This window comes from Labrenzia sp. R5_0, assembly GCF_017743835.1.
GTDB lineage: Bacteria > Pseudomonadota > Alphaproteobacteria > Rhizobiales > Stappiaceae > Roseibium > Roseibium algicola.
On sequence record NZ_JAGHRK010000003.1, the window covers coordinates 1 to 230,686 of the forward strand.

196 protein-coding genes (1 of these 196 cut by a window edge) are annotated in these 230,686 nt (G+C 59.8%); 99 read left to right on the plus strand and 97 right to left on the minus strand.

All coding sequences use genetic code 11. The features are described 5' to 3' along the window. On the minus strand, positions 1-187 hold a 187-nt coding region (locus J7447_RS15435; protein WP_209170161.1), incomplete at its 3' end, for a hypothetical protein. Between the two features lie 31 nt (positions 188-218). Then, positions 219-1,559, minus strand: coding sequence for an aspartate aminotransferase family protein (locus J7447_RS15440; protein WP_209170162.1), 1,341 nt, complete (start codon positions 1,557-1,559; stop codon positions 219-221). 116 nt (positions 1,560-1,675) lie between these two features. Between J7447_RS15440 and J7447_RS15445 the strand changes: the two genes are divergently transcribed. Continuing rightward, a complete protein-coding gene (locus tag J7447_RS15445) occupies positions 1,676-2,251 on the plus strand; it encodes a cupin domain-containing protein (protein WP_022999333.1) in 576 nt (191 codons plus the stop codon). A 7-nt stretch (positions 2,252-2,258) separates the two neighbouring features. Here the strand turns inward: J7447_RS15445 and J7447_RS15450 are convergent, their stop codons facing one another. Beyond that, positions 2,259-3,128 (minus strand): MurR/RpiR family transcriptional regulator, encoded by an 870-nt coding sequence (locus J7447_RS15450; RefSeq protein ID WP_209170163.1) that lies wholly within the window; start codon positions 3,126-3,128, stop codon positions 2,259-2,261. A 115-nt stretch (positions 3,129-3,243) separates the two neighbouring features. On the opposite strand from J7447_RS15450, the gene J7447_RS15455 reads away from it, so the two are divergent. The 5 genes from J7447_RS15455 (at position 3,244) to J7447_RS15475 (ending at position 8,357) form a co-directional block, all read left to right on the plus strand. After that, positions 3,244-4,290 carry a spermidine/putrescine ABC transporter substrate-binding protein gene (locus tag J7447_RS15455; protein ID WP_077291277.1) on the plus strand — a complete coding sequence of 349 codons (1,047 nt, stop codon included), beginning with the start codon at positions 3,244-3,246 and terminating at the stop codon, positions 4,288-4,290. A gap of 80 nt (positions 4,291-4,370) precedes the next feature. Further along, the gene (locus J7447_RS15460) at positions 4,371-5,489 is read left to right on the plus strand and encodes an ABC transporter ATP-binding protein (RefSeq protein ID WP_209170164.1); all 1,119 of its coding nucleotides are present in this window, start codon (positions 4,371-4,373) and stop codon (positions 5,487-5,489) included. Continuing rightward, positions 5,486-6,421 (plus strand): ABC transporter permease, encoded by a 936-nt coding sequence (locus J7447_RS15465; RefSeq protein ID WP_209170165.1) that lies wholly within the window; start codon positions 5,486-5,488, stop codon positions 6,419-6,421. Before J7447_RS15460 ends, J7447_RS15465 begins: the two co-directional genes overlap by 4 nt. Beyond that, positions 6,418-7,248 carry an ABC transporter permease gene (locus J7447_RS15470; protein ID WP_077291274.1) on the plus strand — a complete coding sequence of 277 codons (831 nt, stop codon included), beginning with the start codon at positions 6,418-6,420 and terminating at the stop codon, positions 7,246-7,248. Before J7447_RS15465 ends, J7447_RS15470 begins: the two co-directional genes overlap by 4 nt. A 44-nt stretch (positions 7,249-7,292) precedes the next feature. After that, the gene (locus tag J7447_RS15475; RefSeq protein WP_286189196.1) at positions 7,293-8,357 is read left to right on the plus strand and encodes a P1 family peptidase; all 1,065 of its coding nucleotides are present in this window, start codon (positions 7,293-7,295) and stop codon (positions 8,355-8,357) included. A 52-nt stretch (positions 8,358-8,409) separates the two neighbouring features. Here the strand turns inward: J7447_RS15475 and J7447_RS15480 are convergent, their stop codons facing one another. From J7447_RS15480 to J7447_RS15510, 7 genes are read right to left on the minus strand one after another with little or no spacing between them, the layout of a single operon-like run. Beyond that, a complete protein-coding gene (locus tag J7447_RS15480; RefSeq protein ID WP_209170167.1) occupies positions 8,410-10,197 on the minus strand; it encodes a gamma-glutamyltransferase family protein in 1,788 nt (595 codons plus the stop codon). A 29-nt stretch (positions 10,198-10,226) separates the two neighbouring features. Next, positions 10,227-11,096, minus strand: a complete 870-nt coding sequence (locus J7447_RS15485) for an ABC transporter permease (protein ID WP_075284669.1) — start codon at positions 11,094-11,096, stop codon at positions 10,227-10,229. Between the two features lie 5 nt (positions 11,097-11,101). Next, on the minus strand, positions 11,102-12,049 hold the full coding sequence (locus J7447_RS15490; RefSeq protein WP_075284666.1) for an ABC transporter permease: 948 nt from the start codon (positions 12,047-12,049) through the stop codon (positions 11,102-11,104). Between the two features lie 59 nt (positions 12,050-12,108). Then, entirely contained in the window at positions 12,109-13,614 is a 1,506-nt protein-coding gene (locus J7447_RS15495; RefSeq protein WP_022999323.1) for an ABC transporter substrate-binding protein, read from the minus strand. A 28-nt stretch (positions 13,615-13,642) separates the two neighbouring features. Next, positions 13,643-14,743: a dipeptide ABC transporter ATP-binding protein gene (locus tag J7447_RS15500; RefSeq protein ID WP_209170168.1), complete on the minus strand. Its 1,101-nt coding sequence runs from the start codon at positions 14,741-14,743 to the stop codon at positions 13,643-13,645. Beyond that, positions 14,740-15,735 (minus strand): ABC transporter ATP-binding protein, encoded by a 996-nt coding sequence (locus J7447_RS15505; protein WP_205838502.1) that lies wholly within the window; start codon positions 15,733-15,735, stop codon positions 14,740-14,742. The genes J7447_RS15500 and J7447_RS15505 overlap by 4 nt, the downstream gene beginning before the upstream one ends. Beyond that, positions 15,725-16,441 carry an FCD domain-containing protein gene (locus J7447_RS15510; RefSeq protein ID WP_022999320.1) on the minus strand — a complete coding sequence of 239 codons (717 nt, stop codon included), beginning with the start codon at positions 16,439-16,441 and terminating at the stop codon, positions 15,725-15,727. Before J7447_RS15510 ends, J7447_RS15505 begins: the two co-directional genes overlap by 11 nt. Before the next feature lie 682 nt (positions 16,442-17,123). Here J7447_RS15510 and J7447_RS15515 point away from each other — a divergent pair. The 7 genes from J7447_RS15515 (at position 17,124) to J7447_RS15545 (ending at position 25,240) form a co-directional block, all read left to right on the plus strand. After that, entirely contained in the window at positions 17,124-18,338 is a 1,215-nt protein-coding gene (locus J7447_RS15515; protein WP_209170169.1) for a transporter substrate-binding domain-containing protein, read from the plus strand. After that, entirely contained in the window at positions 18,335-18,937 is a 603-nt protein-coding gene (locus J7447_RS15520) for an ANTAR domain-containing protein (RefSeq protein WP_022999317.1), read from the plus strand. Before J7447_RS15515 ends, J7447_RS15520 begins: the two co-directional genes overlap by 4 nt. A gap of 4 nt (positions 18,938-18,941) precedes the next feature. Beyond that, a complete protein-coding gene (locus tag J7447_RS15525; protein ID WP_145903762.1) occupies positions 18,942-19,829 on the plus strand; it encodes an ABC transporter permease in 888 nt (295 codons plus the stop codon). Between the two features lie 2 nt (positions 19,830-19,831). Further along, entirely contained in the window at positions 19,832-20,752 is a 921-nt protein-coding gene (locus tag J7447_RS15530; protein WP_055656842.1) for an ABC transporter permease, read from the plus strand. A 71-nt stretch (positions 20,753-20,823) separates the two neighbouring features. After that, positions 20,824-22,452, plus strand: coding sequence for an ABC transporter substrate-binding protein (locus J7447_RS15535; protein ID WP_209170170.1), 1,629 nt, complete (start codon positions 20,824-20,826; stop codon positions 22,450-22,452). Beyond that, entirely contained in the window at positions 22,442-23,392 is a 951-nt protein-coding gene (locus tag J7447_RS15540; protein WP_209170171.1) for an acetamidase/formamidase family protein, read from the plus strand. The genes J7447_RS15535 and J7447_RS15540 overlap by 11 nt, the downstream gene beginning before the upstream one ends. Positions 23,393-23,458: 66 nt before the next feature. Next, positions 23,459-25,240, plus strand: coding sequence for an ABC transporter ATP-binding protein (locus tag J7447_RS15545; protein ID WP_209170172.1), 1,782 nt, complete (start codon positions 23,459-23,461; stop codon positions 25,238-25,240). A 72-nt stretch (positions 25,241-25,312) separates the two neighbouring features. Here the strand turns inward: J7447_RS15545 and J7447_RS15550 are convergent, their stop codons facing one another. Continuing rightward, on the minus strand, positions 25,313-27,532 hold the full coding sequence (locus tag J7447_RS15550; protein WP_209170173.1) for an adenylate/guanylate cyclase domain-containing protein: 2,220 nt from the start codon (positions 27,530-27,532) through the stop codon (positions 25,313-25,315). Positions 27,533-27,733: 201 nt separating this feature from the next. Between J7447_RS15550 and J7447_RS15555 the strand changes: the two genes are divergently transcribed. After that, a complete protein-coding gene (locus tag J7447_RS15555; RefSeq protein ID WP_082809878.1) occupies positions 27,734-28,810 on the plus strand; it encodes a FecR domain-containing protein in 1,077 nt (358 codons plus the stop codon). A gap of 7 nt (positions 28,811-28,817) precedes the next feature. Here the strand turns inward: J7447_RS15555 and maiA are convergent, their stop codons facing one another. From maiA to xdhA, 6 genes are all read right to left on the minus strand, one after another. Continuing rightward, positions 28,818-29,462, minus strand: coding sequence for a maleylacetoacetate isomerase (gene maiA, locus J7447_RS15560; protein ID WP_055656853.1), 645 nt, complete (start codon positions 29,460-29,462; stop codon positions 28,818-28,820). A gap of 209 nt (positions 29,463-29,671) precedes the next feature. Further along, on the minus strand, positions 29,672-31,051 hold the full coding sequence (gene guaD / locus J7447_RS15565; protein ID WP_209170174.1) for a guanine deaminase: 1,380 nt from the start codon (positions 31,049-31,051) through the stop codon (positions 29,672-29,674). Positions 31,052-31,117: 66 nt separating this feature from the next. After that, a complete protein-coding gene (locus J7447_RS15570) occupies positions 31,118-32,701 on the minus strand; it encodes a xanthine/uracil/vitamin C permease (protein ID WP_031268760.1) in 1,584 nt (527 codons plus the stop codon). Positions 32,702-32,769: 68 nt separating this feature from the next. Beyond that, positions 32,770-33,624, minus strand: coding sequence for a xanthine dehydrogenase accessory protein XdhC (gene xdhC, locus J7447_RS15575; RefSeq protein WP_031268759.1), 855 nt, complete (start codon positions 33,622-33,624; stop codon positions 32,770-32,772). A 3-nt stretch (positions 33,625-33,627) separates the two neighbouring features. Beyond that, positions 33,628-35,970 (minus strand): xanthine dehydrogenase molybdopterin binding subunit, encoded by a 2,343-nt coding sequence (gene xdhB / locus J7447_RS15580; protein WP_209170175.1) that lies wholly within the window; start codon positions 35,968-35,970, stop codon positions 33,628-33,630. 17 nt (positions 35,971-35,987) lie between these two features. After that, positions 35,988-37,451 (minus strand): xanthine dehydrogenase small subunit, encoded by a 1,464-nt coding sequence (gene xdhA / locus J7447_RS15585; RefSeq protein WP_209170176.1) that lies wholly within the window; start codon positions 37,449-37,451, stop codon positions 35,988-35,990. Between the two features lie 202 nt (positions 37,452-37,653). Here xdhA and J7447_RS15590 point away from each other — a divergent pair, with 202 nt between their 5' ends. Next, complete coding sequence (locus tag J7447_RS15590; RefSeq protein WP_022999303.1) at positions 37,654-38,553, plus strand: LysR family transcriptional regulator; 900 nt, start codon at positions 37,654-37,656, stop codon at positions 38,551-38,553. A gap of 13 nt (positions 38,554-38,566) precedes the next feature. Here J7447_RS15590 and J7447_RS15595 read toward each other — a convergent pair whose 3' ends face one another. The 7 genes from J7447_RS15595 to pobA all read right to left on the minus strand — a co-directional run bounded on the left by J7447_RS15595 (position 38,567) and on the right by pobA (position 44,690). Beyond that, on the minus strand, positions 38,567-39,880 hold the full coding sequence (locus J7447_RS15595) for a lyase family protein (RefSeq protein ID WP_209170177.1): 1,314 nt from the start codon (positions 39,878-39,880) through the stop codon (positions 38,567-38,569). Between the two features lie 54 nt (positions 39,881-39,934). Next, on the minus strand, positions 39,935-40,771 hold the full coding sequence (locus J7447_RS15600) for a 3-keto-5-aminohexanoate cleavage protein (protein ID WP_209170178.1): 837 nt from the start codon (positions 40,769-40,771) through the stop codon (positions 39,935-39,937). 196 nt (positions 40,772-40,967) lie between these two features. Next, the gene (gene pcaG / locus J7447_RS15605) at positions 40,968-41,588 is read right to left on the minus strand and encodes a protocatechuate 3,4-dioxygenase subunit alpha (protein ID WP_075284651.1); all 621 of its coding nucleotides are present in this window, start codon (positions 41,586-41,588) and stop codon (positions 40,968-40,970) included. Positions 41,589-41,590: 2 nt separating this feature from the next. Continuing rightward, positions 41,591-42,319, minus strand: coding sequence for a protocatechuate 3,4-dioxygenase subunit beta (pcaH, locus tag J7447_RS15610; RefSeq protein WP_055656871.1), 729 nt, complete (start codon positions 42,317-42,319; stop codon positions 41,591-41,593). A gap of 13 nt (positions 42,320-42,332) precedes the next feature. Beyond that, positions 42,333-42,737, minus strand: coding sequence for a 4-carboxymuconolactone decarboxylase (pcaC, locus tag J7447_RS15615; protein WP_022999298.1), 405 nt, complete (start codon positions 42,735-42,737; stop codon positions 42,333-42,335). Further along, positions 42,730-43,521, minus strand: a complete 792-nt coding sequence (gene pcaD / locus J7447_RS15620; protein WP_209170179.1) for a 3-oxoadipate enol-lactonase — start codon at positions 43,519-43,521, stop codon at positions 42,730-42,732. Before pcaD ends, pcaC begins: the two co-directional genes overlap by 8 nt. Beyond that, positions 43,521-44,690, minus strand: a complete 1,170-nt coding sequence (gene pobA / locus J7447_RS15625) for a 4-hydroxybenzoate 3-monooxygenase (protein WP_022999296.1) — start codon at positions 44,688-44,690, stop codon at positions 43,521-43,523. The genes pcaD and pobA overlap by 1 nt, the downstream gene beginning before the upstream one ends. 92 nt (positions 44,691-44,782) lie before the next feature. On the opposite strand from pobA, the gene pcaQ reads away from it, so the two are divergent. Together pcaQ and J7447_RS15635 are read left to right on the plus strand one after the other, a co-directional pair. Continuing rightward, a complete protein-coding gene (gene pcaQ / locus J7447_RS15630; RefSeq protein WP_055656875.1) occupies positions 44,783-45,703 on the plus strand; it encodes a pca operon transcription factor PcaQ in 921 nt (306 codons plus the stop codon). Between the two features lie 91 nt (positions 45,704-45,794). Continuing rightward, a complete protein-coding gene (locus tag J7447_RS15635; RefSeq protein ID WP_152504961.1) occupies positions 45,795-46,088 on the plus strand; it encodes a hypothetical protein in 294 nt (97 codons plus the stop codon). Between the two features lie 168 nt (positions 46,089-46,256). On the opposite strand, the gene J7447_RS15640 is transcribed toward J7447_RS15635, so the two are convergent. From J7447_RS15640 to J7447_RS15660, 5 genes are read right to left on the minus strand one after another with little or no spacing between them, the layout of a single operon-like run. Then, positions 46,257-47,210, minus strand: coding sequence for an ROK family protein (locus J7447_RS15640; protein WP_209170180.1), 954 nt, complete (start codon positions 47,208-47,210; stop codon positions 46,257-46,259). Then, complete coding sequence (locus tag J7447_RS15645) at positions 47,207-48,349, minus strand: ATP-binding cassette domain-containing protein (RefSeq protein WP_286189200.1); 1,143 nt, start codon at positions 48,347-48,349, stop codon at positions 47,207-47,209. Before J7447_RS15645 ends, J7447_RS15640 begins: the two co-directional genes overlap by 4 nt. Before the next feature lie 23 nt (positions 48,350-48,372). Then, complete coding sequence (locus tag J7447_RS15650) at positions 48,373-49,212, minus strand: carbohydrate ABC transporter permease (RefSeq protein ID WP_055656877.1); 840 nt, start codon at positions 49,210-49,212, stop codon at positions 48,373-48,375. Beyond that, positions 49,209-50,102 (minus strand): sugar ABC transporter permease, encoded by an 894-nt coding sequence (locus tag J7447_RS15655; RefSeq protein ID WP_022999290.1) that lies wholly within the window; start codon positions 50,100-50,102, stop codon positions 49,209-49,211. Before J7447_RS15655 ends, J7447_RS15650 begins: the two co-directional genes overlap by 4 nt. Before the next feature lie 25 nt (positions 50,103-50,127). Continuing rightward, a complete protein-coding gene (locus tag J7447_RS15660) occupies positions 50,128-51,354 on the minus strand; it encodes an extracellular solute-binding protein (protein ID WP_286189354.1) in 1,227 nt (408 codons plus the stop codon). 114 nt (positions 51,355-51,468) lie between these two features. Here J7447_RS15660 and J7447_RS15665 point away from each other — a divergent pair, with 114 nt between their 5' ends. After that, positions 51,469-52,683, plus strand: coding sequence for an ROK family transcriptional regulator (locus tag J7447_RS15665; protein WP_077291250.1), 1,215 nt, complete (start codon positions 51,469-51,471; stop codon positions 52,681-52,683). Positions 52,684-53,060: 377 nt separating this feature from the next. Here the strand turns inward: J7447_RS15665 and J7447_RS15670 are convergent, their stop codons facing one another. The 9 genes from J7447_RS15670 to J7447_RS15710 form a co-directional block, all read right to left on the minus strand. Next, positions 53,061-54,119 (minus strand): sugar phosphate isomerase/epimerase, encoded by a 1,059-nt coding sequence (locus tag J7447_RS15670; RefSeq protein WP_209170182.1) that lies wholly within the window; start codon positions 54,117-54,119, stop codon positions 53,061-53,063. Positions 54,120-54,142: 23 nt separating this feature from the next. Next, a complete protein-coding gene (locus tag J7447_RS15675) occupies positions 54,143-55,741 on the minus strand; it encodes a glycoside hydrolase family 43 protein (protein ID WP_209170183.1) in 1,599 nt (532 codons plus the stop codon). Next, positions 55,738-56,784, minus strand: coding sequence for an L-glyceraldehyde 3-phosphate reductase (mgrA, locus tag J7447_RS15680; RefSeq protein WP_022999286.1), 1,047 nt, complete (start codon positions 56,782-56,784; stop codon positions 55,738-55,740). Before mgrA ends, J7447_RS15675 begins: the two co-directional genes overlap by 4 nt. A gap of 11 nt (positions 56,785-56,795) precedes the next feature. Next, positions 56,796-57,917, minus strand: coding sequence for a Gfo/Idh/MocA family oxidoreductase (locus J7447_RS15685; protein WP_209170184.1), 1,122 nt, complete (start codon positions 57,915-57,917; stop codon positions 56,796-56,798). A gap of 9 nt (positions 57,918-57,926) precedes the next feature. After that, positions 57,927-58,673, minus strand: coding sequence for a sugar phosphate isomerase/epimerase (locus J7447_RS15690; RefSeq protein ID WP_209170185.1), 747 nt, complete (start codon positions 58,671-58,673; stop codon positions 57,927-57,929). Between the two features lie 31 nt (positions 58,674-58,704). Then, on the minus strand, positions 58,705-59,796 hold the full coding sequence (locus J7447_RS15695; protein WP_209170186.1) for an ABC transporter ATP-binding protein: 1,092 nt from the start codon (positions 59,794-59,796) through the stop codon (positions 58,705-58,707). An 11-nt stretch (positions 59,797-59,807) separates the two neighbouring features. Then, positions 59,808-60,692 (minus strand): carbohydrate ABC transporter permease, encoded by an 885-nt coding sequence (locus tag J7447_RS15700; protein ID WP_031268755.1) that lies wholly within the window; start codon positions 60,690-60,692, stop codon positions 59,808-59,810. Positions 60,693-60,802: 110 nt separating this feature from the next. After that, complete coding sequence (locus J7447_RS15705) at positions 60,803-61,693, minus strand: sugar ABC transporter permease (protein WP_055656892.1); 891 nt, start codon at positions 61,691-61,693, stop codon at positions 60,803-60,805. Between the two features lie 144 nt (positions 61,694-61,837). Further along, positions 61,838-63,073 carry an ABC transporter substrate-binding protein gene (locus J7447_RS15710; RefSeq protein WP_022999280.1) on the minus strand — a complete coding sequence of 412 codons (1,236 nt, stop codon included), beginning with the start codon at positions 63,071-63,073 and terminating at the stop codon, positions 61,838-61,840. A 228-nt stretch (positions 63,074-63,301) separates the two neighbouring features. On the opposite strand from J7447_RS15710, the gene J7447_RS15715 reads away from it, so the two are divergent. From J7447_RS15715 to J7447_RS15725, 3 genes are all read left to right on the plus strand, one after another. Then, positions 63,302-64,336, plus strand: coding sequence for a LacI family DNA-binding transcriptional regulator (locus tag J7447_RS15715; RefSeq protein ID WP_055659226.1), 1,035 nt, complete (start codon positions 63,302-63,304; stop codon positions 64,334-64,336). A gap of 471 nt (positions 64,337-64,807) precedes the next feature. Next, entirely contained in the window at positions 64,808-65,584 is a 777-nt protein-coding gene (locus J7447_RS15720; RefSeq protein ID WP_286145776.1) for a substrate-binding domain-containing protein, read from the plus strand. 14 nt (positions 65,585-65,598) lie between these two features. Next, the gene (locus J7447_RS15725; RefSeq protein WP_286189357.1) at positions 65,599-68,490 is read left to right on the plus strand and encodes an EAL domain-containing protein; all 2,892 of its coding nucleotides are present in this window, start codon (positions 65,599-65,601) and stop codon (positions 68,488-68,490) included. 50 nt (positions 68,491-68,540) lie between these two features. On the opposite strand, the gene J7447_RS15730 is transcribed toward J7447_RS15725, so the two are convergent. Together J7447_RS15730 and J7447_RS15735 are read right to left on the minus strand one after the other, a co-directional pair. Next, positions 68,541-69,557, minus strand: coding sequence for a 2Fe-2S iron-sulfur cluster-binding protein (locus J7447_RS15730; protein WP_022999276.1), 1,017 nt, complete (start codon positions 69,555-69,557; stop codon positions 68,541-68,543). A 62-nt stretch (positions 69,558-69,619) separates the two neighbouring features. Continuing rightward, the gene (locus tag J7447_RS15735; RefSeq protein ID WP_235814904.1) at positions 69,620-71,407 is read right to left on the minus strand and encodes an ethylbenzene dehydrogenase-related protein; all 1,788 of its coding nucleotides are present in this window, start codon (positions 71,405-71,407) and stop codon (positions 69,620-69,622) included. A 675-nt stretch (positions 71,408-72,082) separates the two neighbouring features. On the opposite strand from J7447_RS15735, the gene J7447_RS15740 reads away from it, so the two are divergent. From J7447_RS15740 to J7447_RS15770, 7 genes are read left to right on the plus strand one after another with little or no spacing between them, the layout of a single operon-like run. After that, positions 72,083-73,450 carry a V-type ATP synthase subunit B gene (locus tag J7447_RS15740; protein ID WP_209170188.1) on the plus strand — a complete coding sequence of 456 codons (1,368 nt, stop codon included), beginning with the start codon at positions 72,083-72,085 and terminating at the stop codon, positions 73,448-73,450. Beyond that, positions 73,450-74,073 carry a V-type ATP synthase subunit D gene (locus J7447_RS15745; RefSeq protein WP_209170189.1) on the plus strand — a complete coding sequence of 208 codons (624 nt, stop codon included), beginning with the start codon at positions 73,450-73,452 and terminating at the stop codon, positions 74,071-74,073. The genes J7447_RS15740 and J7447_RS15745 overlap by 1 nt, the downstream gene beginning before the upstream one ends. After that, a complete protein-coding gene (locus tag J7447_RS15750; RefSeq protein ID WP_209170190.1) occupies positions 74,070-75,863 on the plus strand; it encodes a hypothetical protein in 1,794 nt (597 codons plus the stop codon). Before J7447_RS15745 ends, J7447_RS15750 begins: the two co-directional genes overlap by 4 nt. Then, on the plus strand, positions 75,860-76,309 hold the full coding sequence (locus J7447_RS15755; protein ID WP_006939055.1) for an ATP synthase subunit C: 450 nt from the start codon (positions 75,860-75,862) through the stop codon (positions 76,307-76,309). Before J7447_RS15750 ends, J7447_RS15755 begins: the two co-directional genes overlap by 4 nt. Positions 76,310-76,333: 24 nt before the next feature. Continuing rightward, positions 76,334-77,035 carry a hypothetical protein gene (locus tag J7447_RS15760; RefSeq protein WP_062491117.1) on the plus strand — a complete coding sequence of 234 codons (702 nt, stop codon included), beginning with the start codon at positions 76,334-76,336 and terminating at the stop codon, positions 77,033-77,035. Position 77,036: 1 nt separating this feature from the next. Then, positions 77,037-77,783 (plus strand): hypothetical protein, encoded by a 747-nt coding sequence (locus tag J7447_RS15765; RefSeq protein ID WP_209170191.1) that lies wholly within the window; start codon positions 77,037-77,039, stop codon positions 77,781-77,783. After that, entirely contained in the window at positions 77,780-79,615 is a 1,836-nt protein-coding gene (locus J7447_RS15770; RefSeq protein WP_209170192.1) for a V-type ATP synthase subunit A, read from the plus strand. Before J7447_RS15765 ends, J7447_RS15770 begins: the two co-directional genes overlap by 4 nt. A gap of 84 nt (positions 79,616-79,699) precedes the next feature. Here J7447_RS15770 and J7447_RS15775 read toward each other — a convergent pair whose 3' ends face one another. After that, complete coding sequence (locus J7447_RS15775) at positions 79,700-80,401, minus strand: nitroreductase family protein (RefSeq protein WP_022999268.1); 702 nt, start codon at positions 80,399-80,401, stop codon at positions 79,700-79,702. A gap of 413 nt (positions 80,402-80,814) precedes the next feature. Here J7447_RS15775 and J7447_RS15780 point away from each other — a divergent pair, with 413 nt between their 5' ends. Then, a complete protein-coding gene (locus J7447_RS15780) occupies positions 80,815-81,810 on the plus strand; it encodes an ABC transporter substrate-binding protein (protein ID WP_023014426.1) in 996 nt (331 codons plus the stop codon). Between the two features lie 127 nt (positions 81,811-81,937). Further along, positions 81,938-84,229: an EAL domain-containing protein gene (locus J7447_RS15785; RefSeq protein WP_209170193.1), complete on the plus strand. Its 2,292-nt coding sequence runs from the start codon at positions 81,938-81,940 to the stop codon at positions 84,227-84,229. A gap of 111 nt (positions 84,230-84,340) precedes the next feature. Here J7447_RS15785 and preA read toward each other — a convergent pair whose 3' ends face one another. From preA to J7447_RS15800, 3 genes are all read right to left on the minus strand, one after another. After that, positions 84,341-85,654, minus strand: a complete 1,314-nt coding sequence (preA, locus tag J7447_RS15790) for an NAD-dependent dihydropyrimidine dehydrogenase subunit PreA (RefSeq protein ID WP_022999265.1) — start codon at positions 85,652-85,654, stop codon at positions 84,341-84,343. A gap of 90 nt (positions 85,655-85,744) precedes the next feature. Beyond that, the gene (locus J7447_RS15795; RefSeq protein ID WP_031268749.1) at positions 85,745-87,091 is read right to left on the minus strand and encodes an NAD(P)-dependent oxidoreductase; all 1,347 of its coding nucleotides are present in this window, start codon (positions 87,089-87,091) and stop codon (positions 85,745-85,747) included. A 369-nt stretch (positions 87,092-87,460) separates the two neighbouring features. Continuing rightward, positions 87,461-87,715, minus strand: a complete 255-nt coding sequence (locus J7447_RS15800) for a hypothetical protein (protein ID WP_022999263.1) — start codon at positions 87,713-87,715, stop codon at positions 87,461-87,463. 501 nt (positions 87,716-88,216) lie between these two features. On the opposite strand from J7447_RS15800, the gene J7447_RS15805 reads away from it, so the two are divergent. Then, a complete protein-coding gene (locus J7447_RS15805; protein WP_022999262.1) occupies positions 88,217-89,014 on the plus strand; it encodes a creatininase family protein in 798 nt (265 codons plus the stop codon). A gap of 13 nt (positions 89,015-89,027) precedes the next feature. On the opposite strand, the gene J7447_RS15810 is transcribed toward J7447_RS15805, so the two are convergent. After that, positions 89,028-89,963, minus strand: a complete 936-nt coding sequence (locus J7447_RS15810; protein ID WP_031268748.1) for a LysR family transcriptional regulator — start codon at positions 89,961-89,963, stop codon at positions 89,028-89,030. Positions 89,964-90,141: 178 nt separating this feature from the next. Between J7447_RS15810 and J7447_RS15815 the strand changes: the two genes are divergently transcribed. The 6 genes from J7447_RS15815 to J7447_RS15840 all read left to right on the plus strand — a co-directional run bounded on the left by J7447_RS15815 (position 90,142) and on the right by J7447_RS15840 (position 96,284). After that, entirely contained in the window at positions 90,142-91,152 is a 1,011-nt protein-coding gene (locus J7447_RS15815; protein ID WP_022999260.1) for an ABC transporter substrate-binding protein, read from the plus strand. A gap of 154 nt (positions 91,153-91,306) precedes the next feature. After that, a complete protein-coding gene (locus tag J7447_RS15820; RefSeq protein ID WP_228872661.1) occupies positions 91,307-92,065 on the plus strand; it encodes an ABC transporter ATP-binding protein in 759 nt (252 codons plus the stop codon). After that, entirely contained in the window at positions 92,065-92,985 is a 921-nt protein-coding gene (locus J7447_RS15825) for an ABC transporter permease (RefSeq protein ID WP_209170194.1), read from the plus strand. The genes J7447_RS15820 and J7447_RS15825 overlap by 1 nt, the downstream gene beginning before the upstream one ends. Further along, entirely contained in the window at positions 92,985-94,289 is a 1,305-nt protein-coding gene (locus J7447_RS15830) for a cytosine deaminase (RefSeq protein ID WP_209170195.1), read from the plus strand. Before J7447_RS15825 ends, J7447_RS15830 begins: the two co-directional genes overlap by 1 nt. A gap of 2 nt (positions 94,290-94,291) precedes the next feature. Then, the gene (locus tag J7447_RS15835) at positions 94,292-95,698 is read left to right on the plus strand and encodes an FAD-binding oxidoreductase (RefSeq protein ID WP_062491106.1); all 1,407 of its coding nucleotides are present in this window, start codon (positions 94,292-94,294) and stop codon (positions 95,696-95,698) included. A 4-nt stretch (positions 95,699-95,702) separates the two neighbouring features. Then, complete coding sequence (locus tag J7447_RS15840) at positions 95,703-96,284, plus strand: NAD(P)H-dependent oxidoreductase (RefSeq protein WP_022999255.1); 582 nt, start codon at positions 95,703-95,705, stop codon at positions 96,282-96,284. A 21-nt stretch (positions 96,285-96,305) separates the two neighbouring features. On the opposite strand, the gene J7447_RS15845 is transcribed toward J7447_RS15840, so the two are convergent. From J7447_RS15845 to J7447_RS15860, 4 genes are all read right to left on the minus strand, one after another. Beyond that, positions 96,306-96,710 carry a Rid family hydrolase gene (locus J7447_RS15845; RefSeq protein WP_209170196.1) on the minus strand — a complete coding sequence of 135 codons (405 nt, stop codon included), beginning with the start codon at positions 96,708-96,710 and terminating at the stop codon, positions 96,306-96,308. Between the two features lie 144 nt (positions 96,711-96,854). Then, the gene (locus J7447_RS15850) at positions 96,855-98,513 is read right to left on the minus strand and encodes a CRTAC1 family protein (protein ID WP_209170197.1); all 1,659 of its coding nucleotides are present in this window, start codon (positions 98,511-98,513) and stop codon (positions 96,855-96,857) included. Next, positions 98,510-99,931 (minus strand): di-heme oxidoredictase family protein, encoded by a 1,422-nt coding sequence (locus J7447_RS15855; RefSeq protein WP_055656942.1) that lies wholly within the window; start codon positions 99,929-99,931, stop codon positions 98,510-98,512. The genes J7447_RS15850 and J7447_RS15855 overlap by 4 nt, the downstream gene beginning before the upstream one ends. Beyond that, positions 99,928-101,112, minus strand: a complete 1,185-nt coding sequence (locus tag J7447_RS15860; protein WP_208997797.1) for an ROK family protein — start codon at positions 101,110-101,112, stop codon at positions 99,928-99,930. Before J7447_RS15860 ends, J7447_RS15855 begins: the two co-directional genes overlap by 4 nt. Before the next feature lie 350 nt (positions 101,113-101,462). On the opposite strand from J7447_RS15860, the gene xylF reads away from it, so the two are divergent. The 5 genes from xylF (at position 101,463) to xylA (ending at position 107,659) form a co-directional block, all read left to right on the plus strand. Then, entirely contained in the window at positions 101,463-102,494 is a 1,032-nt protein-coding gene (xylF, locus tag J7447_RS15865; protein WP_022999249.1) for a D-xylose ABC transporter substrate-binding protein, read from the plus strand. A 137-nt stretch (positions 102,495-102,631) separates the two neighbouring features. Continuing rightward, positions 102,632-103,921, plus strand: coding sequence for a sugar ABC transporter permease (locus tag J7447_RS15870; RefSeq protein ID WP_031268746.1), 1,290 nt, complete (start codon positions 102,632-102,634; stop codon positions 103,919-103,921). A 24-nt stretch (positions 103,922-103,945) separates the two neighbouring features. Beyond that, complete coding sequence (locus tag J7447_RS15875; protein ID WP_006939086.1) at positions 103,946-104,713, plus strand: ATP-binding cassette domain-containing protein; 768 nt, start codon at positions 103,946-103,948, stop codon at positions 104,711-104,713. Between the two features lie 149 nt (positions 104,714-104,862). After that, positions 104,863-106,314 carry a xylulokinase gene (xylB, locus tag J7447_RS15880; RefSeq protein WP_209170198.1) on the plus strand — a complete coding sequence of 484 codons (1,452 nt, stop codon included), beginning with the start codon at positions 104,863-104,865 and terminating at the stop codon, positions 106,312-106,314. A 25-nt stretch (positions 106,315-106,339) separates the two neighbouring features. After that, the gene (gene xylA / locus J7447_RS15885; protein WP_062491089.1) at positions 106,340-107,659 is read left to right on the plus strand and encodes a xylose isomerase; all 1,320 of its coding nucleotides are present in this window, start codon (positions 106,340-106,342) and stop codon (positions 107,657-107,659) included. 80 nt (positions 107,660-107,739) lie between these two features. Here xylA and J7447_RS15890 read toward each other — a convergent pair whose 3' ends face one another. From J7447_RS15890 to J7447_RS15900, 3 genes are all read right to left on the minus strand, one after another. Next, on the minus strand, positions 107,740-107,907 hold the full coding sequence (locus J7447_RS15890; RefSeq protein WP_209170648.1) for a DUF2256 domain-containing protein: 168 nt from the start codon (positions 107,905-107,907) through the stop codon (positions 107,740-107,742). A gap of 2 nt (positions 107,908-107,909) precedes the next feature. Then, entirely contained in the window at positions 107,910-109,478 is a 1,569-nt protein-coding gene (locus J7447_RS15895; RefSeq protein ID WP_209170199.1) for a deoxyribodipyrimidine photo-lyase, read from the minus strand. Between the two features lie 79 nt (positions 109,479-109,557). Continuing rightward, positions 109,558-110,067 (minus strand): MmcB family DNA repair protein, encoded by a 510-nt coding sequence (locus tag J7447_RS15900; protein ID WP_209170200.1) that lies wholly within the window; start codon positions 110,065-110,067, stop codon positions 109,558-109,560. Positions 110,068-110,287: 220 nt separating this feature from the next. Here J7447_RS15900 and J7447_RS15905 point away from each other — a divergent pair, with 220 nt between their 5' ends. Next, complete coding sequence (locus J7447_RS15905) at positions 110,288-110,686, plus strand: hypothetical protein (RefSeq protein WP_208992361.1); 399 nt, start codon at positions 110,288-110,290, stop codon at positions 110,684-110,686. Between the two features lie 147 nt (positions 110,687-110,833). On the opposite strand, the gene sulP is transcribed toward J7447_RS15905, so the two are convergent. The 7 genes from sulP to J7447_RS15940 all read right to left on the minus strand — a co-directional run bounded on the left by sulP (position 110,834) and on the right by J7447_RS15940 (position 118,934). Continuing rightward, positions 110,834-112,618 carry a sulfate permease gene (gene sulP, locus J7447_RS15910; protein ID WP_022999241.1) on the minus strand — a complete coding sequence of 595 codons (1,785 nt, stop codon included), beginning with the start codon at positions 112,616-112,618 and terminating at the stop codon, positions 110,834-110,836. 92 nt (positions 112,619-112,710) lie between these two features. Continuing rightward, a complete protein-coding gene (locus J7447_RS15915) occupies positions 112,711-114,381 on the minus strand; it encodes a bifunctional protein tyrosine phosphatase family protein/NAD(P)/FAD-dependent oxidoreductase (protein WP_022999240.1) in 1,671 nt (556 codons plus the stop codon). A 127-nt stretch (positions 114,382-114,508) separates the two neighbouring features. Further along, the gene (locus tag J7447_RS15920; RefSeq protein ID WP_022999239.1) at positions 114,509-115,402 is read right to left on the minus strand and encodes an MBL fold metallo-hydrolase; all 894 of its coding nucleotides are present in this window, start codon (positions 115,400-115,402) and stop codon (positions 114,509-114,511) included. Between the two features lie 36 nt (positions 115,403-115,438). Next, positions 115,439-115,873, minus strand: coding sequence for a DUF6691 family protein (locus J7447_RS15925; RefSeq protein ID WP_062491082.1), 435 nt, complete (start codon positions 115,871-115,873; stop codon positions 115,439-115,441). Between the two features lie 4 nt (positions 115,874-115,877). Further along, positions 115,878-116,306, minus strand: coding sequence for a YeeE/YedE family protein (locus tag J7447_RS15930; RefSeq protein WP_031268741.1), 429 nt, complete (start codon positions 116,304-116,306; stop codon positions 115,878-115,880). 329 nt (positions 116,307-116,635) lie between these two features. Then, positions 116,636-118,711, minus strand: a complete 2,076-nt coding sequence (locus J7447_RS15935) for a bifunctional DedA family/phosphatase PAP2 family protein (protein WP_022999236.1) — start codon at positions 118,709-118,711, stop codon at positions 116,636-116,638. 37 nt (positions 118,712-118,748) lie between these two features. Beyond that, a complete protein-coding gene (locus J7447_RS15940; RefSeq protein WP_139314197.1) occupies positions 118,749-118,934 on the minus strand; it encodes a hypothetical protein in 186 nt (61 codons plus the stop codon). Here J7447_RS15940 and pap point away from each other — a divergent pair. Beyond that, a complete protein-coding gene (pap, locus tag J7447_RS15945) occupies positions 118,933-120,399 on the plus strand; it encodes a polyphosphate:AMP phosphotransferase (protein WP_075283379.1) in 1,467 nt (488 codons plus the stop codon). The genes J7447_RS15940 and pap overlap by 2 nt on opposite strands. 256 nt (positions 120,400-120,655) lie before the next feature. Here pap and J7447_RS15950 read toward each other — a convergent pair whose 3' ends face one another. Then, positions 120,656-121,834, minus strand: coding sequence for an aminotransferase class V-fold PLP-dependent enzyme (locus J7447_RS15950; RefSeq protein ID WP_209170201.1), 1,179 nt, complete (start codon positions 121,832-121,834; stop codon positions 120,656-120,658). Positions 121,835-122,222: 388 nt separating this feature from the next. Here J7447_RS15950 and J7447_RS15955 point away from each other — a divergent pair, with 388 nt between their 5' ends. Then, the gene (locus tag J7447_RS15955; RefSeq protein ID WP_209170202.1) at positions 122,223-123,311 is read left to right on the plus strand and encodes an N-formylglutamate amidohydrolase; all 1,089 of its coding nucleotides are present in this window, start codon (positions 122,223-122,225) and stop codon (positions 123,309-123,311) included. Between the two features lie 11 nt (positions 123,312-123,322). On the opposite strand, the gene J7447_RS15960 is transcribed toward J7447_RS15955, so the two are convergent. Both J7447_RS15960 and J7447_RS15965 read right to left on the minus strand, forming a co-directional pair. Further along, the gene (locus J7447_RS15960) at positions 123,323-124,504 is read right to left on the minus strand and encodes an FAD-binding oxidoreductase (RefSeq protein WP_209170203.1); all 1,182 of its coding nucleotides are present in this window, start codon (positions 124,502-124,504) and stop codon (positions 123,323-123,325) included. 121 nt (positions 124,505-124,625) lie between these two features. Continuing rightward, the gene (locus J7447_RS15965) at positions 124,626-125,843 is read right to left on the minus strand and encodes an acyl-CoA dehydrogenase (protein WP_152504934.1); all 1,218 of its coding nucleotides are present in this window, start codon (positions 125,841-125,843) and stop codon (positions 124,626-124,628) included. Positions 125,844-126,000: 157 nt separating this feature from the next. Between J7447_RS15965 and gcvA the strand changes: the two genes are divergently transcribed. The 3 genes from gcvA to J7447_RS15980 all read left to right on the plus strand — a co-directional run bounded on the left by gcvA (position 126,001) and on the right by J7447_RS15980 (position 128,932). Then, positions 126,001-126,924, plus strand: coding sequence for a transcriptional regulator GcvA (gcvA, locus tag J7447_RS15970; RefSeq protein WP_022999230.1), 924 nt, complete (start codon positions 126,001-126,003; stop codon positions 126,922-126,924). A 267-nt stretch (positions 126,925-127,191) separates the two neighbouring features. Beyond that, on the plus strand, positions 127,192-128,100 hold the full coding sequence (gene yegS, locus J7447_RS15975) for a lipid kinase YegS (RefSeq protein ID WP_286189205.1): 909 nt from the start codon (positions 127,192-127,194) through the stop codon (positions 128,098-128,100). Positions 128,101-128,197: 97 nt separating this feature from the next. Continuing rightward, on the plus strand, positions 128,198-128,932 hold the full coding sequence (locus J7447_RS15980) for a hypothetical protein (protein WP_209170204.1): 735 nt from the start codon (positions 128,198-128,200) through the stop codon (positions 128,930-128,932). 39 nt (positions 128,933-128,971) lie between these two features. Here J7447_RS15980 and J7447_RS15985 read toward each other — a convergent pair whose 3' ends face one another. Beyond that, entirely contained in the window at positions 128,972-129,715 is a 744-nt protein-coding gene (locus J7447_RS15985; protein WP_209170205.1) for a hypothetical protein, read from the minus strand. Between the two features lie 398 nt (positions 129,716-130,113). Between J7447_RS15985 and gmd the strand changes: the two genes are divergently transcribed. The 7 genes from gmd (at position 130,114) to J7447_RS16020 (ending at position 136,739) form a co-directional block, all read left to right on the plus strand. Further along, positions 130,114-131,154 carry a GDP-mannose 4,6-dehydratase gene (gene gmd, locus J7447_RS15990; protein WP_209170206.1) on the plus strand — a complete coding sequence of 347 codons (1,041 nt, stop codon included), beginning with the start codon at positions 130,114-130,116 and terminating at the stop codon, positions 131,152-131,154. 29 nt (positions 131,155-131,183) lie between these two features. Further along, positions 131,184-132,107, plus strand: a complete 924-nt coding sequence (locus J7447_RS15995; RefSeq protein ID WP_209170207.1) for a GDP-L-fucose synthase — start codon at positions 131,184-131,186, stop codon at positions 132,105-132,107. A 1-nt stretch (position 132,108) separates the two neighbouring features. After that, on the plus strand, positions 132,109-133,278 hold the full coding sequence (locus tag J7447_RS16000; RefSeq protein ID WP_209170208.1) for a DegT/DnrJ/EryC1/StrS family aminotransferase: 1,170 nt from the start codon (positions 132,109-132,111) through the stop codon (positions 133,276-133,278). 103 nt (positions 133,279-133,381) lie between these two features. Continuing rightward, positions 133,382-134,371, plus strand: coding sequence for a glycosyltransferase family 10 (locus J7447_RS16005; RefSeq protein WP_209170209.1), 990 nt, complete (start codon positions 133,382-133,384; stop codon positions 134,369-134,371). A gap of 13 nt (positions 134,372-134,384) precedes the next feature. Continuing rightward, positions 134,385-134,945 (plus strand): antibiotic acetyltransferase, encoded by a 561-nt coding sequence (locus J7447_RS16010; protein ID WP_152533246.1) that lies wholly within the window; start codon positions 134,385-134,387, stop codon positions 134,943-134,945. Between the two features lie 131 nt (positions 134,946-135,076). Continuing rightward, entirely contained in the window at positions 135,077-135,832 is a 756-nt protein-coding gene (locus tag J7447_RS16015; protein WP_209170210.1) for a glycosyltransferase family 25 protein, read from the plus strand. Positions 135,833-135,881: 49 nt separating this feature from the next. Then, positions 135,882-136,739, plus strand: a complete 858-nt coding sequence (locus tag J7447_RS16020; RefSeq protein WP_209170211.1) for an alpha-1,2-fucosyltransferase — start codon at positions 135,882-135,884, stop codon at positions 136,737-136,739. 60 nt (positions 136,740-136,799) lie between these two features. Here the strand turns inward: J7447_RS16020 and J7447_RS16025 are convergent, their stop codons facing one another. From J7447_RS16025 to J7447_RS16035, 3 genes are read right to left on the minus strand one after another with little or no spacing between them, the layout of a single operon-like run. Next, positions 136,800-137,639 (minus strand): FkbM family methyltransferase, encoded by an 840-nt coding sequence (locus J7447_RS16025; protein WP_209170212.1) that lies wholly within the window; start codon positions 137,637-137,639, stop codon positions 136,800-136,802. A 37-nt stretch (positions 137,640-137,676) separates the two neighbouring features. Further along, complete coding sequence (locus tag J7447_RS16030; protein ID WP_209170213.1) at positions 137,677-138,738, minus strand: glycosyltransferase; 1,062 nt, start codon at positions 138,736-138,738, stop codon at positions 137,677-137,679. Beyond that, complete coding sequence (locus tag J7447_RS16035; protein ID WP_209170214.1) at positions 138,728-139,675, minus strand: glycosyltransferase family 2 protein; 948 nt, start codon at positions 139,673-139,675, stop codon at positions 138,728-138,730. Before J7447_RS16035 ends, J7447_RS16030 begins: the two co-directional genes overlap by 11 nt. Before the next feature lie 184 nt (positions 139,676-139,859). Here J7447_RS16035 and J7447_RS16040 point away from each other — a divergent pair, with 184 nt between their 5' ends. From J7447_RS16040 to J7447_RS16065, 6 genes are all read left to right on the plus strand, one after another. Beyond that, positions 139,860-141,488 (plus strand): long-chain fatty acid--CoA ligase, encoded by a 1,629-nt coding sequence (locus J7447_RS16040; RefSeq protein ID WP_022999219.1) that lies wholly within the window; start codon positions 139,860-139,862, stop codon positions 141,486-141,488. Next, positions 141,478-142,296 carry an SDR family NAD(P)-dependent oxidoreductase gene (locus J7447_RS16045; protein ID WP_209170215.1) on the plus strand — a complete coding sequence of 273 codons (819 nt, stop codon included), beginning with the start codon at positions 141,478-141,480 and terminating at the stop codon, positions 142,294-142,296. Before J7447_RS16040 ends, J7447_RS16045 begins: the two co-directional genes overlap by 11 nt. Next, complete coding sequence (locus tag J7447_RS16050) at positions 142,297-142,794, plus strand: MaoC family dehydratase (protein ID WP_082809868.1); 498 nt, start codon at positions 142,297-142,299, stop codon at positions 142,792-142,794. Continuing rightward, entirely contained in the window at positions 142,788-143,774 is a 987-nt protein-coding gene (locus tag J7447_RS16055) for a nitronate monooxygenase family protein (RefSeq protein WP_209170216.1), read from the plus strand. The genes J7447_RS16050 and J7447_RS16055 overlap by 7 nt, the downstream gene beginning before the upstream one ends. Before the next feature lie 9 nt (positions 143,775-143,783). Further along, entirely contained in the window at positions 143,784-145,019 is a 1,236-nt protein-coding gene (locus J7447_RS16060; protein ID WP_209170217.1) for an acyl-CoA dehydrogenase family protein, read from the plus strand. Between the two features lie 235 nt (positions 145,020-145,254). Continuing rightward, positions 145,255-146,283, plus strand: coding sequence for a phosphotransferase family protein (locus J7447_RS16065; RefSeq protein WP_209170218.1), 1,029 nt, complete (start codon positions 145,255-145,257; stop codon positions 146,281-146,283). Positions 146,284-146,391: 108 nt separating this feature from the next. Here the strand turns inward: J7447_RS16065 and J7447_RS16070 are convergent, their stop codons facing one another. The 3 genes from J7447_RS16070 to J7447_RS16080 all read right to left on the minus strand — a co-directional run bounded on the left by J7447_RS16070 (position 146,392) and on the right by J7447_RS16080 (position 150,025). Beyond that, positions 146,392-148,506 carry a 3-hydroxyacyl-CoA dehydrogenase NAD-binding domain-containing protein gene (locus J7447_RS16070; RefSeq protein ID WP_209170219.1) on the minus strand — a complete coding sequence of 705 codons (2,115 nt, stop codon included), beginning with the start codon at positions 148,504-148,506 and terminating at the stop codon, positions 146,392-146,394. 99 nt (positions 148,507-148,605) lie between these two features. Further along, complete coding sequence (tsaA, locus tag J7447_RS16075; protein WP_209170220.1) at positions 148,606-149,070, minus strand: tRNA (N6-threonylcarbamoyladenosine(37)-N6)-methyltransferase TrmO; 465 nt, start codon at positions 149,068-149,070, stop codon at positions 148,606-148,608. 46 nt (positions 149,071-149,116) lie between these two features. Continuing rightward, on the minus strand, positions 149,117-150,025 hold the full coding sequence (locus J7447_RS16080) for a helix-turn-helix transcriptional regulator (RefSeq protein ID WP_228148080.1): 909 nt from the start codon (positions 150,023-150,025) through the stop codon (positions 149,117-149,119). A 287-nt stretch (positions 150,026-150,312) separates the two neighbouring features. Between J7447_RS16080 and J7447_RS16085 the strand changes: the two genes are divergently transcribed. From J7447_RS16085 to J7447_RS16145, 13 genes are all read left to right on the plus strand, one after another. Beyond that, positions 150,313-151,248, plus strand: a complete 936-nt coding sequence (locus tag J7447_RS16085) for a branched-chain amino acid ABC transporter permease (RefSeq protein ID WP_022999209.1) — start codon at positions 150,313-150,315, stop codon at positions 151,246-151,248. Positions 151,249-151,251: 3 nt separating this feature from the next. Then, positions 151,252-152,586: a high-affinity branched-chain amino acid ABC transporter permease LivM gene (livM, locus tag J7447_RS16090; RefSeq protein WP_031268733.1), complete on the plus strand. Its 1,335-nt coding sequence runs from the start codon at positions 151,252-151,254 to the stop codon at positions 152,584-152,586. After that, positions 152,583-153,428, plus strand: a complete 846-nt coding sequence (locus J7447_RS16095) for an ABC transporter ATP-binding protein (RefSeq protein ID WP_022999207.1) — start codon at positions 152,583-152,585, stop codon at positions 153,426-153,428. Before livM ends, J7447_RS16095 begins: the two co-directional genes overlap by 4 nt. After that, positions 153,425-154,156 carry an ABC transporter ATP-binding protein gene (locus tag J7447_RS16100; RefSeq protein WP_022999206.1) on the plus strand — a complete coding sequence of 244 codons (732 nt, stop codon included), beginning with the start codon at positions 153,425-153,427 and terminating at the stop codon, positions 154,154-154,156. Before J7447_RS16095 ends, J7447_RS16100 begins: the two co-directional genes overlap by 4 nt. A gap of 9 nt (positions 154,157-154,165) precedes the next feature. Continuing rightward, positions 154,166-154,534, plus strand: coding sequence for a DUF6867 family protein (locus J7447_RS16105; RefSeq protein WP_209170221.1), 369 nt, complete (start codon positions 154,166-154,168; stop codon positions 154,532-154,534). Positions 154,535-154,680: 146 nt separating this feature from the next. Further along, positions 154,681-155,781, plus strand: coding sequence for a branched-chain amino acid ABC transporter substrate-binding protein (locus tag J7447_RS16110; protein ID WP_031268732.1), 1,101 nt, complete (start codon positions 154,681-154,683; stop codon positions 155,779-155,781). 483 nt (positions 155,782-156,264) lie between these two features. Next, positions 156,265-157,359 carry an ABC transporter ATP-binding protein gene (locus J7447_RS16115; protein WP_022999203.1) on the plus strand — a complete coding sequence of 365 codons (1,095 nt, stop codon included), beginning with the start codon at positions 156,265-156,267 and terminating at the stop codon, positions 157,357-157,359. An 81-nt stretch (positions 157,360-157,440) separates the two neighbouring features. Continuing rightward, positions 157,441-158,541: an extracellular solute-binding protein gene (locus tag J7447_RS16120; RefSeq protein ID WP_022999202.1), complete on the plus strand. Its 1,101-nt coding sequence runs from the start codon at positions 157,441-157,443 to the stop codon at positions 158,539-158,541. A gap of 107 nt (positions 158,542-158,648) precedes the next feature. Further along, on the plus strand, positions 158,649-159,914 hold the full coding sequence (locus J7447_RS16125) for an ABC transporter permease (protein ID WP_022999201.1): 1,266 nt from the start codon (positions 158,649-158,651) through the stop codon (positions 159,912-159,914). A gap of 8 nt (positions 159,915-159,922) precedes the next feature. After that, positions 159,923-160,777, plus strand: a complete 855-nt coding sequence (locus tag J7447_RS16130) for an ABC transporter permease (RefSeq protein ID WP_031268731.1) — start codon at positions 159,923-159,925, stop codon at positions 160,775-160,777. A gap of 201 nt (positions 160,778-160,978) precedes the next feature. Then, positions 160,979-162,208 carry a M24 family metallopeptidase gene (locus J7447_RS16135; RefSeq protein WP_209170222.1) on the plus strand — a complete coding sequence of 410 codons (1,230 nt, stop codon included), beginning with the start codon at positions 160,979-160,981 and terminating at the stop codon, positions 162,206-162,208. Positions 162,209-162,406: 198 nt separating this feature from the next. Next, positions 162,407-162,826, plus strand: a complete 420-nt coding sequence (locus J7447_RS16140; protein ID WP_055657000.1) for a hypothetical protein — start codon at positions 162,407-162,409, stop codon at positions 162,824-162,826. Positions 162,827-162,855: 29 nt separating this feature from the next. Next, on the plus strand, positions 162,856-163,629 hold the full coding sequence (locus J7447_RS16145; protein ID WP_055657002.1) for a MinD/ParA family protein: 774 nt from the start codon (positions 162,856-162,858) through the stop codon (positions 163,627-163,629). Positions 163,630-163,665: 36 nt separating this feature from the next. Here J7447_RS16145 and J7447_RS16150 read toward each other — a convergent pair whose 3' ends face one another. Beyond that, a complete protein-coding gene (locus tag J7447_RS16150; RefSeq protein ID WP_209170223.1) occupies positions 163,666-165,120 on the minus strand; it encodes a serine/threonine-protein kinase in 1,455 nt (484 codons plus the stop codon). 481 nt (positions 165,121-165,601) lie between these two features. On the opposite strand from J7447_RS16150, the gene J7447_RS16155 reads away from it, so the two are divergent. Beyond that, a complete protein-coding gene (locus J7447_RS16155; protein WP_209170224.1) occupies positions 165,602-167,365 on the plus strand; it encodes a hypothetical protein in 1,764 nt (587 codons plus the stop codon). On the opposite strand, the gene J7447_RS16160 is transcribed toward J7447_RS16155, so the two are convergent. Beyond that, positions 167,341-168,066, minus strand: coding sequence for a protein phosphatase 2C domain-containing protein (locus tag J7447_RS16160; RefSeq protein WP_209170225.1), 726 nt, complete (start codon positions 168,064-168,066; stop codon positions 167,341-167,343). The genes J7447_RS16155 and J7447_RS16160 overlap by 25 nt on opposite strands. A 360-nt stretch (positions 168,067-168,426) precedes the next feature. Here J7447_RS16160 and J7447_RS16165 point away from each other — a divergent pair, with 360 nt between their 5' ends. Beyond that, complete coding sequence (locus J7447_RS16165; RefSeq protein ID WP_209170226.1) at positions 168,427-168,783, plus strand: STAS domain-containing protein; 357 nt, start codon at positions 168,427-168,429, stop codon at positions 168,781-168,783. A gap of 52 nt (positions 168,784-168,835) precedes the next feature. Beyond that, on the plus strand, positions 168,836-169,261 hold the full coding sequence (locus J7447_RS16170) for an ATP-binding protein (RefSeq protein WP_055657014.1): 426 nt from the start codon (positions 168,836-168,838) through the stop codon (positions 169,259-169,261). 27 nt (positions 169,262-169,288) lie between these two features. On the opposite strand, the gene J7447_RS16175 is transcribed toward J7447_RS16170, so the two are convergent. Continuing rightward, positions 169,289-170,149: a SpoIIE family protein phosphatase gene (locus J7447_RS16175; RefSeq protein WP_209170227.1), complete on the minus strand. Its 861-nt coding sequence runs from the start codon at positions 170,147-170,149 to the stop codon at positions 169,289-169,291. Positions 170,150-170,464: 315 nt separating this feature from the next. Between J7447_RS16175 and J7447_RS16180 the strand changes: the two genes are divergently transcribed. From J7447_RS16180 to J7447_RS16210, 7 genes are all read left to right on the plus strand, one after another. Next, positions 170,465-170,986: a hypothetical protein gene (locus J7447_RS16180; protein WP_022999188.1), complete on the plus strand. Its 522-nt coding sequence runs from the start codon at positions 170,465-170,467 to the stop codon at positions 170,984-170,986. Beyond that, entirely contained in the window at positions 170,983-172,161 is a 1,179-nt protein-coding gene (locus J7447_RS16185; protein ID WP_022999187.1) for a class I SAM-dependent methyltransferase, read from the plus strand. The genes J7447_RS16180 and J7447_RS16185 overlap by 4 nt, the downstream gene beginning before the upstream one ends. After that, positions 172,158-174,542 (plus strand): SpoIIE family protein phosphatase, encoded by a 2,385-nt coding sequence (locus J7447_RS16190; protein ID WP_055657017.1) that lies wholly within the window; start codon positions 172,158-172,160, stop codon positions 174,540-174,542. The genes J7447_RS16185 and J7447_RS16190 overlap by 4 nt, the downstream gene beginning before the upstream one ends. A 3-nt stretch (positions 174,543-174,545) precedes the next feature. Then, positions 174,546-175,091, plus strand: a complete 546-nt coding sequence (locus J7447_RS16195; protein ID WP_051990044.1) for an ATP-binding protein — start codon at positions 174,546-174,548, stop codon at positions 175,089-175,091. Between the two features lie 31 nt (positions 175,092-175,122). Further along, complete coding sequence (locus J7447_RS16200; protein ID WP_022999184.1) at positions 175,123-175,461, plus strand: hypothetical protein; 339 nt, start codon at positions 175,123-175,125, stop codon at positions 175,459-175,461. A gap of 541 nt (positions 175,462-176,002) precedes the next feature. Continuing rightward, positions 176,003-176,698: a ribonuclease activity regulator RraA gene (locus J7447_RS16205; protein ID WP_022999182.1), complete on the plus strand. Its 696-nt coding sequence runs from the start codon at positions 176,003-176,005 to the stop codon at positions 176,696-176,698. 48 nt (positions 176,699-176,746) lie between these two features. Further along, positions 176,747-177,931: an ATP-grasp domain-containing protein gene (locus J7447_RS16210; RefSeq protein WP_209170228.1), complete on the plus strand. Its 1,185-nt coding sequence runs from the start codon at positions 176,747-176,749 to the stop codon at positions 177,929-177,931. On the opposite strand, the gene J7447_RS16215 is transcribed toward J7447_RS16210, so the two are convergent. From J7447_RS16215 to J7447_RS16245, 7 genes are all read right to left on the minus strand, one after another. Next, positions 177,916-178,905, minus strand: a complete 990-nt coding sequence (locus J7447_RS16215) for a Rieske 2Fe-2S domain-containing protein (protein WP_209170229.1) — start codon at positions 178,903-178,905, stop codon at positions 177,916-177,918. The genes J7447_RS16210 and J7447_RS16215 overlap by 16 nt on opposite strands. After that, positions 178,902-180,050: a GNAT family N-acetyltransferase gene (locus J7447_RS16220; protein WP_209170230.1), complete on the minus strand. Its 1,149-nt coding sequence runs from the start codon at positions 180,048-180,050 to the stop codon at positions 178,902-178,904. The genes J7447_RS16215 and J7447_RS16220 overlap by 4 nt, the downstream gene beginning before the upstream one ends. Then, positions 180,047-181,318, minus strand: coding sequence for a CoF synthetase (locus tag J7447_RS16225; RefSeq protein WP_209170231.1), 1,272 nt, complete (start codon positions 181,316-181,318; stop codon positions 180,047-180,049). Before J7447_RS16225 ends, J7447_RS16220 begins: the two co-directional genes overlap by 4 nt. Continuing rightward, positions 181,315-182,130, minus strand: coding sequence for an MBL fold metallo-hydrolase (locus J7447_RS16230; RefSeq protein WP_353653805.1), 816 nt, complete (start codon positions 182,128-182,130; stop codon positions 181,315-181,317). The genes J7447_RS16225 and J7447_RS16230 overlap by 4 nt, the downstream gene beginning before the upstream one ends. Positions 182,131-182,135: 5 nt before the next feature. Then, complete coding sequence (locus tag J7447_RS16235) at positions 182,136-183,122, minus strand: NAD(P)-dependent oxidoreductase (protein ID WP_209170232.1); 987 nt, start codon at positions 183,120-183,122, stop codon at positions 182,136-182,138. 2 nt (positions 183,123-183,124) lie between these two features. Then, positions 183,125-184,081 carry a 3-oxoacyl-[acyl-carrier-protein] synthase III C-terminal domain-containing protein gene (locus J7447_RS16240; RefSeq protein ID WP_286189210.1) on the minus strand — a complete coding sequence of 319 codons (957 nt, stop codon included), beginning with the start codon at positions 184,079-184,081 and terminating at the stop codon, positions 183,125-183,127. A 212-nt stretch (positions 184,082-184,293) separates the two neighbouring features. After that, a complete protein-coding gene (locus J7447_RS16245) occupies positions 184,294-185,271 on the minus strand; it encodes a GlxA family transcriptional regulator (RefSeq protein ID WP_022999174.1) in 978 nt (325 codons plus the stop codon). Between the two features lie 128 nt (positions 185,272-185,399). On the opposite strand from J7447_RS16245, the gene J7447_RS16250 reads away from it, so the two are divergent. From J7447_RS16250 to J7447_RS16265, 4 genes are read left to right on the plus strand one after another with little or no spacing between them, the layout of a single operon-like run. Further along, complete coding sequence (locus J7447_RS16250; RefSeq protein WP_209170234.1) at positions 185,400-186,110, plus strand: GntR family transcriptional regulator; 711 nt, start codon at positions 185,400-185,402, stop codon at positions 186,108-186,110. Positions 186,111-186,135: 25 nt separating this feature from the next. Further along, positions 186,136-187,041, plus strand: coding sequence for a dihydrodipicolinate synthase family protein (locus J7447_RS16255; RefSeq protein WP_022999172.1), 906 nt, complete (start codon positions 186,136-186,138; stop codon positions 187,039-187,041). A 2-nt stretch (positions 187,042-187,043) separates the two neighbouring features. After that, positions 187,044-188,543: an aldehyde dehydrogenase gene (locus J7447_RS16260; RefSeq protein WP_209170235.1), complete on the plus strand. Its 1,500-nt coding sequence runs from the start codon at positions 187,044-187,046 to the stop codon at positions 188,541-188,543. Further along, positions 188,540-189,880, plus strand: coding sequence for an FAD-binding oxidoreductase (locus tag J7447_RS16265; RefSeq protein WP_209170236.1), 1,341 nt, complete (start codon positions 188,540-188,542; stop codon positions 189,878-189,880). Before J7447_RS16260 ends, J7447_RS16265 begins: the two co-directional genes overlap by 4 nt. 24 nt (positions 189,881-189,904) lie before the next feature. Here the strand turns inward: J7447_RS16265 and J7447_RS16270 are convergent, their stop codons facing one another. Then, positions 189,905-190,927 carry a permease gene (locus J7447_RS16270; protein ID WP_209170237.1) on the minus strand — a complete coding sequence of 341 codons (1,023 nt, stop codon included), beginning with the start codon at positions 190,925-190,927 and terminating at the stop codon, positions 189,905-189,907. Between the two features lie 90 nt (positions 190,928-191,017). On the opposite strand from J7447_RS16270, the gene J7447_RS16275 reads away from it, so the two are divergent. Further along, positions 191,018-191,863, plus strand: coding sequence for a LysR family transcriptional regulator (locus J7447_RS16275; protein ID WP_209170238.1), 846 nt, complete (start codon positions 191,018-191,020; stop codon positions 191,861-191,863). A gap of 15 nt (positions 191,864-191,878) precedes the next feature. Here the strand turns inward: J7447_RS16275 and J7447_RS16280 are convergent, their stop codons facing one another. The 4 genes from J7447_RS16280 to J7447_RS16295 all read right to left on the minus strand — a co-directional run bounded on the left by J7447_RS16280 (position 191,879) and on the right by J7447_RS16295 (position 196,068). After that, positions 191,879-192,613, minus strand: coding sequence for an SDR family oxidoreductase (locus J7447_RS16280; protein WP_286189211.1), 735 nt, complete (start codon positions 192,611-192,613; stop codon positions 191,879-191,881). Continuing rightward, on the minus strand, positions 192,610-193,341 hold the full coding sequence (locus J7447_RS16285; protein ID WP_209170239.1) for an SDR family oxidoreductase: 732 nt from the start codon (positions 193,339-193,341) through the stop codon (positions 192,610-192,612). Before J7447_RS16285 ends, J7447_RS16280 begins: the two co-directional genes overlap by 4 nt. 13 nt (positions 193,342-193,354) lie before the next feature. Further along, positions 193,355-194,458 carry a mandelate racemase/muconate lactonizing enzyme family protein gene (locus tag J7447_RS16290; protein ID WP_209170240.1) on the minus strand — a complete coding sequence of 368 codons (1,104 nt, stop codon included), beginning with the start codon at positions 194,456-194,458 and terminating at the stop codon, positions 193,355-193,357. A gap of 62 nt (positions 194,459-194,520) precedes the next feature. Continuing rightward, the gene (locus J7447_RS16295) at positions 194,521-196,068 is read right to left on the minus strand and encodes a trimethylamine methyltransferase family protein (RefSeq protein ID WP_168686554.1); all 1,548 of its coding nucleotides are present in this window, start codon (positions 196,066-196,068) and stop codon (positions 194,521-194,523) included. A gap of 420 nt (positions 196,069-196,488) precedes the next feature. Between J7447_RS16295 and J7447_RS16300 the strand changes: the two genes are divergently transcribed. The 4 genes from J7447_RS16300 (at position 196,489) to J7447_RS16315 (ending at position 201,971) form a co-directional block, all read left to right on the plus strand. Next, positions 196,489-198,099, plus strand: a complete 1,611-nt coding sequence (locus J7447_RS16300) for an ABC transporter substrate-binding protein (RefSeq protein ID WP_022999163.1) — start codon at positions 196,489-196,491, stop codon at positions 198,097-198,099. 185 nt (positions 198,100-198,284) lie between these two features. Further along, positions 198,285-199,241 (plus strand): ABC transporter permease, encoded by a 957-nt coding sequence (locus J7447_RS16305; protein WP_031268720.1) that lies wholly within the window; start codon positions 198,285-198,287, stop codon positions 199,239-199,241. A 10-nt stretch (positions 199,242-199,251) separates the two neighbouring features. Further along, positions 199,252-200,316, plus strand: a complete 1,065-nt coding sequence (locus J7447_RS16310) for an ABC transporter permease (protein WP_286189212.1) — start codon at positions 199,252-199,254, stop codon at positions 200,314-200,316. Between the two features lie 2 nt (positions 200,317-200,318). After that, positions 200,319-201,971: an ABC transporter ATP-binding protein gene (locus J7447_RS16315; protein ID WP_022999160.1), complete on the plus strand. Its 1,653-nt coding sequence runs from the start codon at positions 200,319-200,321 to the stop codon at positions 201,969-201,971. A 95-nt stretch (positions 201,972-202,066) separates the two neighbouring features. On the opposite strand, the gene J7447_RS31330 is transcribed toward J7447_RS16315, so the two are convergent. After that, entirely contained in the window at positions 202,067-202,189 is a 123-nt protein-coding gene (locus J7447_RS31330) for a hypothetical protein (RefSeq protein WP_022999159.1), read from the minus strand. Between the two features lie 242 nt (positions 202,190-202,431). Between J7447_RS31330 and J7447_RS16320 the strand changes: the two genes are divergently transcribed. The 4 genes from J7447_RS16320 to J7447_RS16335 all read left to right on the plus strand — a co-directional run bounded on the left by J7447_RS16320 (position 202,432) and on the right by J7447_RS16335 (position 206,807). Beyond that, positions 202,432-202,584: a hypothetical protein gene (locus J7447_RS16320; RefSeq protein ID WP_158514224.1), complete on the plus strand. Its 153-nt coding sequence runs from the start codon at positions 202,432-202,434 to the stop codon at positions 202,582-202,584. Then, positions 202,581-203,678: a carboxynorspermidine decarboxylase gene (locus tag J7447_RS16325; protein WP_152504896.1), complete on the plus strand. Its 1,098-nt coding sequence runs from the start codon at positions 202,581-202,583 to the stop codon at positions 203,676-203,678. The genes J7447_RS16320 and J7447_RS16325 overlap by 4 nt, the downstream gene beginning before the upstream one ends. A 50-nt stretch (positions 203,679-203,728) precedes the next feature. Beyond that, positions 203,729-204,967 carry a saccharopine dehydrogenase family protein gene (locus J7447_RS16330; protein WP_075283753.1) on the plus strand — a complete coding sequence of 413 codons (1,239 nt, stop codon included), beginning with the start codon at positions 203,729-203,731 and terminating at the stop codon, positions 204,965-204,967. Between the two features lie 517 nt (positions 204,968-205,484). Continuing rightward, positions 205,485-206,807 (plus strand): site-specific integrase, encoded by a 1,323-nt coding sequence (locus tag J7447_RS16335; protein ID WP_209170241.1) that lies wholly within the window; start codon positions 205,485-205,487, stop codon positions 206,805-206,807. 368 nt (positions 206,808-207,175) lie between these two features. On the opposite strand, the gene J7447_RS16340 is transcribed toward J7447_RS16335, so the two are convergent. From J7447_RS16340 to J7447_RS16395, 12 genes are all read right to left on the minus strand, one after another. Further along, complete coding sequence (locus tag J7447_RS16340) at positions 207,176-208,882, minus strand: hypothetical protein (RefSeq protein WP_209170242.1); 1,707 nt, start codon at positions 208,880-208,882, stop codon at positions 207,176-207,178. Next, positions 208,875-209,432, minus strand: a complete 558-nt coding sequence (locus J7447_RS16345) for a hypothetical protein (RefSeq protein WP_209170243.1) — start codon at positions 209,430-209,432, stop codon at positions 208,875-208,877. The genes J7447_RS16340 and J7447_RS16345 overlap by 8 nt, the downstream gene beginning before the upstream one ends. Beyond that, positions 209,429-209,914 (minus strand): very short patch repair endonuclease, encoded by a 486-nt coding sequence (locus tag J7447_RS16350; protein WP_209170244.1) that lies wholly within the window; start codon positions 209,912-209,914, stop codon positions 209,429-209,431. The genes J7447_RS16345 and J7447_RS16350 overlap by 4 nt, the downstream gene beginning before the upstream one ends. A gap of 1 nt (position 209,915) precedes the next feature. Beyond that, entirely contained in the window at positions 209,916-210,668 is a 753-nt protein-coding gene (gene drmC, locus J7447_RS16355) for a DISARM system phospholipase D-like protein DrmC (protein WP_209170245.1), read from the minus strand. A gap of 15 nt (positions 210,669-210,683) precedes the next feature. Beyond that, entirely contained in the window at positions 210,684-212,531 is a 1,848-nt protein-coding gene (locus J7447_RS16360; RefSeq protein ID WP_209170246.1) for a DUF1998 domain-containing protein, read from the minus strand. Next, positions 212,528-216,568, minus strand: a complete 4,041-nt coding sequence (drmA, locus tag J7447_RS16365; protein WP_209170247.1) for a DISARM system helicase DrmA — start codon at positions 216,566-216,568, stop codon at positions 212,528-212,530. Before drmA ends, J7447_RS16360 begins: the two co-directional genes overlap by 4 nt. 12 nt (positions 216,569-216,580) lie before the next feature. Next, positions 216,581-218,590, minus strand: a complete 2,010-nt coding sequence (locus J7447_RS16370; RefSeq protein ID WP_209170248.1) for an ATP-binding protein — start codon at positions 218,588-218,590, stop codon at positions 216,581-216,583. After that, the gene (locus J7447_RS16375; protein ID WP_209170249.1) at positions 218,587-222,720 is read right to left on the minus strand and encodes a DNA methyltransferase; all 4,134 of its coding nucleotides are present in this window, start codon (positions 222,718-222,720) and stop codon (positions 218,587-218,589) included. Before J7447_RS16375 ends, J7447_RS16370 begins: the two co-directional genes overlap by 4 nt. Continuing rightward, positions 222,717-225,869 (minus strand): DISARM system SNF2-like helicase DrmD, encoded by a 3,153-nt coding sequence (drmD, locus tag J7447_RS16380; protein ID WP_209170250.1) that lies wholly within the window; start codon positions 225,867-225,869, stop codon positions 222,717-222,719. The genes J7447_RS16375 and drmD overlap by 4 nt, the downstream gene beginning before the upstream one ends. Further along, positions 225,869-226,981, minus strand: coding sequence for a DNA cytosine methyltransferase (locus J7447_RS16385; protein WP_209170251.1), 1,113 nt, complete (start codon positions 226,979-226,981; stop codon positions 225,869-225,871). The genes drmD and J7447_RS16385 overlap by 1 nt, the downstream gene beginning before the upstream one ends. 296 nt (positions 226,982-227,277) lie before the next feature. Continuing rightward, positions 227,278-228,168 (minus strand): nucleotidyl transferase AbiEii/AbiGii toxin family protein, encoded by an 891-nt coding sequence (locus J7447_RS16390; RefSeq protein ID WP_209170252.1) that lies wholly within the window; start codon positions 228,166-228,168, stop codon positions 227,278-227,280. Continuing rightward, positions 228,161-228,778: a type IV toxin-antitoxin system AbiEi family antitoxin domain-containing protein gene (locus J7447_RS16395; protein WP_209170253.1), complete on the minus strand. Its 618-nt coding sequence runs from the start codon at positions 228,776-228,778 to the stop codon at positions 228,161-228,163. Before J7447_RS16395 ends, J7447_RS16390 begins: the two co-directional genes overlap by 8 nt. A 399-nt stretch (positions 228,779-229,177) precedes the next feature. On the opposite strand from J7447_RS16395, the gene J7447_RS16400 reads away from it, so the two are divergent. Then, complete coding sequence (locus tag J7447_RS16400; protein ID WP_209170254.1) at positions 229,178-230,374, plus strand: DUF932 domain-containing protein; 1,197 nt, start codon at positions 229,178-229,180, stop codon at positions 230,372-230,374. Positions 230,375-230,500: 126 nt separating this feature from the next. Continuing rightward, positions 230,501-230,686, plus strand: partial view of a ParB/RepB/Spo0J family partition protein gene (locus J7447_RS16405; protein ID WP_209170255.1) — the beginning only. The gene runs 1,872 nt beyond the window's last position; 186 of the gene's 2,058 nt are visible here — the first part of the coding sequence; the start codon lies at positions 230,501-230,503; the stop codon falls past the right edge of the window.

Sequence of the window (230,686 nt, forward strand, 5' to 3'; positions counted from 1 at the left end):
TAAACAAAAGGCCGCCCAAAAAGGGCGGCCTTTGTCGTATTCGGTAACGGATACAGATTTTAAACTGACCAGCGCTCCCACAAAAAGCGCTATGCCCGACGCCCAAGGCCAAAAAACGCTCAAAGCCAAATACCGAAACAATATCAAACCCCGGCAGAAAAAACTGACCGGGGTATTTTGTTGCCATTATGAAGGGGGCTGGGCGGAAGACCGGAAACCTAGGCCGTTTCGGAGAGAACCTGTCCCAGCGTTTCCACCATCTCGTCAATCATGCCTTCTTCTACAATCAATGGAGGCGAAAGAGCGATGATGTCGCCAGTCACGCGGATCAGCAAGCCCGCCTCGAAGCATTTGACGAAAACCTCATAAGCACGTTTTCCGGGCGCGTCCTCGCGGGAGTTGAGTTCAATGCCGGCAATGACGCCAACAGTACGAATGTCCTTGACGTGTTTTGCGCTCTTGAGCGTATGGATACGGTCTTCCCAGGCGTTTGAAATCTCCGAACCACGGGTCAGAAGCTTATGTTTTTCGTAGATATTGAGCGTGGCAAGGCCGGCAGCGCAGGCAACCGGGTGACCAGAATAGGTATAGCCGTGGAAGAGTTCGATTGTCTCGGCCGGCCCGCCCATGAAGGCTTCATAGATCGCGTTTTGCGCGAAGACCGCTCCCATCGGAATGACGCCGTTGGTAAGACCCTTGGCAGTGGTAAAGAGATCCGGTTTCACGCCGAAGAAATCGGATGCGAAAGGGGTGCCAAGGCGTCCGAAACCGGTGATGACCTCATCGAATATCAACAGGATACCGTGACGGTCGCAGATCGCACGCAGTCGTTCCAGATATCCCTTGGGCGGGATCAGGACACCGGTGGAACCGGCGACTGGTTCGACGATAACGGCCGCGATTGTCTCTGCACCATGTAGCGCGACGATCCGTTCCAGGTCGTCGGCAAGATGCGCGCCCCACTCCGGCTGGCCCTTGCTGAAGCTGTTGTGTTCGGGAGCATGGGTGTGCGGCAAGTGATCGACACCGGTCAGGAGCGACCCGAAATGGCGGCGATTGTTGACAATACCTCCAACGGAAATGCCGCCGAAGCCCACACCGTGATAGCCGCGTTCCCGCCCGATCAACCGGGTTCGGGAAGCGTCCCCCCTGGCGCGATGATAGGCGAGCGCCATCTTCAGGGCCGTGTCGACGGATTCAGATCCAGACCCGGTGAAGAAGACATGGTTGAAGCCTTCCGGCGCAACCGACTTCAGACGTTCGGCAAATTCGAAGGCAATCGGATGGCCCATCTGGAAGGAGGGCGCGTAGTCCAGTTCGGACAGCTGACGCGTGACCGCATTGGTGATCTCTTCGTAACCGTGTCCGGCATTGCAGCACCAGAGGCCCGCAGTGCCGTCGAGAATGCTGCGGCCGTCGTCGCTGCGGTAATGCATGCCCTTGGCCGAGACCAGCATGCGTGGAGACTGCTTGAACTGCCGGTTCGCGGTAAACGGCATCCAGTAAGCGTCAAGCGGCTGGTTGGATCGAATATCTGTGTTGTTGTTGACGATGTTCATGTGCGCCTCCTCGGTCGATCGCACTAGAAAGCACTGATTTTGACAAGCCGAATAGTCTGTTTCTTGCAGGCATCAAGGTATTGAAAAGACGCATTTTGAATGGGAAACTGTTTAGGATGATAAACACACTAAACACCGATGACTTCTCACGCGACGTCGGATTGCGCCTGCGGGCGATCCGGGAAGCGCATGGCTATTCACAGCGGGAATTGGCCAAACGGGCCGGTGTCACCAACGGTTTCATTTCCCAGCTGGAAGCGGCCAAGATCAACACCTCCCTGAGCGCGCTGAAACGTGTTCTGGACGGTATACCGATCGGTCTTTCGGAGTTTTTCGCCTATGAGCCGGAGCGGCAGGAGCAGGTGTTTTTCGGCGTCGATGAGCTGACCGAAATCGGCAAGGGCAACATTTCCTACAGGCAAGTCGGCAACAGCCTCTTCGGCCACGAGCTGCAGATGCTTTACGAAGTTTATGAAGCGGGTGCGGATACAGGGCGGGTCATGCTCAGCCACGAGGGCGAGGAAGCCGGTATCGTCATTGAGGGACGGCTTGAAGTTACCGTCGGCGAGCAAAGAAAGGTCCTCGGACCTGGAGATGCCTACCTCTTCAAGAGTTCGATCCCACACAGGTTCAAGGCACTGCGAAACGGCCGCTGTGTCGTTGTCAGCGCCTGTACGCCGCCGACGTTCTGACCCTAGGCTAGAACAGTCCGAGCTTCTTCGAATTCGCCTTCCATTGCACCAGGCGGTGACTCGAGGTCGTCTCGTTGGCCCTGGCTGCAATGTCGACCATCAGGCTGAGCGCGGCAACGATCCCGATTGTCGATTCCAGGAAGAGGCCGGTTCTGGAAGGCGCATAGACGGCGGCATCGGCGATCTCCCTACTCCAGTGGCAATATTCGTCCGAAACCACAATCACTGATCGGCCCTGGCTCTTTGCCAGCCGGGCGAGCTTCAGCGATTCCGACGCATAGGGCACGACGTCCACCAGGATAAGGCACGTTGTGGCGGCCGTTTCCGGACCGTGATCAAGCCACTCGCCCAGCATGCCGTCATGGGCGGACAGGAAATGGACATTCTTTCGCGCGAGCGCCATCCGGCGGGCGAAATCCTCCACTGTTCCCCGGATCGACTGAAATCCCGTTGCGTAAATCGTCTCGGAAGCCGAAACCAGTCGGATGACCTCGTCCCAGTTATCGCCTTGCGTCTGGTTGAAGACGTTGGTCAGTCCCTGGACCTCGGCTTCCAGCGTCTCGACGAACCGCAAAGGGATGTCCCCGTCGGTGACGAAGGAGGCCGTGGTGACCGAATAATGTTCGCGCAGCAGCTGCTTCAGCCCCTTCATGCCGTCGCATCCGAGCCGGCGCAGCAACCTTCCGACAGTGACCTCTGAAACCCCCGCCTTTTCCGCGAGAGATTTTCCGGTTTCCAGTCCGAGAGATGAAATATTCAGGCTGACAAACTGCGCAAGCCGAGCCTCCTGCTTGGGGAGTTTGGGTGTTTCATCCTGCAAGCGTTTGATGAATTCATCGAATTTCGCCTGAGGGAAGGAGGAGAAGCCGGCTTCCATTTCAGCTCCCAAAATGACAGAAAAATAACATTTGACAGAAATGTCATAATTCAATCTCCTTTTGGACGCAAGCCCGTTCACCTCCCAGAAACGTGGCAGCAAACCAGAGGGTTCCATGACTAACAACACGCTGAAGAGAGTTGCCAAGGCAACACTTGGCGCAGCGGCACTGGTGGCTGTTGCCAGTGCTGCGCAGGCCGAGGAAGAACTGAATCTCTACAACTGGGGCGACTACATAAATCCGCAGGTTCTGACCAGATTTACCGAGGAGACGGGGATCAAGGTCAACCTGGACACCTATGGCTCCAACGAGGAAATGCTTGCGAAGATCCAGGCCGGCGCCACCGGTTACGATATCGTGTTCCCGTCGGTCCATATGCACGACATCATGTTCCAGCTTGGTTTGCTGGAAAAGACCGGCATCGGCAGCGATCCGGCTTTCAAGAACATCGACCCGCAGTTCATCCGCGCGAAGACAGATCCGGACGCGGAATACTGTCTGCCGTATGCCTGGGGCACAGTCGGCATCGCCTACAACAAGCAGAAAGTGGCCGAAATGACCGGCTGGAAGGATTTCTTCGCCCTGGCTGACAAGGGCGAGAAGATCATCCTTCTCGACGATCTGCGCGAGACCATCGGCATCGGTCACATCATGAACGGCACGTCGGTCAATTCCACCGATGAAGCCGAGATCAAGGCCGCGGCAGATTACATTCTGGAGCGCAAGAAGAACGTCACCGCCTTTACCTACGACAGCATTCCGCTGGTCCAGTCTGGCGATGTGGCGGCGGCACACTGGTATGTCGGTGCGAACATTTTCGTGCAGCAGGCTCCGGACGTGCTCGCCTACGTCATCCCGGAGGAAGGCGCGACCATGTACCAGGAGGATATCTGCGTCCTTGCCAGCGCACCGAACAAGGACAACGCAAAGAAGTTCCTGCAATTCTATCTTCAGCCGGAAATTTCCGCGTTGAACGTACAGCAGCAGCTGAATGGCACCCCCAACCTGCCGGCCCGGGAGCTCCTGCCGCCGGAAATTGCCAACAACGAAAGCATCTACCCGCCTCAGGACGTGATGGAAAAGCTGCAGATCTTCGTGGACCTCGGCCGCGACCTGCAGCTTTACAACAGTGAATGGACGCGCATCAAAACGGCACAATGAGTGCGGATGCGGACGACCGTCCCGTTCAGACTGCGCGGCCCCGGGCCGCGCATGTCGCCTGACGTTCCGAGGGGGGTAGAATGCAAGGAATTTTGAGGATCGAAAGCGCCTCCAAGAGCTTTCAGGCTCCGGAAGGTGGCGTCATCCGGGCACTGGCCAATGTGTCCCTGACAGTGGCTCACAACGAGTTTCTGACGCTGCTTGGCCCGTCGGGCTGCGGCAAGACCACCTTGCTGAGGGCGGTCAGCGGGTTTGAGGATCTCGACGGTGGCGAGATCTACATAGACGGCCAACCGGTATCGGATCAGCCGGCACACAAACGACCGGTCAACACCGTCTTTCAAAGATATGCCCTGTTCCCGCACCTGTCGGTGCACCGGAACGTTGCCTACAGCCTCGAAGTTAGAGGCGTCGCGAAAGCGGAAATCAGACAGCGTGTCGGCAGCATGCTTGAGCTTGTCGGCCTTGCCGGAATGGGCGCGCGCAAGATCGGCCAGCTTTCCGGTGGACAGCAACAGCGGGTGGCCCTTGCCCGTTCGCTTGTGGCGCGGCCAAAAATTCTTCTGCTGGATGAACCTCTGTCGGCACTCGACAAGAACCTGCGCCACAAGATGCAGCAGGAGCTGAAGACCCTGCAGCACGAACTTGGCATCTCGTTCATCTTCGTCACCCACGATCAGGAAGAAGCGCTGGTTATGTCGGACCGGATCGCGGTGCTGAACGGCGGCAACATCCAGCAACTGGATGCGCCTGAAGAGCTCTACCGACGTCCGGCGAACGAATTCGTTGCCCGCTTTATCGGCGAAAGCAACCTCCTGGACGCGACAGTGGTTTCGGTTGCCGGTGCGCGTTGCGACGTCGTTCTGACCGATGGTACCGTCATACGCGATTGTCCGGTAAACGGCCTGAAGCGGGGCGATCCGGCTAAGGTGTTGATCCGGCCGGAAAACCTTCTGGCGGACCTGGGGCAAAGCGGTTCTGGCGAGCGGGCGGGACACGAAATCTCGGGCACGGTCAGCGAGAGCTTTTTCGCCGGAACCGATTACCGTCTTGTTCTTTCTTGCCAGGGGTTGCCGCCGGTCAGGGCATCGCTTCGGGCGAGACCTGGCACGTCGCATCACACCATCGGCGAACGGACTTCGCTGTTCGTGCCGCATGATGCCGTGCACCTCATTCCTGGAAATGGAGCTCCGGCATGAGCAAGGGGCACAACACACTGGAAAACAGGAGAAAGCTGACGCTGTTTGGCCTCTTGCTGCCACCGTCCGCCTTTCTCGCGATCTTCTTCCTCGGGCCGCTCACCATCATGATCGTCTATTCCTGGCTCACACCGGGTCTTTATGGCGGCGTTGAATGGAAATTCTTTCACCTGAACTACGGCCGCATCCTGGGCTGGGCCGACACCAAGTACGAGCGCTTCGATCCGGTCTATATCGAGATCTTTCTGCGGTCGGTGAAACTGGCGGCAACCACTGTTTTGCTCAGCCTCATCCTCTGTTACCCGGTCGCTTTCTGGGTGTCGCGGATGTCGGACAGGATGAAAAACCTGGTCATCTTCCTGATCACGCTGCCTTTCTTCATCAGCCTGATCGTGCGTCTGTTCGCGTGGGTCCTGATCCTGAGGCCGACCGGTTTCTTCAACCAGGCGCTGATGGGCCTCGGACTGATCGATGAGCCGCTGGAAATCATCTTCACAGGCACGGCGGTGGTTATCGGCATGGTCTATGTTTTCGTGCCGTTCATGTTCCTGCCGCTCTATGCCAGCATCGAAAAGCTGGACCACAGCCTGATTGAAGCCTCGCAGGACCTGGGTGCCAACCGGCTTCAGACGTTCTTTCGCGTGATCCTGCCAATGACCCTGCCGGGCATCGTCGGTGGCTCGATCATCGTTTTCATCCCGAGCCTCGGGAATTTCATCGTGCCGTCGCTTCTCGGCGGGGCAAAGGTGGTCATGATCGGCAATCTGATCGAGCAGCAATTCCTGTCGGCGCGCAACTGGCCCTTCGGAGCGGCGCTCGGAATGATGGTGATGGCCGCCGTTCTGGTCCTGCTTCTCTACTACATCCGCATTGTTACCCGTGAAGAGCGGCGCTCTGGCGGATCGAAGGTCGCAGAGGAGGTCGCGGCATGAGACGCAAGATTTCCTGGCGAAACCTGTTCCTGTCGGTCTACGGATGGCTTTTTCTGGTCTTCATCTACGTACCGATCCTGTTGATCACGGTGTTCTCGTTCAACTCCAACCCGGTCAACATGATGATCTGGCAGGGGTTTACCTTCGACTGGTACCGCACGATCTTCGGCTTCCCGACGGAACTGAACGAGCTGACGCTTTATGTGGAATCAACCGATCAGCTCTATAACGCGGTCCTGAACAGCCTGACGGTAGCCCTTGTCACGACGGCGGTGTCGACGGTGCTCGGAACGTCGGTTGCGCTGGCGGTCGCCCGCTTCCGGTTCCGCCTCAAGAATTTCTACCGGGCCCTTCTGTTCATGCCGATGATCATGCCCGACATCATCCTCGGCATCGCACTGTTGATCTTCTTCGTGTCCTTCGGCTTCGGTCTTGGCCTGCACACGATCATCATCGGCCACTGCACGTTCCTCAGCAGTTACGTGTTCATCGTGGTCAGCGCCCGCATCGCGGATATGGACGACAGCCTGGAAGAGGCATCGGCGGATCTGGGGGCCGATGGCTGGACAACATTCCGGCGGGTGACCCTGCCGTTGATCGCACCGGGTGTCATCGGCGGTGCGATGCTCGCCTTCATCATCTCGATGGATGATCTGGTGATCACCTATTTCATCTCCGGCGTCGATTCCACGACCCTGCCTGTTCACATCTACGGGATGCTGCGCAGGGGCATCAAACCGGAAATCAATGCAATTGCCACGGTCATGCTGGTGTTTTCGTTCATCATCGCATCCGTTGGCCTCTACATGCGGTCCCGCAAGAAATGACGCAGAAACATAACTCCAAACGTGCTCGCGACCTGGGACTTCCCATGCCGGGCACTCCGGGTCCGCAAAACGCGATTACCGATGTCGAAGGGGTGCTTGTCGGCTATGAAACGCTTTCCTCAAGGTTGACACCTGCGCTCGCGAGCAACGGCCTTCCCGTGCAGACAGGCGTCACGGCAATCCTGCCCAGGGGGCGGACATCGACACCGCGTCCGGTGTGGGCGGGGCTGCATGCGCTCAACGGCAATGGTGAAATGACCGGCAGTCACTGGGTCAAGGACGCGGGTTATTTCACCGGCCCGATCCTGATCACCAATACGCACAGCGTAGGCGCTGCGCACGAGGCCGCCGTACGCTGGATGGTCGATACCTATCGCGATGCCTGGGAGAACAACCACCTTTGGGCGATGCCGGTTGTCGCGGAAACATATGACGGTGTCCTGAACGACATCAATGGCCTGCATGTGCGGCCGGAACACGCGGCAAAAGCCCTCGAAAACGCGACATCCAATCCGCCTGCCGAAGGCAATGTCGGCGGTGGTGCGGGCATGATCTGCTACGAGTTCAAGGGAGGAACGGGCACCGCCTCACGCCGTATCGAGGCAGGTGGCAAGCCCCACACGGTCGGGGTTCTTGTGCAGGCGAACCACGGTCTTCGGCCATGGTTCAAGGTGCTGGGACAGCCCGTCGGGGAAAAGATGATGGAAGACCGGTTGCCAGGCTTCAAGGCGGAGCGTGGCTCGATCATCGTGATCATCGCAACGGATCTGCCGCTGCTGCCTTCCCAGCTCGACCGTCTGGCCCGCCGCGCGACCATCGGCATTGGCCGGGGCGGAACGCCGGGCGGCAACAGCTCCGGCGACATTTTCCTTGCTTTCAGCACGGCCAATGAAATGGATCTGCCGCAACTCAGCGGGCCGTGGAAATCCATGGTGTCGCTGAACGACGATCTGCTTGATCCGGTCTACATGGCTGCGGTGGAGGCAATCGAGGAAGCTGTCCTCAACGCCATGCTGGCGGCCGAAGACACGCCAACCGCAAGGCCGGCAGGTGCGGTTTGCCGGGCGATTGACGCCGAAGCCCTCAAGGAGCTCTTCGCACAGGGTTGAAAGCCCCACCGGTGCCGATAGGTGCAAGGCATCGGCGGGGCTGTTGTGCCGTCTATCGGCCGATCGCGTAGGCCTGCATCAGGCGCGGGGTTGCCGCTGCCTTCAGGACGCCGTCAGCGCTGCGCTTGGCGGCGGTCAGCCGGCCAATGGTCCAGTTGCCGGAAACTTCCACCGAATGCCCGCGGGCCCGCAGCAGATTGATTGTCTCGGAGCTGAAATTGCCTTCCGCCATCACGTGCCCCGGCTGACGCTGGCGCGGGTGGAAAGAGGTCGGGAAGTGGGTGGTGTGGAACAGCGGCAGGTCGATCGCTTCCTGCAGGTTGAGGCCGTGATGCACCAGCCTCAGGAACAGGGAAAGCTGCCACTGGTCCTGCTGGTCGCCGCCTGGTGTGCCGAACACCATCGCCGGTCGCCCTTCATGGAAGGCCAGGCTCGGCGTCAGCGTGGTGCGCGGGCGTTTGCCGGGCGCCAGGCTGGTCGGCAGGCCGTCTTCCAGCCAGAACATCTGCGCGCGGGAATTCAGGCAGAAGCCGAGCGCGGGAATGATCGGAGAGGATTGCAGCCAGCCGCCGGACGGGGTCGCGGCAACCATGTTGCCCCAGCGGTCGATGATGTCGAGATGAACCGTGTCGCCTCGCCGCTCGGAAAGATGCGCCATCGTCGGTTCGTAAAGACCCGTGTTGGCAATGCCTGCGCGCTCGATCACGGCCATGTTGGCAGCGACCTGATCCTCAAAGCCCGGCAGAACGCCGGGGCGCAGGTCGAAGGAAGCGGTGTCGGAAATCAGTTTGCGCCGCGCATCGTTGTAGTCGTCCGACAGCAGCGTGCTCATCGGAACGTCAACAAAAGCGGGATCGCCGTAATAGACCTCGCGGTCCGCATAGGCGAGTTTCATGGCTTCGGTCACATGGTGGACGAAGTCGGCACCAGCCGGGTCCATCGCGCCGATGTCGAAGCCTTTCAGAAGCGCCAGCGCTTGCAGGAGCACAGGCCCCTGTCCCCATGGGCCGGTCTTGGCAACGGTCCAGTCGTGATAGTCGCTCAGGAGCGGATCTTCGTAAGTCGCACTCCAGGTCGCCAGATCGTCGGCGGTCAGCACACCCTTGTGCTTGGTGCCCGAGCCGTCCATCACCTCGGCGGTTTCCAGGAAGGCCGCTATCTCCTCGGCAATGAAGCCGCGATAGAAACAGTCCCGTGCCGCGTCGATCTGCTTCTCGCGGCCGGATTGGCTTTCCGCTTCGCTCAAGAGCCGGGTCCAGGTCTGGGCCAGAACCGGGTTTTTGAACATCTCGCCGGCTTCCGGAACGTTTCCGCCAGGCACCCAGGTCTCGAAGGACGTCGGCCATTCTGTCTGGAAGAAGTCCTTCAACCCGCCGATGGTCGCCACTGCACCCGGCAACATGGGCTGGCCGTTTTCAGCGTAAAAGATCGCAGGCTCCAGCACATCGCGCAGGCTCAATGTGCCGTGGTCGCGCAGCATCAGCATCCAGCCGTCGAAGGCACCCGGAATGACGGTCGACAGCAGGCCGTTGCCCGGAATGAGATCCAGCCCTTCCGCCTTGTAATGATCGATGGTGGCTCCCGCCGGGGCAGGTCCCTGGCCGCAAACGACCTTGGTTTCGCCGGTTCCGGCCTTGTGGAAGATCACCGGCAAATCGCCGGCAGGGCCGTTCAAATGCGGCTCAAGAACCTGCAGCACAAGCCCGGTCGCAACGGCGGCGTCAAAGGCATTGCCGCCTTTTTCCAGGATGCTCATGCCGACGGCGCTTGCGATCCAGTGGGTGGAAGTGACGACACCGAAGGTGCCGGTGATTTCGGGGCGGGTGGTAAAAGTCGGCATGAGTTACTCTTTGGGTTTTAAAAAACGGGTCAGCTTTCGCGCGGGTCGAGAGCGTCGCGCAGGCCATCGCCAAGCAGGTTGAAACCGAGAACGACCAGGAAGATCGCCGCACCCGGCCACCAGGCCATCCAGGGCGCCTGGGTCATGAAGTTCTTGGCAACGTTCAGCATGGAACCCCAGCTCGGTGCGGGCGGTTGCTGGCCGAGGCCGAGGAAGGAAAGGCTCGCTTCGGCGATGATCGCGGTGGCGACTGTCAGGGTCGCCTGGACCAGAACCGGAGCAAACACGTTGGGCAGGATGTAGCGGGACATGATCGCGAAATGGCTGAGCCCGATGGCCCGGGCCCCTTCGACATAGTCCTCTGTCTTGACCGACAGCACCTGGCCGCGTGTCAGGCGCACGAAGATCGGCATGGCCGACAGGCCGATGGCGATCATGGCGTTGCTGAGGCTCGGCCCCAGGAACGCGGCAAGCGCAATTGCCAGAATGAGAAAGGGCGTTGCCAGAAGCGCATCGGTAACCCGTGAGATCGCCTGGTCGATCCAGCCACCGAAATAGCCTGACAGAAGACCAAAGGGCACGCCGATCAGCACAGCGATCAGCACGGACACGACGCCCGCCATCAACGAAGCCTGTGCTCCCCAGATCATGCGCGAGAGAATGTCCCGGCCGATCTCGTCGGTGCCGAGCCAGTGGGCCGCGGAAGGCGCCTTGCGCACGGCGCTCCAGCTGGTTGCGGCCGGGTCGGCAATGGGCAGCAGCGGCGCGGCAACCGCTATGCCGATGAAAAAGGCGACGATGATGAAACCGAACAGAGCGCTCTTGTTCGCCTTCAGCTTTTTCCAGGCGCGGCTTTCGAGGCGGATGGTTTCCTCGGCCGGATCTGCGGCGGTGGTCACGGCGCTCACAGGCTGCTCCTCATGCGCGGGTTGAGAAGGAAGTAGAGAACATCGGCAATCAGGTTCATCAGGATGAAGCCGGCAGCCGTGCACATGACGATCCCCTGGACGACGGCATAATCGCGAGTGAAGACCGCATCGACGATCAGCTTGCCGAAGCCCGGAATGGTGAAGATCTGTTCCGTAAGCACCGCTCCTGCCAGCAATTCGCCGAAAAGCAGGGCGCTCAGGGTGACGATGGGCAGAAGCGCGTTGCGGAACGCGTGTTTCAGGATGACCACGTTTTCTCGAAGACCCTTGGCACGAGCAGTGCGGACGTAGTCGGCCTTCAGGACACCCAGCATGGCCGAGCGGGTGTGTCGCATCAATGTGGCCGCCAGTGCCGTGCCCAGCACGAAGGCGGGCATGATCATGGTCTGGAGTGATTTCAGCGGATCGACGAAGGGCGATTCATAGCCGGAGGCCGGCAGCCAGCCCAGGTGAACGGAAACCAGCATGATCAGCATGATGCCGAGCCAGAAATTCGGGATGGAAAGGCCGGACAGCGCCACGAAATTGGCGATGTAGTCCACGGCGGTTCCCTTGCGCACCGCGGACAGGATGCCGGCCGGAATGCCAATGGCAAAGGCGATGACCATCGCCATCACCGCAAGCTGGATTGTGACCGGCAGCTTGTCGGCGATAAGCTGCGTCACCGGCTGGTTGGTCCGCAGCGAAATGCCGAGATCGCCCTGCAGCATGGCCTTCATCCAGGAAAAATACTGGTAAAGGATCGGGTCGTTGAGCCGGTATTTCTCGCGGATGAACGCCAGCACTTCAGGATCGCGTTCTTCGCCGGCAAGCACGAGCGCCGGATCGCCGGGCAGCAGTTTCTGCAGCACGAACACGAAGACCGAGACCAGAATGAGCGTCGGGATGGCGATGAGCAGCCGGCGTACGATGTAGGACAGCATTCAGGCAAAATCCGTTTGGAACGGGACCCGGCAAGAGCCGGGTCCCGTCATGCGTCTGGTTATTTGAACTTGACGTTCTCGAGGCGGATCATGCCGTCAGGATAGGCGGTGAAGCCTTCCAGCTTGCCGGACAGGGCCCAGATCCAGGTCGGGTGGTAGAGATAGACGATCGGCAATTCGTTGATCAGGATATCCCGTGCCGCGTCATACTTGGCCTTGCGCGTGGCGGTGTCATTGCTCTGCCGCGCCTCGTCCAGCAGCTTGTCGACTTCCGGAATGCAGACCTTGGAATCGTTGATCCCGCCCTTGCAGGTCATGAACTGGTGGATGTTGCCGTCCGGATCGACACGGCCCGACCAGCCCACCTGGCTTGCCTGGTAGTTGCCCGCGGACTGGTCCGCCAGCAGGCTGGCGAATTCCATCGACTTCAGTTTGACGTTGAAACCGGCTTCCGCTGCCATCGACTGAACAACCTGCATCATTTGCGTCTGCACGGGGTTGTTGGCCACCTGCACTTCGACGTCGAGGCTGTCATAACCGGCTTCCTTCAGCAGGGCCTTTGCCTTTTCGACATCCCGTGCCGGAACCGGATAGTCCTTGTCGTACCAGGGGCTGGTCGGCGGGAACGGCTGATTGCCGGGTGCAAAGGCGCCTTCGAAGACAACCTGGTTGATCGCGTCACGGTCGAGCGAAAGGCTGAAGGCCTGGCGGATCTTCGGATCGTTGCCGAACGGGTTGTCACCCTTCTCGCCGTTGTTGAGGTTCACCGTGATGCCCTGGTAGCCAAGGCTGACGGCTTCCGCGAAGCCGAGGTTGGCATCACCCTTTACCGAGGCGACGTCGGTTGCAGCAAGGCGTTCAAGCATGTCGATATCGCCGGAGCGCAGGTTGGCGAGACGCACGGTTGTATCGGGGATCGGCAGGAACGTGACTGTGTCGAAGTTGATGGCATCCTTGTTCCAGTAGCCGTCGAACTTGGACAGAACAATGCGGTCCTGCTGGACGCGTTCAACGAACTTGAACGGGCCGGAACAGACCGGGTTATTGCCGAAGTCGGCCCCGGCGGCTTCTGCGGCGGTGGGTGAAACCATCATGCCGGCGCGGTCGGCAAACTGGGCCAGCAGCGTTGCATCCGGCGAGGCGAGGCTGATCTTGACTTGCAGCGGGCCGGAAACTTCCACGCCTTCGATGGACTTGACTTCACTCTTGCGGCGGCTTTCCGGAAGGGTCTTCGAGCGCTCGATGTTGGCCTTCACCGCTTCCGCGTCAAAGGGCGTGCCGTCGTGGAAGGTCACGCCTTCGCGCAGGTCCATGGTCAGAACCTTGCCGTCGTCAGACCAGGTCCAGCCGGTGGCCAGCTGCGGGATGATTTCCAGATCCGGGGTGATGTCCACCAGCTTGTCGCACAGCGAGGTGTAGACGATACGGCCGACAAAGGTCCGGGACTGATCGGGATCCAGCACATCGGCATCGTCCTGCAGGCCGATACGAAGATCGGCGGCTTGGGCGGCCGTGGCCAGGGTCGTTGCGCTGAGCAGCAGCGCGGCAAGGAAATCCTTACGCATGTTTGTACTCCTCTCGGAAGGGCTCGATTTATGGTCTTGCGGCCGTCGTCGGCTCTTTTTGTTGACTTCGGGTCCGGAACAGCGCGAAGCGCTTTTCCGCATTGGGGCTCCTTGGCGGTTCCTGAACCGGGGGCTGGGCATCGTCTGCAATCTTTTCCCAGTGGTGACAGGCGACGGTCCGGTCACCCGCGACATTGGTGGGCGTCGGTTTCTCCCGGCTGCAAAGGTCGGTTGCGTGCGGACAACGCGGATGGAAACGGCAGCCTGAAGGCGGATCCAGCGGCGAGGGCACGTCGCCCAGGAGAGCGGCCTTCATCGACCGCCCATGGGGTGAGGCAATCGGGATCGCGCGCATCAGGGCCTGGGTGTAGGGATGCAAGGGCTTGTCGAAGAGCGCGTCGTTCGGCGCCAACTCGACGATTTCGCCCAGGTACATGACAGCCACCCGGTCGCTCATGTGGCGGATGACCGCCAGATCGTGGGCGATCAGGATCAGCGTCAGGTCGAATTCCGACTTCAGGTCTTCCAGAAGATTGATGACCTGGGCCTGCACCGAAACATCCAGTGCCGAGACGGGTTCATCACCGACGATCACCTTGGGACCGCTGGCAAGCGCCCGGGCAATGCCGATGCGCTGGCGCTGACCGCCGGAAAACTCGTGCGGATAGCGGTTGGCAAAGGCTGGACGCAGGCCGACCTTGTTCAGAAGCTCGGCGACCTTCTGCCGCCTTTCGGTTCGGGTCAACGCCGTGTGAACCTTCATCGGTTCCTCGATCAGCGCGCCGACGGTCATGCGCGGATTGAGAGAGGAAAACGGGTCCTGGAACACGAACTGCAGGTCTTTCCGCAACCGGCGCATTTCCTGTTCGGACAGGGCGGAAATGTCGTTGCCGTCGTAAAGAACCGCACCGTCCGACGGTGTCAGCAGGCGGACGAGAAGACGTGCCAGCGTGGATTTTCCGCAGCCGCTTTCTCCAACGATGGAGAAGGTTTCTCCGCGTTTGATGGTCAGCGATACACCGTTGACGGCACTGACCGAGGTTGCCGGTTTGAAAAGGCTCTTGCGGCCGCCGAAACGCTTGGTGACGGCGCGCGTCTCGATGATCTTGTCCCGGGTTGGCAGGCTCATCCGGCAGCCTCCGCAAATGCGCTTTCCAAGGGGGCGTAATGGCAGGCGGCCCGGTGAGATGGGCCAAGTTCGACAAGTGCCGGCGTCGTTTCGCAGCCGGTTCCGGCAAAGGGGCAGCGCGGTGTGAACCGGCACCCGGACGGCATGTTGTCGATGGCAGGCACCATGCCGCCAATGGTTGCCAGCCTGCCGGACCGGGGCCCGACCGACGGCACGGAGCTCATCAGGCCGATGGTGTAGGGGTGCTGCGGATCGTCGAAAATTGCGGCGACCGGGCCTTCCTCCACCGCGCGCCCCGCGTACATCACACAGACGCGGTCGGCGATTTCGGCGACGACGCCCAGATCATGCGTGATCATGATCAGCGCCGTACCGCTCTCCTTCTGCAGGTCTTCGATCAGGTCGATGATCTGAGCCTGGATGGTTACGTCCAGCGCGGTGGTCGGCTCGTCGGCGATCAGCAGAACTGGGTCGTTGGCAAGTGCCATGGCAATCATGACGCGCTGACGCATACCGCCGGAAAGCTCATGCGGGTAATCGTCCAGCCGGCTGGAAGCGGCCGGAATCTTGACCCGTTCCAGCATTTCCAGTGCCCTTGCGCGGGCCTGCACACGGCTCACCGGGCGATGCCGCAGCACGATTTCCGATATTTGGTCGCCAATCCTGTAAGACGGATTGAGCGAGGTCATCGGCTCCTGGAAGATCATGGAAATACGGTCGCCGCGCAGGTCGGCGAGCGCGCGCTCTGGCAGGGCCAGGAGGTCCTGCCCCGCGAAAGTTGCCGTGCCGGACATGACCCTGGCAACACCCCGGGGCAGCAGGCCCATCAGCGACAAGGCGGTCACCGACTTGCCACAGCCGCTTTCTCCGACGATGCACAAGGTTTCGCCCGGACGGACGGCAAAGGACAGTCCATCGACGATGTTTGCCGGGGCACCCTTGAAACGGAGCGAGAGGTCCTGAACCTCAAGAACGGGGGCCTCAGTCGGCATTTGCCGCCTCGCTTGCACTCTGGAAAAGGAGACGCTCCTGCAGCGCCAGCAGGTGGGCGCGCATGGTCTTTTCCGCGGCGATTGGGTCTCGGTTGGCAATGGCCGCGATGATGTCGACATGCTGCGCCCGGTACAGCGTCAGGGCATCGTCGGTTCTCAAGGCTTCGCGCACATGACGCCAGGCGGTGTCCTGCCGGACCCGGTCGACAACGTCGAAAAGTGCCAGGAACAGTGTGTTGCGCGCTGCCCGTGCAATGGCCCGGTGCAGGGCGCTGTCCCAAAGTTCGCGGCTGTCCATGTCCTCGGCCTTGCCGACGCGGTCCGCAAGGTCGCTCATGGCGGCAATATCGGAAGGCGCGGCGCGCAGCGCGGCCAGCCGGGCCAGCACTGGCTCGATCTGCAGCCGGACTTCCATGACCTCTAGCATGTTGGAGTTTTCGTGCAGCGACAGGATCTGCTTTTCCGGCTGTGCAGGTTCGCTGCCGATGAAGGTTCCCGCTCCCTGCCTGCGCCAGATCTTGCCTTCGGTTTCAAGCACTTCCAGGGCCCGGCGTACGGCCCTGCGGCCGACACCGATGGTTTCGGACAATTCACGCTCGGTGGGAAGCTGTTCCTCGCCCTCAGCCGTGAGCTGGTCCACGATGATCCGAAGTCGTTCCAAGGCCATGCTGGAGTTGCGCTGCGAAGGTTTGTCGGTGCCGCTCATGCCATACCAATTCGAACCAATTTGAATTGGTCGCATTATTGGCGCGATATTTTTAGCTGTGCAAGTAGTGCATTTTGCCAAGATGTGCCCGATACGAGTTTCAGACCGGGTTTGAGAGTTCAGGAATTTAAAGGCAAGGCTTCAGTCAGTCATTGTGTAAGCATCTGTAGAATATGAAGAAAAACCTCAATAAGGCCTGAAGGGGACACCTTTGCGAAAAGGCTTTGCGAGGTGCTTGCCTGAAATTTGTGCTGGGGAACAAATTTTAATCGGTTCCGCTATTTTCGTCAGGTTATCTCCTGAGGCGAAATTTTGTATTGCATCCCCTTCCTCATGGGGTTGATTGTTACTCAGTTCGGGAGAAAATTTGTCATTCTTTTCAAGAAAAAGAGTGCTTTTTGATGCTTTGGCTCCCGGTTGGCGAAACTCCTGAAATTGGTTCATAGGAAGCCGTTTGTCGCCGTCGTCATTTGTGGCGAAATTTTATGCGTGGCTGATCTTTGAGCTTTGCGGCGATTGACAAGATTTTTTTCTTCGGCGATCCTGATATCGAAATAGCGGCAATCGTTCAGCCGCATGGCAATTGCGCCCCGATCTGTCGCAGGTGACCACCTGCGGGTCGGGGTTTTTTTATGTTCAGCCCCCGCGGTTTGCATCGTTCGGCTGAAGGGCAGGGTAATACATGGCCTTTGGTGAAATACCTGTTGGCGTTCTGTTTTCGAAATCCGGTTCCTATGCCGCGATCGGGCAGGAAGGCTATTGGGGTGCCCGGATCGCCATCGATGAAATCAACGCTTCCGGCCTGTTCGATTTCCGTTTCCTGCGCGTGGATGGTGACCCGAAGGGCTCTGCCGAAAACTACGCCGTGGAAGCGGACAGGATGATGCGGGAGGCCGGCTGCCGGCACATCATCGGCACCCAGACCTCCTCCTCCCGCAAGGAAGTCTTGCCGGTGATGGAGCGTGGCCGCGGGCTGCTCTGGTACACCACGCCCTATGAGGGCTTCGAAAGCCACGATCGTGTGGTCTACACAGGCGCTTGCCCGAACCAGGGCGTGGTTCCGCTTTTCCGCCACATCGTTCCGGAATCCGGCCGCCGCGCTTTCCTTCTCGGGTCCAACTACATCTGGGGCTGGGAAACCAACCGCATCGCCCGCGAACTTCTGGCCGGGTGTGACGGCGAAGTTCTGGGCGAGCGTTATGTCGCCATTGGCGACGAGAACATCGACCATCTGATCGTTGAAATCCGGGAAAAACGGCCGGACTTCATCTTCAACAACCTGATCGGCGAAAGCAGCTACGCCTTCCTGCGCGCCATGAAGAGGCTTGCGAAGGAAGATCCCGCCTTTGCGCCGAACCGCTGCCCGATCCTCAGTTGCAATCTGACGGAAGCCGAGCTGCCGATCCTGGGGGCTGCCGCCGAGGGTCTTGTGTCCACCTCGACATACTTCGAAACGCTGGACACGCCGGAAAACGAGGATTTCCTGAGCCGGCTGGAGGGCCTGCGCGGCCCGGATGCGTCGATTTCATCCATGTTTGTCGGACCCTATGAGGCCGTCTGGCTGCTCGCCCGCGCTATCGAGGCCTGTGGTTCGGATGCACCGGATCATGTCCTGGCGGAATTGTGCCGCCGGCCGCACCGGACGCCGTTGCGCGACATCCGGATCGATCCGCAAACGCAGCACGCTTACCTGCAGCCGTTGATCGCGGTGGTGGAAACCACCGGGCCCGAGCGCATCCGCTCCCGGTTCCGCATCATCGAAAAGACGTCCGGCCCATTGGCGCCGGATCCCTATTTGGTTCACTATGACCCGCTGGAAAGCAACGCCGGTACATCTGGTGATACACCGGTACCGGACAACGGCAATTCGCCGAGACTGAGGCTGGTGTCATCATGAGCAGCCTGTTCCGCACACCGAGTTTTCGCGGTTGGTCCGCGACTGTGCTGCACAAGCCGCATTCCGACAGGGATGCCGTCTGCCGGCAGCTCGACCGTCTCGGCATTGCGGTGTCGACCGCCTGGCCGGAACTTCCCGAGGAAGCAAGGCAAGCCGATCTTGTGATCTTCGACGCCGACGCCGGTCATGATGCCCAGTTCCCCTGGCCGGTTGAAGAACACCCGATGCCGATGATCGCGCTGATGGGCAGCGAGGCCCCCGGGCGGGTCGAATGGGCCATCCGGCGCGGTGCCATTGCCCATCTGAGCAAGCCCATCGCCTCCAGCGGTGTTTACGGTGCGCTTGTCGTTGCCACGCGAACCTTTGCCATGCGCCGCGCATCGGAGGAAAGGATCGCGAAACTGGAAGCCCGCCTTGCCTGTCGGCCTCAGGTCGCCGAAGCCATCCTGCTCCTGATGCAGCACCAGGGCAGCGACGCCGATACCGCCTACAAACTTCTTCAGGACATGGCGATGGCGAGCCGGCAAACCATGGAAGACGTTGCGCTTGATCTGCTGGCGCGTTCAGGAGGGCAGAATGCCGGCCGACGTGAAGCCTGAAGCGATGCCAGACACCGTGAAAACCGCCGCCCCCGAAACCCCCAAAGGCGTCTGGCGCCGTCTCCTGGAAAGGAAACTCGCCGTCTTTGCCCTGGTCCTGGTCGGCGTAATCGTCGGGGCCGCCGTCTTTGCTCCCTTTGTCGCGCCTTTCGACCCGGCGGAACAGTTCTTCGAAGGGCTGACCCTGGAGGGCGCGCCTTTGCCTCCGGGCGAAACCTTCTGGCTGGGCACGGATCTGCTCGGGCGCGATCTCCTGTCACGTCTGATCTACGGTGCGCAGACCTCGCTCATCATCGGGGTTGTCGCCAACGGGATCGCCGTTGCGGTCGGTGCCTTTGTCGGCATCCTCGCCGGTTTTTTCCGTGGCTGGGTGGAAACGGTGCTGATGCGCTTCACCGACCTGATGATGGCCTTCCCGGCGCTGCTGCTTGCCATCACGCTGGCGGCCCTGTTCAGACCATCGCTCTGGATCGTTGCCATGGTGATCGCCATGGTCAACTGGGTGCAGATGGCGCGTGTCGTCTATACCGAAACCAGGTCGCTGTCGGAGCGCGAATTCATCCTGGCCGAACGGGCCATGGGCGCAGGCCTTTTCCGGATACTATTCCGCCACATCCTGCCGCATCTTCTGTCGACCATCGTCGTCTTCGGCACGCTGGGCATCTCGACGACAGTGCTGCTGGAGGCAACGCTCAGCTATCTCGGCATCGGCGTACAGCCGCCGACCCCTTCCTGGGGCAACATCATCTACGAAAACCAGACCTATTTCACCTCGGCGCCCTGGCTGGTGTTCTTCCCGGGGATCGCCATCATCGCGCTGGCGCTGGGCTTCAATCTTCTGGGCGACGCCCTGCGTGAGGTGCTCGATCCGACACAGAAGGGGAGGCACTGATCATGGGTGGTTATATTCTGCGCCGGGTGTTCCAGTCCGTACTGATCCTCATCGGAATCACCTTCCTGACCTTCGTCCTGCTCTATCTGATCCCGGCCGATCCGGCCCGCCAGATCGCAGGCCGCAGCGCCACCGCGCAGACGGTCGAGAACATTCGCGAGCAGCTTGGTCTGAACTTGCCGTTTTACCAGCAGTACTTCCGTTATCTGACCGGGCTGCTGCAGGGCGATCTCGGCCGCTCCTACCTGCAGAAGACGGAAGTGGGCGCGCTCATCTGGTCGCGTCTGCCGGCAACGCTCCTACTCATGGTCGGCGCCATCGTCTGCGAACTGGCGATCGGACTTACCATGGGGCTCGTCGCAGCCCTGCGCCGGAACACGGCGACAGATACGAGCCTCATGGTCCTTTCCTTCGTCGGGGTTTCCTCGCCCCAGTTCGTGATCGGCATCCTGCTGCTCTACGTCTTTTCGGTGCAGCTCGGCTGGTTCCCCATCGGCGGTTACGGCACCTTCATGCACATGGTGCTGCCGTCGTTGACCCTCGGGTTCCTGGGCGCGGGCTGGTACTCGCGCATGATGCGCTCGTCCATGATCGACGTGCTGCGCCAGGACTTCATCCGCACGGCGCGCGCCAAAGGTTTGAAACGCTGGCAGGTCCTGTTCGGACACGCCCTTCCCAATGCCTTGCTGCCGATCATCGCCATGATCGGGATCGATATCGGCCTCTTCATGAGCGGCATCGTGGTGGTTGAAAGCGTGTTCGGCTGGCCGGGCATCGGCCAGCTCGCCTGGCAGGCCATCCAGCGGGTCGACATTCCCATCATCATGGGCGTCACGCTCGTGTCCGCATTCGCGATCGTGCTCGGCAATTTCCTTGCCGACCTGATCGCTCCCCTGATTGATCCGAGGATCAAGCTGCGCTGACGCGCGGCAACCGCCGGAAAACCGCCTTCAGAGCGGCCCGGCACATCACCGTAAGAACCGGAGGTTGGACTATGAAGAAGACAGTATTGGCAGGGGCTGCCGCCCTTCTCGCCGCCACCGCCCTGACATCGGCATCCGCTCTGGCGGACGACATCAAGCAGGGCGGATCGATGATCGTCACCTACAAGGACGACGTCTCGACGCTTGATCCGGCAATTGGCTACGACTGGCAGAACTGGTCGATGATCAAGAGCCTGTTCGACGGCCTGATGGACTATGAACCCGGCACCACCAACCTGATGACGGATCTGGCCGAGGACTACACGATTTCCGATGACGGCACGGTCTTCACCTTCAAGCTGCGTGAAGGCGTGAAGTTCCACAACGGCCGCGAGATGACTGCGGAAGACGTCAAATATTCTCTCGACCGTGTCACCAATCCGGCTACCCAGAGCCCGGGTGCCGGTTTCTTCGGCTCCATCAAGGGCTTTGATGCCGTGGCTGCCGGCGATGCCACCAGCCTGGAAGGTGTCACCGTCGTCGATCCCTATACGGTCAAGATCGAACTGTCCCGCCCGGATGCGACCTTCCTGCACGTGATGGCCATCAACTTCTCGTCCATCGTGCCGAAAGAGGCCGTGGAGGAATTTGGCGCCGACTTCGGCAAGCACCCGGTCGGCACCGGTGCGTTCTCGCTGGAAGAATGGACGCTTGGCCAGCGCCTTGTGTTCAAGCGCAACGAGGACTACTGGCGCGCTGGCGTTCCCAAGCTTGACGAAATCACCTTTGAAGTCGGCCAGGAGCCAGTGGTTGCGCTCCTGCGCCTGCAGCGCGGCGAAGCCGATATTCCGGGCGATGGCATTCCCCCGGCGAAGTTCCTGGAAGTGACCAAGGACCCGCAATACAAGGACCTGATCATCGAAGGTGGCCAGCTGCACACCGGCTATGTCACCATGAACGTGAAGATGCCGCCCTTCGACAAGCTGGAGGTGCGCAAGGCCGTCAACATGGCGATCAACAAGGATCGCGTCGTGCGCATCATCAATGGCCGCGCAGTTCCGGCAAACCAGCCGCTGCCGCCCACCATGCCGGGCTATGACAACGAGTACACCGGATATGCTTATGACCCGGAAGCCGCCAAGGCGCTTCTGGCCGAGGCCGGTCTGACTGACGGGTTCGAAACCGAACTCTATGTCTACAACACCGACCCGAACCCGCGCATTGCCCAGTCCATCCAGGCCGATCTTGCCGAAATCGGCATCAAGGCTGAAATCAAGGCACTGGCCCAGGCTAACGTGATCGCGGCCGGCGGCGAGCCCGACCAGGCACCGATGATCTGGTCCGGCGGCATGGCCTGGATCGCCGACTTCCCGGATCCGTCCAACTTCTATGGCCCGATCCTGGGCTGTGCCGGCGCGGTCAAGGGCGGGTGGAACTGGTCCTGGTACTGCAACGAGGAGCTGGACAAGCAGGCCACTGCTGCCGACAGTATCACCGACCCGGCGAAGAAGGCCGAGCGTGAGGAAGCCTGGCGCAAGATCTTCATCTCGGTGATGGACGACGCGGCTTGGGCGCCGGTGTTCCACGAGCAGCGTTTCACGATGCGGTCCGAACGGCTGGGTGGCCCCGATGCCATCTTCGTCGATCCGGTCCACATTCCTGTCAACTACGACTACGTTTGGGCGAAAGATGTGCAGTAACTGCAAGGCCGCTTACACGATCCACGCGGCACAGCACCATTTCGGTTGGGACAACTCAAATGCCCCGGCCGAAACGGTGGCACCGGGCACGGTGCTGGAATTCGAATGTCTCGACAGTTCGGCCGGGCAGCTCACGCCCGAAAGCACTGTCGCGGATGTTTCGACGCTGGATTTCGGCAAGATCAATCCGGTCAATGGCCCCATCTATGTGGATGGGGCCGAGCCGGGCGATGCGCTGGTGGTCAAGGTCCACGAGTTCAAACCTTCCGGTTTCGGCTGGACCGCCAACATTCCGGGTTTCGGTTTGCTGGCAGACCAGTTCAAGGATCCGGCCCTGCATATCTGGTCCTATGACAAGGACAAGCCGGGAACCTCGGCGTTTGCCCCGTTTGGCAAGGTGCCGTTGAAGCCCTTTGCTGGCACCATCGGTGTCGCTCCGGCGGAAGCGGGTCTTCATTCCATCGTTCCGCCCCGGCGGGTCGGTGGCAATCTTGATATCCGCGACCTTGCCGCCGGAACAACGCTCTACCTGCCGGTGGAAGTTGCCGGAGCCCTGTTCTCCATCGGCGACACCCACGCGGCGCAGGGCGATGGCGAGGTCTGCGGAACCGCTATCGAAAGCCCGATGAACACGGTGGTCGAGCTGGACCTGATCAAGGGTGCCAATCTCAAGATGCCACGGTTCGAAACCCCGGGCCCGGTGACCCGCCATCTCGACGAGATGGGCTACGAAGTCACCACCGGTATCGGCAGCGATCTCTTCGAAGGCGCCCAGGCAGCCGTTTCCAACATGATCGACCTCCTGTGTGCCCGTCACGGCTACAGCGCGGTCGATGCCTACATGCTGTGTTCGGTCTGCGGCGATCTCCGGATTTCGGAAATCGTGGACATGCCCAACTGGGTGGTCTCGTTCTACTTCCCGAAAGTCGTGCTTCAGTAACGCAGCCGGGCGGCGGTCACCGCCGCCGCCCGTTTTCCAGAGTTCAAGAAAGACCAGGGCGTCCGGATGTCCAGCCAGTCAGACCATGTAGCCGTTGCCGAAGACGTCGTTCTTTCCGTAAGAGATCTGCGCACGGACGTCGCGACGCCTTCCGGCCGCAAGACCGTGGTCAAGGGCCTGTCGTTTGACCTGAAGCGCGGTGAAACCCTTTGTATCGCGGGCGAATCCGGATCCGGAAAGTCGATCACGGCTCTGTCCATCATGGGACTTCTGCCGGAGCCGATGGCCCGGGTCTCCGGTGGTGAGGTGCTGTTTCAGGGCAAGGACCTGATCAAGCTTCCCGAGGACGCCATGCGCCGCATTCGCGGCGGCGACATTGCCATGATCTTCCAGGAGCCGATGACCTCGCTCAATCCCGTGCTGACGGTTGGTCGCCAGTTGCGTGAGGCGATCCTGGCGCATCAGGATGTCTCGGGAAGTGAAGCCAACAAGCGCGCACTGGCGATGCTGGAATCGGTGCGTCTGTCGGAGCCGGCACGGCGGCTGAAACAATATCCGCACGAGCTTTCCGGCGGCATGCGCCAGCGGGTGATGATCGCCATGGCGCTGGCCTGCAATCCGAAGGTGCTGATTGCCGATGAGCCGACGACGGCGCTCGACGTGACGATCCAGGCACAGATCCTGCAGCTGATCCGCGATTTGCAGCGCGATTTCGGCACGGCGGTGATCATGATCACCCACGACATGGGTGTCGTTGCCGAAATGGCCGACCGGGTGATCGTCATGAACCACGGCAACATCGTGGAAAGCGGCACGGCTTCCGACGTGTTCGAACGTCCGGCGGACAGTTACACACGGCACCTTCTGGAGGCCGTACCCAAGCTTGGTGCCATGACCGGTGTCGACAGTGTGGCCCGGAAAAAGGACCAGCCCGAAGCACCGGTCCTCGAGGTGGAAGACCTTGTCGTCCGCTTCGACCTGCATGGCGGCCTGCTCAATCGGGTGACATCCCGTGTTCATGCGGTCGAAGGCGTTTCTTTCACGCTGGCTCCCGGGGAAACCCTTGGCCTCGTCGGAGAAAGCGGCTGCGGCAAGTCCACCATCGGCAAGGCACTCATGAACCTGGTGCCCTGGGAAGGGAGCATCCGGGTCGCCGGCCAGCATGTCGGCATCGGCAGCGCACAGGAACAGCAGCGCCGCAGGCGCGACATGCAGATGATCTTTCAGGATCCCTATGCCTCCCTCGACCCACGCATGACCGTCGGCGAAATCGTCGGCGAACCACTGGTGATCCACGGTCTGGCGCGGGGCAAGGACCTGAAGGACAAGGTGGCATCGCTGTTCGACCGGGTCGGCCTTCCGGCCGATGTGATCACCCGGCATCCCCACGAATTCTCCGGTGGACAGCGCCAGCGCATCTGTATTGCCCGCGCACTGGCGCTTTCGCCCAAGGTCATTGTCGCGGATGAAAGCGTCTCGGCGCTCGATGTTTCGGTGCAGGCCCGTGTTCTGGATCTTCTGCAGGAACTGCAGGAGGATCTCGGCCTTTCGTACCTGTTCATTTCCCATGACATGGCGGTTGTCGAGCAGGTCTCGCATCGGATCGCGGTCATGTATCTCGGCCAGATCGTGGAGATGGGAACGCGCCGTCAGGTGTTCGAAAACCCGCAGCACGACTATACCAAGCGACTGTTGAAGGCTGTGCCGATCCCCGATCCCAAGCGCCGGCGCACCGTTTTCGATGTGCCGACGGGCGAAATCCCATCACCGGTGTTGCCGCTTGGGCAATCGGTCGAGCGGGTGCGTTACCATGATGTCGGCGACCGGCATCTGGTGGCTGTCGCCTGAAGCCGTAGGAACCGAGCGTGGGGCTGGCGGCGCTTTACCTCGCATGCATCCTGCGAGAATGCACTGCAGGCATTACTCCCCGGCAAGTTCCTCGATGATGGGCGACGGCATGAAACTGTCGTAGAAGGCGCTCAAGTCGACCGGAGCCACCGCGAGGCAGGCGTTCACAAGGCGTTCGATTTCTGCGCGACTGGCGACGCGCGTACGTCCTTCGATAAGTTCCCTGTGCAGCCTTTCCAATGCCTGCCACTCTTTCGTTCGGGCAAGTGTCTCATCGCCGACAAGTGCGTAGAGAGTTGCCGGCTGAGCCTTGCCCTTGAGTGTAATCGACCCTGCTTCCAGAAGTGCCATGGCCTTGCACGCGGTTGCAGTTGTCTGCGTCAGCAAAATAGGCCAGCCGACCTGCTTGCAGGCTGTCTCGACTCTGGAAGCAACGTTGACGGCGTCACCGATGACCGAGTAGTTGAACCGCGAACTCGAGCCCATGTTGCCAACGCAACCAGGTCCACTGTTCAGGCCGATGCCAATGCGGATGTCGCCCAATTTATGGGGTCCGGACTTGAAGCCGAAGGCATCCCGGTCGTTGAGTTCCTTGACGATTTTTATCATGTCCAGCGCAGCATGGGCGGCCTTGACCGGATGATCGGCAACGTCAAGCGGCGCGTTCCAGAACGCCATGATTGAATCGCCAATATATTTGTCGATTGCGCCTTCCCGTTTCTGGATGCATTCCGATAGTGGAGACAGCAGACGGTTCAGGAATGCGACCACCTCTTCAGGAGGCAGTTTCTCGGATATCGGCGTAAACCCCCTCACGTCCATGAACATCATCGTCATGTCGCGAATTTCGCCTCCGAGACGCAGCGTGTGAGGCTGTTCCTCCAGCTTTCTGAGCAAGTCCGGTGCGAGATAGCGCTGGAACGCCCTTCGGACAAACCGCTTTTCCCGCTCCGCGAAAGCAAACATCAAGATTGTGGTCAGGAGAAAAATAAGCCCTGAAACCAGCATGGGGAAGACCGGATCCAGAAGGAGGCCATAGCTGGAAAAGGCAAACCAGCTTCCGCCGCTAACTGCCGCGCTCAGGACGGCGCCAACGGCAGCCGACGGGATCGCGCCCGTTGACGGCAATATGGCGCCGATAATGAGCGTTACGATGAACAACGCCGCGATTTCGGCTCCGGTCGCCCAGTCGGGACGGTTGAGAAACGTATTCGACAGGATCTGATCAATGATCTGATGATGCATGAAAACACCCGGAACGCTCTCGCCGAGAGCCGTGAGCCTGATGTCTCGCAATCCGGCAGCCGACGATCCGAAGAGGATGATGTGGCCCTCGATCAGAGGGGCCAGCTCCTCGTCCGACAGGTTCAGAAGATCCCGCGCAGAAAGATAGAGAGACGGGTCATTGCGCGAATAATAGATCAGCAGATGGCCATTGGCCGTCACCGGAACCTGGAACTCTCCAACCTTGAATTCGGTCATGGCGAGTGTTCCTGCACTGAACTCGCCGCTCGCTTCCGAAGTCTTGAGAACAAAGGTCTTGTCGCCAAGTGCGACACGAAGCGTCTCAAGTGCCAGGGCCGGATATATTTCACCGTTCGTGCCGGCGATGAACATTGGAACCTGGCGCACCACCCCGTCGGAATCCGCCTGCCCAAGGGAAATCGTACCACTTCCCTCCGCGACAGCCTGATAGGGCGGCAAGCTCATCACGCTGCCTCTGATCGGGTCAAGGAGCGGTGTCGGATCTTCCCCGAGGACGACGTAGGCAGCCTTGGCATCGGGCAGTCCCATTGCCGATCTCGGTTCGTTGAAAAACCCGAGGATCGTCGGCAGCCCGGCCATTGACTGAACGAAAACAGCATCATTGTCGGGTATTCCCGAGAGCAGTGGCTTGATCTCGTCGCGGCCGGGCCAACCGCGTTCTTCCAGTTCCCGCAAGAACCCCGCCGGTCCTGTCCGGTCGGGCTCGGAAAACACCATGTCAAAGGCGGCGCAGGCAGCTCCCAGGTTCTGGATACGCTCCAGAAGTTTGGCAATCTGCGTACGCGGCCAAGGCCATTGGCCTAGCTGCGCTATCGACTTCTCGTCGATGTCGATGATCCGGATCGGTTGCCCCAAAGCCTCCCTCGGTTTGAAGCGCTGATAGGTGTCGAAGGTGATCCAGCGCAGGGACGCTATGAACGGGGGATCGGACAGGCGTAGTTCACGGGCGCCGAAAAGGAGGATCAGCGTCAGACCCAGGACGAAAACGTGCCTGTTGCGTAGCAAGTTGAAAAGCGTCTTTCCCACCGGCATGCCCCTGACCGACATAGCTGTTCGGGAGCCGCGACACCGTTCCCATATCTGGTGTCCACTCTACGCTAGAATACGCGTTTCTGAGAAAAATAGACCTTGACAAAAAGAACAGGGTTTGAGCCGAGAAATCGGAAACGTTTCGTCTATTGGTTAAGGATGTGGTAAGATTTCATCGGTCGGGCCGGAGTGGGAGCTATGAGGTTTGCCCCGGTTTTAATAGTTTTATCGTTATCCATCTTTTATTCGTCGGTGTCCTTGGCCGACAAGGTTGGCATAACTGTTGATGCAAGAAAGACCGTCAAAGCGACGGGGGGAGGTGACCCCCGCATCTTGGCATCAAACACATCCATTTTCAGGGACGACCGGTTGCGTGCCAATTCCAGCGGAAACGCACAGATCCGGCTGATCGACGGCACCAAGATTGTTGTCGGTCCCAATGCGGATGTGAAGATCGATGACTTCGTGATCACGGGTCAGACTGTTAGCAAGCTTACTGTTAGTGCAACGCGCGGCGCCTTCCGCTTCATCAGCGGGCGCAGCAAGTCTTCCGCCTACAGCATCCGGACGCCGAATGGCACGATCGGCGTGCGGGGCACGGCTTTCGACGTGACCATCACGCCTCAGGGAACCAATGTCGCCCTGTTGCGCGGTGCGATCAACGCATGCGACAGGAGCGGGCGCTGCCAGTTGGTCCGAAACCGGTGTGACTATGTCCTTATCGGTCGGCGCGGGGTGAAACAGGATCGGCTGAATTCGGATGCACTCAGAAATCGGTCGAAGTCACTCTTTCCGCTACTCGTAAATGAGTCGAACCTGAACAGACAGTTCAGGCAGCGCGGATCTGGATGCACCGTGAAAAATGCGAGGCTGGCACCCGATCGGGTTCCCGAGCAGCAACCCAGGAACATTTTCCGCGCCCTCTTCAGTCCGCGACAACCAACCGAGAACCTGAACAGCCCCGAGCGGAGGAGCCCCGAGCCGAACAGCCCCGAGCCGAACAGCCCAGGTTCGAATAGCTCAGAGCCGAGCAATTCCGTTTCCAGTTCGCCAGAACCGGCGACACAATCTGGCGGTGCGCCTGCGAGCGCTGGCGTTCCCAACAATCCGGGCAACGGCAATGCTGTCGGCAATGCGGGAGAAAGATTTTCCGGCGGCTCTCGCGGAAACAGTGCAAACGCACCCGGCCAGAGCAGCGATTCACCGGGCAGGAGCGGCAGCACACCGGGAGAAAACAGACAGGCTCGCAACCAGGCTGAACGCCGCAATAATTAGCCTTTTATCAGGCGGGCGGCGCGCCGATGGCATCCGGGTGGGCGTCCTTGAACGCGTCGAGCGCTTCGGCGGCAGCAGCAGCACGCAGAATTTTCGGAAATCCGGAAACATCCACACCCCAGCGATTGGCGTTATAGAGCTGAGGCATCAGGCAGCAGTCGGCCATGCTCGGCGTTTCGCCGTGGCAGAACGGACCGTTGTCATCCAGTAGGTTCTCGAAGGCGGCAAGGCCCTTGCCGATAAAGCGCTGCATCCAGGCTTTCTTGGCATCATCGCCACCGCCGGTCAGCTCCGCCACATGACCAACAATCCCGAGATTGCAGACCGGGTGGATTTCCATGGCAATGGCATAGGAGAGCTGACGCACCCGGTACTGGCCGTCGACATCGTCGGGCATCAAGGTCGAACCGGGTGTGGTCGCATGCAGATATTCGATGATGGCCAGCGACTGGGTCAGCGTCTTGCCGTCAACGATCAGCGCAGGCAACAGGCCCTGAGGGTTGAGAGCGAGATAGTCATCTTCCAGATGGGCGCGGGTCAGAAGGTTCACCGGCCGGTAGTCAACATCGAGCTTCAGCAGATTGAGCGCAATGCGCACGCGATAGCTCGCCGAGGACCGCCAGTAATCATATAAAACAATATCTTTCGCCACGAATCCCTCCCAGCAACACGGTGTGCATTGATACACTTATTTGGCCATGAATTGGCAAGTCCGTGTGCGCGGAACGGCATCAAAAGCCGATTTTTTGCTGAGCCGGTGAAGAAGCCCTTGCCGTTATCTTTTCTCTTCTTCTGTAGGTCATCCCGGGTCTCGCGATGCTCGCCCGGGATGACTTCGAAGTTCGCGGCCAGGTTCTCAGGTCAGGACAGGACGAGGTCCCTTTCTCGGGCAGCAGGCGTTTTGCGTGTCCTTGCCGGCGCGGGCTGCGGTACCGCCGGTGCCTTGCCCTTCTGCGGTTTGCCGGCGACATAGACCTCGTCGATAGCCCGGTCGTCGCCCAGCATCTGCAGAACGAAAAGCTCTTCCGCAAGGGTCGAAGCGCGCTCCATGCGCAGGGCCATTGCCTCGGTCGCACGGCTGTCCAGCACCACGATGTCCGCTTCCGTGCCTTCGTCCAGGGTGCCGATCCTGTCTTCCAGGCCGAGCGCGACGGCATTGCCGCGGGTGATCCAGTGGAAGGCGCGGAAGGGATGCAGTTTCTGGTCCTGCAGCTGCAGGATCTTGTAACCCTCGTTCAGTGTCTGCAGCATGGAATAGCTGGTGCCGGCACCGATGTCGGTGGCAATGGCGTTGACGATGCCCTTCGAGCGCAAGCCTGCATCATCGAAAAGACCGCTGCCGAGGAAGAGGTTCGACGTCGGGCAGAACACCGGCCGGGCGCCGGTTTCGGCCAGCGCATCAATCTCGCGCTGTTCCAGGTGGATCGAGTGGCCGAGCAGCATCTTGTCCGACAGGAGGCCGTAGCGCTGGTAGACATCGAGATAGTCGCGGGCTTCCGGGTAAAGCTCCAGCGTGTAGGCGATCTCATTTTTATTTTCGGACAGATGGGTCTGGACGAAGCAGTCCGGATGTTCAGCAACCAGCGCACCGGCCATCTCCATCTGTCCCGGAGTTGAGGTGATCGCGAAGCGCGGCGTAATGGCGTAGCTCGCACGCCCTCGTCCATGCCATTTGGCGATCAGGTCCTTCGTGTCGTCATAGCCGGATTGCGGCGTGTCGCGCAGCCCGTCCGGGGCGTTGCGGTCCATCAGCACCTTGCCGCCGATCATCCGCAAGTTGCGCTGCTCGGCTTCCTCGAAATAGGCCTCCGCCGAGGCCTTGTGGACCGAACAATAGGCAACGGCCGTCGTGGTGCCATGGTCGGTCAGCAGGTCGAAGAAGCGGCAGGCCATGGCGGCAGCATGGCCTTCATCCGCAAAGCGGGTTTCTTCGGGGAACGTGTAGGTGTTCAGCCAGTCGAGAAGCTGTGCCCCCCAGGAGGCGACGATCTGCACCTGCGGAAAATGGATATGGGTATCGATGAACCCCGCCATCAGCAGTTTCGGCCGGTGATCGATGATTTCCGCATCACCCGCCCCGGCAACCACTTCGCAATAGCTGCCACGCCGCAGGATGAGGCCGTTTTCGATCAGAAGTGCACCATCCTCGATGTAATCGAAGGCGGAGGTGTCGTCCGGGGATTGTGGCTCGGCTGAAAAAGTCAGCAGGCGGCCACGAAGCAAGAGACGGTCGGAAGGCATCGAGAAAGGTCCCGTTTGTCGGAGTTCGGGGCGGAAGATCCGCCCCGAAGTGGTTTTAGGTCTGGTTCATTCGCCCGGGCTGACCTGGGCAGTGGCAATCGGTTCGGCTTCCGGCTCTGCCGCGTCTTCACGGTGGAAGATCGGGTAGATGAACAGGAAGGCAGCGGCGATCAGGTAGCCGAGGCTGACGGTGGTAAATTCCGGCCAGTGAAGCGTTGCCGAATGGATGATCCCGACCGAGGCCATTGCAAAGGCGGCAAAGGCGAAGCCACCGGCATTGCGGAACTTGCCGTCAATGACACTGGCAACGATGGCGCCCCAGATCAGACCCGTCAGGATGGCACCCTGGCTGAGGGCGAGGTGACCTTCGTAATGGGCGCCCTGCTGCAGCAGCGCTGCGGTCAGTTTCGGATCGCCAAGGGCCAGCATGCCTGTGGCCCCGGTCGCGCCGAGCGCGCCGATCAGCGAGCCCCACTTGATGATGAGGAAGCTGGAGACGTGCGGCATCATTGCGATGGTGACGGCGGCCATATGGTCGGTACGCACGGCATGGGCGGTGTTGGTGATGAGGCTGAGCGCGACGAACACCAGAACGGGGGCGGCAGCGGCCACCGGGATCAGGTTGTTCAGGAAGGCAAGCAATCCGAAAAAGGCCGCCAGCGGAATGACCGCGCCGACGCCGATCACGTATCCTGCATGAGCACCCATGCGCTTGTAGGCCGGATGGCCGATATAGGCGGTCGTCGGGAAGGGCGAACCGAACAGCGCGCCGATCATGGTGCCGACACCGTCGGTGATCTGGCAGGTTGCCACCGGATAGTGGTCGCCTGCCGCTTCCGCGCTCTCCACGTTGTTCATCGTTTCGATGAAATTGTAGATCTGCACCGGCACCAGTACCAGGAACAGCTCCGGATGGTTGAACAGGTGCTGGATCCCGGCCATCAGGTCGCCAAGGTAGGGAACGGGCGGATAGAAGCCGACGCCCTCGAAGCTGATCGTCGATTGACCGGTGGCCAGCGCGACCCCGGTGCCGACCATCAGGGCCAACAGGCCGGCCGGAATGTTGAACGGCAGGCGGAACCGGCCGACGAGGCCCCACAGGATGATGATCATCGAGGCAAAGCCAATGAACGGGTTCTCGAACACCGTTGCCAGCGGCACGGTGCCGATGAACACCAGGGCGATGCCGCACAAGGTGCCGAGCATGCCCGCACGCGGGGTCACCTTTTTCAGCCAGGGGCCGACAAGCGCACCAAGGGCCGCGACGATGCCGCCCATGAAGCCCGCGCCGATGCCGACCTGCCAGGCAAGAACCGGATCATTGGTCGCCCAGTAGATCGGTCCGATGACGCCGAAGAGATAGACGAACATCACCGGTGTCGAAATGCCGTAAGGCAGCGCGGTCACGTCCCGGCCATGCTGTGCGGCGGCGCGTTTGGCCAGCAGGACATAGGCGGCGACACCGGCCAGGATCGCGATGGCGGCACCCGGCACGATCTTGCCGTAGACAATGTCCGCCGGCATCTGGAATACGAACTGGCAGATGCCTGCCAGGACCATGAGGTTCACGAGGTTGTCGGTGAACAGGGCCCAGAAGGCGCTGAAATCCCCCCTCGAAAACAAAGTGTAGTCGTTCCTCCCAACCCGCATGTCGGGTCTCCTTTCAGGGTAAGACAGCCGTCCTGTTCCATCTCCCAAAGGACAGGTCAGCCGTTGTTTCACTGCGCGGCCTCCAGCAGCGCAGCCTCCTCTGTATCGCCGGCAGCTCTTGCGCCCGAGGTCAGGGCGGTCAGGACTTCTGCGGCGACAAAAGCGGCGATGATCTCGGGGCGCTTGTCCCGGCTGGCGGTTGCGCCGATCGGGCAGGTCAGCTGGTCGATGGAAAGGCCATTGCAATGGCTGTTGCACCAGGAGCGCAGCTTGGCGCGTTTTGTGGCCGACCCGATCATGCCGACGTAGGACGCATGGCCGATCTCCAGCGCGGCCGACGTCAGCAGGAAGTCCAGGCCGTGGTCATGGGTCAGCACGATAAAGGCGCTGCCCGCAGGCGCATTGTAGATTTCGACTTCCGGAATGGCCCGCAGGCGCATGTCGACACGCGCCTGGCATTGCGCCAGCTCTTCCTTGCGCATGTCGATCAGTACGCAGTGAACCGGCGCATGCTGCAGCAGGTTGGCAATCGCCCGGCCGACATGGCCTGCGCCCATGACATAGACATGCGGCAGCGCATCGTCCTCGTCCCGCAGGCGGCTGATGACTGCCTGCCGTTCGGCTTTGCGCATGCGTGCAAGTGATATTTCCACCCGTCCGCCGCAGCACTGGCCGATTTCCGGGCCGAGCGGCAAGTCGAGCCTGGAGGAAAGCGTGCCGTCGGCCAGCATGGAACGGGCCTGGGTAATGACGATGTGCTCCAGTTGGCCGCCGCCGATGGTGCCGAAGAGGCTGTTCGGGGCAACGAACATCTCCGTTCCGGCTTCCCGGGGGGACGATCCTCGAACCCGCGTCAGCACGACACGGACGATCGGGTGGGCTGAGCCGAAGAAGCTTTCGGTCTGGCTGGAGCGCATAGTCATGATTTACTCCCGGGTTTTCAGCCGCTCGATGGCCATCAGCACCCGCTCCGGCGTTGCCGGGGCATCAAGGCGCGGGCATTCGCGGTAATCGGCGACACTGGCAACGGCCATGGAAAGCGCCTCGAAGACGGACACACCCAGCATGAAGGGCGGTTCGCCCACGGCCTTGGAGCGCTTGATGGTGCGTTCCTTGTTTTCCGACCATTCGGCAAGCTTCACGGTGAACTGGCGTGGCCGGTCGGAGGCGAGCGGGATCTTGTAGGTCGACGGCGCGTGGGTCCTGAGGCGTCCGGCCTGGTCCCACCACAGTTCTTCCGTCGTCAGCCAGCCCATTCCTTGAATGAAGGCGCCTTCCACCTGACCCTTGTCGAGGATCGGGTTCAGCGACTTGCCGACGTCATGCAGGATATCGGTTCGCTCCACCCGGTATTCACCGGTCAGCGTGTCGACGGAAACTTCCGAGCAGGATGCGCCATAGGCGAAATAGTAGAACGGGCGGCCTTTTCCGGCGGCGCGGTCCCAGTGGATCTTCGGGGTCTTGTAGAAGCCGGCGGCCGACAGGTGCACACGGGCCATGTAGGCCTGGCGGACAAGATCATTGAAGGACACAAGTTCGGACCCGATCTCGACCATGTTGTTATGGAAGCGGATGGTTTCCGGTTCGGTGTTCCAGCGCTCGGCGGCAAAGGCGACCAGACGTTCCTTCAGCTGTTCGGCTGCGTTCAAGGCAGCCATGCCGTTGAGGTCGGAACCCGATGAGGCGGCGGTCGCCGATGTATTCGGCACCTTTTCGGTCGTCGTCTTGGTGATCTTGATGCGCTCGAAATCCACCTGGAAGGCATCTGCCACGACCTGGGCCACCTTGGTGTTCAGGCCCTGGCCCATTTCGGTGCCGCCATGGTTCAGGTGGATCGATCCGTCATTGTAGATGTGGATCAGCGCACCGGCCTGATTGTACCAGGTGGCTGTAAAAGAAATGCCGAACTTGACCGGTGTCAGCGCAATACCCCGTTTTAATATGGAGGAACGGGCATTGTGCTGCAGGATCGCCTCACGGCGGGCCTGGTAGTCAGAGGAGCTTTCGAGTTCTCCGATCAAGCGCGGCAAGATGTTGTCCTCGACCTCCTGGTGATAGGGGGTGAGGAGACGGCCGTCGTTGCGGTCGCCATAGAAATTGGCCTTGCGGATCTCCAGCGGGTCCTTGCCGAGCGCATAGGCGATCTCCTCGATCATGCGTTCGGCGGCAACCACGCCCTGCGGCCCGCCGAACCCTCGGAAAGCGGTGTTCGAGACCGTGTTGGTTTTCATCGGCCGGCTGGTGAGCCGGACATTCGGATAGAAATAGGCATTGTCCGCGTGGAACAGCGCGCGGTCGGTCACCGGACCGGAAAGGTCCGAGGAATAACCGCAACGTGCCGCGAAGGTGCCGTCGACAGCCTCGATCCGGCCGCTGTCGTCGAAGGCGACGTCGTAATCGACCACGAAGTCGTGCCGCTTGCCGGTGGCGGTCATGTCCTGGTCGCGGTCCGGGCGGATCTTTACCGGGCAGTTCCACTTCTTCGCGGCGATGGCAGCCACCGCGCAGAAAAGGTTCATCTGGCTTTCCTTGCCGCCGAAGCCACCGCCCATGCGGCGGACGTTAACCGTGACCGCGTTCGACGGCACGCCGAGCACATGGGCGACCATGTGCTGCGCCTCGCTCGGGTGCTGGGTCGAACAGTGGACAGCGACGTCGTCGTCCTCACCCGGAATGGCAAAGGCGATCTGGCCTTCCAGGTACATGTGGTCCTGGCCGCCGATCGTCATCCGGCCCTGGATGCGGTTCTTCGCGCTGTCGAAGGCTGGGGCAATGTCGCCGCGTTCCAGCTTCAGCGGCGCGGTGACATGCGGATAGCCGGCATCCATCGCACTGACGGGATCAAGCGCATGCGGCAGAACCTCATAGTCGATCTTTGCCAGCTCGGTGGCCCGCCGGGCAGCGTCGCGGCTTGTTGCGATGACGGCGAACAGCGGCTGGCCATGGAATTCCGTCTTGTCGACCGGAAACACCGGTTCGTCGTTCTGGCCCGTGGGGCTGATGTCGTTGCAGCCTGGAACGTCGTCCGCCGTAAGCACTCCGATGACACCGGGAGCTGCCAGAACCGCCTCCAGATCCATTGACTTGATCAGGCCGTGGGCAACCGTGGACGTGCCGAGATAGGCATGCAGGGTGCCCTGCGGTTCGGCAATGTCGTCGCAATATTCTGCCCGGCCGGTGACGTGTTTTTCCGCGCTGTCGTGGCGGCGGTCGGTATGGACAGCGCCGCTGATCGACTTCTTGGCGTCCGTGATGATGTCGTGTTTCATGTGGTTCGCCTCAAAACTCAAGCAGACAGCAGATCGACCGCTTCCGTGGTCGTTTCGTCATGGGTCAGGAAGAAGCGCTGCAGCAGGTTGCGCGCGGCAGTCGCCCGGTACTCGGCCGAGGCGCGCCAGTCGGAAAGCGGTGTGAAATCGGCTTCCAGCGCCTTGCCGGCAGCCAGGAACGCAGCTTCCCCCCAGGGCTGGCCGCGCAGCGCGGCTTCTGCCGTGGCGGCCCGCTTCGGCGTGCCGGCCATGCCGCCGAATGCCAGGCGGCAATCGGTGATGCGGCCTTCGGAAACGGTCACGCAGAAACCGGCGGCGACAGACGAGATATCCTCGTCCCGGCGCTTGGAAATCTTGTAGGCAGCGTGAAACTGGCCGGAACGAGGCCGCGGGATCAGGATGCTCTCGACGAATTCGGAGGGCGCCCGGTCCTGTTTGCCGTATTCGATGAAGAACTGCTCCAGTGGCAGGCTGCGCTGCGTGGCTTCCTTGCGCAGAACGATTTGCGCTCCGAGCGCGATCAGCACGGGCGGCGTATCGCCGATCGGCGATCCATTGGCGATGTTGCCGCCGATGGTGCCCATGTTGCGCACCTGTTGGCCGGCGATCCGGTCCCAGTAGCTTTTCAGATGCGGAAAAATCTCGCAGATGGTCTCCTGCGCTTCCGAGTAGGTGACGCCTGCACCGATCTCCAGCGCTGTGTCGCTCAAGGTGACCGATTTCAGCTCTTGAAGGTGGCTGATGAAGACGGCCGGGCCGATGGGGCGCATGAACTTGGTGACCCAGAGACCGACATCGGTGGAACCCGCAACGATGGTCGCCTGCGGAAAGTCTTCCAGAACGGCTGCGAAGTCGGCGACATCCGCCGGAAGGATCGCCTGATTGTCGTCAGGGCCGGTGACGACACGGCGGCCGTCGGAAAGCGCTGTCAAACGTTCGGTGATGGTTGCCCGTTCCGTTTCCAGGAAATCCTGCGCCGGCGAGCCGTAGCGATTGGCGGCCATGGCGGCGGCTATGATCGGCTGGTAGCCGGTGCAGCGGCAGAGATTGCCCTGGATCGCGCTTTCGACTTCCGTTTCTGTCGGTTCCGGATTGCCCATCCACAGCGCGTAGAGCGACATGACGAAGCCTGGGGTGCAGAAGCCGCACTGGCTGCCGTGGAAATCGACCATCGCCTGCTGGATCGGATGCAGACCGCCGTTTTCTCCCCGCAGATGCTCGATGGTGACCACGTGGCATCCATCAAGCGACGCGAGAAACCGGATGCAGGCATTGACGGTCTCATATTTCAGAACGCCGCCGGCCAGCCGGCCGACCAACACCGTGCAGGCCCCGCAGTCGCCTTCCGCACAGCCTTCCTTGGAGCCCGTCAGCCGGCGCTCCAGGCGCAGGTAGTCGAGCAGGGTCTTGTCGGCAGGCGCATCCGTGACAATCACGTCGGCGCCGTTCAGCAGAAACCGGATTTCTGTGCGGTGGGTCATCGCGTCCTCGGGCAAAGTCTTCTCTCAGCCGAGGACGGTACGCTTCAGGACACTTGCAAAAAATCCGGTGATTCCGGAAATTCTTTCAACAGATCATTGAAAATGGCCGTGCGATACTGTGGCTCGGGAAATGCGACCAAAGTCGATCATGAGAACGAGCGCCCTGTAATCGCACGAGAATTCAAATCCGAGGCAAGAGGCCATGTCCTATCTGGAGTCCCTGCGCGTCTTCACCCGCGTGGTCGAACTGGGCAGCATCACATCCGGCGGACGCGACTTGCGCCTGACACCGGCGGTTGCCAGCAAGCGCATAAAGGAGCTGGAAAAGCATCTCGGGGTGCGGCTCTTCAACCGCACCACAAGGTCCCTCACGCCGACCGAGGTCGGCAAGGTGTTCTACGATTATGCGGTGAAGGCGCTGGAATCCATCGAAGACGCGGAAGCCGCGGTCGCCAGTTTTTCCGATACGCCGCGCGGGGTCATCCGGGTCACGGCACCGCTTGGTGCCGGCCGGCGCATCATCGCCCCGCTGGTGCCGCGTTTCGTTGAAAAATTCCCGGCTACGGAAGTGCATATGCGCCTGTCCGACCGCAAGGTCGACATCCTGTCCGACGGGCTGGACGTCGCTTTTTTCATTGGCACTCCGCAGGACTCCAATCTGAAGCTGCGCAAGATATCCGATTGCCCCCGGGTGCTCTGCGCGGCTCCGGAGTATCTGGAAAAGCACGGTACGCCCCGTACCCCGGATGATCTCCTGAGCGACGAGCATAATTGCCTGCTGCTGCGCTACCCGCGCTCGCCGGAATATTACTGGGTTCTGCAGACACCGGCCGGGCCGCGCAAGCTTCAGGTTTCCGGCAAGATGGATGCCGACCATGGCGACGTTCTCACCGACTGGGCCTTGTCAGGATACGGCATCGTCAACAAGCCGAGGTTCGACGTAGCCCAGCATCTGGAAAGCGGCCGTCTGGTGGAGATCCTGAAGGATACGCCGCCTCCCCCCACCATCTTCGGCTGCCTCTATCCGCACAGGCGCCTTCAGGACCCGAAGATCCGCCACTTCGTGGATTTCGTGATCAGCAACGCGGATGTGGCCGGGTAGGACCCGACCCTGTTCAGTCTCTGCGGCGGGTCTGAAAGATCCGCGCCGACATGTCCCTTGCCGGTGCGACGACCTGTTGCGGGTCCAGTTCCTTCTGCCAGTCAAGGCTGACCGGCGAAATCCTTGCTAGGGCTTCGGCAAAGGGGGCCGGGTCCTTTGCAGCTGCCGCGACAAGATCCTTTGCCTCAGCGCGGGAAACGCCGTTCCGGGCGAGAACAAAGCTGGCGGTTTCGGCCATGATTTCCGGGTTTGAGGCCAGTGTAGCGGCGAGGTTGGCCTCGTGCGCCTGCAGGCTGGTGGCAAGCTCTTCTGCGTGAACCAGCGCAGCGCCTGCGGCCAGCAGCATTTGTGGCAGGAAATGCCATTCCAGCGGCCACGCTGTCCCGTCGCGCTCCTCAAGGGGGCTGGCGGCAGCGGCAAGCCCGGCCTGGGCGGCAATCGCAATGCTGTTGAGCACCTGAATGGTCTCGGCCTGCACCGGGTTCGCCTTTTGCGGCATGGTCGAAGATCCGCCGCCCGTTCCGCTGGAAAGCTCCGCAATGTCCGTGCGCCCGGAAAGCGCCAGGTCTCCAGCCATCTTCGCAAGGGCGGAGGTGACCTGTTGCAGCCAGCCCGCAAGCGCCAGAATGGGCGTCCGGTTGACGTGCCACGACGGGCTGTCTTCAAGGCCGAGTTCCAGTGCGAGCGCCGCCGAGACTGCGGTTCCATCCGGAGCGATTGCGCTGTTGATGCCTGAGGCGCCGCCAAACTGGACGCGCAGCACGGCGGACCTGAGCGCGGGCAGGGCATTTTCCGCATCTATCAGCGGATGCGCCCATTGCGCGATCCGGTAGCCGAGGGTGATCGGTGTCGAAACCTGGCTGCGCGTACGCCCCGCCATGAGCTGATCCGCATGGCGCTCGCTCTGCCGTTCCAGCGTATCGACCAGTTTTTCCAGTCGAGCGCCCAGGATCTCCAGCGCCACTTTCGCCTGAAGGACCAGCGCCGTGTCGATCACGTCCTGACTGGTCGCGCCCCAGTGCAGCCAGGCCCCGGCGTCGGCGCTGAGCTGCTTGCGCAGTTCCGCCACAAGCGCTGGAACGGGCACGCCGGCGGATCTTGTACCGGCCGCAAGGTTTGCGGGCTCGATCTTAGCGTCGGCGAGCTTCTCTGATATCTCCCGCGCGGCCTGCGCCGGAATGATCTCCAGGCGCCCCTGTACGGTGGCAAGGGCGCGCTCGAAGGCGATCATATGCGCGACATCGCTGCCATCAGCGAGAAGCTTGGTCAGGTCACCGTCAGCAAAGAGGGAGGAATGGATCTGGCTGGAAAATAGAGAAAGAGGCATGGCTCGGCAGGGTCTCTGGATGGGCCCTTATTGAGAGCCAAGTGGAAAGGCGGGTCAAGCCGCCTTCAGCGGCAGACCCAGGATCTCGCGCGCCTGCTGCCAGGTCGCGACGGGACGCTCATATTTCTCGCAAAGATCCGCCGCCCGTTTTACAAGTGCCGCATTGGAAGGGGCAAGCGTGTCCCGGTCGAGGCGGATGTTGTCTTCCAGGCCGGTGCGGGTATGCCCGCCTGAGGAAATGCACCACTCGTTGAGGGTGAACTGATGTTGGCCGATCCCGGCGGCACACCATTCGGCGTCCGGTACCAGCCGTTCAACGGTCTTGATGTAATAGTCGAAGACATCCCGGTCGACCGGCATGGCATTCTTCACGCCCATGACGAACTGCACATAAAGCTTGCCCGGAATACGCCCGTCCCGGTTCATGGCGGCCGCCTGGTGAATGTGGCTCAGGTCGAACGCCTCGATCTCCGGTTTCACATGATGGGTGCGCATCTCGCTGGCAAGCCAGTCGACCAGATCCGGCGGGTTCTCATAGACCCGGGTCGGGAAATTGTTGGAGCCGACGGACAGCGACGCCATGTCGGGCTGAAGGGCAATCATGCCGCCGCGTTCCTTCCCGGCGCCCGAACGGCCTCCGGTGGAAAACTGGATGATCATGCCGGGGCAGTGTTTTTCCAGCCCTTCCTTGAGCCGTGCGAACTTCTCCGGATCCGAGGATGGCGTCTCATCGTCGTTGCGCACATGGGCGTGGACGATGGTCGCACCGGCCTCGAAGGCAGCCTGCGTGCTTTCCACCTGCTCCGTAACGGTGATCGGCACCGCCGGATTGTTTTCCTTCTTCGGCAGCGATCCGGTAATCGCGACGCAGATGATGCAGGGCTTGGACATGTTTCACGCCGCTCCGGTTTCGCTTGCGCCTGTCCCAACAAGGAGCGGCGATCGTTGCATGAGACTTCCTCATCCTGAGGAAGCGCTTCAGCGCTGTCTCGAAGGATGGGCCGCATACTTTGAGTGCGCCGCCCATCCTTCGAGACGCATGGCTTGGCCAAGCTCCTCAGGATGAGGAAGAGTGGTTTGTGCCTTCTCAGATATCGAAGAACACCGTTTCGTCCGGGCCTTGCAGCTTGACCTCGAAACGATAGACCGTCTTGCCGTCGCGCTCGGTCTTCCGGGCGATCAGGGTCTGGCGGCGCTTTTCCCATTCGATCAGGTTGATCACCGGGTCGGCCGCGTTGGCTTCGGTCTCGTCCTCGAAGTAAAGGCGGGTCTGAAGCCCGACATTGATGCCGCGTGCGACGATCCAGAGGCTGATATGGGGCGCGGAAACCTTGCCGTCCGGCAGCTTGACCGGGCCTGGCTTGACCGTGTCGAACCCCCATTCGCCGGTGTCGAAATCGGTGATGACACGGCCCCAGCCGCGGAACCCGTCTTCCACGTCGCCGGCATGTTCAGGATGGGCGTAAATGCCCTCGCTGTTGGCCTGCCAGGTTTCCAGCATCACGTCCTTGATCGGCGAGCCCATGCCATCGATGACGACACCTTCCACACGAATGCGCTCACCCTTGGCATTGGGGCCTGCGATATCCCAGCCCAGTTCCTGCCGATAGATGTCGAAACCGGCGGCGCCTGGCGCGAGGCCGATATGAACGTAAGGTCCGGCCGTCTGGGAAGGCGTTTCCTTCAGATAGTCGAGTTGCTGCGTCATGATCAGTTCCCCTCCGGCCGGTTTTCAAACAGGGTCGAGCGGCGTCCGCGCAGGACGATGTCGAACTTGTAGGCGATCGTGTCCAGCGGGATGGTGGCATTGAGGTCGAGCTTGGCGACCAGTTGCTCGATGGCCGCCGGATCGGGAATGGTGTTCACGATCGGGCATTTCGGAATGAGCGGATCGCCCTCGAAGTAGCATTGGGTGATCAGGCGCTGACAGAAGGCAGTGCCGAAGATAGACATGTGGATATGGGCCGGCCGCCAGTTGTTCACCCAGTTGCGCCAGGGGTAGGCGCCCGGTTTGATCGTGCGGAAATAGTAGTAGCCGTTCTCGTCGGTCAGGGTGCGGCCGCAGCCGCCGAAATTCGGGTCGATGGGTGCAAGATAGGTGTCCTTCTTGTGCCGGTAGCGTCCGCCCGCATTGGCCTGCCAGATCTCCACCAGGGTGTTCGGTATCGGCTTCGCGTTCTCGTCCAGCACCCGGCCATGCAGGATGATCCGCTCGCCGATCGCGCTTTCACCCGCCTTCGCGTAGTTGTAGATCAGGTCCTTGTCGAGCGGGTCGATATCGTTATGGCCGAAGGTCGGCCCGGTGATCTCGCTGACGTTGTTTTCCAGGCTGATCATCGAATATTGCGGCGAGCGCGACACGCTGGTCTTGTAGTCCGGCGTATGTGCAGGCGGATGCCACTCGCGGTCCCGCTGATAGAAAGGTCCGGGTTTCAACATCGATTTTCCTCCGTTAACCGCCTGTCGCGGTCAGCTTCTGGCCGCTGCGTTCCATTTCGGCGTAAGTTTCCTTGGCGATCTTGAGCGCCTGGTTTGCACGTGGCACGCCGGCATAGACCGCCACATGCTGAAATGCCTCGAGCACGTCCTGCTTGCTGGCGCCGGTGCGGGCGGTTGCCCGGATATGCATGGCAATCTCCTCGAAATTGCCGAGTGCCGCCAGAAGGGCGAGCGTCAGCATCGAACGCTCCCGCGGACTGATGCCGTCCGACGCCCAAACCGTGCCCCAGGCACCCTCGGTGATCAGGGTCTGGAATGGTTCGTCAAGTGGCGTCTTGGCGGCTTCCGCCCGGTCGACATGTTCATCGCCAAGCACGGATCGCCTGACCTTCATGCCGGTTTCAAAACGCTCAGACATGGAGGTCCTCCTTCAGGAAAGTCATGAGATGGCCGGCAAAGACATCCGGCTTTTCGACGCAGGGCAGATGACCCGCACCGGAAATTTCAACGTAGCGGCTGCCGGCGATGAGGTCCGCCGTGCCGCGCACCATGGCCGGTGGGCTGGCAAGGTCCTCGCTGCCGCCGATGCCCAGCACCGGCAGGCGAAGCCCGGACGTGCTGTCCGTCAGATCTGCACCGGCTATTGCTTCGCAGCAGCCGATGTAACCCTCTGTCGGCGTGCGAACCAGCATGTGGCGCCAGGCCAGGCATTCGGCCGTCTGGCGGAAATCTTCCGAAAACCAGCGCTCCAGAATGGCATCGGCAAGGCTCTCGATGCCGCTTGCACGGATCCGGGCAATCCGGTCTTGCCACATGGCGGCTTCGCCCATTTTCGCGCCGGTGTTGGACAGTACCAGACCCTTGATGCGTTCCGGCTGCCGGTGCGAAAGGAGCTGACCGATCATACCGCCGATGGAAAGCCCGACAAAAACACAGGAGCCGATCTGAAGGTGATCGAGCAGCTGTTGCGTGTCGCTGGCGAGATCGTCCAGGGAGTAGGGGCTCTCGGGACAGGAGGATAGCCCATGGCCGCGCTTGTCGAAGCGGATCAGCCGGAGGCCTGTTTCCGGCAGAAGGTCGATGACCTTGTCCCAGAGCCGCAATTCCGTCCCGAGCGAATTGGCGAAGACGACAGGCGTGCCGTCCGGGTCGCCATCTTCGCGCCAGTGAATGTCGGCAGAAGGCAGACGCGCGATCTTCATCAGTAGGGCAGTCCCACATAGTTCTGCGCAAACCACTTCTGCGCGGTTTCATTGTGATGCAGAGACTCGATTTCCGCCCGCTGCATCTTCAGATCGAAATCCGACTGATCCGGGAACCGGTGCAGCATGTTGGTGGTCGCCCAGCTGAAACGCTCTGCTTTCCAGATCCGAGCCAGGGCTTTCTCCGAATAGGTATCGATGCCGTGGCTGTCCTTGTCCTGATAGTAGTGCACCAGACCCTCGTAGAGGTAATGGACGTCGGAGGCAGCGGTGTTGAGGCCCTTGGCGCCGGTCGGCGGCACGATATGGGCGGCATCGCCGCACAGGAACAGACGGCCCCAGCGCATCGGCTCGCACACGAAGGACCTGAGCGGGGCAATGGATTTCTCGATAGAGGGGCCGGTGACCAGCTTGTCGGCAACCGCTTCCGGTAGCCGGCGTCTCAGTTCGTCCCAGAACTTCTCGTCGGTCCATTCGAAAATGTCGTCGCTGACATTGCACTGGACGTAGTAGCGCGACAGGTTTTCGTTGCGCATGGAGCAAAGCGCAAAGCCGCGTGCCGAGTTGGCATAGATGAGTTCTTCATGCACCGGCGGCGTCTCGGAAAGAACCCCCAACCAGCCGAAGGGAAACACCTTCTCGTAGTCCTTGCGCACGGTGTCGGGAATGGTCTTGCGGCTGACGCCGTGGAACCCGTCGCAGCCCGCCACGAAATCGCAGTCGATGCGCCGCGCGCTGCCGTCCACGGTAAAGGTGACATAGGGCGCGTCCGTGTCCGCATCGCGGATCTCGACCCCCTCGACCTCGAAAATCGTCTGACCGCCAACCGCATCGCGGGCGTCATAAAGATCACGCGTGACTTCCGTCTGGCCGTAGACGACGACATTCTGGCCGATCAGCTTCTGGAAGTTGATGTCGAACATCTCGTTTTCGTACGAGATGCAGGTGCCGTCATGGACGAAGCATTCCTTGTCCATCCGCTCGGCCACGCCGGCCTCGCGCATCATGTTGACGAGACCCGTTTCCAGAATGCCGGCCCTGATGCGGCCAAGCACATATTCACGCGTCTTGCGCTCCAGAATGATGGTCTCGATGCCCTTCAGATGAAGAAGCTGCCCGAGCAGCAGGCCGGACGGTCCACCGCCGACAATGACAACCTGAGTTCGCATCCGATCCTCCCTTGTTGAATTGATATTGAATGATCAAAATTGGGAAGTAAAATGAGATATTCGGCTTCTTTCTTTCCAAAATGAGAAATTAAATGATCGACCGACGCATCAAGTTCCGGCACATCCAGTGCTTCGTGGAGATTGCGCAGGAACGCAGCCTGAAACTGGCTGCCGACAAGTTGAATCTCACCCAGCCGGCGATCTCCAAAACGCTCAAGGAACTGGAAGATATCATCGGCGCCAGCCTGATGACGCGAAACCGGGCCGGCATCGCGCTGACCAAGCAGGGCAAGGTGTTTCTGCATTTCGCGCAGATCTCGCTGGCGAGCCTGCAGCAAGGCCTGGATGGGGTCGAGAAGGAAGGCGAACACGCCCGCGCGACCTTGAAGGTGGGCGTTCTGCCGAGTGTCGCGGCCAGCTTCATGCCCCCGGTCATCAAGGAGTTTTCCGAACTAGCACCTCATGTCATGGTCCAGATCATGGACGGCCCGCACGGCTACCTGATCGAACGGCTGAAGATGGGTGAACTCGACCTGGTGATTGGCCGGCTCGGCAGGCCGGTGTCCATGGAAGGCGTTTCCTTCACCCAGCTTTATTCCGAGCGGGTCGATGTGATCGTCCGGGTCGGGCACCCGCTTCTGGAAAGGCCGGACATCAAGCGTATTGTCGAATGGCCCGTGCTCTATCCGCCGGAAGGCGCGGCGATCCGGCCACTGGTCGAGCGCTTCATGATCGCCAATGGGGTCGGCGAGATCCCGAACAAGATCGAAACGGTCTCGGGTGCTTTCGGCAGGGTCTATACCCGCCGGACCGACGCGGTCTGGATCATTTCATCCGGCGTGGTGCAGAACGAAACCGCCGACGGTCACCTGGTCCGCCTGCCGTTCGACACCGACATGACCAAGGGGCCGGTCGGGCTGATGACCCGTCCGGACACCCAGCCGGGAGCCGAGGAACAGGTCTTCCGGCTGGCGGTTCAGACCGTGATCGAGGAGCTGGGGCTGAGTTCGTGACACCTTGATTTTACTAGCTGAGGCGTAAAGCTTAACTCTTTCCATGTAGAGTTCTCGGCTAACAACTTCGAAAGTTTATTCGGAGAATAAAGTGTTTGAATTCAATGAATATACTGGAAAAATAGGAATGCTGTTGTGGGTGGCGGGGATGATATTTCTTGTGGGGGCCCAATATTCACAAGAGGTGTTGCTAGGAAAATGGAAAGCAAAAGAAAATAAATGGGTAACAGCAGGCTACAAAGGCTTTGGTCACCGCATAATTAAAGAAAACAATCCGCCAATTGAGTTTGAGGAAGCATTCAACAATAGAGTTTTTAAAAAATATGGCTGGATTGGCTACATTAGTTTATTCGGCTTTTTTCTTATGATAATTGCAGGATCGTAGCGCGAGATTTTTAATCAATGAGAGTAATCGAAACCTCTCCCGTGCAATGATGTCTGCCTCATCGACGGGCAAAGTTTGATAGCGATTGTCTGCACTTTGCATAGGCGGAATCGTAGGATTTGCGCTTCGAAGGTTCCAATCCGCCGAATTAGCGAGGCAAAACTCCTTTTACATGCGCGACGCACACCCCGCCAGAGCAGCGAAATCGTCATCAAGCAGATGAACCGGAATGCCGGAAACCAGCTTTTGCTGGCGACCCTTCGCGCAAAAGGCGTTGATGAATTCCGGTTCTGCCAGGAACCTCGCCAGACTTCGGGTGACGCCGCCTGTCAGCACGATGCCGCCAAGGGACAGGAACACCAACGAGAGGTCGCCAATCACCCGGCCGAGAAATGTCACCCATTGCCGAGCAGCGGAAACGCAAATCGGATCGGATCCGGAATTGGCGCGCTCCGCAATCTCAGCCGGTGACAGGTCGCGCGGCGACAGGCCCTGCTCGAGACAGTACCACTCGTGAATTTCCTTGAGACCGCTTCCCGACAGCGCCCGTTCGACGGAGGCGCGTCCACGGTTGAGAGCGAGGTAGTTCCAGAGCCGAAGTTCGTCTTCGGTTTCGACCGGCAAAGTCGAGTGGCCGCATTCACCGGTGCCGACATGAAATCCGGCAGGTGTCTGAAACAGGGCGGCAGCATTGAAACCGGTTCCCGCGCCGACGACGAGGCGCGTGGCGTTGCTGCGCAGTTTCTGGCTCGGTTCATAGACGGGCTGAAGCCGCTCCGTTGGGACCTTGTCCAGCGAGTAGGCGAGCGCCTCGAAATCGTTCAGGAAGGTAATGTTCGCTCCGCCCAGAACCTTGCCGATGCAGTCGGCACTGAAAGTCCAGGGATGGTTCGTCATGCGGATCGCGGGGCCATCGATGGGGGCCGCGATGGCGATGACGGCAGACGCACAGGCCGGTCGCCCGGCTTCCGAAAGATAGGTGCCGATGGCCGCTTCCGGTGATTCGAAATCCGCATTGCGGAACCGCGCGATGGTGTTTTCCAGAACGCGGCCGTTCTCGACCAGCGCCAGCCGGGTGTTGGTGCCGCCGATGTCTGCGGCAAGGCCTCGTTGAATGCTCATAGGCGGTTACCCGATGCAATGTCGAAATAGGAAATCTTGGAAAGGTCGAAAGCGATCGGGACGCGCTGACCGGCGGTGACCGGCGCATCCGCCGACAGCCGGGCAACGGCTTCCGTTCCGCCAAGTTGAATGACCGCATAGGTGTCGGCGCCGGCCGGTTCGACCACGTCCAGAAGGCAATCGGCGCTTTGCAGGCTGCCGCCGTCGATGCCACCGGACCGCAAGCCAAGATCCGTCATCGCCTCCGGGCGAAGGCCGATGGTGAGCTCTGCCGTACCGCCGGCGGACAGCGTTTCCGGCCCCGGACCATAGTCGAACAGTTCCAGCGGCGGTCCTTCCGGCGTCGGGATCTGCAGCCGGAGATGGTCGCCCTCGCGTGTAGCGGTGCCGGTCATCAGGTTCATGGACGGTGCGCCCATGAAGTCCGCGACAAAGGCATTCACCGGCTTGTTGTAGATCTCCTGCGGCGTGCCGATCTGTTGGACCTCGCCGTCTTTCATCACAACGATCCGGCTGGCCAGCGTCATGGCTTCGATCTGGTCATGGGTTACGTAGACGATGGACGCGCCTGTTGTCTGATGGATGCGCTTGATTTCCGTGCGCATGGTCACCCGCAGCTTGGCATCGAGATTGGACAGCGGTTCGTCGAACAGGAACAGTTTCGGTTCGCGCACAAGGGCCCGGCCCATGGCAACACGCTGGCGCTGTCCGCCGGAAAGTTCCGCCGGGCGGCGGTGCAGCAGGTGTTCGATCTTCAGAAGATCCGCGACCTCGGCCACCTTCCGTTTCTTCTCTGTCTCTTCGACCTTTCGGACTTCAAGGCCGAAGCCGATGTTGCGTTCCACGCTCATGTTGGGGAACAGGGCATAGGACTGGAACACCATGGCGATATCCCGGTCGGCCGGTTCGTCGTTGGTGCGGTCCTTGCCGGCAATGCGGATGGTGCCGGAGGATATGTCGGTCAGTCCGGAAATGCAGCTCAGCAGGGTCGACTTGCCGCAACCGGACGGTCCAACCAGGACAAGAAACTCGCCGGGCGCCATGGAGATATCGATGTCCTTGAGGACATTCACGTCCCCGTATCTCTTCTGCAGGCGGCTGATTTGGAGGATGGGGTCTTGCGGCATTGCGGCGTTCATTCCTTGTCGGTCTCCTGCTGAGGTCAGCCCTTGACGGATCCGGCGACCAGTCCGGAGACGATGAATTTCTGGAAGGCGATGGCGAGGATGGCTGGCGGCAATGTCGCCAGAACGCCAACCGAGGCGATGACGCCGTAGTCGGTAACGCGTCCGGCGGAGAAATCCGCGATCGCCACAGGCAGGGTCTTCGCGCTGAGATCGTTGGTGAAGATCAGGGCGTAGAAGAACTCGTCCCAGGCCACCAGGAAGGACAGCATGGCGGTGGCGGCAATGGCCGGAAGGGCCAGCGGCAGCACCACCTGCCGGATGGTGTAGGCGGTTCCGGCACCTTCCATGAAGGCAGCCTGCTCCACTTCCACCGGCAGCACGTCGATATTGGCCTTCATCAGCCAGGTGGCGAAAGGCAGCAGCATGGCCGTATAGACGATAATCAGCGTCACCGTGTGGTTCAGCATGCCGAAGCTGCTGAAGGTCGAATAGAGCGGCAGCACATAGGTGATCGGCGGCATCATGATCGTTGCGAGAAAGGCGAACAATAGGACCATCGACGCCTGTCTTCTGGAAAAGGCATAGGCAGCCGGAATGGCGAGCAGAAGCGCGATGACGGTTGCCCCGCCCGCTGTCAGGAGGGAATTCCGGAGTGCGCTCAAAAACCGCTCGCCGTTGCCGCCTTCAAGGCTGAGCAGGCTCGTGTAGCGGCTGAAGTCAAGTTCGGAGGGGATCCAGCGCAGCGGCACCTCGGTCAGGTCGGTCGGCGCGCTGATGCTCATGACGGCAAGCCAGAGCAGCGGACCTGTTGTGAAGGCTGCCAGCAACAGGGCGCAACCATAAAGCAGGATGGATTGAACGAGCGAGCGTTTCATGCCGCGCCTCCCGCCGTCTGCCGCTTGGTCGCGGAATAATAGAACACGATCAGAACGGCACTGATGCCGGCAACCAGCACCGCATAGGAGGCCCCGCTGCCACTTCTGAGGTAGTTGAAATATTCCTGGTAGACGTAAAAGCTCGCGGTCTTGGTGCTGTCCGCGGGGCCTCCGCCGGTCATCACGTAGATGATGTCGAAGACGCGGAAGGCCTCGATGGTTCGCAGCACCATGACGACCATTAACGGACCGGCGATCCAGGGCAGGGTGATCGAGCGGAACCGTTTCCAGGGCCCGGCGCCTTCGATGGCTGCCGCCTTGTTGAGGTCACCGGGCACTGTCTGCAGGGCGGCCAGTGCCACATAGGCAACCAGCGGAAAGTTCTTCCAGACATCTGCCAGGATGACCATGTTCATGGCGGTCGCCGGATCGCCGATCCAGCTGCGGTAATCGGAAATGAGGCCCAGCTGGAACAGCAGGGAGTTCAGCGCGCCATAATCAGGGTGATAGATCAAGCGCCAGGCAACGGCGTTGACGATGGTCGGCACCGCCCAGGGCAGGATGATCAGAGCCCGAAGCAGCGTCCGGCCCCGGAATTCCTGGTTGAGCAGCACGGCAACCGCGACACCGAGAATGCCTTCCAGGCCCACCGAGACGATGGTGAAGTAAAGCGTCCTGAAGAGGGCGTCCTGAAAATCCGGGTCGGTAAGCGCGTAGACGTAGTTTTCCAGGCCGATGAAATGCACCGGCTCGGGAAGAGCGGAAATGCGCGTGTCGGTGAAGCTCAGCCACAGTGTGTTGGCAAGCGGTATCAGCGTGACCAGCGCAAGCAAAGCCAGGGCCGGCGCCAGAAGGATCCATTTTTCACGTTTCTGGCGTCGGCCAAGCATGGTCAGTCTCCCGTCAGTCGCAAACTTAGCGGATGCGCTTGACGCGGTCTGCGGCAGCTTCCAGCGCGTCATCCACACTTGCCTGGCCGAGCAGGACCTGATGGATGTTCTTCTGGAGAATGTCGGAGACTTCGGTGTAGGACGGCACCAGCGGACGCGGATACATGACAGCGATGGATTCTTTTGCCGCCGCGATCAGGTCTTCCTGGCCTTCGATCACCTTCGGTTCGGAATAGGACGCCTTCCAGATCGGCAGGCTGAGCTTGGCATAGTTGTCCTGAACGTCCTTCTGGGTCAGGAAGGAGATATAGGCCCAGGCTTCATCCGCATGCGGGCTGTTGGCCGGAATGCCGAGACCCATGGAACCGTTGACGCTGGAGGCGGTTGACTTGCCTTCGACGCCTGGTGCCGGAGCTACCTTCACCTTGCCGGCGACCTTGCTTTCCTTCGGGTCGTTGGCCAGGGCATTCATGTAGGTCCAGTTGAGGGCAAACGCCGCTTCGCCGTTGGAGAACACCCGGCGGACGTCTTCTTCGAAATATTCGCGTGAAGACGGGTTGCTCAGGCCTTCGTCCAGCGTTGCCTTCATGAAGGAAACGGCATCCTTGGCACCGCCTGCGGTAAAGGCCGGCTGGCCTTCATCGAAGAACGCGCCGTCATTGGCCGCCGTCAGGGTGGTGAAGTCGCAGATCATCGCCTCGGACTGGGACCAGCTCCAGACCAGCGGATATTCGACAATGCCCTTGTCCTTGATCTGCTTGGCCTGTTCCGCCAGTTCGGCCCAGGTCTTGGGCGGGGCGGAAATGCCAGCCTCTGCCAGCATGTCGGCATTGTAGAAGAGGTATTTCGTATCGAGGATCCAGGGCATGCCATAGCGCTTGCCGTCATATTCGACCGTCGTCCAGGCACCATCGAAAACCTTGTCGGTATAGTCGGCCGGAATGCGGTCCGTGACATCCTGCAGGAAGCCACGCGTTGCGAATTCGGCCGGCCAGATCACGTCGAACAGGACAACGTCATAGCCGTCATCGCCCGCACCTGCTGCTGCAATAATCTTGTCGTGCAGGGCTTCATAGGGAACGAATTCGAGTGCAACCGTGACGCCGGGATTTGCTTCCTCGAACTTGGCGGTCATCGACTTGATGTCGTCTTCGCTGTAAGCCGCCTGGCTCATGAAAAGTGCATTCAGTGTGGTGTCGGCCAATGCCGTCGTGGTCATGGCCAGGGTCGCGAAGGCGGACCCCAAAATCATCTTTCCAAACGTGTTCATCTCGCCCTCCGGTTTTTGTGTAGGCAAAGCATCCTATGTTCGGTTTTTTTATTTTGTCAAATTGATAGAAAAAATAATTTCTGGTCTATTGGCGCCATGAACGACAGTGCTCCGATCCCCGCATCCTTCCGGACCAGCGGCACAAACCTGACCCGCGCCAAGACGCATAATCACCGCGTTGTGCTGGAAGTCATCCGCACGCGCGGTCCGATCGGTCGCACGGAAATATCTGAAATCACGTCGCTTTCCCGCCAGACGGTGCAGAACATCGTCGGCGAGCTGGAAAGCCGCGGCATTGTCGAGATGCATGCCCAGAAGGCCAGGGGGCGCGGCCATCCGGGCATGACGGTGCAGCTCAAACCCGATCATGCCTACAGTCTCGGGTTTCATGTCGATCGTCTGTCAGTGACGGCGATTGCCTGCGATCTTCTGGGCAGCATCGTCTGGCAATCGGCCGCTCCCATGGCCGCTGCCACGCCCGAGGCAGCCAACAGCCGGATACTGTCGATGGCAGAAGAGTTCCGCGCGGCGCATCCCGGTATGGCCAAGTGTCTGTTCGGCGTCGGTCTTGCCGCTCCCGGCCCTTTTGAAACCGGATCGCAGACCTCCAGCGGCACCGATGCCACCACATTTTCGGATTTCGGCTCGCCGGAAAATCTCGCACAGCTTCAGTCGGCGATCGGCTTGCCGGTGGTCCTTCAGAACGATGCGTCGGCCGCCGCGCTGGGCGAGCATGTTTACGGGATCGGCCGCAGCTTCAACAGCTTTGCCTTCATCCAGTTCGGTATGGGGCTTGGCGCCGGCTTTGTCCTGAACGGAGCGCTCTATCCGGGTGCGACGAAAAACGCCGGTGAAATCGGGCACGTTGTGATCGACCCGACAGGCCCGGCCTGTTCCTGCGGCAACACCGGCTGCCTGGAGCGGTATCTGTCACTCAACGCGCTGTGCGAAAGGCTTGGCCTGGAGCCGACGGAACCAGGCTCCGTTGGGCGGATCGAAGCCTTGTTCGCCGAAGGAGATCCGGCAGTCCTCGGCTGGATAGCCGATGTCGCGCCGCTCATGCGCCAGATGATCAACATGATCGAGATGATGCTGGACCCGGAAGCGCTGATCCTGGGTGGCATCATTTGTCCGGACTTCCTCCAGGCGCTGCTCGACAGTGCCTCCCCGCTTCCCCGCCGTCTCGACGGTTCGCTTGAAGAAGACAGGATCCGTATCGGTACGTCCGGTGCAACAGCGGTCGCCCTCGGTGCGACGGCCGCCGCCGTCGATGCGCTCTACGCCCCCTCGGTTTCGCACCTGCTGCTGTGAGAGCAAGCCTCTATGGAAACCCTCATGCTGAGGAGGACCGTCAGGTCCGTCTCTAAGCATGGGCGGCAAATCCCGAACAGGCGGCCCATCCTTCGAGACAGCGCTGAAGCGCTTCCTCAGGATGAGGGGAGGAAGAGGTGCCGCATTGAAGATTGTCACCCCGGACAAGCGCAGCGCAGATCCGGGGCCCACTCTCAGGGCTGCTTGCCGAAATGGTCGGATGTCAACAAGAGACTTCGCTCCAAACCGAATCTCTGGCAACGAGTAGGCCTCCGGTCTTCCTTCGGTCGCCCGGGCTGACAACCGAGATACCGGCAAAACTGAGCCAGCTAGGACTGGTTACCTTGCCGGAATGAGGATGCGCGGTCAGTCTGCCCCTAACTCAGGCCCAGCATCTTCCGGATCTGCTCCTGGTCGGTCTCGCCGCCGGCGAAGTCGTCGAAGGCCTTGTCGGTGACTTCGATGATGTGGTGCTCAATGAAGGGCGCGCCTTCCGCGGCGCCCTGTTCGGGTGACTTCAGGCAGCATTCCCATTCCAGAACGGCCCAGCTGTCATAGCCATGTTGGGCGAGCTTGGAGAAGATGCCGGAAAAATCAACCTGGCCATCACCCAGGGAGCGGAACCGGCCCGCGCGGTTGACCCAGCCCTGATAGCCGGAATAGACGCCCTGGCGGCCGTCCGGATTGAACTCGGCATCCTTCACGTGATAGGCGCAGATGCGCTCGTGGTAGATGTCGATGAACGCCAGATAGTCGAGCTGCTGCAGCAGGAAGTGCGACGGATCGTAGTTGATCTGGCAGCGCGTGTGGCCTCCGAGCGCCTCCAGGAACATCTCGAAGGTGGCGCCGTCGAAGACGTCTTCGCCGGGATGGATTTCATAGCCGACATCGACACCGTTTTCGTCATAGACATCAAGGATCGGTTTCCAGCGTGCCGCCAGTTCCTTGAATGCTTCCTCGATCAGCCCCGCAGGCCGTTGCGGCCAGGGGTAGAGATAGGGGAACGCCAGTGAACCGGTGAAGCTGACGGAAGCAGTGAGGCCAAGCCGCTTGCTGGCGATCGCCGCCTTTTGCATCTGGTCGACCGCCCAGGCCTGCCGGGCTTTCGGATTGCCGTGCACTTGGGATGGCGCAAAACCGTCAAAGGCCAGGTCATAGGCCGGGTGAACCGCCACGAGCTGGCCCTGCAGATGGGTCGAAAGCTCGGTAATCTCGACGCCCGCGTCCGCGCAGATACCTTTGACCTCGTCGCAATAGGTTTCGCTTTCGGCGGCCTTGTCGAGATCGAACAGGCGGCTGTCGAAAGTCGGGATCTGAATGCCCTTGTAGCCGAGATCCGCGGCCCATTTGGCGATTGCGGGAAGCGAATTGAACGGAGCGTCGTCTCCGGCAAACTGGGCCAGGAAAATCGCGGGCCCCTTGATCAGTCCAGCCATGTATATCTCCTTAGGGTGTGAACTCACGTTCCCTCTGGTGCGTATGAAAACCTGCTGAAATCGGCGGTCTTGCCTTGTCCGGTTATGTCGAAGGCCAGCATACCGACAAAGGCGCCGGTAAAGGAGCCGTGCTCACCTCGCCCGCCTTCATCCGAGATCACGCTGGCATCGAGATCCGGTCCGAAGGGCGTCCAGTCGCGGCTTTGCTGGCGCCAGAAGAATTGCTGGCGGGCACCATCAACCTCAACGGCAAGCTCGACCGGTCCGGCGCCAAGCGCGACAGGGTCTGCCGGAAACGACATGCGTCCATCCGGCCAGTCGCCGGGGCAGGAAAGCAGCGTCAGGCAACGGCCGAGCTGTTCTGTCCAGCTCACGGCCAGAAAATGGAACTTGTGCCGGTTGTAATAGGTCGTCAGTCCGGCCGCCTGCTGGTAGGTCGTTGGCGCAAAATCGGTGAGCGTGGTTTCTACCCGGTAGCCGAGGTGCTCCTGGCGCCGGGCAACCAGCGACTGCTCGTACCAGCTGCCGATGCTTTCCCGCCCGATGAGGCGCAGGGCCGTTCCCGTCAGCGTGAACAGCCGCTCCGGATAAGGCGTGCGCAGCCACTGGAACTCCGGCGGCAGGATTTCGCCAGTGAATACGCGCTCCACGCGATGAGGGGGGCGAGTTTCTGTCGCCGTCAGACCCGGCACCTCAACCTTCGGAACCATGCCGCCGTCTTCCAGGTAAAGCCAGCCGTCCTCCCGCCAGACGCATTTCTGGATCGCGGTCTCCCGTCCCAGAGGCGAGAACCGTCCGGGCAGGGGCCGGGAACACAGATGGGTGTGGTAGACGTCGCCATCCGGCATTTCGACAATCTGGCCGTGACCGGCCCGTTGCAGCGGCGCGTCCGGATCGTCCTTGGCGGTGATGAGGTGGGTTTGCGGGTGAAGCTCGTACGGCCCGTCGATGGACCGTGACCGGGCCATGGTAACGGCGTGCCCGTAGCCGGTGCCGCCTTCGGCGACCGTCAGGTAGTACCAGCCGCCGCGCTTGTGAAGATGTGGACCTTCCGTCAGACCGTGCGGGCTTCCGGAAAAGATCTTGCGGATCTCGCCTTTCAGGCCTTCCGTTTCCGACCATTCCTGCAGCAGGATGCCGTCGAAGGCCGGATGGCGCGGATGCCCGCCGACGGAATTTGAAATGTGGTTCCATTGCAGGACCAGGAACCATTTGCGGCCATCGTCGTCATGAAACAGCGACGGATCGAACCCGTGTGAGCTGACGTAGATCGGGTCGCTCCACGGCCCCTCGATGGAAGGGGCCGTGACGATGTAGTTATGTGCGTCCTTGAAATTCCCATCCAGCCGTTTGACGTCCGTATAGACCAGCCAGAACCGTCCGTCCGCGTAGGAAAGACACGGTGCCCAGATGCCGCCGCTGTCCGGATTGCCGCGCATGTCGAGCTGGCTTGCCCGGCTGAGGGGCCGGCAGGCCAGATCCCAGTTGACCAGGTCTTTCGACCGGTGAATCTGGACGCCCGGATACCATTCGAAGGTCGAGGTGGCGATGAAATAGTCATCGCCCGCACGGCAGATCGAGGGATCCGGGTTGAACCCCGGCAGGATGGGATTTCGGATCATTTCCGGCTGGGTCCTTTCCGTTCAGCCGAGGCCGCCCACAGGTTGATATCCGCCTCGCGGGTGGTTTCCTCGATCAGCTTCAGCTCCTCGTCGGAAAACTGGAGATTGGCGACAGCTCCGACGCAGTCCTTTACCTGGCTGCCCCGGCTCGCACCGATCAGGGCCGTTGTGACCCGTCCTTTGCGCAGTACCCAGGCAAGGGCCATCTGCGCCAGCGTCTGGCCGCGCTTTTCGGCAATGTCGTTGAGAGCCCGGATGGTGGCGAGGTTGTCTTCGCTCAGGAACTGGGTCTTCAGCGATTTGCCCTGGTTCGCCCGGCTGTCTTCCGGAATGCCCTTCAGATATTTGCTGGTCAGCATGCCCTGGGCCAGCGGCGAGAAGGCAATGGAACCGATGCCGAGGTCGTCGAGCGTGTCCAGAAGACCGTCTTCCTCGACCCAGCGGTTGATCATGGAATAGCTCGGCTGATGGATCAGGCACGGTGTGCCCAGCTCCTTCAAGATGGCGGCGGCTTCCCGTGTCCGTTTGGAATTATAGGACGAGATTCCGACATAAAGCGCCCGTCCGGACCGCACGATGTGATCGAGGGCCATCATGGTCTCTTCCAGCGGTGTGTCCGGGTCGAAGCGGTGCGAATAGAAGATATCGACATAGTCGAGGCCCATCCGCTTTAAGGACTGGTCGCAGGACGCGATCAGGTATTTGCGGCTGCCCCACTCACCATAAGGCCCGGGCCACATCTCATAACCGGCCTTGGACGAAATGATCATCTCGTCCCGGTAAGGTGCAAAATCCGTCCGCAGCAGTTCACCGAAGGCGGTTTCCGCCGAACCCGGCTTCGGGCCGTAATTGTTGGCAAGATCGAAATGGGTGATGCCGAGATCGAAGGCGGTCCGGGCAATCTCCCGTTTCTTGTCGAGCGGCGTGTCGTCGCCGAAATTGTGCCAAAGGCCGAGCGAGATCACCGGCAGTTTCAGGCCGGATTTCCCGCATCGGCGGTATTCCATGGTGTCGTAGCGCGTTTCCGCTGCTGTCCAGGTCATAGGCTATCCCGTTATATTAAAAGGCCTTTTGCCGCCTGCGGGTCCAGGGCTTCCGGGCGCTCGCAGGTGGTTTTGATGTCAATGAAAGTCCCACTCTCGCCAGAAGCGAGAATCGACGTCATCACATCGACAACATGCAGAGCAAATTCCAAAGAGCAACGGTGTGGCCGATTTTCCAGGATGGCGAGGGCCATATCGGCCAGGCCTGCCGTGCGGTAATTGGCGTGGCCACGGTCGTTTGATTTGGAGAACGGATGGTTCCAGGCTTCCGACACTGTCACAAAACTGCCCTTGTCCGTCATGCGCACTTCACCACCGAAGAAATTCGGATCCGGCACATGCAGCGTGCCGGAACGGCCGTAAAGCTCCATGTTTGAATGGCCATGCTGCCACACGTCCCAGCTGGCGCAATAGGTGATCTGGGCGCCGGACTGGAACTGCATCACTGCGTGGATGGTCGTCGGTGTTTCCACCTTGATCTTTTCGCCGTTGCGCGGCTCGGAGGTGATGGTGCGATATTCAGATCCGGCGGAACTCATTGCACAGACCCGCTTCACCGGTCCAAGTAGCTGCACAAGGTTGGAAACGTAGTAAGGCCCGAGATCGAGGATCGGGCCACCGCCCACCTGGAAGAAGAAGTCCGGGTTCGGGTGCCACATTTCCATGCCCGGGCTCTGTACGAAACAGGTGCCTGACGTCACCTTGCCGATGGCGTCACTATCGATCAGGTGCCGGGCAAGCTGGTGTGCTCCGCCCAGGAAGGTGTCGGGGGCCGACCCGACCCTGAGGCCTTTTTCCTTCGCAATCGCGGCAAGGGATTCGCCCTCTTCCAGGCTGAGCACGAACGGCTTTTCCGAATAGACATGCTTGCCGGCTTCCAGAACGCGTCTGGAGACTTCGTAGTGAACGGCCGGAACCGTCAGGTTGACGATGATGTCGATATCGCTTGCCGCCAACAGGCCGTCGACGGTTTCGGCTCTCAGGCCGAATTCCTCGGCACGTGCTTTTGCGGCAGCTTCATTGATGTCGGCGCAGGCGCGCACCTCGATGCCCTTGAAGAGCGGAGAAAGGCGCATGTAGGCGGCCGAAATGTTTCCGCATCCGAGGATGCCGATGCCAAGTGTCTTGCTCATGGGGTTACCTCAGTAGGTGCGGAAGGCCGCAACGGAGCGGGTGGCGAAACGGTCGAAGTCGGAAGGCTTGTCGTGTTCCATGACGAAGAGATCGACCCCGACGCCACGAAGCGCCGACATGATGCCCTTCCAGTCCATGGTGCCCTGGCCGACGTCCGCCCAGCCGTCCTCGTCGGCACATTCGCCCTCTGGCGCGATGTCCTTCACGTGGGCCGTGGTGATGTGGCTGGCGTATTTCTCGATCCAGTCGAGCGGGTCCTGATTGCCGCGCACGATCCAGGCAATATCGGCTTCCCATTCGATGGAAGGGGCGGCCTCCATCAGGATGTCCATCGGCAGGCGGCCATCGGCGCAGGCATTGAATTCGAAATCGTGGTTATGCCAACCGAACCGCAGGCCGGCATCCCGGATCTTTTGACCGATGGCTTCCAGCCGCTCGGCGATGGACTGCCACATGGCCGCATCCGGAATGCGTTGCTCGGGCGGCACGGCGGGAACGAAGATCCGCTCCATGCCAAGGGTCTGGGCAGTGCTGATCACCTTGGCGAGGTCGTCTTCGAACTGCTCCATCGGAAAGAAATGTCCCGACGGCATCTTGAGACCCTGGGCGTCGAGCATGTCGCGAAAGGCCGCCGGGTTCTCGTAGTTTCCACCGAACCCCTCGACCTGGGTATAGCCGAGATCCGCAAGCCGCTTGAGAACGCCGTCCCATGGGGTGAATTCGCGGGCTGAATAGAGCTGGAAAGAAATATCCATCTTGATTGTCCTGAAGTGGTTAAGGACCGGCCTAGAGCCGGGATTCCGAGGTTTTGTCGAAAAGATTGGCGCGGGCGGGATCGAACCCGACCGTGATTGCGTCGCCGTGCCGGATGTTCGCCTGGCCGTCCATGCGCACCCACAATGTCTGGTTGCCGGTGGTGAAGCGGACAAGCGTGTCCGAACCGAGCGGCTCCACCAGTTCCACCTGCCCGTCCAACCGAACGAGCGCGGTGTCTGCTTCCGCGCCGCTGACCATGTGTTCCGGACGGATGCCGAACCAGGCTGCGCCTGCGGCAGGAGGGCCGTTCTGGAAGGTGTATCCGTCAAGCGAGAAGGTTTTCCCGCCTGATGCGAACCGGTAGTTTCCGCCGGCTTCTTCCAGCTCTCCTTCAAAGAAATTCATGGTCGGCGAACCGATGAACTCGGCCACATACTTGTTGGCCGGCCGGTTGTAGATCTCGTTGGGCGACGCCAGCTGCAGGATCTGGCCACCACGCATGATGGCAATCCGGTCGGCCAGCGTCATGGCCTCGATCTGGTCGTGGGTGACGTAGATCATGGTGTTGGACAGCTTCTGGTGCAGCTGCTTGATCTCGACCCGCAGGTCCGCCCGCAGCTTGGCGTCCAGGTTCGACAGCGGTTCGTCGAACAGGAAAACGTCGGCATCGCGCACCAGAGCCCGGCCGATGGCGGCACGCTGGCGCTGGCCACCGGAAAGGGCGGCCGGCTTGCGGTTGAGCAGCGGTTCGATCTGCAGGACCTTTGCAGCCCGGTTCACCCGCTCCTGGATTTCCGCCTTGGGCAGGCCCGCGTTCTTCAGGCCGAAGCTCAGATTCCCGGCAACGGTCATCTGCGGGTAGAGCGCATAGGACTGGAACACCATGCCGATGCCGCGCTGGGAAGGCTCCTCCCAGGTCACGTTGCGCCCGCCGATGAAGATCTGCCCGCCGGTCACGTCCAGCAACCCGGCAATGCAGTTCAAAAGGGTTGATTTTCCGCAGCCCGAAGAGCCGAGCAGCACGAGAAATTCACCCTGGCCGACATCGAGGTTGAGATCCTTCAGAACATCCAGGCTTCCGAAACTCAGGGAAAGGTTATTGATGGAGATACTTGGTTCCATGGGTCGTCTCGTTAGCCTTTCACCGCACCGGCGGCGATGCCGCGCACGAAGAGTTTTCCGGAGATGAAGTAGATGGTGAGGGGAACGAGGCCGGTCAGAATGGTCGCGGCCATGTTGACGTTGTATTCCTTCACCCCTTGCGTGGAATTAACGATGTTGTTGAGCTGCACCGTCATCGGATAGAGGTCCGGCTTGGTGTAGATCACGCCGAACAGGAAGTCGTTCCAGATGCCGGTCACCTGCAGGATCATGGCGACAACGAAGATCGGCAGGCTCATCGGCACCATGATCTGGAAGTAGATCGCCCAGAACCCGGCCCCGTCCACGCGCGCCGCCTTGAACAGCTCCTGCGGCACGGAGGCGAAATAGTTGCGGAACAGCAGCGTCAGGATGGGCATGCCGAAGATTGTGTGCACGATCACCAGCCCGGTCAGGCTGCCGTAAAGGCCGATTTCCCGCAGCATGATCACGATCGGATAGATCATCACCTGGTAGGGAATGAAGGCCCCGACGATCAGGATCGTGAAGAAGGTTTCCGAGCCCTTGAAGCGCCAGTTGGCAAGCGCATATCCGTTTACGGAGGCAATCGCGATCGACAGGATCACGGACGGGATCAGGATCTTGACCGAATTGAAGAAGCCGCGTGACAGGCCATCGCAGTTGAGGCCGGTGCAGGCTTCCGCCCAGGCCTTCACCCAGGGCTGGAAGGTGATCTCCACCGGTGGTGAGAAGATGTTGCCAAGCCGGATCTCCGGCATGCCTTTCAGCGAGGTGACGATCATCACGTAGAGCGGCAACAGGTAATAGAGGCAGACGACGATCAGCGTGCCGTAGATCAGGATGTTCCTGCGGGAAAGCGCCTTGCGCGGCTTGCGGCCGGCGGGGCCTTCGACCATCCGGCTGCCGGATGGTGTGCCGTCGCCGTGGCGGAGTGCCCGGTCGGGGCCGGCTTCGGCCGGGCCGGCATCGTATTTCATCGAGCCATTGAGGAGGTGGGGCGTCTTGGTCATTTGCGCTTGCCTCCGAATTCGAGATAGGCCCAGGGAACGACGATGATGACGACCGTCAGCAGCATCATGGTGGAAGCGGCAAAGCCCTGGCCGAGGTTCTGCGACAGGAACATGGCGTCATAGACGTATTTGGCCGGAACTTCGGAAGAGATGCCGGGCCCCCCGCCGGTCTGGGCGACGACCAGGTCGTAGACCTTGATGATGCCGGAGGCGATCAGCACGATTGCGGTGATGAAGATGCCGCGCATCATCGGAATGACGATGAACAGATAGGTCTTCCACATCGGGATGCCGTCGATCTTGGCGGCCTTCCAGATGTCCTCGTCAATCCCCCGAAGACCCGCCAGCATCAGGCACATGATCAGCCCGGTTCCCTGCCAAAGGCCGGCGATGAGGATGCCATAGATGACGATCTCGGGATTGTAGAGCGGGTCGAAATTGAAACTCTCCCAGCCGAGACTGCGCACCACGTGCTGGATGCCGAAATCGGGATTGAGAATCCACTGCCAGGCAAGACCCGTGACGATGAAGCTGAGCGCGAAGGGATAGAGCAGGATTGTTCTGAACGTGTCCTCGAACCGGATCTTCTGGTCGAGCAGGGCCGCCAGCATGAAGCCGATCAGCAGCGAGAAAATCAGCGAGAAAGCTCCGTAGATGGCCAGGTTCTCGATGGAGATCAGCCACTTGCTGCTGCTCCACAGCCGGTCGTACTGGGCAAGGCCGACGAATTTCTCACGCGGCAGGAGCTTGGAGTTGGTGAAGGAATAAAGAACCGTCCAGGCGGTTCCGCCGATGAAGACCACCACTGCGGTGATAATCATCGGAACCGCGGCCACCTTGGCGCTGATGTTCCGATGCCACCTCGCGGGGCGCGTAGCTGCGGCCATGCCGAAAACTTCCTTGTCGAGACGTCCAGGGTGATGTCGGGCGTTCCCTGCGCGCCGGAGCGCGCAGGGCTGGAGGACGCCGCCTGGCCGCGGTCCCGGTAAAGTTGGGACCGTGCGGCGCGGGCGGCGGGCCTTTTTCCGCTGTTAGTCGGCGTTGCCGACGATCGACGCGAACATCGACTGTGCGTCTTCAGCGGTCATGGACGGGTTGTTGAAGAACTCGACGAAGAGGTCGTTCACCTGGGTCAGGCTGTCGGCGGACATCAACTGGTCCGGAGACTGGATGACATTGCCTTTGGCCAGGATGTCGAGGCCCTTCTTCATGCAGTCGTTTGCAGCCGCCAGATCGACGTCGCCACGCACTGGCAGCGAGCCTTTCTTCAGGTTGAAGGCAACCTGGGCTTCCGGGGAAAGCATGACCTTTGCCAGTTCGCCCTGAGCTTCTGTGATGGCCGGGTCGTCCACTTTCGGGAAGTAGAACGCGTCGCCACCGGTCATGATGACCTCGTTGACGCCAAGGCCGGGCAGGCAGGTGTAGTCCTCGCCGGCAACCTGGTTGGCGACCTGGAACTCACCCTGCGCCCAGTCACCCATGATCTGGCCTGCGGCCTTGCCGGTGATGACCATGGTGGTGGCATCGTTCCAACCCTGGACGTTGGAGTCCTTGGACATGTCGCGAGCAGTCGCGGCGGCCTGGAAGACCTTTGCCATTTCCTCGCTGCCGGCAAGCTCTGCATCCTTCTCGCCGAAGATCTTTGTATAGGCCTCAGGTCCGGCGAGCGCGGTGAGAAGCACCTGGAACGCCAGTGTCGTCTGCCAGGGCTGCTGCCCCATGGCCAGCGGCACGATGCCTGCCTCCTGAAGCTTGGGCGCCGCGGCAGCGTATTCGTCCCAGTTGGTCGGAACCGCCAGGCCGTTGTCCTCGAACACCTTGTTGTTCAGCCAGAGCCACTGCTGCGAATGAATGTTGACCGGAACGCAATAGATGCGGCCATCCAGCGTGCAGCTGTCGAGCAGGCTGGAGGGATGGATGACTTCTTTCCAGTTACCTTCCTCTGCAATGTCCGTGAGGTCGCGCATCAGGCCGGCTTCCACCAGTTCCTCTGCCTGGCGGCCATGGTTGAACTGTGTTGCGCCCATCGGATCGCCGCCGGTGATACGGCTGATCATGATCGGGCGGGCAGTGCCGCCGGAACCGGCAATCGCACCGTCAACCCACTTGTTGCCGGTCGCGTCGAATGCCTTTGCGAATTCGGCAACCGCAGCCGCTTCGCCGCCTGAAGTCCACCAGTGGGTAACTTCCAGGTCGGTCGCATTCGCGGCCGTTGCTGCACAAAGGGCGGTCGTTGCTGCAAAAACTGCACGTAGTGCTTTCATCATTTCCTCCCATCGAACGTGAACTGTCCGATTGTCCTCACCATGCGGCCTCCACCGCATTTTGTAATCGATTACATTTTATTGTATGCTATATGTAATCGATTACATTCATCATTCTCGGGAAACGGTCTTGTGTCAACCCGGAATGTCGGATCAGACAGTTTCGAGGACGAACCCGCCGTCATGGCGGCAGGCGCCCAGGCTCAAAAAAGAGAAATACCGGAGAAGGCCTTGGCCCAGAAAATAGCACGAATTCAAGATGTTGCCAAAGAGGCGGGCGTATCGACCGCAACAGTCAGCCGGGCGCTGAGCAATCCTGAACTTTTGACAGAGGCAACCCGCGACATCGTCTTCGCGGCGATCCGCTCTACCGGTTACCGGGTCAACCGTGCAGCGCGTAACCTGCGCACCCAGCAGGCCGGAGCCATCCTGGTTCTGGTGCCAAACCTCGGCAATCCGTTCTTTTCCCAGATCCTGGCCGGGATAAGTGCATCCTTCGGCAACCGTGACTATTCGGTCCTGATCGCCGATACCAAGGACCATGCGACCAGTGGCAAACACGTGGTCGACTACTTTCTGGACGCCCAGATCGACGGCATGATCTGTCTGGACGGAGCGATCTCCCACCAGGAATTGCAGCTGTTCGAAGACAACGGCGTCTCCGGCAAGATCGTATTTGCGTGTGAATGGGCGCACGACGTGGCGTTGCCTTCCGTGCGCAGTGACAACGTTCGCGGGGCGCAACTGGCCGTTCGGCACCTGTATGACCTTGGCCATCGCAAGATTGCCCATATCACAGGTCCGCAGGAAAATGTTCTGACGCATGCCCGGCGCGAAGGCATGCTGGCAGAACGTGCAAGGCTGGAGCTGCCTGCCCGTGAGGAATGGATCATCCGGGGCGACTTTTCCTTGGAATCCGGCCGGATGGCCGGTGAGAGGATCCTGGCGATGAATGATCGGCCAACGGCGGTTTTTTGTGCGTCTGACCAGGTTGCCTTCGGGCTGATCTCGACGCTGACCGCAAACGGTGTCCGCGTTCCGGAGGATATTTCCGTCGTCGGGTTCGATGATATCGAGCTGTCGGAGTTTTATGTCCCGGCACTTACAACCATTCGGCAGGATCGGCGCGCGCTTGGTGCCAGGGCAGTTTCCCTCCTGCTGGATTGTATTGACGTTGCGCACACCAAGCCAGACGTCGTGATGGAACCGGTAATGGTTGATGTAGAGCTGGTAGTGAGGGCCAGCGCCGTGCCGCCGGTTTGTTGAATGGCGGCCCTGTTGTCCACCGCTTGTGGGGTCGAAAATCGAGCCCGCAAGGTTCAAGCAGGCGCGCGGTTGTATTTCTGCAGGCTTCGCGAATTCGATGTAGGCGCCGATCAGCAGTGAATCTAGCCTGCAGCATAAATCATGCAACTTAACGTCGGTGTGAAAAGAAAATCTAAGGTTGAATCGAATACATCTTTCTTGCTCGCAGTCAGGTCATGTGTACCTGTCAATTTATTGGGTGAACGAATTTGCTAAGTCGGTAAATTGTTCCTACTAGGCAAATATTGCCCGAAACTGATTTCAGTTTAATTTCGGCGTTATTTTATTTTTATTTCGAAGATTAAATTAGACTACATATTTATTGTAATTTATCGCGGTGGTTTAGCGTTTAGTTAACTTGAATATGTCACTCTAGATAGTACCGTCAATTTTTGGGTGATAAAAATGCGTAGTTTGGCTTTTGCCTTGGCATTGTCCCTTTGCACTTTTTTCTTACACACTGAAGTTTCGTCGGCACAGGGCCCGCTAAAAGTAGTAGGCACGGGTGATGGCCTTGAAATGCTTCAGGAAATTGGTGCGGGCTTTGTCGAGAATCGTCCCGATATCAATCTTGAAATTCCACCGAGCATTGGCTCGGGTGGCGGTATAGCCGCCGTCAGCTCCGGCACGGAGCGCCTGGGCCGGGTCGCGCGTCCCCTGAAGGACAGTGAGGTGGAATTCGGCCTCGTTTATCTGCCGATTGCAAAAATACCCAGCGCAATCTTCACGCACCCGTCTACCGGTATCGATGCTTTGACCAGCGAAGAACTGGTCAAGCTGTATTCCGGTGAAATAGTCAATTGGTCTGAACTCGGCGGTGCCGATCTGCGTGTCCGCCTCGTCCGCCGCGAAGACGCGGACAGCACCTTGCAGGTTTTGAAATCGTCGATGCCGGGCTGGGCGGATATGGAGTTCTCGCCGCGCTCGAAAACGGCCCTTACCACCCAGGAAGCAATTTCCAGCGCGCGCGAAGTCGAAGGCGCGATTGCTTTCGGTCCTTATTCGAAGCCGCTTGAAGACGGACTGTCGGTCCTCAAGATCGATGGTCACCATCCGACTGATCCGGGGTACCCGAGTTCGGTAACCCTCGCCTTGATCTACAAGGAAGGCACGCTGGACGATGAGATGAAGGCCTTCATCGACTACGCCCAGTCGGGTCAGGCTCACACATTGATCAGTAACTACGGTGGCGTACCCGTCGGTAGATAACCCAATTGGTCCACATGATCCGTCACTCGTCCCTTCTCTGGCATTATACATACGGCGCCGTTTTCACGGCGGTGTGTGCATTTGCCGGTCTTATCGGACTGGTGGCTTTCCAGCTTGAAGACAGCATGCAGCGTCAGGAGGCCGAGCTTCTGGAGCTTTCCCGCGCGCGTCTTGTGGAAACCCTGTCCGCCGACGTGAAGCTTGCCGGGACCCGTATGGAGTTCCTGTTTCAGGACAGGCTTCGTCGGATAAATGCGTTGTCGGAGAGGGTGGATACCGCCAAGGCCGTTGAGTCACGCAATGTCGTGGCCATGTCGGAACTGCTTGGCCCGGCGGCGAAACTGGCGGATGTGGACGGCATCGTCGTTCTCGATGAGGAAGGCCATGTTATCGGCGCCTCCTCCTATTCTGCGGACCTCGTCGAACTGGGGTCCAAGATGCAGGGTCTGAGCTTCTTCAACGAGGTCGCCAAGTCGCTGAAAGACAGCTTCCCGGGAGAGAAGCTGACCTATTCCGGTGTCTTGCCCAAATCCGAAACGGGTGTCTTCGTGCCGGGTGATCGGGTCAATGAAGTGTCTCAGATCGCGTTTGTCCCGGTTTTCGATGATTTCGGCTATGTGATCGGCGGACTTGTCGCGCAACGTTGGCTGCGGCCGGAAGAGCCACTCCTGGCGGATCTGGCAAAAATCAATTCCTTCGAAATGGCGATCGTATTCGACGGTCAGATCATTTCCACGGCGAATTTCTCCGGAAACTATTCGGATCTCACCCGCTCGAAGGAAACGCCGAACATCACCCTGGACGGTGGGCATGTCATCGAATGCGGTGTCCCGGTCGTTCCCATGACTGTCTGTGCGCTGACGCCCATCGCGGCGCTGACCGAAATCCAGAACAAACTGACCCGCATCGGCACCGAAGAAGAAGCCAAGCTGCTCCGGCGGCTGTTCCTGTTCGGACTGATCGCGCTGGTGGCTTTTGCTGCAGTCGCCTTTCTGATGTCGCGGCAGATTACCCGGCCGCTGACCAAGATCACACGTGTATTGACCGGCATCGCAGCGGGCGACTTCGAAAGCAAGGTGGTTGGCACCGAGCGGCTGGACGAAGTCGGTGACATCGCCAGATCGGTCGTTTCCTTGCAGCGATCCGTCAAGGAACGCGACGCCTTGCGCGAACGCGTGCACGAAAAGAACTCCATCCTGCGCTCTCAGGAAGCCCAGTTGCGCGAGCAGAACGTCCTCTTTGATGCTGCTCTCAACAACATGTCGCACGGTCTGTGCATGTTCGACGTCGATGGCAGGTTGATTGTTTCGAACCAGCGCTACGCCGAATTGTTCGAAGTCGAGCCGGGCAGGATAAAGTCGGGTATGACGGCTGCTCAGCTCGCAACGCTGCAGAAAGTTGATGCCGTCGAAACCGGTGACATGGCTCTGCACGATTCCCGGATCGGGGATCACAGGTATTCAGGTGGCTCGCAAAGCACCGAAATGGTGAAGATCCGCTCGGGCCGTATCGTCCTGACCACCCGCCAGCCGCTGGCGGAAGGTGGTTGGGTGGCGATATCCGAAGACATCACCGAGCGGCAGGAAGCCCGTGACCGGCTGGCGTTCCTGGCGCGTCACGACCTTCTGACACAGCTGCCGAACCGCATCGAATTCCGGGACCAGCTGGACATGCTGTTGAACCAGCAACTGGTCAAGGGGGGCGAGTTCGCCATTCTGTGCCTCGACCTGGACGAGTTCAAAACGGTCAACGACAGCCTTGGGCACCCGATTGGCGACGAACTCTTGCGGCAGGTCGCGGAGCGTCTGCGCGCCCTCATCGGCCGAAAGGACGTTGTCGTCCGCCTTGGCGGCGACGAATTTGCGATCCTCACCGGTCTGCCGTGCAGGCTGGCTGATGTCGAGGAACTGGCGCAGTCGGTCATCTGGGAGATTTCCCAGCCGTTCCAGATCACCGACCATGAACTCGTAATCGGCGTCAGCATCGGCATCACAATTGCGCGGGCAGACGGCACCGCAGGCGACGAACTGTTCAAGCAGGCGGACCTTGCGCTCTACCGGGCCAAGGAAGACGGCCGTAATACCTACCGTTTCTTTGAAAAGGACATGGGCACGGCCGTGAACGACCGGCGAGAGCTCATAACCGATCTCAGAACCGCGGTCGCCAATGACGAACTGGAGCTTTATTTCCAGCCGCAATACACGCTCGTGGACGACCGGGTGTCCGGTTTCGAGGCGCTGGTGCGCTGGAACCACCCGACAAGGGGCATGGTTTCTCCGGCCGATTTCATTCCGCTTGCCGAAGATACCGGCCTGATCACCCAGCTGGGCGAATGGGTGTTGAAGGAAGCGTGCCGGATCGCATCCAATTGGCCGGACCACCTCAGGATCGCCGTCAACCTGTCACCCCGGCAGCTGCGTGGCCATGCATTTGGTCCGGTGCTAATCGATGCCCTGACGCAAACGGGTCTCAAGGCCGACCGTCTTGAACTGGAAGTGACCGAAAGCGTGCTTCTGACCGATTCCGAAGACGTTCTGGATTCGCTGCACCAGGCCAAGTCGCTTGGCGTGAAGGTGTCCATGGACGATTTCGGAACCGGCTATTCCTCGCTCAGCTACCTGCGCCGGTTCCCGTTCGACAAGATCAAGATCGACCAGTCCTTCGTCCGCTCGATGGCCTATTCGGACGACTCCATTTCCATCGTGAAAGCGGTTATAGAACTGGCCAACAATCTCAACATGACCACCACCGCCGAAGGTGTGGAGACCAAGCAGCTTCTCGACATGCTGACCGAAATCGGCTGCACGGAAGCGCAGGGCTACTACCTGGGCAGACCCATGCCTGTCGCCAGCACCGAAGAGCTGATCTATGCAGGCGAACGGTCTCTGACAACCGCCGCGCAATAGTCCGGCAACACCCACTCACTTTCAGGAGAGGCAGGTGTAGCGCCCTGGCGTCAGCCGGCGGAAGCCGAGGTAAACGGTGCGGATGCCTTTCGGATAAGGTTTCCAGCAAGGGCCAGCAGGCCGCTCTCTTCTTCCGCCACAAAAAACGGATCGGCGTAGAAGGTTGCCCCTGCGCCTAGCGCGATCTCCCGCATGGCGTCGACATGTGACGGCGCACCGGCCGAATAGACGACGTGGTCGGGCGTAAGTTGTCCGACCAGTTCATGCGGCCGCGCCTTGCGCACCGTCTCGTCGTCGCCATCGCCTGCCGTCAGCGTGATCGGAATGCCCCGGCCTTGCAGCCAGCGAACCGCGTCGCGCATGTAGATCCCGTCCCGGGTTCTCGACCCGGCAATGATGCGGATTTCACGGCCGGTCTGGCCCAGGCTCGCTGCAACGGCAATCGACCAGATCGGTGCGAACCCGGTGCCGGTCGATGTAAGCAGGATCGGGTTCTGCTGCCGCCGCAAAAACGCATTGCCGAACGGGCCTCGCAGCTTGACGGCATGTCCCTTGGCAATTTCCTTGCCCAGCTTCGACGATACGATGCTGTCCGGGTAGACCTTGATGTGAAACACAAGGACATTCTCTTCCGCATCCAGGTTGAGCGGGGTTGTCGGGCTGTAGTCGCGCGGCGGATATCCTGCAAAGGTTGCGCGCAGATATTGCCCCGGCAGCCAGGGCACGGGCCGCGCCGTCTTGACCCGAACTTCCAGGTACCCGTCCTTGATCGGCCGAATGCTTTCCACCGTTCCCTTTGTGGTCTTCACCAGCGGCACCGGGTCATAGGCGATCTCGGCATCGCCTTCCAGAACGGAAAGGCATCCGAGCACGGTGTCCTTTTCCCGGGTGCCCATGTCATCGATCTGCCCGCTCAAAACGCGGACCCGGCAGGTTTCGCATTGGCCGGAACAGCAGTCGTGCGGGATGACGAGGCGTCCGCCCAGCCCGGCGTCGATCAGCGTGTCGCCGACATTGGCCTTGATGGCCTTCCCATTGATGGTGACCGTACAGGTGCTTTTCGACATGGGTGATTACATCCGTTGAAAGAAACGTCCGGAAAAGACAGGAAAGGCGGGAAGGGCAGGCCTCAATTGAAGGTCAGCCGCACGGGACGGGAATGGCGGGTGTGGCGGGTCTGGTTGTGGTCGAAGGCAGAGACCCACATGAAGAGACCGTCCGTCATGGCAAGGTCCTGGCTCTGGCCGGTATCCATGTCCCGGACGACTTCAAGCGTCCAATGGTCGTCCTGCCACCTGGACCCACCCAGCAAATCTGCACGGCTGCCGGAGTATTCACCCTCGATGAGAACCCCCGGAATAACCGTCCCGACCGGGATTTCCGCATCTTTTTCCGGCGAGTACGGCACGCTTTCGTTTTCGAACATCCACCACTGCGAGCCCTCGTCTTCGCTCACTTCCGTGGAAAGATCGATGGTGCCCATCAGCGATGTCATTTTCTGATAGTCAACCGGGAGCCGGCGCACGCCGACGGTCCCGTGGTAGTGGGTCACGGGATCGCCGATGTAGTTGTAGACGTAGAAAGCCTTGCCTTCGTCGGGATTGTAGCCGGCGCTGTAGCGGCTCTTGCCGGCAGCCTGGGCTTCGTTCGGTTCCACCGGCGTCGCGAAATGCATGTCGTCGACGCGCCCCAGCATGCCGCCACGAGACGCTTTCCATTGCCACACATCCACCAGGCTGCCATCGGTCGTGTAATGCAGGCCGCGGTGGTTGAAGGCCGCCGGTTTGTCACTCAAGGGCTTCGGGCCCATGTGGGTGGCACCACCGCCGCCAAAGGTGTCGGTGGTGGAAAAGGCAACCGAGAACTTGTCCTCGTAGTAGGCGGTCTCGTCGGAAATGTCCGCCCGGTTGTTCAGCATGTGCCAGCCGTCTTCACGCTTGATCAGCGGATGCCGCTTCAACGACCGGTTCTTGTCTTCCCAGCGGAAGGCAAACGCGATCTTGTCCCCCACCTGGACGGCGCGCACCTCGACAGTCGATTCACCTGTTCCGTCCAGGTTCGAGCCTTGCTGTGTTCGGATGAAAACAGGGGCCGCGTCCTGCCAGACCGGATCGTCCAGCGTGCCGTCCAGCTCCGGCAGGGTGGTGCCCTTGGCAACGACTAGGCTGTCGCGTGTGCCGAAATCGAGGCTGACGGCGCCGACAAGCACGATTGCGCCCAGGGCAGTCGCCAGGGCCAGCGGGTGACGGCTCATGCCCGGGAAGCGGCGCAGCGCCTGCGGACGGAACAGCCGCAGCAATTGGGCAACGCCGCCATAGCAATAATGCAGCACCACATGGGCAACGATATAGGTCAGCACCACGAGCGCGGCCGTGTAATGCACCGTCACCCAGATGCCGCCATGACCGATGTAAAGCAGGACGCCCGTTGCCGACAGGGTGAGCACGGCCCCGAACAGGATCCAGTAGGCGATGACGTTGACCGCGGCCAGGCGCAGCTTGGTGCTGGCGGGAAGCGTCAGCACAACGATCTTCTTGGAAGAAATGCGCCGTTTCAGGCGGCCAAGCGTCATATAGGCCGCATAGGCAAAGATCACCGCCAGAACGAATATCGCCGACACATAGTGCCAGGTCCAGATTTCACCCTGTGGCAGGATCGGTTCGAAAAGTTTGGAGAACCAGGCGTGTTCCGCATCCGCCGACAGACGCATGCCCGTCAGCAGGCTGGTGACGATCGCGATAACCAGCGTCCAATGCAGGAGGATCGTGCCGATGTCGCTGCGTACCGGAGGGCTGCGGTCCTCGGGTCTTTTCGCGGCGCTATCCGCGCCATTGGCGTGCCGGCCTGTTTGGGATTTCTTGGATGAATTGGACGATGAAGGCAGTTCCAGGGCGTGATCAGTCACTTGGTCCGTCAACTTTTCCTCCAGGGCCGCCAGCAATGCGACCGGGTTACCGGCATAGGTTGTGCAACCGGATGTCGGGAAATTTCAAAGCGCTTTGCCTAAAAAATATCACATTTTAACAAAAGTGAAGAAAAAATGGCGAATACAACTGGCCTTAAACCTAACCGGGTGGTTTTGCGCATGCTTAAAAATCTTCCTCTTGGGAAAAAATTCAGATGACTGAAGAACAATATTGGCGGTAAGGCGCGTGATCGTGAAAAAGAAACGATCATGAAGAATGATCGGGAAATTGGAGAATTGATATTCCAATATATAGGTAGAATATCAAGTGGATCGTTTGAACGTTGCTTTAAATTTGTGCAGCGCAGCGGCACGTCTTCCTGAATGCTGCTTTCCCCGGAGCTTATGCCGGAATTAAGCGGATCAGCGAAGTCGGTCCGCCGTTAGCGCAAGTGAAATGGGGTTGCGGCAATGCGGGAGTAGGCCTGCTGCCTCTGGCATGAGCACTTTGATGCAAGTCATACGAACGCAATCATTTCTCTCTTAACTTCATTTTGGTTGAAGCAAGTTGGGTGCCGGGCAACAGTTCAGGTTGTGTGGGATCGAAAAACCCGCCTAAGATGGTTTGCGTTGCAGCAGAACGGGTTTTGCCCGATGTGAGTTAATTTCCTTCCCAAGGGGGCGTTAATGCTGGTCTCCCACACACGGATTGTCGATATCGTTGGCGATATCATTCGCATTCAGGTGTCTTCGACGAAGAGCGAGTCGGAGGGGCGCCCGTGCCTGGGTGATCTGGCACTGGTCGATTCAGGCAATGGTGCGACGTCTCTCGCACAGGTCATCAACATCGACCGGGACATGGTTTCGCTGCAGGTCAATTCCGGTACCAAGGGTCTCGCCAACAATTCGTCCGTACGCTTTCTGGGTGAGCCGGCCAAGGTTACCTATTCCGACAATATCCTGGGTCGTGTGTTCGATGGCGCGGGGCAGCCGATTGACCGGGGCCCGGATCTGTCCAGCGACCCTTCCGTCCCGATCGGCGGACCGTCGGCCAACCCGATGAAACGCGTGCTTGCTTCGCGCATGATCCGCACAGATGTGCCGATGATCGATATCTTCAACTGCCTCGTGGAAAGTCAGAAGATCCCGATCTTCTCGGTTTCCGGCGAACCCTATAACCCGTTTCTGGCGCGTATCGGCATCCAGGCAGATGCCGATATCGTGGTGTTCGGCGGCCTCGGGCTGATCTTCGACGACTATGCCTTTTTCCGGCAGCAGTTCGAGGATGCGGGCGTTTTCCCGCGCACGGTCATGTTCATCAACCAGGCGTCCGATCCGGTGGTCGAGCGTCTGCAGGTTCCGGACATGGCCCTTGCGGTTGCGGAAAAATTCGCCGTTGAGGAAGGCAAGCGCGTGCTGGTGCTGCTCACCGACATGACCGCCTTCGCAGATGCCATGAAGGAAGTCTCCATTGCGATGGAGCGGGTGCCCGCCAACCGGGGCTATCCGGGCGATCTTTATTCCCAGCTGGCCCGCCGTTACGAAAAGGCCTGCGATTTCAAGGGCTCAGGATCGGTCACCATCCTTACGGTCACGACAATGCCGGGCAATGACGTCACCCATCCGGTGCCGGACAACACCGGCTACATCACCGAAGGCCAGTTCTATCTGCACAGCGGCGTTCTGGATCCCTTCGGCTCGCTGTCCCGTTTGAAACAGCATGTGATCGGCAAAGTGACGCGTGAGGATCACAACCAGATCATGAACACCATGATCCGCTTTTATTCCGGCGCGCGCGATGCGGAGCAGAAGCAGTCCATGGCGTTCGAATTGTCGGATTACGACCACCAGCTTCTGAAGTTTGGCGGCCTTTTCCGGCGGCGTTTCATGGATATCAATGTCGCAATGCCCCTGGAGGAGGCGCTCGACCTGTGCTGGCAGACGCTTGCCGAATGCTTCCAGCCGGAACAGCTTTTGATGAAGCAGGGGCTGATCGACAAGTATTTCCCGAAAAGCAAACCTGCCGGCGGAGCGTCTGACGAGGAGGCGGCCTGATGGCGAGGCTGGCCCTCAACAAGTCGTCTCTGGCCAGGGAAAGCGGACAGCTCTCGGAATACAAGCGCTTCCTGCCGTCTCTTGAGCTGAAGAGGCTCCAGATCATGGCCGAGCGCGCCAAGGCCAAGGAAGCAGCCGTCCGCCTCGAGGCGGAGTATGAGGAGCGCTTCAACGCTCTTGCGCGGTCCCTGCCGATGATGGCCAACAAGCATGTCCCGCTGGAAGGGCTCGTGGTGTTGAAGCAGGCCGTCGTCGGCGAGCAGAACCTCTCCGGCACCCGGCTGCCGGTCCTGGAGGATATCGAGGTCGAGACGAAACCCTATTCCCGTCTGGCGCGCCCGCATTGGGTGGACCCCTATGTCACAGGCATGCAGGAACTGTTGCGGCTCAACAAGGAACGGGAGATTGCCAAGGAGCGTATTGCCCGGCTTATCGAGGCAGAAGCGGTTATCTCTCGCCGGGTCAACTTGTTCGAAAAGGTGCTGATCCCGCGGGCGGAACGCAACATCAAGAAAATCCGCATGGCCCTGGCGGACGCGGAACGCGATGCCGTGGTCCGTGCCAAGATCTCCAAACGCAAGACGGCAGCTCGCGGCGCCGAAACCTCGGTGGCCGAGCTATGACCATCGTCCCGCTCGTCAAGGTGAATCTGGTCGGCATCCTTGAGGACAAGGACAAGGTGCTGGAAGCCACGCAGGAATTCGGCGCCCTGCATCTGATCCCCCTGACATCGGCACAAAAGGAACTGGAAGCCGTTCCCGCAGGCCGGGGGCGCGAGGCGAGCGAAGCCCTGCGCTGGCTCATGGACAGCAAGGCGCAGCGTCGTCCTGTCACCCATCTTGACGACTTTGACCTGGAAACGGTGGTCGAAAAGACGCTTGCCAACCGCAAGGCGCTTCGTGACTGCGAAGACCGGGTGGCGCGCCTTGACCAGCGCATTCAGGATGTGGAGCCCTGGGGCGAATTCAGCTTTTCCGACCTGGCCGAAATCGGCGAGCACCGGCTGTGGTTCTACGTGGTGCCCAACGCCAAGATCAAACTGATCGATCCTTCCGACAAGATCCTGGAGATCGTCCACCGCGACAAGTACCGCAGCTACATCGTGTTGCTTTCTCCGGAAGAACCGGCGGCAAATGCCATGCCGGTGCCGCGCGTTCACGTGGGGGCCGAGGCGCTCTCGGTGCTTCGGCGTCAACATGAAGATGCGACCATCCAACTGGAAGAGCTGGAACTGCAGCGTCAGGCTCTCACCAAATGGCGGTTCGTGCTGGCACAGAACCTTGCCGCCGCTCGCGACCATTCCGCCCGCCACAGGGCGGCGCTCGAAACAGCGGACACCGAACAGGTCTTCGTGCTTCAGGCCTGGGCGCGGCGGGACCAGGTCGCGGAAGTCCGCACGCTTTCGGACAGTCTCGGCATCGCCCTGCTGGTGACGGATGTCGAAGAGGCCGATGCGCCGCCCACGCTTCTCGACAACAGACCTGCTCTGGAAGCAGGAGAGGATCTGGTCGAATTCTACCAGACCCCCGGCTACAGAGGGTGGGACCCTTCGGCAATCGTCTATGTTTCCTTCGTGATCTTCTTCGGCATGATCATGACGGACGCGGGCTATGGCCTGCTTCTTCTGCTGCTGTTGTACCTGTTCCGGGCGCGCTTTAAAGGTTCGGCGTTGGGCCGGCGCATGTTCCGGATGTCCGTCTGGCTCATGATCTCGACGGCGGCCTTTGGCGTGGCAACGGGCAGCTACTTCGGTGTTGCGCCTCCCGAAGGAACGTTTCTCGCGCGCCTGAAGGTGCTGCATCTGAAAGACGTGGACACGATGATGAAGATCACGCTGACCATCGGCGTGACCCATATCGTCATTGCCAACCTGATGCGCGCCTGGCACGAAACGAGCCTGAGCGGTCGCCTGCAGCCTGTCGGCTGGTGTCTGGTGGCACTCGGTGGACTGGCAACGTTTCTGGGGCAGGGCACTTCCATTGCGGTTGCCGGTCCGGTTGCGGTGGTTGCTGGGCTCCTCTTGGTCGGCATCTTCGGCAGCGACCGCAAGGTGACATCACTCAAGACCGGCGGCCTCAGGGTCTTCGATGGCCTCGCCTCGCTGGCCCGTATCGTCAACATTTTCTCTGATGTTCTCAGCTACATGCGCCTGTTTGCGCTGGGGCTTGCGGCAGCGTCGCTTGCCGAAACCATCAATTCGCTCTCGGGCCAGCTCAACCACGCGGTTCCTGGCGTCGGTCTGCTGATCGCCATCGCGGTTCTCGTGCTCGGGCACGCCATCAATATCGGGCTGGGGCTGATCGCCGGCTGCGTGCATGGCCTGCGGTTGAATGTCATTGAATTTTTCAATTGGGGTTTGAAGGACGAGGGCACGCCTTTCCGTCCGTTCAAGAAAGAGGAGACACGCCTGTGAACGAATTCGTTGTGGCTCTCGGCTGGTTTGGGCTGTTCGCGCCGGTCGCCCTCGGCGCCATCGGCAGTGCCTGGGGCTGCGCCCTTGGCGGCAGTGCCGCGATCGGCGCCATGCTGGACAGCGACGGTGGTTATGGCCGGTTCATCGGTGTTTCGCTGATGCCGTCGTCCCAGGTGATTTACGGCATCGTGATCATGTTCTCGTTGCAGCAGCCCACCATTGATGCAGCCAATGGCGCCGCGCTTTTCGGCATCGGCCTCCTGTCCGGCGTCACCATGCTCTACACCGGCATTCGCCAGGGCGAGGTGCTCGCCTCGGCCATTCATGCCTCAAAGGCCAAGCCGGAAATCTTCGGCATTTCCCTCGCTCCGGCGGCGGTGCTGGAAGGCTTTTCGGTCTTTGCTCTCGTCTTCGCGCTGGTCCTGTCCGGCTCGATCCCCGCTTAGGACCAGAAGGAACAGGAGGCGGCAATGTCCAAACATGACGCAGCAGACGACCTGGAGAACGCCGCTGGTGCCGGTGTCCAGGCGCTTATCGAACGGCTGAAGTCCGAAGGCGTGGCCGCGGGCCAGTCGGAGGGGGATGCCATCCTGGCCAAGGCCAGGGAAAAGGCGGAAACGATCGTTGAGGAAGCAAGGCAGAAGGCGGACAGCCTGCTGGCTGATGCAAGAGCGGAAGCGGCCAGGGAAAAGGCGGCGACGGAAGACGGGCTGAAGGTTGCCGCGCGCGATCTTGTCCTCAGCCTGCGCAACGAGCTGGGCGACCGCATTCAGCAGGAAGCCGGCCGGCTGGTGGCAACCACACTTGCCGACCAGGAATTCCTGAAAAACCTCATTCTGGCGATGGCCGCCAACGCAAAGGACAATGCGTCGGTCAGCGACGCTGAGCCGATGGAGATCGTCCTGCCGGAGAAGGTCGTCACCTTCGAGGAGTTGAAGCAATCGCCCGAGGCGGTCGAGCCGGGAACCCTCACCCACTTCGTGATCGCGCTTGCGGGCGAAGTGTTGCGGCAAGGGGTCACCTTCTCCACCGCACCGGGCTTTGACGGCATCAAGGTGAAGTTGACCGACAGGGACGTTTCCATCGATCTGACCGAAGAAGCGATCGCGACACTGTTGAAGCGGCACCTGCAACCGCGTCTCAGAGCGGTGATGGAAGGGGTGCTGCGCTGACATGAGCCGGCCGCACCAATATATCGCGCTGGTGTCCAGCCTGCCCCATCTTGGCAAGCTGTTCTCGCGCAAGGACGTGCCGATCTCGGGGTTCCGCTTGAAGCAGCGGCTGTCAATGCTGGAGCCCGCGCATGCGAGCCTGCTGCGCGAGATGGTGGAGGTGACGGCCTGGGCCGGTGTTGCCGGTTATGATCGCGACATCGATGTGATCCGGCGGGCAAACAAGGTTCTTGCCGATCTGGCTGCCTATCCGGATCTGCAACATCTTGTCGGGGCACGCATGGAAACGCGGACGCTGATTGCAGCGCTGCGCCGACGCCGGGATGGACAGGAAAGCGCCGGAGATATCGAAAACTGGGGCTTCGGCCGCTGGTGCGCACAGGTCAAGGCCAACTGGAGCGACCCGGCCTTCGGTCTCGGCCATTTCATGCCGTGGGTGGGCGAGGCTCACCAACTGATGCGGGCGGGCGATCACATCGCCATGGAACGTCTTGTCCTCACCCAGGTCTTCCGGCAGATGAGCCATTACGGCAACCTGCATGAATTCGATTTCGAGGCCGTTGCGATCTACGTGCTGCGCTGGGTGATCGTGGAACGCTGGTCGCGCTACAACGAGGCCGATGCACGTGCCCGGCTGGCCACGCTCGTGGCGTCAGCCCTTGGCGGCAAGACGGACGACGGCAGTAAAGCCGGCCGGCCGGACCTTTTCTCAGACTTCACTTCTGCCCTTGAGGGAGCCCCTTCATGACGAGCCATGTTCAGTTGCCCGAACCGACCGCGGAAATCGTCGCCGTGCAGGACGATCTCGTCACACTGTCGCCTCTCGGCTCTGCCCCTCTCATCAAGAACGAGGTGGTCTATATTATCCCCCATGGTCCCGAACGTGATGGCAAGCCGCGGGAATATCTGAAGGCCGAAGTGCTGCGCGTGCGCGGAAAGTCCGCTGAAGCACAGGTGTTCGAAAGCACTGCGGGCGTGCGCGTCGGTGACAAGGTGATCCAGAGCGGCGAGATGCTGTCGGTTGGTCTCGGACCGGGCCTGCTCAGCACGGTTTTTGACGGCTTGCAGAACCCGCTGGCCGATATTGCGGCCGAGCACGGCTTCTTCCTGCCGCGCGGGGTGCTCACTAACGCTCTCGACCAGAACCGCAAATGGTCGTTTGAACCCAAGGTGAAATCCGGTGACGTGGTCAAAGCCGGGGAAACGCTCGGCACGGTTCCGGAAGGCAGGTTCGAGCACCGGATCATGGTTCCCTTCGTCACGACGGGTTCCTGGACAGTGGACCGGATACGCGAAGGTACGTTCACCATCAACGAGGTGGTGGCAACGCTCAAGAACGATCGCGGCGAAACCCGCGACCTGACCATGGTCCAGCATTGGCCGGTTCGCCGGGCGATCCCGGAAGGGCTGGTCAAGGCCGGTCAGAGCGAGCGGCTTTATCCAAGCGAGCCGCTGATCACCACGTTGCGCCTGATCGACACGTTCTTTCCCATCGCCCGTGGCGGTATGGGCTGCATTCCGGGTCCCTTCGGCGCGGGCAAGACGGTGCTGCAATCGCTGATTTCGCGTTTCTCGGCGGTCAATATCGTGATCGTGGTTGCCTGCGGCGAGCGCGCCGGCGAGGTGGTCGAAACGATCACCGAGTTCCCGCACCAGCCGGACCCCTCCGGAGACGGCACGCTCATGGATCGCACGGTCATCATCTGCAACACGTCTTCAATGCCCGTGGCGGCGCGCGAGGCCTCGATCTACACCGGCATTACCCTTGGCGAATATTATCGGCAGATGGGCTATGACGTGCTCTTGATCGCCGACAGTACCTCCCGCTGGGCCCAGGCCATGCGTGAGACCTCCGGCCGGCTGGAGGAAATTCCGGGAGAAGAAGCGTTCCCCGCCTATCTCGACAGCGCCATCAAGGGCATCTACGAACGCTCTGGTGTGTTGCGGACCGCCAGCGGCGAGACCGGCAGTCTCACTATGATCGGCACGGTGTCTCCGGCCGGCGGCAATTTTGAGGAGCCGGTCACCCAGTCGACTCTCGGCACGGTCAAGACCTTCCTGGGCCTCTCGTCCGAACGGGCCTACAAGCGCTTCTATCCGGCGGTCGACCCGCTGTTGTCCTGGTCTCGGTATCACATTCAGCTCAACGACTGGTACCAGAACAATATCGGCCCGGACTGGGTGCCCCGCGTTTCCGAAATGATTGAACTTCTTCGCAAAGGTGACGAGATTACCCGCATGATGCAGGTGACAGGTGAAGAGGGCGTCTCGACCGACGATTTCATCCTTCAGCAGAAGGCGCTGTTTCTCGACATGGTCTACCTGCAGCAGGATGCCTTTGACGATGTCGACGTGTCGGCTCCGCTCAGGCGCCAGCAGGAAACCTTCGATCTCGTCTACCGGATCGCCCGCACCGACTTTGCCTTTGACGACAAGGAAGCCGTCCGCAAGTTCTTCACCGAACAGACATCGCTCTTCAAGAACCTCAACTACGCCGCCGACGGCAGTCCGGACCGCAAGGAACTGCTGGAGAAAATAAAGGCCAATGTCAGCGCTGCCCCGACACATGTGACGGGGTGATCGCCGTGTATTGCGGGTGAGTAAGCCCCGGGCTTCGCGCTGTCCGCCCGGGGTGACGCGCTGGAAACGCACTTGGTTCTGAAGCTATTCCTGGTCCTCGAACACGCTCAGGATCTCTTCCAGCGGCTTCTTGATCTTGGCGACAGCCGGTACCGTGGCGTCTTCCGCGGGATGGCCGACGGCCAGGATCATGACCGGCTTTTCCGCTTCCGGGCGGTTCAGGATCCCGTTGAGGAATTTCATCGGGTTGGGCGTGTGCGTCAGGGTTGAAAGCCCCGCATGGTGAAGTGCGGTGATCAGGAGGCCGGTGGCGATGCCGACACTTTCGGGCACGTAGTAGTGCTTGTAGCGGGTGCCGTCGTCGAAGGTGCCCCAGCGCTGCGCGAAAATCACGATCAGCCATGGGGCGATGTCCAGATGCGGCTTGTCCGCGTCGGTGCCGATGGGCTCCAGTGCCTTGATCCATTCGTCGCCCGCGCCGCCATCATAGAACTTGCGTTCCTCTTCCTCGGCAGCCAGGCGGATCTTGTGCTTCAGGTCGGCATTGGAAATCGCCACGAAATGCCATGGCTGGTGATTGGCGCCGCTCGGGGCGGTTCCGGCAGCGCGAATGCAGGCTTCGATGATGGAACGGTCCACAGGACGATCCGAGAAATGGCGAACCGTATGGCGGGTCCGCACATCGTCATAAAAGTCCTGCGCACGGGCCAGCATTTCCTTGTCGTCGTAAATTCGCCGGTCCGGCAGCGGCAACGGTTGGTAATCCAGGGCTGATTTGGAAATCATGTTTTTTGTCCATTTGCATTGCCGACCGGCGGATTCGCAAGGAATCCGGGCCGCGCAATCTCCTCCCACTATGCACCGTTAAGTATGGATCGACTGACCGGGCGTCAGGCAACTAAAAATCCGATCCACCGGCTTCACAACTTGAACCAAGCCCGCCTATGCTCGTCTTTGAAACGCCAAATGGCCTTGATGAAAAAATAACCTTGACCAGTGACATGGCACCTTTCTAGATTTTCTTGACCAATTGGTCAGCACTGTTCGTTGAGAAGGCAAAATGCCCCGGCGTCCGGATGCGGCCAACAGCCGGAAGAGGATCAGGCGGCCGGGAACCGCTCCGAGGTCCGCACCGGTTAGGGTTTGAAGTTCCAGAGAAGGGTGAGTCCGACAGCGGCTCGCCCATAACCAGTAGGGGAATGGCAATGAAGGCATTGAAAAGTCTGGCGCTCGCGTCTGTCCTGGGCGCAAGCCTGGTGTCAGGTGCGGCCAACGCCGCGGACGAGCTGACACTGCAGCTTAAGTGGGTCACACAGGGCCAGTTTGCCGGCTATTACGTGGCCAAGGACAAGGGCTTTTACGACGAAGAAGGCCTGGACGTAACGATCAAGCCGGGCGGTCCGGACATTGCGCCGCCGCAGGTTATCGCCGGTGGCGGAGCCGACGTGATCATCGACTGGATGCCGTCCGCCCTGGCATCGCGCGAAAAGGGTGTGCCGCTTGTCAACATCGCACAGCCGTTCAAGAAGTCCGGCATGATGCTGACCTGCCTGAAGGAAACCGGCATCACCTCGCCGGAAGACTTCAAGGGCCGGACACTCGGCGTCTGGTTCTTCGGTAACGAATATCCGTTCCTGTCCTGGATGAGCCAGCTCGGCATTCCGACGGACGGTGGCGACGAAGGCGTGACCGTCCTGAAACAGGGCTTCAACGTCGATCCGCTGCTGCAGAAGCAGGCCGACTGCATCTCCACCATGACCTACAACGAATATTGGCAGGTCATCGATGCCGGCATTCCGGAAGAAGACCTGATCGTCTTCAAATACGAAGACCAGGGTGTCGCCACGCTGGAAGACGGTCTCTACGTTCTGGAATCCAGCCTGGACGACCCGGCAATGGTCGACAAGCTCGCCCGCTTCGTGAAGGCCTCCATGAAGGGCTGGGCCTATTCCGCCGAAAACCCGGAAGAAGCTGCTGAAATCGTTCTGGAAAACGACGCCACTGGCGCGCAGACCGAAAAGCATCAGATCCGCATGGTCGGCGAAATCAACAAGCTGGTTGATGGATCTGACGGCAAACTGGACATGTCTGCCTATGAGCGCACCGTGAAGTCCCTCCTGTCCGGCGGGTCCGACCCGGTCATCACCAAGGAGCCGGAAGGCGCCACAACAACGGTCGTCACCGACAAGATGTAACGTCAATCGGGCAGCCGGGGCGGAAATTGTTCCGGCTGCCTTTGCCTCATGCCTGCCAAGGCACTAAAAATTAAAGGTTTGAACCCAGACTGCTTCGCTGACAAAAGCTTGGGATTTTGAAAGCGAAATGCGCGATCTGTCTGGAAAAACAGACAAATTCGACCTGGTTCATTCCGCGGCGGAGACAGTATCCGACGAACCGCGCCGGATGACCGCGAGCGTTTTCGGCATTTCTTCCAGCCTCGTCATCATTTTGATGTTCTGCGCGGTGATTTTTTCTTTCGGCGCCGTGCTGTTCAAGGTGCTGGTCGCGGAGCGCGAAGCTGCGATGCGGGAGACCAAATCGGTCGCGCGTGTCTTCCAGAACCACAAGCAGTTGCTGTTGCGTGAAATGGAGCGCTACGCCGCTTCCAACGCCGCCTATCAGAATATCGATACCAATCTGTCGCCCGACTGGATCGAGGCCAGGTTCGGCGTCGACATGGCCCTGGATTTCGCCCACGACTACACGGTGCTTTTCGGTCCGGACGGCAAGGTCCTCTTTTCTTCCAACTTCCACGGCAAGGAGAGAGCGGAAGACTTTTCCAAGAGCGTCCAGACGGGCATTAACGGCACGCTGGACAGCATACGCGGCAATTACGTCAAAGCCCTGGTCCGGTCAGAACCAGGCGAAGTCCGCTTCACCGGGACTTTGGCCGACATTTCGGCCATCGACATCGTCGAGATCAACGATCACCCCTTCATCGTCGCGGCCTTTGCGATCGTACCGGATCCCGGTGGGATCGAAATGTCCTTCGGGCCGCCGAACGTTCTCGTCAACGCATTCGAGATCGATGCGGCGCATCTCAGCAATCTTCTGTCCAGCCTCGCCCTCGACAATCTGAAATTCGCTTCGGAAATTCCCGACGGCATGATCGGCACCCCGGTTCAGAACGGGTCCGGCACGGTGCTTGGTTATCTCGCATGGTATCCGATGAGCCAGTCGTCGGGGATCATCCTGTCTTCGATACCCGTTCTCCTGCTGTCACTCGGGGTCATTCTGACGGTGGCCCTGATTGCCCTCCGGCAGAATGCCAACGCCAGGGCACGGCTGGCAGCCCGTGAACAGGAAGCCCGTTACGCCGCCAATCACGATTCCCTGACAGGCTTCGTCACACGCGGATATTTCCACGCCACAGCCACGAAAAGGCTGGCCTTGCGCAAGGATCAGCAGCGTGGCGCCTGGATCATTTATCTCGACGTCGACAACCTCAAGCAGGTGAACGACATCTACGGGCACACCGTGGGCGACAGCCTGGTGGTCGCTCAGGCCGAACGCATCAGATCGGTGCTCGGCCCGTTCGACCTGGTCGCGCGCAGCGGTGGCGATGAATTCCTGATCCTGACGGAGCGTTGGGAAACGCCGGAGCAAGCCGTGGAGGAAGCGGGCAAGCTGTTTGAAAAGCTGCGGCAGCCGTTCGACTATGAAGGCAAGCGCATTGAAACGTCCGTAAGCGCGGGTATCGCCCGCTTCCCGGACCACGGCCAGACACTGACAGGCCTTGTTCGCGCTGCCGATATCGCCCTGCAGCGCTGCAAGATGGAGCAGAAAAGCTCGTTCCGGATTTACGACGAGCGGATGGACGACCTTCTGCGCGAACGGCGCGAGATCCGTGTGGATCTTGATTCAGCCCTGCGTGAAGAGCAATTCGACCTGTTCTATCAGCCGATCGTCGACGCCCGGTCGGGCGAACTGGCCTTCTATGAAGCCCTGATCCGCTGGCGGCATCCAAGCCGCGGCCTGGTGCCGCCGGTGATGTTCCTGCCGGTTGCCCAGGATGCTGGACTGATGCCTGTGATCGGTGCCTGGGTGCTGGAGCGGGCGCTTCACGATGCAGGCAGCTGGATGCAGACCGGCGTGTCGGTCAATGTCTGCACAAGCCAGATCCAGGCCACAGGTTTCGCGGACAAGGTCGAGGCACTGCTGCGGAAATACGACTTTCCTCCGGAAAGGCTTGTTCTCGAAATCACCGAGGACCTGATGCTGGAGGAAAGCGCGCAGACGCGGAACACCATTCTCAAGCTGCGCGATCTTGGTGTCGGGCTCGCCATTGACGACTTCGGCACCGGATTTTCCAGCCTGAACTACCTGCACAAGTATCGCTTCGACAAGATGAAGATCGACCGCAGTTTCGTGTCGCGTATCGGCGAGGACGAGGAAGCGGACATGGTCATCCGCTCCATGCTGAGCCTTGCCCGGGTAATGGGCATGCAAAGCGTCGGCGAAGGGGTCGAGACGGAAGCACAGCGCGACTTCCTGGTGGAGGCGGGTTGCGAGTTCCTGCAGGGCTATCTCTTCGACAGGCCGCTGCCGTTCAACGAGTTGATGCCGCCTGATCCTTTGTCGCAGATGGAAGGCATCCGTCGGGCCGGCGGTTGATCTGCCTGCTTGCGGCAATCCCTTTCAAGGTTCCCTAGACTGAAAAGCGAACAAAAAAACGCGGGCAAGGGAGGATCCTGCCCGCGTTGAAGGTGACCGCCGGAGCTTTGCCTATTCGGCTGCTTCCTTGACGGCCATCGGGTTGTTCGGGTGCGTCGTCCAGTTGGCGTAGTCTTTTTCGACAGGCTTCTTGGTGCGCGGATCGATGCTGCCGGCCTCCATGGGTTCCATGGTGATGCAGCCTTCGATCGGGCAGACATTGACGCACAGGTTGCAGCCGACGCATTCCTCGTCGATCACCTCGAACTTGCGAACGCCGTCCACCATGTTGGTGATCGCCTGGTGGGACGTGTCCTCACAGGCGATGTGGCAGCGGCCGCATTCGATGCAAAGATCCTGATCGATCTTGGCCTTGGCGATGTAGTTGAGGTTGAGGTACTGCCAGTCGGACACATTCGGTACCGCGCTGCCGACAAACTGGTCGACGGACGTATAGCCCTTGGTGTCCATCCAGTCGCTGAGGCCTTCGATCATGTCCTCGACAACCCGGAAGCCATAGGTCATTGCGGCCGTGCAGACCTGCACAGAGCCTGCGCCGAGCGCCATGAACTCGGCCGCGTCACGCCAGGTGGTCACGCCGCCGATGCCGGAGATCGGCAATCCGTGGGTCACCGGGTCGCGGGCGATTTCGGCGACCATGTTGAGTGCAATCGGCTTTACGGCGGGGCCGCAATAGCCGCCGTGCGCACCCTTGCCGTCGACAGAGGGAGACGGCGACATGATGTCGAGGTCGACACCCATGATCGAGTTGATGGTGTTGATCAGCGAGACAGCATCAGCACCACCCGCCTTGGCGGCCTGCGCCGGCTTGCGGACATCGGTGATATTCGGCGTCAGCTTCACGATGCAGGGCATGCGCGAATGCTGCTTCACCCAGCGGGTGACCATCTCGATGTATTCCGGCACCTGGCCGACGGCGGAGCCCATGCCGCGTTCGCTCATGCCGTGCGGGCAACCGAAGTTCAGTTCGACACCGTCGGCTTCGGTTTCTTCGACGCGGCGGAGGATGTCGATCCAGTTCTGCTCCTCGCAGGGCACCATCAGCGAGACGACGAGCGCCCGGTCCGGCCAGTCGCGCTTCACCTGCTTGATCTCGCGCAGGTTCACTTCCAGCGGACGGTCGGTGATCAGTTCGATGTTGTTGAGGCCGATCAGCTGCCGGTCCTTGCCATGGATCGCGCCATAGCGCGGACCGTTGACGTTGACCACCGCCGGATCTTCCCCAAGCGTCTTCCACACGACGCCACCCCAGCCGGCCTTGAAGGCCCGGACGACGTTATATTCCTTGTCCGTCGGCGGCGCGGATGCCAGCCAGAACGGGTTCGGCGATTTGATGCCGATAAAATCAGTACGCAAGTCAGCCATGGTGGCTCTCCCTCAAATCGGTGGCGCCGAGCGCGTCAGCTGCTGCCGGGCGCTCAGGTCCCAGTCGCTCAGGTTTCAGGCGCGCAAGTCTCAGGCGGTCAGGGCAGCGTTAATGCTCTCGGCGGCAATCTTGCCATCCTCGACAGCGGCAACCGTGAGGTCTTCACCGCCCAGCACGCAGTCACCGCCCGCCCATACATCGGCAAGGCTGGTCTTGCGGTCCGCATCAACCACGATGCGACCCTTTTCAAGGGACAGCGCATCGCCGAGATCCGCTTGCACCAGGGTCTGGCCAACGGCCTTGAACACCATGTCCGCAGGCAGGGTGATGACTTCGCCTGTACCGGTCAGGGAACCATTCTGCTCCTGGGTCCGCTCCAGTTCAATCGCGGTAATCGCACCGTTTTCACCGACAAGGCCCTTCGGCTGGGCCCAGGTCATGATCCGGACGCCGCTGGTCTGGGCCAGCTGCTGTTCGTATTCGGAGGCGTTCATCCGGTCCTGACCGCGGCGATAGGCGATCGTGACGTCTTCGGCGCCCAGCAGTTTGGTCTGGACCGCAATGTCGACCGCAGTCATGCCGCCGCCGATCACCACGATGCGCCGACCAACCGGAAGCTGGGAAAGATCCTTCGACTGACGCAGGTCGGCAATGTAGTCGACGGCATCGATCGAGCCGCTCTTGTCTTCGCCTTCAAGGCCAAGCGCATTGACGCCGCCAAGACCGATGCCGAGGAACACGGCATCATATTCGGCACGCAGGGTCGCAAGATCCAGATTGGTGCCGAGGCGCATGCCGGTCCGGACTTCGATACCGCCGATGGACAGGATGAAATCCACTTCCCGCGCGGCAAAGTCGTCGACCGACTTGTAGGAGGCGATACCGTATTCGTTGAGGCCGCCGGCCTTTTCACGGGCATCGAACAGGGTGACGTCGTGACCGTGCACCGCCAGCCGGTGGGCGCAGGAAAGACCCGCAGGTCCGGCCCCGACGACGGCAACCTTCTTGCCGGTTGCAGCAGCGCGCGTGAACGGCGTCGAGCTGAACTCCGACATGAAGTGATCAGTCGAATACCGCTGCAACTCGCCGATCTTCACCGGCTTGCCTTCGGCAACTTCGCGCACGCAGACCTGTTCACACAGTGTCTCGGTCGGGCAGACGCGGGCACACATGCCGCCCAGAATGTTCTGGGCGAAAATGGTCTTCGCGGCCCCGGTCGGGTTCCCGGTCGAGATCTGGCGAATGAACTGCGGAATGTCGATGCTGGTCGGGCATGCCTGCATGCAAGGGGCGTCGTAGCAGAAGTAGCAACGGTCGGCTTCGACCTGCGCTTCGTGCTGGTCCAGCAGCGGGTGCAGGTCGCTGAAATTCTCAGCGTATGCGTCCTCAGGCAAGCGCCCGGCGGCAATGTCCGGGCCGGCTTTGGTCTGGGTCATGGAGATCTCCGGAAGGTTGGCGATCGTTTTCAAGGTGGCTTCCTTCGTTTGATGAGGAGGCTCAGGAATGCATTGGAAGAAAATTTGAACAGTTAGTCAAATTTTTTTTGGAATGATTAAAAACTTGAGGGAAAAAATCAGCAATAAAATTACCGGAAAAACAGCATCTTAACGCAAAAAAGGCGCTGTGATGAAATTTGCGCCATGGCGCAAAATCCGGCCTGACAGCTGCCTGTCACGGTGTATTGGCGGGGAAAACAGGACAGATCAACGCGCACGCACGCCGAAGAGCTCCGGCGCACCTGTGTGCACCGGAGTTAAAGCGGCCGCCAGGCAAACTGGTAGCGTTGGTTCCGGAACCGTGTCCGGTTAGTGCGAGTGGTGTGACAGGCGCAGGGGCGCTGTCTGACGGGGGCTTTGAACCCGTCCGGCCACATTCTGGAACGCGAGCACAAGACTGACTGCAACAAGAGTCGCAGGCCACAAGATCGATGTGACCAGAACTCCCAGCAGCCGCTTTGGTGTGCTCAGTCCGCTATCAAGCAATTCCGCAGACGACAGGATCAGAAACACCAGCGTAACGGCGCCATAGAGGACGGCTCCCATGAAGAACAGGAGATACATGTCGGTTACCCACCTTACATTTTACCCAATGCCGCATCCCGAGCCTCAATGCGGCGTCCTACCTCGCACATCACAAGGCAAATCTTTGGTGTAAATGTGGCCGTTTCGCTTCTGGGTAGGCATAGGTGCGCCCAAACTTTCGCCATCCGGGTCGGGCGGGTTAACCCGGAATGCAGCGCATCTCCTTGGGGAACTCCCGCTAACTGCATGGTTAACAAAAGGTTTCCGGATTTGCAGTGGTGGGAAAATGACCGGTTTTAGCCTGTTTTCGGAACCCTGAGCCTGTGGACATGTTTGTGGACAGAAAAGGAAAATATTTTTCGATTGAGTGCAAAGTGGCGGACGGATGTCGCCATATTTTGCTCCGGGTCGGTAAAGGGCTTGAAACCCACTGCGCACAAAAAGGCAGCGGGCTGAAGACATAATGATGCTTTTCAAGTGTCGCCGACTTGCCTACGCCAAACAGGAACGCATCACGGCAACAGAGTTGGGGCAGCGCCGATGGCCAAGCATTTCTTCTGGAACGAATTGAATGCCTCGGATTTTGCGGCGCTTGATCCCGAGCGAACCATCGCAATCCTGCCGACCGCCTCGACCGAGCAACATGGCCCGCATCTGCCGATCGCGACCGATGTCGCAATCGCCCAGGGAATGCTTGCCGAAACGCGCAAACAGCTGCCCGAAGATCTCGATATCCTGGTGTTGCCTGTGCAGGAAATCGGCAAGGCGAACGAACATGTCTACGGCCCGGGAACATTGTCTCTCGGGGCTGAGTTGCTGATCCCCGTCTGGACCGCCATTGGCCAGAAAGTGTCGGAAGCCGGCATTCGCAAGATGGTGATCGTCAATTCCCATGGCGGCAACACTGACATCATCAGCATCGTCTCGCGCGAACTGCGCGTGCGTTATGAAATGGCTGTTCTGGTGACGCATTGGGGTCGGTTCGGTCATCCGGAGGGCATGATTTCCGCTCACGAGTCCAAATTCGGTATTCATGGCGGCGAGGTCGAAACGTCCTTGATGCTGCATTTCCGGCCTGAACTGGTGCGCATGGACAAGGCCGAGAACTTCATCTCAAAAGCCGAAGAGATGCTGGAAAACTCCAAATACATCCAGCCGACGCCGCCCCATGCCCTGGCCTGGATCGCCCATGATCTCAACCCGGCCGGCGTCGTTGGAGATGCCTCCAGGGGGACGGCGGAAAAAGGAGCGGTGATCAGTGCTCATCAGGCCGCCGGTTTCATTGAGATGCTGCGTGACTTCACAGCCTATTCGCTGACCAACCTGTATAAGCCATAACGATCTTCGGATCTTAAACGGGCAGATTGCCTTCCCGTTGCAATTCCTCCACCTGAGCAACGAGTTCCTGCAGCAGGAATTCGACGAACAGGCTCGTTGCCGCGTCCATCGAGGCTCGCGCCCGAGTAAACAGCTTCATCGGCTGGTGATGTGTCCGGGCAACGTTCAGCGGTCGGAAAACAAGCTCGCCCCGCCGGCATTCGGCCAGAACGTCCAGCGGATTGAGCAGGCTGATGCCGATGCCGCGCCGGACAAGCTGGCGAACCGTTTCCGAGGAGTTCGTTTCCAGGATCGGCTCCACCGGGATCGGCACGGACGACAGCACCAGATTGATCACGTCCCGCAGGCTGGTTCCTGATTGGGCCAGCACCAGACGCTCCTGAACCACATCCACGAGATCGACCGGCCCGGTTTCCTGCGCCAGTTTGTGTCCGGGCGGAACCACCGCACCAATGGGAATGTCGAAGGTGGCCAGCGTCCGCAGGCCCGGCGTCGCGGCAATGTTGAAACCGAGGCCGATGTCGACTTCGCCTGTCAGGACCGGATTGATCGTCGTCGTGCCGCCGTCACTGCGCAGCTTGATGTGAACGCGCGGGTTTTTCTCGATGAACTTCGCGATGATTTCCGACAGCGGTCCCGAGGCGAGGCCGACGGTCGTCACCAGCGAAACCTGGCCGGCCTGCGGCATTTTCAGCGCCCGGATCCGGGTCTCTAGCCTGGCATAGTCTTTCAGAACGCCGCGGATATGTTCAACGCACAGCTCTCCTGCCGCGGTAAGCCGCAGCCCGCGCGGCAGGCGCTCGAACAGGGGAACGCCGAATTCCTCTTCCAGGGCAAGGATTTGCCGGTTGATGGCGGAGGACGACACATTCAGCCGATCAGCTGCCTTCCGAATGGAACCGCAGCGCGCGATCTCATCCAGGTAAAGCAGCTTGCGGGAGTGGAGCAGGGCCAAGAAGTGCCTCCTTTTTGTGCATGCGGCACAATTGATCGTCAGAAAAGATAGCGATGACAATAAGGCATCGCTGCAGGCGAATTTTGATGCTTTTCAACGTGCGCTGCAAGGGATCAAATATTTTCGGAAATGTGCGGTTTCACGGTAGTTTTGTTTTACTGGAGGGTACGAAATGACAGTTTTCCCATCTGCGAAGACGCTTCTCGCAGCGGTTCTTCTCACCGGAACCGCCACTCACCAGGCATTGGCGCTGGATGAGGTGAGCTACGGCACCAACTGGCTTGCGCAGGCGGAACACGGCGGGTTTTACCAGGCCGTTGCCGATGGCACCTACGAGAAATACGGCCTGAAGGTCACGATCGCGCCGGGCGGCCCGCAGGCTGCCAACGATGCGCTGCTGATTTCCGGCAAGATCGATTTTTACATGGGCGGGACGCTGAAGGGCTTCGACTACGTCAAGGAAGGCATTCCGCTCATCAACGTCGCCAGCATCTTCCAGAAGGATCCGCAGATCCTCGTGGCGCATCCCGATCAGGGCATCGACAAGTTCACCGACCTTGCCAAGCTTGAAACCATCTACATGGGCAAGGACGGCTACGTCACCTATTTCGAGTGGATGAAGAAGAACTTCGAAGGCTTCTCCGACGCCCAGTTCAAGCCCTACACCTTCAACCCGGCTCCTTTCATCGTCGATCCCAAGTCCGCGCAGCAGGGCTATCTGACCTCCGAGCCGTATGAAATCGAAAACCAGGCGGGTTGGGCACCGAAAGTGTTCCTTCTGGCCGATGAAGGCTGGACGCCCTACTCGACCATGATCACTACCTCCAAGGCGCTGGTCGAGGAAAACCCGGATCTGGTGCAGCGTTTCGTCGATGCTTCCATCGAGGGCTGGTACAACTACCTGTATGGCGACAACGCCGCGGCAAACGAGTTGATCAAGAAAGACAACCCGGAAATGACCGACGGTCAGCTCGCCTATTCCCTTGCGAAGATGAAGGAATACGGCATCGTGGATTCCGGCGACACGGAAGAGAAGGGCATCGGTTGCATGACCGACGAGCATTTCAAGGCGTTCTTCGATACGCTGGCCTCGATCGCCGTCGTGGATGCCTCTCTTGACTACAAGCAGTCCTACACCACGGACTTCGTCTGCAAGGGCGTCGGCCTCGACCTGAAGAAGTAAGGCCGGTTTGGCAAATACATTCCGCTTCGCGCCGCGGCGCGCGAAGCGGCCGCCTCCAGATGCAGAGTTGAGCATGGTCATCGCCGAACAGGGCAGCGCAGAAACGAAGACGCCGTCGGCCCGCAGTGTGAAATCGTCCCGCCCGCTGGTGGCGATGGATAATGTTTCGAAGGTATTCTCCAACGGGACGCTGGCCCTTTCCGGCATGTCCATGACGGTCCGGCCCGGAGAGTTCATAAGTTTGCTGGGGCCGTCCGGTTGCGGCAAGTCGACCGCGCTCAGGATCATCGCCGGCCTTGGCGGCGTATCGGAAGGCGAAATCGACTGGCCGAGTTTCCGCATCAACTCCAGAGGGCTGCCTGACGGCGACATCAGCTTCGTGTTTCAGGAACCGACGCTGATGCCCTGGCAGACCGTTTTCGGCAACGTCTACCTTCCCCTGCGCCTCAAGGGCATCTCGAAGAAAGCGGCATCGGAACGGATCATGACCGCGCTGGAAAGCGTAGGCCTGAAAGACTTCGCCGATGCCTATCCGCGCGAACTTTCCGGCGGCATGAAGATGCGTGTCTCCATCGCGCGCGCGCTGGTAACCGAGCCCAAGCTGCTGTTGATGGACGAACCCTTCGCCGCCCTTGACGAGATCACGCGCCAAAAGCTGAATGACGATGTGCTGGCGCTCTGGAAGGCGACCGGCATCACGGTGATCTTCGTGACCCATTCCGTTTATGAATCCGCCTATCTGGCAAACCGGATCGTGGTGATGAAGGCCCGGCCGGGCCGCGTGCACTCGGATTTTCCCCTGCACACCAGTCTGGAGCGGGATGCGCAGTACCGTACCTCCGAGGAGTACAGGCAGGCCTGCGCGGAAGTCTCCGCCATGCTGTCGGAAGCCATGGGAGGCGAGGAGCACTGATGACCGCACCAGCAAACGAAACACTGGCCCCCGCCGACGTGCTGCAGGAACCAGACAGCGAAGCGCAGGTCGCGCGCAAAAGGCCGGCATCAGCAGCCAAGCTGCCGACAAAGGAGAGCGCTGCCGCTGCCAAGCGGCGGGAGCGTATCCTGACGGTTCTGGTGCCGATCTTCGTCATCGCAGGCTTGATCGCGCTCTGGCAGGTCATGGTCACCGTGAATGACATTCCGCACTACATTCTTCCCGGTCCGGGCCTGGTGGTGAATTCACTGATGTCCGACTGGCACATCCTGCTGCCCGCCCTTTGGGTGACGACCAAGATCACGCTTGCCTCCCTTGCGCTGGCGCTGATCGGCGGTGGCGGTATGGCGATCCTGCTTGTGCAGTCCCGCTGGATCGAGACGGCGCTCTATCCGATCACCGTTATCCTGCAGGTCACGCCGATCATTGCGATCGCGCCGCTGATCCTGATCTACGCTCCGTCAACACAGGCAGCGCTTTTGATTTGCGCCTTTGTCGTCGCCTTCTTCCCGATCCTGTCCAACATGGTGCAGGGCCTGAAAAGCGTGGATCACAATCTCCTGAACCTGTTTGAACTTTACGGCGCCTCGCGCTGGCAGACGCTGATCTATCTGAAGCTGCCAGCTTCCCTGCCGTATTTCATGACCGGCCTTCGCATCGGTGGCGGTCTTGCGTTGATTGCGGCGGTCGTTGCCGAATTTGCGGCCGGATCGGCCGGTGCAGGCTCGGGACTTGCCTTCCGCCTTCTGGAATCCCAGTTTCGGCTCAATATTTCACGTCTGTTCGCAGCGCTGTTCCTGCTTGCCAGCCTGGGTGTGCTGATCTTCGCTTTGACGTCCTTCATCTCCTGGTGGAGACTGCATCGCTGGCACGAAAGCAGCCTGAAGCGGGAAAACTGATGAGACTCGACCTTCCCAAAACCGGCCGGTTCGCGCTGCGCACCGCAACCCTGCCCGCCGCAGTCACGCCGGGGTCGGCGCTTCCTGCGCGCGAGGGCCTGTCGTCGGCCGATCTGATCGTCGCAGACGGTCGCATTGAGGCCATCCTACCGGCCGGGGCAGCCCCCGCGGACATCGAAAGCGTTGATCTGCAAAGGCGCATGGTCTGGCCCTGCTTTGCCGACATGCACACCCACATCGACAAGGGGCATATCTGGGACCGGCAACCCAACCCGACCGGCGATTTCGACGGTGCACTTGCCGCCGTCAGGGCCGACCGGGAGGCAAACTGGACGGCCAGGGACGTTGAAACGCGCATGGACTTCTCCCTGCGCTGTGCCTATGCGCACGGGACCAGCCTCCTGCGTACCCATCTCGACAGCCTGGCACCGCAGCACCGGATTTCCTTCGAGGTGTTCGCCGACATGCGCGAACGCTGGAAAGACCGGATCGCCCTGCAGGCTGCCGCCCTGTTTCCGATCGATGCCATCGATGACGACGCCTATTTTTCTGACCTGGTGGAGGTCGTCGTGGCAAACGGCGGGCTGCTTGGCGGCGTGACCTTCCCGTTGCCGGATCTAGACCGCAGGCTGGATATCCTGTTTCGCACGGCTGCGGACAACGGCCTGGATATCGACCTGCATGTTGATGAGACCCAGGATGCCAACGTCCTGACGCTGCTTGCTATTGCGCAAGCCAAGCTGCGCAACGGGTTCGAAGGCGCGGTGACGGTCGGCCATTGCTGTTCCCTGGCGCGCCAGGACGACGACAAGGCCAAGGCGACAATCGACAAGGTGCGGGAGGCAGGTCTCTCCGTCGTTTCCCTGCCCATGTGCAACATGTATCTGCAGGACCGGCACCCGGGCCGCACGCCACGGTCGCGTGGCGTTACACTGCTGCACGAACTGCGGGCCGCCGGCGTGCCGGTGGCCGTTTCATCGGACAATACCCGCGATCCTTTCTACGCCTATGGCGATCTCGACATGGTGGAAGTGTTCCGCGAGGCCGTCCGCATTGCGCATCTGGACCACCCGCTCGATGATGCGGCCAAGGTGGTCACCAGCCTTCCGGCCGATATTCTGCAAGTTCCCGAAGCCGGGCGGATTGCCGAGGGGCTGGGCGCCGATCTTGTCATCTTCAACGCTCGAAGCTGGAGCGAATTTCTGTCCCGTCCGCAGGCGGACCGCATCGTGATGCGGAATGGCATGGGCATCGACCGTCGCCTGCCGGATTATTCTGAACTTGACCCGCTGACGAAAGGCTGACCATGGCCGATTACGAGACAATCAAGGCCGAACTTGATGGCATTGCGGTTGAGGACAATCCGCGTCTGGTTCAGGCCAAGAGCCGTGACTTTTATTGGTATTCGCCGGTCCTCAAGGCCCAGCTCGACAATGTCACCGGAGACCTTCTGGTCTCGCCGAAAAATGAAGCCGAAGTCATAAAGGTTCTGAAAACGGCATTCGCCCACGGTGTGCCGGTCACGCCGCGGGGTGCGGGCACGGGCAACTATGGCCAGGCGATGCCGCTGTCCGGCGGCATCGTGCTCGATATGTCGAAGATGGACGAGGTCAAGGAAATCGCACCGGGCCGGGTCGTCTGCGGTCCGGGTATCGTCATCGCCAAGCTCGACAAGATTACAAAGGAACATTCGGGCCAGGAACTGCGCTTCCATCCTTCAACCGCGCAAACCGCGACCATCGGCGGCTTCATCGCCGGTGGCTCCGGCGGTGTCGGTTCGGTTCATTGGGGCGGCCTGCGCGATCTCGGCAACATCCTGCGCCTGCGCATCGTCACCATGGAAGCCGAACCCAGGGTGATCGAGCTGTCCACCTGGGACCTACAGAAGGTCAGTCATGCCTATGGCACCAACGGTATCATCACCGAAGTCGAAATGCCGCTGACGACGGCTCATGACTGGGTGGACGTGATCGTCGGCCACGAAACCTTCATGGACGCGGTCGTCTTTTCCGACAAGCTGGCACGCAGCAACGGTATTCTGCTGAAGGAAGTCGCCCCGATTGCTGCACCCATACCGTTCGATTTCTTCACGCGGCACAAGCCCTGGCTGAAGGAAGGCGAGGCGGTCACCGTGTTGATGGTGGCGCCGCATTCCATGTCGGCAATGCTTGCGCTTGCGGAACGGATGAAGGGCGAAGTGCGTTTCCGGTCGGACGAAGTGGAAAGCATGAAGGGCATTCCGCATGTCTATGAGCTTGCCTGGAACCACACGACACTGCGGGCGCTGAAGTTCGACAGTTCCTTCACCTACCTGCAGACGCAGTATCCGGGCCCGAACCACGTGGAGCTTGTGCGCAAGACCACCGAAATGTTCCCGGGCGAGATCTTCGGACACCTGGAGTTCCTGCGTTTCGATGGTCAGGTGCAATGTTCCGGCCTTCCCCTGATCCGCTACACGACGGAAGAACGGCTGGACGAGATCATCAGGCTGCATGAGGAAAACGGCTGCCGGGTGTTCAACCCACATCGCTACACCCTTGAAGAGGGCGGCATGAAACAGACCGACCAGGTCCAGCTCGCCTTCAAGAAGGAGACGGACCCGGAGGGATTGCTCAATCCGGGCAAGATGATCGCCTGGGACAATCCGGACTTCGACTTCAATTCCGGCCAGAACTATCTTTTCCCGGGCCTTCAGGCCTTCGCCGAGGCCTGATCAGATGCGCGTACTTGTTCTCCATTCCCACCCACAGGAGCACAGTTTCGGCCGGGCGCTCTATCACAAGACCTGTGAAAGCCTGGCGAAGGCCGGGCATGAGGTCGACGGCTGCAATCTCTATGAGGAAGGGTTCGACCCCGTCCTCTCCGCCCGCGACAGGGACATCTATCACACGGTCCCCGACAACCGGGAACTGGTCGACAATTACTGCGAGCGCCTGCTGGCGGCGGAAGGTCTGGTCATCTGCACGCCGGTCTGGAACTTCGGTTTTCCCGCGATGCTGAAAGGTTACTTCGACCGTGTCTGGCTGCCAGGCGTTTCGTTTCATCTGGAAGACGGCACCTTGACGCCGACCTTGCGCCATATCCGCAAGATGGCGGCCGTCATGACCTATGGCGGCAGCCGGTGGCGGGCGTTTCTGGTTGGTGATCCGCCGCGCAAGGTGGTCAATCGGGTCATCCGGGCACAGATCAAGATTGGCGCACCGGTGAAATATCTGGCCCATTACGACATGAACAACTGCACCCCGGCCTCGACCGGTGCCTTTCTGGAGAAGGTCGGCAAGGAAATGGAGCGGTTCTGACACCGCTCCAGGCTGGCTGGGCTAGAATACCTTCGCCGCGGTCACTTCCACTTCCACCAGAAATTCCGGACGCGTGAAGCCGCCGACCACCAACAGGGTCGAGACCGGTTTCAGCGCTCCGGTGTAGCGGTCCCGAACGGCCATATAGTCCGCGAAATCTTCCCGCCGGGTAACGAAACCGGAAATGCGGATGACGTCCTCGAAGCCCATCTCCGCTTCCTTCAGGATGGCGGCAATGGCCTCGAAACAAACTTCGGCCTGGCCGGTCACGTCCGGCGGAATCGTATCGTCCGGCCGGATGCCGAGCTGGCCGGAGGTCACCAGCAGGCTGGCGCCGGGTGGTACGTAAAGGCCGTGATTGTACTGCCCGAAGGGTGTTCGAACGGAAGGGGGATTGAAGGATTTCTTGTCGGTTGGACCGGCCATGAGCGCAGGTTCTCCAGAAATTGCATCTTGTCGTGCATGTTCCGGCATAAGAGCCGGAAAGTCATTGAAAAAATGAAGCTTTTCTGAATTTACGACCGTCTCGCGAACCAGTTATTCAGTACCGGAAAGGTGCCTTGCCGGGGCCTACTCCGGATACCAGAGCTTTGCCTTTTCCGCACCCCGTTCAATGATCACGTGACCGTTGGCAAAGACCCGGTAGCCGTGGCTCCAGTCGCCGTCCGGCCATTTGATTCGCACGTTGGCACGTTCCGCTACACCCAGGCCGAAGTGAACGAAGCCCATCTGGCCGGAGGCATGGCCTGCCCCCACCTGGATGTCCTTCACCACGGTCCGGTTTCCCGTCTTCACGCTGATCTTGGCACCCACTGCGCGGGAGTTGGGTTTGCCCGGCTGGCGCACGTCCACAGCCAGCCAGTTGCCGAGTTGTTTCGGTTCTTCTGCCGTGCCCTGTCCGGTATTGCGGAACAGGCTTACCGGTCCCGATCGGTTGACGACAACCAGATCCACCAGTCCGTCGGCGTTGAAATCCGCCAGACCCGCACCGCGTCCGCGCCGGTTCAGCGCAATCCCGGCGGTGTCGCCGGTTTCCACAAAGCGACCGTCCCATTGGCCGAGCAAGAGATTGTCCGGGTCATAGGCCGCGAAGTCGGGCATGGCTTCCACATTGCCCTTGGCAATGAAGAGGTCCCAGAGCCCGTCATTGTTGACGTCCTGAAACTCGGAATGCCATCCGGTTGAGGGTTTCAGGTCTTCGCCCGCATAGGGCCGGTGCGCGGTAACGCCGAGGTCGAAGGCAATGTCCTGATAGACCGGCACGGTCTCGTCCGATTCCGGGTCAAGCTTCTGCAGCTTGGTGTCGCCCATGCTGGTAAGCGCATACTCGGGAAAACCGTCCACATCCAGGTCGATGGACGCAATGCCCATGCCCCAGATCTTCAGGTGTTGCCAGCCATCGGACTTGCGATAGGGGCGAGGCGGCCTGCCGGGCGCAATGGCCCAGAGCTGCTCCTCGCCACCGCGGTAATATTGCCGGTCGTTCGAGATCCTGAGTGCCGGTTCGCCGGAGCGGTTCCAGTCGGTGAACAGCATCGACAAGCTGCAATATCCCGGCGACAGGCGCGTTGCTTCCGCGTAGAGCGGGCTGCCGTCTTGCGCCTTTTCCGGCCGGAACAGGAAGTTGTCGTGACAGGTGCCCCAGGGCGAACCGGGGGCAGAACGATCGACATAATTGCCAAAGGCAAGCGTTGGATAATCGAGCCCTGGTTCGTAGGTGGCGGAAAAGGAAGTGCTCCATTCGCGGCCGCCGTCGAAGCCAAGGGCCCGGTTGGCGACTTCGAAGGTACAGGCGCCCTTGCCTTCCAGGATCAGGTTTTCACCCAGGCGCAGCACCACGAGATCCAGGATGTCGTCGTTGTTGATGTCGAGCGGATAGGCGCCGAGCACGCCGGTGGCCTGTTTCTCGTTGAGGCCGGTTTCCACCGCGGTGAATTTCAGCGCACCTGCCACACGGCTTTCGTTGCGAAAAAGCTGCGCTGGGTTCTTGCCGCCGGCAAAGAACAGATCCGGCTTGCGGTCGCCATCGCAATCGAAGATCGCGGTGCCGCCGCCAACGAAGAATTCCCACGCACCGTCATAGGAATGTTCGATGCCCGCAGCCGAAGCCTCTTCCACAAACGAGGGAACGGGTGCAACGGAAACCTGACGGGTGTCGTCTGCCAGAGCCGGGGCCGCAAGGCTTACGCTCAACAGCGCACCGGACACGGAAAGGCTGAAAGGCTTCATTCCGCGATCTCCAGGCTGCGCAGGAAAGCGATGATCGTCTGCTGCTCTGTTTCCGTCAAACCTGCATAGGCCTTGCGGCTGTCGGAAGCAGCGCCGCCATGGGCCAGGATCGCCTCTTCCAGCGTCGTGATATCGCCCCGGTGCCCATAGGGCGCCGTGCTGCCGATGCCCCAGAGTTCGGACGTGATGAAAACATCGCGCGCAACAAAGCGTTGGGCCAGCAGTTCATTGCCGAATGTGTCATTGGCCGCATCGGCAATCGTGTGGCGCTTCAGGTCGCCGTAAAGGGGAACCAGCACCCGGCCCTGGTCATCGCGCGGCAGGGCCTTCACCCAGTCCAGCGTGCCGAGGTCAAGTTCGAGCGGTGCCTTCACGTCGCTCTGGCGCAGGGTACCGGCGGTGTCGAACGGGCCGGGATCCTGAAAGATGAGGCTTTCGAGCGGCAATTCGGGAATGTGGCACGAACTGCAGCCAATGGTGCCGAAAAGCGCTTCTCCCTTTGCCGCCGCCTGCTGCCAGACATCCGGCAGATCCTGTTTCCGGGTCGGCGCGGGAAGCGTTGCCTGGAAAGCGACCAGCGCCGAGATCTGACCCGGCGAAATTTCGCCCGTATGGCCATCACCGTCGAAGTCGTCCGATCCTGTCCATTCGGCGCCGAACCGCTCGACCGCCTGTATGCCATGATGATCGTTGGTGGCGTTCACACTGAACTGGCGAAGCGACGCAAAGACACCCTTCTGGCTGAAAGGTCGCAAGGTCAGGTCGTCGTCGATACCCTCGAGACGGGAAACGTCCAGTGTCCCGTCAGGAAAGGCGGTCAACTTGCCGAAGGAGACGCCCTTCGTTTCCAGGCTGACGGTTTCTTCCTGACCGCTTTTCCGCACCCTGGCCAGCAGATCCGTCCGCTGGCTGCGCAGGTCCGTGGTCATTTCCCGGGCAAGCAATTCGATCAGCCCGGCTCCCTGAAGCGCGACCGTGTTGCGCTCGTTGGAAAACTGGGGATCCGTGGTGTCGAAGTCAGCGCTTTCGAAGCCTTCGGACACGAACACGTTTGCCGTGAACGCACCGGAACCACCGATCACAGGCTCATTGTGGCAGGAAGAGCAGGAATTGGCGTCCATTCCAGCAAGACGCTGGAACGCCTGCGGTGCCTTGCGGCGCACTTTTGTCGGCACGATAGCCCGTGTCGCGTCCGGCCGACCTGCGCCATCCAGTGTGGTGAATTTGGCCTTGAACAGCTCTTCTCCAAGCGGCTGCAGCACGGTGATCGCATCTTCGCCCGATTGCGCCAGGGCGTCGATATCGACGTCTTCCTTGATGGCCCGTTCGCTCCAGGGTGCGGGATCGGCAAGTGCTGATGCAGGCAGGGTGATGCCGAGGACGAGAGCAGAGACTGCGAGCCGGGATTTGCCTGTCATGCCGTCGCCTCCTTGCGGTCGAGCCGGGCTATGCGGCCTGAGGGCGGAGTTGCGTTGCCGAGAAAATCCTTGTCGAGACGTTCCATCGACTGGGCGATCAGGCCGCTGCGAATGAAGTCCTCATTCCACGGCATCACGTCCAGGGAGAAATTGTTCCTGAGATCGGAAACAAGAGCCTCTTCCAGCCCTTCCCACATGCCTTTTTCCATGAAGGAGAAGGCACGCATTGCAGCGCCGGTCAGCACCACGCGCTTGGGGTCGATCATCGCAATCACCCGGGCAAGACCATAGCCCAGAACCCGGCCCGCATCGTGAAACGCGTTGCAGGCGTCCTTGTCTCCCGAACCGGCCAGTTCGATCAACCGGGCAAGGCCGCTGACGCCCGCCTTGATGGTGCCCGGATCGGTGTTCTCCGGCAGATGAGAGGCAGCCCGCACCAGCGCGTAATCGGAAAGATATGCCTCAAGGCAGCCCTTCTTGCCGCATCGGCAGAGCGCCCCGCCGGGCAGATGGTTGGCATGGCCGAACTCGGCGGCCGTGCCGCTTGCTCCCGAAAACAGCCGGTTGTCGAGGTAAAGCCCCATGCCGACACCGTAATCGAGCATGATCACGGCGAATGTCCCGCTGTACTTGTTCGGATCCGACCAGTGCAGCGCTTCGGTGATCATGTTGGTGTCGTTGGAAATGTAGCAATCCGCCCCGAAGGCTTCGTGCAATGGACCGACGACAGGGATCTTGCGCCCGGCAAAGGCGGGGCTCCAGGCAACGACGCCGGTTTCCGTTTCAACGACACCCTGTGCGGCAACGCCGATTTCCCGAACCCGTGAGGGGCCGATGCCGGCCTCGTCGAGGAACTGCCTGATCGCCGTGATCAGGGTTTCGGGAAAGCTGTCGGCATCTTCGGTGGCGCTGTCAAAATGGCTGCGCCTGTCGCACACCACCTCGCCGGCGAAATTCACCAGCGACAGGTCGATGTTGTTGACCGAAAGACGGACGCCAACCGTATAGACCGCGTCCGGCTTGAGCTTCAAAAGGGTGCGTGGCCGTCCACGCGCCTGGGGTGTTTTGGGCTCCTCGCTCTCCAGGCTCAGGATCAATCCCTGGTCTAGAAGATCGGAGGTGATGGCCGTCACCGTCGCGGGGCTCAGCCGTGTCATCTGGCCGAGATCTATCCGCGCCATAGGGCCGTTCCGGCGCAGGGCCTGTAGAACAATACTTCTGTTTTGCCGCCGGATCTGATCCCGGTCCGCCTTGCGTGTCATGCTCGCTCAGCTCTTCCCAAGGTGTTTCCTCTGTCCCGGGTTTTTCCCGGTTTTCCTGCTTCTCACCGGGTGTGTCAAACCCCGCGGAACAGTGTTTTGCAAAACCATGTTGACAGGAGCAGCGCTTTCCTGCAACTTTTTTTCGGGCACCAAAAAAAATAACAATAAGGCTGTCCTTTCTGAAGGCGCCTCGAAAAGGCGCTTCGACACTGACGCATTTCAGGCACATCCGTCCGACGTGGGATGCGCCAACTGGAGGAAACATCGCAATGCGTAAAATCACCACTTTGCTGGCGGGCGCTCTGCTGTCCGCGACCGCACTGAACCTGGCCCACGCAGAAGACGTCATTGTCGGCGTGAGCTGGTCCAACTTCCAGGAAGAACGCTGGAAGACTGACGAAGCCGCCATCAAGGGCGCCCTTGAGGCAGCCGGCGCGACTTACATTTCCGCCGACGCGCAGAGCTCGTCCGCAAAACAGCTTTCCGACGTTGAGGCACTGATCGCACAAGGTGCGACCGCCCTCATCATCCTGGCGCAGGATTCCCAGGCAATCGGCCCGGCCGTGCAGGCTGCTGCCGACGAAGGCATCCCGGTTGTCGGCTACGACCGCCTGATCGATGATCCGCGCGCCTTCTACCTGACCTTCGACAACGTCGAAGTTGGCCGCATGCAGGCTCGCGCCGTTCTGGCTGCCGCGCCGAAGGGCAACTACGTCATGATCAAGGGCTCCCCGACTGACCCGAACGCGGACTTCCTCCGCGGTGGTCAGCAGGAAGTCCTGCAGTCCGCAATCGATGCGGGTGACATCACGATCGTTGGCGAAGCCTACACCGACGGCTGGCTGCCGGCGAACGCACAGCGCAACATGGAACAGATCCTGACCGCCAACGACAACAAGGTCGACGCGGTTGTTGCGTCCAACGACGGTACGGCCGGCGGTGTTGTGGCCGCTCTGACCGCACAGGGCATGGACGGCATCCCGGTGTCCGGCCAGGACGGCGACCATGCCGCTCTGAACCGTGTTGCAAAGGGCACGCAGACGGTATCCGTCTGGAAGGACGCTCGCGAACTCGGCAAGGCCGCCGGTGAAATCGCCGTCAGCCTGGCCAGTGGTACCGAGATGGGCGGCGTCGATGGCGCAGCGGCCTGGACGTCTCCGTCCGGCACCGAGCTGACCGCCAAGTTCCTGGCACCGCTTCCGGTCACCAAGGACAACCTGACCGCGGTCGTCGATGCAGGCTGGATCTCCAAGGATGATCTGTGCCAGGGCGTCGAGAACGGCCCGGCTCCCTGTAACTAATAACACTACGCTTAATGTGCGGCCCCGGTTACTGTTAACCGGGGCCGTAATAACAGGGACAGCTGCTGCGAAAGCCGCTCCCCGGGATGGGCCACCCGATGCGTAAGCGTAATGGTCTCCAAGCAGGAGTAACCTCTATGTCTGACACCGCACTGTCAGGGCCCAAAAGCCCGACAGCACGAAACTTGTTTGCCGCATTGCAGCTGGACACACGGCTTCTCGGCATGATCGGGGCGTTCATCGTCCTGTGCCTGGTGTTCAATGTGATTACGGATGGCCGGTTCCTGACGCCGCGCAACATCTTCAACCTGACGATCCAGACCGTGTCCGTTGCCATCATGGCCACCGGTATGGTGTTCGTTATCGTCACCCGCCACATCGATCTGTCCGTCGGCTCCGTTCTGGCGACCGTTGCGGCGGTCATGGCGGTTGTCCAGACCGATGTCCTGCCGCCGCTGCTCGGCCTCGGCAATCCGGCTATCTGGATCCTGGCCATTCTGGCCGGTGTGGTTGTTGGTGTGCTGATCGGTGCCTTCCAGGGCTGGATGGTCGGTTATCTTGGCATTCCGGCCTTCATCGTGACGCTTGGTGGCCTCCTGGTCTGGCGCAACGTTGCCTGGTTCATCACCTCCGGTCAGACCATCGGCCCGCTCGATGAAACCTTCACCATGATCGGCGGTATCGGCGGCACCATGGGCGAAACGGGATCGTGGATCTTCGGCGTTCTGGCCGTCGCCGTTGCGTTGTGGATGCAGGTCTCTTCGCGCCGCCGCAAGGCTGCGCATGGGTTCCCGGTCAAACCCGGCTGGGCGGAAGTCACCATGGGTGTCATCACGACCGGGGCAATTCTCGGGTTCGTCTGGGTGCTGAATGCCTATGACATTCCCACCGCCCGTCTTGAGCGGATCTTCGAGGCCCGGGGCGAAACCATGCCGGAAGGCCTGGTCATGGGCTACGGTATTCCCTACTCGGTGCTGCTTCTGATCGTGGTTACCGTCGTCATGACCATCGTCGCACGCCGCACCCGTCTCGGACGCTACATCTTCGCAACCGGCGGAAATCCGGATGCCGCGGAGCTCTCCGGCATCAACACCAGGTTTCTGACCGTCAAGGTGTTTGCCATCATGGGCGGCCTCAGCGCGCTCGCAGCCGCTGTCGCGGCCGCACGCCTCGGCTTTTCGACCAACGACATCGGCACGCTGGACGAACTCAGGGTTATCGCCGCGGCAGTGATCGGCGGCACCGCGCTTGCCGGCGGTGTCGGCACGATCTACGGCGCCATCCTGGGCGCGCTGATCATGCAGTCATTGCAGTCGGGCATGGCCATGGTCGGCGTCGACGCCCCGCTGCAGAATATCGTCGTGGGCACCGTGCTCGTCATCGCCGTCCTCGTCGACATCATCTATCGCAAGCGCACGGGAGACTGAGACATGGACGCGCCTCTCGTAGAAATGAAAGACATGTGCATCTCCTTCGGCGGGGTGCAGGCCGTGGATCATGTCTCTGTCGATCTTTATCCGGGTGAAGTCGTGGGTCTGCTTGGCCACAACGGTGCCGGCAAGTCGACCCTGATCAAGATCCTTTCCGGTGCCTACAAGGCCGACAGCGGCGAAATCCGCATCAACGGCAAGGAAGTGCACATTCACTCGCCGCGCGACGCGCGGGCGCAGAACATCGAGACCATCTACCAGACGCTTGCTCTGGCGGATAATCTCGATGCCGCGTCCAACCTGTTCCTCGGCCGTGAACTGACCTCGCCGCTCGGCTTTGTCGACGACGATGCCATGGAAGCGGAAACCCGCAAGATCATGGGCCGGCTCAACCCGAACTTCAAAAAGTTCCATGCGCCGGTGAAAGCCCTGTCGGGCGGTCAGCGCCAGTCGGTGGCCATTGCCCGCGCGGTCTATTTCAATGCCAAGATCCTGATCATGGACGAACCGACCGCCGCGCTTGGCGTGCATGAAACGCAGATGGTGGCTGAACTCATCCAGGAACTGAAGAAACAGGGCCTCGGCATCTTCCTGATCAGTCACGACATCCACGACGTCTTCCAGCTTTGCGACCGTATCGCGGTCATGAAGAACGGTCAGCTAGTCGGCACCGCCCGCACGACCGACGTCACTGATGACGACGTGCTCGGCATGATCATTCTGGGTAAATGCCCGGAAGGGGCGATCCCGGGTCCAGGTGCTCTTGTGGACGATACAGTGGTCGGATAAACCGACAGGACCCGCGGGCTCTTGCCCGCGGGACTTCCTCATGGTTTGAACAGATGGCCTGGCCCTGTTCGGACGGTGTGGACCCTCATGCCGACACCCGGTCACGGGCCATCGGCATTCTTTTTGATTGTTTTTGAGGAACGCACCTCATGTATATCGGCCTCGATATCGGTACCAGTTCGGTCAAAGCCATTCTTCTTGGTGAGGACCAGTCCCTGATTGCATCGGCAACCGCGGAGTTGACGGTCCAGCGTCCCCATCCGGGCTGGTCGGAACAGGACCCGGACAGCTGGTGGCGGGCTTGCGAAACCGTTCTGGACGCACTCAAGGCCGAAGCGCCAAAGGCCATGGCCGCGGTGCGTGGCATCGGCTTGTCCGGCCATATGCACGGTGCCACGCTTCTGGATGCCGCCGGTAAGCCGCTGCGCCCCTGCATCCTGTGGAACGACGGCAGGTCGGGCAAGCAATGCTCGGAACTGGAAGCGGCCGAGCCGAAATTCCTGACGCTCGGGGGCAACCGGGTGATGCCGGGCTTCACTGCGCCGAAGCTGCAGTGGGTGCGTGAGAACGAGCCGGAAATCTTCGCCAGAACCACCATGGTTCTGCTGCCCAAGGACTATGTCCGTTTCAAGCTGACGGGCGAGTACGTCGGCGAAATGTCCGATGCCGCCGGAACGCTCTGGCTGGATGTCGCCAGACGCGACTGGAGCGACGCGCTTCTGGCCGCCACGGGCCTCACCCGTGAGAACATGCCGCGCCTTGTCGAAGGCTCCGAAAGCTCGGGCACACTCAAGGCGGATCTTTGTGGCCGCTGGGGTTTCGACGCTGCTCCGGTGGTGGCCGGCGGCGGCGGCGACAATGCCGCATCTGCCTGCGGTGTCGGTGCGGTCGATCCGGGCTCGGCCTTTGTCTCGCTCGGGACCTCCGGCGTGCTGTTCGTGACCAACGACCGCTTCTCGCCCAACGTCGACAGCGCGGTTCACGCGTTCTGCCATGCCGTGCCGGACACCTGGCACCAGATGGGGGTGATCCTTTCGGCAACCGACAGCCTCAACTGGCTGGCGAAGGTGGTGAAGCGCAATCCGGGTGAACTCACCGGTCTGGTCGGCAATGTGGAAGGACCTTCGCCCGTTTCCTTCATGCCTTATCTCGGCGGCGAACGGACACCGCACAACGACGTCGACATCCGCGCCGGCTTCTTCGGCATTTCCCACGGAACCGACGACGCCGAACTCTGCCACGCCGTATTGGACGGTGTCGCCTTCGCGCTCAAGGACTGCCTGGAAGCGCTCAGTGTTGCCGGCACCGGGATCGAACGCGTTCTGGCGGTCGGCGGCGGGTCTCGCTCCACGGTCTGGCTGGAGATCATCGCCAGCCTGCTCAATGTTCCGGTCGACGTTCCGGTGGATGGCGACTTCGGTGGCTCGCTTGGAGCGGCCAGGCTCGGTCAGGCCGCCGCGCTCGGTAGCACCGAGGGCATTTTCACCAAGCCGGCCCTCAAGGCCAGCATCGATCCGGTGCCGGCCCTCACACAAAGATATGCCGAAGGCTACGAGCGCTGGCGCAAGCTTTATCCGGCGCTCAAGCAAGCCGGCTTTTAGGAAACATATTCAAGGAGATGACAACATGAGCACTGGGTTCTTCGGCGATCTTCAGCCGATCCAATACACCGGGCCGGCAAGCACCGAGCCGCTGAGCTATCGCCACTACAACAAGGACGAGATCGTCCTTGGCAAACGCATGGAAGACCATCTGCGTCTTGCAGTGTGTTACTGGCACAGCTTCTGCTGGCCGGGGTCCGATCCGTTTGGCGGCGAGACCTTCAACCGCTCCTGGATGGCGGCTGGTGGCGATCCGATGGAACAGGCCAAACTGAAGGCAGACGTTGCCTTCGAGATGTTCCAGATCCTGGGCATGCCGTTCTTCACCTTCCATGACCGCGACGTTGCGCCGGAAGGCCGGACGCTTGCCGAAAGCAATGCCAACGTGAACGCGATTGCAGACATCTTCGAAAAGAAGATGGCCGACACCGGCATCAAGCTCCTTTGGGGCACGGCCAACATGTTCTCCAACCGCCGCTTCATGGGCGGTGCGGCCACCAATCCGGATCCGGACGTCTTCGCCTATGCCGCCGCACAGGTGAAGAACGCAATGGACGTCACCTATCGCCTCGGTGGTGAGAACTATGTGCTCTGGGGTGGCCGCGAAGGTTACGAGACCCTGCTCAACACCAACATCAAACAGGAGCTGGACCAGTTCGGCCGCTTCCTCAACATGGTGGTCGAGTACAAGCACAAGATCGGCTTCAAGGGCACGATCCTGATCGAGCCGAAGCCGCAGGAACCGTCCAAGCACCAGTACGACTACGACGTCGCCACCGTCTATGGGTTCCTGAAGGCCTATGGGCTGGAAAACGACGTCAAGATGAACATCGAGCAGGGCCACGCCATTCTGGCTGGCCACTCGTTCGAGCACGAGCTGCACATGGCCCGTTCGCTCGGCATCTTCGGGTCCGTCGACATGAACCGCAACGACTATCAGTGCGGCTGGGATACCGACCACTTCGGCATGAACGTGCCGGAACTGGCGCTCGCCTATTACGAGATCCTGATGGCGGGCGGCTTCACCACCGGCGGCACCAACTTCGACGCCAAGCTGCGTCGCCAGTCACTCGACCCGGTCGATCTGATCCAGGCGCACGTCGGCTCAGCCGACGCGATTGCCCGCGGTCTGAAGGCCGCGGCAGCCATGATCGAGGACGGCCGACTGAAGGGCTTCGTCGATGACCGTTATGCCGGCTGGCAGAAGCCGGAAAACGCCGACATCCTCAAGGGTGGTTCCTCGCTCGAGACATTGGCCGAGCGCGTCCACAAGGCCGACCTGGAACCGCAGCCGAAATCCGGCAAGCAGGAATACCTGGAAAGCCTGGTCAACCTGTTCGTTTGAGGACTGCCTGCACACAAGAACGGAGGTCACGGGCACCGTGACCTCCTTAATTCGGCTGACCGCTTGGCTGGCAGACGGCCTCAGCTGCGCATTTCCGGTGAAGTCCCTTGTTTCGCGTCCTTGTTGCGCCTGCAGCGTTCGGAGCAATGGCGCACCTCTTCCCAGTCACGCGCCCATTTTCGACGCCAGGTGAAGGGGCGTCCGCAAGTGGCACAGAGCTTTACCGGCAGATCCTCTTTCTTGCGCATTTTCATGAGTTTGGCCCGAAAAGGTCTGCCTGATCGGGATTGACCCGCGGTTTCCTGCCGCGACGGGCTTTCTCCTGGCCGCGCATTGCAATCCCGCTTTTCCGGCTGCCGTGTTTCGATTGGATATCTGCCGCTGCCCCGCGGAATGCTTGCCCCTTCCGTACAGCCCAGACCTTGTCCCGCGCCTCGCGCGCCGCCTCGAGATAATCGACGACCGGGAAGGGATAGCATTTGCCCAGAACCTTGCTCGCGTTATCTGCCTTCCAGGGTTCGTGAACATGCGCGGTCGGAATGTCCTTCAGCTCCGGCACCCACCGTCTAACGAACAGACCCTGCGGGTCCTGATCGAGACCCTGCTTCACCGGATTGTAGATCCGGATGGTGTTGATCCCGGTGGTTCCCGATTGCATCTGCACCTGCGGCCAGTGAATGCCGGGTTCATAATCGGTGAAAAGCCGCGCCAGATGCAGGCCCGGTGCTCGCCAGTCCAGCCACAGATGATAGCTGGCAACTGCCATCAGCATTGCCCGCATTCGAAAATTCATCCATCCGGTGGCCGCGAGTGCCCGCATGCAGGCATCGACAAAGGGCAGGCCCGTCTCCCCTTTCTGCCAGGCTTCAAGCCGTTCTCGGTCAGGCTGGGCCGTTCGAAGACCCTCGTAGGCGGGATGCAGGTTGCGGAACTCCAGAGAGGGTTCGTCTTCAAGCTTCTGCATGAAATGGCAATGCCAGTGAAGACGGCCCGAAAAGGACCGCATGGCTGCCTGCCATGTGCTGCGGCCGGGAAACTCCGAACCCTTCAGATCGCGCTGGCGGCTCCAGGTCGCCTGAGTTACCTCGCGCAGCGACAGCGAACCGAATGCCAGATAGGGCGAAAGCCGGGAGCAGGCATCGAAGGCCTTGACCGGCGTCGCCATGGCAGCCCGATAAGGCTTGCCGCGCTGAAACAGGAAGCTGTGCAGAGTTGCCTGTGCAGGGGACCGCCCGCCGCGCTGCCGGTTCGGGCAATGGTCGTTGGGCAAACCCAGTTCCGATGCTGCTGGAGGCTTGCCGAGATCGATACCGGGATTGCTTTCGGCAAGCGGCGACAAGCGGGGTGGATCGACAGGCGCTTCTGCCATGAAGCGGTCCCAATGCGCGGCCCAGCCATCCCGTGTTTGAAGGCGTCGAATTACGCCAGTTTGCCGGCACTCCGTCCAGGGAATTCCCTGAGCCCTGCACCAGGCGGCAACACGCTTGTCCCGGGCAAACGTCCAGTCGTTTCCCGTCTCTTCATGTGACCAGAGCCCGGCAACGCCGTTTGATCGCAAGAAGGCACCGAGAACCTCGGTAACCTCGCCCGTGCGGATGACCAGCGGTTGGCCAACCGCTGCCAGGTCTCGTCTCAATTCGGCAAGGCATTCCAGCAAAAACGCATAGTGGCGTCCGGCCATGTCGGGCTGTTGCCAGAGGTCGGGTTCGATGACGTAGAGCGGCAGTACCGGACCGTGAAGGCTTGCCCGTTTGAGCGCTGCATTGTCCTCAATCCTCAGGTCCTTCTTGAACCAGACGATCTGGATGGTTTTCGTCACGACATTCTGTTCCCGTCCAGGAAGGCGTTCTTCCTTGATACGCGTGAACAGGGCGTTGGATTTGTGTCGGAGGCGTTTGTCAGAACCGGTTGAAGATCTGTGCGCCGTCCGGGTCTGACAGGTTGTGCAGGCGGTGTGCGGCATGGCGGGCGAAGCGGTGCGTTACCGATTTCCGGGTCGCTGCCGCCAGCTTGTGTTCCGGTGCTTCGCGCAGGATCTCCGCCCCGAAGCCGTCGGAAACAATCAGCCCGGCCTCCTCGGGAAAGATCTCCAGCGGGACGTCCGGATGCGTCGCGAAATAGAGCCGGTCGCAATGAAGGCGGTAGTCCGGCCACTTGGTATCCGCCCGGAAATCGGCAATCGAGGATTTGACCTCGACTATCCAGAGCTCATGTTTCGGCCCAAGCGCCAGGAGGTCCGCCCGCCGGGCGGAGGCAAGGGTGACTTCCGGCAGGCAGGCGAAATCGAGTTGTCGCAACAGCCGCGCGGCCCCGCGCCAGACCTTCAGCGCTGTTTCCGACTGACGTCGGTCCTTGAGCGGGTCATCCAGCTGAATCCGCCCCGCTAGTGGCTGATGATCGGGTTCCATGCGCATTTTGTTCCACATTTGTTCGTTTTTTGCAAGTTTTGCCGTTGGCGACATTGACCTTTCCTGCCAACTTGCGCGATGTTTCGGCGCATCGGATAATCCGGTTGGATCTTGTCACTCCGGGAGGGGGTAGCGGTTGAACGGTTTCACACGAAATGCCTTGTTGGGCGTTGCACTGGCGTTTGCGTGCGGGCCTGCGCTTGCAGGCAAAGGAGACCTGATGTTCCAGGTGCCGAAATCCGCACCCCTTCTGCAAGGGCGGGCACTGGATCTGCGTTTTGCGGATTTCGCGCAAGGCATATGGGTGCGGGAACTGCAGGATTGTCCGGCTCCACGGATCGACCGAAGCGCACCCGGCTCGACGCTGGCCATCTACCGCGGCCTTCTGGAAACCCCGGGGCGTATCTGCCAGGTCTATGGAGCTGAAAAGAGCGGCAAGATGACCCAGCGTGCGGCCATCAATTGCCTGCTGACGGATGGCGGCGAGGCGATCGAACTGGTCACCGTTCAGCCCCGTGGCACCGAAGGGCTCATGGTTCAGGAAGGCGAAAAGCCGCCGGTCCATTTCCGCTTCTGCGAGAAGATCGTGCCGATCCTCCAGTCGTCAAACAGCAACTGACGCCCTTTTGCCGGTTGGTTTGGGGGCGAGCAGCTCTCGCCTCAAGCGCCTGACAGCAAAAATGCCTCATCCTGAGGAGCGGTGGATCAGACAGAAATGCGGTAACAACCGGTTCGACCCTCTCACAGCAAAATAGCCAGAGCCGGATCAGATCTCCGGCCCGCTCCACAGGTTCGACTTCGCGGTCTTCTTCGGCGTGCGGCTTTCCGAAATATGCGCCGTCAGCGGGTCGAGCGTGCACAGGGCGTCATACTGGCTGAGGAACACCTGCCCGCTCAAATGCTTCAGGAAATCGGTCCGCTTCAGTCGGTCCATCACCGGTCCCTTTACCTCCGAAAGGTGGAAGGAAACACCGGAATCCGATAGGCGGTGGTTGATTTCCTCAAGGCTCTCCAGGGCACTGGCGTCGATCTCGTTCACGGCCGGGCACATCAGCACCACGTGTTCGATATCGGGCTTTTCGGCCACCAGTGCATAGATCCGGTCTTCCAGAAACCGCGAATTGGCAAAGAACAGGCTTTCATCGACCCGTAGCGTCAGCACCCGGTCACCCGTCACCACGGCGTGCCGGTCAACATTCCGGAAGTGCTCGGTTCCCGGCACGACGCCGACAATTGCCATATGCGGCCGGCTGCTGCGGTAAAGATAAAGCGCGATCGACAGGGCAACGCCGGTCACCACGCCCGGCTCGACACCGAAGAACAGGGTGATCAGGATCGTCGCGGCCATGGCCGCGAAATCGCTCTTCGAATAGGCGAACGTCCGCTTGATCGCGCCGAGATCGACCAGCGACAGCACGGCAACGATGATGGTGGCGGCCAGAGTTGCCTGCGGCAGATGCGTCAGCAGCGGGGTCAGGAACAAGGTGGCCAGTGCAATGCCGACGGCGGTGAAGGCACCGGCCGCCGGGGTCGCTGCCCCTGCATCGAAATTGACGACCGAGCGGGCGAACCCGCCGGTGACCGGATAGCCACCGGAAATGGCGGAGGCAATGTTGGAGGCGCCGAGGCCGATCAGCTCCTGATCCGGCTCGATCCGCTGACGCTTCTTGGCTGCCAGGGTCTGCGCAACGGAAACGGATTCCACAAAACCGATGACCGAAATCAGCAGCGCGGGACCGGCAAGCGCCAGCCACAACTCGCTGTCGAAGGCTGGCAGATGCGGCACCGGCAGGCCGGAGGGAATGTCGCCGACAACACGCACGCCTTTCTCGCCGAGTTGAAAGACGGCGGACAGGATCGTGGTCACCGCTACGGCTGCCACCGGTCCGGCCTTGGTCAGGATATCGGCAAAAAACGGCTTCATTCCCATGCCGAGCAACAGCTTCTTCAGGCCTTTGCGCACCCAGAAGAGGAAAGCCGTGGCCGATACGCCGATTGCGAAGGTGATCCAGTTGATCTCGCCAAGGTGCTGCAGGATGGAGCCGAGGATGTCGTAAAGCGTATGCCCGTTCGCCTTGACGCCGAGGATGTGCTTGAGCTGGCTGGAAGCAATCAGCAGGCCCGACGCGGTGATGAAGCCGGAAATCACCGGATGGCTCAGGAGGTTCGCCAGGAAGCCGAGCCGGAACAGACCCATGGCGATCAGCATCAGGCCGGACAGGAAAGCGAGAATGATGGCGGCACCCAGATATTCCGGGGTGCCCTGCCTGGCCAGTTCGCCAACGGCGGAAGCCGTCATCAGCGAGACCACGGCAACCGGCCCGACGGCCAGCGCACGGCTGGTGCCGAACAGGGCGTAGGCGACAAGCGGCAGGATGGATGCATAAAGGCCGACTTCGGGCGGAAGGCCAGCCAGAAGCGCATAAGCAAGAGACTGCGGGATCAGCATGATCGTCACGATCACCGCCGCAACGAGATCGTTTGTCGCCGTTTCCCTGTCATAGCTTTTGCCCCAGTCGAGAATGGGCAGATAGCGCTTTAGGCGGATCATTTTTCTTGGCCTTTGTCGGGGCTGGTAAAAACTCGAGCCGGGAAACCGGCTCGAGTTGCAGGTTGGTACGATGGGCCCGTTTTCCGGGCTTGTTATGCTGCCGATACTTTTTCCGGCTTGGCCAGCCATTCCTTGCCGCGCAACATGGCACGCCAGTAAATGGGAGGCAGAATTCGCTCCTTCAGGAGCCATGCGGTGCGCGTTGGCTTGGTCCCGTCCACCAGCCAACGCGGGAAGCTCGGCAACAGCGTTCCACCGTAGCCGAACTCGGCCAGAACGATCTTGCCACGTTCAACGGTGAGCGGGCAGGAGCCGTAGCCGTCATATTGGGCCGTCGCGCTGTGGCCCGCGATATCGGAAACGATGTTCTCCGCGACCACCGGTGCCTGTTTGCGCGCAGCCGCGGCCGTCTTGGCATTCGGTGCATTCATCACATCGCCGAGCGACCAGATGTTGTCGAAGGTCTTGTGGCGCAGCGTGGACTGATCGACATCGACCCAGCCGGCGGCATCCGCCAGCGGCGAGACGCGGATGAAATCGGGCGCCGTCTGCGGCGGCGTCACATGCATCATGTCGAACTCGACTTCCACCTGGCGTGGATCCTTTTCCGGTTCCTTCACCTCGAAGACGGCCTTTTTGCCAGGCCCGTCGACGGCAACCAGATTGTGGAAGAAGTTCAGGCCGGCATCGTAGCGCTTCACGTAGTCCATCAGCGCAGGCACATAGTCCTTCACGCCGAACAGCACACCGCCGGCATTCATGAACTGGATGTCGATCTTGTCCAGAGTGCCGGACTTCAGCCAGTGGTCTGCCGAAAGATACATGGCCTTTTGCGGCGCACCGGCGCATTTGATCGGCATGGGCGGCTGGGTGAACAGCGCCCGCCCTGCCTTCATGGTCTGCACCAGGTGCCAGGTGTAGGGAGCCATGTCGTATCGATAGTTGGACGTCACGCCGTTCTTGCCGAGCGTGTCGACAAGGCCTTCGACCTTGTGCCAGTCGAGCTTCAGGCCCGGGCAGACCACCAGCCGTCCGTATTTGACCACACGGCAGCCGTCCAGAACGACGGCATTGTCCTTCGGTTCGAAGGCAGCGACAGCCGACTTGATCCAGTGAACGCCCTTCGGAATGAGGGAGCCCATGGTCTTGGCGGTGTCCGAGGCCTCGAAGATGCCGCCGCCGACCATCGTCCAGCCGGGCTGGTAGTAGTGAACATCTGCCGGGTCGATGATGGCGATTTCCAGGTCCGACTTGCGGGAAAGCAGACTGGAAGCCACCGAGATGCCGGCCGCGCCACCGCCAACGATGACGACGTCGAAACGCGCATCCTCGGCAGTTTCGGTCGGTGTGCGGCCGCCGTTGGCGATGCGCCGCACCACGCCAGCCATGTCGTAGCCGGCGGCCTTGGTTTTGGAGAGGATGTCGGAGAGCGGCAGCTTTTCGGCCTGGGACAACGACCAGAGCGTTGCCGAGCGCGTACCGGTCCGGCAATAGGCCAGGATCGGTTTCGGCAGGCTTTCCATCAATCGTCCGAACTCTTCGGCATCCGTATCGCCCACCTTGCCGGCAACGATGGGCAGATACCGCGCTTCCATACCGAGCTTGCCGGCAGCCGCTTCGATTTCCTCGAACGAGGGCTGGTCGGCACCTTCGCCATCCGGGCGATTGCAGATCACCGAGCGAAAGCCCTGTTGTGCAAAGTCGGCCATGTCCTCGGGTTTTACCTGGGGAGCTACCGATATCTGGGAATTGATTGCTTTCATGGGTCCTGTCCGCCTCCTCCCGGCGATGAAGTCTCGACCGATTTTCTGCAGACGCCCTCCCCGCGTGGATACGCGGGGATCAGTCGCCTGCTTCGGTTCTGCTAGAGAGGCCGGTCATTGGCCTCGATCAGAGGCCGTTGACCGGCACTTTCAGGAAGGTCTTGCCGCTTTCATCCGCGGGCGGCAGCTTGCCGGCGCGCATGTTTACCTGCAGCGAGGGGATGATCAGCTTCGGCATGTCGAGCTGGGCATCGCGTTCCGTGCGGAACTTGACGAATTCTTCTTTCGTCTTGCCGCCACCGACGTGGATGTTGTGTTCCTTCTCGGCACCCACCGTGGTCTCCCACTGGATGTCGCGGCCGTTCGGGCCATAGTCGTGGCACATGAACAGGCGCATGTCGTCCGGCAGGGCCAGCACCTTCTGGATACTGTCGTAAAGCGTTGCCGCATCGCCGCCCGGGAAATCGGCACGCGCCGAGCCACCGTCGGGCATGAACAGCGTATCGCCGACAAAGGCGGCATCGCCCATCACATGCACCATGCACGCCGGAGTGTGGCCGGGCGTATACATGGCAAAGGCGGTCAGCTCGCCGATCTGATAGACGTCCCCGTCACGGAACAGGCGGTCGAACTGGCTGCCGTCGCGCTGGAACTCCGTGCCTTCGTTGAACACCTTGCCGAAGGTTTCCTGGACGACGGTGATCTTGTCGCCAATGCCCAGCTTGCCGCCCAGTTTCTGCTGGATATACGGCGCTGCCGACAGGTGATCGGCATGAACATGTGTCTCGATCAGCCATTCCAGCTTGAGGTCCTTCTCGCGGATATAGGCGATGATCTGATCGGCATGGTCATAGGTGATGCGGCCGGCGGCGTAGTCGATATCCATCACGCTGTCGACAACGGCGCAGGCGTTGGAAGCCGGGTCCTTGACCACGTAGCTGATCGTGTTGGTGGCCGGATCGAAAAAGGGTGTGACGTCAGGTTTGACACCCATGTCGACCGGATAGTTTGAGTTGCTCATAACAATCTCCCGTTTGTTTTTGCCGGCCGAGCCGGGTCAGGCTTTTGCGGGTTGCTGGCGATGGCCGAGGGCGATCATCCATCTTGCGGTCAAGATGCCGGCAACGATAGCACCGGCGGTCAGCAGAGGCTCCATGCCCAGACCCAGCACCGGAACGAGACCACCCGGACAGAAACCGCTCAGGCCCCAGCCGATGCCGAAAACCGCGGAGCCGCCGATCAGTTTGGCGTCGAGATCGGTTCTCGAAGGCAGGTTGAAGCCCTGTGCCAGCAGCGGCGTGTTCATCCGGAAGACCAGACGATAGCCGATGGCCGTGACAAGCAGCGCACCGCCCATCACGAAGGCAAGGCTCGGGTCCCAGGTGCCGGCCACATCGAAGAAGTTCAGGACCTTGGCAGGGTCGCCCATGCCCGAGATCAGGATGCCGCAGCCGAAGAGGAGGCCAATGGCAAAAGCGGAAAGAAGTTTCATGCCGTTATCCTCCAAAGACGTGGCGGGTCAGGTAGACGGTCACACCCGCGGTTGCCATGAACGTGACGGTTGCCACGATGGACCGTGCCGACAGGCGCGAGATGCCGCAAACACCATGGCCGCTCGTGCAGCCGGAACCATAGGTCGTGCCGATACCGGTCAGAAAACCGCCGACCACCAACAGCAGCGGTGAGGACGGTACGGTGATTTCCGGCAGCTGCCCGGTTACGCCAAGCATGATCAGCGGGCTGGCGACCATGCCGGCCAGAAAGGCGGCGCGCCAGGCCCAGTCCTGGTTGAACTGCGTGGTCAGAAAGCCGCTGGCAATGCCGTTGATGCCGGCAATGCGCCCGAGCACGGCCATCAGGGCAACCGTGGCAACGCCGATCAGCGTTCCACCCAGGAAACTCATAAGGGGTGTAAAGTCAGTCATGATGTGCCCTTGATTACGATATATTCAAATATATGAATATACGAAAAAAGTATCAAGGGGTAATTTTCGATCGTGCTTCCGGGACCGGGGAGTGGACACGCGAAAAACAAACTCGGCCATTGGTGCCTAACCCGCTGGAATAAAAGCATCTTTTGGCGTGAAGCGAAGCCTTGATCCGAATAGGTCTCGCAAGAGAATGGCGGCCCATTAGGACATTTTTGGGACCGCGTTGTGTGGAGGCTCAACAGATCAACCGTCTCTAAACCAGCGCAAGGGGCTGGTCCGGAACGTGTTGCAGGCACCAGACCCGAACTGCTGCGATGGCGAGATTACTGAGCCTGCGGTGCAGCCACGGGCGTATCTTTGGCAGGCACCCCGGACGCAGCCGGAGGTACCGGACCATAGCTGAAGCCAAGCACGACTTCCGTGCCGTCCGCTCGCTTTCGCGTTATCGCGCCAGGCAGCAGATGGGCCGGATTGTCGGTCGGGTCCGGAGTTTCGATATCCGTTTTTGGACCGGAGAACTCGCCCATCGGGCGCAGGATATCCTCATGTACCACGCTGCCGAGGTAAAGCGGATGCAGGCTGCCCGCTTGCAGGATGGCATAGCGGCTCGGCCAGAGCCGCAGCACCCAGCGTCCGCTTTTGTCTGCGTCGGCGGAATGATCCTTGCGGATGAGAACGAGAGACGGTTGGCGACCGTTCTGGCTTCGAGGCAGGATCGGCAGGGAATCCGGCGGTGTCTTGCCTTCCACGAACCCGCCTGCACTCGAGAGGGACCATTTTGGCGGTTTCTGCCAGCCATCGGCTTCTGCAGCCTGGGCAAAGCGGTCCAGGGACCCGGTGTACTGGATCACCAGCGGTTCCTCGGTATCACCATTCAGTTCGATCCGCTCAGCAGGCAATGCCCGCCAACCGCCTGCAAGCCAGCCCGTTGCTGTCAGCGCTTCGGTGTTGGTGCGCGGCTCATAGATCTGAAGTGCCTTGTCATAGGTACCTGAAAGGTGCCAGGTGCCGAAGATGCCGAGTGTAGCAACGACGATGACGGCAAGTGTCGTCCGGCCGATCTTCTCGTTGTGGATCGGGCCGAACACGAAGGCGAAGGCGGAAACCATACCAATGCCGAACAACAGTCCGGCCAGGACGTCCGACATCCAGTGGGCGCCAAGGTAGACACGCGAAAAGCCGATGGTGATGACCAGTGTCGCGGTGATGGTGAAAATGCTGGCCTTGGCCCAGCGGCTGAGATCGTGGGCGATCAACACCGCGCAAATGCCGTAGAGCACCGCGTTCAGCGTCGCATGGCCACTGGGGAAACTGTAGGCGTCTGCACCGGCATAAAGTTCGATCGGCCGCGAGCGATGCAGCATCAGCTTGAACAGGGGCACGAACATGGCGGTGCCGGCCATCGCGATGACGAAGCCGATGCCGCGGCGCCAGGCTTTCCTCAGGAACAGATAGGCGGCAACCGCAACGGTGACGGCGGTAACGACGATCCCGTCGCCGAGCGATGTCACGAACACCATGATCCGGTCGCCGACCGGCGTGCGCAGGCTGTCGAACAGGTTCAGGATGGCAAGGTCGGCCCGCACCATCGGTTCGCCGGGGGCGATTTCTCCGACGATCCAGAAGAAGGCCGGCAAGGAAATCAGCAGGATCAGCGCCGAGGCCAGCATGCCTGCCGAGCGTGGATGCGCGGGGTCGAAATTGCGCGCGATCCATTGGGATACCCGGTCCTGACGCCTGGCGAAGCGTTTGACGATGGCCGCATGGGTGTTGGGAAACAGCGGCAGGACAATCAGGATAAGCCAGCGGCCGAGCATCACCGCCAGGAAGACGATGACCAGGAGAGCGCCGAGCACCAGGGCCAGCCGTCCGCTGATCTGGCCGATGGCATCAAGTGCAGAACCTGCAATGATACCGGGGGCAATATGCACGATCGTCCAGGCGAAGGCGGAGGTGACGTTGACCACCGAAAAGCGGGTGAAATTCATGCCGGCCATGCCGGCGATGCCTGGAACCACCGATTTTACACCAGGCACGAAGCGGCCGATAAAGACGCTCTTGCCGCCGTGTTTCTTGAAGAAATTCTCGCCGCTTTCCACAATGTCCGCATATTTGTTCAGCGGCCACATGGTCTTGATCTTGTCCTTGAAGGTGTAGCCGATCCAGTAGGAGATCGCATCGCCTGCGGTCGCTCCCAGGGTCGTCCAGATGAACAGCGGCACGGGATCCAGCTTGCCGAGCCCGACGAGCGTTCCGGCGCCCACCAGCACCACCGTCGTCGGCACGAAAAGGCCGATCAGGAACAGCGCTTCGCCCATCGCGGCCAGAAAACAGATCAGACCTGCCAGGGACGGGTTTTCCGCGATGAAGGTCAGAACAGGATCAAGAAATTCGGTCACGGGGTCGGTCGTGTTGGTCGAGAAAAGTGAAAAACTGTCAAATGCCGGGTGCCTTCAAAGACGTGAAGCAAACGGTTACCGCTTCATATAGTTGCGCCTTCTTCCATCCGATAGCGAAAAATTGAAATCTCCTGCCATTCGGGAACATTGAAGCAAGAGATGGTTTTTTAAGTGCGGGTGTTTCAAGATGCAGCCAGTGCGTCTTTTCTTTTGAGGTCTTCATGTTTGAATCCGCCCGCCTGCCGCAGAACATGGACAAGAAAACCTTCAAGAAACTGGAGCCGCAGTTGCGCGAGGCGCTGCTGGCAGCCCAGCTGCCCGTTGTCGAGAAGCAGCCGTTTTCGACGATGATCCTGGTTGATGGCCTGGATGGCGCGGGCAAGGGCGAAGCGGTTGCCCGGCTCTACGGTTGGATGGATGCGCGCCATCTTGTCTGCAACGCCTATGGCGAATTGATGGACGAGGCCCGGCTGCGCCCGCCGCTGTGGCGCTACTGGCGCGATCTGCCGCCCAAGGGCGAGACGGCCATCGTGTTCGGGAGCTGGTATCAGACCGTTCTGCGGGACTGGATCTACAAGAAGATCGATGAGGACGCCTTCGACAAGGCCCTGACCCGGATCCGCCGGTTTGAGGAAATGCTCGCCAACGAGGATGTGCTGATCCTGAAATTCTGGTTCTACCTGCCCAAGAAGGAACAGGAAGAACGGCTGAAGCACATCGAGAAAAAACATGCCGCGCGCCATGTGCTGGCCGACTGGGCAGCGTTGAAGCACCACAAGAAGGCGAGTGAGGCCGGCGAAAAGATCATTCTGGAAACCAGCAAGGGCTACGCGCCCTGGTTTGTCATCCCCTCACAGGATCCCGAGTACCGGGATGCCGCGCTGGCACAAACGGTTGCCAATGCCATGAAGCTGAAGCTGGAGGACGGCGAACCGCATTCGATTGCCGCACCGCCCGTGGTCGGCGGGCTGAAGCGCGAAACGGCAGTCGACACCATCGACCTGACGGAAAAGCTGGAGAAGTCGGAATACGAAGAGCTTCGCGACAAGTACCAGAAGCAACTGTCCGATCTGTCGGACATGAAGTCCCTTTCCAAGACGGGTGTTGTTCTGGTGTTTCAGGGCAATGATGCCGCCGGCAAGGGCGGTGCGATCCGCAGGGTGATCCGTCCGCTCGATCCGCGCATCTACAAGGTTCACCCGATCTCGGCACCGACCGACGAGGAAAAGGCCCGCCCCTATCTGTGGCGCTTCTGGCGGCGGGTGCCGGCCAAGGGGCATTTCGCCATCTTCGACCGGTCCTGGTACGAACGGGTGCTGGTGGAGCGTGTCGAAGGCTACGCCGGACACGACGACTGGCTGCGCGCTTACAACGAAATCAACGAGTTCGAGCAGGAACTCACGGACTTTGGCTACATTGTCTGCAAATTCTGGCTCGCTATTTCCGAGGACGAGCAGCTGCGCAGGTTCAAGGCGCGCGAGGACACGGCCTACAAGCAGCACAAGATCACGGATGACGACTGGCGCAATCGCCTGAAATGGGACCAATACGCCATCGCGGCCGGCGACATGATCGATCGCACATCAACCCACTACGCCCCCTGGACGCTGGTCTCCTCCGAAGACAAGCGCCATGCCCGGATCAAGGTTCTGAAAACGATCTGCGACCGGCTGGAGGAAAAGCTTTAGGAAGAAAAAGACTTCAAAACGACCCTCATCCTGAGGAGGACCGGTCAGGTCCGTCTCGAAGGATGGGCCGCTTGTACCGGATTATGCCGCCCATCCTTCGAGACAGCGCTGTGCGCTTCCTCAGGATGAGGACCGTTTTGCTGAAGGGGTTGGTGAAAATGCCGCGCAGCAAGCATTGCCAGGCATTTGAACCTGTGTGGAAGGCGGTCGATCGCGCTCAAAATTCCGACATTTTCCAGGACGCGTGCCACCGTTCTCAGAGAGCCCCAGCCAGGTAATCCATCGCCGCCTGCACTCCGCCCCGCCCATGGGGAATGCCCAGTTTCTGGAAGCCGAGTTCGATGGATGACAACGTGCCGAGCAGCATGACGGCGTTGACGTGGCCCATGTGGGCAATGCGGATGCCTTTGCCGGACAATTCGCCGATCGTTCCACCGATGGTGACGCCGCAAACTTCCTTGGTAAAGGTCCTTAGCGCTGCCACGTCGCCTTCGTTGAACCGCACAACGGTGACGGAGTTCGAGCGGGCATGCGCGTCGGTGATGTTGAAGTCGACCGCGCCTTTCTCCGCCCAGACCGCAACCGCCCGCCGGGTTGCTTCACCCAGAAGGGCATGCCTGTGCCAGGTCTTCTCCAGCCCTTCCTCGAAAATGAGATCGAGAGCCTTGTGAAAGGCAAACAGAAGGTGCTCGGGCGGGGTTCCGCAGTATTTCTGGTAGTGCTCCGGCCCTTGCCGGAAAGTCCAGTCGGTGTAGTTGGTCCGCAGCTCCGCCGTTTCATGTGCCTTGTCGGCTTTCGGGCCGGCGGCAACAAAGGAGAGGCCTGGCGGGCACATCAGGCCCTTCTGCGATCCCGTCAGCGCCACGTCGACACCCCAGGCGTCCATCTCGAACGGCATGCAGCCTAGCGAGGCAATGGTGTCGACCATGAACAGGGCAGGGTGTGAAGCTGCGTCGATCGCCTTGCGCAAGGCGGCAATATCATTCCAGACCCCGGAGGCCGTATCGACCTGAACCACCAGGATGGCCTTGATCTCGTGGGTGGTATCCTGTTTCAGCCGTTCCTGCAGGTGGGCAGGGTCGACCCCCTTGTCCCAGGCACCGGGCAGAACCTCGATATCGAGGTCCAGCACGTTGGCAGCTTCTCCCCAGCCAAGGGCAAAGCGGCCGGACTCCAGCACGAGAACCTTGTCGCCACGCTTCAGCGTGTTGCACAGGGCGGCATCCCAGGCTCCATGACCGTTGGCTGCGTAGATGTAGGTCTTGCCTTCGGTCCGGAACAGACGCTGCAAACCGTGCAGGCAGAACCCGGTCGTTTCCAGCAGAGGGCCTTCATAAATGTCTACTGCAGGCCGGTGCATGGCCCGCAGGACTTCCTCCGGCACATTGGTCGGTCCTGGAATCATCAGAAATTCTTTGCCATTGCGAAGCGTCACGGCCGGGTCCTCGTTTGAAGGCAGATCCTGAACGGAAGGGGATGGGGCAGCCTTGGCCGCCGAAAGATGTGTTGCTGTGAAAATTGCCCGCCTGCAGGCATCCGTCAAGACGCCAGTTGGTCAGCTCGCCGGATTAACATGCGCGATACGATGGTTTGTGCGACCGCGAAATAGTGTGGGAAAGAGAGCTTCGGACCGGAAACGGCTTTCACCCGGAAGCGGTGCAGGCAATAAGGGTTGGCAAGCTGCTGGAAACAATGATCTATTCGACCATGCCTTGTCGCGGGTGTGGTTACGTGTCTTCTGGTTGTAAAGAAAATGTCTTGTTTCCGTTAAGTAAATTCTCCAAGTTAGAGGCCGTTTGGTCTCGTCGTTTAGGCGTTGCAGCATGATCCTGGTTGAAGAAGGACAAAGCCCGCTGATTGTCTGCCTGCCCCATTCGGGCACGGAGATCCCGAACGCTGTCGAAAAAAGGCTGAACGCCACGGGCCGTCTTCAGGCCGATCTCGCCTGGCGCCTGGAACGCGTGTTCGACTTTCACGGAGAGTTGAGCGCGACAGTGCTGCGCTCCACCATTTCCCGCTACGTTGTCGATCTGGACCGCGATCCCAAGACACCTGTCAGCGCTGCCCAGGATCCAGCGCGCGCCTTGTGTCCCGCCACCACGCTGGATGGCAAGCGCATCTATCAGGAAGGCGAAGAGCCTGGCCCGACCGAGATCGAACAACGCACGCTGCTTTTCTATACGCCCTTCCACAAGGCCCTGCGCCGCCAGATCGACCGGCTTTTGCGCAGTCATCGCAAGGTGATCGTGCTCGATTGCCAGTCCATGCGCTCGAACATCAAGGGCGTTACCGAAAATGGACTGCCGCTGGTCAGTATCGGCACGGCGGATGGAAAGTCGTGTGATCCGGACCTGCGCAATGTGCTGGTCGGCTCCTTCAAGGGGCGGGAAGGGTATACGGTCAGCGTCGATGAGCAGACCCAGGGTGGCTTCATCACCCATACGTTCGGTCGACCGGACCGCGGCCTGCATGCGATGACGTTGCTGCTGGCACAACGCTCTTACCTGCGCCATGAGTCACCGCCTTTCGAGCCGGACAAGGTGCGAATGGCCCGTCTGACGGCCGTCCTGCAGGATGCAATGACCCGGCTGGTGGACTGGACGTCGGTGGGCGGTGCTTCATCTGGTCAGAACGAGATTGAAAGCCTGCCCTTGCCGGTGGAAGAGCCTCTGGTGGAGACGGCGGACGCTGAAGACAGCGGCAGCAACGCTGGCCCGGTTACCGACAATGCCGAAGCATTGACGGAAGGCGCGGCAGAAATCCCGGACGATATTTCGGCGGAAACGCCTGACGCAGCACCGGAAAAGGCGGAGATCAGCCCCACCAATCCATTGACCCTGCCCAAGGTATCCAGCGCCCAGACGAGCAAGGTCGAGGACGGACCTGTCACACCCTTGCTGGTGGCCGAGTAAGCTTCAGACGGTCAGACCACGTTCTTTTCGATAATCGGTGTTCCGGCAGCCAGCCGGTCGAACGCCAGCGGAGAGAGATCCAGCGTTTGATAGCCGCCTGTCACGACCAGTTCCGCAAGGCCGCGCCCAACCGCGGGTGACTGCTGCAGGCCATGTCCTGAAAACCCGAGTGCCAGATAGAACCCGTCCAGCCCCTGTACTGCGCCGACAAAGGCGTTGTGGTCGAAGAGGTTCATGTCATAGCAGCCGGCCCAGGCGGCTCCCGGCCGGATTGCCTCGAAAGCGGGAACGCGCGTTGCCAGTGTCGGCCAGATATGTTCTTCGAAAAGGCCATAATCGACGTCGAAATCGTGGCAGTCCGGATCGCGATCTTCAGGCGGCGCCGAACCGCAGATATAGCCGGTACCTTCCGGACGCGCATAGGTGCCGTTCGGATCGATCAGCAGCGGAAAACGCTCCAGCTTGTCCTTGCATTCAAAGGTAAAGACGCAGCGCTTTTTGGAAACGATCGGCACGTCCAGCCCCGCCTGACGGCAAAGCTCGGCTCCGCCGGATGCACCGGCGCAGTTGACGACGACAGGTGTCGACAGTCTCTCGCCCGTCGATAGCTCCACGCTCCAGCCGCCATTGCCGTCGGATGCCACCCTGGCCTTTGCGGCAATGTAGTCGACATCCAGCGACCGGGCCTTCTTGCGGAAGGCCTGCATCAGGCCATAGCCGTCGAACCAGCCTTCGCCTGTGACGCCATGGCAGCCTGCGGCAAGGTCGGAAACCTCCAGCCAGGGGAACTTCACCTTGAGACCGTCCGGGTCAAGAAAGGCGATATCCGCGCCGAGCTGCTGCTGCAGGCGGTGATTTTCCTGAAGGATATTGAGCTTGTCGGGCGTTGCCAGAAACAGGTAGCCACCCTCGTGAAGATCGATCGCGGGCCTGTCGCCGTTCACGTTGAGCGTTGCTCCGATCTCCCGCAGAAAGCGGATGCCGTAAAGCGAAATCTCGATGTTGATGGCGCTGGAGAACTGCTGGCGAATGGACGCTGCCGAACGCGCGGAAGCGCAGGTTTCATAGGCGGGATCCGCCTCGATAACGACGATGCGTCCGGAAAAATCGTCGCGCATGGCCAGGTGGCAGGCGACGGACGAGCCCATGACGGCTCCCCCGATGATGACGACATCCGCAGTCTGGTCCGCCATGGAGCCTCCTCAAGCGCTGTCAGGAAAAACAACGGGCCTGCTGACGCAAACCCTTTTCAAGAGAACCGAACGAGAGACGGGCGGCTTGGCCGCCCGCTTCAAATGTCATGACTTCAGGGTCTTAGAAGAACGCCTGCAGGCCGGTCTGTGCACGGCCGAGGATCAGCGCATGAATGTCATGCGTGCCTTCGTAGGTGTTGACCGTTTCCAGGTTCTGGGCGTGGCGCATGATGTGGTATTCTTCCTGGATGCCGTTGCCGCCGTGCATGTCACGAGACTGGCGGGCGATATCCAGGGCCTTGCCGCAGTTGTTGCGCTTGATCAGCGAGATCATTTCCGGCGCCACCTTGCCGGCGTCGAACAGCTGACCGACACGCAGCGCTGCCTGCAGGCCGAGCGTGATTTCGGTCTGCATGTCCGCCAGCTTCTTCTGGAAGAGCTGGGTCTGAGCCAGCGGGCGGCCGAACTGTTCGCGGTCGAGGCCATATTGACGGGCGCGGGTCCAGCAGTCTTCTGCAGCGCCCATTGCGCCCCAGGCAATGCCGTAGCGTGCGCGGTTGAGGCAGCCGAACGGGCCTTTCAGGCCGGAAACATTCGGCAACAGGGCATCTTCACCCACTTCCACACCGTCCATGACGATTTCACCGGTGATGGAGGCACGCAGGGAAAGCTTGCCGCCGACCTTCGGTGCGGTGAGGCCCTTCATGCCCTTGTCGAGCACGAAGCCGCGGATGGCACCGTCATGAGCTTCCGACTTCGCCCAGACGACGAAGACATCTGCGATCGGAGCGTTCGAGATCCACATCTTCGAGCCGGTCAGCTTGTAGCCGCCGTCGATCTTTTCCGCGCGGGTGCGCATGCCGGCCGGATCGGAACCTGCATCGGGCTCGGTGAGGCCGAAGCAGCCGACAAACTCGCCGCTTGCCAGTTTCGGCAGGTATTTCTGGCGCTGTTCTTCCGAGCCGTAGGCATAGATCGGGTACATGACCAGCGAGGACTGCACGCTCATCATGGAGCGATAGCCGCTGTCGACACGCTCGATCTCGCGGGCAACGACACCGTAAGCGACATAGGATGCACCGGCGCAGCCGTAGTCCTCCGGCAGGGTAACACCCAGAAGGCCCAGTTCACCCATTTCGTTGAAGATGCCCCGGTCGGTCTTTTCCTCGCGGTAGGCTTCAATGACGCGCGGCAGCAGCTTTTCCTGGGCAAATGCGCGAGCCGTATCCTGGATCAGCTGTTCGTCTTCCTTCAGCTGGTCGCGCAGGTGAAACGGGTCCTGCCAGTCGAAGGAGCCGCCACCGGCCGGTGAGGACTTAACATTCGCGGGTGCGTTCATGGTCGTGTCTCCCAGGCCGTGATCCGGCCAATGATGTGCGGCCGCTTGACGGCCAGGGTCATTCTATTTCCTCTAGTCTTGCCTCAAATCCGTTTGCGTAAAAGCGAAACCTCGTCCATCATTCATGACGAAATGGAATGAAGTAGGGGAATTTGCCATGCGGCGCGCCTTCGTCCCGCCGGCAGACACGCTGATCGCGTTCGAATGTGCCGCCCGGCATCTGAGCTTTACCCGCGCCGCGGAGGAACTGCACCTGACGCAGGGCGCAGTGTCCAAGCAGGTTCGCCAGCTGGAAGACAGGCTGGGCGTCGAGCTGTTTCGGCGGGTTCGCCAGCGCATTGTCCTGACCGACGCAGGCCGGATCTACCTTCACGATATCCGAGGGGCGCTGGAACAGATGACCGCTGCCACGCGGCAGGTGATGTCCTATGCCGGCAGTGCGGACGTCCTCAACCTTGCTGTTCTGCCGACCTTTGGCACCCGCTGGCTGGCTCCGCGGATTGCCGATTTCGGGCGCCGGTATCCGGATGCTGGCCTCAATCTGAGTGTGCGCCTGCAGCCGTTCGATTTCGACGAGGAGCCGTTTGACGGCGCCATTCACCACGGCGACCCGGTCTGGGCGGGGGCGATCGCCGAGCGGTTGTTCGACGAGGAAGTCATCCCCGTTGCCTCACGCGTCTTTCGCGATCGGCACCAGATCCGCACACCTGCCGATCTTGCCCGCGTGCCGCGCCTGCAGCTTGCAACACGCCCGCTTGCCTGGCGGCAGTGGTTTGATCTTGCAGGCGTGGAAACAGATGCCGCCTTCCAAGGCGCGCGTTTCGAACAGTTCGTCATGATCTCCGAGGCTGCGATCCACCACGCCGGAGCCGCGCTGATCCCGCGTTTTTTCGTCGAGGCGGAACTGGCCTCAGGACGTCTCGTCCGGCTTTTCGACCTCTCCCTGTCACAGCAGACGGCGTATTATTTCGTCTATCCGGAGGGCCGCACGATGCGGCCGGTGGTATCTGCATTCCGAAAATGGCTGATGGAGGAAGCCCGCACCGCACGGACGCGCCGGGAAACCATGCTGCCGGGCTGAAACAGGCGTCAAGACAGGGCGTCCCGCACAACGGTTCCCTTGGACCCGACTTTTTAGTGATCGGCAGAAATTGAAACCGGCGGGCACATGGCCCACTTTTCGGCGGAACGATTGCACCTGGCCGGCGTTTTGCTCAAAAGCACCATTCGGAGAGACCAGTCCCGCTTACATACTGCCATAGCCCCGCCCCGGGTTATGATCTGCTGCCATGCCTGATGGCAATTTTCCCTGCTCTTGTAGGAAAGCAGCAGGGACAAGGAGACGTAATTGGAAAAGCATCATCTGCGCCTGATCCTCAATGGCAAGTCCGCCGGCCGCGACGATGTTCGCAGTGCGGTGGAGGCCGTACGGTCCATGGGCCACAATGTCTCCGTTCGCGTGACCTATGAGGCCGGCGATGTCGAGAGACTGGTTCACGATGCCCTGCGCGATCACGAGAGCGAGCGGATCGACACGCTTGTCAGCGGCGGAGGCGATGGCACCTTGAACGAGGTTCTGGATGCGGCCCTGCATGATTTGCCCGAAGGGGAAAAACCTCCTTTTTCATTTGCGGTTCTGCCTCTGGGAACGGCAAATGATTTTGCCAATCACATTGGCCTTGATCCGGCGGACATCACCTCCTGCCTGCGGTTTGCCGTGCGCGCATCCGCCAAACCGACCGACATTGGCGAGGTCAACGGCTGTGTGTTCATCAACATGGCGACTGGCGGCTTCGGTTCACAGGTGACATCACAGACTGACCCGAACCTGAAGCGCGTTCTTGGCGGGGCTGCCTATCTCTTCACAGGTCTGCAGCGGTTTTCGGAACTTTCAGCCTGCGAAGCACGTATCGAGGCGGACGATTTCTCCTGGGAGGGCTCGTTCCTGGCCCTCGCCGTGGGCAATGGCCGCCGCGCTGGCGGCGGCATTCGGCTGTGCCCCGATGCCAAGCTTGATGACGGCTTCCTCGATCTGACCATCGTTCCCTTCCCGCAGACGGGCAAGGTGATCGACCTTTTGTCGGTGCTGCTGGACAGCGGCGTTGACGACATCAACGGCGGCCCGATCCAGCGCAAGGTGCGCAATCTGAAAATCGAGACCCAGCAGCCCGTGCAGTTCAATCTGGACGGCGAGCCGATGAATGGACAGTCCTGGCAGATTGGGATAAGGCACCACCAGATCGACCTGAGGCGCTGACGGTCGCCGCGCCCGGCAGCAGGCAGAAACGACGTCTTTCCGTCAGCCGTGCAAGGTGCGGGAAGGCGTGGGGCACGGCTTTCAAGAGACGGACAGCATGGACGAATACCAGCTCAAGAATTTCCTCAAGTTCGCGCCTGCCAGGCTGGGGCTGGTGCCGAAGAAACACCTGCTCGTCCACATTCCCAAGAACGGCGGCATGTCGGTGCGCCATGCCAAGGCGCTGGAAGGCAATCTGGTTCTCGCCAACCGGCGCCGCCTGAAAAGCAAGGCTTATGCAAACGCGCTGATGACCTTCATGAAGGATCGCGGGCTTCATCCGGGCTACGAACATGCCCGGCTGCGGGATATCGACCTTTCGGTGCGTGCTGGCACGGTGCCTTTTGCGGTTGTTCGCAACCCCTGGGCACGGACTTTTTCCAGATTCAAGTTCTACCTACAGACAAGCGGATCCCACGAGGCGGAATTCGATCTGACGGTGAAGGGGTTCGAGGAATTTTTGGAGACGCGCCACGAGTGGGGCAAGGTTGATTTCTTCTGGCACCGCGCCTCGCTCGGCTGGTACCCGCAAAGCGACTATGTGATCGACGAGAGGGGGCAGGTGGCGGTCAATATCCTGCGTCAGGAAAAACTGGGTCCGGAACTGGCAAGATATCTTGGGGCAGATGACACGCTCGAACAGCGCAATATCTCCCGCAATGCCCGTGCCGACCAGCGAAAATTCTACACCGATAGGAATATCGAGATCGTCGCCGACTGGTACAAAACCGAAATCGAACTGTTCGGCTTCGATTTCGATACGCCGGCAACACGGAACGTCTTTTTCAGCTGACCTCAGTGCGACAGTATTTTGTGTGCTTCAAGATGCGCCTTACTCTGTCCGGCTCCAGACACTGTTTCCATCGATAACTTCCTTGGTTATCCCAAGTGCATCGCGGTGTTCCCGGCCGATGTCGATCGCCACATATTCCCGCCGCGCGCCGATGAACCTGTTCCTGAATTGTGCGGTAAAGGCATTCAGGTCTGGGTTCATGTAGTTCAGCTGTTTTTCCGGATCGAGTGTCTCATCCATCAGCTCGGCACATCTTGCAGCGAAATCGCTGCGCAGGAAGGAGGGGCTGGTTCCGAAGATCGGCCGCTTCTTGTTGAGACCCTTGCCAAGATCCATTCCGAGGAATGTCCTGCGGCCGGGTTCATAATGATAGAAGGACCGGTAGCCCCAGTTCTTTTCCCGGGTCATCAGGCTGATCTGGCGAACGTTGCGTGTCATTGCCTTTCTGACTTCTTCGGGACGGACCTCCCGGTTCAGCACCCAGTCGTCTTCCAGGTGGAAGCACCAGTCCGCAGCCGGCTGTCGCCAGAGCCAGCGGATTGCTTTTGTAAAGTGAGGCTTGTCAGGCTTGCGGGTGACGACATTGGCGAAATGCTGTTTGCAGATCTCCTCGCTGGCATCAACCTCCACAGGTCCGCCTTCAAAGGGATCGATGTTGACGTAAAGCGTTCCGATCTCGAAATGCCTGAACAACCGCTGTGAAAAGCTTGCCAGAGTTTTCTCCAACAACGCAGGCCTTGCCCCCGAAACGAGGAGTACGTCGATTTTCACTGCGTCTGTCATCAAACCTGTCTGCAAATGAAGCCGGAAGTGACCACCTTTAATCCACCCGTACTTGAAATCGCCTGAATTCGCCTGGCGGCTCGTTGCCGTCGCGGTTATGCCAAGCCATCAGCCCGAACGCCAGTGATCTTTGACCTGCGCGTTGCCATATCATTATGACTTTTGCTGTTGCCAGTGCATGTTCAACGCACTCGGAGGTCAGGGTTCTCTTTCTTTTGATTTTGGAACCGACTATAACGCCCGGAATCTTCGGTGCGAATTGAGGTGCCGGTCGGACGCCAGCGAATGACCCACCGTTTGCGAACTCTGTCAAACACCAGCGCCGCAGAAATGAAACTCACGTCCGCATTGCTTCTTGAAGAAGCACTCACGGAACTGGAATGAGACAAAAGGGTACAATGCAAAAAACAGCTCTCATCACGGGGATCACTGGCCAGGACGGCGCCTATCTCGCAGAACTGCTGCTAGAGAAAGGCTATACGGTTCACGGCATCAAAAGACGGTCATCGTCGTTCAACACAGGACGGATCGATCATCTCTATCAGGACCCGCACGACCGTGATGTGAAGCTGCACCTGCACTATGGTGACATGACGGATTCCACGAACCTCATCCGCATCATGCAGGAAACGCAGCCGGACGAAGTCTATAACCTCGCCGCGCAGAGCCACGTTCAGGTATCCTTTGAGACCCCGGAATATACGGGAAACGCGGACGCCCTCGGTACCCTGCGCCTGCTCGAGGCCATCCGGCTTCTTGGATTGAGCGAGAAAACGCGCTTCTACCAGGCATCCACGTCTGAGCTCTACGGAAAGGTACAGGAAGTTCCGCAGTCGGAAACCACTCCTTTCTATCCAAGAAGCCCCTATGCCGCGGCAAAGCTCTACGCCTATTGGATCGTCGTCAACTACCGCGAAGCCTACGGCATGCACGCTAGCAACGGCATCCTCTTCAACCACGAAAGCCCGATCCGCGGCGAAACCTTCGTGACCCGCAAGATCACCCGCGCCGCCGCCTCGATCAAACTGGGCCTTCAGGACAAACTCTACCTTGGTAACCTGGACGCCGAACGGGATTGGGGGCATGCAAAAGACTACGTCCGCGGCATGTGGCTGATGCTGCAGCAGGACAAGGCGGATGATTATGTTCTGGCGACGGGCAAGACTACCTCGGTGCGTGATTTTGTTAATTGGTCATTCTCTGAAGTGGATATTGCGTTAGTTTGGCAAGGTTCCGGGGTAGATGAAAAAGGGATCGATGTGGCAACCGGAAAGGTTGTTGTTGAGATCGACCCTCGGTACTTCCGTCCGACCGAAGTCGATCTACTGCTTGGTGATGCCACGAAAGCATTCGAAAGACTGGGCTGGAAGCATGATCGAAGTGTTCGCGATCTCATTTCGGAAATGGTTACAAGCGATCTTCGGGAAATGAAGCCTTAGCCTTAAATGCTTCAGGGATTCAGACTATAATGCCAAGAGTTTTGCTGACCGGCGGTTCCGGTATGGTTGGGAAGAATTTGCTCGCGCATGAGCGACCCGACAACCTTGAATTTATTTCTCCCGACAGCTCGAAACTCAATCTTCTGGATTTCGACCAAACCGAAGCTTTTCTGAAGCGAGAGAAGCCGGACATCATTGTGCACGCCGCCGGCGTCGTTGGCGGAATTCAAGCCAATATCGCGAGCCCAGTCCGCTTTTTGACCGACAATTGGAATATGGGCAGCAACTTGATTACGGCTGCTCGGTCTGCAGGTGTTCCTCAACTCCTGAATATCGGCAGTTCTTGTATGTATCCCAAGGATTTGGACACGCCCCTCAAAGAAGCTCAAGTTCTCAGCGCCTCATTGGAACCCACCAATGAGGGCTACGCTCTTGCCAAGTGTGCCGTTGCAAGGCTTTGCGAATACATCGTTCGTGAAACGCCAGAGTTTCAATATAAAACAATAATTCCATGCAACTTGTATGGACGCTTCGATAAATTTGATCCTGCTGTCTCCCATTTGGTCCCTGCTGTCATACGCAAAATTCATCAGGCAACACTTGCCAAAAACAAAACGGTTGAGATCTGGGGAACAGGAGAAGCGCGCAGAGAATTCATGTTTGCAGAGGACTTGGCGGACGCAATAGTTTTCATATTGGGTAAGTTTGAGAAGCTGTCGACGGTAGCAAATGTTGGTGTTGGAAAAGACTTCACCATTAATGAATACTACAAAATAACATCTAATGTTATAGGCTATTCCGGCAAATTTACGCATGATCTGACCAAGCCGGTAGGCATGAAGCGAAAATTGCTAGATGTTAGCCTGCAGTCCGAAATGGGCTGGAAACCCAAGACGAGCCTGAATGACGGTATTCGCCAGACCTACGAATATTTCTTGTCCCTTGGAGAATGAAATGAATTACCCACTAGCAAGTACAACCTGGGACGAGCGTGAATATGAGGCGCTTCAGCGAGTAATTGAGTCCGGCATTTTCACAATGGGGAAAAAAGTCGCTGAGTTTGAACAGGAATTTGCAAGATTTGTAGGCAGCAATCATGCAGTCATGGTCAATTCCGGCTCTTCTGCAAATTTGCTCATGGTTGCGGCGTTGCGATATAGGTCGAACGCACCCATTCTGCCGGGCACGGAAGTAATTGTCCCCGCAGTGTCTTGGAGTACCACCTACTATCCCCTTTATCAGTATGGGCTGAAACTTAGGTTCGTTGACGTCGACGCTGAAACTCTGAATTACGACCTGGAACAGTTGGAAGAGGCAATCACCCCCGCAACTAAAGTCATCATGGTTGTAAATCTACTCGGAAATCCCAATGACTTCGCAGCTATAAACAAAATTGTCGAAGGCAGGGACATCTTGCTACTAGAAGACAATTGCGAGTCTTTAGGTGCACTTTTTGATGGCAAACAAGCTGGTACGTTCGGACTCATGGGAAGTTACAGTTCGTTCTTCAGCCATCACATCTCCACAATGGAAGGTGGCTTGATCACTACCGACGACGAAGAATTATATCATATTCTTCTTTGCCTTCGTGCACACGGTTGGACGCGTAACTTACCAAAAGAAAATCATGTCGCCCCAATGAGCGATAATCCTTTCGAGGAATCGTTCCGGTTCATTTTACCTGGTTACAATGTACGCCCTTTGGAGATGAGTGGCGCAATAGGGCTTGAACAACTTAAGAAGCTTCCAGACATGGTGCTTGAGCGTCGGAGGAATGCTGAAAAGTTTCGTGATTTTATGGAAAAATATCCATTCCTGAGAATTCAACGGGAAATTGGCCAGAGCAGCTGGTTTGGGTTCGCATTCACCGTCAAATCAGACATGGGCTATGATCGAGGGCAGATCATTGCTGCAATGAACAAGTCAGGTATCGAAGTGCGCCCCATAGTGGCGGGTAACTTTACGAAAAACGAAGCGATGAAGTGGTTTGACTATTCAATTTATGGCGAGCTCAAAAATGCAAATGAACTAGACCGCCATGGTTTCTTTATCGGAAATCATCATTATCCGATGAATGAGGAGTTGAATCTACTGGAATTGGTTTTAAAACAAATAAACAAATAGAAGAATTTTTAAATATGTAAAAGCATTGAATGTTTTTTTGGGGGGGGGTATAGAGCATGTATTATACTAAATAATCTAACTCAAGTTTCTGTTGGGGCCAATAATGAAAACTGCTGGTTTCTTATCTTCTGCTCAAAATTGGCATTGGGAACGACAATTTCCACAGTCTATCCCTGTTTGGGGTGACATTGAATTCATATTTTCAGGTGATTTCGAAAAATGCGATGTGTTGATTGTATTTGATGGTCTCCCTGATCATTATTGTGGAAATATTAGTGCGAAAAGTTGTGTATTCGTTGCTTCGGAACCTGCTAACGTCAAGACATATGAAAGTGAATTTCTGTCACAGTTTGATCTCGTTTTAACAACGGATAGAAGCTGCAAACATGGAGCTGTGCAATTCGGCCAAACTGGCTTGCCTTGGTTGGTTGGAGCTTGGTCAAACCAAGGTGCGTTACTGAAAAAGCCTTTGAATTTTGATTTTTTTGAAAATTTTTCACCTAAGAAAAGTAAACTTGTGTCCGTAGTCTCATCGGATAAAGCCTTCACGGAGGAACATAGAGCAAGGTTGCAATTTGTAGAAGCATTGAAGGAGTATTTTGGAGAAAAAATTGATTACTTCGGCAGGAATATCAATACCTTTCCAGACAAAATGTCTGTCTTGTCAGAATATAAATATCATATAGCTTTGGAAAATTGCGCCATTAAAGACTATTGGACTGAAAAAATATCCGACTCTTTCTTAACGAAGACGCTTCCAATTTATCACGGATGCCCCAACATAAGCGATTACTTTGAAGTAAACTCGTATAAAGAAATAGATGTTTACGATATTCAAAACTCAATAAAGAAAATAGAATTTATAATTAGCAAAGAAGTATCAGAGTTTGAAATCGCTGCTCTTAAAGAAAGCCGCCGAAAAGTTTTATATGAATACAATATATTTTCAGTATTAACTAATATCTTGAAAAGCGCTCAGTTTGCAGGTTGCGGGCCGAGACGGAGAAGGACAATAAACTCTGAAAGATTTTTTCGAAAGAATAAATCTGTATTAAAAAGAATGCGAAAACGCCTCGTGCAGAGATTTTTCTGATGAGGGAGAGGAAATGAAGATTTTTAAAAAACGAAAAACAGTACCTGATCGTTTCCATAGCACAACAAAGATACAAACTAGTGCTCGGATAAGTCGAGATACTGTGGTGGGGAGTTATTGCTACATTGGCGATCGTTGCGATGTTACCAAGGCGACCATCCAGAATTATGTTTCGATAGCAAATAACGTATCTATCGGCGCTGGTGAACATATTTTAAATGAAATTTCTACCAGCAGCCTTTTCTATGATGAGCCGTACAAGTTGCTTACCCAAGGTGATAGTTTAGTTTGCAGCGATGCGTGGATTGCTGTTAATGCGGTGGTCAGGCGCGGTGTAACGATCGGCTTCGGTGCAGTGGTAGGAGCTAGTTCTTTTGTGAATGCCGATGTACCCAATTTTGCAATCGTAGCCGGTTCTCCCGCGCGTATCATTAGATATAGATTTCCACCAAGCATTCAGGCACTAGTTCTGCAAAGTGAGTGGTGGGTTCTAGATTTTGAGGATGCAAAAAAAGCCATTCATGAGATAAAAAGATCAAAACTTTATCAGGATTTTATTGCAAAAAGTCGCTAACGATTAGATTTCCGCATCCTGGAACCTAGTTCAAGGTCGACGTCAAACATTTTTTTGACAGTAGTGAGTGAATTTTATTTTTTTGTGATATCATTTATTTTATGATAAATGCGACGTCCAGAGAATTGTAGATGAATTTTGAAACGAAAACTTATGTTGTGAACTTGAGGCGTTCAAGAGAAAGGCGTCTCGATATGAAAACAAAGCTTGAATCTGAAAATGTGAATTTTGAATTCTTTGAAGCTGTTGATGGTAAATTAGAAAGTCATGAGCTTTTTGAGCGATACGATAAGCGACGTTCTCTAAGAAATCATGGTTTTGAATTGTCTGCAGGAGAACTAGGTTGTTACGCTAGTCATTTCCTATTGTGGGAAAAATCAATTCAAGAAGATATAAATATCCTTATCTTAGAGGACGATATTAATTTATGCCAAAATTTTACTGCGGCAATGGAATTTGCAGAACAGGAAATCAAAAGATTTGGGTTGATTAGATTTTCTGCTCACAAACATAGAAAAATTGCGATTTGCAAAAAATCAGAAACTGGCATGAGAATCGTTCGATTCAAAAGAGGCCCTCATGGTACATCAGCTTATATGATTTCCCCAGTGGCAGCGAAAAAGCTTGTCAATGCTGCAAAGGTTTGGTTTGAACCTGTTGATGTTCACCTAGACCGTTTTTGGAAGCATGGTGTAGGCAGTTTCGGTGTTCAACCATACCCTGTTCACCACATGGAACTGTCTGCGGTTAAATCAGAAATCTGGCAAGGTGAGCGACGAGGAAGTCGGTCAGCTAAGTTTCGTCGAGAGGCCCGGTTAATTCGAATGAAAGATTCGATCCTTAGAAGTTTGGCTAATATTGCCTATACCGGTCGTTGGATAGAGTAGTTAAATTACCCGCTTCGGAAATGATTTTAGAAACTACGAAAGTAAAAAATTGATAATAGTTCGGATAACCGGCGGTCTCGGTAACCAGATGTTTCAGTATGCGTTAGGCCGTTCTCTATCAGAAATATCAGGAAAAAACCTTAAATTAGATATTTCAGCATACCAGACTTATAAAACGCACAATTTTTTACTTGATAAATTAAATACACAGTATGAAATTGTTGCTCAAAAAGAGGTCGAACAAATTTTCGGAGCCAAGAAGAGGATTTCGCTCCCATTCACCTCATCTAGTAAAGTAAAAATTATTAAAGAAACAGAACTATCTTTTAATCCGAATATAATGAACGTAAAAAAAGATGCGTACTTCATTGGATATTGGCAAAGTGAAAAATACTTCAAAAATATTAGAAGTAAAATATTAGAAGAATTCCAGCCAAATGAGAAAATTTCTAAAAAACGAACAGAAATATTGAACGAGATAAAAAGCACCCGTTCACCAATTTCGGTACACATACGGCGTGGGGATTACGTAAGTAATACTAAAGCTAACAATATACATGGAACCTGTGAGCCAGAATGGTACAAATCTGCAGCTAATATTATTGAAAATTACTTTGAAAATGTGACGTACTTTGTTTTTTCTGACGATCCAGATTGGGTTAAAAGAAATATACGTTTTGATCAAAAGGCAATATTAGTTGAGCCGGATGTTGATGGTAAGGATTATGAAGACCTGTATATGATGTCTGCTTGTGATGGTCACATAATAGCCAATAGCACTTTCAGTTGGTGGGGAGCGTGGCTAAACTCGAAGTCTAATAAACGAGTAATTGCGCCTAGTCGATGGTTTAAGTCTCAAACTATTAAAAATGTAGATTTAATACCAGAAGATTGGATTTGTCTGTAGATTGAGAACCTATGTAGTCCAAATTTTATCACTAAGAAGATATCGATATAAATAACATATCTAAAATTTCGAAAATGTATCAAGGTCTCTCACAAACAACGCCGTCAGTCTCTTCGTTGAAATCTTTTCAAACCTGAACCCTCGCTCAATCAGAAAATGGCACACGGCTGGCAGTGTGGGTTCTTTGGTGAGGCCGCGTTCGGGGCCGCAGTCGACGCAGATGTATTGGACGCGATCCAAGATCCTGGCGGCACCTTTGAGGATTTCGGGTTCTGCCCCTTCGCCTTCGATCTTCAATAGTTTGATTGAACGGATGTCATTTTCTGCGCAGTAGTCATCGAGTGTGGTCGTCTCGACCTCGACAACAGAGCCGTAGCCTGAAAACTCGATCAGAGAGGAATCGGCCGTGTCCGACTTTTCGTAGAATTTGAGCGTCGTCTTTTCGTGCCAGAGGGCCCGTTGTTCGACAACACCATCCGGGTTGTTGAGCTGGCAGCAGGCTGCCTCGTCCCGGCCTGGTTCGAAGGCGATGTAGCGGATGGATCTGCCTTCAAGGTGCAATCCGAGGCCGATTTCGCCTATGTTCGCACCACAATCGATGACCACGTCGCCGTCTGAAATCGTTGCCGGGTCGATGAAATAGTCGTCCAGAAGGCCCTTGGTTCTCGGCTGAACACCGTAGCGGTAGAAGCCGACGCGTTCGCTGTGAAGAAAGGAGATCTCTTGGCCCTTATCGTCCCGAACGCGGAAGACCGGCTCATCTGAAACAACCTTGATGTTCCAGCGCTTCTTGCTCCGCAGCGCATTCGAGAACGTGACATACCAATTGAAAAGCTTTGCGAAGGTCTGCCGGTTCGGGTGACGGACGATGAAATTGTATAATCTTTTTTTCTTTTTCATGTTCGCGCCTGCGTGGGTTGCCTTGCGGTAATCGGTGTCAGCTCTCGAAAAGCAGCGTGGAATAGGTCTTGCAAATGGCGTCTTCGGAAAACTGGCCTTCAAGGCGGCGTTTGCCACCGTCAACCAATGCATTTTCCTGATCCGGCTTGCCGAGCAGCTGTTTGACCGACCCCACCAGCCCGTCGACATCCCCGCAGGGGGATAGCAGCCCGGTCTTGCCGTGGTCGATCAGCCAGCTTGGGCCGGGCGAGGCGGTGGCGACAACGGGCAGCCCGGCGGTCCAGCCTTCCAGGACAACATTGCCGAGCGGTTCTTCGTCGGTCGGGCACAGCAGGATATCGGCAGCCTTCAGGAAAGGCGAGGGGTCGCGTTGCCAGCCGAGAAAGTGGACACGGTCCTGAACGCCAAGGTTTGATGCCAGGGCCTTCATGTCGGACATCAGCTCGCCGTCGCCGATCAGCCAGGCATGAACGGTCTCCGGCAGGCCGGCGACCGTTTGAATGGCAAGGTCGAAGCGCTTGCGTTCGACGAAACGGCCAAGGTGGATCAGCACCGTGGCGTCTTCGGGCGTGTTGTAGTCCGCCCGGTCGACCGGCTTCAGATCCGCGGGCAACGGATCGACAAAGTTGCTGATCACATGGGCACGTTCCGCAGGCCAGCCCATTTCGATGGCCTGGCGGATGATCTCCGGCGTGTTGCCGATCAGGTCCTCGACATTGCCATAGGTGTGAAAGCCGTCCGGCCAGTCGCCAAGGCGCAGGAAGGTGCGCATGTTCGGGCCGGGTTTCGGCATCCATTTGCTGGCCGGGCTCATCCAGCCCATGGTGGAACGCGCGCCGAATGCCTTGATCTGGCGGGAAATGTCCCAGCGGATGACATGGCGTTTCAGGTGCGAGCGGCTGAAGGTCATCTCGCGCACATCGCAGTGTCTGGCAAGGTCATCGCGCCAGGGCCGGTCCTTTCGGATGAAGGCGATCTGCTCCACGCCCCGCCGGGCAAGGGCGCCTGTCAGGCGCACGAAGAACCGTTCTGCTCCGCCATCAACGCCAAGATGAATGTGGGCGAGTTTTTTCGGCCGCATCTGCGTGTCAGTGACCATCGATCACATCGTAGTAGTTATGCGCCCGGCCCAGAAGTCCGCGCAGGTTGCCGGAGCCTTTCATGAGACGGATCAGGCCATAGTAGAAGAGTTTCTCGCCGCGCTTTCTGGCGAAGGGTTTCAGCACGAAACCGACGATCGTCGCCAGGAGGCCGAAGAACATGCGCCGCAGGCTTTTGGGGATGAAATGCAGGGCGGCCTTCAGCCGGCCTTCGCGCAGCACGATGTTGAACGCGCCGGAGGTTGCCGCCATGTGCATGCGGCTCAGCAGGCGGCCGGTGGTGACGCGCGAGGCTGGAATGTCCTCCTCGACAAAGGCATCATCCACCCAGATCATCTTTGCGCCCGCCGCGTGGGTGCGGCGGAAGAAGTCGATATCCTCGCTGCCGAAGGTCAGGCGTTCGTCGAACCGCAGGCCAAGACCGTTCCGCGCGATGATACGTCCACTCAGCAACACGTTGTTGGTCGGTGCTTCGGTGATGATCGAGCCGGTCGGCCGGGGCTTCAGGAGCTGCGATTTCCACCAGTGCGGGGCCGGCTTTTCATAAATCCGGCGCACGGGGCCGTTGGCGACTTCGGCCTTGTGTTCCAGGCAGGCGGCCAGAAGTTTCTCGATCCAGTCCGGTTCTGCGCGTTCGTCGTCATCGATCAGCGCCACCCAGTCCGGGGCGTGTTCCAGTGCCGCGTCCAAGGCCGTGTTGCGGGCAAAGGGGATGCCCTTGCGTTTTTCGTGATGGAAGAAAACCGGCAGAGACAGCCTCTTCTTCATATCTTCTGCTGCAGCACCTGTGAAATGCGGCACGGGATCGTTTTCCACAACGACGATCGCCATCTGCGTGTTCGCGGGCGCGATCAGATTGTCGAGGCTATCCAGGCACGCCTGCAGCATTTTCGGCCGCTGCGCGGTGCAAACGGCAATGACCAGTTTCTGGGTCATGAAGGGGTCTCAACCATTCCTCTTGGGTTGGGCAGGGTTTGGCGCATGTGCCTGCCGCTGTCAAAGGGTTTCGGGAAAAGCCATCCGAGGAAATTGACCTTTCCAGCGCGTCAGCCGCGCGCTAGGCTTCTCCTTCAACCCTTTGAGGGACCGTATGAAGCGGCCGTGTTCTGGGAGGAAACACATGAAGGGAATGATGATGCACCGTCCGCTGAAAATCGCGGACCTCATCACCTTTGCAGCGGATACCTATCCGGCCGGTGAGATCGTGTCCGTGAGGACGGAAGGCGATATTCACCGCACCACCTACAAGGAAACCGCCGGCCGGATCGCCCGGCTGGCACATGGTCTGAAGGCACTCGGCATCGCTGAAAGCGACCGGGTGGCGACACTTGCCTGGAATGGCTACCGCCATTTCGAGCTCTATTATGCAATTTCCGGCATCGGCGCCATCTGCCACACCATCAATCCGCGGCTTTCAGCGGAACAGATGATTTATATCGTCAATCACGCCCAGGACCGGGTGCTGTTCGTAGATCTCACCTTCGTGCCGATCGTTGAAAAGCTGCGGCCGCATTTTCCGGCAGATCTGCGGATCGTCATCATGACGGATCGTGCGCATATGCCCGAAACGACACTGGAAGGTGTGCTCTGTTACGAGGAAATCCTTGACGGTCAGCCGGGTGAAATCGACTGGCCGGATTTCGACGAGGATCAGGCCGCCGGGCTTTGTTACACTTCCGGCACGACAGGCAATCCGAAGGGCACGCTCTATTCGCATCGCTCCACGGTGCTGCATGCCTACGACATGTGTGTCACCATTCCCCGGGTCCTCAACGAAGGCTCGCGCATCTTGCCGGTGGTGCCGCTGTTTCACGTCAATGCCTGGGGCTTGCCTTATGGCGCGCCGCTTTCCGGCTCCAGCCTGATTTTTCCAGGCGGAGCACTGGACGGCAAAAGCCTGTTCGACCTGATGGACCGGGAAAAGGTGTTTTCCGCCTGGGGCGTGCCGACTGTCTGGATAGGTCTCATGAACGAGATCCGCCAGCGCGGCCGCATTCCCGAAGGCTTCGGCGATATCGTCGTTGGCGGATCGGCTGCCTCGCGCTCTCTGATCGAGGCCTTCGAAAAACAGGGCATCAATGTCTGCCATGCCTGGGGCATGACGGAAATGAGCCCGCTCGGCACCCAGTGCAACCTGCCGCCGGAGATGGCGGATTTGCCGTTCGACCAGCGCATCGACAGGAAGCAGAGCCAGGGGCGGCGGATCTTCGGTGTCGACATGAAGATCGTCGATGATGCCGGCAATCGCCTGCCGCATGACGGAACGACCCCGGGCCATCTCTATGTGCGCGGCAACACGATCACTTCCGGCTATTACGAGGATCCGGAAGCCTCGAAACCCGTGTTCGACAAGGAAGGCTGGTTCTGCACCGGCGACATAGCCGCCATCAGTCCTGAAGGCTTCCTGACGATCACGGACCGTTCCAAGGACCTCATCAAGTCGGGCGGCGAATGGATCAGCTCGCTCGACCTGGAAAATATCGTCATGTCCCATCCGGGCGTGGCGAATTGCGCGGTGATCGCGGTACCCGATGCCAAGTGGGACGAGCGTCCGCTGCTCATCGTTCAGCCGTCGGACGAGGCGCAGCCGCAGAAGGAGGAGATCCTCTGCCATCTGGCGGAACGGGTCGCCAAGTGGCAGGTGCCGGATGACGTCGTCTTCGTCGATGCATTGCCGATGACGGCAACGGGCAAGGTGTCGAAACTCACCTTAAGAAAACAGTTCCCGGAGGCACCGCATGACGCCTGATCACTTGTTCGGCCTTGGCGGCAAAACGGCACTGGTTACAGGTGGTGCGACCGGGGTCGGCCGAATGGCCGCCGAGGGGCTGATGGCCGCGGGTGCGCGGGTGATGATCGCCAGCCGCAAGTTGGAAGCCTGCCAGGCGGCTGCCGAAGAGCTGAACGCGCTCGGCTATTCCGGAAAGGCGGAAGGCTTTGCCGGGGACGTTGCAACGGAAGAAGGTGTTGCGGCGCTGGTGGGCGAAATCGGCAAGCGCACCGGCAGCCTGGAAATTCTGATGAACAATGCCGGCACAAGCTGGGGCCAGCCGCTTGGCGACTTTCCCTATCACGCCTGGGAACGGGTGATGCGGGTGAATGTCACCGGGTTGTTCCAGCTGACGCAAGGCCTTTTGCCGCTTCTGGAAGCTGGCGCGAGCGACGACGATCCTGCACGGGTCGTCAACGTCGGCTCGGTCATGGGGGAAACGGCCCATGGCGACAGGGCCTACAGCTATGCGGCTTCCAAGGCTGCTGTTCATCATCTGACGCGGATCCTTGCCAAGGAGCTGGCGGCACGGCGCATCACAGTCAATGCGCTGGCCCCGGGACCTTTCGTCAGCAACATGACGGCCTTTGCAACGGCGGACGAGGATGTCCGCTCGCGTGTGGGAGCCCAGGTGCCACTCGGCCGTGTCGGCCGGCCGGAGGATATCGCAGCTGCCATGCAATATCTGTGCGGGCGAGGTGGGGCCTATATCACGGGCGCCATCTTGCCCATCAGCGGTGGTATCAACGTGGAAACCGGGCCAGACCTCTTCCAGGAGGCCTATTGAGTGAGCGCTGATACGCTGTCACGCACCCTTGCCGCAAGCGAGCTGGAAACGCTTGTCGGAACGGAGGTCGGCGTGTCTTCCTGGTACCTGATCGACCAGGCCAGGATAGACGCTTTTGCCGAGGTGACGCAGGACCACCAGTTCATCCATGTTGATCCTGAAAGGGCGGCGGAAACACCTTTCGAAGGTACGATCGCGCACGGGTTTCTGACGCTGTCGCTCCTCTCCGCGATGGGTGTTGAAGCCCAGCCGAAGATCAAGGGCGCAACGATGGGCATCAATTACGGTTTCGACAAGGTGCGTTTTCTTGCACCCGTAAAGGTGGGCAGCCGGGTCCGCGGGCGGTTTGTCCTCGCCCGTCTTTCAAGGCCGAAACCGCAAGAGGTTGATATCGTCTGGCAGTCGACGGTGGAGATCGAGAACGGCAAGCGGCCTGCGCTGGTCGCCGAATGGCTGAACAGGTTCTACCTGGAAGAAGAGGCGGACAAATCATGTTGAAGGCAAGATCCCTTCCCAAGGCTTTGCAGGGTTTGAGGCTTCCGGCTGTCGCGGCACCACTCTTTATCATCTCCTGTCCGAAGCTGGTGATCGCCCAGTGCAAGGCCGGGATTGTCGGCAGTTTTCCGGCCCTCAACGCAAGGGACGAGCCTGGCGGTCCGGTTGTTCTGGAAGCCTGGCTGAAGGAGATCACCGAAGCGCTGGACCGGCACAACCAGGAAAATCCGGATCGGCCTGCCGCGCCTTTCGCGGTCAACCAGATCGTCCACCGGTCCAATGAGCGACTGGAGCGGGATGTCGAAATCTGCACGCGGTGGAAGGTGCCAGTCTGGATCACGTCCATGGGCGCGCGGGTCGAGGTGAACGAGGCGGCCCATTCCTGCGGCGGCATCGCCCTGCATGATGTCATCAACAACACCTACGCAAAAAAGGCCGTCGAAAAAGGCGCCGACGGGCTGATTGCGGTGGCGGCAGGGGCAGGTGGTCACGGTGGCCCGCAGTCACCTTTCGCGCTGGTGCGCGAGATCCGGGAATGGTTCGACGGTCCGCTGCTTCTGGGCGGGGCCATCTCCACCGGCGAAGCGCTGCTGGCGGCCCGCGTTCTGGGTGCCGATTTTGGCTATGTCGGCTCGCCTTTCGTTGCGACGGAGGAAGCCAACGCGGACCGGACCTACAAGGACATGATGGTTGCAGGCGGGGCCGAGGACGTGCTGACGTCCTCGCTCTTTACCGGGCATCCGGCCAACTACCTGAAAGGCTCCATTCGCAAGGTCGGTCTTGATCCCGATCATCTGCCGGACGAGTGGGATGTCAGCGTCATGCCGGACGACAGTCCCAAGCCGAAGGCCTGGCGGGAAATCTGGGGCGCTGGCCAGGGCATCGGCGCGATCAAGTCCGTCGGGCCGGCAGCCGCCGTGGTCGAGCGCCTGGAAACCGAATACCGCGCCGCCATTGAGCGGCTGCGCGCCGATATCTGTTAGGGGGAAGTGATGGATCTTGGAATGACCGACCGGGTGCGGCCGCTGATCGAGCAGGTGCGCCAGATGGTGGAAACCGAAATCGCCCCTCTCGACCGGGAATATCACGAGGAAGTCGGGCGTCACCCGTCCGGTGACCGGTTCCGGATGACGGAGCGCCAGCTTGAAATTCTGAACAGCCTCAAGGCCACGGCCAAGGAACGCGGGCTCTGGAATTTCTGGCTGACGGACAGCGAAAAGGGCTTCGGCCTGACGACCGTGGAATACGCCTATCTGGCCGAGGAAATGGGCAAGGTCGGCATTGCCGCGGAAGTCTTCAACTGCAATGCCCCCGACACGGGCAATATGGAAGTGCTGGAGCGCTACGGCACCGAGGCTCACAAGGAAAAGTGGCTGAAGCCTCTGCTTCGGGGCGATATCCGCTCGGCCTATCTGATGACGGAGCCCGATGTTGCCTCCTCGGATGCCACCAACATCGCGCTGACGGCTGTTCGCGATGGCGATGCCTGGGTGCTGAACGGCGACAAGTGGTGGGCAACGGGTGCGGGCGATCCGCGCTGCGCGCTCTACATAGTCATGGCCGCAACCGATCCGGAAGCCCACAAGCACAGCCGCCATTCCATGTTCCTGATCCCGGCGGATGCCGAGGGCATCGAAGTGCTGCGGCCGATGCATGTCTTCGGCGCCGACGATGCGCCGCACGGCCACATGCATATCCGCTTCACCAATGTGCGGGTGCCGCAGGAAGACCTCGTGCTGGGTGAAGGTCGGGGTTTCGAGGTTGCACAAGGACGCCTCGGTCCGGGCCGCATTCACCACTGCATGCGGGCCATCGGCCAGGCGGAAAAGGCGCTGGAACTTCTGTGCAAGCGAGCCATGGGCCGGGAAGCCTTTGGCAAGAAGCTGATGGATCTTGGCGCCAATTACGACATCATCGCCAATGCGCGGATGGAAATTGAAATGGCCCGTCTGCTCTGCCTCAAGGCAGCCTGGGTGATGGACACACAGGGCACCCGTGCCGCGCAGCCGTGGATCAGCCAGATCAAGGTGGTGGCGCCCCTCACCGCCCTGAAGGTGGTCGACGAGGCCATGCAGGTTCATGGCGCCGCCGGCATCAGCCAGGACTTTCCGTTGGCGGCCATGTGGACACACCTGCGCACTCTTCGCTTTGCCGACGGTCCCGACGCCGTCCACCGTCGCCAGGTAGCGCGCACGGAGCTGCGGAAATATTCCAACGGGAAGCTTTGAGGATGGACTTTCTCCAGCTTTCTATCAGGAGCGACTGCCACGACGCCTTACCTCTCCACCTCCTCATCCTGAGGAAGCGCGCAGCGCTGTCTCGAAGGATGGGCGGCATTCACCGGAACAAGAGACCCATCCTTCGAGACGCCGCTGGCGCGGCTCCTCAGGATGAGGCGGGAGCAAGTGGCGCTTCAGGTTTAAGGCTTGGGGAAAGCCAGGTCCCTTCAGGGACATCCCGCTCATGACCCCGGGCACGGACCTCGACCTCACGGCCTTAGGTAGCTGGCTGGAAGGGGCCCTTCCCGGCTTCAAGGGCCCGCTCAAGGCCGAGAAGTTCAACCGGGGGCAGTCCAACCCCACGTTCCGGCTCGGCGCAGCGTCTGGTGACTATGTCCTTCGCCGCAAACCACCCGGCGTGCTGCTGAAATCAGCGCACGCGGTCGAGCGTGAGTTCCGCGTGCAAAAGGCGCTGGCCGGGTCGGATGTGCCGGTCGCACGCATGCATGTCCTGTGCGAGGACGACAGCGTGATCGGGTCTGCGTTCTACGTCATGGATCTCGTCCGGGGCCGCAATTTCGATGAACCGCGATTGCCGGATCTGGATCCGCAAACACGGCGCGGCATTTACGACGAGCTGAACCGCGTCCTGGCGGCCATCCATGGCATTGATCTGGAAGCGCGCGAGCTTGCCGACTACGGCCCCCGCGGGAATTACTACCGCCGCCAGATCGACCGCTGGACCAAGCAATACCGGGCAAGTGAAACCGGCCCTATTCCCGCGATGGACGAACTCATTGCCTGGCTAGACGCCAATGTGCCCGAAGACGACGGACGGCGCACGCTGGTGCATGGCGACTATCGCATCGACAACCTCTTGTTCGCCGTAGATGGGCCAGCCTGCGTTGCCGTGCTCGATTGGGAACTGTCGACCATCGGCCATCCGTTTGCGGATCTGGCAGCCTTGATCATGCAGTGGCAGCACCCGCCCGGCACCGAAGGCCGGGGGCTGGCCGGCGTTGACCGGAAGTCGCTGGGCATTCCGGAAGACCAGGACTTCATCGACGCATACTGCGCCCGCATGGGGCTCACCGGCATTCCGGGTTTCGGTTTCTACCTGGCATTCGCTTTCTTCCGAATGGGGGCGATCCTGCAGGGCGTCAAGAAACGCGCCCTCGACGGAAATGCCTCCAATCCGGAGCTCGGTCTGAAGCTGGGCGAGAGCGTTCCGCACTACGCCGCTGGCGGCTTGAAGGCGGCCCGACAAGGCTAGACTCCCTCCAGAAAGCCGCAAGAGGCTCGTCCGGGGTGACATCTTGTGTGGTGGCGTATGCTTTTCCTCATCAACACCGCGCGCAGCGGCGCGGCTTGCCGCCCTTAGTCACCCCTTCGCGTTCATCTCCGCAAAGGTTCCACCAGTTTCGGCGATCTGCCGCAGGAGAGCCGGGACTTTCCAGTAGTAGGCGTCTTCCCTGGCATACTCTTCGATCCGGCGAACCAGTTCACCCGCACCGATGACATCTGCCGTGTGCAGCGGGCCGCCGCGGAAACGCGGGAAGCCGTAGCCGTTGAGGAAGACGGCGTCGATGTCGATGGGGCGAAGCGCGATGCCTTCCTCCAGAACGCGCACGGCTTCGGAAATCATCGCGGTCATGAAGCGGCTGACGATTTCATCTTCCGTGAAGCTGCGCGGCGTGACACCGGCCTTCTCCCGTTCCGCGTCGATGATCGCGAGCGCTTCCGGGTTCGGCCGGGAACCCTGATCATCGTAGATGTAGAAACCCTGACCGGTCTTGCGTCCGAACCAGCCGTTTTCGCAAAGACGGTCGGCAATCGGAATGTAGCGTTCCTCGACGGGTCTGGTGGCGGCGCGGCGCTTGTTGGCTGCCCAGCTGATGTCGAGCCCGGCAAGGTCGGCCACCTGGTAGGGCCCCATGGCAAAGCCGAAGCCGCGCATGGCGGTGTCGATCTGTTCCGGCGAGGCGCCATCCATCATCATGTAATCGGCTGCCTTCTTGTAGAAGGTCATGATGCGGTTGCCGATGAAGCCGTCGCAGACGCCCGAGCGCACGGCGATCTTCTTCAGTTTCCTGGCCAGTGCGAAGCCGGTCGCAACCACGTCGTCGCCGGTCTTGTCGGCAACCACCACTTCCAGAAGTCGCATTACGTGGGCGGGCGAGAAGAAGTGCAGGCCGATGACATCCTGCGGACGGGAGGTCGTCGCGGCGATCTCGTTGATGTCGAGATAGGACGTGTTCGAGGCAAGCACGGTGCCGGGCTTGCAGACCTTGTCCAGCGTCTGGAAGATGTCGCGCTTGACGCCCATGTCCTCAAAAACGGCCTCTATGACGAGATCTGCATCCGATAACGCGCCAAGATCCGTCGAGGTGCCGAGTTTTGCGGCCAGAATGTCGTCGCGGCCAGCTTCCGAAAGCTTGCCGCGTTTGACCGCACCGTCAAGGTTCCTGGTGACCGTCGCAACACCGCGGTCAAGTCCGTCCTGGTCGCGTTCGGTCAAGGTTACGGGCAGGCCGGCCAGCAAGATGGCAGTTGCGATGCCGGAGCCCATGGTGCCGCCGCCGATGACGCCAACAGAGTTGATCTCGCGCGCGGTCGCGGTGGCTTCGGGGATCTTGGTGACGGCGCGTTCGGAAAAGAAGGCGTGGATCAGGCCAGCCCGCTGCGGGCTTGCCATGCATTCCTCGTAATGCCGGCGCTCTTCCTTCATGCCGTCGCGGATCGGCAGGTGGCAGGCTTCGACGGCATCGACGCATTTGTGCGGCGAGAACAGCAGCGGCTGGCTCTTGGCGAGCTTTGCCCGCATCGCCTCGATGGCGGCGGGATCCGGTTCGGCGGTCAGATCACCCGTCTTGCGGTTCGGCAGATCACCGGCCAGAAGATCCTTGGCGGAGGAGAGGGCAACGTCACGCGGATCGCCTTCAACGATCCGGTCGATCAGGCCGTTGGCCAGGGCCTCGTCGGCGCTCATCGGCTTGCCGCTGGTAATCATGTCGAGAGCCGTCGCGATGCCCGCAAGCCGGGGGGCACGCTGGGTGCCGCCGGCGCCCGGCAGAATGCCGAGCGTCACTTCGGGCAAGCCCACCTTGGATCCCGTCAAGGCGACGCGCGCGTGGCACGACATGGCAACTTCCAGGCCGCCACCAAGCGTGGTGCCGTGCAGGACGCAGACGATCGGCGTGGAGGCGCTTTCGATGAAGTTGCACAGTTCGGGCAGCCACGGGTCGAGCGGCGGCTTGCCGAATTCGCGAATGTCGGCACCGGCAATGAAGGTCCGTCCCTTCGCATAAAGCGCGATCACCTCAACACCGTCGGTCTGCTGCAGGGTTTCCACTGCCTGCCACAAGCCGGAGCGGATCGCGTGGGAGGCAGCATTCACCGGCGGATTGTCGAGAGCGATGAGGCCGACAGAGCCGTTGATCTCGATCGAGACGACGTCGTTGATACCGGTTTCGCCGGCAGGGGTTTCCGTAGGCATGAATTCCTCCCAGGGCGCCAGTCGGGGCGCGAATTTTGGGCCGGATTGTCAGGTCCGGGCAGAGCTTGTCAAGGTGACCGAAGAGGGCAAGTGAAGTGTTCAGTCCTTCGGCGGTGCTTTCGGTGTGAAAGCACAGCGGTCAGGTTTCAGGTCGATAAGCGGGGTGCCGTCGAGGCAGTCAAGCCCGCGCACGATCAGGTTCGGACCATCGACGGAAACGAGTTTTGCCAGAACGGTGCCGATCGGGTTCGGCCGGACGGGCGAGCGCAGGGCAAAGGTACCGAAAATGTTGTCGCTATGTGCCGGATTCTGGACGATGAGGTCCCGCCGGGCCTTGTCGAGCCAGTAAAGCAGTTCAATCCTGTCGTATTCTTCGATGCCCTTCAGTGCCGGGACCCAGGGCTCGAAAATCTCGATCCGGCACTCCGGTCCGTCCACCTTGCCCTGGCGCGGGCAATCCTTGCGGTCCTTCCAAGGGGTGTGGATCCTGCCGATGAAGAAGAGCCTTGCATCGTCCGGTTCCTCGATTGGAACCGAAATTTCATGCGGGCGGATATCGCTCATCGTTGTCTTTCCTGAATGTATGCCCGAACACTGAAGGCGGCGCGGGTCAAGCGGACAACCAGCGGACGGAGCCGTGGTCGGCCAGGTCATAACCGCCGAGCGCCGCGGCCTTGTCCCGGAACTCTGACGTTCGTGCAAATTCGAACAGCATCTGAACAGGCGGGGTGAAAAAGGAGCGCCGATCGATAAGCAGGTCGAAGCATTCCTCGGCCAGCGGCACGAAGGCCAGCTTGAAAGGTCTTGCCGCGGTTTCGATGCCGAGCGCGGCATCGGCTTCACCGGCGGCAACGGCCGACGCCGCATCGTTTTCCGTGTGGGCGGTGGCAGGGCCGGTGGTCAGATCTGCTTCGCTCAGACCGGCGTCGGCAAGCAATCTGGAAAACAGGAGGGCAGTGCCGGTGCCCGGCTGGCGCATGGCAACGCGCCTGCCTTTCAGATCGGCAACGGATCGAACAGTCGGTGCAGCTTCCCGGGAAACCAGAAGGCCGCGTTTGCGGGATGCCCAGCTGATCAAGACCGCGTCCTTCAGGCCCAGTTCGCTGACTGACGCGACATTCCAGCCGTTTTCTTCCGGCAGATGCAGGCCGGCAAGGGCGGCGTCTCCGGCGGCAAAGCGGTTCAGACCGTCCGCGCTGCCGTTGCACAGCATGGCCAGTCCGCAACCGGAAGCATGAACCGCCCAGTCCAGAAGGGGGTCGTGTGATCCGGCCAGAACGCCAGGGCGTTCCGGTGTCGCGGCGGCAGTCGGACCTTCGATCCAGGACCGCAGTTCGGCTGCGGGAAACAGGAGTTTGCCCGTGATTCGCCGATGCGGGATCTCGTTGGCGGCGGCAAGGTCGTAAACCTTGCGTTCCTTGACCCGCAAAAGGTCGGCCACTTCCTTCGTGGTCAGGAACTGAAGCTGCTGTGTGCCGGTGTCGTGCAAGGTGTTGCCCATGATTGATTCAAGGGACATTATCGGAGGAACTTCCGGGGAGACAAGACTGTCCGGAAAGACTTCGCCTGGTCGGTTTGACGGATAAAGGAAACCGTACCGCCCGGGCCGGATTTTTCTGACCTGATTTTTTAAAAAGCGGAATAAATTTCCTCAAAGTTCGAAAAGAGGAAATCTTTTATTTTTATCTTTTGCCGGATACGAGAGGAATTGTCTCACCTCGCGTGACTTGCTAATGAAGCTTTAATGAAGGCAAAAATGCCTCGTTCAAAGAAGCAGCAATGGCTTCCGGGGGTAACAAAAAGAATATGGATTACTTTCTACAGCAGCTGATCAACGGCGTGACGCTAGGGTCGATCTACGGCCTGATCGCCATTGGCTACACGATGGTGTACGGCATCATCGGGATGATCAACTTCGCCCATGGTGACATCTTCATGGTCGGCGCCTTCATCGCGCTGATCTTCATCGTCGCTTTCGGCATCACGGCAGGCCTGCCAGTGGCGCTCCTCATTCTGGCGCTGATCGGTGTCCTGGTCATTTCGATGGCCCTGACGGCGGCCTGGGGATGGACGGTCGAGCGGATCGCCTACCGCCCTCTGCGCGGCTCCTTCCGCCTGGCACCGCTGATCACCGCGATCGGCGCTTCCATCACGCTTCAGAACTTCGTTCAGATCTCGCAGGGCGCGCGCAACAAGCCTCTGCAGCCCTTGATCTCCGGCGGCTTCACGCTGAGCGACGGCGGACCGGACGGAACCGGCTTCATCGTGCAGCTGTCCTACACGCAGATCCTGATCATCGTGGTGACCGTCGTTCTGATGGTCGGCTTCACCTTCCTGATCAACAAGACCTCTCTGGGCCGGGCGCAGCGCGCCTGCGAGCAGGATCGCAAGATGGCGTCGCTCGTCGGTGTCAACGTCGATCGGACGATCTCGCTGACCTTCGTCATGGGCGCAGGCCTTGCGTCCGTCGCCGGCCTGATGTTCCTGCTCTACTACGGCGTGATCGACTTCTACATCGGCTTCCTGGCCGGTGTGAAAGCCTTCACCGCTGCGGTTCTTGGCGGTATCGGCTCGCTGCCGGGTGCCATGCTCGGCGGATTGCTGATCGGCCTCATCGAGACCTTCTGGTCCGGCTATTTCTCGGTCGAGTACAAGGACGTTGCCGCCTTCTCGATCCTGGCGATCGTGCTGATCTTCATGCCCGAAGGCCTGCTCGGCAAGCCGGAAGTGGAGAAGGTCTGATCCATGTCAGCAAAATCTGAGAACCTCTTCATGGTGTCGCTCAAGGATGCGGCGGCCGGGGGTGCGATCGCGCTTGCCCTGTTCGGTGTCCTGATCGGCATGAAAGCCGAGGTCGCAAGCGGCCTTGGCGGTCAGCTCGGCATTGAATACCGCTGGGCAGCCGTTGCCATTGCAGTCGCCATCGTCTTCGGCGGGCGGCTGCTCCTCAACCTGTTCGTCTGGAAGGCCGACAAGCCGGTCACCGAAACGGCGAAAGGCTTCCTGCCGAGCGCCAAGCCCCTGGCCAAACTCGGCAAGTTCGCGATGCCGGTGTTTCTGATCCTGGCTGTGGTCCTGCCGTTCCTGCTGATGTCGGCCTATGGATCGCGCGGGTCGCGCCAGTATCTCGACCTTGCCATTCTGGTGACCACCTACGTGATGCTCGGCTGGGGCCTGAACATCGTGGTCGGCCTCGCCGGCCTGCTTGATCTGGGATACGTCGCCTTCTACGCGGTCGGTGCCTATTCCTACGCGCTGCTGGCCCAGTATTTCGGCTTCTCCTTCTGGATCTGTCTGCCGCTCGCCGGCATCCTGGCCGCTTTCTGGGGTATCATCCTGGGCTTCCCGGTGCTGCGTCTCAGGGGGGACTATCTTGCCATCGTGACGCTGGCCTTCGGGGAAATCATCCGGGTGGTCCTGCTCAACTGGTACGATTTTACCGGTGGCCCGGACGGTATCTCCGGCATTCCGCGGCCGAGCTTTTTCGGTATCGAATTCGAGCGCGGCCCGGGCGGCTTCGCCGACACCTTCGGTCTGGAATACAATTCCATTCACCGCATCATCTTCCTCTACTACCTGATCCTGATCATGGCTCTGGTCACCAACTTCGTGACCATGCGTCTGCGCAAGCTGCCGGTCGGGCGGGCTTGGGAAGCCCTGCGCGAGGATGAAATCGCCTGCCGCTCGCTCGGCATCAACACCACCAACACCAAGCTGACCGCTTTTGCGCTCGGTGCGATGTTCGGCGGTTTTGCGGGTTCGTTCTTCGCCACCCGGCAAGGTTTCATCTCGCCGGAAAGCTTCACCTTCATCGAATCCGCGGTCATCCTGGCGATCGTCGTTCTCGGCGGTCTCGGCAGCCAGATCGGTGTCGTCATCGCCGCAGTCGTTATGATCGGTGGTTTCGAGTTCTTCCGCGGACTGGAAGAATACCGCATGCTGGTGTTCGGGCTTCTGATGGTCGTCATCATGGTCTGGAAACCGCGCGGCCTCATCTCAACCCGCATGCCGTCGATAACCCTCAGCGGCAAGAAGGCCAAGGGCATCAGTGCCGACCTCGTTCAGGAGGGCCACGGATGAGCTCCTGGGATACAAACCCCGTCCTGACGATCGAGCATCTGACCATGCGCTTTGGCGGCCTGGTCGCCATCGACGATCTGTCGTTCAATGTCGGGCGCGGTGACATTACCGCCCTGATCGGCCCGAACGGCGCCGGCAAGACCACCGTCTTCAACTGCGTTACCGGCTTCTACAAGCCGACCGAAGGGCGGGTCGTGATGAACCGCACCAACGGCGAGCATTACCTGCTCGAGCGCATGGCGGATTTCCAGATCTCTGCGAAAGCCAAGGTCGCCCGTACCTTCCAGAACATCCGCCTGTTCGGCGGCATGACCCTTCTGGAGAACCTGATGGTCGCGCAGCACAATCCGCTGATGCTGGCTTCGGGCTATTCGCTTGCGGGTATCTTCGGTCTGGCAACCTTCCGCAAGGCAGAGCGTCAGGCAGTCGAAAAGGCGCGTTACTGGCTGGAAAAGACAGCGCTCATCGACCGGGCGGACGCCCCGGCCGCTGACCTGCCTTACGGCGACCAGCGCCGTCTGGAAATTGCCCGGGCCATGTGCTCCGGTCCGGAGCTGCTGTGTCTGGACGAACCGGCTGCAGGTCTGAACCCCAAGGAAAGTGGAGAACTGAACGCGCTCCTGCAGTACATCCGCAAGGAGCACGGCACCTCTATCCTTCTGATTGAACACGACATGAGCGTTGTGATGGAAATTTCGGATCACGTCGTGGTTCTGGACTATGGCGAGAAGATCTCCGACGGCACGGCGGCCGCAGTGAAGGACGATCCGAAGGTGATCGCCGCCTATCTGGGCGTACCGGACGAGGAAGTCGACGCCGTGGAAGAGGAGGTCGGCATATGACAACCTCCAACCACCTCCTGGAAGTCAGGAACGTCGAGACCCACTACGGCAAGATCATCGCGCTGCGCGGTGTCGATCTGACCGTCGACCGGGGCGAGATCGTCTCCCTGATCGGGGCCAACGGCGCCGGCAAGTCGACGCTGATGATGACCATCTGCGGTACGCCGCAGGCCAGCTCCGGCCAGGTTATCTACGACGGCGAAGACATCACCCGCATGCCCACCCACCAGATCATGCGCAAGTCGATTGCGCAGTCTCCGGAAGGGCGACGGATCTTCCCGCGCATGAGCGTGATGGAAAATCTGATCATGGGTGCGGAAATGGCCGGCAACCACGATCTGGAAGCCGGACTTCAGCGCGCCTTCGACCTGTTTCCGCGCCTCAAGGAGCGCCGGAACCAGCGCGGCGGCACGCTTTCGGGCGGTGAGCAGCAGATGCTGGCGATCGCCCGGGCCCTGATGTCCAACCCGCGTCTTCTGCTTCTGGACGAACCGTCCCTCGGCCTTGCGCCGCTGATCGTGAAACAGATCTTCGATGCTATCCGGGATCTCAACCAGAGCGACGGTCTCACCGTCTTCCTGGTGGAACAGAACGCCTATCATGCGCTGAAACTGGCACACCGGGCCTACGTGATGGTGAACGGCAAGATCACCATGTCGGGTTCCGGCAAGGAACTGCTCGCCCGCGAGGACGTGCAGGCAGCCTACCTCGAAGGCGGAAGACACTAGGAGCGCGCTATGGGTATTCTTTATCAGACCAGTTTCGGCGTGTTTCTCGTCCTGCTGTGCTGCCTTGGCGGCGGCGCGGCCTGGATGACGGGACGTGCCTGTGCCAACACCTGGCGGCCGCTTTATGTGCTGTTCTGGTTCGTGTTCCTGTTGAGCCTGGCGATCAGGTTCCTGACCTTCGCCCTGTTCGACGGAACGCTACTGTCGGTGCACTATCTGGTTGTAGACTATCTCATTCTGCTTGCAATCGCCCTGGCGGGATGGCGGTATACACGCACCAACCAGATGACGACGCAGTATGTCTGGCTTTACGAAAAGACGAGTCCCTTCAGTTGGCGGTTGAAGACCGGCCAGACGGACAAATACGCCAAGGATTGAGAATTCCGGAGGTGCGTTTTCCGCACCGATGGGGAACCGGCTGGGAATGGACGAAAAACAACAAGAATCGTCCCTGGCCCGGCCAAAACGGAAGCACGGGCTTCCATTCCAAGTGGTCCAGATAACTGGAACCAGGGGAGTTGATGATGAAAAAGTATCTTTTGGCTAGCGTTGCTGCAGTTGCCGGTGTGGCCATGTCCACCGCCGCTTTTGCAGACATCGTGATCGCAACTGCAGGCCCGATGACCGGCCAGTACGCCTCCTTCGGCGCGCAGATGAAAGCCGGTGCCGAGCAGGCCGTGGCGGACATCAACGCAGCTGGCGGCGTCAATGGTGAACAGCTGGTGCTGGAAGTGGGCGACGATGCCTGCGACCCGAAACAGGCTGTTGCCGTTGCCAACCAGATGGTCGGTAAGGGCGTGGTCTTCATGGCCGGTCACTTCTGCTCGGGCTCTTCCATCCCGGCATCCGCCGTTTACGCGGAAGAAGGTATCGTCCAGATTTCTCCGGCTTCCACCAACCCGAAGTTCACCGACGAACGTCCGGGCCCGGGCACCTTCCGCGTTTGCGGTCGTGACGACCAGCAGGGTCAGGTTGCCGGTACCTATCTGGCAGAGGAATTCGGCGACAAGAACATCGCCATCGTTCACGACAAGACTGCCTATGGCAAAGGCCTCGCCGATGCCACCAAGGAAGTCATGAACGCTGCCGGCAAGAACGAAACCCTCTACGAAGCCTACACTGCCGGTGAAAAGGACTACACCGCGCTGGTTTCCAAGCTGAAGTCGGAAAACATCGACGTTCTCTACGTCGGCGGTTACCACACCGAAGCCGGCCTGATGAAGCGTCAGATGGTCGACCAGGGCATGAGCACCGTTCTCGTTTCCGGCGATGCACTCGTGACCGACGAATATTGGTCGATCACCGGCCCGGCTGGCGAAGGCACTCTGATGACCTTCTCTCCGGACCCGCGCAAGAACCCGGAAGCTGCTCCGGTCGTGAAGGCACTTGAAGACGCCGGCAAGACCGCTGAAGGCTACGCGCTCTACACCTACGCCGCCATCCAGGCTTGGGCAGCAGCTGCCGCAGCTGCCGGCTCCACCGAGTATGACGACGTTGTCGGCGCCCTGAACGACGGCGACTTCAAGACCGTTCTCGGCGACCTCTCCTTTGACGACAAGGGCGACGTCACCCTGCCGGGCTACGTCTGGTACGAGTGGAAAGACGGCCAGTACGACTACAAATAAGCCGTATAAGCTGCAAGGTTGATGCTTAGCGTCAGGCCCCGTCCGGCAGTTGCCGGGCGGGGTTTTTTGTTGCCCGCACGGTGCCCGCGGCTCCCTTGTCGCGCTATTTTCCGCATGACGCAGCCAGAGCATTCCGTGACGTTCTACGGCTATTGGTGCAAGTTGGCTTGCGCGAAACTCTTCTAGAGGCACAACAAAGAACATCGTTGTGTAGTAAAGATTGCCGAACCCGGAGAAAGATATTTCTTTCTTCGGGCGCTTCTTCTTGAGTAAAAAATACGGCTTCATACCGCGCTGCAAAATATTAAGTCGGCGCCTGACTAAAAAATATCCAAATTTTTTTCATAACCCCTTTCCAAAAGGCAGTAATTTTGTTTTTCTATGCGCGTTCGCACACATCGATAGCTCTTCAGGAACAGAGGTTACCTGGAGGTTATTGGTCGTGCGTCTAATAATAATGATAGAAGCTGACTTGGGGACACAATGGCGAACACACGGGGCGCTGCTGTTAAGTATGACAGCGTTCAAAAGAGCTATGACGGGGAAACCCTGGTCGTAAAGAACCTCAATCTCGATATTCCGCCGGGCGAATTCCTGACAATGCTCGGCCCGTCCGGTTCCGGCAAAACCACCTGCCTGATGATGCTGGCCGGTTTCGAACCGGCAACGCATGGCGAAATCTACCTGAACGACCGTCCGATCAACAACGTGCCCCCGCACAAGCGCGGCATCGGCATGGTGTTCCAGAACTACGCCCTGTTTCCGCACATGACGGTGGCCGAGAACCTCGCCTTTCCGCTTCAGGTGCGCGGTGTCGGCAAGGCTGACCAGCAGGAAAAGGTCAAGCGGGCTCTCGAGATGGTCGAGCTCGGTTCGTTCGGCAATCGCCGTCCGGCACAGCTCTCCGGTGGACAGCAGCAGCGCGTCGCAGTCGCCCGTGCCCTGGTGTTCGATCCGGAGCTGGTACTGATGGACGAGCCGCTCGGTGCGCTCGACAAGCAGCTGCGCGAGCAGATGCAGTACGAGATCAAGCACATTCACGAGAACCTGGGTGTCACCGTCGTCTACGTGACCCACGACCAGACCGAAGCGCTGACCATGTCGGACCGCGTGGCTGTGTTCAACGATGGTGTCATCCAGCAATTGTCGACGCCGGACGATCTCTATGAAGATCCGAAGAATTCCTTCGTCGCCCAGTTCATCGGTGAAAACAACAAGTTGAATGGCAAGGTCGTCGAGATCAACGGCTCTGAGTGCCTTGTTGAACTCGATGACGGCACTAAGCTTAAGGCTGACAAGGTCAACGTGTCCGCCGTCGGCGACAGGACGACCCTGTCCCTGCGGCCGGAACGGGTGGAGTTCGACACCCATGACACGATGGACAATCTGGTCAACGGCCGGATCGAGGAGCTCATCTACCTCGGTGACCATATCCGCGTTCGCATGAACGTGGGCGGCAACGACGAGTTCATCGTCAAGGTTCGCAACCGCGGAGAAAAGCGCAAACTCGCCGTCGGCGAGACAGTCCGCGTCGGCTGGGCGCTGAACGACTGTAAAGCGCTCGATGCGGTTGTCTGAAATCGCCCGGCGGCCGGCAACCGGCCGCCAGCGACCACAACGGAAAAATCCGTTAAATCCTAAAAGAGGGAGCTAACTCACATGAAGCTCAAAACTGTAATTCTCGCTGGCACCGCTCTGGCATTTGCCGGCAGCGCGGCCATGGCGAAGGACATGACCATCGTTTCCTGGGGCGGCGCCTATCAGGCCTCCCAGAAAAACGCCTACGCCGATCCGTATGTCGCGGAAAACTCCGACATCAACGTGATCTGGGACGAGTCTTCGAACGAGGCTGTCGCCAAGCTGCGCGCCATGAACGAAGCCGGCAACATCACGTGGGATCTGGTCGACGTGGTTGCTTCCGACGCGATCCGTCTGTGCGACGAAGGCCTGGCACTGGAAATCGATCCGGACACCGACCTTGCCGATGCACCGGACGGTACCAAGGCTTCTGAAGACTTCGGCGACCTGCTGGTCTCCGAGTGCTTCATTCCGCAGATCGTCTACTCCACCACCTTCGGCTATCGTTCCGACATCGCCGAATGGAACGGCAAGGAGCCGGACGACATCTGTGACGTGTTCGATCTGGAAACATTCCCGGGCAAGCGCTCGCTGGAAAAGCGTCCGATCAACAACATGGAATGGGCTCTTCTGTGCGACGGCGTGCCGAAGGAAGAAGTCTACAACGTTCTTGAGACCGAAGAAGGTCAGGAGCAGGCATTCAAGAAGCTCGACACCATCAAGGATAACGTCGTGTGGTGGTCTGCTGGTGCGGAAACCCCGCAGCTTCTGGCCGACAAGGAAGTCGTGATCGGCTCCACATACAACGGCCGCCTGTTCTCCCTGATCGAAGAGCAGAAGCAGCCGGTCAAGATGCTATGGGACGCTCAGGTGTTCGACCTTGACGGCTGGATCATCCCGGCCGGTCTTCCGGAAGACCGCCTCGCCATGGTGAAGGACTTCGTCAAATACGCCACCGACACCCAGCGTCTGGCGGATCAGGCGAAGTACATCTCCTACGGCCCGGCTCGCAAGTCCTCGGCACCGCTGGTTGGCAAGCACGCCGACCTCGGCATCGAAATGGCTCCGCACATGCCGACCGACCCGAACAACGCCAAGAACACCTTCCTCTATAACTACGAGTGGTGGGCGGATTACCGGGACGACATCGACGCCAAGTTCCAGGCGTGGCTGGCCCAGTAATCAACTGATGCTGTTCGCGTTCGGATGAACGCGGACAGATGAGAAACCGGTCCGGGTGAGGCGATGCCTCACCCGGATCTTCCAACGGATTTGCGGAAGACTGTTTCATGAGCGATACCCACGCGGGCGAGGTTCTGACGACGCAAGACGGCAAGCCGCTGAAGGCGGCCCTTGCCAAGGCGCTGCGCCGCGAGAAGCTGCGCGCCCTGGCGCTGATTGCGCCCCTGCTGATTTTTGTCCTGCTCACCTTCGTTGCCCCGATCGTGGACATGCTGTTCCGCTCGGTCGAAAACGGGATCGTGGAAGACACGCTTCCCAAGACCGTCATCGCTCTTCAGGAGTGGGATCCAACCTCCGGCAACGTGCCCGATGAGGTTGTCTTCGCGGCGCTTTACGACGACCTGGTCGTCGCCGTCGAAGAAAAGACCCATACCCGCCTCGGCTCACGTCTCAACTACGAGGAAACCGGCGTTTCCAGCCTGTTCCGCAAGACAGGGCGCGGCGTCAAGCGCATGGACGAAGCCGGTCCCTACAAGGAACAGTTCATTGACCTGGACAAGGACTGGGGCAATGTCGAGACCTGGCAGGTCCTCAAACGGTTCTCGCCGCGCTATACGGCCGGCTATTTCCTGAATGCCTTCGACGCGCAGCAGACCGCGAACGGGATCGAACTGAAGCCGGAAGACGAACGGATCTACATGTTCCTGTTCGGCCGCACCCTGTTCCTGTCTATCGCGATCACCGTGTCGTGCCTGCTTCTTGGCTATCCGATCGCGTTCCTCTTGTCGGCGTTGCCGCTGCGCTCCTCCAACCTGCTGATGATCCTTGTGCTTCTGCCGTTCTGGACATCGCTTCTGGTGCGGACGTCGGCCTGGAAGGTGCTGTTGCAGCAACAGGGGGTGATCAACGACTTCCTTGTCTGGACAGGCATCATCAGCGACGCCGGACGCCTGGTCATGATCAACAACCAGACCGGCACCATCATCGCCATGACGCATATCCTGCTGCCGTTCATGATCCTGCCGCTGTATTCGGTCATGAAAACCATTTCGCCGTCCTATGTGCGCGCGGCCAAGAGCCTTGGCGCCAACGACTGGACCGCGTTCTGGCGGGTGTATTTCCCGCAGACCGTGCCGGGCATCGGCGCGGGTGCCGTGCTCGTCTTCATTCTGTCGATCGGTTACTACATCACACCGGAACTGGTGGGCGGAACGTCGGGCATCTTCATTTCCAACCGGATTGCCTACCACATCTCGTCGTCGCTCAACTGGGGTCTGGGCGCAGCGCTCGGCACGTTGCTGCTCGTCGCGGTTCTGGTGCTCTTTGTTGTCTACGACAAGATCGTCGGCATCGATAACGTGAAACTCGGATAGGTGGCGGCATGAGTGCACTTCCTCCCTACGCGTCTCCTCTCCAGCGGACCTGGTACTATACGTTCCGGGTGATCTGCGGGCTGATCTTCTTCTTCCTGATCTTCCCGATCCTGGTAATCCTGCCGCTCAGCTTCAACGCGGAGAACTTCTTCACCTTCACCAAGGCGATGCTGGCTCTCGACCCGGCAGGCTATTCCTTCAAGCACTACCAGGACTTCTTCACCAATCCGGACTGGCAGCAGGCGCTGACCAATTCGGTGCTGATCGCACCTGTCGCCACCATCTTGGCGACGGGCTTCGGCACCCTGGCGGCCATCGGCCTGTCCCAGTCCCATGTTCCCTACAAGTCCGCGATCATGGCAGTGCTGATTTCGCCGATGATCGTGCCGCTGATCATCTCGGCGGCAGGCATGTATTTCTTCTATTCGCGCATCGGCCTGCAGGGCACCTATTGGGGGGTTGTTCTGGCCCATGCCGCGCTTGGAACGCCCTTCGTCATCATCACGGTGACGGCGACACTGGTCGGTTTCGACCGCAGTCTCGTGCGGGCGTCGGCCAGCCTGGGCGCCAACCCGGTTACCACCTTCTTCAAGGTGCAGATGCCCCTGATCATTCCAGGTGTCGTCTCCGGAGCGCTGTTTGCCTTCATCACCTCCTTCGATGAAGTGGTGGTGGTGCTGTTCCTGGGATCCGCCGGGCAGAAGACATTGCCCTGGCAGATGTTCACCGGCCTTCGCGAACAGATCTCGCCGACCATCCTGGCGGTGGCATCCCTGATGGTGGCCATTTCCATCTGCCTGTTGACCGTACTGGAGCTGCTGCGCCGCAGGTCCGAACGCCTGAGAGGTCTGTCCCCGGGCTGATCCCGGGCGGGCGCGAGGAGCGCCCCGCTGCTTTCAAGGTGAGCCGGTGGCGGAACGCCAGTCACCGGGTGGAGACAGGGTCTCCCGGTAGCAAGACATTTTGAATTTGGGCCTGGCGGGCCGGCTTCTTCGCGGAAGCCGGCCCGTTTTGCGTTTCAGGTCCCTGGAAACCGAAGCTCGAACGAACGGAAGGAGCCTTCAATGAGCAACGACATGATCCGCATTTATGAAATGAACAACGGCGAGAAGGCGTTTTCGCCCTTCTCGGCTGCCGAAATGGACAGCCGCCAGGCAAAACTCCGCAAGCTGATGGCGGACCGGCAGATCGATGCCGCCCTGTTCACCTCCTATCACAACATCTGCTACTACTCCGGCTTCCTCTATTGTTGCTTCGGCCGCAAATACGGCTTTCTGGTCACACAGGACAAGGCAACCACGATTGCGGCCGGTATTGACGGTGGTCAGCCTTGGCGCAGGACCCACGGCGACACCGTGATCTACACCGACTGGCGTCGGGACAATTACTTCCACGCTATCCAGTCGCTGCTTGGGATGCCCAATCCTGCGGTCAAGCGCATCGGCATCGAGTTCGACCACGTCTCCCTCGACATGCTGAAGCTTCTGGAAGCCGCGCTTCCGGGCGTGGAGCTGGTCGACATTGCCGCCGACGCAATGGCGCAGCGCACGATCAAGAGCGCCGAGGAGCACGTGCTGATCCGCGAAGGTGCACGCATCTGCGATGTCGGCGGAGCGGCTCTGGTGGACGCGGTTCAGGCTGGTGTACCCGAGCACGAAATCGCCATGGCCTCGACCAATGCCATGATCCGGGAAATCGCGAAGTCCTTCCCGTTCGTCGAGCTGATGGACACCTGGACCTGGTTCCAGTCCGGCATCAACACCGATGGAGCGCACAACCCGGTCACCAACAAGAAGGTGGAAGCCGGCGATATCCTCAGCCTCAACTGTTTTCCGATGATCTTCGGCTATTACACGGCGCTGGAGAGGACCCTGTTCTGCGAATATGCCTCCGACGAGCACCTGCGGCTTTGGGAGATCAACTGCCATGTCCACCGCGAGGGACTGAAGCTGATCAAGCCGGGTGCGCGCTGCTGCGATATCGCAAGCGAGCTGAATGACATCTACCGTAGCCACGATCTCCTGAAGTACCGCAGCTTCGGCTACGGCCATTCCTTCGGTGTGCTCAGCCACTACTACGGCCGTGAAGCTTCAGTGGAGTTGCGTGAGGATGTCGACACGGTGCTTCAACCGGGCATGGTCGTCTCCATGGAGCCGATGATCATGATCCCTGAAGGCGAAGCCGGAGCAGGCGGTTACCGGGAACACGACATCCTGATCGTTTCGGAAACCGGGGCTGAGAACATTACCGGTTTCCCGTTTGGGCCGGAGCACAACATCCTGCCAAAACGATAAGGCGGCAAACTTTCCGGTGTTGGGAAGAACACTGGCGGCAAGGTGCGGGCATCTTGCCGCCAGTGACGGTCTCGAAAGGAACCCGTCGCAATGCAGCAAATGCTCCGGGGCGATCGCAGGACCCTTCAACAAACATCTTGGGTTACCCGGCAAGGCGTGATTTAACCGGGCTATCTTCGAGCGCCTGCGGAGGGCTGAATGACCTCATCCGACACCATGAAACCTGCTCTGGCCAGCTTGGCCCGGACCTGTGAAGCGATCGCCAACGGGCGCTTCGACGAGGTCGAGGAGCTTTATCAGGTGATCACGGACGAGGGTGTCGAAGCCGATATTCGCGCTTTGGCGGAAACCTTTTCAGGCATGGTGGTGCAGGTAGAGGCACGCGAATTCCATTCCAGCCAGCTCATTGCGGAACTGACGGAAACCAAGCGCCAGCTGGAAGCGGCCGAAGCGAAGCTGCGCAAGGAAAATGCCGAGCTGAAAACCCGGCTGGACAAGTTCGAAGTCACCTACGACAAGGAACAGGCGCAGGCTGAAATCGAACAGGTGAGCGATTCCGACTATTTCCGCTCCCTGCAGTCCCGCGCCAAGGATCTTCGATCCCGGTACAAGTCCTGAACTTTCAAAACATCCTTCGAGATTGATCCGTGACCAAAATCATTTCCACTCATTCCTATCGCGGCGGCACGGGCAAATCCAACGTCACGGCCAACCTGGCCGCGGTGCTTGCCCTGCGTGGTCACAGGGTCGGCATTGTCGATACTGATATCCAGTCCCCAGGCATCCACACCCTCTTCAAGGTCGATCTCAACACGGTCAACAACACGCTGAACAACTACCTGTGGGGGCATTGTTCGGTGACTGATACGGCGGTCGATGTCACGGAAAACGTGGTTGATGGCGACGGCAACCCAACGGTGCCGGACGGTGGCAAGGTCTTTCTGGTGCCTTCATCGATCAAGACCGGTGAGATCGCACGGATCCTGAAGGAAAAATATGATGTCGAGGATCTGAACCGGGGTTTCGTCGATCTCTGCCGAGGCCTGGAACTCGATTATCTGCTGATCGATACCCACCCGGGCGTCAACGAGGAAACACTGCTTTCCATCGCTATCTCCGACGCGCTGCTTTTGATCCTTCGTCCTGACATCCAGGACTATCAGGGCACCGCAGTCACATTGGAACTGGCGCGCAAGCTTGAGGTGCCGCAGCTGTTTCTGGTGGTCAACAAGGCTCTGGAAACCTTCGATTTCAACGAGTTGGCACAGCGCATCTTTTCCAACTACCGCACGCCGGTGGCAGCTGTCCTGCCGTTGTCGACGGATCTCATCCAGATCGGCAGCACAGGCCTGATCAGCACCCAGCAGCCGGACCACGGATTCACGCGGGCAATCGAGACGATCGTCGATTCCATCGAGTGATTACATTTGCAGGCCAGGTTGCCGGGTGGTCTCGGCTCAGTCCTGCATTTCAAACAGGCCCTTCAGGAAACTGTCGACGTCTCCAAGGCGTTTGTTGCGGTCGAACGCGAGCGCCTGGCGCAAGGTGTTCCAGGCTTGCGGGGAGAGCCCCTCGACAGGCGCCGGCACGAGACCTTCCCGCGCGACCTCGTCTATCGGTCGGAACTGGAACGGATGGCCGCCGGTCAGGATCTGGTACGCGATGCAGCCAAGCGCAAAGACATCGTCTCGGGGATCACGGTCCGCGCGCCGGAATTGCTCGGGGCTTGCGTAGGCCGAGGTCAGGCTATCCCGGATCGGATGGTCCGCACTGGCGCTTGCCGCGGCCGCCAAGCCGAAATCAAGGAGCTTGATCGTGCCGTCCGTCAGCAGAAAGATGTTGCCGGGCTTCAGATCCGAATGAACGACACCCCGGCTGTGCGCATGGGACAGACCTGCACAGGTGCCGCGCAGGACCCGGGCGCATTCGCCCAGAGGCAGGGGTTTGCCAAGGGCCCGCCCGATCCGGCGGTCCAGTCCCACGCCGTTTAGCTGCTCCATGACGATAAACACATCGGCCTTGTCGCGATCGAAGTCGTAGACTGTGGTGATATTCGGATGTGCGAGTGCCTGAGACTTGCGTGCCTCGGCCTCCAGAAGCCGCACGGCTTCGGTGTCGTTGCGATAGTTCTCGTTCAGAAGCTTGATGGCGACATAAGGCTGGCCGTGAGCTGCCTCCAGGCGCCGGCGATCAACGGCTGAATAAACGTGCCCCATGCCGCCGCTCCCGATCTCGGTGTCCAGAATGAACCGGTCACGCAAAATGGAGCCGACACCGGCGCGTTTCACCTGGGGTGTCGCCAGCTTGTTGACGTCGAGACTGTCTCTTTGTCCGCCGCCGGAAACGCGGCGCGCGTCGGAACGAAACCGGGCACTTTTGAATTCGGTCAGATATTTGTCCAGTTTGCCGCTGTCGGCTGAAGGTGGTGGTTCTTCGGCGGCATTCGCGCGTCGACTGCGAAAGCCGGCGTAGCCCGCAACGAGTGAGGTCAAAATGGCCTCGTCCATCTTGCCCCGTGTTTCGTCATTTGCTGTCTCGCCACCCGTTGCCCCGGCTGGCTCGTTCAGCAATGGCAATGGCGGCAGGTTTGCAGGGGGCATTGCTGCCTGCTCAGGTGCGGGAGCCGATACCGGTTCCTGCTGTGTGCCGTGAACAGCATGTGGACGTGGCGGATTATCTTTTACGTCGTAACCGGAAGGTTTGGCATCGCCCGCCGGCAACTGGTTCTGCAGTCTCTGGCCGAGCTCGTTCGGAAGGTGGCCCGCTTCGACAAAATCCCGGATTGCCTGCCGCGTTTCATCAAGGGCATTCGCTGATTGCTGTGCACCGGTCCGCAGCTGCTTCGACAAGGCGTCATAAGACAGCTTGCCGGACACGAAGGCGGTTATCAGCGTGTGCGTGGCGGAGGTCATGTCTGACGTCAAATCTGCAGGATCCCTGGCGACAATTCGGCCCGAAGCTTCTCTTGGCCCCGGAACAGGAGCAGCGCAAGCCGTTGGGGCGACAAAGGTAGAGCTGGGTAAACGCGTGGGGTATGGTTTGCCAGCCGACGCTCAGTATGCGCGCTGCAGTCGTTTCGTTCCAGCTGGCTTCGCGCATTTTTGCTTGGATGACCTGGGCGTTGATCGGATCGTCGAACGATCCGGGGGCAATTTTGAAACGCCTATCCACCCCTGATAGATTACCCTGACGGCAGGTGATTTATTGGCAAGGGATGGAAGAGGAATTGACTGCGCGCAACCTTGAAACCGGCTCTGCTACACCCTGACCCGCTGCAACGGTGTGTTGAGACCAATGGTATGAGACTGACGGCAATATCGTGATCGCGCAAGCCGTATTCGCCTTCATGTCAATTTGAGTGAAACTTACAATCATCAATAGGGGTTGATCGAAATGACCGGGGAAGACGACATCAAAGGCGGTATCGCCAGCTTCTCGATTGGCCTCGGAAACAAGGGTCACAGTGCAGTCCAGATCAAGCCGACACCGCCTTTCAGGGCGCTGATCGCAGGAGACTTCGGCCTTGCGGCAACCGGCGTGGCTTTCAATATTACCGGCCAGGACGTCGAGGAAATCCTGGAACAGAAAACACCATCCTTTTCCGTCTCGGCGGCCAATATGCTCGGTTCGCATCCACCCGAGCTGGAAGAACAGGTCTCCTTCGCGCGCCTGAAAGATCTGCATCCGACAAAACTGCTGCGCGGATTTCGCTTTGTGCGGGATCTTGAGGCGGCTTCCGGTGACCAGGTTCAGCTTGCCGTTCATGACCAGCGTTACGACAAGATCGGCAAGTCGGCACTGGATGAGCAGAAGTCATTGCTGGAAAGACTGCTGAAAGACGACGAATTGCCGACTTCAGAGCAAGGCAAGCGTAAGGAAAACGATGCCTCGAGCAGCAGCAAGGGAACCGAGGGGCTCGACGCCCTCCTGTCGATGATCCGCAGTCCGGAGGAAAAGGCTGCTCCTGGCGAAAGCGGCAGTGCCGCGAAAACCGCCGTGGATGCCTTCATTCAAAAGACCCTCCAGGAAACGGGCCAGGTTTCAAGTGGACCCGTCGAGGGGAAAAAGAAGGATGCGCCAGCCGATACGCTGCAGCTGGAACAGGCGCGTCTCTTCTTCGAAAGCCCGAAACTGAGCAAGGTGCTGCTGAACTGGCATGGATTGAACCTGCTCCTGAGTGAAGTTCCGTTCGACCTGCCGCTGGAACTTCATCTCCTTCAGCTCGATCATGATCTTGATGCCGTCGACCTGCAGGAGGTTCTGGGCGAAACCGGCGAGGCCCTGCAGGCAGAACTCTACGATATTGCCCTGTTTGCGAACGAAATCGGCCTTGGCCCACGCGACACGGAACGGCTGAAGGTGCTTGCGCGGGAATGCGCCGAAAGTGACACGGTCGGGCTTGCCGCGCTTGCCGGGCACTTTGCCGGAGTACCGGGTGAGGAAGTTGCCGACATCGAAACGCCACATCAGTTGCTCGACAAGCCGGGCTTCGAAGGTTTTGCAGGCCTGAGGGCCAGCTATGCCGCCTCTCACCTGGCACTGTTCTGGAACGATGCCCGGTTGACCGCCGAAGAGGACGGTGCGCCGGCGCTGTTTGTGTCGGGTGCTTTTGTCGCCCTTTCCGAAATACTGGTCCAGCTTGAAACAGAAGTGTTTCCGCGGCTCCCCGTCGGCATGCCGAAGGATTACGATGCGCTGGAGCTTGTCGAAAGCCGGTCGATGGGCGGTGAAGTTGCCATGGCAACACGGTTTGCCGTCGGTTCGGACACGGCACCGTCGCTCGCACTTGCCGGCATCAACGTGCTGGAGGGCGTCGCCAACAGAACCAGCCTCGTATTCCGTCGGGCCGTGACGGTCCAGCCTGGCGAGGACGGTCGGGGCGCGCTGGATCAGGCCCTACTGGTGTCCCGCCTGTTTTCCCTGTTCCAGGAAGCTCTCGGCGAGGCGGTGTTTGCAGGGCAGGATGCTGACGAGCGCGAGGCTGCGGTCGCAACGAGCCTGGAAGTCCTGAGCAGATCCCTCTCAGACAAGGTCACTTTCGAAGTGGAACGAATGGCGGTGGAAGATCAGGATCTGATCGGCGTAACGGCATTCGTGCAGGATGGTTGGGCCTCGGGCCAGCAGCATTCCTTCTATCTGCCGGCTTCCGGCGGCTGAGCATCTGTTTCCGTCCAAACGGTTATCACCGTGATGTCGTCCGAGGATCCGCCTGCCACAGCGCGCGAAACAAGCCGGTCAGCAAGACCGGAGGTTCCCTCGGTGGCCATCCTGGCCAGCGTGGTTTCGTCCATGCCTTTCAACAGCCCGTCGGTGCAAAGTACGAAAACATCGTCGGGCATCATCTCCAGCGTTCGGCGGTCAAGCTGAAGCGTGTTTTGGATGCCGACAGCGGCAGTCAGCCGTCCGGCTTTGTCGGCATGGTCCTCCGAGATGAGGAACAGTTGCTGCTGGCGCAAAAGGTAAAGACGCGAATCTCCGGCCCAGATGCAGCTGGCTTGTGTCCCGCTGATGATCAGGCTGAGAGTTGTCGTGCCTGAAATGTCTTGTTCGGGGAGAGCGAGAAAACCGGCGTAAAGACCGTGATTGACGTGGTTGAGCTTGGCTTCCAGGGCAATCTGCCGGGCTTCGTGGCTGCTCGGCGGCATGTTGGTCAGTTGCGAGATGGCGTGAACCGTCGCACGGCTGGCGACGTCACCCTCTCTGTGACCGCCCATGCCATCGGCAATCGTGAAGAGCCCATGCGACGGGGCCGCAAAGTGGCTGTCCTGATTGACCTTGTGTCGGCGTCCGCGCCGGGTCGCTGCTTCAGATCGTAGCAACGCAACAGCGGCAGAAGTGTCGACCGTATTCAAACGCACGTTCTCCCGAGTAAGGGCCGCAGGACCAGTCCGGGTTCGATCTTAACGCGCAGTCATTCTCCGGAAAAGAAGTCTCCGGTTTCCAGCCAGGCGCCGGTTATGTTCGTCTGGATGAGGTGACCCGTCGCAGGGCCCCGATAGCTGTCCCCGGCAAGCAGACCGAACGCGAGCCGGATCGAGAGTTGCCGGGAAGCATGCAGAAATTTGCTTATCCCTGGTCTCGTAGCCTTTCGCGTGGTGCGCCTTTATAAAATGTACAAGTTTCACGCTGAAATTGCGTGGCAGATGCTTTCATCGGTTGAAACCGGAGGCTGTCGGCTTTTTGCAGTCCGGGCACCGATGCAGATTTGGGAAATGGCAATGACCGCAGACGTCGCAGAAATCACCATCGGCCACGAGACGGACGGCGACCTGATCGTTGTTCGTCCTGTCGGCAAGCTGGACACGCTCAGCGCAAAAACCTTCGAAACCTACCTGAAGAAACTGATCTCGGAAAAGCCGGCAACCTTGCTGATCGATATGGAGCAAGTGGACTACGTCACCAGTTTCGGGCTGAGATCACTGTTGATCGTTGCCAAGCTTCTGGCTCCTTCCGGAGACAAGCTGGTGCTGTTCCAGGTGAACCAGTCCGTGGTCGATGTCCTCAAGATCTCCGGCTTTCTGAAGATCATGCAGGTGGCGGAAAGCCGGGAAGACGCAAAGGCGCTGGCGGGTTGACCGAAGCTCACGCCCAGCAGCTTGAATTGAACAACGTCCGGCAGGGAACGGGATGGTGGATCTCGAGACGGTGACAGTTCGAAACGACCTGGAGGACCTGCCGGCGGTCTATACCGTGCTGGAGCGGTTCTGCACAGGAGCGGGCCTGTCCGACGCGGTCCGCCGTACCCTGTGCCTGGTCGTTGAAGAGCTGTTCGCCAATACCGTTGCCTACGGCTATCCGGATGGCGGCAAGGACCAGATCGCGGTCACGGCGGCGCTTGGGCCGACACACGTCAAGCTCGTCCTGTCCGACAGGGCGAGACCATTCGACAACAGCGGCATGCCGTCCGGTCCACCGGAAGCGGACACAGTCGAGGACATGGGCATTGGCGGTCTGGGACTTTATCTGGTGCACCAGCTGGCCGATGACGTTGCGACCCAACGGATCGGAAACGTCAACCACACCACGGTTCTGGTGCCTCGCGCCAAGGATTGACGGGCACCTTGCTGCAAGGCGCTTCCCTCAGAAGGCAAATTCCATCATGGAGAAATCGTCCGGCAGGGGCGCATTGTCGTGGAATGTGGCCAGCCAGTCGTAGATGGCTTGAGGGACGGTTCCGTCCACGGATTTCGATTTGTCCGCGAGCTCGGCCCAGGTCAGTGTCCGGCCATCCGCATCCTCGATTTCGTAGGTGCCGTCGCTGATGACGAGCAATCGGTCGCCCGGGCGAACGTCGAATGTACCGCCATCGAATTCCATGTCTGGGATGGCGCCGATAACCATGCCTTCCGGCGTTCCGAGGCCGATGACGTCCAGCCCCGATGCCGAAGGCCGCATGAGAATGGCAGCAGGGTGGCCGCCGGAGGCATAGGCCAGTTGCCGGGTCGAGCGCCGATAGACGCCATACCAAATGGTGAAGAACATGTTGTTCTGCCGTTCCATCGGAAAGGCATTGTTCAGTTTGGCAAGAACGTTTGCCGGGTCACGAAAATCGGTGCCCCCAAGCGCATTCGAGCGCAGCACGTTGATGATTGCGACAGACAGCAATGCGGCCCCGACACCATGGCCGCAGACGTCGATCAGGTAAATTGCGAAATGATCGTCGTCGAGGTCGTGATATCCGAACGAATCACCGCCCAGTTCGGTCGACGGCACCAGAAGCCAGTCCGCTTTCGGGGCTTCCGGTCGCCTTTCCGGCAGGATGGAATAAACATAATTGCCGGCATCACGAAGCTCCGCTTCCAGGCGTTCCTGGGTGCGGGTCAGCAGGATGTTGTATTCGGCCAACTGGTCTTCCACGGCTTCGCCATGTTCGATCGTTGCCTCGTAAAGCAGCTTGAGGTCGTCATGTTCAGCGCGCAATTCCTCAAGTTCTCTGCGCACTCGCGCGAGTTCGCCAGCGGAAGTGTCTGGTTGGGCAGCGGCGCCAAAATTACTGGTGCTTGTCATGTTGTAAATATGATGCCTTTACGGACGCGCGGTGGAAACCCAAAGTTTAGAGTTGTGCTGCTATGTTAATGAAGCAGAAAACATTGGAGCAATCGCGGTTGATATATCCTTGGCAATGAGCGACACCGTATTGTTAAATACATGAATTATCGATGACACGAGTCCAATCGGCCAAAATTTCCAGCTTTCTCGTATAACAGAAGTGCATCGCTTTGAGGTGCAATTGACCACGCCAGCGGGGGAATAAAAATGCAGGCACCTTCTGAAGGCATATCATCAAATTCCGGTCTGCCGCAGATGATTCACCTGGATTTGGACATCAAGGATTTTTGCACCGACTGGACCCATTGCGATCTCATGTCGGGATACATTGCCCGAATGGTCAGCCACAACCGGCTGGATTCGCTCCTGTTTTCCAATCTCTATTCGTCGGCTTTGAACGAGCTGCTGGAAGCGGTGTACCGCACCCACGGCTCCGGCGGCAAACTGCAATGCGCGGTTCAGCGCGACGGCAATGTCGACAGGATCGAACTGACTTTCCCTGCGGACGAAGAAACCTACAAGATCTATGAGACCGCCATTGCGAAGGTCAACGGCGAGGACGCCGAAACGCTTTATCTGGAAGCGCTGTTTGCCGACGCCGAACCGGATGCGAGCCTCGGGCTCCTGGAACTCGGCGTCGACTATGGCGCCCGGCTTGCCATCGGACGGAGCGAAGACGGCCGCATGAGCCTGGTTGCAGAGCTCGTGCTTGAGGACGACACAGAATGATCGCTGATAATATGACACAGGCCTTTCAATGGACCTTCAACGAGAACGATCAGGAGTTCTCGCTCCATGGCAGCTTGCGCCCCCAACGGGCCGAGGAACTGCATGGCTGCTTTTCCGCGATGGAACAGTCCGTCGCCAAGGTGAGCGGAAAATTCTACGTCAACGTCAGGCGCCTGGTGCGCATGAACAACGTCGCCTTCCACGCATTTGCCGGCAAGATCCTGGATCTTGTGCGCAACCGCAGCGATCTGAGCGTTCATGTGACGACGTCGAGTGTCGTCGGCTGGGCAACGCGCAAGTTCGCCGTGCTTGAGACGATGTCCGACAAGATCACCGTCAGCGAATACGACAACGAGTTCTACCCGGGACAGTCCTTCGTCGAGGACAGTGAATTCATTCATGTCCTGCGGACACAGACCAAGCTTACCTGGCGCCATGAGAAGGAACTTCTTCGCCGCCACGGCCTGAAGCCGGGGATGCAGGTGGCCGACATTTGCTGCGGCATCGGCGATTTCGCCGTACTCCTGCAAAAGGAGTTCGAGCCCGACCGTCTTGTCGCGCTGGACCATTCCAGATCCAGCCTCGACTACGCACGCCGTGTCGCCGCCGACTTCGGCATCAAGGGCATTGACTATGTCTTTGGCGATGCTGCGGACATGCTGCTGGAGGACAATCAGTTCGACTTCGTGACCTGCCGACATTCCCTGCAGGTGTTCGATCAGCCGGAACTGATCCTCAAGGAGCTCTACCGTATCTGCAAGCCGGGTGGCCGCATTTACGTGACCAACGAAAAGAATTCCCATTGCCTCGGCGAACCGAGATCGGAGTCCATCCAGTGGACCTATAACGAGGTCGCCAAACTCTGGCACCATTTCGATATGGATATCGAAATCGGCCCGAAATGCCGGCGCCTCCTGATCGACGGTGGTTTTGAAAACGTCACCATAGGCTCCTTCATGGTCACCAACACCGACGGCGACCCGCAGGATTTCGCAGACGTCATCGCCTCGTGGAAAAATCTCTTTGCCGGCAAAATGGCGCAGGAACGCGGCGACAGCCCCGAGTTCATCGAACGCTTCGCCAAGGGTTTTGATGATCATATTTTCGCAGCGCTCCACCCCAAGGGGTATGCGGGCTGGCCGATCTGGGTCGCCTCGGGGCGTAAGCCGCTATGAATGCACCGGTAAAGAGCCCTCAGAGTGAAAAGCAGATAGGTCGCTTTTCACTGCGAAGCTTTCGCGCCAAGTTCATTCTTGTCGTGGGCGTGGCGGTGCTGTTCGATCTGGCGCTTGCCGGTGGCATCGGCATCTGGAACGTGCAGAAGCTGTCCAGGGATGCAACGGAGCAGGTCGGTGAAGGCCTGACCACCGCGACCGAAGACTATCTGGAAACCTACATCGATACGACTGCGTTCCGCGCCGACCTTCTGATCGAGCGCGTTCATTCGGAACTTGCGACGCTTGCCTCGTCGATGCAGACACTGATCGACCACCCGGATATTCAGGAAGCGGTCGGAAACACGATTGAGGGCAGTTCGGAGTTTTCCTCCGGACTGGTCTACGACGAAAAAGGCGGTTGGTCGCAGAACACCGAGGGTGTTCCTTCCGCAGTCAGCGTCTGGGGCTACTTGCTCGATGAAGACAAGAACCCGCTTCCCAAGGCCGCAGATGAGCTGAAGAACAGCTCCTTCCTCAGCCTTGTCGGGCCTTCGATGATGTCGACAGGCGCTCCCAAGCTGCAGATCTATTATGTCGGCCCCAAGGACGCGTCGATCATGCGCGCGACCCCTTATTCGGAACAGGCGCAGACATTCGACCTGCTTTACCCCGGCCATAACGAAGGCGCGAACTTCTGGGATTTCTTCTTTCCCGGGGTCTACGAAGGTTGGCAAGGCTGGATCAAGGATCCGTCTTCCAAGCCGGTTGAATCCAATATCGTCACCACTGCTCCCTACATCGATGCGATCACGGGCAAGCTGATCGTCAGCTTCTTCCATCCCCTGTGGACGCAGGATCGCAAGGATGTTGCGGGCATGGTCGCGGTCGACATCACGCTCGAACAGCTGACTTCGCTCGTCGAAAGCCTTGAGATTTCGGAAAGCGGCTTCGGCTTCCTGACGATGTCCGACGGCAACGTGGTGGCAACGCCGAAAGCCGGCGAGGCCACACTGGGTCTGGTTTCGAGCGACGTCAGCGGCCAGGGTGTTACCGGCGTGAACCGGAACCTCAAGGAAAGCAGCCAGCCCGCCATTTCTTCCCTTGAACTCAGTGCCAAGGACGAGACCGTCATCAAGCACATCTTCCTTGAAAATGACGGTGAAGAGGTCCCCTATCTTCTGGTCCTCAAGCAGCTCAACCCGACCAACCTGTGGGATGGAACCGGCATCACCTCGGAAACGATGACGCTGGGCTTTGTCGTTTCCGAACGCGAGATCTACCAGTCGCTGATCGATGCCACCAACAACATCTCCGAGGCGACGGCCCGCATCCTGAACTACCAGCTGATTGCCTTCTGCGTCAGTATCTTCGTGGTGTTCGTTGCGGTCTATGCCATTTCCGGCCGTATCACCAAGGGCTTGTCGCAATTGGCCGCCGCGGCGCGCGCGCTGCAGAACAAGGACTATTCGGTTCGCGTTGCTATTCCGACCCGCGACGAGGTTGCGGCCGTGGGGCTTGCGTTTAACCGGATGGCGGAAGAGATCAGCTATCACACGGAGAACCTTGAAAATCTCGTCGAGGAGCGGACCAGGAAGCTGGAAACCGCGAACCACGAGATCGGCGAGCTCAACAAGCGGCTGAAATCGGAAAACCTGCGCCTCGGAGCCGAGCTGGATGTCGCCAAGCGCATTCAGGAAATGGTTCTGCCACGGTTGAGCGAACTGGAAGTCATCCCGCAGATCGAGATTGCCGCCTTCATGGAACCGGCAGACGAAGTCGGCGGCGATTACTACGACGTCCTGTTCGACGGCAGCCGCATCAAGGTCGGTATCGGCGACGTGACCGGCCACGGCCTGGAAAGCGGCGTGTTGATGCTCATGGTGCAGTCGGTTGCCCGTGCGCTTCAGGAGAAGGGGGACAAGGATCCGATTGCCTTCTTGGATGTGCTCAACCGCGCTGTCTACAAGAACATCACCCGTACCAATTCCGACAAGCACCTGACCCTTGCCTTCGTCGACTACGAGGACGGACAGGTCACCTTGTCTGGCCAGCACGAGGAAGTGCTGATCATTCGTGCCAATGGCGAAACCGAGCGGATCGACACGATGGATCTCGGTTTCCCGGTCGGGCTCGAGGCCGATATTTCACCCTTTGTGGCCACACTGGATCTTGCGTTCGGACCCGACGACATCCTGATCCTGCATACGGACGGGATCACGGAAGCGGAAAATGCGAAGGGCGAGATGTATGGCCTCGACAGGCTTGCCCAGAGCGCCCATGAAAATCGCGAAAAATCCGCTAAAGGTATTGCCGCAGCGGTCATTAATGATGTGAAGTCGCATATCGGCGACTACAAGGTATTTGATGACATCACTCTTGTTGTCTTGAAGCATAGGTAAGGCATGGTCGAGGATTTTGGAGAGACGGCTGCTTTGAACGGCGGAGACGCGAGACAATTTTGTCTCACGCTGATGGCAGAGCCGCTGGAGCTGAGCTGGCATCATTGCGGCCTGACATCGGATTTTATCGGGGAATATTTCAGCAGGGCTTGCGGCAAAGGCATCGATCCTGTCGATGCCCGCCACAGCATCAGTTACATGATCAACGAGATTCTGGAAAATGCGATCAAGTTCCGTCACGGCGGCGACATCGCGATTCACAGCTCGCTGGAAGAACAGACGTTTGAAATCCGGATCGTGAACCGGATCGACCAGGAAACGGCCGTCAAGTTTCAGGGTCACCTGAAAGCCCTGCTCGACCGCGAACCGGGAGAGCTGCTCCTGGAACGCATCGAGGAGAACGCCCTCAACCCGGACTCCTCCGGCTCCGGCCTGGGTTTGCTCACACTTATGAGCGACTACGAGGCCAAATTGGGCTGGTCTTTCGCGTCTGAGCGTGTAAGTGAAGGCGTTGAGTTGACGACATATGCTTCTTTGCGACTTTCCTGATCGCTGACATATTCCAAAGGAAGAAATCACAATGGAAATCAGCACGAACGATTACCGCGTTTGGACTGAAGGCTCCGCCATCCACTACGAAGGAACGATGCGGCTTTCAGGAACAGATGCCTACGCACCTATTCTGGACATCATGAATTCCGTTCTGGCGGCCAAGCCGGAACTCATCACCATGGACCTGACAAGCCTGGAATTCCTGAACAGCTCCGGCATCAACCTGCTCGCAAAGTTCACGATCGAAATCAGAAAGCAGCCGGAAGTCGGCGTTCGGGTTCTGGGCTCCAAGTCCATTCCCTGGCAGTCGAAATCACTCCGCAACCTGCAGCGTCTGCACCCGGCGCTTGAACTGACGATTTCCTGATCCCGCACTCGAGCGCGTGAGGACGTGCTGATGCAAGCGCAACGGAAATGCTCGCAGACTTCCGGCCTCGGTTTCAAGAAGGCCGGATGAATTGCGCATGTCGCAGGCCTAATATCCGTCCTCGTTGCAACAGGCTTTCAGCCGTCCCGCCAGTCTCCCGGACTTGATAGAGAAAATCTCGGCAAGGCCATCCTGATCACGGCGCAGGCCGCAGCTGGCGCTATCAGCGCCGTGAAGGTTGCCCGCAAAGCGCCGGTCAAGTGATCGGGCAGGGTCTGCAATCCTGCTCGGAGCCTCAGGCCATGAAGTTCCTGTCGCGGCGGTGAAGGGCTTTCCACCGCTCGTGATCCGCCAGGCCGGTTCCTGACTTTCCCGTTTCAAAAATCCCTTGGCCGGCAATGCGATCCGGCGGAATATGCCGGTTGATCCGCTGGCTCCCGTGCCGCGGGCAGCCCACCCTTGGCAGGACTGGCGGCATCGCTTTTTGGGGTGCCGTTTCTGTCCTGTTGCTTCTTGTCAGCGCCATCTTCCGGAGGCCTTAATGACCCTGTCCGCTGAAGCCGTCGAAATCCTGAAATCCGTCAGCACGGCGACACTCACCACGATCCTTCTGAAAAAGGGACTGCGCAACGTCTGGATCCGCGGGGCAATGCCGCTCGATCGCTCCAGGCCTCGGATCGTCGGGCCGGCATTTACCCTTCGTTTCGTGCCTGCGCGTGAAGACCTGGCAACGCCCGCTTCCTGGGGCTCTCCCATTTCAACACGTGCGGCCATCGAGGAGATGCCGGAAGGATGCGTCGCGGTCATCGATGCGATGGGCATCCGCGACGCCGGTGTCTTCGGCGATATCCTGTGTGCCCGTATGCGCAAACGCAATGTCGCTGGCATGGTCACAGACGGCACAGTGCGCGATCTGGCCGGCGTGCTGGCGTCGGATCTGCCGGTCTGGTGCAGCGGTGTCTCGGCCCCGCCTTCGGTAGCCGGTCTAACCTTCGTCGGCTGGCAGGAAACCATCGGCTGCGGCGGTGTTGCGATCATTCCGGGCGATATCATTGTGGCAGACGGCGATGGTGCGGTCGTGATCCCAGCAGCCACGCTTGATGACGTGCTGAAAGAAGCCCCCGAACAGGAACGCATGGAGGCCTGGATCGTCGAGCAGGTCGACGCAGGTGCGAAGCTACCGGGCCTTTACCCGATGAACGAGGAAACCAAAGCGCGCTACGAAGCCGAACGCTGAGGGGCGTCGGATGCCGGGATCTGCATTCGATAAGGGAATCTGACGACGATGCTGCCCGGCTGCCATGCCTCTTCCGGCCAGACTGTTCTGATAACGGGTGCTCGCGCGCCTGTTGCCCTGCATCACGCCCGGCTGTTTCATGCCGCTGGTTGGCGTGTTGTTCTGGCCGATATGCCCGCGCGCCCAGTCTCCCGGGCAAGTCGTGCCTGCGCACTCTATCAGCGTCTGCCATCGCCAAGGTTTCATCCGGAAGATTTCACTGACGCGCTCGAGGCGCTGATCGAACGCGAAAAGCCGTCCCTGATTGTCCCGACCTGCGAGGAGGTCTTCTACCTGGCGGCAATCCGGGAGAGGCGTGGCCTTGGGGCGGAGCTGTTCGCGCCAGGTCTCGACCTGCTTCAGACGTCCCACAACAAGCATGACTTCATCAAGCTGTGTGAAAGGCTCGGGATCGCCGTACCCGAAACACGGCTGCTGACATCTCGGGAAGATGTCACCGACCTTGGCAAGCAGGCCGAAAGCCTTGTGTTCAAGCCCGTCTGGTCGCGCTTCGCCGGTCAGGTCCTTGTTTCGCCAGCGTCCCGCAAGTTGACGCAAGTGGTGCCGAGCGCTGCAATGCCCTGGGTTGCCCAGGAACGGTTGGAAGGAGACGAGATCAGTGCCTACGTCCTGGCGCGCGACGGCAAGGTGCTGGCAGTGTCGATGTACCGTTCGCTTTACCGGGCCGGTGCTGGCGCGGGGATCTGTTTTGAACCGGTAACGGACCCGGCAGCACGGGCTTTTACAGAAACATTCGTCGGGAACACCGGTTGGACCGGGCAGGTTTCGTTTGACCTGATGCGCCTTGAAGACGGCTCTGTGCGCCCGCTGGAATGCAATCCGCGCGCGACCAGCGGCCTGCATTTTTTCAAGGACGCGGCCCGGTTTGTCCGCACGCTTTTGCAAGGTGGTGACGAAGTCTTGCCGGACGTAACGGACATTCAGGCCGTGCGGCTGGCCATGTGGGTCTACGGTCTGCCTTCAGCGCTCCGCTCACGAGACTTTGCCCATTTCCGGGAGGTTCTCGGTGCGGCCGAGGAGATCCTCCGAACCGAGGACGATCCCGCGCCCGGGCGCGCGCAAATACCCGCCTTGCTGGAAATCGCGGCCATAGCCATGCGCAACCGGATCAGTCTTCAAAGCGCCACCACGAGGGACATCGAGTGGAACGGGCCGGATCAAAGTTCGATGTAGGCACTTCTGGGGGACGCTGCCGCATTTGGCAGATCGCCTTTTTCAATTGCCTCGATGTCCCTTCGCAAATAGTCGAGCGGTCCGATCAGAGGCCTTGCGTCCGGAAAGCACGCCGCGTTTTCAAGTGAGGATTTCAGCACGCGGCGGTCTTGTTCCAGAGCGATGCGGAACATCGGCTGGAACATCCAGGACTTGACCCGGTCGAGCAGTCCCTCGTTCGGTCCGATCAGGCAACCGATACCTTCAACAAGTCCATCGGCCGCCTGCCGCAAATGGAAGGTGGTTGCCAGTGCAAGGCCGTTTTCACCCCAATATTCCAGCTCGGCGATACCGGGAAAGCGATACCGCCCGACAGTCCGCACCCGCCCGGCTTCCAGCAGCCTGCTGATCAGGCCATGCTGCCGGTCCTCCCCGGTATAGACGGCCTCGACCCAGCCAGGCCCACCGGTGATATCGACCCGAACCCGATGCCGCTTGCTGCTGAGGCCGCGCAGCAGGCCCTTGTGGGTGAAATGGGTGTGGGTCGCATCGAGGATGTTTTCGGCAGCATCGATCAATGTCGAGTTGGTGCTGCTGCGCACCAGGCGCACCACTGTCTTTCCGCCTTCCATCGGATGCAGGTAGGGTTCACCTGAGGGGTCTCCTTTGGAAAGAAAGACCACGCCGTCCTTCACGAAGGTCTTGAGGCCGGGAATCCGGTACCCCGGCACGTCGCCCAGGTGTCCCGGAATGGCGGTGCAGCGTCCGCCGCCGTCAAAACGCCAGCCGTGATAGGGGCATTCGATCTCGCCTCCGACGACCTTTCCTTTCGACAGTTCCATCAGCCGGTGCGGACAACGGTCGGCCAGAGCCGAAATGCCGGACGCGCTGTTGAACAGCACCACAGGTTCACCACCGAATTCGACACGGGCCGGTCGGCGCTTCAAATCCTTCACGAGCGCCGCGGCCTGCCAGAAATCCTTTGATGAAGTCATAGGTCGAAGGCCTCCAGAAGGGGAATGCCGATGCGCGACAGAAGCTTTTCGAGGCTTCGCACTGCCAGTTGCCTGCGCCGGGACAGATGGCCCGCATAGACGGCGTTGAACTCGATTTCCGGTTCTGCCCCGCGCAGCCGTTTGAAGTGGCCGGCGCCCGCGCTCATGTTGAAAAAGAGAGTGTGCCGGTCTGCAATGTCCTGGCCTGCCGCCATGACCAGCCGGTAGAGCCCGTCCTTCAGCGGCAGGCGGGTGTCGTATCCAACCAGCGGCTGCGTCAATGTGCGGCCGTTGGCAAAGAAACCGGCTACCGCCACCAACTGGCCGCTGTCATCGCGATAACCAAGCAGTTGGAACAGGCCTCTGCGGTGGCATTCCCGGATGTAGGTTGCGGTGTACTGCGGATTGAGCGGTGTGTACTTGTCGAGATAGAGCATCTTGTAGAGCTCCGCGGCACGGTCAAAATCCGAACCCTCGAAGCTGTCGTTTTCCGCGAGCCGATAGGGCGTCTGTTGCATCAGCCTTGCGTCGTAGTGGCGGTTTTGCGTCGGCCGTCCTGGCGTTTGGTCACCGGAGTAGAGATAGATCCGCCGTGCCGCCAGAAGCCTGAACCCAGCTTGCCTGAGGGCGTTCATCGATGACCGGTCCGCCCGGCCATTGAGCGAGCGGATGACAATGGCATGCTCCGGATGGCGCTGAGACAGGGTTCTGGCGATCTCGCGGGCTGCGGCTGCATCGATTTCCGGAACTGGATTGGTCGACAGCAGCCAGTTGTTCACCTGCACCTGTCGATCAAGCCCGCTGGCCGCGATCAGCGGTGCGCAGGCCCGGATCAGCGGTCGCACCAGATGGTAGGTCAGCGGCGACTTCAGGAAATTGCGCGTTTCCTCGACTGCATAGTCGATATAGGCAGCGCTGGGTGAACAGATGTAGCACGTCGGCGGACGGCTCGGTTCGTTGATCGTCACCGGAAAACACCGCCCTGCAATCTCCAGCGAGCTGACACGCGTCGTGAGGTTGGCAACAAGATCAGGCATGGCAAAGTCGTTGCACAAACGCACGAAGGCATGAACAGTCTCGGGGGCGTTGCTCACACCTCCATTGGCCGACGTGTCCCGCATGACCGTATCCTTCGCTGTGGTCATGATTGAGCCTGCCGCCTAAACCGGCTTTCCACCCGCCGCAGCTTGCGGGTGCTTTCCAGGGGCAGCCTTTCCCGGCGGAGCGAAATTGCAGGCACAAGCCCCTGTGCGCTCAGGGTTTTGCCAAGTGCCGCCAGGGCCGCTTCAGCGCTCGTCTCCGCCACCTCCGGCGGGAGCTGCAGGGTCACCGATCCATCTGCTTCCTGCACAAGGCGAAAATCGGATATCTCGCGCGAGGCATCCAGAACCGAATTGCGCAGGATGTCGGGCGTAACCGGCACGTCCGTTCCCGCTTCGCTGGTGAAGAGAAAGATATCGTCCATCCGTCCGATCACTTCATCAACCGTCTGAAGCGGCGAGCCACAGGAGCATGGCGTCGACGACAGGCGCAGGAGATCGTTCATCCGGTATCGCGCCATGATCTGGAAATCGCGGCGAAAGCCTGTCACCAACGGAGTGACGAGATCGTTTGCGACCGGCTCAAACTCGAAAAAATTGGCATCCTCGGCAAGATGCAGGCGGCCATTGGCACATGTCACGGCGAAAAGACCTTCAGTTGCCATGTAGATCTGCCCGAGGGGAATGCCGAACCTCTTCTCGACAACGACCCGGTCGATCGGGTCGAGCGTTTCCGCACCTGCATAAAGCTTGCGAGGGGCAAGTCGGTCCGACGTTTCCGCCAGGTGCCGCAACACCCTCGGCGGCGCGACGATGGTCGTCGGATTGAAGGTTTCCAGTTCGTCCAGCCAGGAAGCGATGCCATGGCGCAGATCGAAGAACCGCAAGTGCAGTTGCCGCAGTCTGGCAGGGCTTTCGTAAAGCGAGGAGGACTGCGGCAGGATGATCGCAACCCGTTCCGGATGCCAGAGAAAGCGGGGTAAGGTCTTGGCCAGAATAGTGCCGAGCCAACGGAACCGCTCTGGTGCGGTAATGGCATAGAGGCCGCGGTTGCCGCTGGTGCCCGTACTGGCTCCGATGTTGATCCCGTCGATCTCGCCGCCCGCCTCCAATGCCCGCCATCCGGCCTCGGCGGTGATCCGGGCCCTGTTGAAGGCTTCGAACCGGCTCATCACGATGGCTTTGTCGATCACCGGCAGTTGGTCGAGGCGCGGCGGCGCGTCGCGGTAGAAATCGACCTTGGGAAGCGACTGGCGCAACCAGCCATCCAGTCGACGTTTCTGCCAGTCCTCGAAAGCCTTTCGAGATCGGCCACTGCGGCCGGTCCAGAGCGTTTCGGCAAAGGCAATGCCAGTCTGAAAACGCCCGTTCATTCCGAAGCCTCCGGCAAATCGTATGGACTGTCGGACGGATCGTGGCACAGCAGAACATCGCCGCCTTGCTCCCGGAAGGCGGCAACCCGGCGGCTGCTTGCCGCAAGTGCCCGGCGATCCGAAGCGACAAGAGCCGCGGGCAGTCCGGGGGCCTTGCCGGGATCAAGCGCTGCCGCACACCACTGGGTATCGACCGCATAAAGCAATGGCACTGGCTGTGCGGCAAAGCAAATGCCGAAATGGCCTTCCGCATGACCGGGCAGATTGACGGCCAGCGTCTCACCATCACCAAAGAGATCAGCTCCTTCGCCAAGCCCATTGGGAGCGGGCTTGACCGGCAGTTGGTCGATATCGACGATCCGGCTGGAGAGATCCTGCGGCAGCAACTCGTCAAAGACGCCGTGGCGCAGATTGGAAAACCTTGAGCGCGCCTCGACACGAGCGTGCACCGCTGCCTTCGCATAGATCCTCGCCTTCGGGAATAGGTGAAGCGCGGCAACATGATCGGCGTGAAAATGGGTCAGCACGATGGCTGCAACATCTGCTGTGCTTGCGCCCAGGCGATCAAGCACACGGGTGGGCTGATGCTCTTCGATCAGCGTCGGCCGGAGCAGACTGGCATAGATCCGAAGCGGCAGACTGCGCCCGGCACCTTCCGTGACCCGGGGACCGTAACCTGTATCGATCAGCACCAGTCCGGCGGTCGGGTGCTGGTAAACCCCATAGCGTACCTTGAAGCGAAGCGGGTGACGCCCACCACTACGGACCACCAACCGCTCAGGCGCGGAAACAAAAGCGCTGTTTGCAAACACCGGGGTCAACGGGCGTTCCCTTCGACAAGTGTTTTTGCAAGACCGCTTTCTAAGTCGATCCGCGGTCGCCAGCCCAGTAACCGCTCCGCCTTGGAAATGTCGAGGCTCTGCCGGAAGGCGAAGAGGCCGAGCGTATAGGGTGTCGCCAGAGGTTCGCCGGCGCCAGGCACAATCAGACTTGCCGTCTCCAGAAGCCTGGCCACCAGGACAGCCGGGGCCAGGGAGCGGTTCTGCCAGCGAACCGGAATGCCCTTGGCGGCACAGACACGCTCGACAATGAAACGCACCGGCAAAGGTTCGCCTCCGGAAATGTTGAACGTCTCGCCTTCGCATTCCGGAGAGGCTTCAAGGGCCGTCTCGACGGCTGAGAGCAGATCATCGACATGGGTCAGGTCGATGGAGGCAGCTCCATTCCGGAAAACCGGCAAGGGCCGCTTCTGGGCTGCGGCGAGCAAACGCGGCAGGAGTGTCGTGTCCCCCGCACCATAAAGGCCGCGTGGACGCAGGTTGATCGGGCCAAGGTCGGTGCGGGTCAGCACCAGCCGTTCGGCCTCGGCCTTTGTCGCCGCATAAGCGTTGATGGGCGGCGGCAACAGCGCATCTTCCCGGACGTTCTCCTTGTCCTTCATCTCGAAATAGACGGTGGGCGAGGAAATGTTGACGAACCGTCGCACGCCAAGTTTTTCCGCAAGATCAAGCAGGTGTTTTGTCCCGGTGACATTTGCCGCCACGAAGGCGCTACGTCGTCCCCAGGGCGCGGAAAGCGCCGCGCAATGAACAATGGCGTCGACCGGACCAAAAGGCGCGATCTGATCCTTGTCGCAGGGGTTGGAAAGATCCATGCGAACGATGTCGAAGCCCTCGGCCTCAAGGTGCTGACACTGCAACTCGCTGCGGCCAAGAGCGATCGGGTTGGAGCCTTTGGCGCGCAAATGACGGATCAGGGCTCCGCCCAGAAATCCCGTTGCTCCAGTGACCAGCAAGCGCCCCATGGTCAAACCTCAAGGGCCATGCCGCAGAAGGTCACACCGGCCGATGTCCCGAGCAACAGCACGCGCATGCCGGGCTCGATCCGGCCCTGGCGCCAGGCAATGTCGAGCGCGGTTGGCAGCGATGCTGCAATCTGGTTGCCGTGGGTGCAGCCGATGTCGACCACCCGGCTGCGCTCCATGCCGGTTTCCCGGATCATGTGCTCCAGCGCGAGCGGGCTTGCCTGGTGCGGAACGACAAGGTCGATATCCTGCCGGGCCCATCCGGCTTTCGACAGCAACTGGTCGACGAACTGCGGAAAGTGCTTGTGCGTGACACGGAAGAGGTCCTTGCCGTCCATGTGAAACACGGCATGCCGGGCGAAGGCCTCGCGGTCCTTGTGAAAATCGAACCGAGTGCCTCCGGCCCCGATCTCGCATGCGGCGTAGGCGGAGGGGTAGGTTCGCAGCAGCGAGGCCGCAATGCCCGGGCCGTCATCGCCTCCTGTCGTCAGGACTGCTGCAGCCGCTCCGTCGCCGAACAAGGCGGCAACATCGGGCTGGTCTTCCCAGGGCAGTGCGCGCGAGGCGATGTCCGCGGCAAACACCAGCACCGACGTTGCTTGCCCCAGCGCAAGTTTGTTGGCGGCAAGTTCGAAAGCGGTCAGGAAGGAAAGACAAGTCGCATTGACATCGTAGGCCGCCGCCGTGCCATCGGCAAAACCCAGTCTCTGCATCACCAGTGGCGCGGTTGCCGGCAGGGTCTGGTAGGGAATTCCGCACGCACCGAGGACGAGGTCGACGTCCCGAGGCGTTTGGCCTGCCTTTTCAAGCGCGGCTTGGCAAGCCGCAACCGCCAGATCTATCTGGCTTTCCTCTGCTGCGACAAACCGGCTTGAAACGCCGGACAGTTTCTGAAGATGTCCGGCAGGAAAGCCCAGCTGAAGATCGAGGGTTTCCGAGGTGACGGACTTTGCAGGCAAGGCATGTCCAGTGCCTGCAATTCTGACGGGAAGAATGGATGCGGCCTCCGTTTGCGCTCCGGTCCGGACCGGCTTCAGACAAGGATCTAAGTCACGGGCCGAAGACACGCAAGGAGGATGGGGCATAGTACCAGGCGGAGAAGCCGGAACCGGCTTGCCAGGAATTGGGGCAGCATTTCAAAACGCGGGCAGATCGCAGCCCCAGGACCCGGTCATGCCCTTTGAAACGCAGCCTGTGTTCCCGCGGAGCAAAGACGTTGATTATGCGGTGTCACGCCGAACCTGTTTTGATAGGTGCGGATGAAATGCGAAGCGGATTCGTAGCCGCAGGCCAGGGCGATCTCGGACACGGACCGTTCGGTCTGCAGCAGAAGATTGCGGGCACGCGTGAGCTTCTGGTCTATGGCAAATCGTTTCGGCGACACCTTCAGGTGTTTCTGGAACAACCGCTCGAGCTGCCGGGTGGAAATGCCGATCTTGCGGGCGATCTCGGATGTCGGCAGGTAATAGGGCGCGCTTTCGTTCAGCAGACGAATTGCCTCTGCAATATGCGGGTTCCGGATTCCGTGCCGCGCCTGTAGTGAAATCTGCTGGGCAGCGTTGGCAGGCCGAACACCGGAATAGACCATCATGTCCGCAATCGCGACCGCCAGGTCCGTACCGTGGGCTTCGCCGATCAGGTGCAGCATCATGTCGGTCGCCGCGGTGCCGCCGGATGCGGTGACGAAGGCCTCGTCCGTGACGAAGACATTCTTGCACAACTGCACGTCCGGAAAGGTTTCCTCGAAACTGTCGTGGAACGACCAGTGAATGGCTGCGCGGCGGTCGTTCAATAGGCCAGCCTTGGCAAGAATATAGGCGCCCGAACAGATAGCACCGATCTGGGTGCCCCGGGCACGCTCCCGCCGCAGGAAGCTCAGCACCTCCGGCGCCGCCCGGTCGCCGACATTCTGACCGGAGATCAGGAACAGGCTGGAGCGCGCGGGCAAAGGACCGAGGCCCTGATCCACCAGCGTCACGGTTCCGTTGGAGCAGACCGCCCTTTGACCATCGGGTGAGGCCAGTCGCCACCGGTAGATTTCCTCTCCCTGAAGCAGGTTGGCGATACGCAGCGGCTCCACCGCGCAGGCGAAGGCGATATGCGAAAAATCTTCAAGCAACAGGAAGGTGACGTCAGTGGTTCGGGACATGTCGCTTTTCTCCGGCCTCTGTCGCCTCTGGCCGATCAGGGCCTTTCGGGCGCATGTATTATTATTGTGTTGATATTGTACACATCATGTATACAAACGAGTCAACTGAATTCGGAATGGAGCGTCACATGCCCCCTGTACGCGGCACGGCAAAGTCGAATGCCTATGAGGATCTGAAACGCGCGATCCTGACGTTGGAGCGCAAGCCCGGCAGCCCGCTGGAAGAAACCGATCTGTGTGATCTCTACGGCCTCTCCCGGACCCCTTTGCGCGAGGTGCTGCAGCAGCTGGCGGGTGAAGGCTATGTCACGCTGCAGCTCAATCGGGGTGCGCGCGTTTCCGACATGACCCACTACACGCTGCGGGACTTTTTCCTTGCCGCACCGCTGATCTACAGCGCCGTGCTTCGGCTTGCCGCGCAGAACGCGACGCCGACACAGATCGAGGAATTGCGTCAGGCTCAGAAAGAATTCCGGGCCGCCATGGCAAGTGGCGACGTGATTGAACGGGCACTTACAAACGACCGTTTCCACCGCATCACCGGCCACATGGCGGGCAACAGCTACCTGCTGGCGAGCCTTGACCGGTTGCTGATCGACCATACCCGGATCGGCATGACCTTTTTCCGCCCCAAGTCCGGTGCGAAGGAAGATCGCCTCGAGCTGGCCGGTCGCCAGCATGACGAGATGATCGAGGCGATCGAGCAGGGCGACGACAACCGCGCCGCGGAACTGGCGCTGGAGCACTGGGCTCTCTCGCGTGACCAGATCGAACTGTTTGTCATGCCTGAAGGCCTGGAAGCTCCGCTCGGCATCCCACCCAAACTCAAATCCGCATGAGGCAGACACCGCGATGACCCCAATCATGAAGTTCGAAGGCATCTACACGCCCGTGGTCACGCCCTATGACGGCGAAGGCAACGTGGTCTGGGATGCCCTGGCCGCTGTTGTCGACCATCTTGTCGACAGTGGTGTGCACGGCCTGATTTCCGGTGGATCAACGGGCGAAAACTATGCCCAGACCGTCGAGGAACGTCTCGAACTGGCGCGCTTTACCGCGCAAAAGCTCGCAGGCCGCCTGCCTCTGATCGTGGGAACGGGAACCATGAGGACACCGGATTCCATCGCGCTGGCGGAAGGTGCCGCGGAGATCGGGGCCGATGCCATTCTGGTGGCAACACCGCCCTATTCGGTGCCGACGGAGCGGGAAAACGCGCTCAATGTCCTGACCATCGACCGGGCCGCCGATCTTCCGATCATGCTCTATAACTATCCGGGACGGATGGGGGTGAACATGGGCGAGGAGTTCCTCGACCGGGTTGGCCGTTCGCGCAATGTCTGCGCCATCAAGGAAAGCTCTGGCGACATCAACCGCGTCCACCTTCTGGCACGCGACTACCCGCACATCCAGATGTCCTGCGGCATGGACGATCAGGCGCTGGAATTCTTCGCCTGGGGGGCACGCAGCTGGGTGTGCGCCGGCTCGAATTTCCTGCCCGAAGAACATGTCGCCCTTTACCGGGCCTGCGCCGTTGAAGGGGATTTCAGCAAGGGGCGGCGGATCATGTCGGCAATGATGCCGCTGATGCGCGTGCTGGAACAGGGCGGCAAGTTCATTCAATGCGTCAAGCACGGGGTGGAAATGAGCGGGCTCTATGCCGGTCCGCCGCGCCCGCCGTTGAAGGCACTCAACAAGGACGACAAGCGCCAACTCGATCAGGTCGTCCGGGTTCTGAAATCCACCATTCAAGACATCACGGCGGGAGAATGATCATGACCGACCTTCTGACGCGCGAGGAATACAAGGCGCTCGCTGCCGGCCTGACCTTGCCGACAAATGCTTTCATCGACGGCTCTTACCGCCCGGCGGCATCGGGCAATACCTTCGAGACGGTCAATCCCGCCACCGGCGAGACACTCGCCTCCGTGGCAGCCTGTGGTGCAGAGGATGTTGATTTCGCCGTGCTGAAGGCCCGGGAAGCCTTTGAGGACGGCCGGTGGTCGAAGCTGCATCCGTCGGAACGCAAGGACACTCTGATCCGCTTTGCCAAGCTCATCACCCGCAACCGGCGGGAGCTGGCCGTGATGGAGAGCCTCGACAGCGGCAAGACGATCTACGATTGCGAAACCGTGGATGTGCCGGAGACGATCCATTGCCTGAAATGGCACGCAGAGGCGATCGACAAGATCTACGATCAGGTCTCGCCCGCCTCCGATGATCACATCGCCATGATCGTGCGCGAACCGGTTGGCGTCGTCGGGCTGGTTCTGCCCTGGAACTTTCCGCTGCTGATGCTCGCCTGGAAAATCGGTCCGGCGCTGGCGGCGGGATGTTCGGTCATCGTCAAGCCGGCCGAAGAAACATCGCTCACCGCCCTGCGCATTGCGGAACTTGCCATGGAAGCCGGCATTCCGCGGGGTGTCTTCAATGTCGTTCCCGGCTCCGGTCCGGACGTCGGCGAACCGCTTGGCCGGCACATGGATGTCGACATGATCTCCTTCACCGGCTCGACGGAAACCGGCCGCCGGTTCCTGCGCTATGCTGCCGACAGCAACCTGAAGGAAGTCGTTCTGGAAATGGGCGGCAAGAACCCGAGCGTTGTCCTGAAGGACGTCGAAAATCTCGACAGGGTGGCTGCTCATGTCGTCAATGGCGCGTTCTGGAACATGGGCGAGAACTGTTCGGCAAGTTCCCGCCTGATCGTAGAAGAAGACATCAAGGAAGCACTCCTGGAGCGTATCCTGGCCCATGCGCGGGAATGGACGATTGGCGATCCCCTTGATCCGGAGCATCGTGTCGGTGCGCTGGTTTCCAGCGATCATTTCGCCAAGGTCAGTTCCTATCTGGACAAGGGCGCAAAGGTGTTGATGGGCGGCGGCAGCCGCGATGGCGCTTTCGTCGAACCAACCGTTCTGGAAACCGATCCGGGGACCACCATTGCGCGGGAGGAAATCTTCGGCCCGGTCTTGAGCGTTCTGACCGTGAGAAGTTTCGATGAGGCAATCGCGCTGGCCAACGATACGCAGTATGGCCTTGCCGCCTCGATCTTCACCGGCAACGCCAGAAAGGCGCTGCGTGGTGCCCGGGCGATCCGGGCCGGCACCGTGACCGTTAATTGCTTTGGTGAAGGCGACATCACTACGCCGTTCGGAGGGTTCAAACAGTCCGGTTTCGGCGGGCGGGACAACAGTTTGGCGGCACACGACCAGTACACCCAGCTGAAGACCATCTGGCTGGATCTGTCCGACGACGAGGACGAGGCCGTCGGATGACGAAACGGGCCGCCGACACTCTGCCGAACCTGCAAGGCCCGGCGGCCTGGAACACCATCCTGCCGAGACAACAGCCCGCGCAGGTGCTGAGCGAACAGATCAGCGCGGATGTCACGATCATCGGTGCCGGTTTTGCCGGTCTGTCGGCGGCGCGGCGCCTTCTCCAGTCAGACCGAAATCTCAAGGTTGTCGCGCTCGACGCTTGCCGGGTTGCGGAAGGATCGGCCGGACGCAATTCCGGATTCATGATCGACCTGCCGCATGAGCTGACATCGGATGATTATGCCGGTAACGGTGACGACAAGTCTCTGATCGCCCTCAATCGAGAGGCAATCGGCTTTGCGCGTGGCGCGGTCGAGGACTACGGGATCGACAGGAACTATTTTGATCCGGCAGGCAAGATCAACGGTGCGGCTAGCATCAAGGCCGATCATCATAACCGCAGTTATGCCGACCATCTGACGAGCCTCGGTGAAAAATATGAGCTGCTCGACCGCCAACAGATGGCGGACCTGACCGGAAGCAGACACTACGTTGGCGGACTTTATACCCCCGGTACGGTCATGCTGCAGCCCGCCGGATATATCCGCGGACTTGCCGCCGGACTTCGGCGGGAAGGCGTGCAGGTTTTCGAGCAAAGCCCGGCCCTGTCTTTCGCCAGGGAGGGCGAAAGCTGGAAGGTGGAAACGCGATCCGGATCCGTTTCAACGACAAAAGTCATCCTCACGGTCAATGGTCATCTGGAGAGTTTCGGTTTCGAACGAGACCGGCTGATGCAGCTGTTCCTGTTTGCCGTCATGACGCCCGAGCTCGACAGTGAGGCGTTGAAGAAACTTGGCGGCCAAAGCCGCTGGGGCATCACGCCATCTGATCCGATGGGGACGACGTTGCGCCGGATCGACGCCGGTCAGGGTGGAAACAGGATCGTTACGAGAACCTGCGCCGTCTTGAAACCCGACATGCGGCTGACACCGGCAAGCGTGGAACGTGCGGCCCGTGTCATGCAACGCAAGTTCGACCGGCGTTTTCCGCAGTTGGCAGGGTTGAAGATGGAACACAAGTGGGCAGGACACCTTTGCCTGTCGCTGAATGGTGTCTCGGTCATGCGAGAACTGGAGCAGGACGTGTTTTCCGGTTGCGTGCAAAATGGTCTCGGCACCGCACGCGGAACCCTGACCGGCATGGGTGCCGCTGATCTCGCGCTGGGACAGACCAGCAGCATCACCCGTCATTTCGGTGCTGAAGCCCGGCCGAAAAAACTGCCGCCACAGCCATTCCGGGAAATCGGTGCCAATGCCGTGCTGCGCTGGAAGGAATGGCGCGCGGCCGAGGAATGAACCCGGCCAGAGTCCGACCGGGCGTCAGTAGACCCATTCGAACACATAGCCCGAGATCAGTGAGCCGGTAACGGCAAGCGCCAGGTAAAGCAGAAACGGGCGCAGTTTCAGTACGGGGAATATCGCAAGCGCTCCCCAGATGCTGACAACACCTCCGGAGACCAGAAACGCCATCGCCGCGCCGGGCGACATGCCGTTGTCGATGAGACCGCGGGTCAGCGGCAAGGCCGCATAACCGTCGATATAGGCCGGTGCGCCGACGAAGACGGCGGCGGGTATGGCCCACCAGGTGTTCGAGCCAAGATAGGCTGCCAGCGATCCCGGGGTCAGAGCCGCATTCAGCGCATATTCGGCAAAGAAGGCCGGGATCAGGCAGATCAGGATCAGCCGTGTCGTTGCCACTGCCTGCCGCGCGAAGGCCTTGCGCCGGCTGCTGTTGCGCCAGACACGCGGTTCAAACGATGTCGCGCCGTCACAGCACCGCGCCGTCAATTTCGCGGCGAGCCCATCAGACCGCAGTGCCGCTTCACCGCTTCGCTCACGCGTGAGCGCCGCTGTGACGGATCCGCCAAATACACCCAGAGCGAAGGCTGCTACGGTCTTGCCGACTGCAAAGGCGACACCGAGGGTCGCCGCCGTAGTCGCCAGCATGGCCGGATCGGTAATCGGCGAGGACAGCCAGAACGCCATGACCGGGGCAAGGGGAACCCCGGCTGCCAGCAACCCGGCCATCAGAGGCAGGATCGTCACCCCGCAGACCGGCGTAATCGCCCCCATGGCAGACGCCACGAGGACCGCGCGCATGAGCCGTCCTTCAAACGCGCGGCCGATGATCCTGTCGGCACCGCTGGCCATGATCCAGGCCGTGAGGGCTATGCCCGGCACGACGAGCGGGGCAACCTGAAGGAGACCCTGTCCGGTGAACAGGATCCCCTGTTCGAAGAACTGCGGCCACAGCCAGACAAGCCCGGCGAGAAGGCCAGCTCCGGCTCCGGCGGCAATTTTTCGGGATCCAGAAAACGTGGCTGTTGCCGTCTGTCCTTCCATGAAGGCCTCCAGTGATTGACGGCTTCAGACTAGGCGTGATCTAAGTATTGGTGAAACGAATATCTTGAATGTCAGATATTGAAAAATTGGATGAATAATCTCGACAGTGAACTCCTCCGAACTTTTCTGGCGGTCGCCGGGACGGGCAGCGTCACTGAAGGTGCCCGCCTGATCGGCCGGTCACAATCGGCAACCAGTCTTCAGATCATGCGCCTTGAAGAGGTGATCGGGCGGGATTTGTTCGAGCGGACCGGCCGCGGTGTGACGCTGACGGAGACCGGGCAGCGCCTGATGCCGGTCGCAAGGGATGTGAAAGAACGGCTGGATGCCGTCCTGAGGGAAATCACCGCCGACGGTTTGCGCGGGAAGCTTCGCCTCGGCATTCCTGACGACCATGGCCAGGCAAAGCTTGCGAAGATCCTGTCTGCCTTCGCACAATCGCACCCGCAGGTGGAGCTTGAGGTAACCTGTACGATCAGCACCGATTTCCCGGAGCTGCTGTCCAGGGGAAAGCTGGATCTTGCCGTCTACGAGGTTGAAAAGATCGGCAGGAACGAAGAGATGGTTTTCGAGGACCCGACCTGCTGGGTAATGTCGCGTTACCGGGATCTTCTGGCCGAAGAGCCGGTTCCGGTCGCCCTTTTCGACCGCGCCTGCTGGTGGCGTGAGGCGGCCCTCAAGTCGCTTGAGGCAAGAGGGAGGCCTTACCGGATTGCCTTTTCAAGCCAGAGCGTGGCGGGCGTAACGGCTGCCGTGGAAGCGGGTATTGCGATTGGGCTTCTGGGGCGGTCTACTCTCGCGGGCCACCTCAAGGTGCTTGGCAACGAGCATGGGTTTGCCTCGACACCCATGTCGAAACTTGTCATCGGCGTTGCAGCCAGCGCCAATCAGGATCTCGTCAGGACAATGAAGTCCGCTATTCGGCAGGCATTTTGAACCGCTCCAAACCCTTCAGGGCAAGCTCAACCTGGTCATTCTGCCACCGTCGACCGTGTAGACCTGACCGGTGACAAAACCGCTTTCCTCGGCTGCCAGGAAAGCGACCAAGGCGGCAACTTCCTCCGGCTTGCCCGTCCGGCCAGCCGGGTGGATCTTGCCAATATCGCGCCGGAAGGCATCTGGATCCGGGGTCGCCTTGATGAATTCGAGATTGAGTTCCGTATCGATCCAGCCTGGCGCAACCGCGTTGCAGCGGATGCCGTCCTTTCCGTGATCGACCGCAACGGCGCGCGTCAGGCCGTGAAGCCCGGCCTTGGAGGCGGAATAGGCAGCATGCAGCGGATTGCAGCCGATGCCTTCGATGGAACCGACATTGACGATGCTTCCGCGTGTCTGGCGCAAATGCGGCAAGGCATGTTTGATCATCAGGAAATGCGCGGTCAGATTGACCGCCAACGAGTGCTGCCAGTCGGCGAGCGACATGTCTTCGATCGCCGCTTCCTGCATCAGGCCGGCATTGTTGACGAGCACATCCAGCCTGCCGCCTTTCGTTACCACGTCTTCGATAATGCAGGCAGGGGCTTCCATGTCGGCAAAATCCGCCTGGACATGCTCAAACTCCGTATCCTCGCCGCGCTGGGCCGTGAAGACCCTGGCACCTTCATTTTGCAAGCGCCGGCCAATGGCACGACCAATGCCGCTTCGCCCACCCGTGACGAGGGCAATCTTCCCTTCGAACCGCATCATGACACCGGTTTCCCGCCGTTGACCTCAACCAGCGAACCGCACATGTAGCGAGCCGCATCGGAGGCAAGAAACAGAACGACGTCCGCGATATCATCCGGCCGCGCCACCCGGCCAAGAGGAACGGTCCTGCCCAGTTCGGCAATCGCCGTTGCGGGGTCAAAGCCGCGCTTTTCGAACCCGGTCCGCAACATCGGTGTGTCGACCTCATTCGGGCAGACAGCATTGATGTGTATGCCCTGGTGGGCATGGTCCCGGCCCATGCACTGGGTCAGCGAAGCGATCGCCGCCTTGGTCATGCAATAGACAGCGTGGTTCGGGCCCGGGTGAACACCCCAGCAAGAGGCGATGTTGACGATGGCCCCACCTCCGGCCTCCGCCAGCAACGGGATACCCGCCCGGCAGATACGGAAAGGAGCTTCGACATTGACCCCGATCGACAGCGCCCAGTCCTGATCGGTTGTCTCGGTCACGGGACCGCGGGTAATGACGCCGGCGTTGTTGATGATGATGTCGAGGCCGCCAAGTGCCTTGGCCGCGGTGCGGGGCAGTGCGTCTGCATAAGCCGGGTCGAGCAGGTTTCCCGAAATCCGGACTTCCGCATCAACGGCATCGCAATTCCGGTCGGCTGCGGCCACGCGTGCCCCTTCTGCCCGCAGCATGTCGGAGATGACTTTGCCGATCCCACCGGCGGCGCCCGTCACGAGGGCGCGTTTGCCTTTAAAGCGCATATCGGCCTCCAGTTCAGAAAGTAGCTATCGCCGTGCCGAACAGGGTCTCATCCGGTTCGACACCAAGGCCCGGGCCTTGTGGCAGAGCAATGTGACCGTCCCGGATGCGCACGCCTTCGCCGATGGAATAACTGCCCTCGATCATGGGCTCCGCAAGCCAGACCCCTTCCAGCAGAGACGGCTTCACAGTGGCAGCTACATGGGTACAGGCGGCGGCGATGATGTCGCCGCCCCAGGCGTCGTCGCAGGTATGCGGCAGCGAGACGGCTTCGCAGATATCCCGGAACGCAGTCATCTGCTGCAGTCCGCCGATCCGGGTCACTTTCATGCCGAACCCATCGACCAGTCCGCGTCCGGCGGCAAGGATGACCGTTGCCAGGTCGACACCGTTCTCGTCCATGTAAAGTCCATGGTGGATCTGCGGCCTGATCTTCTCCAGGTCCTCGATCCGGTTGCAGGGCTGTTCCAGAATGAACGGAATATCCGGGCATTCGCGACTGACGCGCAACGCGTCTCGTGTGGTCCAGCCTCGGTTGCCGTCGACCGCAAGACGCATGCCGGATCCGGCGATCTTGTCCCAGACCCTGCGGATCGTCTCGATATCGCGCTCGACGTCCTTCCCGCTCATCTTGATCTGCAGGCGCGGGTAGCCTTCGTCCCGTTTCTCCGCGGCAATGCTGGCGATCTCTTCGGGAGCACCGACACCGGTTGCGTAATAAGAGGGAACGCGTTCCGCCGCGACACCCCCGAGAAGGTCGGCAACCCTAAGGCCCAGATGTTTGCCGAGCAGGTCATGAACGGCAATGTCGATTGCCGCCTTTGCGTAGTTGTGCCCGTTGAGCTGGCCGTTCATGAGACGACCGATCGTCAGGGGCCGAACGTCCTGGCCAATCAGCGCAGGGGCGATCTGCTGCAGTGCCGCCTGCGCTCCACCGGAATGCGCTTCGGCGTAAGTCGGGCCGACAGGGCAGGTTTCCCCCCAGCCGGTAAGCCCGTTGTCCGCGGTCAGCTTGACCAGGGTGGTCTGGAGAGACCAGACCTCGGCGTTTGCCATCTTGTAGGGGCCGCCCTTGACCGGCAGGTCATGGCGGAAGATCTCGACAGACTTGATTTTCATGAACCGCCTCGCAGGGCAGAAGAGAAAGCACGGGCAGCCCGGTTTTTGGCCGGTACCGCGGTTCAATAGTCCTGGTTCAGCGCATCTGCCGCCGGTATTTCACGCTCGCGCCGCGCGATGTAATCGAGAAGGGCCTCGTTTTTGGCGGTCTCGAGAGCAGGCTCCTGATACTCGGACAGAAGCTTGCGGGCGATGCCAAGCGCCCGTTCGGTGATCTCCACTTCACCCTCGGCCTTCCATTGCTCGATGGAATTGTTGTCGAAGGTCTCCGGCATGAAGAACGCCCGCTGGAAATTCTCCTGGGTGTGCGGGTGCCCCAAGTAGTGGCCTCCGGGGCCGACGTCGCGAATGGCGGCAAGGCCTTCGTCGAAATCATCCCAGCGCGGGCCCTCCGCCATGCGGTAGGCCATTGCGCATTGCTCGGCGTCGACAATGAACTTGGCAACCGAGCAATGCATCCCGGCCTCGTTCCAGCCGGCCGCGTGCCAGATGTAGTTGGCACCCGAATGGATAACGGCGCTCAGCGTTGCTGCGCTCTCATACCCGGCTTGCGCGTCAAAGGTCTTGGCACCGCCGAGCGAACCGGAGGTCCGCCAGGGCACATCGTAGAACCGCGCCATCTGCCCGATCATGAAGTTCATCAGGCTGATCTCGGGGGTGCCGGCCATCGGCGCACCGGATTTCATCGAGACCGTCGACAGATAATGCCCGTAAATCGCAGGTGCGCCCTTCCGGATCACCTGCGTGTAGGCAAGGGCGCTCAGGGCTTCCGCGTTGAGCTGGGCAACGGCAGGGACCACGCTTGCCGGGGTATTGGCACCGCCAAGCACGAAGGGGGAGCAGAGCACGGGCTGGTTCCGTTTCGAAAAGGCCCGCATTGCTCCCAGCATGGTCTCGTCCCAAACCAGCGGAGAATTGCCGTTGCAGTTTCCTGTCGTGACCGGATGGGTCTCCAGATAGTCCTCACCGAACAGGATCGCGCACATTTCCATGACATCTTCGGCGTTCTTCGGGCTTGTCGTCATGCCCATGAAGGTCTTGTCCGAATGCTTGATCGAAGAATAGGTGATGCGCAGGTGCCGGTGGCTGATGGGGTGGTCGTAGGGCTCCACGATGTGGTGAGCGCTGGAATGCAGGGCCGGCAGCATGTGGCTGAGCTTGTGGAACATGGCCAGGTCCGCAAGCGTGGGATTGCGCCGCTGATTGTCGAGATCACGCAGAAATGGTGCCCCGGTCATCGGCACGAAGATCGAACGATCTCCTCCAAGCGGGACATTCTTTGCCGGATTGCGGGCATGATAGGTGAAGCTGGATGGGATCGAACTGATGAGCTCACGCACCAGCCCCCGGTCCAGGTAGACCCTCTCACCCTCGACCTTGGCGCCGGCCCGCTTCCAGTCTGCAAGGGCAATCGGATCGCGAAAGACGATTCCAACCTCTTCCAGGATTGCCATGGAGGCATCGTCCAGCTTTCGGATCTGCTCTTCGTCCAAGGGTTCGCATAGGGGAAGCGTGCGCCGCAGACTGGGCAGCATGGTATGGTCGGGAGCGGTGCGAATAGCCCGGCGGCCGGCACGGCCGCCGCTGCGGCTGCGTTGGGCAACACTCATCTTGTTCTCCGGTAATCGGTTATTTTGACAAGAAGAATGCGCCTGATTTACCGCCCGACAGTGCCGAAATACGAACTGGCACTGCATTTTCCGACATTGTTGGAGAATAATCGTTTTTCATCTAAAAGAATTATCTGAGATCTGCATCAGTAGACCAGAATATACGCGCGTAGCATTTTCCGTGCCTGTCTGAAAATCAAAAATCATTCATAATAATGTTGCTGTGCACAATATCTGGGCAACCAGTCAACATTAAACATTTTAAATGAGGAATTTACCCATGGGGGTGGCCGAGCAGGGGCAGTTCGTGTTTTGCTATGTAAATGTCGCAAATGAGCATCATGGTTACAAAAAAACAACGGATGCTACGTTTGGGAAATTGGCAAGTGACTGTTTAAGAAGAACCGGAAGGGGAGACAGATGACGAAGTCCAAAGATGCCGAGATGCTCGAAAGGCTTGAAGCAGCGGCCCGCACGGGAGGGATCAGTAAACGTGATTTCCTTCGCTACTCCGTGCTGGCCGGACTGACAGCAAGCACCGCAACAGGCCTGTGGTCGACCGAGGCGAAAGCCCAGCCCAAGCAGGGCGGAACGTTCCGCTGGGGGATCCACGACGGCAACACCTCAGATTCTCACGATCCGGGCACCTATCTGACCCGTGTGATGATTTTCCTCGCCCACACGCACCGCAGCTACCTGACGATGATCATGGGCGACGGGTCGCTTGGGCCGGATCTGGCCGACAGCTGGGAAGCCAGCGAGGATGCGTCCGAATGGACCTTCAAGATCACTGAAAACGCCGAGTTCCACAGCGGCAGGAAACTGACGGCTGACGACGTCATCGCATCGCTGAACCACCACCGCGGCGACAAGACAACCTCCGCAGCCAAGGCGCTGCTGACGGATGTCACCGACATCACCAAGGATGGCGACTACACCGTTGTCGTGAAGCTGTCCGGCGGCAACGCCGACTTCCCATGGCTGATGACCGACTATCACATGGCGATCTGCCCGGCCAACGACGACGGCACGATCGACTGGCAGTCCGGCGACGGCACTGGTCCCTACAAGATCGACAACGGCGAGTTCGGCGTTCAGTTCAGCCTCAGCCGGCATGACGGCTGGCACCGTGAGGGCGCCTATTTCGACAAGGTCGAGCTGATCACCCTGAACGATCCGAACGCTCGTCAGACGGCACTTGTGACCGGCGATGTGGATGCGGTCTCGCTGATCGAGCTGAAGACCATGGGTCTGCTGCAGCGCAATCCGAACATCAAGATCCACAACATCCCGTCCGCGGGTGCGATCACACTGCCGATGTTCTGTGACACGGCACCGTTCGACAATCCGGACGTGCGCAACGCGCTTAAGCTGGCCATGAACCGGGATGACATCATCGAGAAGATCACCTTCGGTGCAGCCACCAAGGGCAATGACTTCCACCATTCGCCGGCCCAGCCTTACTGGCCGGACGACATCCCGCAGCGTGATTACGATCCGGACCAGGCCAAGTCCCTGCTCAAGAAAGCGGGCGCGGAAGGTCTCACGGTCAGCCTCAGCACCGCGGACAGCGTCTATGCGGGTGCAGTCGACATGGCGGTGCTTTATGCCGAACACGCCAAGGCGGCGGGTATCAACATCAATGTCGTGCGTGAACCGAACGACGGTTACTATTCCGACGTCTGGCTGAAGAAGCCGTTCTGTCTCGTGTCCTGGGGCGCGCGTCCGACACCTGATGTCATGTACACGCTGGCCTACAAGAACGACGCGGCCTGGAACGAATCTCACTGGAAAAACCCGCGCTTCAACGAGCTTCTGCTTCAGGCCAAGGCCGAGTTGGACGACACCCGGCGCGCGGAAATGTACCGCGAGATGGCGATGCTGGCCCGGGACGATGGCGGCACCATCATCCCGTTCTTCAACAACTTCGTTTACGCCAACAGCGCGAAGGTAGGCACGCCCGAGAAACTGGCTGCCAGCTGGGAAAATGACGGCGCGCGCGCCGCCAGCCGCTGGTGGTTCGAGTCCTGATTGAGGGGTTAGGCGGCGGCTAAGGCCGCCGCCTGCAATTTGGCCCTGCCCCGGACGCGGGACGGGCCGACCTGGACGGACAGGGCTCCTGCCAACGCAAAGCAAAAAGAGCTGACAGGAACCTGCCCGATATGTGTCCGGCGGCGCTATGTGCCGTGCCGGGCTTTCCTATTCTGGAGGGACAAATGGGGGACATCCTACAGCTGGTCCTTAAGAGACTTGGCTTAGGTGCGATCACGCTACTAGTGGTCTCTATCCTGATCTTTTTTGCAGTTGAACTGCTGCCCGGCGACATTGCCCAGGCCGTTCTTGGACAGGGAGCAACGCCTGAAACCGTCGCCGCCCTGCGAGAGAAACTCGGCCTCGACCAGCCCGCGATCCTGCGATATTTCCAATGGCTCGGCGGTGCACTCACCGGTGACTTCGGCGTCTCGCTCGTCTCTGGCGAGCGGGTCAGTGCTGCCATCAGCGACCGGTTCGTCAACACGCTTTTCCTGGCGACCTATGCGGCTGTCATCGCGGTGCCGGTTTCCATCGTTCTCGGCGTGATTGTCGCTCTCCTGCGCAATACCCTGTTCGACAGGGTCGCCAACGTGGTCACGCTGACATCGATTTCCTCTCCGGAATTCTTTCTCGGCTACATCCTCATTCTCTATCTGGCGGTCAAGACCAACTACTTCCCCGCCATTGCCAGCCTCAGCGCGGACATGAGCTTCGGGGATCTGTTGCATCGAACCTTCCTGCCGGCGTTGACCCTGGTGCTGGTGGTGACGGCCCACATGATGCGCATGACACGCGCGGCGATCATCAACCTACTGGCCTCGCCCTACATCGAGATGGCGCGGCTGAAAGGCGTTCCGCCCTGGAAGGTGATCGTCAAACATGCTCTGCCCAACGCCTGGGCGCCGATCATCAACGTCGTCGCACTCAATCTCGCCTACCTCATTACCGGCGTGGTTCTGGTCGAAGTGGTCTTCGTCTATCCGGGCGTGGGCCAGCTTCTGGTGGACGCGGTTGCCAAACGCGATTTCCCGATCGTGCAGGCCTGCTGTCTGATCTTCGCGGCAACCTTCATCCTGCTGAACCTGGCAGCCGATGTGGGCGCGATCCTGACCAATCCGCGTTTGCGGCATCCGAAGTAAGGGCAGCGACATGAGCACATTCGTTATTGGCTACTATGCGCTGCTGATCGGGGCTTCCTGCCTGGCGGCCTATTTCAACAAGCGCAAGATCTTCATTCTTGTCTTTTCCCTGACGATGATCTCCTTCATCGCGGGGATCATCGGCGGCGCTCCGGCGCTCCGGTTCATTACTACGGCTGCCGGTCTCCTGGCACTGGCCGCCGGGACATCCTTCGCGTTCAGGGAGTTCCTGATCATCATCACGCCCGCCGGTGTTTCCAAGGAGTTGCGGACCGCACCTCTCACGGCCGCCTTCGGCATGTTCGTGATCTTCACCTACGCCATCGCCGGGGTCTTTGCCCCCGTGATTGCACCTTTCGGTGAAGCGCAGGTCATTTCGTCGGCCTTTGCACCGCCGGATGAAACCATGCTTCTGGGGGCCGACCAGCTCGGCCGCGACATGTTCAGCCGCATCATCTACGGCGCGCGCAACTCTGTCGGTCTCGCGCTGCTGGCAACCATGCTGGCCTTCTTCATGGGAGCATTTGCAGGCCTGCTTGCCGCCACCAAGGGCGGTTGGTTCGATCAGCTCATCGGCCGTGTCGCAGACGTCATCATGTCGGTACCGTCACTGATCTTCGCCCTGCTGATGCTCAGTATCTTCGGCACCAACCTTGTGGTGATCGTGGTCGTCGTTGCCGTCATCTATTCGCCACGCGTCTTCCGCCTTACCCGGGCGGTTGCCGGCAACGTGGTGGTGATGGACTACATCGAAGCGGCCAAGCTGCGCGGCGAGGGCACCTGGTACCTTATCCGCCGGGAAATCCTGCCAAACTCGACAGCACCGCTGATCGCCGAATTCGGTCTCGAATTCTGCTTCGTGTTCCTGCTCATCGCAGGCCTGTCGTTCCTTGGCCTCGGCATTCAGCCGCCGACCGCCGACTGGGGCTCCATGGTGCGTGAGAACGCGACACTGATTTCCTTTGGCGAAATGACGCCGCTGATCCCGGCGGCCGCCATTGCGCTTCTGACTGTCGCGGTGAATTTCGTCGTCGACTGGATGCTGTTCCGGTCTTCCGGCCTGAAGGAGGTTTGAGAATGGTGCCGAAAAAAGACGTACTGCTTCGGGTCACCGATCTCCGGATCGAGGGGTACTCGGACGAAAAATGGGTCGAGATCGTTCATGGCGTCAATCTTACCCTGCACAAGGGGGAAGTGTTGGGGCTGATTGGAGAATCGGGTGCCGGCAAATCGACCATCGGCCTCGCCTCCATGGGCTTTGCCCGCGACGGCTGCCGGATATCCGGCGGCTCGATCGAGTTCGACGGCATGGAACTGACGACGACGCCGGAGAGCGATCTCCGGGCGTTGCGCGGATCGCGCATCGCCTATGTCGCCCAGTCGGCTGCTGCCTCGTTCAATCCGGCACACCGGATTATCGACCAGCACACGGAAGCGCCGATCCAGTACCGCATTCAAAAGCGGGTCGAGGCGCAGGAAGACGCCATGGAGCTTTACGAGCGGCTGCGCCTTCCCAACCCGAACGAAATCGGCTTCCGCTATCCCCACCAGGTCTCTGGCGGCCAGTTGCAGCGCGCGATGACGGCCATGGCCATGGCGTGCCGGCCGGATCTCATCATCTTCGATGAGCCGACCACCGCGCTGGACGTGACCACGCAGATCGAGGTTCTGGCGGCAATCCGGGACATTGTCGACCAGTTCAACACCGCGGCGATCTACATCACGCACGATCTGGCGGTGGTGGCGCAGATGGCCGACACCATCAAGGTGCTGCTCAAGGGGGAGGAAGTCGAAGAGGCGCCGACCGAGCAGATGCTCGGGTCTCCCAAGGAGGACTACACCAAGAGCCTTTGGGCCGTCCGCAGCTTCCAGCGGCCGCAGAAGCAGCGGCCGACCGAGGCAGGTGCCATTCCGATCGTTTCCGTGCAGGGAATTGATGCGGCCTACGGCAAGACCAAGGTGCTGGACGATGTCTCCTTCGACATCTATCCGGGCATGACGGTTGCGGTTGTCGGCGAATCCGGTTCCGGCAAGTCGACGACGGCGCGCTGCATCACCGGTCTTCTGCCGCCCACCAAGGGGCAGATCCTGTTCAAGGGCGAGCCGTTGCCGCCGCGCTATCAGGACCGCAGCAAGGATCAGCTTCGCCAGGCGCAGATGATCTACCAGATGGCCGATACCGCACTGAACCCGAAGATCAGGATCAGCGAGATCATCGGCCGGCCTGCCCAGTTCTATGGCGGGCTGCACGGCGCGAAACTGAAAAACCGCGTCGACGAGCTTTTGGACCTGATCGAGCTGGACCCGTCAAAATTCTACAATCGTTATCCGCCGGAACTTTCCGGCGGCCAGAAACAGCGTGTGGGCATTGCCAGGGCCCTGGCGGCCGATCCGGCCTTCATCATCTGCGACGAGGTGACGAGCGCGCTCGACCAGCTCGTGGCGGAAGGTATCCTGAAGCTGCTCGATCGGCTGCAGCAGGAGTTCAACCTGGCCTACATGTTCATTACCCATGACCTGGCGACGGTGCGCTCCATCGCGGACGAGGTTGTGGTGATGCAACGCGGCAAGGTGGTGGAGCAGGGGCCGAAGGACGAGATGTTCACGCCGCCGCATCATCCCTACACGGATCTGCTTCTGTCTTCGGTTCCCGAAATGGACCCGAACTGGCTGACGACGCTTCTGGAAGAGCGCGGCACCGATGCCATTGGCGAAGCCGCCGACGTCTAATCGCAGGCGGTTTGCCTGCCTCAAAATGCAATCACCCCCGGAGGTCGCTCCGGGGGTGATTGAAACTCTGCCGACTTTTCGTCAGGCGTGCGGGATCAGCCGACCATCAGGTAGCCGGAAAGAGCCATCGCACCCACGATAACGGCGTAAACGCCGACAAGCGCCGGCCAGGAGCCGCTCTGTGCCTTGTATTCGCGAATGAGATCGTCCCGGGTCATGCCGACCTCCAGAATTTGCCCAACTCTTGAGCGGGCTGGTGAATATTTGATCTGCCGGACAAATACGGGAGGAAAGTTAAGATTTCAATGAGTGAAAGCACGAATCTCCCTCCTATTTTTGCATAACTGTTCTGCGTTCCATTCACGTAAAGCATAGCAACTCGGTGAAACCGGGAGATTGCGGCTCAACCGGCTGACCGGCTGTAGCAAGAAAGACGCCTCGGGCCCTTGCAAGGTCCTGCATGGAGACGGTATCCGTCACGCCGACAGCGAAGCTGGAACGCCTTGTGGCGAACCGGCCGGTCCGGACAACCGGGCAACCGGAAATCGCTCCCAATCACCTGTCCGCGCGGCCCGAACCGGTCGCAGGCAACGATGGCGACGGAACCAGATGATCGAGACACCCTACTATCTGATCGACAAGGCGAAGCTACTCCGCAACATGGAGAAGATCGCCTACGTTCGAGAGCGGTCTGGCGCAAAGGCCCTGCTGGCGCTCAAGTGCTTTGCGACCTGGTGTGTTTTCGACTTCATGCGCGAGTATATGGACGGCACCACTTCGTCGTCGCTGAACGAAGTCCGGCTGGGGCATGAGCGCTTCGGCAAGGAAACCCACGCCTATTCCGTGGCCTATGCCGACTACGAGATCGATGAAGTGATCTCCCATGCCGACAAGATCATCTTCAATTCCATCAGCCAGCTGGAACGGTTCGCGGACAAATCCGCCGGCATCGTGCGCGGGCTTCGCCTCAACCCGATGGTCAGCTCCTCCAGTTTCGACCTTGCCGACCCGGCCCGGCCTTTCTCCCGCCTCGGAGAATGGGACGTCGCCAAGATTGAAAAGGTCATGGACCGGATCAGCGGTTTCATGATCCATAACAACTGCGAAAATGCCGATTTTGCGCTGTTCGACCGCATGCTTGGCGATATCGAGGAAAAGTTCGGCGGGCTTTTGAGCCGTGCGCAATGGGTGAGCCTTGGGGGCGGTATCCATTTCACGGGAGACGACTACCCACTCGACCTCTTCGCCGACCGCCTCAAGACCTTCGCCGAAAAATACGGCGTTCAGGTCTACCTGGAACCGGGCGAAGCCTCGATCACCCGGTCGACCACACTGGAGACAACGGTGCTGGACACGCTCTTCAACGGCAAGAACCTGGCCATCGTCGATGCGTCCATCGAAGCTCATATGCTCGATCTGCTGATTTACCGCGAGACCGCGAAGGTGACCCCCAACGAAGGGCCGCACAGCTACATGATCTGTGGCAAGTCCTGCCTTGCCGGCGACATATTCGGCGAGTTCAACTTCCCTGCCGAACTCAAGACCGGTGACCGGGTTTCCATTCAGGATGCGGCGGGTTACACGATGGTCAAGAAAAACTGGTTTAATGGCGTGAAAATGCCCGCGATTGCGGTCAAGGAAGTGGACGGAACAGTCCACGTTGCTCGTGAGTTTTCATACCAGGACTACGAGCAAAGTCTGTCTTGAGACTTGAACCCCGAACACCCCCAAAGGTCCAAGGAAGGTATCTTTATCAAATGAAAAAGACTGTTCTCATCATCGGCGCCGGAGGTGTCGCTCAGGTGGTGGCGCATAAGTGCGCTCAGAACAATGATGTTCTCGGCGATATACATATCGCCTCGCGCACCAAATCCAAATGCGACGACATCATCGCAACCGTGCATGCCAAGAAGGCGTTGAAGCAGCCGGGTGTTCTGGAAGGACACGAACTCAACGCTCTGGACATTGCCGCCACCAGCGCGCTGATCCGCAAAACCGGTGCGCAGATCGTCATCAATGTCGGCACCGCCTTCCTGAACATGTCCGTCCTCAGCGCCTGTCTGGAGACGGGAGCGGCCTATATCGACACGGCCATTCACGAAGAGCCGGGCAAGATCTGCGAGACCCCGCCCTGGTATGGCAACTACGAATGGAAACGGGCCGAGGAATGCGCCGCCAAGGGCGTCACCGCCATTCTGGGCGCCGGTTTCGACCCGGGCGTCGTCAACGCCTATGCCCGCCTTGCCAAGGATGACTATCTCGACAAGGTGACCGAGGTCGATATCGTCGACATCAACGCCGGCAGCCACCAGCGCTATTTCGCCACAAACTTTGATCCGGAGATCAACTTCCGGGAGTTCACCGGCACGGTCTATTCCTGGCAGCAGGGCAAGTGGCAGGAAAACAAGATGTTCGAGATCGGCAAGGAATATGATCTGCCGGTGGTCGGCAAGCGCATGGCCTATCTGTGCGGCCACGACGAAGTGCATTCCCTGGCAAAGAACATGGACGGTGCGGACGTCCGGTTCTGGATGGGCTTCGGCGAGCACTACATCAACGTCTTCACCGTTCTGAAGAACATCGGCCTCCTGTCCGAGCAACCGGTCAAGACGGCGGAAGGACTGGAAGTCGTACCGCTGAAGGTGGTCAAGGCGTGTCTGCCGGATCCGTCTTCGCTGGCGCCTGAATACACCGGCAAGACCTGCATCGGTGATTTCGTGAAAGGCACGAAGGACGGCAAGGAGCACGAGGTGTTCATCTACAATGTGGCCGACCACAAGGAAGCCTATGAGGAAGTCGGCAGCCAGGGCATTTCCTACACCGCCGGCGTTCCGCCGGTCGCGGCCGCCATGCTGATCGCCACCGGGGAATGGGACGTGAAGAAGATGGCCAACGTGGAAGAACTGCCGCCGCATCCCTTCCTCGGCATCCTCAACCGCATCGGCCTGCCGACCCGCATCAAGGACGCCAACGGCGACCGCGCCCTGGAGTTCTAGGTCCAGGCCTTATCCAGCCGGTCAACCTGCGCAGCCCCGGTTACCACCGGGGCTGTTTGCGTTTCAGTCGACAGCAAACGGGCTGCATAGTGCCCTCAGGCCTCGCCCACGAACAGAAAGCCCTCTTTCGGAAATAATCCTTCAGCCAGCCAGCCTGCCCAAGCCGGTCATCTGAGCGCCCGATTTGGTCGCTTTGAAAATCAGGTCGGGAAGGGTGTTCACAGAAAGGCAAAAACGCCCATCGCAGCGAGTCAATGCCCAATGGCAGATTACGATACTGAAAGTCAGGAGAATTGGCGCACCCGACAGGATTCGAACCTGTGACCTCTGCCTTCGGAGCTGGTCAAGTACCCCATCCGAATTGCGCGATAGGGCACGCCAGAGTACGCTAACTATCTGAAATGGATTGATTTTCAGAATCGGAGCTCCGAAGTCTCTATCCGTGAATACGCCTTGATTTCCGCCCGTGTGCTTGCGTGGTGCTTACTCGAAATCGGGGCTTCCGAGGGACGGGAGCATGACCAAACTGACCAAACGGTTTGTAGAGGCCGTCGAGCCGCAGAGCAAAGGTCACGTCGTCTGGGACGACGAATTGCCAGGCTTTGGTCTTCGCGTCTATCCCTCCGGCAAGCGCAGCTACATCGTCCAGTACCGATCCCGTGGTCGCTCGCGTCGCTACACGATCGGCCTTCATGGTGTCTGGACCCCGGAGACTGCGCGCCGCGAAGCCAAGGCCCTGCTCGGACAGGTCGCCCATGGCGGCGATCCCGCTGAAGAGCGAGAGGAAGACCGCAAGGCGCTGACCATCAAGCAACTGTGCGAGCAGTACATCGCCGACATGGAAGCCGGCCTCATCCTTGGCAAAGGCGGCAGACCGAAGAAGGACACCACCATCGCCACCGATGTCGGGCGTATCCGCAGGCACATCATCCCCCTTCTCGGGACGCGACGCGTGCGGGACATCACCAAGCCCGACATGAACAACCTGATGAAGGACATCATCGCTGGCAAGACACGCGTGACCATGAAGACCGAAAAGCTCCGCGGCAAGGCCATCGTTCGCGGCGGCCGCGGCACCGCGATCCGGACGATGGGTCTGCTTGGCGGCATCTTCTCATACGCAGTCGAGGCCGGGGTGATCGAGCACAATCCTACGCACGGCCTCCGCAAGCCGAAATACCAGGTTCGCGACCGCCGGCTAAGCGAAGCTGAGTACCGTATTTTGGGAGACATCCTTCGTCAGGCTCAGCGAAGCGACCGCTACAGGATACATGCTGAGATCCTCAGGCTGATTACGCTGACCGGCTGCCGGCGCGGGGAAATCGTCAACCTCAAATGGAGCGAGGTCGACCTTGAGGGTAGCTGCTTGCGGCTGGTTGACAGCAAGGAAGGCTCCTCGGTTCGCCCGGTAGGCCTTCCAGTCGTGGAATATTTGGAGAAGGAACGACCGCACAGAACCGGAACTTATGTCTTTCCCGGCCAAGGCTTCGACAATGCAGTCGGCAACTTCCCGCAGAGCTGGAAGAAGCTGTTCAAGGACACCCCACTGTGGGATGTGACACCTCACGTACTGCGGCACAGTTTCGCGAGCATAGCGAACGACCTGGGCTTCACAGAGATCACGATCGCAGCATTGATCGGGCACGCGAAAGGTTCGGTGACGAGCAAGTATGTTCACACGCTGGATTCCACGCTGATCATGGCTGCTGACACCGTGTCCGGCTACGTGAAGGCGCTGCTCGAAGGGGTTGAGTTCAGACGGAACACCTACACACTGGACCGACAATCCCGGCAGAATGCGATCGAGCTGATGCTCACTGAATCGAGGTCAGCCACGTAGATGATGGCTATGCCCAAGCCATCTCGACCGGCCAGTCTTGTCATGCTTTTGCATCGACCTCCAAGAGGCACCACATCTAATGCTTGTATCCGACGCAGCCGTCAAATATGATAACTATATCCTGGTCGCCATATCAGCTACCGTCGCCACTGCACCGTTTGGGCAGCACTGGATATTGGAACTTGCCACCGTCCTTCTCCTTGCGCTTCACCTTTTCGTAGCGGCTCCGATAGTGCCTTGCCGGGAAAGTGGTTTAAATCGCAGTAGCGCATCCCTGGATTTGATGTCGTCTGGACAGGAAGGGGCATATCGTACTGAACGGCCAACCCGAGGGCGTATTGGGTAGCAATCCACAGCCAGATGCACGTCTATGAAGAGGTCGGTTCCCGCACCGGATTCAACAAAACAGCGACGTTGCCGAGCGGTACAACGTAGGAGTCGCCTTTATACGAGGTCGAAATCTCGTCCGCCTCGGCTTTCAATGTCGCACAAAGCTCGCTTACGGATGCTTGCGGCTGGTCCAGACGGGCTTTCATCAAATGGTTCCAGTCCGCCCAGGTCGCGCGTTCATCGCGATCCGAGAATCCCGTGAAATAGGCATTATAGCGGCCGATAACGAATAATCTGACTTTGATGTCCGGCTTTATGGCGATGCCGGCTCTTTTTGCGAGCTCGTCGACGCCGTTTCTTGAAATCCACCCCATGACCCGCTCGACCCAATCATTGCCTTGCGACAACAGATTCTTGCCGGCGCTTCGTCGTGCCCGGTTATCGATCCCGACCGGGTGCTGCCATTTGAGCTGAAATAGCGCGAGTTCGTTGTGGGTCTTGTCGTAAGAGATGAAATCGAGATCGGTTACGGTCTTCTTACCCTCACGGAGTTTGAGGTTGCGATCATTGACCACCCATCTTTCGCTGGCAAAGAGGTGTTTCAGGTCCGCGAGCCACCTTCTCTCGCGGTTATTCGCTGCACGAAACCAGTCCTCGCGGTGCCTGGCCTGCAATTCGGTGAGAAGAAACAAGAAGGGGTTGGTGTCGAGCCCGTAGAGAGGAAGAAGGAAATAATCCGCGCTCGAACGAGCGATCGGCGCCCATGCGATTTCGCCCGAATCTGTATGAACGTCGAGATTGTCCGGACCGAGCACGAGATAACTCAGCAACTTTTTTATCTGCGTCGTTTCAGCGTCGAGATGTTCCGCGAGACCCGTGATCAATTCATCGCACGGCGCGAATGTCGTGAGCAGGTTTTCCAGCCGGAGCTCTGGATGGCGGCGTTTGAGTATTGAAGCGAAACACAATTGCTTTTCGGCACGGCCCGCCACGGCCGTCAAAACCCCGAGATAGTCACCGAACGCTTCACCGCCGATCACCTCGTCCGTCCCGAGCAGGTCCTGGCTCCACATCCTGCGCAAATATATTTGCCCGCACTCCAGAAAATGATCGTCGATCTCCCGTGTCGTCGTGTACGAAATGCCCCAGCCGCCGAAGCACGTGACTGCCTCTTCGAGTGCAGGAGCGAGAGCGGTATGGCGCTGCTGCAGCTCATGCTTCCAGACGCTGTCATGATCGATCGTCAGATCGCTGATCCATCTCTTGTGTTTACGCGAAATAACTTCGCTGAACATGGAAGGGTGAGCGGATTTGAGGACGAGAATCGTATCGGTGCCCGATTCCAGGGGCATGGCGGGCCGATCTATTCTTGCGGAAAGAAGGCCCTCTCGCAGCCAGCCATAGAGCGTTTCCGCACGTTGCAGAATACCGCATTGGAGCAAGAGCTCGGCTGCCTGAGCCTGTGTCTGCCCGGTGCTCGGAAAAAGGCGAAACGGTCCACTGTCAAGCTGCTTGGGAACCATCAGCGACAGCGCCTTGTTCACACCCCAGGTGGACAGTGTGTGCTGCGGCAGCGGCGTTCGTGCGGACGAATCCGCCGAAAAAAACAGCTCTTCGAAATATAACGCATCGATGGTGCGCAGCGTTTCGAACAGCAATGGTTCGACAGGTTGGCGCCACTGTTCGAGGTGCGCCTTTTGCTTCTCGATTCCTGTTTCCAGGATGGCCAGGGCTTCATCACGCATCGGGAGCCGGGGTCCAGGCCAGCGCCTTCTCGATCGCCATGCGGTATTCGGTTCGGATGACCGCAGGCGTGCGACGCACATAATTTTCCGCCCGGTCACGGGCTTCGCCAGCAAGGCTGTCGAGATACGAAACGACTCGTTCGCAGGGCGGCGCAACGTACGCATTATCGAACTTTGGTTTGAGGGCTGTCCATACAGCGCCCTCATACCCGGCCTGTTCGGCCCAACGGGCGACAATGTCGGCTTCGGGGTGATGGGACCGGGATTCGGCGATCCAATAGCCTACCGAACGGTCGACGAATTTGCCGGGAATACCCTCACGCTCCGCCAGCGCGGCGCATGCCGTCTCGATCGACGGCATCTCCAGGACGGCCGACAACACTTTCACGGCTTTAGCAGACGGGGTGATGACGAGCGTAATACGGCCGTCGCTCGATTGCCGTGTGAACTCGACTGGTAGGCTCGGCCCATCGTGCGACCAGTCTGAGACGACGGGAAGCGATCGTGGGTCCCAGATCAAGGAGCCCCATCCCAGACAGGCTATCCTCATGAGGCCTCCGATCGATCGGGCGAATCCGTCTCGTCGTGGCCGGAAACTTCTGCCGCGGGTTCATCGGAGCGTAGCCAGCCGGCGACACGATCGACGACATCCGGTAGTGGTAGCGCGGTTTTCCCCTTGAGAGCACATTCCCAGACGGTCAGTACGCGCCAGCCCTCTTCGCGCAGCGCGGCGGCCTTGGCGGCATCACGGCGACGGTTGGCGGCGAACTTTTCGGTCCAAAAATCGTTCCGTGATTTTGGGACGGTCGAGCGATAGCACCCATGGGCATGCCAGTAGCACCCATGCATGAACACAGCGGCGTGGAACCGGGGAAACACGAGGTCGGGGCTTCCCGGCAGGCCCCGATCGTGCAGCCGGTAGCGAAATCCGCTTGCGTGAAGCGCCCGGCGCAGAATCATTTCCGCACCGGTGTTTTTCTGGCCGACGCTGGCCATGATCCGTGAGCGTGTTTGACGGTCGACCGTGTCCATCTCAGACCCTCGTAATGACGCGGGTCGTATCGAGCGCCTCCAGATGCCTGTGCAAATTGCGCGGTATCGTGCCCCCCGCAATCAGGACTCCGGCTTCCATATTTTTCTCCATGGCATGGCCGGTCAGATTGGCACTGGAAATGAAGCACAAACGCTCATCCGTGACCGCCACTTTGGCGTGGACTTTTCCGCCTGAAAAGGGTTCCGTTTTCTCATTCCAGGAATAGAGCCGGACCGTCGGGAGGGCTTGTTTCATATGACCGATGCCGTCGACCGAGACCCCGCCACCGTGCTGGTCACTGGACTCCAGCAGCATGGAGACGTGGACGCCGCGCTCTATAGCCGCCGCCAGCGCATCCATGACCGACGTGAGTTTATAGGTCACGAAGCTGGTCAAGAACAGTTTGTTCTCTGCACCCTGTATCACCTGAAGCAAGGCCTGTTCCGTCTTGCGAGTGGCGATCAGCTCGCTGGACGGGCCGGTCCAAACCAGTTCGGTCGTCTGTTCGGTCTTCGCTTCATGATATGCGTGGCTCGCGCCGACAAGCATACCCGCGAGTTCCATGGCGGATATATCACTGGCGGCCCAGCTTTCCGTCAGTGCCTTTACCCTTAGACGGCCGCCCGAAGTCAGGGTCCATCCCGATAATTCCGACGCCGCGTTCGGGCCGGGCAGAGCCTTGATCAGCCCGGCGAGCTGACGAATGCGGTCAGGCGGTGTATTCGCGACGAGATCGGTAATGGCACGAAGCAAGTGCAATCCGGCACCTCAATCGAAAAATGCCGCGTCCGTCTCGTCCAGCGTGGGAACGATCAGGGCGCGATCGATGTAACGGTTGCCGAATTCGCAGGAAGTCTCCGAGACGAAAGAGCAGGCATGACAGGCGGCAGCGTGAAGGGACCGGTCCTTCTCGGGTTCGTGCTCGGAGCAAAGCGGATCGGATGAACAAATCGTCGCCCGACCGAGCGCCTGTTTGAGCAATCGGCCGAGGTTATCGGGCTTTCCGAGTTCCACCAATCCGCCGAGTGTACCGTCGGAATCGGCGGCAGCCGTATAGATCAGTACGCCAGCCTGCTGCGCGTCTCCCTCGGTGTCCGCGTATATGCGCTCACGTATGCTGGCGGCGTTGTAGCCGCATTCGAGTGCGAGTTCTCTTATGAGCAGGTGTGACAGCGTGTGTAGGAGAACATAACGAATGCCCGGATAGCCCTCACCGGGGTCGAGTTTGCGGGCATTTCGCCAACCACGATGTCCGGCGACTAATTTCTTGTCCCGTGCCTGTACGGCGGGACGCCCTTCCCAGCTTTGCAGGGCCTTTTCATCGAAGCGAATGAAAATACCCTCACCATGAACCTGGGTAGCGGGCACCCACTGCGGCGGGTCCTTGCAGAGTGCCGCGCGGACAGGCTGCTCGTCCGGGTCACCGGACTCTTCCGGCGCTTCGACCCTCGTAAAGCCAAGCAACGCGTTGACCTCGCGTAACCGCTCCAGCAGCAAAACACTGTGTATCCGATTTTGATAGGCGGCAGGCACGGCGGCCGGCTTGCTAAGAAAGTGCGGCCAGTCGGTCGGCGGGCTGGGATCGGTCAGGACGTCCCACTCCGGCCCTTTGATGTCGGCGCCACCGACACCGGCGGGGGTACCGGATTTAATGGCCTGAACGACATCCCAGACGGCTTTTGGCGAGTGCTTGTCGATGCCGGGCAATGCCCCGGTTTTTTTCAGGGTTTTGATTGTGACCGCGACTTCGGATTCCGAAGCCAGATCCATGAAATAGTCCCACCCGTCCTGGACGAGTTGGGTGATCGGATCGCGTGCAAGGGGGATCGCGAGCGCCGAAAGCGTGATCGGGAACCAACTGTTCGTCGCACCGAGCAGAACGGCACGGGCCTGCTCATCGCACTCGTGGTCATACTGATCCATGTGGGGATGACGCCCACGGCACTGAGGGAGGTTTTCCTTGCCGGATTTGCCGAATGCATGCGCCATATTTCGCGATGCACCGCAAGAGTCGCACTTGACCCACAGGTTTTCGGTCTGGAGCGAAGCGCCGCTCTCGAAGAAGCGCAACAGGCCTTTACATGACGACGGCCCGCTATGAACGAAATAGTGCCATGGAAAATCGTCGAGATGACCGGCGCGGCACGCGAGCAGGAAACGCGCCGGCACGGCGTCCGCGTCCTTCGCGGGCTGTTCGCCTCGTGACCCGCGACAATCCTTGTGGATGAAACGGGTTCGTTCCGGTCTGTACCGGTCCTCTTTGCACTCGAACAAGCCGAGATCGTATGGCGACAACAGGCCGCATTTCACGCAGCGCAGCCAGCGCGGGAACGGCCGGACCGGAACGCCGATATTCGCTTCGGCGGACCAGACATTGATGTCATCACTGGTCTGAAAGGGCGGCATTCGCAGTTTTTCGACTTGGGGTCCGAGCGCCTTCCGGACGGCCGCCAACAACCGGCCCTCTTCGATCGGCTGGCACCGACTTTCTTCCCAGCGGTCTGTCGCCAGCGTCACCACCGACAAGCTCGGAAGGTCAATGAGCGCACCCGGACCGTAGGTCCAGAGAAGTTGCGATGGGCGGACGGCGCCGACGGGTGTCTTCTCGCTGGTCACGAGTCACCTCCATCGTCAGAGACCGGTCGCGTCGTCCAGTTCGGTTCGGTGCCGGTGAAACGCCGCGTATTCATGACCAGACGGACACCCGGTTCGACCTCCCTCATCGACATCGGCACAGTGAAGTTGTCCCATGCCTGGATACCCGGCTTGCGCAGGAGAGCGACGGTCGTGTCTTTATTCGGACCTTTGCGTTCATAGGCGAGCGTGCGCCCGCCTTTGTTCGCTTCGGTCGCCCATTCGTCGATGCGTTCCTTGATCTCGTCGGAGGCGAGCGCTTTCACCCATCCTTCCTGGGAAATGGCCCATGCCCGTGCGACCAAATTGTCCGCAGCCCGACGGACGTCGGCATCGCCCGTTTTCTCCAACGCTCCCGCACCGGCATTCGGGTTGTAGACGTCGTTTTCCAGACGGACGACGCTCAAAAGCGCACCGGTCAATCCCCTGTCCAGCGCCCGGGGGGAGAATGGTGTCACGGATTGCGCTTCCACGTGTTTGTAGAATGTCGCGTGATAATGCTCGAAGGTCTCGTAATGCGAGAGGTCCCGCGGTCGAGCCCATGTCAACACCGTACAGACGAGACCGGGAAATGACCGGCCGACACGGCTCGTGGCCTGAATATACTCCGCCGTGCCTTTCGGCTGGCCGTTCACGACCATAAGCCCGAGACGGTTCACGTCCACGCCGACCGACAGCATGTTGGTCGCGAGCACCACGTCGATCGACCGCGTATCCCCTTCCTCCCACCGGGTGACGAACCTGCCCTCGGACGCGTCGTATTGCGCTTTGAACTTCACTTCCAACTGGTCGAGATACTTCGGGATATCCCGGCTCGACACTCTCGATGTGAGCTCCCGGATATTATTGACGCTACGCTGTACGAGGCCGGGCCGGTCAACGAGGCTCATTTGCACACGGTAGGCGCGGGTCTGCACGTCGTCCTCCGCGAGGCGCTTCATCCCGCCGAGTTCGCGCAACGAATTGAAATATCCCACGGTCGTGAGATACGGATCGGCTGCTTGTCCGAAGCGATCGAACAGGGCCTGCGAGGCCGTCAGGAAAGCCGTATAGACGCGGATGAGCATTGCCGGGCGCGAACTGCCCGGAGAGCAAACGCCCATATATCGCCGGCCAGGCATATGCTCGATCGGCCGCTGCACCGCGAAGAAGTTGTCGTCGACATCGAGACCGTTCGGCGGGAACACCGCGACGCGCCGCATGAAGACATTGTTCACCTGCTCGGGCGCTTTACGGACTGTCGCCGTCGAGGCCACGATTTTCGGCTTTACGGTTTTGTTTCCGAGAGCCCAGCCCGAAAGCTCGTCGATGGCGGTCTCGTATAATCCGACCATCGTTCCGAGCGGTCCGCTGATAAGATGGAACTCGTCCTGTATGATGAGATCGGGCGGGCGGAGCGGCGCAACGCTTTTCACTTCCGTTTTGGGTTGCCCCTTGCTCGCGGTATGGCGCCCGGTGCAGTCGGCTTCCGGCCACAGCAGGCCATGACGCGGGCACTCGGTCGTCGCACGGCCGAACAGCGTCCGCGTTTCACCACGCCACGCCATCATCGCGAACTTGTCGACGGTGGCGATCAGCATGGATGGCGGGCGATGATAGATTTCCTCGTCGACGACGAGCACAGGCACACCGGGGTGGGCATTCTTGCTGGATTTGCCTTTCGAAAATTCGCAGCGGCCCTTTTTGTCACCACAATAGATCGTGGTCCGCTTGAGTAGCGTATCGACCTCTATATCCCGCCGGTCGGAGATTTCCGATCCGCACCAGGGACAGCTCGTGAGCTGCGCCGGCGAGGTGGCCCCCGCGTCGAACTTGTCGGGATCGCGGATATCCTTGATGGCTTTGTGGCTGTCCTGGGTCGTCCCCGGAGTCACCTTGTTTCCGACCCAAAGGCCGATCGTGAACGGCGTGTGTCCGAGGGTATCGTCTCCGGCGGCGATCGCCTGCTGACGCAGGAGTTCCATCGCACAGATCAGCGTCGATGCACGCTGGAACTGCTGTAGTGTCAGAAGCCGGAGGGTGTAGCGCATAATCACACCGAGACCGCGCATACCATCGTAGCCACCGAGATCACCCTGCAAACGCCTCATGGTCATCGCGAAAGCCGCAACGCCGAGATAAGCCTCGGTCTTGCCGCCACCTGTCGGGAACCAGAGTAGATCGGCATTGGCCGCGACCGGTTCTGTCCTGTCTTTATGTGCGGGATCGACGAGGGACGGCAGAGATAGCAGAATGAAGGCGAGCTGGAATGGCCGCCATGATCGGTTCTTGCGCGTCTCGAATGTCGCGAGTTCGACATCCTCGCCGCGCCGGCGCGCGAGCGCGTACATGCTGTGAATACGCTGACTGGCCATCGCCTTGTTCGCGACGCGAAAGGCGGTCAGGGCGTTTTCATTGGCAGGATCGGCCAAAACGGCGATCCCGTCTTCAAGGCGTTTCGCGATCTCTTCACAGCGTTCGATCGTCGCATGGGCCGGAACGTCGTGACCGAGCACATCGGTGCCGATGCGCGCCTTCTGATCGGCAATCCAGGCCAAATAGTCGTTCGAAAGGACCCTCAGTGCGCTGACGAGCTCCGGACGGTCCATGCCCGCGAGCAAGTCCATGTCGAGATAGCCTTTTCCGGTCATCTCTTTCATCGCGGGACGGTCTTCGGGACGCAGGCCCGGCGTTTCGGTGACCGGCACTTCGTATTCGGGCAGTACGGTCGTGCTGACCTCAATGGCACGCTCCGGGTCATCCGGCGGCGAAACGGCATGCACCGCGATGCCATGGCCGACAGCGAACTCGACCTGGCGCCGATAAATCATTTCGAGCGTGTCACGCTCGGGATCTTCACCCTGGGTCGACAAGGCGAGCCGCCGCCGGAAGATCGCCTTTTCGTGTTCGTCCTCAAGGGCACGCGCGACCAATTCAGGTTGGAACAGCCACGCGCTATCCTTGTTTTCTTCCGGCTCTTCCTGCGCGTTGACGAGGAACAGGGTAACGAGCCGGTCACCGTTGGCGTTTTTACCGCGAACGGTTCCCTGCACACGCACTTCCGGGTGCCCTTCATCGGGCGCGCGGTGGGCGATCGGACCGTCGGTCAACTCGATCTTCACCCGGCCGCCACAAGGCTCCCGTTGCCAAACCTTGACCTTCACCTCTTGCTGCGCGGTATCGACGACGTTGCCGTCGGCGTCCTTGATCTTCTTGTTCACGGTCTTGGTGTGGTCGTGGTCGTAGGAGCGGACATACCGTCCCCAGCGCGCTTCGATTTCGATCGCATTCACATCGCCGTCGACGCAGAACGTGTATCCGATGCTGGACGGTACGAGAGACTGGTTGCTCGCCGCATCGATCTCGTCCGCGGCATCCGCATCCGTTTCCACCTGACCGCTGGTCGTGTCGAATTCGGCGCCGGGATCGTGGCGACCGGTATGAACGTCCAGGTCGTCGGGCTCTTCCTCGCTATCGGCTTCGAGTGGACCTTCGAGTCCCTCGATTCCGCCACCGGACCCTCCCTGCTGCCGTGGTGCGATCTTTCCGACCAGGTAGCGGTCACGGACGCCCATATCGACGATCTGTTCGTACGGCCCGTTCGCCGGTCCGAGCAGGTCGTCGGTGACGGCGAGTTGTAAAAGCTCACGGATATAGGCCTGCTCCTGGATGAGCGGGATATCCTCAGGCGTCTTGCCTGTCAGCTTGGGAACCGCCGCCTCGAAGTCATCCCACTGCAGACGGGTGGCACCTGCCGAGGCAGGAGAGCTCAGGCCCGCGTCTGAAAGTGAAGCGCCTGCCATACCTTCCGCCACACGATCGAAATAGACGGTCGTCTCCTGGAGGTTCGAACGCAGACGAAGCACGCGACCGACACGCAGGACGTTACCGTCCTTGTCGGCAACGATGAGGCCGTCGCCTTCGGCGATCGCGGTCAGCTTCCGGCCGTCGCCTGGCAATGCCGTCATGTAAGCCGAAAAGGACACCGAATGTGCGTGGTCGGGTTCGCGTATTATCCAGGCGTTTCTCGTGTTTCCCATCGGCGACGCCCCCTAAATCCTGTCCACGATCTTTTCGAGCCGGTCCAGTTCCTTGCTCTTTTTGAGATATCCGGAATAGGCCGTCTGGGCACCGGCGATCAGGGAGTCGTAGTGGACGATACGGCTGCCGGGCGAAACGGCCGCCATCGAGGCCTTGACCCGCTCCGGGTTGTCCTTCTCGTCGTCGAGGGCCTTGCCGACCACGAACACGACCTCGATGTTCGGTGCTTTCTCCCCCTGCGCGAGCAGAATCTTGCGCAGCTTGTCGACATAGGTCTGACCCTGCTCCTGCAATTCGAGGAGCTTCATCTTACGCCCCGCTTTCTTGAGCTCGACGATGATGTGCTTGCCGGCGTTGGTGCGGTAGGCGATGTCCACGCGGCCAAGCTTTTCCTTCTCCGTCAGGTCATCGGTGATGACGCCTTCGTCGATGAGGCGGGATTCCATGATCTCGCTGTCGGTGGCGCGCTCCCACGCGGGGTCGAGAAGCCACAGATGATCGAACAGGTACTGCTGCAGCACCTTTTCCTTGGCGTCCTCGTCGACGATACCCTGGAAGTCCTTGATCGCGTCGAGGCGCGATCTGACGATGTCGCGGTAAAGGGACGCTTCGAGCGCGTCGCGGTCCGCCAGAACGGAGAGCAGCTTGTCGACATCGTGGATACTGGCGACGAATTCATCGGTCGAGCCGCGCATCCGCATGCGCTCGAAGGCGAGAATGCCGTGCCTGTAGAGCAGCTTCCGGTCTTCGTCTTCATCGACCGGCAAGGCGCTCAGTTTCGCGATCAGGGTCTCGGCGCTCTTTCGAAAGCCTTCCGGCAGCGTTTCGAACCATTCAGCGAGAGCCGGTGACGTTTCCTTCGCCTTGTCGACTTCGTGCTTGCGCCGCCATTCCGTCCAGCGCTTTTCGACCTGCGTGAGACGTGAGCGCAGAAACGCCAGAAGCTGGGCGTAGCGCGGATCGTCTTCCTGCACACGCTGCCGGTCGCTTGTCGCGATGTCCGGTTCGTCATCCTCGTCCAGGAAATCGGCTTCAATCTGCCCGGTCAGGTACTTGGTGTAGAGCCGGCCGTCATTGACCTTGTCGAGGATGTTTTCGTGGAACAGGCGGCCCCGCGCGAACACGACAATGCCGTTCAGATTGCCGGTGTCTTCGCTATCGAGTTGCTTGGGAAGCCGCGCCGTGCCTATCCATCCTTCGACAGTCCAGTCCTTGTCCCAGCCACCGAACCGGGGCGGCAGCTCTTCGTGTTCGAGGACATTGGGTATGTTCTTTTCCTCGGGCTCGAACTCGCCCATGGTCCAGAGGAACTGGACGATCGGCAAATCGCCGCGGTCATCCGTGGTGATGGGCTGGCCGTCGATCGTAATCGTGAAATCGTACATAGCCCCGATCACCGAAAACCGCCGCGCCAAGCGTTTGCGCAGTGCCGCGGCGCCGCGGCCGAGCCTCTGTCGCTTGATGTCCCGCAGGACGATCTTGGTGCCTTTGGTTACCGTGACCTCGTCAACGGGTAGCGGGTCGGGACGGTAAAACGGTTCCTTGTTTTCGACGGACTGATGAATGCCGTCGACGCTCATCCGCAGGCCGTGAGCCTGGCCGTCTTTTGCCGACTGCACGTCGATCCGGTTCGCGATTGAGAACAGGGACAACTTGCCGAGGCCTTTGCGTCCCATGACCTGGCGGCCTTTGGCCGTAAACTTGCCGAAAGCCTCGTCTTCCTCACGTCGTTGATAGCCGACGCGGAGATACTTCTCGTTCATGTCCGCAACAGTCATGCCGATGCCGTCATCGACGATCTCGATCCACTCCGCGTTAGGGTCTATCGTGATCGCGACGGTCTCCGCGTCGGCATCCCATGCGTTGGCGACCGCTTCGGTCAGGACAGCGGCGATATTGCTGTAGAGATTGATCCCGAGATGGTCGAGCACATTGAGGTCGACCGTCATGCGGTAGGTATCGGCGGTTGACGCGCTCTCTTCTAATCCAGGCAACGTTTGGTCGTGCGTCGTATCCGTCATGGACCACCTCCTCCCGCCGCAAACAAATCGTCGCGCATATCGGTATTGGACGCCTTCATGGATGCGCCGTGCTTGCCGGCGCCCCCTTTCTTGCTCTCGGCCTCGTGCCGTTCCTTGTTGAGAAGCGCAAGCCGCGAGAGAACCTTTTGACGCGCGTCCTCGCTCATCGTGTAGCGCGTATTCTTGCCTGCGGGCAGGTAGGCGACCTGGTGAAAGCCGATATCGAGATCGATGTCGTCGAATCCGTAGGTCGCCAGGACGGCTTCGTCTATCTGCTTCTGGAGGTCTCGGCAGGCCACGATAGCGGCATCATTGCAACCGGGATCATGGAAGTCGTTGTAGAACTTGGTCATACCCTTGTCGGTCGCGACCATGTAGTCGCGCCGGGCCTCGAAGAACTTTTCACCGAGAGCGGTCAGTTCTGCGGCATCGTCCGAAAGAACTTTGTCAGGAAACGGGAACGTCTCGAAAATGTCTCCACTAGTATAGGAGAGACTGTGCAGGTCCGCACCCATTGATGTTTTCTGAAACCACGCCCAAACTGCATGTATGTCAGACGAGAGCACCGAAAATACAGAATATCTGCTGTCCGCAAGCACATAGAGCTTCTCTGAAAAAGCAAAATCGTTCGAGAGAAAAGTGAACGATGGATACTTTGTTACGCCGCGAGATATAACAATGACTCGCTTGAGGCGCTCTTGATCTTCCCTCCAATCAGCGGGATGGCTACGAAATAAGGAGCCGCGCCCCACCGCATGAAATAAAGCAGGCCGCTTTTCACCGTATTGCCACCATTTTTGGGGCAAAGGATTACGCAATTTGAAATCGCCGTTGTCTTTTTTTCTTTGCCTCTCTGGCTTTACGTAAGTTTCCACGATTTCATAAGCTTGTTCAAATTTCTTTGCTTCTTCTTCTGGCCAATCCCAGAAGCTAATCACATAACATGCTGGTCGATAATTCGGGTCCTTATTAACTTCATTTCCCCCAATGAAAGGAAGTATCACCTTGTCATACTTTAAATCTAGAGATTTTATCTGATCCGCCTCATCGGATCCGATCTTAAATCCTTCTCCATTGAGAATAATTCCTTGAAACATCTGACCCGCGTTTTCGGCCAGGGGCCGCGGAGACTCTATTGCTAATTCATCAAGATAGGAGTTTATTGACGAAATCTGGACGCCATTCAGGCGGAAAGCCCCACCCCATGGTGATCTGGAAACATGTACCTGGTGTACAACAACGGATGCTTTTCCGGGCCAAATGATGTTTGTGTTCGCCGCAAAGATAGATGCGGAATGCGCCAACAACGCTTCAAGGCAAATCTCGCGGTTCTTTCCTTCGGCCAGCGAGCGTCTAGCAAGAAATCCAAAGTTTCCTTCACGCCTGATGATACGAAAAGCTCGTAAGAAGAAAAATGCCACGAGATCAGCAGTGGCTGCACCATCCAATGTAAGATTGTTGGCAAGATAGTCCTTGTAGCTTGGGCCAAATATGCCTGACAGTCTTTGGCTTCCAAGAAATGGAGGATTCCCCACTACCGCATCGAAGCCACCTCTCAGTCCGGAAAAGACCTCCGGGAATTCGAGCGGCCAGTGGAACGGCCGGCGGACGGGCTTGCCATCCGCCAAGTCCTTTTCGAGGCCGATCCTCGCCCGCCGTTTCAAGGCGGTAATGGCATTCGCCTCCCCCGCAATCGCATTGCCAGCTTCGACCGAAAGCGCCGCGGTATTCGGATTCTTGCCGTCAGCGGTCAGGACTTCGCCGATCAAGGCATCGGCGATCAGGCCCGGAAGTTCCAGTTTCGCTCGCGCTTCCTCGTCCATAGCGGCCATCGCCTGCACGTCGCGAATATCGCGTATCGGCCGGGCGCGAATGCCCGCGCGCACCTCGATCGCCGCTTCGATAGCCTTGTCGATTTCCTTGGCGAAGAGCTTCTTCGAACTGCCCTTGTCCGGCTTCATGTCGAGATAGAGCAGTTGGTCCAGGGCGTGGACGCCCAGAAGACTGTCACCGGTACGGAAGTTGTGGTCGAGAAAGCCGAAGGGACGACCCTTGGCGAGCGTGACCAGCCAGACCGAGAGTTTCGCAAGTTCCACCGCTAGCGGATTGACGTCGACACCGTATAGACATCGCTCGGCGATCAGGCGCCGCGCCGTGAGCAGTCTTTCTTCGGGATCGTCACGGAGGGGCTCGTGTCCGTTGCGCTTGGCGACAACGGCGCCTTCGGCCGTAACCGCGTTACCTGCCGCTTCGGCTTGCCGCCACGCTTCGACCAGCCGCTCCGAAAGCCACCGGCAGACCTGAACGAGAAACGCGCCCGAGCCCATGGCCGGGTCGCAGATTTTGAGGTCGAGCAAGACATCGGGCGCTCTGAGCCGCCACTCTTCACGCGGCTTGCCCTCGCCCGGCCCGTCGTAAATCACCGGTTCCAGCGTCTCCCTGACGATGGCCTCGGTCAGTGATTTCGGCGTGTAGTGCGTTCCGGATTCGCTGCGATCCGTGCCGAAGGTGACCGTGAAAGTGCCTTCGGGATAGACGAGCGGATACCCCCAGCTATCCATGCGCAGCAGGTGAAAGTAGGGTTTGATCCTGTCGCGCAAGGCCTGATCGCCGTGACAGGCCGTGAGCAACTTGTCGGCGTCCGCTTCGTCGACTTTCTTGGCGTAGTCATTTCGCACGCGGCTCGCCGAACTGCCAGTGCGTTCCCTTAACAATTCGAGGACGGCGTCATCTCCTTTGGCCTTCGCATCGTCTAGTTCGTCGATTGTCACCCAAGGCCGTTTCGCGCTCTTGGTGGCATCAAGGTCGAGGGTGACTTCCTCGGCCCGGACCACCGTTCTTTCGAGCAGGCCTTCATAGACGTAACCGATCTGTTCGATATCCAGCGCGCGATAGGACAGCGCCCTTCCCTGGAACAGCTGCACGGCGTCCAAAAGCAAGAGCACGGTGCGATTGTCGATCGGCAGCGGTGCGGCCGGATCGGATTTCCAGTTCGTTCCTTCCGCGCGCCCTTCCAAGAAGGGGAAACGATCGGGATCGAAGAGCGAGCCGCCAAGGGCCGGCAGGCGCATCGCCTCGTGTTCCACACCGCCATAGACTACCCTGAAAATCGAAAGCAGGCGCGACCACGCATCGAAGCGTCGTTCGAGGATTTCTTCGGGCTCGCCGCGCAATTGCATGCGCAGGGTCGAGACGGAGTAGTTGGCTTCATAGCGCTCGTCACCCAGAAGCATCAGTCCGCGCTCTTCGGCGGAAAGCAGGAAGACGATCCGCATCATGACGGTCAGGCCCGCTTCGTACAGCTCCGCCGGTTCGACATTGGCGAGAAGAGTGCGGTTGCGGTCGACGTCCGCCCGGTCGAGTGCCTGAATGAGCACTTCGACGGCGCGTCGCACCTGCTCCCCAAGCGCGTCGGTCACTTCGTCTTGATGTTTCACGGACTCGTCGAGCAGGGCCGGCAATTGCTCGCCGCTATCGACAAAGAACCGCCTTACACCCAGCAGATTGACGAAGGCCTGCAATGTGGCCGGCTCTTGTCCCCACAGCCGCGCGTACCAACTCGCGAAGGTCGTTACGCCGCCGATCGGCGCGTCGATGAACATCCACTGTTCACCGTTGGTAACCAGCCCCAGCCTGACATCCGCCGCGCGGCACAGATCGACCATACGTTCGGCGGGGCTGGCCGCCCAACCGTCACCTTTCAGCGGCTTGTCGAGCGGCGTGTCAGGCCCGTACTTGCAGACGAGCATCAATGGCTTGTCTGCCCGCTGGTCGTCGACAACGGCATAGTCCGGGCGAAGCGAAACGCCGAATTCGTCGACATCGTGGCGTATCGAGTCGGGCAGATCGGCTTGGCCCTTGAAGACGTCGCCCTTGCCGTCTTCGTCGAGTTCGAGGGCCTGTCTCAAGACGAAATCGATCCAGGCCTGGTGAATTTTCGACAGGTCCGGATCATCGAGGTCGAGCGCTTCACGCCACTCGTCATAGGCCTGCCGGATGGACCTCCGCCTATGCGGTTCGAGGTCTTCCAGGCCCTGGGGGAACGCATCCTTGAGAACCGGCTCGGCCAGGAATGGGCCGGAGATATCGATGAGTGACATCCACTCGGTATGCGGTTGGAGGTCGCTCATGACGCTGCCTCCATCGCCATGGACTCCGGCAGCAACATAATGACCGCGATGGGGAATGTTCGGGCGACGAAACCGTCGTAGCGCTGCTCGATAGCGGCCACTTCCTGCGCTTTCTCATCGGGGATTCTGGCTAGGCGCGCCCGCAAGGCGTCGGAGTCTCGACGAACCTGCAGGCGCTCGTCCTCAGAGAAGAGGGCTAGTTGCTGCGGCTGCGTGTCCTTTTCGAGTTCGCTTTCGATCGCACGCGCGAGTTCGTCGAGGACCGTTCCAATGTTCTTGATTTCCTGATTTTTGCGCGTGTTCAAAGTGTTTTCGAGATTTCGCAGTCGATCGCGAGACCGCGCCTCCACCGTCTGGAGAACGGAGTTCTCCTGGCTTTCGAAGCGGCTTGCCAATAGCTCGAATATGGCTTCCTTGTTGTCCAGTGGCCACGCGCGATCGAGCCAGTCGTCGATCTGGGTCACACGCGCTTCGCGGGCATAACCGCTCTCACGCAAATACCCACCGGAAACCGTGAGCTCTTCGTGCAGACGGTGATGATTGCCGCCAGTAATGACGAGGCGCGAGACGACGACCGCTGCCGGTGAGGACAGAACATCGTCCGGAAGTGACCTGATATCGACCCTGTGCAGCTTCTTGACATCGTCCGTCGCCCAGACTTCCGCGCGCATCAGACGGAGACACATCTGTACCAAACGGTGGTTCATGTGTACCAGAACGACGTCGTCACGGTTCCCGGCGACCTCGTGGTCGAACGTGATCGGCCGCAGCTTTCCGGTGAAAGGATGCCGAAGGCCTTCCAGACAGCGCGCCCATGATCCTGTGAGCGGCGGCATCTCGAATACGTTGCCTTCCGGGGCGTTTTCGAGATCGACCGGTTTCAACGGCGGCTTCTCGGCGAGAGCCAGGCCGGTTTTCACAGCGGCGAGGATACGTTCGGGGCGCAGATGGAAATCCTTGCGGGTTTCTTCGAGACGCTCGTGAAGCCGCTCGATACGTTCCTTGAGTTGGCGTTCGGCCTTCACGAAACGCCGCGCTTTAGCAGCGCGCGCCTCGGCTTCGCGTGTGTCGAGCTCGCGCCTCTGGCCTTCGATAAGGCCCGCCATCTGCGGGACGATCACTGGGTTAACGCAGCCCATGTCTTCGCGCATCGCTTCGAGCTTCTTGAGCGCACGGATAATATCGTCCTTGTGGCCGCCCAGCGTATCGCCATCCGCCTCGCCGCCGTCCACCGGATGCCAGATCAGGACTTCGTCCTCTTTCTGACCGTGCCGGTCGATTCGCCCGTTCCTTTGCTCCATGACGTTCGGATTGTATGGAATCTCGACATGTATCAGAGCGTTGCAGTAGTTCTGGAGGTCGATGCCTTCGGCCGCGGCATCGGTCGCGAGAAGAATCCTGACCTCGGAGTCGCGGGGATGGGTTTGAAAGGCTGCCTTGACGATCTCCCGGTCCTCTTGGGCCATGCCCCCATGGATGATGGCCAGGCGGTCGCCGCCGAAGCCATGGGCCGCCAAAAGCTCGTGTAGCCATTGATGTGTCGTGCGATACTCCGTGAAAAGGATAACGCGCCGATCGTTCCATTCGTCGCCCGGTTTGAGATTGGTTTCGATCCATTCGATGATGGCTTTCGCCTTGGAGTCGGGGCGGTGACTCGCGCCCTGCGCCCACTCCCGCATTCGCTGGAGCATGCGGCGCTCGTCATCGGATAGCGGCGCGGTACGCCTCGTAGCCTCTTCTACAGCCTCTTCCTGGGCTTCCTCGAAGCGGCCATCGTCAGCGTAATCCTCTTCGGCTTTTTGGATCGCCTTTCGCAGTATCCGATCGCTGAGCGCGTCCGGCTCGCGCACGGAGCTCGCTCCCGTGAGCGTCGCATGGTGTCGCTCCAATGTAGAAGCGAATGCCGCCGGCGAGGAAAACAGGCGCTTTTTCAGCAGGCTGTTGACGAACTTCGTGCCTGTCGTGCCCGTGTCCTTCGCTGTGCTTTCCCGGCTCGTGCAGTACCTGTCGAGCAGCTTGTGAATATCCCGCTCCTGCGCCGTGAAAGGAACGGTAAGCGCTTTGAGATTCCGCGCCGGATAGATCGGCTTGCCGTCTTTGTCGACGAGGTCGGTCTTGAGCCGCCGGATCATCACCTGGGATAGCTGCATCTCGTCCGGAAGGATGTTCCGTGAGAACCGCTGGTCGTCAAGTAGCTCCAGCAGTGATGTGAACGACTCTGTATAGCCGTTGTGCGGTGTCGCCGTCAGGAACAAGCGATGCTGGAAGTGCGGAGAAATGGTCCGTATCAGGCGGGTCCTTTGACTCTCGACGGCATAGTGGCCCGATCCGGCCGGCGCTATGTTGTGCGCTTCGTCGACGACGAGAAGGTCGAACTTGCGCGGATAGCTCGCGTGAACCGGAAGCACGTCCCGCAGCATTCGCAGTGCTTCGCCAGACTTGAGCCAATCGACAGATGTGATGAGCCGGGGGAACGACGTCCAGGGATTGGCGTGAATACCCCTGCTACGACGCAGTTCCCGAATGTAGTCCGAATTGACGACACGAAATTCGAGGCCGAATTTCTCCAGCATCTCCACGCGCCATTTTTCCTGCAGGGATGCCGGGCAAACGACCAGTGCCGTGCGCGCCCGATGGCGCAGGATGAGTTCCTGGATGACGAGGCCCGCTTCGATCGTCTTACCGAGACCGACATCATCGGCAATCAGGAGATTTGCGCGCGCCATGTCGATCGCGCGGACAAGCGGGTCGAGCTGAAAATGCTGAATGCTGACGCCACTTCGAAACGGCGCTTGCAGAAAACTCCGGTCGGCGTTGGTGGCCGCCCCCCATCGAACGGCGTCCAGAAAAGCCTCCAGCCTTTCGGTATCGTCGGTGCCCGTGATAGTCGGTAGCCCGGCCTTTTCGATAACGTGTGCGCCGGGCTCGACCTCCCAGATCACATCGATTCGCTCGCCGAGGCTATCTTCGTCGATCGAGGTGAGCGTCAAACAGTGTTGAGCGGCGGCAAACTCGCTGCCAGCCGCGGAGCGTTCGACATCGGCAACGACCCACTGCCGTCGCCGCACTTCCACTAGTTGACCGGGCTCGGGAAGGGAAACCAGGGCATGGTTCTCACTGGCGTTTTGCGCGGCAAGGACATCACTCATCAGGCCGCCTGTTTTCGTTCGGCCGCATGCTCTCGCACATGCAGTACGATGCTTCTGCCGATCGCGCGCCCCAGCCTGACCGGCACAGCGTTGCCGATAAGCCGCCCGATCGATTTCATATGAATCGGCGCCTTTGTCGGGACGAATTTGTAATTGCGCGGGAAACTTTGAAGGATCGCCCCTTCACGTAACGAAATGGCTCTATCTTGCTCGGGGTGGCCGAAGCGGCCATTTCCAAATCCGTAGTATTGTGTGGTCATCGTCGGCGCCGGTTCGTCCCAGGACATGCGTCCATAGACGCTTGGATATGTTTTCCCTGTACTTTTCTTGTGGCACTCGGCGATGAGGTCTTCATCCCAATCACGCCAGGTGCCGCCCGGTTTGGATGCGCGAATGCGACGAAGGTTGAGAGGCGAAAGGCTGGAACATTGATGAAGGGGATCGGCCGGACACGCTTCCCCTGCCGCTAGCTCAGGCAGGTTCGCAATAGCCTTTCGGACAGTGTTCTGCTTTCCTGCCGGCGTGGTCGGCTCGATAAGTTCGATCGGACCAAGCTTCGAAGCGAGCAGCACAAGCCGGTTTCTTTGCTGGGGCACTCCATAGTCGGCGCAGTTGACCACCTTGAATTCTACGTGAAAGCCTTCGGCTTCCAGGCCTGCGACGAAATCGGCGAAGATATCCTGCTCCACCAAGCGCGGCACGTTCTCCATCGTCACAAGGTCCGGCATCACTTCCCGGACGATGCGCCCGAAGTCATCAAGAAGATTCCAGCGGGCGTCGGCTGGGCCGGACTTGCCTTGCTGATACGTAGAGAACGGCTGACATGGCGCGCAACCGGCTAGCAACTTATAGGGAGCGTCCTTGTAGGCTCTTTCGAAGTCGTCTGCGGTCAGGTCTCCAACCGACTTGAGCAAAAAGTGCGCTTTATTGTTCGCTGCATATGGATATTCGCAGTCCGGGTCGATGTCGACGCCTGTAGTCACGTCGATACCGGCATTTTCCAGCCCGCGTGTCAGCCCGCCCGCACCACAGAACAAATCCACGGCGCTAATGCTTTTCGCGAGTGCAGCAGTCTCTGCTCTTGTGGATTGGCTTTGTCGGCTCGCGGCCATCTATCCCTCAATTTTATCATTGGACGTCTTTCCTTTGCGGGAGACGTCAATATGTTTCGCGTCATGGTGCTCGACATAATCGCGTATGAATTCGCGAAGAACTTGGGCGGCTGACTTGTCCTGTGTTCGACACACGGCAAGAAACCGCTCACGTAGATCACGCTGAATTCTGATGCGTAGGCCGACATCCTTCATGGCGTCGAGTGTACCCAATGGATACACGATTGTGTAGCCAAAAGTTCATTTTGGCCGAACCAGTTAGCTGTCGTCCCGACGCGCAGGTGCCAGGATGAAGATCACCTCTCTGGGTCAAAATCCTTGCTCCGTCGCCGACGCGCTACGGCGGTATGAGGCATGAGGAAAGCGCTTAGCTCTCCTACCACCTCGCTCAGTTCACCAGGATCCACGGAAAGATCCTCGACAAAGGTCCGCCATTGCCGCTGCTTCTGTTCATCCGTTGCGAATGCCGGCGTGAACGCATCGGGCGGCTCGGTCGGTATCGCTGTCTCTCGCCGTGCGAAAGTCGCCGCGATAGCCTGTGCAAGCCTGTCATCATTGAAGGCGAACGACCGGCTGAGAATCCAGATGTCGTAGAAGTCCTTCATCCGGCTGTTGGCGCGGCCAAGCGCCACCATCGCCTGGAATTTCTCCGCGATGACTGTCTCCCGCGCATAGGCGCGCAGCCTCGGCGCGGGCAGGTCGAGCATGACAGGATAGTCGACGACTTCCGCTCCAGGCTCCAGCGCATCGCCAAAGCCGATGTCGATTGTCAGAGTGATCCGGGCGCCACCGACTGAAGCGATCGCCCGCAGCCGGAGACCACCATAGTCAAGTTCTTCGCGAATGCGGTTGACACGCAGCGTGTCCGGATCGAACACGACGCCGTCTTCGACCTCGTGAGAGAGGATGTCCCGGAAAGTCGCCAGCATCGCGGCTTCGCTCGGATCGCCGAAACCCAGCAGATCGAGATCGCGCGTGCCGCGGTAGGGATCGTCGAACCAGCTCATCATCAGCATGGCGCCTTTAAGCACGAAGCGGTCGGTATGGGGTGACTGGCTTAGCCGGAACAGAAGGCGCTCCAGCGCAAAGCGCGTGAGCACCAGATCGAAGCTCTGCCCGTTCGCCTTGGATAGGTTGAGGAGCCGGGCGCGCACCGAGGCGCCGATATTCTTGATCTCCTTAGCCATTGGCGGTCAGCGCCTCCAGATACGGGCGGATCACCGTGCCGACCCCGCCTGTATCCGCGGCCCTCGCGATCTCTGCCGGCGTGGCTTTGCGTTGACGCAGGGCTTCCTGTAGGCCTTCGAGCGCGACGGAGAGACCGATCTTGCCGCGATGCCGGAAGCAGTCCGCGACGGTCTTCGCCACGCCGAATATCTTTACCGATACGCCTTCAATCGCATGGGTTTCGACGCTGTCAGCAAGCAGATCGTCCGAGAAACGCAGCACACGGATCGGCATGTCACTCGGCTTCGGCGTCCAGTCGTTCCGGCCAATCGCCATCCACACCTTCCTGGGAAGCTGATCCGTGAGTCCATGAAAGGCAAGCGCCGAGACAAGGCAGATCACTCCCTTGGGGAAACGCTTGGCCGCTTCGGCGAGACTATGGTTCGCGTCGAGCTCTGCGTCGGGAAGCTGGTAAAGCCCGCGCGCGAGACGAATGACCTCGCCATCTTTTTCCATGCGCCCGACCGTTGCAGCCGTGACGCCGGCGTCCCTGAGTTCCGAAAGGCGCAGAATCCCGCGTGCCGCGAGAAGATCGCGGGCGATATCGCGCTGGGACCTTGTCTGGGGCATGGATATATATTCTCGCACTTCAGTATCCATAGTGTGAGGTTTTGTATCACACACAACGGTGAAGGGAAAGACAAAGCGTTGGTGAAGTCGACCGCAGGACCCTGATCCAGCCAGCAAAGGAAGAGGGGCATCTCCCTACGGACCGGGCTGTCGAAGGAGCGGAAGCCCCGCTTCGGCTGACTGGGAGTCAATGTTCCGCTAATTGGTACCAAGTCGACTGCTCGTTGGAAGTCTGTCTTCGGAAAGCCTTCCCCTGCGTCCGAGCCCAGGTCTCGGCCGACCCCTTCTGCGGGGAGACCCCGCAACGCCCCCAGAGAGTAAGAGTTCGGCGGCTTTCGCCGTGACGGGTTTGGAGGTCGAGAGAGAGGCTCCCGGCCGGCCCGTCGCGGAGATTGACCCATGACGAACCTTGAAACCCTGGACAGCCGGCGTGACGCGAGCGGCGGCTACAAAGTCGATGTATCCCGCGGAGAGCGGATCGGCCGCGTCTCCTCGGAATGGTTTTCGCGGCCGGACGATGAGCGTTATCTGTCCCTATCGGAACTCTATACCTCGGTGAAAACCCGCGCCGAGCGGAGCCGTACACGGACGGTCGAGAGCGCAGCGATCCGCGTCGAGGCGCATCGCGACGATCCGGAAACCCTGGCGCTCATCCTGCCCGATGCCGAGACGCCGGTCGCGCCGACCCATTGGAGCTTCGGCCAACTCGCCAGCCTGGTCAGCGCGCCGGCGGCCTATCTTCGTCAGCTCCCGGCGCCGCTCGCCGGCATCAATCTGCAATACGGGCTCACCTCGCACCGCGCCGAGCAGATCAAGACGCTGGAGACCGAGGACGGTCGCATGGAGCTGCGCGCCGTCACCGGCCCGGACTATGGCCGCATCTATGACCACGAACTCGTCGCCGCCGTGCAGAAGATCGCAGGCAATGGCACCGGTGATACGCGCTGGAAAGTGCCCGGCACGCTCGACTGGTCGAGCGGCGTCTACAACCCGATGGTCGACATCACCAAGGACACGACGACGCTCTACGCCTCGGACCGAGACGTCTTCCTCTTTCTGGTCGACGATATGAACCCGATCGAGGCGGGCAAGCTGCCGGATGGATCGCCGGATCTCTATTTTCGGGGCTTCTATTGCTGGAATTCCGAAGTCGGCGCCAAGACGCTCGGCATCGCCAGCTTCTATCTGCGGGCCGTCTGCCAGAATCGCAATCTCTGGGGCGTTGAGGATTTTCAGGAAATCAGCATCCGGCATTCCAAATACGCCGCCAATCGCTTCGCGCACGAGGCGGCGCCGGCGCTGACCCGCTTCGCCGATTCCTCGCCACGCCCCTTCGTCGAAGGTATCCGTGCGGCGCGCGAGCGGATCGTCGCCCGCAGTGACGACGACCGCACCGACTTCCTCCGCAAGCGTGGGTTCTCCAAGGCGGAGACGGCCAGGATCGTCGAGACGGTCCTCGCCGAGGAAAGCCGGCCGCCCGAGTCCGTCTTCGACTTCGTGCAGGGCATCACTGCCCTGGCCCGGTCGAAGCCTCAGCAGGACGCCCGGCTCGATATGGAGGGCAAGGCGAAGAAGCTTCTGGAGCGCGCGACGTAGTCTGAGATCGGTGCTCTGCTTGTCCGGTCCGTCGCTTCCTCGAGAGGAAGAGGCGGGCCGGGTTTTTCGTGACGGGTTTGGAGGTCGAGAGAGAGGCTTTCGGCTGGCCCGTCGCGGAGAACTGACATGACCAAGTCTCAGAAAATACGCTTGAGCGCCTCGCGCGACATCCCCTTCAACAAGCTGGTGCTGAGCCAGTCCAATGTCCGGCGCGTCAAGGCCGGCGTCTCGATCGAGGAGCTGGCCGAGGATATCGCCCGGCGCACACTTTTATCCTCAATCACGGTTCGGCCGATGCTGGACGAGAACGGC

Bases quoted from the DNA above. Each gene is read 5' to 3' on its own strand.
- J7447_RS15510 (WP_022999320.1), bottom strand. From the start codon at position 16,441: ATGAGCGGCACCGACAAACCTTCGCAGCGCAACTCCAGCATGGCCTTG.
- J7447_RS15555 (WP_082809878.1), top strand. From the start codon at position 27,734: ATGAGGTTTGCCCCGGTTTTAATAGTTTTATCGTTATCCATCTTTTAT.
- J7447_RS15540 (WP_209170171.1), top strand. From the start codon at position 22,442: ATGTGCAGTAACTGCAAGGCCGCTTACACGATCCACGCGGCACAGCAC.
- J7447_RS16220 (WP_209170230.1), bottom strand. From the start codon at position 180,050: ATGACCACAGCGAAGGATACGGTCATGCGGGACACGTCGGCCAATGGA.
- J7447_RS16265 (WP_209170236.1), top strand. From the start codon at position 188,540: ATGACGAAACGGGCCGCCGACACTCTGCCGAACCTGCAAGGCCCGGCG.
- J7447_RS15665 (WP_077291250.1), top strand. From the start codon at position 51,469: ATGAACGACAGTGCTCCGATCCCCGCATCCTTCCGGACCAGCGGCACA.
- J7447_RS15900 (WP_209170200.1), bottom strand. From the start codon at position 110,067: ATGGAACCCGATCATCAGCCACTAGCGGGGCGGATTCAGCTGGATGAC.
- J7447_RS15490 (WP_075284666.1), bottom strand. From the start codon at position 12,049: ATGCTGTCCTACATCGTACGCCGGCTGCTCATCGCCATCCCGACGCTC.
- J7447_RS15930 (WP_031268741.1), bottom strand. From the start codon at position 116,306: ATGACTGACTTTACACCCCTTATGAGTTTCCTGGGTGGAACGCTGATC.
- J7447_RS15920 (WP_022999239.1), bottom strand. From the start codon at position 115,402: ATGAGCAACTCAAACTATCCGGTCGACATGGGTGTCAAACCTGACGTC.
- J7447_RS16125 (WP_022999201.1), top strand. From the start codon at position 158,649: ATGAGCGATACCCACGCGGGCGAGGTTCTGACGACGCAAGACGGCAAG.
- J7447_RS15670 (WP_209170182.1), bottom strand. From the start codon at position 54,119: ATGGCTGGACTGATCAAGGGGCCCGCGATTTTCCTGGCCCAGTTTGCC.
- J7447_RS15700 (WP_031268755.1), bottom strand. From the start codon at position 60,692: ATGGTCGAAGGCCCCGCCGGCCGCAAGCCGCGCAAGGCGCTTTCCCGC.
- J7447_RS16025 (WP_209170212.1), bottom strand. From the start codon at position 137,639: ATGAAAAAGAAAAAAAGATTATACAATTTCATCGTCCGTCACCCGAAC.
- J7447_RS16385 (WP_209170251.1), bottom strand. From the start codon at position 226,981: ATGGCCGCGAGCCGACAAAGCCAATCCACAAGAGCAGAGACTGCTGCA.
- J7447_RS16035 (WP_209170214.1), bottom strand. From the start codon at position 139,675: ATGACCCAGAAACTGGTCATTGCCGTTTGCACCGCGCAGCGGCCGAAA.
- J7447_RS15815 (WP_022999260.1), top strand. From the start codon at position 90,142: ATGACAGTTTTCCCATCTGCGAAGACGCTTCTCGCAGCGGTTCTTCTC.
- J7447_RS15915 (WP_022999240.1), bottom strand. From the start codon at position 114,381: ATGAAAGCAATCAATTCCCAGATATCGGTAGCTCCCCAGGTAAAACCC.
- drmD (WP_209170250.1), bottom strand. From the start codon at position 225,869: ATGAGTGATGTCCTTGCCGCGCAAAACGCCAGTGAGAACCATGCCCTG.
- J7447_RS16115 (WP_022999203.1), top strand. From the start codon at position 156,265: ATGGCGAACACACGGGGCGCTGCTGTTAAGTATGACAGCGTTCAAAAG.
- J7447_RS16225 (WP_209170231.1), bottom strand. From the start codon at position 181,318: ATGAACGGGCGTTTTCAGACTGGCATTGCCTTTGCCGAAACGCTCTGG.
- xylA (WP_062491089.1), top strand. From the start codon at position 106,340: ATGAGCACTGGGTTCTTCGGCGATCTTCAGCCGATCCAATACACCGGG.
- J7447_RS16200 (WP_022999184.1), top strand. From the start codon at position 175,123: ATGGAAATCAGCACGAACGATTACCGCGTTTGGACTGAAGGCTCCGCC.
- J7447_RS15445 (WP_022999333.1), top strand. From the start codon at position 1,676: ATGATAAACACACTAAACACCGATGACTTCTCACGCGACGTCGGATTG.
- J7447_RS15765 (WP_209170191.1), top strand. From the start codon at position 77,037: ATGAGCCGGCCGCACCAATATATCGCGCTGGTGTCCAGCCTGCCCCAT.
- J7447_RS16285 (WP_209170239.1), bottom strand. From the start codon at position 193,341: ATGCGCTTTAAAGGCAAACGCGCCCTCGTGACGGGCGCCGCCGGTGGG.
- J7447_RS15515 (WP_209170169.1), top strand. From the start codon at position 17,124: ATGGCCTTTGGTGAAATACCTGTTGGCGTTCTGTTTTCGAAATCCGGT.
- J7447_RS15525 (WP_145903762.1), top strand. From the start codon at position 18,942: ATGCCAGACACCGTGAAAACCGCCGCCCCCGAAACCCCCAAAGGCGTC.
- gmd (WP_209170206.1), top strand. From the start codon at position 130,114: ATGCAAAAAACAGCTCTCATCACGGGGATCACTGGCCAGGACGGCGCC.
- J7447_RS16190 (WP_055657017.1), top strand. From the start codon at position 172,158: ATGAATGCACCGGTAAAGAGCCCTCAGAGTGAAAAGCAGATAGGTCGC.
- J7447_RS16085 (WP_022999209.1), top strand. From the start codon at position 150,313: ATGGATTACTTTCTACAGCAGCTGATCAACGGCGTGACGCTAGGGTCG.
- J7447_RS15570 (WP_031268760.1), bottom strand. From the start codon at position 32,701: ATGCGGGTTGGGAGGAACGACTACACTTTGTTTTCGAGGGGGGATTTC.
- J7447_RS15800 (WP_022999263.1), bottom strand. From the start codon at position 87,715: ATGTATCTCCTGTTCTTCATGGGAGCCGTCCTCTATGGCGCCGTTACG.
- J7447_RS15455 (WP_077291277.1), top strand. From the start codon at position 3,244: ATGACTAACAACACGCTGAAGAGAGTTGCCAAGGCAACACTTGGCGCA.
- tsaA (WP_209170220.1), bottom strand. From the start codon at position 149,070: ATGAGCGATATCCGCCCGCATGAAATTTCGGTTCCAATCGAGGAACCG.
- J7447_RS16095 (WP_022999207.1), top strand. From the start codon at position 152,583: ATGAGCTCCTGGGATACAAACCCCGTCCTGACGATCGAGCATCTGACC.
- J7447_RS15475 (WP_286189196.1), top strand. From the start codon at position 7,293: ATGCCGGGCACTCCGGGTCCGCAAAACGCGATTACCGATGTCGAAGGG.
- J7447_RS15655 (WP_022999290.1), bottom strand. From the start codon at position 50,102: ATGCTTGGCCGACGCCAGAAACGTGAAAAATGGATCCTTCTGGCGCCG.
- J7447_RS16205 (WP_022999182.1), top strand. From the start codon at position 176,003: ATGACCCTGTCCGCTGAAGCCGTCGAAATCCTGAAATCCGTCAGCACG.
- J7447_RS16315 (WP_022999160.1), top strand. From the start codon at position 200,319: ATGGTGCCGAAAAAAGACGTACTGCTTCGGGTCACCGATCTCCGGATC.
- J7447_RS16400 (WP_209170254.1), top strand. From the start codon at position 229,178: ATGACGAACCTTGAAACCCTGGACAGCCGGCGTGACGCGAGCGGCGGC.
- J7447_RS15780 (WP_023014426.1), top strand. From the start codon at position 80,815: ATGGCAATGAAGGCATTGAAAAGTCTGGCGCTCGCGTCTGTCCTGGGC.
- J7447_RS16390 (WP_209170252.1), bottom strand. From the start codon at position 228,168: ATGGCTAAGGAGATCAAGAATATCGGCGCCTCGGTGCGCGCCCGGCTC.
- J7447_RS15725 (WP_286189357.1), top strand. From the start codon at position 65,599: ATGATCCGTCACTCGTCCCTTCTCTGGCATTATACATACGGCGCCGTT.
- J7447_RS15465 (WP_209170165.1), top strand. From the start codon at position 5,486: ATGAGCAAGGGGCACAACACACTGGAAAACAGGAGAAAGCTGACGCTG.
- J7447_RS15705 (WP_055656892.1), bottom strand. From the start codon at position 61,693: ATGGCCGCAGCTACGCGCCCCGCGAGGTGGCATCGGAACATCAGCGCC.
- J7447_RS15905 (WP_208992361.1), top strand. From the start codon at position 110,288: ATGTTCCAGGTGCCGAAATCCGCACCCCTTCTGCAAGGGCGGGCACTG.
- sulP (WP_022999241.1), bottom strand. From the start codon at position 112,618: ATGATCCGCCTAAAGCGCTATCTGCCCATTCTCGACTGGGGCAAAAGC.
- preA (WP_022999265.1), bottom strand. From the start codon at position 85,654: ATGGCTGACTTGCGTACTGATTTTATCGGCATCAAATCGCCGAACCCG.
- J7447_RS16150 (WP_209170223.1), bottom strand. From the start codon at position 165,120: ATGACCTCCGCCACGCACACGCTGATAACCGCCTTCGTGTCCGGCAAG.
- J7447_RS16215 (WP_209170229.1), bottom strand. From the start codon at position 178,905: ATGACTTCATCAAAGGATTTCTGGCAGGCCGCGGCGCTCGTGAAGGAT.
- xylB (WP_209170198.1), top strand. From the start codon at position 104,863: ATGTATATCGGCCTCGATATCGGTACCAGTTCGGTCAAAGCCATTCTT.
- J7447_RS15690 (WP_209170185.1), bottom strand. From the start codon at position 58,673: ATGGATATTTCTTTCCAGCTCTATTCAGCCCGCGAATTCACCCCATGG.
- J7447_RS16235 (WP_209170232.1), bottom strand. From the start codon at position 183,122: ATGGGGCGCTTGCTGGTCACTGGAGCAACGGGATTTCTGGGCGGAGCC.
- J7447_RS15835 (WP_062491106.1), top strand. From the start codon at position 94,292: ATGGCCGATTACGAGACAATCAAGGCCGAACTTGATGGCATTGCGGTT.
- J7447_RS15470 (WP_077291274.1), top strand. From the start codon at position 6,418: ATGAGACGCAAGATTTCCTGGCGAAACCTGTTCCTGTCGGTCTACGGA.
- J7447_RS15850 (WP_209170197.1), bottom strand. From the start codon at position 98,513: ATGAAGCCTTTCAGCCTTTCCGTGTCCGGTGCGCTGTTGAGCGTAAGC.
- J7447_RS16010 (WP_152533246.1), top strand. From the start codon at position 134,385: ATGAAGATTTTTAAAAAACGAAAAACAGTACCTGATCGTTTCCATAGC.
- J7447_RS15730 (WP_022999276.1), bottom strand. From the start codon at position 69,557: ATGTCGAAAAGCACCTGTACGGTCACCATCAATGGGAAGGCCATCAAG.
- J7447_RS16165 (WP_209170226.1), top strand. From the start codon at position 168,427: ATGACCGCAGACGTCGCAGAAATCACCATCGGCCACGAGACGGACGGC.
- J7447_RS15860 (WP_208997797.1), bottom strand. From the start codon at position 101,112: ATGGCGCGGATAGATCTCGGCCAGATGACACGGCTGAGCCCCGCGACG.
- J7447_RS16000 (WP_209170208.1), top strand. From the start codon at position 132,109: ATGAATTACCCACTAGCAAGTACAACCTGGGACGAGCGTGAATATGAG.
- J7447_RS15505 (WP_205838502.1), bottom strand. From the start codon at position 15,735: ATGCCGACTGAGGCCCCCGTTCTTGAGGTTCAGGACCTCTCGCTCCGT.
- mgrA (WP_022999286.1), bottom strand. From the start codon at position 56,784: ATGACCTGGACAGCAGCGGAAACGCGCTACGACACCATGGAATACCGC.
- J7447_RS16330 (WP_075283753.1), top strand. From the start codon at position 203,729: ATGAAAAAGACTGTTCTCATCATCGGCGCCGGAGGTGTCGCTCAGGTG.
- J7447_RS15460 (WP_209170164.1), top strand. From the start codon at position 4,371: ATGCAAGGAATTTTGAGGATCGAAAGCGCCTCCAAGAGCTTTCAGGCT.
- J7447_RS15785 (WP_209170193.1), top strand. From the start codon at position 81,938: ATGCGCGATCTGTCTGGAAAAACAGACAAATTCGACCTGGTTCATTCC.
- J7447_RS16335 (WP_209170241.1), top strand. From the start codon at position 205,485: ATGACCAAACTGACCAAACGGTTTGTAGAGGCCGTCGAGCCGCAGAGC.
- pcaQ (WP_055656875.1), top strand. From the start codon at position 44,783: ATGATCGACCGACGCATCAAGTTCCGGCACATCCAGTGCTTCGTGGAG.
- pap (WP_075283379.1), top strand. From the start codon at position 118,933: ATGTTTGAATCCGCCCGCCTGCCGCAGAACATGGACAAGAAAACCTTC.
- gcvA (WP_022999230.1), top strand. From the start codon at position 126,001: ATGCGGCGCGCCTTCGTCCCGCCGGCAGACACGCTGATCGCGTTCGAA.
- xylF (WP_022999249.1), top strand. From the start codon at position 101,463: ATGCGTAAAATCACCACTTTGCTGGCGGGCGCTCTGCTGTCCGCGACC.
- J7447_RS15830 (WP_209170195.1), top strand. From the start codon at position 92,985: ATGAGACTCGACCTTCCCAAAACCGGCCGGTTCGCGCTGCGCACCGCA.
- J7447_RS15495 (WP_022999323.1), bottom strand. From the start codon at position 13,614: ATGCGTAAGGATTTCCTTGCCGCGCTGCTGCTCAGCGCAACGACCCTG.
- J7447_RS16325 (WP_152504896.1), top strand. From the start codon at position 202,581: ATGATCGAGACACCCTACTATCTGATCGACAAGGCGAAGCTACTCCGC.
- J7447_RS15955 (WP_209170202.1), top strand. From the start codon at position 122,223: ATGATCCTGGTTGAAGAAGGACAAAGCCCGCTGATTGTCTGCCTGCCC.
- J7447_RS15545 (WP_209170172.1), top strand. From the start codon at position 23,459: ATGTCCAGCCAGTCAGACCATGTAGCCGTTGCCGAAGACGTCGTTCTT.
- J7447_RS15500 (WP_209170168.1), bottom strand. From the start codon at position 14,743: ATGAGCCTGCCAACCCGGGACAAGATCATCGAGACGCGCGCCGTCACC.
- J7447_RS16300 (WP_022999163.1), top strand. From the start codon at position 196,489: ATGACGAAGTCCAAAGATGCCGAGATGCTCGAAAGGCTTGAAGCAGCG.
- J7447_RS15775 (WP_022999268.1), bottom strand. From the start codon at position 80,401: ATGATTTCCAAATCAGCCCTGGATTACCAACCGTTGCCGCTGCCGGAC.
- J7447_RS15450 (WP_209170163.1), bottom strand. From the start codon at position 3,128: ATGGAAGCCGGCTTCTCCTCCTTCCCTCAGGCGAAATTCGATGAATTC.
- J7447_RS16375 (WP_209170249.1), bottom strand. From the start codon at position 222,720: ATGAGCGACCTCCAACCGCATACCGAGTGGATGTCACTCATCGATATC.
- J7447_RS15520 (WP_022999317.1), top strand. From the start codon at position 18,335: ATGAGCAGCCTGTTCCGCACACCGAGTTTTCGCGGTTGGTCCGCGACT.
- J7447_RS15890 (WP_209170648.1), bottom strand. From the start codon at position 107,907: ATGCGCAAGAAAGAGGATCTGCCGGTAAAGCTCTGTGCCACTTGCGGA.
- J7447_RS16100 (WP_022999206.1), top strand. From the start codon at position 153,425: ATGACAACCTCCAACCACCTCCTGGAAGTCAGGAACGTCGAGACCCAC.
- J7447_RS16030 (WP_209170213.1), bottom strand. From the start codon at position 138,738: ATGGTCACTGACACGCAGATGCGGCCGAAAAAACTCGCCCACATTCAT.
- J7447_RS31330 (WP_022999159.1), bottom strand. From the start codon at position 202,189: ATGACCCGGGACGATCTCATTCGCGAATACAAGGCACAGAGCGGCTCC.
- J7447_RS15985 (WP_209170205.1), bottom strand. From the start codon at position 129,715: ATGACAGACGCAGTGAAAATCGACGTACTCCTCGTTTCGGGGGCAAGG.
- J7447_RS15965 (WP_152504934.1), bottom strand. From the start codon at position 125,843: ATGAACGCACCCGCGAATGTTAAGTCCTCACCGGCCGGTGGCGGCTCC.
- J7447_RS16060 (WP_209170217.1), top strand. From the start codon at position 143,784: ATGGATCTTGGAATGACCGACCGGGTGCGGCCGCTGATCGAGCAGGTG.
- J7447_RS15440 (WP_209170162.1), bottom strand. From the start codon at position 1,559: ATGAACATCGTCAACAACAACACAGATATTCGATCCAACCAGCCGCTT.
- J7447_RS16255 (WP_022999172.1), top strand. From the start codon at position 186,136: ATGAAGTTCGAAGGCATCTACACGCCCGTGGTCACGCCCTATGACGGC.
- J7447_RS16110 (WP_031268732.1), top strand. From the start codon at position 154,681: ATGAAAAAGTATCTTTTGGCTAGCGTTGCTGCAGTTGCCGGTGTGGCC.
- J7447_RS16045 (WP_209170215.1), top strand. From the start codon at position 141,478: ATGACGCCTGATCACTTGTTCGGCCTTGGCGGCAAAACGGCACTGGTT.
- J7447_RS15960 (WP_209170203.1), bottom strand. From the start codon at position 124,504: ATGGCGGACCAGACTGCGGATGTCGTCATCATCGGGGGAGCCGTCATG.
- J7447_RS16120 (WP_022999202.1), top strand. From the start codon at position 157,441: ATGAAGCTCAAAACTGTAATTCTCGCTGGCACCGCTCTGGCATTTGCC.
- J7447_RS15995 (WP_209170207.1), top strand. From the start codon at position 131,184: ATGCCAAGAGTTTTGCTGACCGGCGGTTCCGGTATGGTTGGGAAGAAT.
- J7447_RS16180 (WP_022999188.1), top strand. From the start codon at position 170,465: ATGCAGGCACCTTCTGAAGGCATATCATCAAATTCCGGTCTGCCGCAG.
- J7447_RS15590 (WP_022999303.1), top strand. From the start codon at position 37,654: ATGTCCTATCTGGAGTCCCTGCGCGTCTTCACCCGCGTGGTCGAACTG.
- J7447_RS16070 (WP_209170219.1), bottom strand. From the start codon at position 148,506: ATGCCTACGGAAACCCCTGCCGGCGAAACCGGTATCAACGACGTCGTC.
- J7447_RS16340 (WP_209170242.1), bottom strand. From the start codon at position 208,882: ATGCGTGATGAAGCCCTGGCCATCCTGGAAACAGGAATCGAGAAGCAA.
- J7447_RS16130 (WP_031268731.1), top strand. From the start codon at position 159,923: ATGAGTGCACTTCCTCCCTACGCGTCTCCTCTCCAGCGGACCTGGTAC.
- J7447_RS15870 (WP_031268746.1), top strand. From the start codon at position 102,632: ATGTCTGACACCGCACTGTCAGGGCCCAAAAGCCCGACAGCACGAAAC.
- J7447_RS16105 (WP_209170221.1), top strand. From the start codon at position 154,166: ATGGGTATTCTTTATCAGACCAGTTTCGGCGTGTTTCTCGTCCTGCTG.
- J7447_RS16320 (WP_158514224.1), top strand. From the start codon at position 202,432: ATGGAGACGGTATCCGTCACGCCGACAGCGAAGCTGGAACGCCTTGTG.
- J7447_RS16170 (WP_055657014.1), top strand. From the start codon at position 168,836: ATGGTGGATCTCGAGACGGTGACAGTTCGAAACGACCTGGAGGACCTG.
- J7447_RS16305 (WP_031268720.1), top strand. From the start codon at position 198,285: ATGGGGGACATCCTACAGCTGGTCCTTAAGAGACTTGGCTTAGGTGCG.
- J7447_RS15595 (WP_209170177.1), bottom strand. From the start codon at position 39,880: ATGCCTCTTTCTCTATTTTCCAGCCAGATCCATTCCTCCCTCTTTGCT.
- guaD (WP_209170174.1), bottom strand. From the start codon at position 31,051: ATGCCTTCCGACCGTCTCTTGCTTCGTGGCCGCCTGCTGACTTTTTCA.
- J7447_RS16290 (WP_209170240.1), bottom strand. From the start codon at position 194,458: ATGAAAATCAAGTCTGTCGAGATCTTCCGCCATGACCTGCCGGTCAAG.
- pobA (WP_022999296.1), bottom strand. From the start codon at position 44,690: ATGCGAACTCAGGTTGTCATTGTCGGCGGTGGACCGTCCGGCCTGCTG.
- J7447_RS15740 (WP_209170188.1), top strand. From the start codon at position 72,083: ATGCTGGTCTCCCACACACGGATTGTCGATATCGTTGGCGATATCATT.
- J7447_RS15640 (WP_209170180.1), bottom strand. From the start codon at position 47,210: ATGAGCATTCAACGAGGCCTTGCCGCAGACATCGGCGGCACCAACACC.
- pcaC (WP_022999298.1), bottom strand. From the start codon at position 42,737: ATGTCTGAGCGTTTTGAAACCGGCATGAAGGTCAGGCGATCCGTGCTT.
- J7447_RS16370 (WP_209170248.1), bottom strand. From the start codon at position 218,590: ATGACGGATACGACGCACGACCAAACGTTGCCTGGATTAGAAGAGAGC.
- J7447_RS15855 (WP_055656942.1), bottom strand. From the start codon at position 99,931: ATGACAGGCAAATCCCGGCTCGCAGTCTCTGCTCTCGTCCTCGGCATC.
- xdhA (WP_209170176.1), bottom strand. From the start codon at position 37,451: ATGACCCACCGCACAGAAATCCGGTTTCTGCTGAACGGCGCCGACGTG.
- J7447_RS16395 (WP_209170253.1), bottom strand. From the start codon at position 228,778: ATGCCCCAGACAAGGTCCCAGCGCGATATCGCCCGCGATCTTCTCGCG.
- J7447_RS15805 (WP_022999262.1), top strand. From the start codon at position 88,217: ATGGCCAAGCATTTCTTCTGGAACGAATTGAATGCCTCGGATTTTGCG.
- J7447_RS15925 (WP_062491082.1), bottom strand. From the start codon at position 115,873: ATGAAACTTCTTTCCGCTTTTGCCATTGGCCTCCTCTTCGGCTGCGGC.
- J7447_RS16080 (WP_228148080.1), bottom strand. From the start codon at position 150,025: ATGTCCCTTGAATCAATCATGGGCAACACCTTGCACGACACCGGCACA.
- J7447_RS16210 (WP_209170228.1), top strand. From the start codon at position 176,747: ATGCTGCCCGGCTGCCATGCCTCTTCCGGCCAGACTGTTCTGATAACG.
- J7447_RS16005 (WP_209170209.1), top strand. From the start codon at position 133,382: ATGAAAACTGCTGGTTTCTTATCTTCTGCTCAAAATTGGCATTGGGAA.
- J7447_RS15760 (WP_062491117.1), top strand. From the start codon at position 76,334: ATGTCCAAACATGACGCAGCAGACGACCTGGAGAACGCCGCTGGTGCC.
- J7447_RS16245 (WP_022999174.1), bottom strand. From the start codon at position 185,271: ATGTCCCGAACCACTGACGTCACCTTCCTGTTGCTTGAAGATTTTTCG.
- J7447_RS16280 (WP_286189211.1), bottom strand. From the start codon at position 192,613: ATGATGCGGTTCGAAGGGAAGATTGCCCTCGTCACGGGTGGGCGAAGC.
- J7447_RS16310 (WP_286189212.1), top strand. From the start codon at position 199,252: ATGAGCACATTCGTTATTGGCTACTATGCGCTGCTGATCGGGGCTTCC.
- J7447_RS16185 (WP_022999187.1), top strand. From the start codon at position 170,983: ATGATCGCTGATAATATGACACAGGCCTTTCAATGGACCTTCAACGAG.
- J7447_RS16275 (WP_209170238.1), top strand. From the start codon at position 191,018: ATGAATAATCTCGACAGTGAACTCCTCCGAACTTTTCTGGCGGTCGCC.
- J7447_RS16195 (WP_051990044.1), top strand. From the start codon at position 174,546: ATGGTCGAGGATTTTGGAGAGACGGCTGCTTTGAACGGCGGAGACGCG.
- J7447_RS15750 (WP_209170190.1), top strand. From the start codon at position 74,070: ATGACCATCGTCCCGCTCGTCAAGGTGAATCTGGTCGGCATCCTTGAG.
- J7447_RS16065 (WP_209170218.1), top strand. From the start codon at position 145,255: ATGACCCCGGGCACGGACCTCGACCTCACGGCCTTAGGTAGCTGGCTG.
- J7447_RS16250 (WP_209170234.1), top strand. From the start codon at position 185,400: ATGCCCCCTGTACGCGGCACGGCAAAGTCGAATGCCTATGAGGATCTG.
- J7447_RS16055 (WP_209170216.1), top strand. From the start codon at position 142,788: ATGTTGAAGGCAAGATCCCTTCCCAAGGCTTTGCAGGGTTTGAGGCTT.
- J7447_RS16135 (WP_209170222.1), top strand. From the start codon at position 160,979: ATGAGCAACGACATGATCCGCATTTATGAAATGAACAACGGCGAGAAG.
- J7447_RS16295 (WP_168686554.1), bottom strand. From the start codon at position 196,068: ATGAGTGTTGCCCAACGCAGCCGCAGCGGCGGCCGTGCCGGCCGCCGG.
- J7447_RS15940 (WP_139314197.1), bottom strand. From the start codon at position 118,934: ATGAAGACCTCAAAAGAAAAGACGCACTGGCTGCATCTTGAAACACCC.
- J7447_RS15820 (WP_228872661.1), top strand. From the start codon at position 91,307: ATGGATAATGTTTCGAAGGTATTCTCCAACGGGACGCTGGCCCTTTCC.
- drmA (WP_209170247.1), bottom strand. From the start codon at position 216,568: ATGGGAAACACGAGAAACGCCTGGATAATACGCGAACCCGACCACGCA.
- J7447_RS16155 (WP_209170224.1), top strand. From the start codon at position 165,602: ATGACCGGGGAAGACGACATCAAAGGCGGTATCGCCAGCTTCTCGATT.
- J7447_RS15600 (WP_209170178.1), bottom strand. From the start codon at position 40,771: ATGTCCAAGCCCTGCATCATCTGCGTCGCGATTACCGGATCGCTGCCG.
- J7447_RS15875 (WP_006939086.1), top strand. From the start codon at position 103,946: ATGAAAGACATGTGCATCTCCTTCGGCGGGGTGCAGGCCGTGGATCAT.
- J7447_RS15535 (WP_209170170.1), top strand. From the start codon at position 20,824: ATGAAGAAGACAGTATTGGCAGGGGCTGCCGCCCTTCTCGCCGCCACC.
- xdhC (WP_031268759.1), bottom strand. From the start codon at position 33,624: ATGACTATGCGCTCCAGCCAGACCGAAAGCTTCTTCGGCTCAGCCCAC.
- J7447_RS16260 (WP_209170235.1), top strand. From the start codon at position 187,044: ATGACCGACCTTCTGACGCGCGAGGAATACAAGGCGCTCGCTGCCGGC.
- J7447_RS15695 (WP_209170186.1), bottom strand. From the start codon at position 59,796: ATGGAACCAAGTATCTCCATCAATAACCTTTCCCTGAGTTTCGGAAGC.
- J7447_RS16350 (WP_209170244.1), bottom strand. From the start codon at position 209,914: ATGGACACGGTCGACCGTCAAACACGCTCACGGATCATGGCCAGCGTC.
- J7447_RS15645 (WP_286189200.1), bottom strand. From the start codon at position 48,349: ATGAACGCCGCAATGCCGCAAGACCCCATCCTCCAAATCAGCCGCCTG.
- pcaH (WP_055656871.1), bottom strand. From the start codon at position 42,319: ATGTTGAAACCCGGACCTTTCTATCAGCGGGACCGCGAGTGGCATCCG.
- J7447_RS15685 (WP_209170184.1), bottom strand. From the start codon at position 57,917: ATGAGCAAGACACTTGGCATCGGCATCCTCGGATGCGGAAACATTTCG.
- J7447_RS15480 (WP_209170167.1), bottom strand. From the start codon at position 10,197: ATGCCGACTTTTACCACCCGCCCCGAAATCACCGGCACCTTCGGTGTC.
- J7447_RS15745 (WP_209170189.1), top strand. From the start codon at position 73,450: ATGGCGAGGCTGGCCCTCAACAAGTCGTCTCTGGCCAGGGAAAGCGGA.
- J7447_RS15770 (WP_209170192.1), top strand. From the start codon at position 77,780: ATGACGAGCCATGTTCAGTTGCCCGAACCGACCGCGGAAATCGTCGCC.
- J7447_RS15840 (WP_022999255.1), top strand. From the start codon at position 95,703: ATGCGCGTACTTGTTCTCCATTCCCACCCACAGGAGCACAGTTTCGGC.
- livM (WP_031268733.1), top strand. From the start codon at position 151,252: ATGTCAGCAAAATCTGAGAACCTCTTCATGGTGTCGCTCAAGGATGCG.
- J7447_RS15795 (WP_031268749.1), bottom strand. From the start codon at position 87,091: ATGACCCAGACCAAAGCCGGCCCGGACATTGCCGCCGGGCGCTTGCCT.
- pcaG (WP_075284651.1), bottom strand. From the start codon at position 41,588: ATGACGCAGCAACTCGACTATCTGAAGGAAACGCCTTCCCAGACGGCC.
- J7447_RS15980 (WP_209170204.1), top strand. From the start codon at position 128,198: ATGGACGAATACCAGCTCAAGAATTTCCTCAAGTTCGCGCCTGCCAGG.
- J7447_RS15845 (WP_209170196.1), bottom strand. From the start codon at position 96,710: ATGGCCGGTCCAACCGACAAGAAATCCTTCAATCCCCCTTCCGTTCGA.
- J7447_RS15825 (WP_209170194.1), top strand. From the start codon at position 92,065: ATGACCGCACCAGCAAACGAAACACTGGCCCCCGCCGACGTGCTGCAG.
- J7447_RS15675 (WP_209170183.1), bottom strand. From the start codon at position 55,741: ATGATCCGAAATCCCATCCTGCCGGGGTTCAACCCGGATCCCTCGATC.
- J7447_RS15650 (WP_055656877.1), bottom strand. From the start codon at position 49,212: ATGAAACGCTCGCTCGTTCAATCCATCCTGCTTTATGGTTGCGCCCTG.
- J7447_RS16345 (WP_209170243.1), bottom strand. From the start codon at position 209,432: ATGAGGATAGCCTGTCTGGGATGGGGCTCCTTGATCTGGGACCCACGA.
- J7447_RS15710 (WP_022999280.1), bottom strand. From the start codon at position 63,073: ATGATGAAAGCACTACGTGCAGTTTTTGCAGCAACGACCGCCCTTTGT.
- xdhB (WP_209170175.1), bottom strand. From the start codon at position 35,970: ATGAAACACGACATCATCACGGACGCCAAGAAGTCGATCAGCGGCGCT.
- J7447_RS15530 (WP_055656842.1), top strand. From the start codon at position 19,832: ATGGGTGGTTATATTCTGCGCCGGGTGTTCCAGTCCGTACTGATCCTC.
- J7447_RS16140 (WP_055657000.1), top strand. From the start codon at position 162,407: ATGACCTCATCCGACACCATGAAACCTGCTCTGGCCAGCTTGGCCCGG.
- J7447_RS16040 (WP_022999219.1), top strand. From the start codon at position 139,860: ATGAAGGGAATGATGATGCACCGTCCGCTGAAAATCGCGGACCTCATC.
- pcaD (WP_209170179.1), bottom strand. From the start codon at position 43,521: ATGAAGATCGCGCGTCTGCCTTCTGCCGACATTCACTGGCGCGAAGAT.
- J7447_RS16015 (WP_209170210.1), top strand. From the start codon at position 135,077: ATGAATTTTGAAACGAAAACTTATGTTGTGAACTTGAGGCGTTCAAGA.
- J7447_RS15660 (WP_286189354.1), bottom strand. From the start codon at position 51,354: ATGATTTTGGGGTCCGCCTTCGCGACCCTGGCCATGACCACGACGGCA.
- J7447_RS16270 (WP_209170237.1), bottom strand. From the start codon at position 190,927: ATGGAAGGACAGACGGCAACAGCCACGTTTTCTGGATCCCGAAAAATT.